This window comes from Rhodosalinus halophilus (assembly GCF_003298775.1).
Taxonomy (GTDB): domain Bacteria; phylum Pseudomonadota; class Alphaproteobacteria; order Rhodobacterales; family Rhodobacteraceae; genus Rhodosalinus; species Rhodosalinus halophilus.
This window is the reverse complement of record NZ_QNTQ01000004.1, coordinates 1-219,802: the sequence shown is the minus strand read 5'-3', so window position 1 is coordinate 219,802 and position 219,802 is coordinate 1. Positions and strand designations below refer to the sequence as shown.

Annotated in this window: 210 protein-coding genes and 1 tRNA gene (1 of these 211 cut by a window edge); 108 read left to right on the top strand and 103 right to left on the bottom strand. The window is 70.0% G+C overall.

Features of this window, described 5'->3' with window-relative positions; translation table 11 throughout:
* Nucleotides 1-968 carry the 3' portion of a threonine aldolase family protein gene (locus DRV85_RS04625; RefSeq protein WP_113288263.1) on the top strand. The gene continues 79 nt to the left of window position 1, outside the view, so only the last 968 of its 1,047 coding nucleotides appear in the window; its start codon lies beyond the left edge, outside the window; the stop codon is at nucleotides 966-968.
* On the opposite strand, the gene DRV85_RS04620 is transcribed toward DRV85_RS04625, so the two are convergent.
* On the bottom strand, nucleotides 965-1,678 hold the full coding sequence (locus tag DRV85_RS04620; RefSeq protein WP_113288262.1) for a VIT1/CCC1 transporter family protein: 714 nt from the start codon (nucleotides 1,676-1,678) through the stop codon (nucleotides 965-967). The genes DRV85_RS04625 and DRV85_RS04620 overlap by 4 nt on opposite strands.
* A gap of 161 nt (nucleotides 1,679-1,839) precedes the next feature.
* Between DRV85_RS04620 and htpX the strand changes: the two genes are divergently transcribed.
* Nucleotides 1,840-2,730: a zinc metalloprotease HtpX gene (htpX, locus tag DRV85_RS04615; RefSeq protein ID WP_199525815.1), complete on the top strand. Its 891-nt coding sequence runs from the start codon at nucleotides 1,840-1,842 to the stop codon at nucleotides 2,728-2,730.
* Between the two features lie 4 nt (nucleotides 2,731-2,734).
* Here htpX and DRV85_RS04610 read toward each other — a convergent pair whose 3' ends face one another.
* On the bottom strand, nucleotides 2,735-3,613 hold the full coding sequence (locus DRV85_RS04610; RefSeq protein WP_113288260.1) for an NAD(P)-dependent oxidoreductase: 879 nt from the start codon (nucleotides 3,611-3,613) through the stop codon (nucleotides 2,735-2,737).
* Nucleotides 3,606-5,339 carry a dihydroxy-acid dehydratase gene (ilvD, locus tag DRV85_RS04605; protein ID WP_113288259.1) on the bottom strand — a complete coding sequence of 578 codons (1,734 nt, stop codon included), beginning with the start codon at nucleotides 5,337-5,339 and terminating at the stop codon, nucleotides 3,606-3,608. The genes DRV85_RS04610 and ilvD overlap by 8 nt, the downstream gene beginning before the upstream one ends.
* Before the next feature lie 91 nt (nucleotides 5,340-5,430).
* Here ilvD and DRV85_RS04600 point away from each other — a divergent pair, with 91 nt between their 5' ends.
* A complete protein-coding gene (locus DRV85_RS04600; protein WP_113288258.1) occupies nucleotides 5,431-6,189 on the top strand; it encodes a 2-keto-4-pentenoate hydratase in 759 nt (252 codons plus the stop codon).
* Nucleotides 6,190-6,213: 24 nt separating this feature from the next.
* Here DRV85_RS04600 and DRV85_RS04595 read toward each other — a convergent pair whose 3' ends face one another.
* From DRV85_RS04595 to DRV85_RS04575, 5 genes are all read right to left on the bottom strand, one after another.
* Nucleotides 6,214-7,506, bottom strand: coding sequence for a TRAP transporter large permease (locus DRV85_RS04595; protein WP_113288257.1), 1,293 nt, complete (start codon nucleotides 7,504-7,506; stop codon nucleotides 6,214-6,216).
* 7 nt (nucleotides 7,507-7,513) lie between these two features.
* Entirely contained in the window at nucleotides 7,514-8,032 is a 519-nt protein-coding gene (locus DRV85_RS04590) for a TRAP transporter small permease (RefSeq protein WP_113288256.1), read from the bottom strand.
* Nucleotides 8,033-8,045: 13 nt separating this feature from the next.
* The gene (locus tag DRV85_RS04585) at nucleotides 8,046-9,080 is read right to left on the bottom strand and encodes a TRAP transporter substrate-binding protein (RefSeq protein ID WP_113288255.1); all 1,035 of its coding nucleotides are present in this window, start codon (nucleotides 9,078-9,080) and stop codon (nucleotides 8,046-8,048) included.
* Between the two features lie 114 nt (nucleotides 9,081-9,194).
* The gene (locus DRV85_RS04580) at nucleotides 9,195-10,154 is read right to left on the bottom strand and encodes a 2-hydroxyacid dehydrogenase (protein WP_113288254.1); all 960 of its coding nucleotides are present in this window, start codon (nucleotides 10,152-10,154) and stop codon (nucleotides 9,195-9,197) included.
* 200 nt (nucleotides 10,155-10,354) lie between these two features.
* A tRNA-Gly gene (locus DRV85_RS04575) sits at nucleotides 10,355-10,429 on the bottom strand.
* A gap of 152 nt (nucleotides 10,430-10,581) precedes the next feature.
* On the opposite strand from DRV85_RS04575, the gene DRV85_RS04570 reads away from it, so the two are divergent.
* On the top strand, nucleotides 10,582-11,574 hold the full coding sequence (locus DRV85_RS04570) for an alpha/beta fold hydrolase (RefSeq protein ID WP_113288253.1): 993 nt from the start codon (nucleotides 10,582-10,584) through the stop codon (nucleotides 11,572-11,574).
* A 2-nt stretch (nucleotides 11,575-11,576) separates the two neighbouring features.
* On the opposite strand, the gene DRV85_RS04565 is transcribed toward DRV85_RS04570, so the two are convergent.
* The 7 genes from DRV85_RS04565 to DRV85_RS04535 form a co-directional block, all read right to left on the bottom strand.
* Nucleotides 11,577-15,020, bottom strand: coding sequence for a pyruvate carboxylase (locus tag DRV85_RS04565; RefSeq protein ID WP_113288252.1), 3,444 nt, complete (start codon nucleotides 15,018-15,020; stop codon nucleotides 11,577-11,579).
* A gap of 76 nt (nucleotides 15,021-15,096) precedes the next feature.
* Nucleotides 15,097-16,230, bottom strand: a complete 1,134-nt coding sequence (locus DRV85_RS04560) for an alpha-hydroxy acid oxidase (protein WP_113288251.1) — start codon at nucleotides 16,228-16,230, stop codon at nucleotides 15,097-15,099.
* A 129-nt stretch (nucleotides 16,231-16,359) separates the two neighbouring features.
* A complete protein-coding gene (locus tag DRV85_RS04555; RefSeq protein ID WP_113288250.1) occupies nucleotides 16,360-17,478 on the bottom strand; it encodes a TauD/TfdA family dioxygenase in 1,119 nt (372 codons plus the stop codon).
* 278 nt (nucleotides 17,479-17,756) lie between these two features.
* A complete protein-coding gene (locus tag DRV85_RS04550; protein ID WP_113288370.1) occupies nucleotides 17,757-19,526 on the bottom strand; it encodes an SLC13 family permease in 1,770 nt (589 codons plus the stop codon).
* Between the two features lie 52 nt (nucleotides 19,527-19,578).
* A complete protein-coding gene (locus DRV85_RS04545; RefSeq protein WP_113288249.1) occupies nucleotides 19,579-21,084 on the bottom strand; it encodes a tripartite tricarboxylate transporter permease in 1,506 nt (501 codons plus the stop codon).
* Nucleotides 21,085-21,096: 12 nt separating this feature from the next.
* Entirely contained in the window at nucleotides 21,097-21,516 is a 420-nt protein-coding gene (locus DRV85_RS04540; RefSeq protein WP_113288248.1) for a tripartite tricarboxylate transporter TctB family protein, read from the bottom strand.
* Nucleotides 21,517-21,525: 9 nt separating this feature from the next.
* A complete protein-coding gene (locus tag DRV85_RS04535; RefSeq protein WP_113288247.1) occupies nucleotides 21,526-22,470 on the bottom strand; it encodes a tripartite tricarboxylate transporter substrate binding protein in 945 nt (314 codons plus the stop codon).
* Between the two features lie 202 nt (nucleotides 22,471-22,672).
* Here DRV85_RS04535 and DRV85_RS04530 point away from each other — a divergent pair, with 202 nt between their 5' ends.
* Nucleotides 22,673-23,419 carry a YebC/PmpR family DNA-binding transcriptional regulator gene (locus tag DRV85_RS04530; protein WP_113288246.1) on the top strand — a complete coding sequence of 249 codons (747 nt, stop codon included), beginning with the start codon at nucleotides 22,673-22,675 and terminating at the stop codon, nucleotides 23,417-23,419.
* 3 nt (nucleotides 23,420-23,422) lie between these two features.
* Here DRV85_RS04530 and DRV85_RS04525 read toward each other — a convergent pair whose 3' ends face one another.
* A complete protein-coding gene (locus tag DRV85_RS04525; RefSeq protein WP_199525813.1) occupies nucleotides 23,423-23,620 on the bottom strand; it encodes a hypothetical protein in 198 nt (65 codons plus the stop codon).
* Nucleotides 23,621-23,733: 113 nt separating this feature from the next.
* On the opposite strand from DRV85_RS04525, the gene DRV85_RS04520 reads away from it, so the two are divergent.
* Together DRV85_RS04520 and DRV85_RS04515 are read left to right on the top strand one after the other, a co-directional pair.
* Complete coding sequence (locus tag DRV85_RS04520) at nucleotides 23,734-24,324, top strand: BglII/BstYI family type II restriction endonuclease (protein WP_113288245.1); 591 nt, start codon at nucleotides 23,734-23,736, stop codon at nucleotides 24,322-24,324.
* Nucleotides 24,321-24,986 (top strand): MT-A70 family methyltransferase, encoded by a 666-nt coding sequence (locus tag DRV85_RS04515; protein ID WP_420820907.1) that lies wholly within the window; start codon nucleotides 24,321-24,323, stop codon nucleotides 24,984-24,986. The genes DRV85_RS04520 and DRV85_RS04515 overlap by 4 nt, the downstream gene beginning before the upstream one ends.
* Before the next feature lie 3 nt (nucleotides 24,987-24,989).
* Here the strand turns inward: DRV85_RS04515 and DRV85_RS04510 are convergent, their stop codons facing one another.
* Nucleotides 24,990-25,163 (bottom strand): class I SAM-dependent methyltransferase, encoded by a 174-nt coding sequence (locus tag DRV85_RS04510; protein ID WP_233495398.1) that lies wholly within the window; start codon nucleotides 25,161-25,163, stop codon nucleotides 24,990-24,992.
* A 155-nt stretch (nucleotides 25,164-25,318) separates the two neighbouring features.
* Between DRV85_RS04510 and DRV85_RS04505 the strand changes: the two genes are divergently transcribed.
* Together DRV85_RS04505 and DRV85_RS04500 are read left to right on the top strand one after the other, a co-directional pair.
* Entirely contained in the window at nucleotides 25,319-26,227 is a 909-nt protein-coding gene (locus DRV85_RS04505) for a DMT family transporter (protein WP_233495397.1), read from the top strand.
* Nucleotides 26,228-26,314: 87 nt separating this feature from the next.
* Nucleotides 26,315-26,551: an HP1242/YdcH family protein gene (locus DRV85_RS04500; protein WP_113288243.1), complete on the top strand. Its 237-nt coding sequence runs from the start codon at nucleotides 26,315-26,317 to the stop codon at nucleotides 26,549-26,551.
* An 87-nt stretch (nucleotides 26,552-26,638) separates the two neighbouring features.
* Here the strand turns inward: DRV85_RS04500 and DRV85_RS04495 are convergent, their stop codons facing one another.
* Entirely contained in the window at nucleotides 26,639-28,027 is a 1,389-nt protein-coding gene (locus tag DRV85_RS04495; protein WP_113288242.1) for a helix-turn-helix domain-containing protein, read from the bottom strand.
* Nucleotides 28,028-28,092: 65 nt separating this feature from the next.
* On the bottom strand, nucleotides 28,093-29,307 hold the full coding sequence (locus DRV85_RS04490; protein ID WP_113288241.1) for a multidrug effflux MFS transporter: 1,215 nt from the start codon (nucleotides 29,305-29,307) through the stop codon (nucleotides 28,093-28,095).
* Nucleotides 29,308-29,486: 179 nt separating this feature from the next.
* Between DRV85_RS04490 and DRV85_RS04485 the strand changes: the two genes are divergently transcribed.
* The 5 genes from DRV85_RS04485 to DRV85_RS04470 all read left to right on the top strand — a co-directional run bounded on the left by DRV85_RS04485 (nucleotide 29,487) and on the right by DRV85_RS04470 (nucleotide 34,660).
* The gene (locus DRV85_RS04485) at nucleotides 29,487-31,019 is read left to right on the top strand and encodes an acyl-CoA carboxylase subunit beta (protein ID WP_113288240.1); all 1,533 of its coding nucleotides are present in this window, start codon (nucleotides 29,487-29,489) and stop codon (nucleotides 31,017-31,019) included.
* Between the two features lie 39 nt (nucleotides 31,020-31,058).
* Entirely contained in the window at nucleotides 31,059-31,454 is a 396-nt protein-coding gene (locus DRV85_RS04480; protein WP_147238809.1) for a DUF6497 family protein, read from the top strand.
* Between the two features lie 214 nt (nucleotides 31,455-31,668).
* The gene (locus tag DRV85_RS19360; RefSeq protein WP_199525811.1) at nucleotides 31,669-31,809 is read left to right on the top strand and encodes a hypothetical protein; all 141 of its coding nucleotides are present in this window, start codon (nucleotides 31,669-31,671) and stop codon (nucleotides 31,807-31,809) included.
* 72 nt (nucleotides 31,810-31,881) lie between these two features.
* Nucleotides 31,882-32,241 (top strand): hypothetical protein, encoded by a 360-nt coding sequence (locus DRV85_RS04475; protein ID WP_113288238.1) that lies wholly within the window; start codon nucleotides 31,882-31,884, stop codon nucleotides 32,239-32,241.
* Between the two features lie 418 nt (nucleotides 32,242-32,659).
* The gene (locus DRV85_RS04470) at nucleotides 32,660-34,660 is read left to right on the top strand and encodes an acetyl-CoA carboxylase biotin carboxylase subunit (RefSeq protein WP_113288237.1); all 2,001 of its coding nucleotides are present in this window, start codon (nucleotides 32,660-32,662) and stop codon (nucleotides 34,658-34,660) included.
* 49 nt (nucleotides 34,661-34,709) lie between these two features.
* Here DRV85_RS04470 and DRV85_RS04465 read toward each other — a convergent pair whose 3' ends face one another.
* Nucleotides 34,710-35,171 (bottom strand): DUF4174 domain-containing protein, encoded by a 462-nt coding sequence (locus tag DRV85_RS04465; RefSeq protein ID WP_113288236.1) that lies wholly within the window; start codon nucleotides 35,169-35,171, stop codon nucleotides 34,710-34,712.
* A 195-nt stretch (nucleotides 35,172-35,366) separates the two neighbouring features.
* Here DRV85_RS04465 and scpA point away from each other — a divergent pair, with 195 nt between their 5' ends.
* The 5 genes from scpA to DRV85_RS04440 all read left to right on the top strand — a co-directional run bounded on the left by scpA (nucleotide 35,367) and on the right by DRV85_RS04440 (nucleotide 39,966).
* Nucleotides 35,367-37,508: a methylmalonyl-CoA mutase gene (scpA, locus tag DRV85_RS04460; RefSeq protein ID WP_113288235.1), complete on the top strand. Its 2,142-nt coding sequence runs from the start codon at nucleotides 35,367-35,369 to the stop codon at nucleotides 37,506-37,508.
* A gap of 197 nt (nucleotides 37,509-37,705) precedes the next feature.
* The gene (locus DRV85_RS04455) at nucleotides 37,706-38,329 is read left to right on the top strand and encodes a VOC family protein (RefSeq protein WP_199525809.1); all 624 of its coding nucleotides are present in this window, start codon (nucleotides 37,706-37,708) and stop codon (nucleotides 38,327-38,329) included.
* A complete protein-coding gene (locus tag DRV85_RS04450; RefSeq protein WP_113288234.1) occupies nucleotides 38,326-38,811 on the top strand; it encodes a GNAT family N-acetyltransferase in 486 nt (161 codons plus the stop codon). The genes DRV85_RS04455 and DRV85_RS04450 overlap by 4 nt, the downstream gene beginning before the upstream one ends.
* A gap of 10 nt (nucleotides 38,812-38,821) precedes the next feature.
* A complete protein-coding gene (locus tag DRV85_RS04445) occupies nucleotides 38,822-39,499 on the top strand; it encodes a molecular chaperone DjiA (protein WP_113288233.1) in 678 nt (225 codons plus the stop codon).
* 86 nt (nucleotides 39,500-39,585) lie between these two features.
* On the top strand, nucleotides 39,586-39,966 hold the full coding sequence (locus DRV85_RS04440; RefSeq protein WP_113288367.1) for a hypothetical protein: 381 nt from the start codon (nucleotides 39,586-39,588) through the stop codon (nucleotides 39,964-39,966).
* 6 nt (nucleotides 39,967-39,972) lie between these two features.
* Here DRV85_RS04440 and DRV85_RS04435 read toward each other — a convergent pair whose 3' ends face one another.
* Nucleotides 39,973-40,401, bottom strand: coding sequence for an Lrp/AsnC family transcriptional regulator (locus DRV85_RS04435; RefSeq protein ID WP_233495396.1), 429 nt, complete (start codon nucleotides 40,399-40,401; stop codon nucleotides 39,973-39,975).
* 131 nt (nucleotides 40,402-40,532) lie between these two features.
* On the opposite strand from DRV85_RS04435, the gene DRV85_RS04430 reads away from it, so the two are divergent.
* Nucleotides 40,533-41,663, top strand: coding sequence for an alanine racemase (locus DRV85_RS04430; protein ID WP_113288231.1), 1,131 nt, complete (start codon nucleotides 40,533-40,535; stop codon nucleotides 41,661-41,663).
* Nucleotides 41,664-41,730: 67 nt separating this feature from the next.
* The gene (locus DRV85_RS04425; RefSeq protein WP_113288230.1) at nucleotides 41,731-44,016 is read left to right on the top strand and encodes a xanthine dehydrogenase family protein molybdopterin-binding subunit; all 2,286 of its coding nucleotides are present in this window, start codon (nucleotides 41,731-41,733) and stop codon (nucleotides 44,014-44,016) included.
* Nucleotides 44,017-44,091: 75 nt separating this feature from the next.
* Here the strand turns inward: DRV85_RS04425 and DRV85_RS04420 are convergent, their stop codons facing one another.
* Nucleotides 44,092-44,577 carry a MarR family winged helix-turn-helix transcriptional regulator gene (locus DRV85_RS04420; RefSeq protein WP_233495395.1) on the bottom strand — a complete coding sequence of 162 codons (486 nt, stop codon included), beginning with the start codon at nucleotides 44,575-44,577 and terminating at the stop codon, nucleotides 44,092-44,094.
* A gap of 256 nt (nucleotides 44,578-44,833) precedes the next feature.
* Here DRV85_RS04420 and ectA point away from each other — a divergent pair, with 256 nt between their 5' ends.
* The 9 genes from ectA to DRV85_RS04375 all read left to right on the top strand — a co-directional run bounded on the left by ectA (nucleotide 44,834) and on the right by DRV85_RS04375 (nucleotide 52,172).
* Complete coding sequence (gene ectA / locus DRV85_RS04415; RefSeq protein WP_233495394.1) at nucleotides 44,834-45,367, top strand: diaminobutyrate acetyltransferase; 534 nt, start codon at nucleotides 44,834-44,836, stop codon at nucleotides 45,365-45,367.
* A gap of 48 nt (nucleotides 45,368-45,415) precedes the next feature.
* A complete protein-coding gene (ectB, locus tag DRV85_RS04410; RefSeq protein ID WP_113288228.1) occupies nucleotides 45,416-46,717 on the top strand; it encodes a diaminobutyrate--2-oxoglutarate transaminase in 1,302 nt (433 codons plus the stop codon).
* A gap of 5 nt (nucleotides 46,718-46,722) precedes the next feature.
* On the top strand, nucleotides 46,723-47,127 hold the full coding sequence (locus DRV85_RS04405) for an ectoine synthase (RefSeq protein ID WP_113288227.1): 405 nt from the start codon (nucleotides 46,723-46,725) through the stop codon (nucleotides 47,125-47,127).
* 76 nt (nucleotides 47,128-47,203) lie between these two features.
* A complete protein-coding gene (locus DRV85_RS04400; protein WP_113288365.1) occupies nucleotides 47,204-48,676 on the top strand; it encodes an aspartate kinase in 1,473 nt (490 codons plus the stop codon).
* Nucleotides 48,677-48,874: 198 nt separating this feature from the next.
* Nucleotides 48,875-49,348 (top strand): CoA-binding protein, encoded by a 474-nt coding sequence (locus DRV85_RS04395; RefSeq protein ID WP_113288226.1) that lies wholly within the window; start codon nucleotides 48,875-48,877, stop codon nucleotides 49,346-49,348.
* 69 nt (nucleotides 49,349-49,417) lie between these two features.
* Nucleotides 49,418-49,903, top strand: a complete 486-nt coding sequence (locus DRV85_RS04390) for a GNAT family N-acetyltransferase (RefSeq protein WP_113288225.1) — start codon at nucleotides 49,418-49,420, stop codon at nucleotides 49,901-49,903.
* A gap of 51 nt (nucleotides 49,904-49,954) precedes the next feature.
* Nucleotides 49,955-50,707 (top strand): EcsC family protein, encoded by a 753-nt coding sequence (locus DRV85_RS04385; RefSeq protein WP_113288224.1) that lies wholly within the window; start codon nucleotides 49,955-49,957, stop codon nucleotides 50,705-50,707.
* Nucleotides 50,700-51,287 carry a uracil-DNA glycosylase family protein gene (locus DRV85_RS04380; RefSeq protein WP_113288223.1) on the top strand — a complete coding sequence of 196 codons (588 nt, stop codon included), beginning with the start codon at nucleotides 50,700-50,702 and terminating at the stop codon, nucleotides 51,285-51,287. The genes DRV85_RS04385 and DRV85_RS04380 overlap by 8 nt, the downstream gene beginning before the upstream one ends.
* Nucleotides 51,288-51,395: 108 nt before the next feature.
* Nucleotides 51,396-52,172, top strand: coding sequence for an SseB family protein (locus DRV85_RS04375; RefSeq protein ID WP_113288222.1), 777 nt, complete (start codon nucleotides 51,396-51,398; stop codon nucleotides 52,170-52,172).
* Here DRV85_RS04375 and DRV85_RS04370 read toward each other — a convergent pair.
* The 3 genes from DRV85_RS04370 to DRV85_RS04360 all read right to left on the bottom strand — a co-directional run bounded on the left by DRV85_RS04370 (nucleotide 52,169) and on the right by DRV85_RS04360 (nucleotide 56,842).
* Nucleotides 52,169-53,458, bottom strand: a complete 1,290-nt coding sequence (locus DRV85_RS04370) for an NAD(P)/FAD-dependent oxidoreductase (RefSeq protein ID WP_113288221.1) — start codon at nucleotides 53,456-53,458, stop codon at nucleotides 52,169-52,171. The two genes, DRV85_RS04375 and DRV85_RS04370, sit on opposite strands and share 4 nt — an antisense overlap.
* Before the next feature lie 4 nt (nucleotides 53,459-53,462).
* On the bottom strand, nucleotides 53,463-55,712 hold the full coding sequence (locus DRV85_RS04365; RefSeq protein ID WP_113288220.1) for a TRAP transporter permease: 2,250 nt from the start codon (nucleotides 55,710-55,712) through the stop codon (nucleotides 53,463-53,465).
* 140 nt (nucleotides 55,713-55,852) lie between these two features.
* Nucleotides 55,853-56,842 carry a TAXI family TRAP transporter solute-binding subunit gene (locus DRV85_RS04360; RefSeq protein WP_113288219.1) on the bottom strand — a complete coding sequence of 330 codons (990 nt, stop codon included), beginning with the start codon at nucleotides 56,840-56,842 and terminating at the stop codon, nucleotides 55,853-55,855.
* A gap of 215 nt (nucleotides 56,843-57,057) precedes the next feature.
* On the opposite strand from DRV85_RS04360, the gene DRV85_RS04355 reads away from it, so the two are divergent.
* The 3 genes from DRV85_RS04355 to DRV85_RS04345 all read left to right on the top strand — a co-directional run bounded on the left by DRV85_RS04355 (nucleotide 57,058) and on the right by DRV85_RS04345 (nucleotide 59,557).
* Entirely contained in the window at nucleotides 57,058-57,501 is a 444-nt protein-coding gene (locus DRV85_RS04355; protein WP_113288218.1) for a DUF411 domain-containing protein, read from the top strand.
* Nucleotides 57,502-57,666: 165 nt separating this feature from the next.
* The gene (locus tag DRV85_RS04350; RefSeq protein ID WP_113288217.1) at nucleotides 57,667-58,104 is read left to right on the top strand and encodes a hypothetical protein; all 438 of its coding nucleotides are present in this window, start codon (nucleotides 57,667-57,669) and stop codon (nucleotides 58,102-58,104) included.
* Entirely contained in the window at nucleotides 58,097-59,557 is a 1,461-nt protein-coding gene (locus DRV85_RS04345) for an MbnB/TglH/ChrH family RiPP precursor modification enzyme (protein ID WP_158540103.1), read from the top strand. Before DRV85_RS04350 ends, DRV85_RS04345 begins: the two co-directional genes overlap by 8 nt.
* Nucleotides 59,558-59,650: 93 nt before the next feature.
* Here DRV85_RS04345 and parE read toward each other — a convergent pair whose 3' ends face one another.
* Nucleotides 59,651-61,609, bottom strand: coding sequence for a DNA topoisomerase IV subunit B (parE, locus tag DRV85_RS04340; RefSeq protein ID WP_113288215.1), 1,959 nt, complete (start codon nucleotides 61,607-61,609; stop codon nucleotides 59,651-59,653).
* A 158-nt stretch (nucleotides 61,610-61,767) separates the two neighbouring features.
* On the opposite strand from parE, the gene ppk2 reads away from it, so the two are divergent.
* From ppk2 to DRV85_RS04320, 4 genes are all read left to right on the top strand, one after another.
* A complete protein-coding gene (gene ppk2 / locus DRV85_RS04335; protein WP_113288214.1) occupies nucleotides 61,768-62,697 on the top strand; it encodes a polyphosphate kinase 2 in 930 nt (309 codons plus the stop codon).
* Nucleotides 62,698-62,768: 71 nt separating this feature from the next.
* Nucleotides 62,769-63,401 (top strand): DUF1007 family protein, encoded by a 633-nt coding sequence (locus DRV85_RS04330; protein WP_113288364.1) that lies wholly within the window; start codon nucleotides 62,769-62,771, stop codon nucleotides 63,399-63,401.
* Nucleotides 63,383-64,282 (top strand): nickel/cobalt transporter, encoded by a 900-nt coding sequence (locus DRV85_RS04325; protein ID WP_113288213.1) that lies wholly within the window; start codon nucleotides 63,383-63,385, stop codon nucleotides 64,280-64,282. The genes DRV85_RS04330 and DRV85_RS04325 overlap by 19 nt, the downstream gene beginning before the upstream one ends.
* Nucleotides 64,283-64,509: 227 nt before the next feature.
* Nucleotides 64,510-65,880 carry an MATE family efflux transporter gene (locus DRV85_RS04320; protein ID WP_113288363.1) on the top strand — a complete coding sequence of 457 codons (1,371 nt, stop codon included), beginning with the start codon at nucleotides 64,510-64,512 and terminating at the stop codon, nucleotides 65,878-65,880.
* Here DRV85_RS04320 and DRV85_RS04315 read toward each other — a convergent pair.
* The gene (locus tag DRV85_RS04315; RefSeq protein ID WP_113288362.1) at nucleotides 65,877-66,281 is read right to left on the bottom strand and encodes a hypothetical protein; all 405 of its coding nucleotides are present in this window, start codon (nucleotides 66,279-66,281) and stop codon (nucleotides 65,877-65,879) included. The genes DRV85_RS04320 and DRV85_RS04315 overlap by 4 nt on opposite strands.
* On the bottom strand, nucleotides 66,278-67,480 hold the full coding sequence (locus DRV85_RS04310; protein WP_113288212.1) for a pyridoxal phosphate-dependent aminotransferase: 1,203 nt from the start codon (nucleotides 67,478-67,480) through the stop codon (nucleotides 66,278-66,280). Before DRV85_RS04310 ends, DRV85_RS04315 begins: the two co-directional genes overlap by 4 nt.
* Nucleotides 67,481-67,574: 94 nt before the next feature.
* On the opposite strand from DRV85_RS04310, the gene DRV85_RS04305 reads away from it, so the two are divergent.
* The 4 genes from DRV85_RS04305 to DRV85_RS04290 all read left to right on the top strand — a co-directional run bounded on the left by DRV85_RS04305 (nucleotide 67,575) and on the right by DRV85_RS04290 (nucleotide 69,883).
* Nucleotides 67,575-67,982, top strand: a complete 408-nt coding sequence (locus tag DRV85_RS04305; RefSeq protein ID WP_113288211.1) for a helix-turn-helix domain-containing protein — start codon at nucleotides 67,575-67,577, stop codon at nucleotides 67,980-67,982.
* Nucleotides 67,982-68,245 (top strand): succinate dehydrogenase assembly factor 2, encoded by a 264-nt coding sequence (locus DRV85_RS04300; protein ID WP_113288210.1) that lies wholly within the window; start codon nucleotides 67,982-67,984, stop codon nucleotides 68,243-68,245. Before DRV85_RS04305 ends, DRV85_RS04300 begins: the two co-directional genes overlap by 1 nt.
* A 97-nt stretch (nucleotides 68,246-68,342) precedes the next feature.
* Entirely contained in the window at nucleotides 68,343-68,834 is a 492-nt protein-coding gene (locus DRV85_RS04295) for a MarR family winged helix-turn-helix transcriptional regulator (RefSeq protein WP_420820906.1), read from the top strand.
* A 281-nt stretch (nucleotides 68,835-69,115) separates the two neighbouring features.
* Nucleotides 69,116-69,883, top strand: coding sequence for an acetoacetate decarboxylase family protein (locus DRV85_RS04290; protein ID WP_158540102.1), 768 nt, complete (start codon nucleotides 69,116-69,118; stop codon nucleotides 69,881-69,883).
* A 31-nt stretch (nucleotides 69,884-69,914) separates the two neighbouring features.
* Here the strand turns inward: DRV85_RS04290 and DRV85_RS04285 are convergent, their stop codons facing one another.
* Entirely contained in the window at nucleotides 69,915-70,655 is a 741-nt protein-coding gene (locus DRV85_RS04285; protein WP_113288207.1) for an SDR family oxidoreductase, read from the bottom strand.
* Between the two features lie 121 nt (nucleotides 70,656-70,776).
* On the opposite strand from DRV85_RS04285, the gene DRV85_RS04280 reads away from it, so the two are divergent.
* The 3 genes from DRV85_RS04280 (at nucleotide 70,777) to DRV85_RS04270 (ending at nucleotide 72,718) form a co-directional block, all read left to right on the top strand.
* Complete coding sequence (locus DRV85_RS04280; protein WP_199525807.1) at nucleotides 70,777-71,268, top strand: DUF3237 domain-containing protein; 492 nt, start codon at nucleotides 70,777-70,779, stop codon at nucleotides 71,266-71,268.
* 63 nt (nucleotides 71,269-71,331) lie between these two features.
* Nucleotides 71,332-72,051, top strand: coding sequence for a GntR family transcriptional regulator (locus DRV85_RS04275; RefSeq protein ID WP_158540101.1), 720 nt, complete (start codon nucleotides 71,332-71,334; stop codon nucleotides 72,049-72,051).
* Entirely contained in the window at nucleotides 72,044-72,718 is a 675-nt protein-coding gene (locus tag DRV85_RS04270) for a GntR family transcriptional regulator (protein ID WP_113288204.1), read from the top strand. The genes DRV85_RS04275 and DRV85_RS04270 overlap by 8 nt, the downstream gene beginning before the upstream one ends.
* Nucleotides 72,719-72,778: 60 nt before the next feature.
* Here DRV85_RS04270 and DRV85_RS04265 read toward each other — a convergent pair whose 3' ends face one another.
* Nucleotides 72,779-74,050 (bottom strand): acyl-CoA dehydrogenase family protein, encoded by a 1,272-nt coding sequence (locus DRV85_RS04265; protein WP_113288203.1) that lies wholly within the window; start codon nucleotides 74,048-74,050, stop codon nucleotides 72,779-72,781.
* A gap of 307 nt (nucleotides 74,051-74,357) precedes the next feature.
* On the opposite strand from DRV85_RS04265, the gene DRV85_RS04260 reads away from it, so the two are divergent.
* Complete coding sequence (locus tag DRV85_RS04260; protein ID WP_113288202.1) at nucleotides 74,358-76,469, top strand: 3-hydroxyacyl-CoA dehydrogenase NAD-binding domain-containing protein; 2,112 nt, start codon at nucleotides 74,358-74,360, stop codon at nucleotides 76,467-76,469.
* Between the two features lie 13 nt (nucleotides 76,470-76,482).
* Complete coding sequence (locus DRV85_RS04255; protein WP_113288201.1) at nucleotides 76,483-77,667, top strand: acetyl-CoA C-acyltransferase; 1,185 nt, start codon at nucleotides 76,483-76,485, stop codon at nucleotides 77,665-77,667.
* Nucleotides 77,668-77,752: 85 nt separating this feature from the next.
* Here DRV85_RS04255 and DRV85_RS04250 read toward each other — a convergent pair whose 3' ends face one another.
* Nucleotides 77,753-78,787, bottom strand: coding sequence for a zinc-binding dehydrogenase (locus DRV85_RS04250; protein ID WP_158540100.1), 1,035 nt, complete (start codon nucleotides 78,785-78,787; stop codon nucleotides 77,753-77,755).
* 119 nt (nucleotides 78,788-78,906) lie between these two features.
* On the opposite strand from DRV85_RS04250, the gene DRV85_RS04245 reads away from it, so the two are divergent.
* Nucleotides 78,907-79,689 carry an SDR family NAD(P)-dependent oxidoreductase gene (locus DRV85_RS04245; RefSeq protein ID WP_113288199.1) on the top strand — a complete coding sequence of 261 codons (783 nt, stop codon included), beginning with the start codon at nucleotides 78,907-78,909 and terminating at the stop codon, nucleotides 79,687-79,689.
* A 127-nt stretch (nucleotides 79,690-79,816) separates the two neighbouring features.
* Here DRV85_RS04245 and DRV85_RS04240 read toward each other — a convergent pair whose 3' ends face one another.
* From DRV85_RS04240 to DRV85_RS04225, 4 genes are all read right to left on the bottom strand, one after another.
* The gene (locus DRV85_RS04240; RefSeq protein WP_113288198.1) at nucleotides 79,817-81,613 is read right to left on the bottom strand and encodes an acyl-CoA dehydrogenase; all 1,797 of its coding nucleotides are present in this window, start codon (nucleotides 81,611-81,613) and stop codon (nucleotides 79,817-79,819) included.
* 23 nt (nucleotides 81,614-81,636) lie between these two features.
* Nucleotides 81,637-82,635: an ABC transporter permease gene (locus DRV85_RS04235; RefSeq protein WP_113288197.1), complete on the bottom strand. Its 999-nt coding sequence runs from the start codon at nucleotides 82,633-82,635 to the stop codon at nucleotides 81,637-81,639.
* The gene (locus DRV85_RS04230) at nucleotides 82,622-84,184 is read right to left on the bottom strand and encodes a sugar ABC transporter ATP-binding protein (protein WP_113288196.1); all 1,563 of its coding nucleotides are present in this window, start codon (nucleotides 84,182-84,184) and stop codon (nucleotides 82,622-82,624) included. Before DRV85_RS04230 ends, DRV85_RS04235 begins: the two co-directional genes overlap by 14 nt.
* A gap of 86 nt (nucleotides 84,185-84,270) precedes the next feature.
* Nucleotides 84,271-85,248, bottom strand: coding sequence for a sugar ABC transporter substrate-binding protein (locus tag DRV85_RS04225; RefSeq protein WP_113288195.1), 978 nt, complete (start codon nucleotides 85,246-85,248; stop codon nucleotides 84,271-84,273).
* Nucleotides 85,249-85,475: 227 nt separating this feature from the next.
* Here DRV85_RS04225 and DRV85_RS04220 point away from each other — a divergent pair, with 227 nt between their 5' ends.
* The gene (locus DRV85_RS04220) at nucleotides 85,476-86,225 is read left to right on the top strand and encodes a tyrosine-protein phosphatase (protein WP_158540099.1); all 750 of its coding nucleotides are present in this window, start codon (nucleotides 85,476-85,478) and stop codon (nucleotides 86,223-86,225) included.
* Here DRV85_RS04220 and surE read toward each other — a convergent pair.
* The gene (gene surE / locus DRV85_RS04215; protein ID WP_113288193.1) at nucleotides 86,222-86,989 is read right to left on the bottom strand and encodes a 5'/3'-nucleotidase SurE; all 768 of its coding nucleotides are present in this window, start codon (nucleotides 86,987-86,989) and stop codon (nucleotides 86,222-86,224) included. The two genes, DRV85_RS04220 and surE, sit on opposite strands and share 4 nt — an antisense overlap.
* A gap of 83 nt (nucleotides 86,990-87,072) precedes the next feature.
* Between surE and DRV85_RS04210 the strand changes: the two genes are divergently transcribed.
* The 12 genes from DRV85_RS04210 (at nucleotide 87,073) to DRV85_RS04155 (ending at nucleotide 101,314) form a co-directional block, all read left to right on the top strand.
* Entirely contained in the window at nucleotides 87,073-88,311 is a 1,239-nt protein-coding gene (locus DRV85_RS04210; RefSeq protein ID WP_113288192.1) for a thiolase family protein, read from the top strand.
* 271 nt (nucleotides 88,312-88,582) lie between these two features.
* Nucleotides 88,583-90,097, top strand: a complete 1,515-nt coding sequence (locus DRV85_RS04205) for an AMP-binding protein (RefSeq protein ID WP_113288191.1) — start codon at nucleotides 88,583-88,585, stop codon at nucleotides 90,095-90,097.
* A gap of 99 nt (nucleotides 90,098-90,196) precedes the next feature.
* The gene (locus DRV85_RS04200; RefSeq protein ID WP_113288190.1) at nucleotides 90,197-90,949 is read left to right on the top strand and encodes a PEP-utilizing enzyme; all 753 of its coding nucleotides are present in this window, start codon (nucleotides 90,197-90,199) and stop codon (nucleotides 90,947-90,949) included.
* Nucleotides 90,950-90,980: 31 nt separating this feature from the next.
* Nucleotides 90,981-92,540, top strand: a complete 1,560-nt coding sequence (locus DRV85_RS04195; protein ID WP_113288189.1) for a hypothetical protein — start codon at nucleotides 90,981-90,983, stop codon at nucleotides 92,538-92,540.
* Nucleotides 92,541-92,616: 76 nt separating this feature from the next.
* On the top strand, nucleotides 92,617-94,092 hold the full coding sequence (locus DRV85_RS04190; RefSeq protein ID WP_113288188.1) for a class I adenylate-forming enzyme family protein: 1,476 nt from the start codon (nucleotides 92,617-92,619) through the stop codon (nucleotides 94,090-94,092).
* Nucleotides 94,089-94,691: a hypothetical protein gene (locus tag DRV85_RS04185; RefSeq protein ID WP_113288187.1), complete on the top strand. Its 603-nt coding sequence runs from the start codon at nucleotides 94,089-94,091 to the stop codon at nucleotides 94,689-94,691. The genes DRV85_RS04190 and DRV85_RS04185 overlap by 4 nt, the downstream gene beginning before the upstream one ends.
* On the top strand, nucleotides 94,691-96,472 hold the full coding sequence (locus tag DRV85_RS04180) for a pyruvate, phosphate dikinase (protein WP_113288186.1): 1,782 nt from the start codon (nucleotides 94,691-94,693) through the stop codon (nucleotides 96,470-96,472). Before DRV85_RS04185 ends, DRV85_RS04180 begins: the two co-directional genes overlap by 1 nt.
* Before the next feature lie 11 nt (nucleotides 96,473-96,483).
* Nucleotides 96,484-96,990 (top strand): acetyl-CoA carboxylase biotin carboxyl carrier protein, encoded by a 507-nt coding sequence (gene accB, locus DRV85_RS04175; protein ID WP_113288185.1) that lies wholly within the window; start codon nucleotides 96,484-96,486, stop codon nucleotides 96,988-96,990.
* A gap of 1 nt (nucleotide 96,991) precedes the next feature.
* Nucleotides 96,992-98,356: an acetyl-CoA carboxylase biotin carboxylase subunit gene (locus DRV85_RS04170; protein WP_113288184.1), complete on the top strand. Its 1,365-nt coding sequence runs from the start codon at nucleotides 96,992-96,994 to the stop codon at nucleotides 98,354-98,356.
* A 5-nt stretch (nucleotides 98,357-98,361) separates the two neighbouring features.
* Nucleotides 98,362-99,825 carry a pyruvate carboxylase gene (locus tag DRV85_RS04165; RefSeq protein ID WP_113288183.1) on the top strand — a complete coding sequence of 488 codons (1,464 nt, stop codon included), beginning with the start codon at nucleotides 98,362-98,364 and terminating at the stop codon, nucleotides 99,823-99,825.
* Nucleotides 99,825-101,000: a thiolase family protein gene (locus DRV85_RS04160; RefSeq protein WP_113288182.1), complete on the top strand. Its 1,176-nt coding sequence runs from the start codon at nucleotides 99,825-99,827 to the stop codon at nucleotides 100,998-101,000. The genes DRV85_RS04165 and DRV85_RS04160 overlap by 1 nt, the downstream gene beginning before the upstream one ends.
* Nucleotides 101,001-101,014: 14 nt before the next feature.
* Nucleotides 101,015-101,314 carry an EthD family reductase gene (locus DRV85_RS04155; protein ID WP_113288181.1) on the top strand — a complete coding sequence of 100 codons (300 nt, stop codon included), beginning with the start codon at nucleotides 101,015-101,017 and terminating at the stop codon, nucleotides 101,312-101,314.
* Between the two features lie 30 nt (nucleotides 101,315-101,344).
* Here DRV85_RS04155 and DRV85_RS04150 read toward each other — a convergent pair whose 3' ends face one another.
* The 5 genes from DRV85_RS04150 to DRV85_RS04130 all read right to left on the bottom strand — a co-directional run bounded on the left by DRV85_RS04150 (nucleotide 101,345) and on the right by DRV85_RS04130 (nucleotide 105,702).
* Nucleotides 101,345-102,043 carry a DUF1194 domain-containing protein gene (locus tag DRV85_RS04150; RefSeq protein WP_113288180.1) on the bottom strand — a complete coding sequence of 233 codons (699 nt, stop codon included), beginning with the start codon at nucleotides 102,041-102,043 and terminating at the stop codon, nucleotides 101,345-101,347.
* Nucleotides 102,040-102,714 carry a DUF1194 domain-containing protein gene (locus DRV85_RS04145; protein WP_420820905.1) on the bottom strand — a complete coding sequence of 225 codons (675 nt, stop codon included), beginning with the start codon at nucleotides 102,712-102,714 and terminating at the stop codon, nucleotides 102,040-102,042. The genes DRV85_RS04150 and DRV85_RS04145 overlap by 4 nt, the downstream gene beginning before the upstream one ends.
* Nucleotides 102,711-103,139: a VOC family protein gene (locus tag DRV85_RS04140; RefSeq protein ID WP_113288179.1), complete on the bottom strand. Its 429-nt coding sequence runs from the start codon at nucleotides 103,137-103,139 to the stop codon at nucleotides 102,711-102,713. Before DRV85_RS04140 ends, DRV85_RS04145 begins: the two co-directional genes overlap by 4 nt.
* 67 nt (nucleotides 103,140-103,206) lie before the next feature.
* A complete protein-coding gene (locus tag DRV85_RS04135) occupies nucleotides 103,207-104,574 on the bottom strand; it encodes a porin family protein (protein ID WP_113288178.1) in 1,368 nt (455 codons plus the stop codon).
* Entirely contained in the window at nucleotides 104,575-105,702 is a 1,128-nt protein-coding gene (locus DRV85_RS04130; RefSeq protein WP_113288177.1) for a hypothetical protein, read from the bottom strand. It lies immediately after the preceding gene.
* Between the two features lie 203 nt (nucleotides 105,703-105,905).
* Between DRV85_RS04130 and thyX the strand changes: the two genes are divergently transcribed.
* The gene (gene thyX / locus DRV85_RS04125) at nucleotides 105,906-106,820 is read left to right on the top strand and encodes an FAD-dependent thymidylate synthase (protein WP_113288176.1); all 915 of its coding nucleotides are present in this window, start codon (nucleotides 105,906-105,908) and stop codon (nucleotides 106,818-106,820) included.
* On the opposite strand, the gene DRV85_RS18965 is transcribed toward thyX, so the two are convergent.
* Genes DRV85_RS18965 through lepA form a run of 3 tightly spaced genes read right to left on the bottom strand, consistent with a single transcriptional unit; the run spans nucleotide 106,817 to nucleotide 110,059 of the window.
* Nucleotides 106,817-107,728, bottom strand: a complete 912-nt coding sequence (locus DRV85_RS18965) for a hypothetical protein (RefSeq protein WP_147238808.1) — start codon at nucleotides 107,726-107,728, stop codon at nucleotides 106,817-106,819. The two genes, thyX and DRV85_RS18965, sit on opposite strands and share 4 nt — an antisense overlap.
* Nucleotides 107,729-107,730: 2 nt before the next feature.
* On the bottom strand, nucleotides 107,731-108,204 hold the full coding sequence (locus tag DRV85_RS19785; protein ID WP_420820904.1) for a DUF6932 family protein: 474 nt from the start codon (nucleotides 108,202-108,204) through the stop codon (nucleotides 107,731-107,733).
* 52 nt (nucleotides 108,205-108,256) lie between these two features.
* Nucleotides 108,257-110,059: a translation elongation factor 4 gene (lepA, locus tag DRV85_RS04120; RefSeq protein WP_113288175.1), complete on the bottom strand. Its 1,803-nt coding sequence runs from the start codon at nucleotides 110,057-110,059 to the stop codon at nucleotides 108,257-108,259.
* Nucleotides 110,060-110,176: 117 nt separating this feature from the next.
* Here lepA and DRV85_RS04115 point away from each other — a divergent pair, with 117 nt between their 5' ends.
* On the top strand, nucleotides 110,177-111,187 hold the full coding sequence (locus DRV85_RS04115; protein WP_113288174.1) for a Hint domain-containing protein: 1,011 nt from the start codon (nucleotides 110,177-110,179) through the stop codon (nucleotides 111,185-111,187).
* 1 nt (nucleotide 111,188) lies between these two features.
* Here the strand turns inward: DRV85_RS04115 and DRV85_RS04110 are convergent, their stop codons facing one another.
* The gene (locus tag DRV85_RS04110) at nucleotides 111,189-111,905 is read right to left on the bottom strand and encodes a DUF1194 domain-containing protein (protein WP_113288173.1); all 717 of its coding nucleotides are present in this window, start codon (nucleotides 111,903-111,905) and stop codon (nucleotides 111,189-111,191) included.
* A 197-nt stretch (nucleotides 111,906-112,102) separates the two neighbouring features.
* Between DRV85_RS04110 and DRV85_RS04105 the strand changes: the two genes are divergently transcribed.
* Both DRV85_RS04105 and DRV85_RS04100 read left to right on the top strand, forming a co-directional pair.
* Nucleotides 112,103-112,417 (top strand): arginine transporter, encoded by a 315-nt coding sequence (locus tag DRV85_RS04105; protein ID WP_113288172.1) that lies wholly within the window; start codon nucleotides 112,103-112,105, stop codon nucleotides 112,415-112,417.
* Nucleotides 112,418-112,497: 80 nt separating this feature from the next.
* Nucleotides 112,498-113,448 carry a LysR family transcriptional regulator gene (locus tag DRV85_RS04100; protein WP_113288171.1) on the top strand — a complete coding sequence of 317 codons (951 nt, stop codon included), beginning with the start codon at nucleotides 112,498-112,500 and terminating at the stop codon, nucleotides 113,446-113,448.
* Between the two features lies 1 nt (nucleotide 113,449).
* Here DRV85_RS04100 and DRV85_RS04095 read toward each other — a convergent pair whose 3' ends face one another.
* On the bottom strand, nucleotides 113,450-114,220 hold the full coding sequence (locus DRV85_RS04095; RefSeq protein ID WP_113288170.1) for an alpha/beta fold hydrolase: 771 nt from the start codon (nucleotides 114,218-114,220) through the stop codon (nucleotides 113,450-113,452).
* Between the two features lie 111 nt (nucleotides 114,221-114,331).
* Nucleotides 114,332-115,627 carry a serine hydroxymethyltransferase gene (gene glyA / locus DRV85_RS04090; protein WP_113288169.1) on the bottom strand — a complete coding sequence of 432 codons (1,296 nt, stop codon included), beginning with the start codon at nucleotides 115,625-115,627 and terminating at the stop codon, nucleotides 114,332-114,334.
* 176 nt (nucleotides 115,628-115,803) lie between these two features.
* Here glyA and DRV85_RS04085 point away from each other — a divergent pair, with 176 nt between their 5' ends.
* A complete protein-coding gene (locus tag DRV85_RS04085; RefSeq protein ID WP_113288168.1) occupies nucleotides 115,804-116,565 on the top strand; it encodes an NAD kinase in 762 nt (253 codons plus the stop codon).
* Nucleotides 116,566-116,604: 39 nt separating this feature from the next.
* Here the strand turns inward: DRV85_RS04085 and DRV85_RS04080 are convergent, their stop codons facing one another.
* The 5 genes from DRV85_RS04080 to DRV85_RS04060 form a co-directional block, all read right to left on the bottom strand.
* Nucleotides 116,605-118,044 carry an amidase gene (locus DRV85_RS04080; RefSeq protein WP_113288167.1) on the bottom strand — a complete coding sequence of 480 codons (1,440 nt, stop codon included), beginning with the start codon at nucleotides 118,042-118,044 and terminating at the stop codon, nucleotides 116,605-116,607.
* 11 nt (nucleotides 118,045-118,055) lie between these two features.
* Nucleotides 118,056-118,478, bottom strand: a complete 423-nt coding sequence (locus DRV85_RS04075; RefSeq protein WP_113288166.1) for a hypothetical protein — start codon at nucleotides 118,476-118,478, stop codon at nucleotides 118,056-118,058.
* A gap of 69 nt (nucleotides 118,479-118,547) precedes the next feature.
* A complete protein-coding gene (locus DRV85_RS04070) occupies nucleotides 118,548-119,084 on the bottom strand; it encodes a CIA30 family protein (RefSeq protein WP_113288165.1) in 537 nt (178 codons plus the stop codon).
* 150 nt (nucleotides 119,085-119,234) lie between these two features.
* Nucleotides 119,235-121,127 carry a propionyl-CoA synthetase gene (locus tag DRV85_RS04065; protein ID WP_113288164.1) on the bottom strand — a complete coding sequence of 631 codons (1,893 nt, stop codon included), beginning with the start codon at nucleotides 121,125-121,127 and terminating at the stop codon, nucleotides 119,235-119,237.
* Between the two features lie 275 nt (nucleotides 121,128-121,402).
* Nucleotides 121,403-122,305 carry a hypothetical protein gene (locus DRV85_RS04060; protein WP_147238807.1) on the bottom strand — a complete coding sequence of 301 codons (903 nt, stop codon included), beginning with the start codon at nucleotides 122,303-122,305 and terminating at the stop codon, nucleotides 121,403-121,405.
* Nucleotides 122,306-122,502: 197 nt separating this feature from the next.
* Between DRV85_RS04060 and DRV85_RS04055 the strand changes: the two genes are divergently transcribed.
* From DRV85_RS04055 to DRV85_RS04005, 11 genes are all read left to right on the top strand, one after another.
* Nucleotides 122,503-122,808: a hypothetical protein gene (locus DRV85_RS04055; protein WP_113288162.1), complete on the top strand. Its 306-nt coding sequence runs from the start codon at nucleotides 122,503-122,505 to the stop codon at nucleotides 122,806-122,808.
* Complete coding sequence (ybgC, locus tag DRV85_RS04050; RefSeq protein ID WP_113288161.1) at nucleotides 122,805-123,191, top strand: tol-pal system-associated acyl-CoA thioesterase; 387 nt, start codon at nucleotides 122,805-122,807, stop codon at nucleotides 123,189-123,191. The genes DRV85_RS04055 and ybgC overlap by 4 nt, the downstream gene beginning before the upstream one ends.
* Before the next feature lie 244 nt (nucleotides 123,192-123,435).
* A complete protein-coding gene (gene tolQ / locus DRV85_RS04045; protein WP_113288160.1) occupies nucleotides 123,436-124,131 on the top strand; it encodes a protein TolQ in 696 nt (231 codons plus the stop codon).
* 4 nt (nucleotides 124,132-124,135) lie between these two features.
* Nucleotides 124,136-124,606 carry a protein TolR gene (gene tolR, locus DRV85_RS04040; protein ID WP_113288159.1) on the top strand — a complete coding sequence of 157 codons (471 nt, stop codon included), beginning with the start codon at nucleotides 124,136-124,138 and terminating at the stop codon, nucleotides 124,604-124,606.
* A gap of 10 nt (nucleotides 124,607-124,616) precedes the next feature.
* On the top strand, nucleotides 124,617-125,768 hold the full coding sequence (locus DRV85_RS04035) for a cell envelope integrity TolA family protein (protein ID WP_113288158.1): 1,152 nt from the start codon (nucleotides 124,617-124,619) through the stop codon (nucleotides 125,766-125,768).
* Between the two features lie 164 nt (nucleotides 125,769-125,932).
* The gene (gene tolB / locus DRV85_RS04030; RefSeq protein ID WP_113288360.1) at nucleotides 125,933-127,264 is read left to right on the top strand and encodes a Tol-Pal system beta propeller repeat protein TolB; all 1,332 of its coding nucleotides are present in this window, start codon (nucleotides 125,933-125,935) and stop codon (nucleotides 127,262-127,264) included.
* A 97-nt stretch (nucleotides 127,265-127,361) separates the two neighbouring features.
* Nucleotides 127,362-127,886: a peptidoglycan-associated lipoprotein Pal gene (gene pal / locus DRV85_RS04025; RefSeq protein WP_113288157.1), complete on the top strand. Its 525-nt coding sequence runs from the start codon at nucleotides 127,362-127,364 to the stop codon at nucleotides 127,884-127,886.
* Nucleotides 127,887-127,902: 16 nt separating this feature from the next.
* Nucleotides 127,903-128,730 carry a tetratricopeptide repeat protein gene (locus DRV85_RS04020; protein WP_113288156.1) on the top strand — a complete coding sequence of 276 codons (828 nt, stop codon included), beginning with the start codon at nucleotides 127,903-127,905 and terminating at the stop codon, nucleotides 128,728-128,730.
* Nucleotides 128,727-129,965, top strand: coding sequence for a tRNA lysidine(34) synthetase TilS (tilS, locus tag DRV85_RS04015; protein ID WP_233495392.1), 1,239 nt, complete (start codon nucleotides 128,727-128,729; stop codon nucleotides 129,963-129,965). Before DRV85_RS04020 ends, tilS begins: the two co-directional genes overlap by 4 nt.
* A gap of 78 nt (nucleotides 129,966-130,043) precedes the next feature.
* On the top strand, nucleotides 130,044-131,966 hold the full coding sequence (gene ftsH, locus DRV85_RS04010; protein WP_113288155.1) for an ATP-dependent zinc metalloprotease FtsH: 1,923 nt from the start codon (nucleotides 130,044-130,046) through the stop codon (nucleotides 131,964-131,966).
* Between the two features lie 128 nt (nucleotides 131,967-132,094).
* Nucleotides 132,095-132,694, top strand: coding sequence for an MOSC domain-containing protein (locus DRV85_RS04005; protein ID WP_113288154.1), 600 nt, complete (start codon nucleotides 132,095-132,097; stop codon nucleotides 132,692-132,694).
* 70 nt (nucleotides 132,695-132,764) lie between these two features.
* Here DRV85_RS04005 and DRV85_RS18960 read toward each other — a convergent pair whose 3' ends face one another.
* The gene (locus tag DRV85_RS18960; RefSeq protein WP_158540098.1) at nucleotides 132,765-133,565 is read right to left on the bottom strand and encodes an EF-hand domain-containing protein; all 801 of its coding nucleotides are present in this window, start codon (nucleotides 133,563-133,565) and stop codon (nucleotides 132,765-132,767) included.
* 229 nt (nucleotides 133,566-133,794) lie between these two features.
* On the opposite strand from DRV85_RS18960, the gene DRV85_RS03990 reads away from it, so the two are divergent.
* Entirely contained in the window at nucleotides 133,795-135,471 is a 1,677-nt protein-coding gene (locus tag DRV85_RS03990) for a formate--tetrahydrofolate ligase (protein WP_113288153.1), read from the top strand.
* Between the two features lie 158 nt (nucleotides 135,472-135,629).
* The gene (gene folD / locus DRV85_RS03985) at nucleotides 135,630-136,526 is read left to right on the top strand and encodes a bifunctional methylenetetrahydrofolate dehydrogenase/methenyltetrahydrofolate cyclohydrolase FolD (RefSeq protein WP_113288152.1); all 897 of its coding nucleotides are present in this window, start codon (nucleotides 135,630-135,632) and stop codon (nucleotides 136,524-136,526) included.
* Between the two features lie 22 nt (nucleotides 136,527-136,548).
* On the opposite strand, the gene DRV85_RS03980 is transcribed toward folD, so the two are convergent.
* The 3 genes from DRV85_RS03980 to DRV85_RS03970 form a co-directional block, all read right to left on the bottom strand.
* A complete protein-coding gene (locus tag DRV85_RS03980) occupies nucleotides 136,549-136,989 on the bottom strand; it encodes a PaaI family thioesterase (protein WP_199525805.1) in 441 nt (146 codons plus the stop codon).
* Nucleotides 136,990-137,051: 62 nt separating this feature from the next.
* Entirely contained in the window at nucleotides 137,052-137,723 is a 672-nt protein-coding gene (gene pdeM, locus DRV85_RS03975; protein WP_113288151.1) for a ligase-associated DNA damage response endonuclease PdeM, read from the bottom strand.
* A gap of 120 nt (nucleotides 137,724-137,843) precedes the next feature.
* Nucleotides 137,844-140,246, bottom strand: a complete 2,403-nt coding sequence (locus DRV85_RS03970) for a ligase-associated DNA damage response DEXH box helicase (RefSeq protein WP_113288150.1) — start codon at nucleotides 140,244-140,246, stop codon at nucleotides 137,844-137,846.
* A 144-nt stretch (nucleotides 140,247-140,390) separates the two neighbouring features.
* Here DRV85_RS03970 and DRV85_RS03965 point away from each other — a divergent pair, with 144 nt between their 5' ends.
* Nucleotides 140,391-141,059, top strand: a complete 669-nt coding sequence (locus DRV85_RS03965) for a DUF4386 domain-containing protein (protein WP_113288149.1) — start codon at nucleotides 140,391-140,393, stop codon at nucleotides 141,057-141,059.
* 30 nt (nucleotides 141,060-141,089) lie between these two features.
* Here DRV85_RS03965 and DRV85_RS03960 read toward each other — a convergent pair whose 3' ends face one another.
* On the bottom strand, nucleotides 141,090-141,689 hold the full coding sequence (locus DRV85_RS03960; protein WP_113288148.1) for a MarR family winged helix-turn-helix transcriptional regulator: 600 nt from the start codon (nucleotides 141,687-141,689) through the stop codon (nucleotides 141,090-141,092).
* Between the two features lie 140 nt (nucleotides 141,690-141,829).
* Between DRV85_RS03960 and DRV85_RS03955 the strand changes: the two genes are divergently transcribed.
* A complete protein-coding gene (locus DRV85_RS03955) occupies nucleotides 141,830-143,347 on the top strand; it encodes an MDR family MFS transporter (RefSeq protein WP_113288147.1) in 1,518 nt (505 codons plus the stop codon).
* 1 nt (nucleotide 143,348) lies between these two features.
* Here the strand turns inward: DRV85_RS03955 and DRV85_RS03950 are convergent, their stop codons facing one another.
* From DRV85_RS03950 to DRV85_RS03890, 13 genes are all read right to left on the bottom strand, one after another.
* Nucleotides 143,349-144,659: a P-loop NTPase family protein gene (locus DRV85_RS03950; RefSeq protein ID WP_113288146.1), complete on the bottom strand. Its 1,311-nt coding sequence runs from the start codon at nucleotides 144,657-144,659 to the stop codon at nucleotides 143,349-143,351.
* A gap of 105 nt (nucleotides 144,660-144,764) precedes the next feature.
* Complete coding sequence (locus DRV85_RS03945) at nucleotides 144,765-145,259, bottom strand: prepilin peptidase (RefSeq protein WP_113288145.1); 495 nt, start codon at nucleotides 145,257-145,259, stop codon at nucleotides 144,765-144,767.
* An 8-nt stretch (nucleotides 145,260-145,267) separates the two neighbouring features.
* On the bottom strand, nucleotides 145,268-146,116 hold the full coding sequence (locus DRV85_RS03940; RefSeq protein WP_113288144.1) for a tetratricopeptide repeat protein: 849 nt from the start codon (nucleotides 146,114-146,116) through the stop codon (nucleotides 145,268-145,270).
* Between the two features lie 29 nt (nucleotides 146,117-146,145).
* Entirely contained in the window at nucleotides 146,146-146,700 is a 555-nt protein-coding gene (locus DRV85_RS03935; protein ID WP_113288143.1) for a tetratricopeptide repeat protein, read from the bottom strand.
* A gap of 38 nt (nucleotides 146,701-146,738) precedes the next feature.
* A complete protein-coding gene (locus DRV85_RS03930) occupies nucleotides 146,739-147,725 on the bottom strand; it encodes a type II secretion system F family protein (RefSeq protein WP_113288142.1) in 987 nt (328 codons plus the stop codon).
* A 12-nt stretch (nucleotides 147,726-147,737) separates the two neighbouring features.
* On the bottom strand, nucleotides 147,738-148,706 hold the full coding sequence (locus tag DRV85_RS03925; RefSeq protein WP_113288141.1) for a type II secretion system F family protein: 969 nt from the start codon (nucleotides 148,704-148,706) through the stop codon (nucleotides 147,738-147,740).
* Nucleotides 148,707-148,710: 4 nt separating this feature from the next.
* The gene (locus DRV85_RS03920) at nucleotides 148,711-150,156 is read right to left on the bottom strand and encodes a TadA family conjugal transfer-associated ATPase (protein ID WP_113288140.1); all 1,446 of its coding nucleotides are present in this window, start codon (nucleotides 150,154-150,156) and stop codon (nucleotides 148,711-148,713) included.
* 11 nt (nucleotides 150,157-150,167) lie between these two features.
* The gene (locus tag DRV85_RS03915; RefSeq protein WP_113288139.1) at nucleotides 150,168-151,406 is read right to left on the bottom strand and encodes a CpaE/TadZ family protein; all 1,239 of its coding nucleotides are present in this window, start codon (nucleotides 151,404-151,406) and stop codon (nucleotides 150,168-150,170) included.
* A 178-nt stretch (nucleotides 151,407-151,584) separates the two neighbouring features.
* The gene (locus DRV85_RS03910; protein ID WP_113288138.1) at nucleotides 151,585-152,253 is read right to left on the bottom strand and encodes an OmpA family protein; all 669 of its coding nucleotides are present in this window, start codon (nucleotides 152,251-152,253) and stop codon (nucleotides 151,585-151,587) included.
* Between the two features lie 17 nt (nucleotides 152,254-152,270).
* A complete protein-coding gene (locus DRV85_RS03905; RefSeq protein WP_113288137.1) occupies nucleotides 152,271-153,695 on the bottom strand; it encodes a type II and III secretion system protein family protein in 1,425 nt (474 codons plus the stop codon).
* 200 nt (nucleotides 153,696-153,895) lie between these two features.
* Entirely contained in the window at nucleotides 153,896-154,738 is an 843-nt protein-coding gene (gene cpaB / locus DRV85_RS03900) for a Flp pilus assembly protein CpaB (protein WP_113288136.1), read from the bottom strand.
* A 280-nt stretch (nucleotides 154,739-155,018) separates the two neighbouring features.
* A complete protein-coding gene (locus DRV85_RS03895; RefSeq protein WP_113288135.1) occupies nucleotides 155,019-155,198 on the bottom strand; it encodes a Flp family type IVb pilin in 180 nt (59 codons plus the stop codon).
* A gap of 127 nt (nucleotides 155,199-155,325) precedes the next feature.
* A complete protein-coding gene (locus DRV85_RS03890; RefSeq protein WP_113288134.1) occupies nucleotides 155,326-155,529 on the bottom strand; it encodes a Flp family type IVb pilin in 204 nt (67 codons plus the stop codon).
* A gap of 314 nt (nucleotides 155,530-155,843) precedes the next feature.
* Between DRV85_RS03890 and DRV85_RS03885 the strand changes: the two genes are divergently transcribed.
* Nucleotides 155,844-156,695: a lytic transglycosylase domain-containing protein gene (locus tag DRV85_RS03885; protein ID WP_113288133.1), complete on the top strand. Its 852-nt coding sequence runs from the start codon at nucleotides 155,844-155,846 to the stop codon at nucleotides 156,693-156,695.
* A 48-nt stretch (nucleotides 156,696-156,743) separates the two neighbouring features.
* On the opposite strand, the gene DRV85_RS03880 is transcribed toward DRV85_RS03885, so the two are convergent.
* The 6 genes from DRV85_RS03880 to tldD all read right to left on the bottom strand — a co-directional run bounded on the left by DRV85_RS03880 (nucleotide 156,744) and on the right by tldD (nucleotide 164,024).
* Nucleotides 156,744-157,370 (bottom strand): 3-oxoacid CoA-transferase subunit B, encoded by a 627-nt coding sequence (locus DRV85_RS03880; protein ID WP_113288132.1) that lies wholly within the window; start codon nucleotides 157,368-157,370, stop codon nucleotides 156,744-156,746.
* Nucleotides 157,370-158,074, bottom strand: coding sequence for a CoA transferase subunit A (locus DRV85_RS03875; RefSeq protein WP_113288131.1), 705 nt, complete (start codon nucleotides 158,072-158,074; stop codon nucleotides 157,370-157,372). Before DRV85_RS03875 ends, DRV85_RS03880 begins: the two co-directional genes overlap by 1 nt.
* Nucleotides 158,075-158,153: 79 nt before the next feature.
* The gene (gene topA / locus DRV85_RS03870) at nucleotides 158,154-160,769 is read right to left on the bottom strand and encodes a type I DNA topoisomerase (RefSeq protein WP_113288130.1); all 2,616 of its coding nucleotides are present in this window, start codon (nucleotides 160,767-160,769) and stop codon (nucleotides 158,154-158,156) included.
* A 294-nt stretch (nucleotides 160,770-161,063) separates the two neighbouring features.
* On the bottom strand, nucleotides 161,064-162,326 hold the full coding sequence (gene dprA, locus DRV85_RS03865; protein WP_113288129.1) for a DNA-processing protein DprA: 1,263 nt from the start codon (nucleotides 162,324-162,326) through the stop codon (nucleotides 161,064-161,066).
* 145 nt (nucleotides 162,327-162,471) lie between these two features.
* Complete coding sequence (locus DRV85_RS19685) at nucleotides 162,472-162,603, bottom strand: hypothetical protein (protein ID WP_275401710.1); 132 nt, start codon at nucleotides 162,601-162,603, stop codon at nucleotides 162,472-162,474.
* Nucleotides 162,600-164,024: a metalloprotease TldD gene (gene tldD, locus DRV85_RS03860; protein ID WP_113288128.1), complete on the bottom strand. Its 1,425-nt coding sequence runs from the start codon at nucleotides 164,022-164,024 to the stop codon at nucleotides 162,600-162,602. Before tldD ends, DRV85_RS19685 begins: the two co-directional genes overlap by 4 nt.
* A 186-nt stretch (nucleotides 164,025-164,210) precedes the next feature.
* Here tldD and coxB point away from each other — a divergent pair, with 186 nt between their 5' ends.
* The 11 genes from coxB to DRV85_RS03810 all read left to right on the top strand — a co-directional run bounded on the left by coxB (nucleotide 164,211) and on the right by DRV85_RS03810 (nucleotide 174,058).
* Nucleotides 164,211-165,065, top strand: coding sequence for a cytochrome c oxidase subunit II (gene coxB / locus DRV85_RS03855; RefSeq protein WP_113288127.1), 855 nt, complete (start codon nucleotides 164,211-164,213; stop codon nucleotides 165,063-165,065).
* Nucleotides 165,066-165,117: 52 nt separating this feature from the next.
* Nucleotides 165,118-166,062, top strand: a complete 945-nt coding sequence (gene cyoE / locus DRV85_RS03850; RefSeq protein WP_113288126.1) for a heme o synthase — start codon at nucleotides 165,118-165,120, stop codon at nucleotides 166,060-166,062.
* Nucleotides 166,062-166,220: a hypothetical protein gene (locus DRV85_RS19355; protein WP_199525803.1), complete on the top strand. Its 159-nt coding sequence runs from the start codon at nucleotides 166,062-166,064 to the stop codon at nucleotides 166,218-166,220. Before cyoE ends, DRV85_RS19355 begins: the two co-directional genes overlap by 1 nt.
* A complete protein-coding gene (locus DRV85_RS03845; protein ID WP_113288125.1) occupies nucleotides 166,217-166,822 on the top strand; it encodes a cytochrome c oxidase assembly protein in 606 nt (201 codons plus the stop codon). Before DRV85_RS19355 ends, DRV85_RS03845 begins: the two co-directional genes overlap by 4 nt.
* 23 nt (nucleotides 166,823-166,845) lie before the next feature.
* Nucleotides 166,846-167,652, top strand: coding sequence for a cytochrome c oxidase subunit 3 (locus DRV85_RS03840; protein WP_113288124.1), 807 nt, complete (start codon nucleotides 166,846-166,848; stop codon nucleotides 167,650-167,652).
* A gap of 70 nt (nucleotides 167,653-167,722) precedes the next feature.
* Entirely contained in the window at nucleotides 167,723-168,397 is a 675-nt protein-coding gene (locus DRV85_RS03835; protein WP_113288123.1) for an SURF1 family protein, read from the top strand.
* Nucleotides 168,397-169,788: a threonine synthase gene (gene thrC / locus DRV85_RS03830; RefSeq protein ID WP_113288122.1), complete on the top strand. Its 1,392-nt coding sequence runs from the start codon at nucleotides 168,397-168,399 to the stop codon at nucleotides 169,786-169,788. The genes DRV85_RS03835 and thrC overlap by 1 nt, the downstream gene beginning before the upstream one ends.
* Nucleotides 169,785-171,050, top strand: coding sequence for a M16 family metallopeptidase (locus tag DRV85_RS03825; RefSeq protein WP_275401709.1), 1,266 nt, complete (start codon nucleotides 169,785-169,787; stop codon nucleotides 171,048-171,050). The genes thrC and DRV85_RS03825 overlap by 4 nt, the downstream gene beginning before the upstream one ends.
* Entirely contained in the window at nucleotides 171,050-171,634 is a 585-nt protein-coding gene (locus tag DRV85_RS03820) for a GNAT family N-acetyltransferase (RefSeq protein ID WP_113288121.1), read from the top strand. The genes DRV85_RS03825 and DRV85_RS03820 overlap by 1 nt, the downstream gene beginning before the upstream one ends.
* Nucleotides 171,635-171,749: 115 nt before the next feature.
* The gene (locus DRV85_RS03815; RefSeq protein WP_113288120.1) at nucleotides 171,750-172,628 is read left to right on the top strand and encodes an MBL fold metallo-hydrolase; all 879 of its coding nucleotides are present in this window, start codon (nucleotides 171,750-171,752) and stop codon (nucleotides 172,626-172,628) included.
* A complete protein-coding gene (locus tag DRV85_RS03810) occupies nucleotides 172,628-174,058 on the top strand; it encodes an FAD-binding oxidoreductase (RefSeq protein WP_113288119.1) in 1,431 nt (476 codons plus the stop codon). The genes DRV85_RS03815 and DRV85_RS03810 overlap by 1 nt, the downstream gene beginning before the upstream one ends.
* A gap of 127 nt (nucleotides 174,059-174,185) precedes the next feature.
* On the opposite strand, the gene DRV85_RS03805 is transcribed toward DRV85_RS03810, so the two are convergent.
* From DRV85_RS03805 to DRV85_RS03795, 3 genes are all read right to left on the bottom strand, one after another.
* Nucleotides 174,186-174,527: a hypothetical protein gene (locus DRV85_RS03805; protein WP_147238805.1), complete on the bottom strand. Its 342-nt coding sequence runs from the start codon at nucleotides 174,525-174,527 to the stop codon at nucleotides 174,186-174,188.
* Nucleotides 174,528-174,718: 191 nt separating this feature from the next.
* The gene (locus DRV85_RS03800) at nucleotides 174,719-175,258 is read right to left on the bottom strand and encodes an adenine phosphoribosyltransferase (RefSeq protein ID WP_113288117.1); all 540 of its coding nucleotides are present in this window, start codon (nucleotides 175,256-175,258) and stop codon (nucleotides 174,719-174,721) included.
* 180 nt (nucleotides 175,259-175,438) lie between these two features.
* Nucleotides 175,439-176,314: an S-methyl-5'-thioadenosine phosphorylase gene (locus tag DRV85_RS03795; protein ID WP_113288116.1), complete on the bottom strand. Its 876-nt coding sequence runs from the start codon at nucleotides 176,312-176,314 to the stop codon at nucleotides 175,439-175,441.
* Between the two features lie 132 nt (nucleotides 176,315-176,446).
* Between DRV85_RS03795 and DRV85_RS03790 the strand changes: the two genes are divergently transcribed.
* Entirely contained in the window at nucleotides 176,447-176,968 is a 522-nt protein-coding gene (locus DRV85_RS03790) for an arsenate reductase ArsC (protein ID WP_113288115.1), read from the top strand.
* Nucleotides 176,958-177,632, top strand: coding sequence for an aquaporin (locus tag DRV85_RS03785; protein WP_113288114.1), 675 nt, complete (start codon nucleotides 176,958-176,960; stop codon nucleotides 177,630-177,632). The genes DRV85_RS03790 and DRV85_RS03785 overlap by 11 nt, the downstream gene beginning before the upstream one ends.
* Here the strand turns inward: DRV85_RS03785 and DRV85_RS03780 are convergent.
* Entirely contained in the window at nucleotides 177,629-178,489 is an 861-nt protein-coding gene (locus DRV85_RS03780; RefSeq protein WP_113288113.1) for a helix-turn-helix domain-containing protein, read from the bottom strand. The two genes, DRV85_RS03785 and DRV85_RS03780, sit on opposite strands and share 4 nt — an antisense overlap.
* Nucleotides 178,490-178,591: 102 nt before the next feature.
* Between DRV85_RS03780 and DRV85_RS03775 the strand changes: the two genes are divergently transcribed.
* Complete coding sequence (locus DRV85_RS03775; RefSeq protein WP_113288112.1) at nucleotides 178,592-179,581, top strand: fatty acid desaturase; 990 nt, start codon at nucleotides 178,592-178,594, stop codon at nucleotides 179,579-179,581.
* Between the two features lie 19 nt (nucleotides 179,582-179,600).
* Nucleotides 179,601-180,503 carry a DMT family transporter gene (locus DRV85_RS03770; RefSeq protein ID WP_113288111.1) on the top strand — a complete coding sequence of 301 codons (903 nt, stop codon included), beginning with the start codon at nucleotides 179,601-179,603 and terminating at the stop codon, nucleotides 180,501-180,503.
* A gap of 13 nt (nucleotides 180,504-180,516) precedes the next feature.
* Here the strand turns inward: DRV85_RS03770 and DRV85_RS03765 are convergent, their stop codons facing one another.
* From DRV85_RS03765 to DRV85_RS03755, 3 genes are all read right to left on the bottom strand, one after another.
* Nucleotides 180,517-181,230, bottom strand: a complete 714-nt coding sequence (locus DRV85_RS03765) for an NUDIX hydrolase (protein WP_113288110.1) — start codon at nucleotides 181,228-181,230, stop codon at nucleotides 180,517-180,519.
* A 24-nt stretch (nucleotides 181,231-181,254) separates the two neighbouring features.
* Nucleotides 181,255-181,644, bottom strand: a complete 390-nt coding sequence (locus DRV85_RS03760) for a DUF983 domain-containing protein (protein ID WP_113288109.1) — start codon at nucleotides 181,642-181,644, stop codon at nucleotides 181,255-181,257.
* 844 nt (nucleotides 181,645-182,488) lie between these two features.
* Entirely contained in the window at nucleotides 182,489-183,886 is a 1,398-nt protein-coding gene (locus DRV85_RS03755) for a diguanylate cyclase (RefSeq protein WP_113288108.1), read from the bottom strand.
* Nucleotides 183,887-183,964: 78 nt separating this feature from the next.
* Here DRV85_RS03755 and DRV85_RS03750 point away from each other — a divergent pair, with 78 nt between their 5' ends.
* The 6 genes from DRV85_RS03750 to DRV85_RS03725 all read left to right on the top strand — a co-directional run bounded on the left by DRV85_RS03750 (nucleotide 183,965) and on the right by DRV85_RS03725 (nucleotide 190,011).
* Nucleotides 183,965-184,249 (top strand): DUF3572 domain-containing protein, encoded by a 285-nt coding sequence (locus DRV85_RS03750; protein WP_113288107.1) that lies wholly within the window; start codon nucleotides 183,965-183,967, stop codon nucleotides 184,247-184,249.
* Nucleotides 184,246-184,947 carry an HAD family hydrolase gene (locus DRV85_RS03745; protein ID WP_113288106.1) on the top strand — a complete coding sequence of 234 codons (702 nt, stop codon included), beginning with the start codon at nucleotides 184,246-184,248 and terminating at the stop codon, nucleotides 184,945-184,947. Before DRV85_RS03750 ends, DRV85_RS03745 begins: the two co-directional genes overlap by 4 nt.
* A gap of 188 nt (nucleotides 184,948-185,135) precedes the next feature.
* Nucleotides 185,136-186,716 (top strand): trimethylamine methyltransferase family protein, encoded by a 1,581-nt coding sequence (locus DRV85_RS03740; RefSeq protein WP_113288105.1) that lies wholly within the window; start codon nucleotides 185,136-185,138, stop codon nucleotides 186,714-186,716.
* Nucleotides 186,717-186,805: 89 nt separating this feature from the next.
* On the top strand, nucleotides 186,806-187,393 hold the full coding sequence (locus DRV85_RS03735; protein WP_113288104.1) for a heme NO-binding domain-containing protein: 588 nt from the start codon (nucleotides 186,806-186,808) through the stop codon (nucleotides 187,391-187,393).
* A 5-nt stretch (nucleotides 187,394-187,398) separates the two neighbouring features.
* On the top strand, nucleotides 187,399-188,370 hold the full coding sequence (locus DRV85_RS03730; protein WP_113288103.1) for a diguanylate cyclase domain-containing protein: 972 nt from the start codon (nucleotides 187,399-187,401) through the stop codon (nucleotides 188,368-188,370).
* Between the two features lie 141 nt (nucleotides 188,371-188,511).
* Nucleotides 188,512-190,011 (top strand): sulfatase-like hydrolase/transferase, encoded by a 1,500-nt coding sequence (locus tag DRV85_RS03725; RefSeq protein WP_113288102.1) that lies wholly within the window; start codon nucleotides 188,512-188,514, stop codon nucleotides 190,009-190,011.
* Nucleotides 190,012-190,068: 57 nt separating this feature from the next.
* Here DRV85_RS03725 and glpK read toward each other — a convergent pair whose 3' ends face one another.
* The 6 genes from glpK to DRV85_RS03695 form a co-directional block, all read right to left on the bottom strand.
* Entirely contained in the window at nucleotides 190,069-191,553 is a 1,485-nt protein-coding gene (gene glpK, locus DRV85_RS03720) for a glycerol kinase GlpK (protein ID WP_113288101.1), read from the bottom strand.
* Between the two features lie 31 nt (nucleotides 191,554-191,584).
* Nucleotides 191,585-193,189, bottom strand: coding sequence for a glycerol-3-phosphate dehydrogenase (gene glpD, locus DRV85_RS03715; RefSeq protein ID WP_113288100.1), 1,605 nt, complete (start codon nucleotides 193,187-193,189; stop codon nucleotides 191,585-191,587).
* 94 nt (nucleotides 193,190-193,283) lie between these two features.
* Entirely contained in the window at nucleotides 193,284-194,999 is a 1,716-nt protein-coding gene (metG, locus tag DRV85_RS03710; protein ID WP_113288099.1) for a methionine--tRNA ligase, read from the bottom strand.
* A 53-nt stretch (nucleotides 195,000-195,052) separates the two neighbouring features.
* Entirely contained in the window at nucleotides 195,053-196,321 is a 1,269-nt protein-coding gene (locus DRV85_RS03705; RefSeq protein ID WP_113288098.1) for an MFS transporter, read from the bottom strand.
* Between the two features lie 81 nt (nucleotides 196,322-196,402).
* Nucleotides 196,403-197,155 (bottom strand): SDR family NAD(P)-dependent oxidoreductase, encoded by a 753-nt coding sequence (locus tag DRV85_RS03700; RefSeq protein WP_113288097.1) that lies wholly within the window; start codon nucleotides 197,153-197,155, stop codon nucleotides 196,403-196,405.
* Nucleotides 197,156-197,227: 72 nt separating this feature from the next.
* The gene (locus DRV85_RS03695; RefSeq protein ID WP_113288096.1) at nucleotides 197,228-197,848 is read right to left on the bottom strand and encodes an ImuA family protein; all 621 of its coding nucleotides are present in this window, start codon (nucleotides 197,846-197,848) and stop codon (nucleotides 197,228-197,230) included.
* A 216-nt stretch (nucleotides 197,849-198,064) separates the two neighbouring features.
* Between DRV85_RS03695 and DRV85_RS03690 the strand changes: the two genes are divergently transcribed.
* Together DRV85_RS03690 and mnmH are read left to right on the top strand one after the other, a co-directional pair.
* Nucleotides 198,065-199,108, top strand: coding sequence for an aldo/keto reductase (locus DRV85_RS03690; RefSeq protein ID WP_113288095.1), 1,044 nt, complete (start codon nucleotides 198,065-198,067; stop codon nucleotides 199,106-199,108).
* 5 nt (nucleotides 199,109-199,113) lie between these two features.
* Nucleotides 199,114-200,163, top strand: coding sequence for a tRNA 2-selenouridine(34) synthase MnmH (gene mnmH, locus DRV85_RS03685; protein WP_113288094.1), 1,050 nt, complete (start codon nucleotides 199,114-199,116; stop codon nucleotides 200,161-200,163).
* A 66-nt stretch (nucleotides 200,164-200,229) separates the two neighbouring features.
* On the opposite strand, the gene selD is transcribed toward mnmH, so the two are convergent.
* The 6 genes from selD to DRV85_RS03655 all read right to left on the bottom strand — a co-directional run bounded on the left by selD (nucleotide 200,230) and on the right by DRV85_RS03655 (nucleotide 205,403).
* A complete protein-coding gene (selD, locus tag DRV85_RS03680) occupies nucleotides 200,230-202,395 on the bottom strand; it encodes a selenide, water dikinase SelD (RefSeq protein WP_420820903.1) in 2,166 nt (721 codons plus the stop codon).
* Nucleotides 202,396-202,466: 71 nt separating this feature from the next.
* Nucleotides 202,467-202,916, bottom strand: coding sequence for a GNAT family N-acetyltransferase (locus DRV85_RS03675; protein ID WP_113288093.1), 450 nt, complete (start codon nucleotides 202,914-202,916; stop codon nucleotides 202,467-202,469).
* 31 nt (nucleotides 202,917-202,947) lie between these two features.
* A complete protein-coding gene (locus tag DRV85_RS03670) occupies nucleotides 202,948-203,769 on the bottom strand; it encodes an arginyltransferase (protein WP_113288092.1) in 822 nt (273 codons plus the stop codon).
* Between the two features lie 79 nt (nucleotides 203,770-203,848).
* On the bottom strand, nucleotides 203,849-204,298 hold the full coding sequence (locus DRV85_RS03665; RefSeq protein WP_113288091.1) for an RDD family protein: 450 nt from the start codon (nucleotides 204,296-204,298) through the stop codon (nucleotides 203,849-203,851).
* Nucleotides 204,299-204,370: 72 nt separating this feature from the next.
* Entirely contained in the window at nucleotides 204,371-204,799 is a 429-nt protein-coding gene (locus tag DRV85_RS03660; RefSeq protein WP_233495390.1) for a DUF2852 domain-containing protein, read from the bottom strand.
* A gap of 136 nt (nucleotides 204,800-204,935) precedes the next feature.
* Nucleotides 204,936-205,403: a YbaK/EbsC family protein gene (locus tag DRV85_RS03655; RefSeq protein WP_113288090.1), complete on the bottom strand. Its 468-nt coding sequence runs from the start codon at nucleotides 205,401-205,403 to the stop codon at nucleotides 204,936-204,938.
* A gap of 103 nt (nucleotides 205,404-205,506) precedes the next feature.
* On the opposite strand from DRV85_RS03655, the gene DRV85_RS03650 reads away from it, so the two are divergent.
* Together DRV85_RS03650 and DRV85_RS03645 are read left to right on the top strand one after the other, a co-directional pair.
* Nucleotides 205,507-208,290, top strand: a complete 2,784-nt coding sequence (locus tag DRV85_RS03650) for a [protein-PII] uridylyltransferase family protein (RefSeq protein ID WP_113288089.1) — start codon at nucleotides 205,507-205,509, stop codon at nucleotides 208,288-208,290.
* Nucleotides 208,287-208,553: a hypothetical protein gene (locus DRV85_RS03645; protein WP_113288088.1), complete on the top strand. Its 267-nt coding sequence runs from the start codon at nucleotides 208,287-208,289 to the stop codon at nucleotides 208,551-208,553. Before DRV85_RS03650 ends, DRV85_RS03645 begins: the two co-directional genes overlap by 4 nt.
* A gap of 47 nt (nucleotides 208,554-208,600) precedes the next feature.
* Here the strand turns inward: DRV85_RS03645 and eda are convergent, their stop codons facing one another.
* Nucleotides 208,601-209,236: a bifunctional 4-hydroxy-2-oxoglutarate aldolase/2-dehydro-3-deoxy-phosphogluconate aldolase gene (gene eda, locus DRV85_RS03640; protein WP_113288087.1), complete on the bottom strand. Its 636-nt coding sequence runs from the start codon at nucleotides 209,234-209,236 to the stop codon at nucleotides 208,601-208,603.
* A 129-nt stretch (nucleotides 209,237-209,365) separates the two neighbouring features.
* Nucleotides 209,366-211,168 carry a phosphogluconate dehydratase gene (edd, locus tag DRV85_RS03635; protein ID WP_113288086.1) on the bottom strand — a complete coding sequence of 601 codons (1,803 nt, stop codon included), beginning with the start codon at nucleotides 211,166-211,168 and terminating at the stop codon, nucleotides 209,366-209,368.
* A 130-nt stretch (nucleotides 211,169-211,298) separates the two neighbouring features.
* On the opposite strand from edd, the gene DRV85_RS03630 reads away from it, so the two are divergent.
* Together DRV85_RS03630 and DRV85_RS03625 are read left to right on the top strand one after the other, a co-directional pair.
* Nucleotides 211,299-212,492 (top strand): RSP_2647 family RNA methyltransferase, encoded by a 1,194-nt coding sequence (locus tag DRV85_RS03630; protein ID WP_113288085.1) that lies wholly within the window; start codon nucleotides 211,299-211,301, stop codon nucleotides 212,490-212,492.
* On the top strand, nucleotides 212,489-213,031 hold the full coding sequence (locus DRV85_RS03625) for an RSP_2648 family PIN domain-containing protein (RefSeq protein ID WP_113288084.1): 543 nt from the start codon (nucleotides 212,489-212,491) through the stop codon (nucleotides 213,029-213,031). Before DRV85_RS03630 ends, DRV85_RS03625 begins: the two co-directional genes overlap by 4 nt.
* 3 nt (nucleotides 213,032-213,034) lie before the next feature.
* Here the strand turns inward: DRV85_RS03625 and DRV85_RS03620 are convergent, their stop codons facing one another.
* From DRV85_RS03620 to DRV85_RS03595, 6 genes are all read right to left on the bottom strand, one after another.
* Nucleotides 213,035-214,426 carry a 3'-5' exonuclease gene (locus DRV85_RS03620; protein WP_113288354.1) on the bottom strand — a complete coding sequence of 464 codons (1,392 nt, stop codon included), beginning with the start codon at nucleotides 214,424-214,426 and terminating at the stop codon, nucleotides 213,035-213,037.
* Entirely contained in the window at nucleotides 214,423-214,929 is a 507-nt protein-coding gene (locus tag DRV85_RS03615) for a hypothetical protein (protein WP_113288083.1), read from the bottom strand. Before DRV85_RS03615 ends, DRV85_RS03620 begins: the two co-directional genes overlap by 4 nt.
* A 114-nt stretch (nucleotides 214,930-215,043) precedes the next feature.
* On the bottom strand, nucleotides 215,044-216,882 hold the full coding sequence (locus DRV85_RS03610) for a DUF294 nucleotidyltransferase-like domain-containing protein (protein WP_113288353.1): 1,839 nt from the start codon (nucleotides 216,880-216,882) through the stop codon (nucleotides 215,044-215,046).
* Nucleotides 216,883-216,953: 71 nt separating this feature from the next.
* Nucleotides 216,954-218,741, bottom strand: a complete 1,788-nt coding sequence (locus tag DRV85_RS03605; protein ID WP_113288082.1) for a sodium:solute symporter family protein — start codon at nucleotides 218,739-218,741, stop codon at nucleotides 216,954-216,956.
* A gap of 6 nt (nucleotides 218,742-218,747) precedes the next feature.
* A complete protein-coding gene (locus DRV85_RS03600) occupies nucleotides 218,748-219,029 on the bottom strand; it encodes a DUF4212 domain-containing protein (protein WP_113288081.1) in 282 nt (93 codons plus the stop codon).
* 42 nt (nucleotides 219,030-219,071) lie between these two features.
* Nucleotides 219,072-219,758 carry an adenylate kinase gene (locus tag DRV85_RS03595; protein WP_113288080.1) on the bottom strand — a complete coding sequence of 229 codons (687 nt, stop codon included), beginning with the start codon at nucleotides 219,756-219,758 and terminating at the stop codon, nucleotides 219,072-219,074.
* Nucleotides 219,759-219,802: the final 44 nt, after the last annotated feature.

The following is a 219,802-nucleotide window of genomic DNA, read 5'->3' as shown; positions in this document are numbered from 1 at the left end:
CAAGCCCCTATGGCGCCGACGAGGTGACGGAGCGCGTCACGGCCCGCCTGCGCGAGATCTTCGAGGCGCCCGAGGCGGCGGTGCACCTCGTCGCGACCGGCACGGCCGCCAATGCGCTGGCGCTCGCGACGCTCGCCGAGCCCTGGCAGGCGATCTTCTGCACGCCGGTCGCGCATATCCACCAGGACGAGTGCAACGCGCCCGAGTTCTATTCGGGCGGCGCCAAGCTCGCGCTGGTGGGCGAGGGCGACCGGATGAACCCCGAGAGCCTGCGCGCCGCCATCGCCGCCGAGGAAAGCCGCGGCGTTCACGGGCCGCAGCGCGGGCCGGTCTCGATCACCCAGGCGACCGAGCGTGGCGGGGTCTACGACGTGGGCGAGATCGCCGCCCTGGGCGAGGTCGCCCACGGCTTCGGCCTCAAGCTGCATCTCGACGGCGCGCGCTTTGCCAACGCACTGGTCGCGCTCAATGCGAGCCCCGCCGAGATGACCTGGAAGGCGGGCGTGGACGCGGTGAGCTTCGGTGCGTCGAAGAACGGCTGCCCCGGCGTCGAGGCCGTGATCCTCTTCGATCCGGAAAAGGCCTGGGAATTCGAGCTGCGGCGCAAGCGCGGCGGGCACCTCTTCTCGAAGCACCGCTACCTCGCCGCGCAGATGGAGGGATACCTCGCGGACGATCTCTGGCTGAAGAGCGCCCGCCAGGCCAACGCCGCCTGCGCGCGGCTGGCCGACGGTCTCCGCAGCCTTGCGGGCGTCGACTTCCTGCAGGAGCCGCGCGCCAACATGCTCTTCGCCCGGATGCCGCGCGCCATGCACCGGCGGCTGCATGAGGCGGGGGCGCGCTACTACCTCTGGGAAGGCACGCTCGAGGGCGACGACCCCGAAGAGCCGCTCACCGCGCGTCTGGTCTGCGACTGGGCCATCGGCGAGGACGAGATCGACCGCTTCGTCGGAATTGCGCGGGGCTAGCCCGCGTTGAAAAGCGAGCCGACGAGATAGGCGATGCCGGCGGCGGTGCCGCCGATCGCCAGCGTTTCGGCCCCCGAGCGCCACCAGGCCGAGAGCGACCAGCGCGACTTGAACGCGCCGATGCCGAAGAAGGTGGCGAGCGTCATCGCCACCGACAGGCGGAAGGCGTCCGCCACCCCCAGCATGAAGGGCAGCAGCGGCACGAGGCCGGCGGCGAGAAAGGCCAGGAAGGTGGCGAGCGCGGCGCGGAACGGCGCGGGATCGGAGGGCGAGACGCCATATTCCCGCTCCATCATCAAGTCGATCCAGGACTCCCGCTTGAGGGCGATCGAATCGGTGGCCTGCTCGAGGATATCGCCCTCCAGCCCCATGTTGGCGAGGATCTGGCGCAGCTCGCGCCGCTCGCCCGCGGGTTCGGAAGCGATGTGGCGCTCTTCCACGCGGCGCAGGCGGCGCGCATTGTCGGCCTCGGCCTTGGTGCCCGAGTAATTGCCTGCGGCCATCGAGAAGCCGTCGGCCAGCACGTTCGCGATCCCCAGCGCGACGATCACGAAGGGCGACAGGCCCGCTCCGGCCACTCCTGCGACGATGGCGAAGGTCGTCACCGACCCGTCGATCGCGCCGTAGACGACATCGCGCAGATAGCCGCGTGACGGCGGCGCCGCGAGGCGCGTCTCGATTTCCTGCTGGCTGTGGCCGTGCTCCCGCATCGCGACCTCCGGCTGGCGTGGCGGCGAGCCTGGCCGCTCGGGGCCGTCCGGTCCTTGCGCTGGATCAACCTCGTGGCGCGGCGGCCCGGGACGTCTGCCCGCTTGCCGCGCCGCGCAGCGCCTCCCATATCGAATCTCGGTTCATGGTTTGGAGTGACGCGATGGTCGGGTATCTGCGCACGGCGGTTCTGATGGCCGTGATGACGGCGCTTTTCATGGGCGTGGGCTATCTGCTCGCCGGCACGACGGGCATCGTCCTGGCGCTCGTCTTCGCCGCGGGGATGAACCTCTTCACCTGGTGGAACTCGGACCGCATGGTCCTTCGGATGCATGGCGCGCGCCTGGCCGAGGGGCCGGGGACCGAGGGGCTGCGCGCGATGGTCGCCGATCTGGCACGTCGGGCGGACATGCCGGTGCCCGCGACCTATGTCATCGACACCGAGCAGCCCAATGCCTTCGCCACGGGCCGCAATCCCGACAATGCCGCGGTCGCGGTGACGACGGGGCTGATGCGCAGCCTGAGCCGCGAGGAAGTGGCGGGCGTGATCGCGCACGAACTGGCCCACATCAAGAACCGCGACACGCTCATCATGACGATCACCGCGACCTTCGCCGGCGCGATCTCGATGCTGGCGAACTTCGCGCTGTTCTTCGGCGGGCGGCGCGACAGCCCGCTGGGCCTTATCGGGACGATCGCCATGATGATCCTCGCACCGCTCGCGGCGGGCCTCGTGCAGATGGCGATCAGCCGCACGCGCGAATACGAGGCCGACCGTATCGGCGCCGAGATCTGCGGCGAACCGCTCTGGCTCGCCTCGGCGCTCCAGCGGATCCAGGGGCTGGCCAGCCGGATCGACAACAACGCGGCCGAGCGCAATCCGGCGACCGCGCATATGTTCATCATCAATCCGCTGCATGCCCATGGCTACGACAACCTTTTCTCGACGCATCCGAAGACCGAGAACCGGGTCGCGGCGCTCGAGGCGATGGCGCGCGGAGGGCATGGCGGCGCCGCGCCGCGGGCGGCCGCGCCTTCCGGCCCCTGGGGCTGAGCGGTCAGGCGCGTTCGGCCAGCGTGAGCGCGATGGTCGAGATGTCCTGATCCGCGCGGCCCTTTTCACAGCTTTCGCGCATGAGGGCGCGGGCGGCGTCGGTCATCGGCAGGGCGGCATGACCCGCGCCGACCTCCGCCACGGTGTCGAGATCCTTGAGCATCATGGCGACCGTGCCCAGCGGGTCGGAGAAGTCCTCCGCCGCCATACGGGGGGCCAGCAGCTGAAAGGGCTTCGAGTCGGCGAAGCCGCCGGCCAGCGCCTCGGTCAGGCGGGTCGCGTCCACGCCGGAGCGTCTGGCGAAGTTCACGGCCTCGGCCACCACCGCCATGGTGCAGCCGGAGATGATCTGGTTGACCAGCTTGGTCATCTGCCCCGCGCCCACCGGCCCCATTTGGGTGACGCGGGCAGCCAGCGGCGCCAGCAGCGGGCGGGCGCGCGCCACGTCCTCGTCGCTGCCGCCCGCCATGATCGTCAGGCTCCCCGCCTTCGCCGCGGGCGTGCCTCCTGAGACGGGTGCATCCACCCAGCCCATGCCGGTGGCCCCGCGCAGCCGTTCGGCCAGCCGCTGCGTCGTCTCCGGGTGCATCGACGAGAGGTCGACGAAGAGCTGTGGGCCTGCGGCCTCGGCCACGCCGCCCGCGCCGAAGAGCACCGCCTCGACGGCGCTGGCGTCCGTCAGGCAGGCCATGACCACGTCAGAGGCGGTGGCCAGCGCCGCGGGCGTTTCCGCCACCAGCGCGCCGGCCTCGACCGCGGGCGCGGCCTTTCCGGCGGTCCGGTTCCAGACGGTGACGCGGTGCCCGGCGGCCAGCAGGTTCAGAACCATCGGCAGACCCATGAGCCCGGTGCCCAGAAAGCCGATGCGCGGGGCCTCAGTCATCGGGCACCTCGTCCATCGGCCACTCCGCGGCACCGGAGTGGGTCACCGCGCCGGCAAAGGCGCTGCCCACCTGGGCTGCGTATTTCTCCAGCACGCCCGCGAGCCTGCGCTCTGGGCGTTCGGCCAGCGCGGCGCGGCGGCGGTCCAGTTCCTCTTCCGGCACCAGAAGATCGATGGCGCGCGCAGCGCCCGTGTCGATCCGCACCGTGTCACCGTCCTCCACCAGCGCGAGCGGCCCGCCTGCCGCGGCCTCGGGCGAGAGATAGCCGATGCACATGCCGCGCGTGGCGCCGGAGAAGCGGCCATCGGTGACCAGCGCCACCTCCTCGCCCATGCCCTGGCCGTAGATCACCGCCGTCGGTCCCAGCATCTCGCGCATGCCGGGGCCGCCCTTCGGCCCCTCGTTGCGGATGATGATGACGTCGCCCGCCGCATAGGCGCGCGCGCGGATCACCGCCATGCACTCTTCCTCGCTGTCGAAGACGCGGGCGGGGCCTTCGTGCACCCGCTTCTTGAGCCCGGCCACCTTGATGAAGGCGCCCTCGGGCGCGAGGTTGCCCTTGAGCACGATGACCCCGCCCGAAGTGTCGATGGCATCTGCGACCGGCCGGATCACCTCTCCGTCGGGGGCGGGCGCCTCGGCCACCGCCTCCTCCAGAGTCGCGCCGGTCAGGGTCAGCGTCCCCCCGTGCATGTGGCCCGAGGCGATCAGCTCCTTCACGATCATCGGAACCCCGCCCTGCCGGTGCACGTCGAGCGCGTAGTAGGCCCCGCCGGGCCGCAGGTTGCCGATCAGCGGCGTGCGCTCGAAGACCGCGCCCACGTCGTCCATGGTGAAGGCGATGCCCGCCTCGTTGGCGATGGCGCAGAGATGCATGCCCGCGTTGGTCGAGCCGCCCGTCGCCGCGACGATGGCGCAGGCGTTCTCGAGGCTTTCGCGCGTGACCAGATCGCGGGGCAGGGGGCCACCCGCCCAGACCACGTCCATCACCATGTGCCCCGCGCGGCGGCCGAGCGCCTGCCGTTCGGAATAGACCGCCGGGATCAGCGCCGAGCCCAGCGGCGCGAGGCCCAGGACCTCGGACACCATGCCCATGGTGTTGGCGGTGAACTGCCCGGGGCAGGAGCCCAGCGTCGGCATCGCCACGCGCTCCAGCGCATCGAGCTCTTCCCGCGTCATCTGCCCGGCCATGACGGCGCCGGCCCCCTCGTAGGTGTCGAGGACCGAGACAGCCCGCCCGCCCATCGTGCCGGGCAGCGTGCTGCCGCCGTAGACGAAGACCGAGGGGCAGTTGAGCCGCACCATCGCCATCAGCATCGCGGGCAGGTTCTTGTCGCAGCCGCCGTAGGCCACCAGCCCGTCATAGGCGTGCCCGCGCATCACCAGCTCCACGCTGTCGGCGATCACCTCGCGGCTCACCAGGCTGCATTTCATGCCCTGATGGTTCATGCTGATTCCGTCGGAGACGGAAATCGTGGTGAACTCCCGCGGGGTGCCGCCCGCCTCTGCCACACCGCGATAGGCATGCCGCGCCTGTTCGCCGAGGTTGCCGTTGCACGGAGAAGTCTCTCCGGCGGTCGAGACCACGCCGATCATCGGGCGCGCCATGTCCTCGTCGTCGAGCCCCTGCGCGCGCATGAAGGTGCGGTGCGGCGCGCGGTCGAGGCCGCGGTGGGTCACGCGCGAGCGGTAGGGCGGCGCGGCGCTGCGGCTGTCTTCGGGCATCGAACGGTCCTCGGGATTGCGGCTGCCTCTGGACGCTAGATTTCGCGGAGTCCTAAAGTCAACCGAACGACGAGCCGGGAGGAGCAGGCGGATGGTCGAGGATATCGCGGAGCGGATCGCGGCGGCGCGCGCCGAGGGACGGGCCTACGACCTGCCCGATACGGAGGATCTGGCTCAGGCCTATGCCGTGCAGGACGCGCTGGCGGCCAAGGTCGGCGAGGCCGCCGGCTGGAAGCTCGCCGTGAACGGCAAGCCGCAGATGCAGTTCTTCGGCGTCTCCGAGCCGGTTGCGGCGCGGGTGTTCCGCGCCGATCTGGCGGAAAGCGGGGCGGCCTTGCCCCGGCGCCGCTTCCACGCGCTGACGATCGAGCCCGAGATCATGGCGGTCATGGGTGAGGGCGCCGGGGCGCTCGGCGCCGAGGCGTCTGCCGGGGAGACCCTCGCGGCGATCGACCGCTTCCTGCCGGCCATCGAGCTCATCGACATGCGCGGGCTTTCCCTGAAGGACGCGACGCTGCCGCAGGCTGTGGCGCTCAACGTCTTCAACGCGGGCGCGGTCACGGGCGGTCCGGGCGTGGCGCCCGATCAGCTCGACCCCGCCACCGTGCGCGTCACGCTCGACATCGACGGGCGCCGCGCGGGCGAGGCGACGGGCAGTGCCCCGCAGCCGCCGGGGGAGGCGGTGCGCTGGCTCGCCGGCCACCTCGCCGCACGCGGCCTCGCGCTGCGCCCTGGCGATGTGGTGCTCTGCGGCACGCTCCTGCCGATGACGCTCCTGCCCGAGACGGCGCGCCGCGTGCGCGTGCGGATGAAATGGCTGGGGGAGGTGGGTTTCAGCCTCGACGGCTGATCCGGCCGCGTCCCCTCCGTCGCCTCACGGCACGGCCCCCGCAATCCAGAGCGACAGGCCCGGCACCAGCAGGATCGCCGCCAGCCGGAAGATGTCCGCGATCCAGAAGGGCGTCACGCCGCGAAAGATCGTGCCGGTGCGAACGTCCGGCAGAACGCCTCGGAGCACGAAGACGTTGAGCCCCACGGGCGGGGTGATCAGGCTGATCTCGGTGACGACCACCACGACGATCCCGAACCAGATCGGATCGTATCCGAGGCTGACCACCAGCGGGAAGAAGATCGGCACGGTGAGCAGGATCATCGAGAGGCTTTCGAAAACCATGCCGAGCACGAGGTAGATCGCGAGGATTGCCAGGATCACCAGCCAGGGGGTCTCCTCGAACCCCTGCGCGAAGGCGAGGAGCGCGGGCGGGAAATCGGTGAAGTTGATGAAATTGGCGAACATCAGCGCGCCGATCAGCACGGTGAAGAGCATCGCTGTGGTCGCCACGCTCTCCAGCAGCACCTCGGCGAGGATGCGCCAGGTGAGCGCGCGGCGCAGCAGCGCGAAGAGAAAGGCGCCCACGGCGCCGATGCCCGCCGCCTCGGTGGGCGAGAAGACGCCGCCGTAGATGCCGCCCATGACCACCGCGAACAGCAGCAGCACGCCCCAGACGTTGCGCAGCGCGCGCAGCCGCGCGGGCCAGTCCTGGCGCGCGCCGGCGGGCCCCATCTCGGGGCGGCGCCAGGTGACGTAGCGCACCGCCGCGAGGTAGAAGAGCACGCCCAGAAGCCCGGGCAGGATGCCGGCGGCGAAGAGCTTGCCGATGCTCTGCTGGGTGAGGATGCCGTAGATGACCAGCAGGACCGAGGGCGGGATCAGGATGCCCAGCGTGCCGCCCGCGGCGATCGAACCCGCCGCCAGCCGGTCATTGTAGCCGTACCGCCGCATCGAGGGCATGGCGACCTTCGACATCGTGGCGGCTGTGGCCAGCGACGACCCGCAGATCGCCGAGAAGCCCCCGCAGGCCACCACCGTCGCCATCGCGAGACCCCCGCGCCGATGCCCGAGAAAGGCGTTCGAGGCGTCGTAGAGTTCCGCCGCGAGCCGGGCGCGTGCGACGAAATTGCCCATCAGAACGAAGAGCGGCACCACGGAAAGCTCGTAGTTGATCGCCGCGTCGAAGCCCGTCTGCCCGAGGTTGTAGAGCGCGGCCACCGGGCTGTTGACCCAGGCCAGCCCGGCGACGCCCACCAGGATCATCACGAAGGCGATCGGCACGCGGAGGAAGGCGAGAACGAGCAGGGCCGCGAAGCCCACGAGCGCTTCGGTCATGAGCGGCTCACCCCCTCGGCAGGCGGCCCGCCGCGGCGCGCCAGACGTTGACGAGACAGGCGAGCGTCGCGAGCGCGCAGAGCGCGGCCATGCCTGCGCTGAAAGGCCAGAGCTCCAGCAGCAGCTCGTCGGTCATCTCGTCGTAGAGATGCTGGTCGCGGCCGCGGATCGCCAGCCGCCAGGCCACCAGCGCCAGCGCAGCGGCCGAGATCAGGTTGACGGCCACCGCCTGCACGCGCGCGACCGGCCGGGGAACGAAGGCGTCGAGCAGATCGACGGTCACATGCCCCTGCCTGAGCACGGTGAGCGGCAGGGCGGTGAAGATCAGCACCGGCATCATCAGCGAGACGATCTCATAGGCCGCAGGCAGGGGGCTGAGGAAGAAGTACCGCCCGATCACATCCGCAAAGACGAGCAGCATCATCGCGAAGAGCACCACGCAGGCGACGCCTGCCAGCGCGATCGCCGCGAGATCGAAGGCGCGGAACCCGTCCGCGCCCTCGACGGTCTTGATCGGATTCGCCATCAGGCCCGCGCCCTCACATCGACGAGAGCTCGTTCATCTGCTGCCGGAAGAACTCCAGCATCGCTTCGCCGTCCACGCCCTCGGCCTCGGCGCCGGCGTAGTATTCCTCGGTGAAGCTCTCGTTGAGGTCCTCGAGCGCGGCGACCAGCTCGGGCGGGGCCTCGTGGATCTGCTTGCCCGCCTCCTGCATCGTCACGAGCCCCGCCTCGTTGAGCCTGTCCCAGCCGGCGCCGGCGAGCCGCGAGAAGGCTTCGCCCGAATACTTGTCGATCACCGCCTTGTCCTCCTCGGACAGCGCGTCGTACTTGCGCTGATTGATGATGAGGAAGTGGCTCGACGAGTACCAGCCGCCCGGCATCGTGGTCGAATGCTCGATCAGCTCGGTGAGGTTGAAGCTGGGGATGCTCTCGAAGGGGAAGAGGATTCCGTCGGCGATCCCGGCCGAAAGGATCTCGTAGCTTTTCGGCGCGGGCTGGCGGATCGACACGCCGCCCCAGCCCTCGACGATGGCCAGAGGGATGGGGCCGCCGGTGCGCATCTTCTGCCCCTCCATGTCGGCCGGGCTCAGGATCGGCGTCGAGGTATGATGCACCACGCCGGGCCCGTGCATGTTCATCCCGACCAGATGCACGCCGGGATAGAGGCTGTCCTCCTTGTCGGCGAGGAATTCCTCGTGCGTGCGCTGCAGCGCGACCGAGGTCAGCTCGGCCGAATCGCCCAGAAAGGGCAGCTCGGCGAAGAGATAGGCGGCGTAACGCGCCCGCTGGTAGCCGTGCACGGTGAAGGCCACGTCGGCCTGGCCCGTGCGGACGGCATCGAGATGCGCGGGCGGCGAGGCCACCGGCTTGGGCAGGCGGCGGAAGGTGATGCGGCCCTCCGACTCCTCCTCGATCGCTTCCATCCAGGGGATGTAGATCTCCTGGTTGACGGGATGCGACCAGGGGATCCACGAGCTGTAGGTGAGCTCGGTCTGTGCCGCCGCGGCGCCGGCGGTGAGGGTGAGCGCCGCGAGCCCGGCCTGCGCCGAGCGGACGAGCGTCCTGAGCATTTTCGATACCTCCCGGTTTTTCCTTGGTTATGGCCGGGAGCATCGGACAGGAGGTTGCGGCGACGCAAGGGCAAACCGCGTTCGGTCACGCCGAGAGAGGGCGCTTGCCTGCGCTCAGACCATGTCGCGGCATTCGGGAACCGGCGTGCGCGCGCGGCCCGTGGCGAAGAAGTCGGCGAGGTTGTCGGCCACGAGGTCGGCCATCGCGGTACGCGTCTCGACCGTGGCGGAGGCCATGTGCGGGCTCAGCACCACGTTGGGCAGGCGGCGCAGCGCCTCCGTCACCTGCGGCTCGGTGGCGAAGACGTCGAGGCCGGCCGCGCCGAGCCTGCCCTCGGCCAGCGCCGCCACGAGCGCGGGTTCGTCCACCACCGAGCCGCGCGCGATGTTGACGAGGATGCCCTCCGGTCCCAGCGCGTCGAGCACCTTCGCCCCGATCAGACCATCGGTACCGGGCCCGCCGGGCAGGCAAAGGATCAGCGCCCGTGCGTCGCGCGCGAGCGCCATCAGATCGGGCTCGAAGGTCCATGGCACATCGGTCTGCGCCCGCCGGCCGTGGTAGCGGATCTCGCATCCGAAGGCCCCCAGCTTCTCGGCCAGCCGCCGCCCGATTCGTCCGAGGCCAACGATGCCCACCGTCGCGCCCTCGATGGTGCGGGTGAGCGGCAGGGGACCGCTCGTCGCCCATTGCCCGCTTCGCACATGCGCGTCCGCGCGGATCAGATCCCGGCTCGCCGCGAGCAGCAGCAGAAGCCCCAGGTTCGCCACGTCCGAGTCGAGCACGCCCGGCGTATGCGTCACGACGATGCCGCGGGCGCGGGCGGCCGCGACGTCGATCATGTCGTAGCCCACGCCGAAGCCCGCGATGATCCGCAGATTGGGCATAAGGTCCATTTCGGGCGCGCCGAGCGGCGCGAAGCTCGCGTTGGCGAGTCCTGTGACGCAGGGTCCCTCGGCCCTGAGCCAGCCCTCGGGGTCGGAGAGCTCCACCCCGAAGGCGGTCTCGAAGTCCGTCTCGAGTCGCGCGCGCAGGCGCGGCGGCATTGCGCCGCGGGCATAGACGATGGGCGGCATGGCCGGTCTCCGCTGCGGTTTCGCGCAGCCTAGCCGCTCGGGTGCGGCCTGCGCCAGCGCCGATCCCGCCCTGGCGGGACGCTGGTTTCAAGGGTCTTCGGACAGCCGCCACGTGGCGCCGTCCACCCCTGCGCGGTTGGACTCAGTGCCGTTATGCGAGGGCGGGGGCCTGTTGCGGCCCCGATGGTCGGGAGATTGATTGGAGCGGGCGATGAGATTCGAACTCACGACCCTTACCTTGGCAAGGTAATGCTCTACCCCTGAGCTACGCCCGCTCTCTGGCGACGCGACCGCTTGGCCGCATCAGGTAGCGCGGAGATATAAAAGCCCGCGGCCGGGTGCAAGAGGGAAATCGCAGCCGAATTGCGGTCGCGCCGGGCGGACGGCCCCTGATGCAGATCATTGCGCATCGCGCGAGAGGCGGAAGATGCTCGCCGTGCATTCGACGGAGGACACCATGCTCACACGGCGGCGGGCGATCCTTGGTCTCGCTGCGGCCGGGCTCGCTGCCGGCGCGGTGGGCACGGGCCTTTCCTTCCGCCGCGACCTGCGCGCGGCGCGGGCGCGGCTCGACGGCATCGGGGCGCAGACCGTCGAGACCGCCGCGGGCCGCGTCGCCGTCGCCACCCGCGGAGACGGGCCGCCGCTTCTGTTCCTGCACGGGTCTGGCGGCGGCTATGATCAGGGGCTGCTCTTCGCCGCGCCGCTCGTCGCGCGCGGCTGGCAGGCGATCGCGCCATCGCGATTCGGTTATCCGGGAACGCCGCTGCCTGCGGACGCCACGCATCGCGCACAGGCGGACGCCCACGCGGCGCTGCTCGACGCGCTGGGCGTCGAGCGTTCCGCCGTGGTCGGCGCCTCGGCCGGGGCGGTCTCTGCCGCCTCTTTCGCGGAGCGGCACCCGGACCGCTGCGCGGCGCTCGTCCTGCTGGTGCCGGCCGCGCCTTTGCCCGGTGCGCCGCCGATGGCCCCCTGGGCGCCGTGGCAGGAGCGGATGGCGACCGCTGCACTGCAGTCGGACTTCCTGTTCTGGACGCTCGTCGCAACCGCGCCCGATTTCCTCACGCGGACGCTGCTGGCGACCGATCCCGCGCTCGTGGACGCCGCGAGCGCGGCCGAGCAGGCGCGCGTGCGCGCGATACTGGAGCACACGCTGCCAATCGCGCCGCGCGCCGAGGGCATCCTGAACGACGGGCGCGAGACGCAATCGCCGGCACCGCCCGATTACGCAGCGATCCGTGTGCCCACGCTCGCGCTGTCCTTCGCGGGCGATCTCTACGAGACCGACCGGATCGCGCGCGCCATCGCCGGGATGACCCCGGGCGCGGAACTGGAGATCTATCCCGCCGGCGGACATGTCGGCGTGGGCTCCTACGATAGCGCGATGGGGCGGGTGGACGGCTTCCTGAGCGCGGCCTGAGCCTATTCGAATTCCACCAGCAGATCCTTGGCGTCGATCTGGCCGCCGGCCTGGACGTGCACGGCCTTCACCGTGCCGTCGCGCTCGGCGTGCAGGCCGGTCTCCATCTTCATCGCCTCGATGGTCAGCAGCAGATCGCCGGCCGCCACCTTCTGTCCGGCGTTCACGCTGACGCTTGCCACCACGCCGGGCATCGGCGCGCCGACATGGGCGGGGTTGCCGGCCTCGGCCTTGGGCCGCACCGCCGCTTCCGCCTTCACCTTGCGGTCGGGCACGCGGACGACGCGGGGCTGGCCATTGAGTTCGAAGAAGACGCGCACGTCGCCCTCCTCGTGCGTCTCGCCCACGGCGACGAGGCGGATTTCCAGCGTCTTGCCGGGGTCGATCTCGGCGGTGATCTCCTGACCCGGCTGCATGCCGTAGAAAAAGGTGTGCGTGGGCAGGGTGCGGACGGGACCGTACATATCGTGCCGGCGGGCGTAGTCGGTGAAGACCTTGGGATACATCAGGTATCCGTTCAGGTCCTCGTCGTCGATCTCGCGGCCGCCCAGCGCCTCGCTGGCCTCGCGGCGCTTCGCCTCCAGATCCTCGGGCGGCAGATGCGCGCCGGGGCGCTCGGTGTTGGGCGCCTCGGTCTTGAGCACGCGCTGCACGATCTTCTCGGGGAAACCGCCCGGCGGCTGGCCCAGGTTGCCGCGCATCATGTCGATCACCGAGTCGGGGAAGCTGACCTCCTTTTCCGGATTCTCGACGTCCTCGCGCGTCAGGTTCTGGCTGACCATCATCAGCGCCATGTCGCCCACCACCTTCGAGGACGGCGTGACCTTCACGATGTCGCCGAACATCTGGTTCACCTCGGCATAGGCATGCGCGACCTCGTGCCAGCGTTCTTCCAGGCCGAGCGAGCGCGCCTGCGCCTTTAGGTTGGTGAACTGCCCGCCCGGCATCTCGTGCAGATAAACCTCGGAGGCCGGCGACTGCAGCCCGCTCTCGAAGGCGGCGTAGTGGTGGCGGACCGCCTCCCAGTAGTTGGAGATCTCGCGCACCGCGTCGATGTCGATGCCGGTATCGCGCTCGGTATGCGCCAGCGCCTCCACGATGGTGCCCAAAGTGGCCTGGCTGGTGTTGCCCGACAGCGCGTCCATCGCGCAGTCCACCGCGTCCACGCCCACCTCGGCGGCGGCGAGGATGGTTCCGCAGGCGATGCCGGCCGTGTCGTGGGTGTGGAAGTGGATGGGCAGCCCCACCTCTTCCCGGAGCGCGGTGAAGAGCGCGCGTGCGGCGGCGGGCTTCAGCAGCCCCGCCATGTCCTTGAGCCCCAGGATGTGCGCGCCCGCGTCGCGCAGGTCCTTGCCCATCCGGACGTAGTACTTCAGGTCGTATTTCGCGCGGTCGGGATCGAGGATGTCGCCCGTGTAGCAGATCGCGCCCTCGCAGACCTTGCCGTTGTCGATCACCGCGTCCATCGCGACGCGCATGTTCTCGACCCAGTTCAGGCTGTCGAAGACGCGGAAGACGTCGATGCCGCTGACGGCGGCCTGGCGGACGAACTCCCGCACCACGTTGTCGGGGTAGTTGGTGTAGCCCACCCCGTTCGCACCGCGCAGCAGCATCTGCGTCATGATGTTGGGCATCCGCGCGCGCAAATCGCGCAGCCGCTGCCACGGGCATTCCTGCAGGAAGCGATAGGCCACGTCGAAGGTCGCGCCGCCCCAGCACTCCACGCTGAAGAGCTGCGGCAGATTGTGAGCATAGGCCGGCGCCACCCGGATCATGTCGAGCGAGCGCATCCGCGTGGCCAGCAGCGACTGGTGCCCGTCACGCATGGTGGTGTCGGTGATCAGGATCTGCGGCTGCTCCGCCAGCCAGTCGGCCACCGCCTGCGGCCCCTTCTCCTCCAGCAGGTTGCGGGTGCCGGGCGCGGGCGTCTCGGCGCGCAGGCGCGGCGGCTTCGGATCCTTGAGATCGGCGCGCGGGCGCGGGCGGTCCTTCGTCTCGGGGTGGCCGTTCACGGTCACGTCCGCGATGTAGGTCAGCACCTTGGTGCCCCGGTCCTTGCGCTCGGGGAAGTCGAAGAGCTCCTGCGTCTCGTCGATGAAGCGGGTGGAATAGTCGTTCGACAGGAACTTGGGGTGCTTGAGCAGGTTCTCGACGAAATCGATGTTGGTGGCCACGCCCCGGATACGGAACTCGCGCAGCGCGCGGTCCATCCGGGCGATGGCCTGTTCCGGCGTGGGCGCCCAGGCCGTCACCTTCACCAGCAGCGAGTCGTAGTAGCGGGTGATGACGCCGCCCGCGTAGGCCGTGCCGCCGTCCAGCCGGATGCCCATGCCGGTCGCCGAGCGGTAGGCGGTGATGCGGCCGTAGTCGGGGATGAAGTTGTTCTGCGGATCCTCGGTGGTGATCCGGGTCTGCAGCGCGTGGCCGTTGAGCGTGATGTCGCCCTGTGACGGCATCCCGGTCGCCTCCGACAGCGTCTTGCCTTCGGTGACGAGGATCTGCGCGCGCACGATGTCGATGCCGGTGACTTCCTCGGTCACGGTATGCTCGACCTGGATGCGCGGATTGACCTCGATGAAGTAGAAGGCGCCCGTCTCCATGTCCATCAGGAACTCGACGGTGCCCGCGCATTCGTAGTTCACATGCGCCGCGATCTTGCGGCCCAGCTCGCACAGCTCGGCGCGCTGTGCGTCGGTCAGGTAGGGGGCGGGCGCGCGCTCCACGACCTTCTGGTTGCGGCGCTGGACCGAGCAGTCGCGCTCGAAGAGGTGATAGATGTTGCCATGCTTGTCGCCCAGCACCTGCACCTCGACGTGCCGGGCGCGGGGGATCATCTTTTCCAGATAGCCTTCGCCGTTGCCGAAGGCCGCCTCTGCCTCGCGCCGGCCCTCCCGCACCTTTTCCTCGAGCTCGTCCTCGGACTGGATCGGGCGCATCCCCCGGCCGCCGCCGCCCCAGCTGGCCTTCAGCATCAGGGGATAGCCGATCCCGGCCGCCTCCTTGCGGATGGCCGCCATGTCCTCGCCCAGCACCTCGGTGGCCGGGATCACCGGCACGCCGGCCTCGATCGCCACGCGCCGGGCGCTGGCCTTGTCGCCCAGCGCGCGCATGGTTTCCGCCCGCGGCCCGATGAAGGCGATGCCCGCGGCGTCGCAGGCCTCCACGAATTCGGGGTTTTCCGACAGCAGTCCGTAGCCCGGATGAATCGCGTCCGCGCCGCTTTCCCTCGCCACGCGAATGATCTCGGGGATCGAGAGATAGGCCTGCACCGGCCCCAGCCCCTCGCCGATGCGATAGGCCTCGTCCGCCTTGAAGCGGTGGAGCGAGAGCTTGTCCTCTTCCGCGAAGACCGCGACCGTGCGCTTTCCCATCTCGTTCGCCGCCCGCATCACGCGAATGGCGATCTCGCCCCGGTTGGCCACAAGGATCTTGCGGAATTCGGTCATCGGCGCTGTCCCTCCGTCGCGTCGCTACAAGGATTAAGCGGTTTCACGCGGGCGGTAAACGTTGCGAAACGACGCCTCAGACGCGCCGCGCGGCCACCTCGGCAAGCTGCGTCGCCCCGAGCTGACCCATGTTGGCGATCAGATCCTTGCGCAGCATGTCGATCAGATGCGGCGGCCCTGCCTCGCCCAGCGCGGCCACCGCGTAATGCCAGGCCCGCCCCAGCATCACGTAGTCCGCCCCCAGCGCGATGGCGCGCAGGATGTCGAGGCCCCCTTCGATTCCGCCGTCGAAAACGAGCGGCAGCCGCACGGCGGCGCGGATCGCGGGCAGCACTTCGGCGGTGGCGGGCGCCGCGTCGAACTGGCGGCCCGCATGGTTCGAGACCCAGACCGCGTCCACCCCTTCGGCCTCGCACAGCGCGGCGTCCTCGGGCCTGAGCACCCCCTTCACCACCAGAGGCCCCTCCCAGTGTGCGCGCAGCCAGCGCAAATAGGCGAGGTCGGGCGAGGTGCGCAGCATGTAGCCGACATGCCCTGTCGAGGGCAGCCCGCGCTGCGGACCTTCGGTGTAGGGATCGAGCGTCCTGAGCCGCGGCAGGCCCGCGCGCAGGGTGGCGAGGCTCCAGCGTGGCCGCACGGCCATCTGCGCCATGAGCCGGGGCGTCAGCTTCGGCGGGATCGTTAGGCCGGAGCGCGTCTGTCTTTCCCGCCGGCTGGGCACGGGCACATCCACCGTCAGCACCAGCACCGAAAAGCCGCTGTCACGCGCGCGCTTGAGCATGTCGGCGCGAATGCCCTCGTCCCGCGGGGGGTAGAGCTGAAACCAACCGTGCGGCGCGGCGAGCGGCCCGATCTCCTCGGGCGGGCGGGTCGCCACCGTGGAAAGCCCGCAAGGCAGCCCTTCTGCGGCGGTGGCCTGCGCGATCAGTCGTTCCGCGCCCGGCCAGATCAGCCCCGACATGCCCAGCGGCGCGGCGCCGAAGGGCAGGGGGTGGCGATGCCCGAAGAGCTCCGCCGAGAGGTCGGGCGTCACCTCGCCGTGCAGCACCGAGGGATAGAAACGCACCGCGTCCAGCGCCCTGCGGTTGCGCCGTGGCACCGACTCGGCGCCCGTGGCGCTGTCGAGATACTCCCAGACGAAGCGCGGCACGCGCGCCCGCGCGCGGGCGCGCAGGTCAGCGATGGCGGGCAAGCGGGCGTCGAGGTCCATGCGCGCCCTCTGCCCCGCCCCGCGCAGCTTGTCCAGCAGCCTTGCAGGAAAGTGGCCCGCGAAGCTTGCTTCGATGGGTCTCGGGCATCCCGCCGCCGGCCGGGGGCGGCGCACGCCCCGGCCGCACGTTCAGTGCCCCGCACGTGCCAGAACCCTCAGCCGGCTGTCGAACTCGGCGCGGTCGACGTAGCAGCCAATCAGGTGCCGCTGCCCGGTCGAGGGGTCGAAGGCGCTGCGCCCGTGCAGGATGCGGCGGTTGTCGAAGACGGCCATCTCGCCCGCTTCGAGCCGAAGGTTCAGCAGGTAGCGCGGCGCGCGCATCAGCGCGGCGAGCGCGCGCCACGCGCGATAGTAGGCCCGGATCGTGTCCGGCGCCATGTCCAGCGGCGCGGCGAGGTGGTTCGACCAGCAGATCTCGGAGAAGCGGCCGTCGGAGTCGAGCGTCAGCACCTTCTGTCTGTGGCGCAGGTCGCAGTCGCGGTCATGGAAGCGGAAGGGCACCGCGACGGTCGAGAGCACCGCGAAGGCGTCCGGGTCCGCCTCGGCGAGATCCTCTGCCAGCGCGAGCCCGTCGGCGAAGACCGAATCGCCGCCCTCGGCGTTATTGGCGAGGCAGTGCAGGAACTGGATGCCCGGCGGGAGCTCCTGGTTCGGCAGATCGCTGTGCAGCGGCAACGCGTCGGCCGTGTAGGCGGAGTTGTTCGGATCGGGCTTCGATATCACCTCGAAGGTCACGCCGAAATTCGTCTCGCGCAGAAAGGAGATGCGGCGCGCGACGTCCTGCCCGGCCTGCGGGTCGTCGGGCAGGCCCTGCACGATCGACAGCCCCGTGGCGCGCGTCGCGCGCATCCAGGCGGCAAGCGCCGCGTCGTCGGTCATCAAGGCTGTCGCGTCGGCGCGGGGCAGGGCCTCGGCCGTAAGATTGCCGCGCCACGCCTCGCGCGGAACGGCGCCCGGATCCTCGGCCCGTTTGCCGGGGCGATTGGCGTGCAGCCAGTCGAGCGCGAAGCGGCTGACCGGGCCTCCGTCGGGCCAGTCCACTCTGAGCGCATCGGCCTCGACCGTGGTGGATACGGGGGCGATGTCCTCGGGCACCGAGAGCAGGTCGAAGATGCGCTCCTCGGTAAAGGGGTGGCGGTTGCTGGCGCAATTGTCGCGCAGCCAGAGGAAGGGAAAGTCGTTCTGGCTGCCGTCAGGCCAGGTCAGGCGCAGGCAGCGCGCCTCGGGCCGAAGCTCGGCGTGGGTCATTGTGGCCTCCGAAGGCTCGATCAGGAGAGAGCGGCCCTTGGCTGCGGGCCGTGACGTGCAGGCAGGGCGCGGCGCATCGAGGGCGCGCCCTTCGGGCTCAGCGCCGCGTGCCGCCCGGCGGCCACCACTGCTCCGCCTGGCCATGAGGGCTGCCGGGCATCCGCCCGATCACCGTGCGCCCCAGAGACCGTCGCATCCCGCGCGTCCTTCTGCCGATGTCGCTTCGCAACGGTAGCGCGGGGCGGGCGCGCGCGCAAAGAATTCCCCGCGCGTCGCTCTCAGATCCAGACCAGCCAGATCACCGGGACGGCGACGGCGACCACGATCGCCTCCAGCGGCAGGCCCATGCGCCAGTAGTCGCCGAAGCGGTAGCCGCCGGGGCCGAGAATCAGGGTGTTGTTCTTGTGCCCGATCGGCGTGAGGAAGGCGCAGGAGGCGCCCACCGCCACCGCCATGAGGAATGCGTCGGGCGAGACCCCGAGGCGCTGACCCATGTCGATCGCCACCGGCGCGGCCACGACGGCCGTGGCCGTGTTGTTGAGGATGTCCGACAGCGTCATCGTGACCACGAGCAGCACCGCCAGCACCGCCCAGACCGGCCAGCCGGTCGTCAATGTCAGCAGGCCGTCGGCGATGAGGGATGTCCCGCCCACGTCCTCGAGCGCCGAGCCCAGCGGGATCAGGCTGCCCAGCAGCACGATCACCGGCCATTCGACCTGTTCGTAGACTTCGCTGAGCGGCAGCACCCCGATCAGCACATAGGCCACCGCGACGATCCCCAGCGCCACGGGCAGGTAGAGCAGCCCGACGCTCGCCGCGATCACCGCCGCGGCGAAGATGCCGATCGCCGTCCATATCTTGGAGTTCTCGGTGACGGTCAGGCCCCGGTCGGCGAGCGGCAAAACGCCCAGCCACTCCACCACCTCGTTCGCGCGCTCCTTGGGCGCGAGCAGAAGCAGGATGTCGCCGGGCCTGAGCTTGGTCTGGCGCATCCGTTCGGTGATCTGCCGCCCCTCCCGCGAGACGCCGAGCAGAAGGGTCTGCTGGCGCCATGACAGGCCCACGGCCTGCACGCTGCGCCCGGCGATGCGCGCGCCCTCGGGAACCACGGCCTCGACCAGCGTCAGGCCCTCGCCCTCGGCCTTGAGCCGCTCCTCGCGCTCCTTGTCGGCGAAGGAGAGCGACAGCGTGGTGCGGAACTCCTCCAGCGCCTCGGGCGTCGCCTCGAGCACCAGCGCGTCGCCGGCCCGGATCTCGGTGTTGGCCGAGGTCCCGTAGCGCCGCTTGCCCTCGCGGATCAGGCCGATGATCGCGACGTCTTCCTCCTCCGCGGCTTCATAGAGATCGCGGACGCGCCGGCCGACGCAGTCGTTGTCCTCGGGCACGGTGAGCTCGGCGAGATAGCGCTTGTATTCGTGCTCGCCCGCGCCCGCGTCCTCGCGCACCGGGATCAGCCGCCAGCCCGCGAGCGCGACGAAGGCCATGCCCGCCACCGCCACGGCGAGGCCCACGGGCGCGAAGTCGAACATCGCGAAGGACGCGCCAAGCTCGTCCTCGCGGATCGTGGCGATGATGATGTTGGGGGGCGTGCCGATCAGCGTGACCATGCCGCCCAGGATCGTCGCGAAAGCCAGCGGCATGAGGGTCACGCCCGCCGCCCGGCCGGCCTTGCGCGCCACGGCGATGTCCACCGGCATGAGCAGGGCGAGCGCGGCCACGTTGTTCATGAAGCCCGACAGCGCCGCGCCCACGCCGCCCATCAGCGCGATATGGGCCTGCGTGCCGCGCGCCTTGTCCATCAGCGTGTGCGTGATGAGATGCACCGCCCCCGACCGCGTCAGACCGCCCGAGACGATCAGCACCAGCGCCACGACCAGCACGGCGGGATGGCCGAAGCCGGAAAAGGCCGCGTCCTGGGGCACGACGCCCAGCACGACGCCGGCCAGCAGCGCAGCGAAGGCGACGAGGTCGTAGCGCCACCGCCCCCAGAGCAGCCCGGCGAAGACCGCGCCGAACAGCGCGAAGAGAATGGCCTGATCCTGAGTCACCGCGCCAGACAACCCCGTGGCGCCGCCGGACGCAAGCGCCCGTGAACAGGGGTCATCGCGTCTCGCTCTCGGTGTCGCGCCGCCGCGCGAGCGCCACCGCCGTCACCCCCGCCAGCCCGAAGAGCGCGAGCGCCACGGGGTAGTTCACAAGCGCCAGCGGGTCGCCGTTCAGCAGCGCCAGCGTCTGCGACAGCGAGATCTCCAGCCGCGGGCCGAGGAAGAAGGCGATGATGAAGACCACGACCGAGAGCCCGAAAGCCGTCATCACATAGGCCAGCGCCGCGAAGGCCAGCATCACCCCCACGCCGAAGAGTCCGCCCGTCGCCAGCGACACGCCCACGAAGCACATCAGAAGCGCGGCGGCGAAGATGAAGCTCTCGGGCGCGGTCACGACGCGGACCCATAGGCGCAGGCCCACCTGGCCGACGAGAAGGTTGAGCAGGTTCGCGATCACCATCGCGCCGAACAGCCCGTAGATCAGCCGTCCCTGCTGCTCGAAGAGGAAGGGGCCGGGCTGCACGCCGTGGATCATGAAGGCGCTGATGATGAGCGCCGCGCTCACGCTGCCCGGGATGCCGAGGGTGAGCAGCGGGATCATGTTGGCCCCCATGACCGAGGAATTGGCCGACTCGGTCGCGGCGATTCCGTGCAGGCTCCCCTTGCCGAATTCCGAGGGCTCCCTGGCCGCCTGCCGGGCCGAGGCGTAGGACATGAAGGCCGCTGCCGTCGAGCCGATGCCGGGCAGCGCGCCAAGGATCGTGCCGATCACCGCCCCCCGCGCGAGGGTGAACCGGCAGGCCCAGTATTCCGCCCAGCTCACGCTGCGGTCGGCGCGCGGCTGGCCCTCCGGCAGCGCCACCGCGGGCCGCACCGCGCCCGTGCTCTCCGACAGCCGCCGCAGAAGCTCGCCGATGGCCAGCATCCCGATCGCGACCGAGGCGAGCGGCAGCCCGTCGTAGACGCGGAACTCGCCGAAGATAAGCCGCGGCGTGCCGTGCTCGGGGTCGGTGCCCACCATCGCCGCGAGCAGCCCCAGCGCAACGGCGATCACGCCCTTGACGAGCGAGCGGCCCATGAGCCCCGCGATCACCGCGAAGGCCAGCAGCATCACGCCCAGCACCTCCACCGGCCCCATCCTGAGCGCCAGCACGGCGAGCGGGGCCGAAACCGTGATCAGGACGATGTCGCTGAAGGTGTCTCCGGTCACGGAGGAGAAGAGCGCCATCTTGGTGGCCTTGAGCGGCTTGCCCTGTTTCGCGAGCGGATAGCCGTCCATCGCGGTCGCCGCGGCGTCCGGCGTGCCCGGCGTATTGAGAAGCACGGCCGGAATCGCGCCGCCGACGAGACCGCCCTTGTTCACGCCGACGAGAAAGCCGATCGCGGCGAGCGGCTCCATGTAGAAGGTGAAGGGAATGGCGATCGCGGTGGCCATGACCGGCCCGATCCCAGGCACCGCTCCGACGAACTGCCCCAGCATCACGCCGAAGAGCACGAAGAGGATCGTGCCGGGCGCGATCGCGTCGCCAAGGCCGGCGAGCACCACGCTCAGCTCAGGCATCGCGGGCTCCGGTCACGGCAGCGGCCGGTCGAGCAGGACCGCCACGGCGAACCAGATCAGCGCCGGCACGCCCGCGGCACCGAGCGCCAGCCAGAGCGGCCGGCGCTCCTGCGCCAGCAGCATGACCGCAAGCGCCAGCGGCGGCGCCACGAGAAGGAACCCCAGGTGGGACATCGCCCAGAGCCCCGCGACGAGCACGCCGGCGAAGACGGCCGCCCGGCCCCAGCGGAAGCGGCCCGGGCGTGCGTCCCCCGGCGGGCGGAAGATCAGGATCAGGCCGCAGAGGCCGATGACGACGGCGGCGATCCGCGGCATCGTGCGCGGACGCAGGAAGCCGTAGCCCACCGCGTCCGCCTGCCATGGCACGATCACCGCATAGAGCAGCACGGCGAAGCCCGCGAAGAACAGCCCGAGCCAGCGATCGGTCGCCATGCGCGGGGATTACTGCGCGAAGAGCTGCGCGACCGTGTCGAGGCCCTGCTTGACCATCTTCTCGGTCTCCTCTGGGCCCGCATTGAAGACCGGCGAGCGCAGGGTGTTCTGGACGAGCTTCTGAACCTCCTCGTCCGAGAGCGCCGCGTCGATCGCCGAGACCAGCGCCTCGCGCGCCTGATCGTCGATGCCGGCCGTCGTCGCGAAGAACCAGAAGGGGTCCACGTAGATGTCGTAGCCCTGCTCCTGCAGCGTCGGCGTGTCCGGCGCGTAGCCGTGCCGCGTGGCGTTGAAGCTCGCCAGCATCTTCAGCTCGCCCGACTCCAGAAAGGGGAACTGCTCGCCGGCGAAGAACCCCGCGGCCGCCTGCCCGCCGAGCACAAGCTGCGTGATCTCGCTTCCGCCCTTGGTGGACAGGAACTGGAACTCCACGCCCTCTTCCTGACGGGCGACGTAGCGCATCGCGAGTTCCTGCGGCTTGGCGTCGAAGGCGATGGCCGCGCCGCCCTCTTGCCGGGCGTGTTCGACCAGCCCCGGCACGTCGTCGTAAGGGGCCTCGGCGCGGGTGAAGAGCCCGAGCTCGGCCTTGGCGGCGGTGCCCAGATAGGTGAAGCTGTCGAGGTCGAAGGGGATCTCGTCGGGCCGGTTCACCAGATTGACGAGGATCGGCATGTTGACGCCCAGGCCGATCACCGAGGCGTCGGCCGGCCGGTTGGCGATGCCGGTGAACATGGCGATGCCGCCGCCGCCGGGGCGGTTCTCGACCACGATGTTCCAGCCGGTCTGCTCCTCCATCTTCTCGGCCACGATGCGGCCGAGCGTGTCGGTCGAGCCGCCGGCGCCGAAGCCGATCTGCAGCGTGAGCGAGCCGCGCGGCTCCCATTCGGCATGGGCCGCGCCTGCGGCGAAAAGGGCTGTCGCGGCGGCGAGCGCCCTCAGGATCCTTCCGGACATCGTCTTCCTCCCTGTCTGCGGTCGTCCGTCTTCGCGGCGTGGGCATTCGGGGCAGGCACGGCGGCCGCCCCGCGGCGGACTAGAACACGATTGCGCCGGTCCGGCAACGCCGAAGGCCGTTCGCCCGTGCCGTCGGGGATTGCACACCCCGCGCCCGCGGCCCTATATCCCTGTCGTCCTCATCCACGGAGCGGAGACGATCATGGCGGGCCATTCCAAATGGGCCAACATCCAGCATCGCAAGGGGCGGCAGGACGCGGCGCGCTCCAAGCTCTTCTCGAAGCTGTCGAAGGAGATCACCGTCGCCGCCAAGATGGGCGATCCCGACCCCGAGAAGAATCCCCGCCTGCGGCTCGCCATCAAGGACGCTAAGTCCAACTCGATGCCCAAGGACAACATCGAGCGCGCGATCAAGAAGGCGACGGGGGGCGAGGGCGAGGCCTACGAGGAAATCCGCTACGAGGGCTACGGGCCGAACGGCGTGGCGGTGATCGTCGAGGCGATGACCGACAACCGCAACCGCACCGCCTCGAACGTGCGGGCGACCTTCGGCAAGCACGGCGGCAACCTGGGCGAGACGGGGTCCGTGGGCTTCATGTTCGAGCGCAAGGGCGAGATCGTCTATCCGGCCTCCGTGGGCGACGCCGAGGCGGTTCTGGAGGCCGCGATCGAGGCGGGCGCCGAGGATGTGGAAAGCTCCGAGGACGGGCACGTGATCTGGTGCGCGGACACCGACCTCAACGACGTCTCCACCGCGCTCGAGGACCAGCTGGGCGAGTCCGAGACCACGCGCCTCGTGTGGAAGCCGCTCAACACCACCGAACTCGACCTCGAGGGGATGCAGAAGCTCATGCGCCTGATCGATGCGCTCGAGGACGACGACGACGTGCAGCGCGTGACCACCAACTTCGAGGCCTCCGACGAGGTGATGGAGAAGCTGGCGAGCTGAGGCTCAGAGGTCCAGCTTGCCCTGCGCGCCCCGGTCCTCCTCGCGGGCGGCGCGCTTGAAGGTGTCGTCGCGCCGGGCGGGCAGGCGCACGGCGCGGTCGCGCAGCTCCAGCGCCTCCTCGATGGTGACGATCTGAATGCGCGGGACGGGCTCGAACCCTTCCATCTCATACTGGCCGGCGGCGGCGGCTTCCGCGATCATCGTCCTTTTCGGCGGCGTGAGGGTGAGGAAGATGCCGATCTCGGCCTTGTGTCCAGACTATATTAGGGGCAGACTGCCTACAGGTTGTAGGAACATTCCAAGAAACCAACGAAATGCTGCGTGACCACCTGCCCCCCTTCGTCGCCGAAAACTACTACTGCGGCGAGTGGAACCACGCCAGCGCGATCATGACCACCGACTTCCCGAACGAGTGGAAAGACCTCATGGACGTCTTGTCAGCCTACAGGTTGAAGAAGTCCTACATAACCAAACCTGGCGGCAACAAGAGCCAGACGGCGAAGTTCATTGACGAGTTTCTTGGAGCCCGCGGCTGGCGTGAGACGCGCTTCGACACGAAGATCGTCGTAGACGAAATCGAGTCGGAGACGCCGACGCACAAGATCGACATGTTCAAGAACGGGGTTGCCATCGAAGTCGAGTGGAACAACAAAGATCCCTTCTTCGACCGAGATCTGAACAACTTCCGACTGCTCTACATGCTCAGGACGGTGAGCGTGGGGGTCATCATTACGCGTTCGGACGAGCTTCAAGAGATCTTTAACAGACTCGACCGAGGTTCTTCCTACGGCAACAACACGACGCATCTTTCGCAACTGATTCCACGCATCGAGGGCGGCGGAGCAGGGGGGTGTCCTGTTCTCACCTTCGGGATCAAAGCGAGCCTTTACCGAGAGGATGAATGATGACGAGCGCGAGCGACGATTTGCTTGAACGTTTTGCGGGCAAAAAGTTCCAGACAATCCTTGCCGATCCGCCGTGGCAGTTCCAGAACCGCACCGGTAAGATGGCCCCTGAGCATCGTCGCCTCTCGCGCTACCCCACTATGACCTTGGATGAGATTTGTGATCTTCCCGTGGAGGCAATATCTGGAGATCCGGCACACCTTTACTTGTGGGTGCCGAACGCACTCCTTCCGGAAGGCTTAAAGGTCATGGATCGTTGGGGGTTCAAGTACAAAGGCAACCTTGTCTGGTACAAGGTTCGAAAGGACGGTGGCCCTGATCGTCGCGGCGTAGGCTTTTATTTCAGGAACGTTACGGAGCTTTTGCTCTTCGGCGTTCGTGGCAAGAATGCTCGGACCTTGCCGCCCGCACGTTCACAAGAGAACATTCTAATCTCGCAGAAGCGGGAACACAGCCGCAAGCCAGACGAGCAATACGATCTCATCGAGCGGTGCAGTTTCGGTGAGCGGCTGGAACTCTTCGCCCGCGGCCCGCGCGAGGGTTGGACGGTCTGGGGCAACCAGTCGGACAACTACGAGCCGACGTGGGCGACTTATCCCAACCACTCTCAGGCGAAAGTCGTACCGCTTGGTCCTCTGCTCCAGCCCAAGAAACGCGCCTGACGATCAGTTGCCTTGCGTGTTCTGTGCCGCGCTCTCGTTGCCCGACGGCCCCTTGAAGAGCACGTTGTAGCTGGCGTTCGAGTTGAACGGCGGGTCGAGATAGATCAGGTCCACGCATTCCGCCTCGAACCCGCGCAGCACGCCGAGGTTGTCGCCGTAATAGAGGTGATTGCCCATCCGCGCCCCTCCGGTCCCGTCTTTCTCGCGGGAACTGGTTACGCCCGAGTTTACGGGCGCGGCCGCGCGAGGCAAGGGCGGGGCAGCGACACGGCCCGCCAGGGCCGCGGAGCGCCCCCTTGCTCTCCCGCCCGCTTTCCTGTCCTGTCGCCGGCATGGCAGAGCCGCGCGCCGATACGCGCCCCGTGGCGGGCGTGCTGTGGATGCTCGTCACCGGGCTCTGCTTCGTCGCCGTCACCGCGCTGGTGAAATACCTGGGCGACCGGGTGCCGGCGCCGCAGTCGGCCTTCCTGCGCTATCTGCTGGGCCTCGTCTTCCTGCTGCCCGTGCTGCGCCCGCTCCTGCGCGCCCGGCCCACGCGGCGGCAGCATCTCTTGTTCGGCGGGCGCGGGCTGCTGCATGCGGTCGGCGTGATGCTCTGGTTCTACGCCATGACGCGCATCCCGCTCGCGGAGGTGACGGCGATGAACTACCTCTCGCCGGTCTATGTCACCGTGGGCGCGGCGCTGTTTCTGGGCGAGCGGCTGGCGATCCGGCGCATCGCGGCGGTGGCCGCGGCGCTCGTCGGCGCGCTGGTGATCCTGCGTCCGGGCTTTCGCGAGCTCGACCCCGGCCACCTGGCGATGCTGGGCACCGCGGCGGTCTTCGGCGGCTCCTACCTTCTGGCGAAGGTGGTCTCGGACGAGACCGACCCGGCGCTCGTCGTCGCCATGCTGTCGGTCTGGGTGACGCTGTGGCTGGTGCCGGCCGCCGCCGCGGTCTGGATCACGCCCACCCCGTGGGAACTCGCCGTGCTGCTGGCCGTGGCCTTCTTCGCCACCGCGGGACACTACACGATGTCGCTCGCCTTCCGCGCCGCGCCGGTGACGGTGACGCAGCCCGTCACCTTCCTGCAGCTCGTCTGGGCCGTGATCCTCGGCGCCGTGGCCTTCGGCGAGGCGGTCGATCCCTTCGTCGTCGCCGGCGGGCTGATCATCATCGCCGCGGTGAGCTTCATCACCTGGCGCGAGGCGGTGCTCAAGCGGCGCAGCATCACGCCGGCGGGGCCGGAAACGAAGGGGTAGGCCGCGCGCCGCGGCGGTTGATCGGGATCAAGGCCGGCCGGCGGGACACGCCCCTAGAGTGAGCGCGACAGGAAAAGGAGACCGCGCATGTCGCACACGCCCCACGAGCTCCACGAGGAATTTCCCGGCCACGCGGCCAGGATCAGCGAGCTCAAGCAGCACGACGCGCATTTCGCAAAGCTCGCCGAGCAGTATCACGAGCTGAACCGGCAGGTGCACACGGCCGAGACCAACGTCGCGCCGGTCGCCGGTCTGACCGAGGTGGAGCTGCGCAAGAAGCGCGCCGCGCTCAAGGACGAGATCGCCGCGTATCTCAGGGACTGAGGCCCGGCGACGGGCGGCGCGACCCGCTCGGTGCGCCCGTGCGGGCGCGTCTCGCGAGAAGGCCCGCGAGGGCCGCCGAGCGCCCGCTCAGGCCACGTCGTAGGGCAGCACGCCCCGTCGGTCGGGGTCGATGCGCAGGTGCCGCTCGAGCGGCGGCACCGAGCGCTGGTGGCAGTCGGCGCGCTCGCAGATCCGGCAGGAAATGCCGATCGGCTCGAAGGCGCGCGCGTTCTCGACGTCGAGATCGTCGGCGTAGACCAGCGCGCCCGCATGCGCGACCTCGCAGCCCAGCGCGATGGCGAAGCGCCGCACCGGCGCGCCGAAGCGCCCGCCGGGCTTCGAGACGTCGCGCGCGAGGCTGATGTAGCGCACGCCGTCCGGGGTCTCTGCCAGTTGCCGCAGGAAGCGGCCCGGCGTCTCGAAGGCGCGGTGCACGTTCCAGAGCGGGCAGGCGCCGCCGAAGCGCGCGAACTGCAGCCGCGTGGCCGAGTGGCGCTTGGTGATCGTGCCCGCCTGATCCACCCGCACGAAGAAGAAGGGCACGCCCTTCGCGCCGGGCCTTTGCAGCGTCGAGAGCCGGTGCGCCACCTGCTCGATCGAGGCGCCGAAGGCGAGTCCCAGCCGCTCGAGATCGTGGCGCGTGCTTTGCGCGGCCTCGAGAAAGGCGCCGTAGGGCATCATCGCCGCGCCGGCGAAATAGTTGGCCAGCCCGATCTTGGCGATGGCGCGTGCCTCCTCCGTCTGGAACCGGGCAAGGTCGAGCGTGGCCTCGAGCAGTCGGTCCTGCGTGAGCAGCGCCAGTTGCAGCAGCATCTGGAAGGTCTGGGTTTCGGCGGCCGTGCGCGCGGAGAGGGTCAGGCGCCCCGCCTGCGGATCGTAGCGGCGCAGCGCCTCGGTATCGGCGAGATCCACCGTCACGCCCGCTGCCTCCAGTCGCTCGGCGGCATGGGCGCGCATGTCCTGCGTCTCGCCCGCGAAGCGTTCGGCCGCGCGGTCCACGGCGTCGATGTAGTTGTCGCAGTAGTGGAAGAAGTCGCGCACCTCCTCCCAGGGCGAGGGGCGGGCGCGGCCTTCGGCGCCGCCCAGCGCCTCGTCGAGCGCGGCGAGGCGTTCGTGCACCTCTCGGTAGGCGCGGTGGAGGTCGAGAAACGCCCGCGCGAGCGCCGGGGCGTTCGACGCCGTCAGCCGCAGGTCCGCCATCGGCGGCGCGTCGGCGAAGACCGGATCGGCCAGCGCCTCGCGCATGTCCGAGACGAGTCGCTCCGCCTCGCCCGAGCCGAGTTCGGTCACGTCGAAGCCGAACTCCTGCGCGAGCGCGAGCAGGACGGTCGTGCTGAGCGGCCGGTTGTTGTTCTCCATCTGGTTGAGATACGGCAGCGACACGCCGAGCTTGGCGGCGAAGGCCTTCTGCGTCAGGCCGAGGCGCTGGCGCAGCTCGCGCAGTTTCGCGCCGGCGAAGAGCTTTCGTGCGGGCATCGGAGTCGCTTTGCGGATTAGCCGGTGGCGAGACTAGCTTTGCAAAGCGTGCCTGCCAAGCGCGTCTAGAGACCCAGCCGACGCTCCCGCCGGATCACCAGCAGCATCGCCACGATGCCGCAGGCCGCCGAGCCCCCCATCAGGCCGATCAGGGGGTAGGGGCCCGTGCCCGGGCCGAGCGACAGCCCGGCCACGGCCGAAAGCGCGGCGCCGCCGCCGATCATCACCGCGCCGCCGAAGCCGCTCGCGGTGCCCGCCAGATGCGGTCTTACCGACAGCAGGCCCGCCGTGGCCGTGGGAATCGCCAGCCCGTTGCCCACCCCGACCAGCGTGATGAGACCGAAGAAGGTTTCGGCCGAGTCGAGACCCGTGAGCGTCAGGGCGAGCGAGGTCGCCATCGCGCCGGTGATCACGATAGTGCCGGTCAGCACGAGCCGGTTGATTCCCACCCGCGTGCTCAGCAGCCCCGACAGGTAGTTGCCAAGCAGATAGCCGATCGCGGGCGCGCCGAAGTAGATTCCCAGGCGCGCGGGCTCGAGCCCGTAGATCTCCGAGCCGACGAAAGGCGCTCCGCCGAGGTAGGAGAAGAACGAGCCGCCCGCGAAGGCGCCCGCCATGCAGTAACCCCAGAAGCGCGGCGAGCGCAGAAGTTCGGGGTATTCGCGGAACTGCTGCATCAAGGTGATGCCGCGGCGCGTGCCGGTCTCGCCCAGATCCGCCCAGGCCAGCGCGAAGAGCGCGACACCGGCGGCGAAAAGCAGCCAGAAGTTGGCCTGCCAGCCGAAGCTCTGATCCAGCAGCCCGCCCAGCGCGGGCGCCACCATCGGGGCCACCGCCATGCCCATCGTGACGTAGGCGATGCGCGAGCCGGCCTCTTCCATCGGGACCATGTCGCGCACCACGGCGCGGCCCATCACCATGCCGACCACGGCGACGGCCTGCACCATCCGGCAGAGCATGAAGATCGTCAGATTGGGTGCGAAGATGCAGCCCAGCGTGCCAAGGCAGAAGACGACGAGCGCCCCGAGGATCACCGGCCGCCGGCCGATGTTGTCGGCGACGGGCCCGATCAGCACCTGGATCACCGCGCTGGTGGCGAGGTAGGCACCGACCGACAGGCCCATGATCGCCGCCGTGGTTCCGAAATGCGCGCCCATAGAGGGCAGGCTCGGCAGGAAGACGTTCATCGCCATCGCCTGAAGTCCCGACAGCAGGATCAGCGTGGCGATATGCGGTGGCGAAGTCTTGTCGAGCAGGCGGACCTGCGGCAGATCGGTCATGGACCGGGCCTAGGCCGATGGTCGCCGCCTGTCCATCGCCTGGACGCACAGACGCTGTGCGGTTTGCGGATTTGCTATATGCTGCCCCGCGCTTTGCTGCTGTTTGCAAATTTGCCGAAATTTTCTTTCGCACCGCCGGTCTCGCCGTTATGGAGACGTGACGCCGGAAAGGGGGGACCATGAAGGACATCCTGCAGGAACTCGAGACCCGCCGCGCCGAGGCCCGCCTCGGCGGCGGTCAGAAGCGGATCGACGGCCAGCACGCAAAAGGCAAGCTTACGGCGCGCGAGCGCATCGAGCTGCTGCTCGACGAGGGCAGTTTCGAAGAGTTCGACATGTTCGTCACGCACCGCTGCACCGATTTCGGCATGGAGGAGTCCAAGCCCTACGGCGACGGCGTGGTGACCGGCTGGGGCACGGTGAACGGCCGGCAGGTCTATGTCTTCGCGCAGGACTTCACGGTGCTCGGCGGCTCGCTCTCGGCCACGCACGCCATGAAGATCGTCAAGATCATGGACATGGCGATGCAGAACGGCGCGCCGGTCATCGGCATCAAGGACTCGGGTGGCGCGCGCATCCAGGAGGGCGTCGACAGCCTTGCAGGCTACGGCGACGTCTTCGACCGCAACATCCAGGCCTCGGGCGTGATCCCGCAGATCAGCGTGATCATGGGCCCCTGCGCGGGCGGCGCGGTCTATTCGCCGGCGATGACGGACTTCATCTTCATGGTGAAGGATTCCTCCTACATGTTCGTCACCGGCCCGGACGTGGTGAAGACGGTGACGAACGAGCAGGTCACCGCAGAGGAGCTAGGCGGGGCCACGACGCACACCCGCAAGTCCTCCGTGGCCGATGCCGCCTTCGAGAACGACGTCGAGGCGCTGGCCGAGATCCGGCGGCTGGTGGATTTCCTGCCGGCGAACAACCGCGAGGGCGTGCCGGTGCGCCCCTTCTTCGACGACCCCAAGCGGGTGGAGCCCAGCCTCGACACGCTGGTGCCGGAAAACCCCAACATGCCCTACGACATGAAGGAGCTGATCCTGAAAGTCGCGGACGAGGGCGACTTCTACGAGATCCAGGAGGATTTCGCGAAGAACATCATCACCGGCTTCATCCGGCTGGAGGGCCGCACCGTGGGTGTCGTGGCGAACCAGCCGATGGTCCTAGCCGGCTGTCTCGACATCGACTCGGCGCGCAAGGCCGCCCGCTTCGTGCGCTTCTGCGACGCCTTCGAGATCCCGCTGCTGACCTTCGTGGACGTGCCGGGCTTCCTGCCCGGGACGAAGCAGGAATACGACGGTATCATCAAGCACGGCGCGAAGCTCCTCTTCGCCTACGGGCAGGCCACCGTGCCGAAAGTCACAGTGATTACCCGCAAGGCCTACGGCGGGGCCTACGTCGTCATGGCCTCTAAGCACCTGCGCGGCGATTTCAACTATGCCTGGCCCACCTCCGAGGTGGCCGTGATGGGTGCCAAGGGCGCGGTGGAGATCCTCTACCGCTCGGAGCTCGACGATCCCGAGAAGATCGAGCGGCGCACCAGGGACTACGAGGACCGCTTCGCCAATCCCTTCGTCGCCGCCGAGCGCGGCTTCATCGACGAGGTGATCCAGCCCCGCTCCACCCGGATGCGCGTTGCGCGCGCCTTCGCGTCCTTGCGCAAGAAGAAGGTGGAGACGCCCTGGAAGAAGCACGACAACATACCGCTCTGACTGCGCACCGTGCCCCTCGTCGTTGCGAATATCCCGGCCTTGCGAGCGCCCGTTCTCCACGCTCTGCGCGGCGCGGCGCTCGGGCTGGTCGCGGGGCTGCCGCTCGGCGCCTCGGAGCCCGCGGCCCCGTCGGGCCAGCCGCTGGAGTTCGTGGAGGTGATCGCCGAGGAGCTGCCCGAGGGGCCGCTCCTGCGTTACCGATACGTCGCGCCGGAGGCCGGCACGCTGACGTTCGAGGCGCGCGAGGCGGACTTCGCGCATCTGTGCCAGGCGCATGCGCTGCCGCATGCGCGGGCGGCCGGACAAGAGCCCGCCCGCATCGTCGTGAGCCTTGCCGAGGCCCCGGTGGCGTTCGCCGTCTACGATCCGGATGTGGCACAGTTTTTCGAAGCCTACCGGATCGAGGACGGCCGCTGTATCTGGGAGCCGTTCTGATGCCCGCACCATATATAGCGGAATTCCGCGCATCGCGCGGCGACGCTGCGACTTTCACGTCACAGAAGGCGGGAGGTCTTTCGCCCTCATGTATTTCCCCCGGCGCATCGCGTAGGGTAGAGACTGGTTGCGTGCAAGTGACCGCACTCTGCGCGGTGCGTCCGGCAGACCGTTTCGGGCTGTCGGCCGTATCTGCCAATGACAGGAGAAGCAGATGTCGAAGAGCATCAAACTGCTTGCCATGCTGGGCTTCGTGGCCGCCGTCGCGGCCTGCGCCCAGCAGGAAGAAGAGTTCGTCGTGGTCGAGCCCGAGCCGATCACGGTCGAGCCCGAGTACACCGGCAAGTACAAGTAAGATCCCTCGGGGGCAGGCGGCGCCTGCCCCCGCCTTCCCCGCGCGCCGCGCCGCCCCGATGCGAGGTGGCGCATGATGAAGCATCGCGGCTTCCCTTCGCGCCTGCCCGGCACGGATTTTCAATTCACGATCCGGCGCGCCAACCCGAAGGGCGCGACGCCGCTCGTCCGTCGCGAGCGCTATGCCGATCGCCGCCCGGCCGACCGGGCGGCCGATGCCGGTTTTCTCGCGGCCCTGGTCGAGCATTTCGGCGATGCGCCTTTCCCGCGCGGCAATCTCGATGCGGGCCGTCTTTCTTGGTTGTTCGGCCGCGAAGTGCTGCCATACGACGACCCTTTCGACCCGGCGGACTATGACGCGCAACTGATCGTCGACCTCGACGCGGCGCGCATGTCCTTTCCCGAGATCTTCGACACGGGGCGGTCGGCATGATTTCGCCGGAGCCTGCAATCTTTGCGCGAACCGGCGCCGATCTGGGGCGCCGCGTCGACTCGCCGTTGTCAATGGGGTCACGTTGGGTGACGATTCAACCTGGGCGGGAAAGCTTCAGCCGCATCGGCGCGAAGTCGACCTGTCTTCACCGTTACCCTTCCCCTTTCGGGCGGTTCGGCCGATCCCCAGGCCGGCCGCCCCTCTTTTCATCGCCGTCGCCTGGCGCCGCAGGCCCGCACGCGGGGCGGCCGCGCGCGCCGTGCGGCACGTCCGGCGCGCCGCCGCGACCCCGCTCTGCCGCAGGGCGGGCCGGGCGGCGCGACGCAAGGTCTTCAGCGGCGTGCACGCGCAGATGCGTCACCGCCGGGTATCGTCTGAATGCGGGCCGATCGCGGCCCGGAACGGGAGAGGGGAGCGGATGTTCAAGAAGATCCTGATCGCCAATCGGGGCGAGATCGCCTGCCGCGTCATCAAGACGGCGCGCAAGATGGGGATCGCCACCGTCGCGGTCTATTCCGACGCCGACAAGAACGCGCTGCACGTCGAGATGGCCGACGAGGCGATTCACATCGGCCCGGCGCCGGCGAACCAGTCCTACATCGTCATCGACAAGATCATGGACGCCATCCGCGAGTCGGGCGCCGAGGCGGTGCATCCTGGCTACGGCTTCCTGTCCGAGAACCCGAAGTTCGCCGAGGCGCTGGAGCAGGCGGGCGTCGCCTTCATCGGCCCGCCCAAGGGCGCGATCGAGGCGATGGGTGACAAGATCACCTCGAAAAAGCTCGCCAAGGAGGCGGGGGTGAACACCGTGCCCGGCGTCATGGGCCTCATCGAGGACGCCGAGGAGGCGGTGAAGATCTCCTCCGAGATCGGCTACCCGGTGATGATCAAGGCCAGCGCCGGCGGCGGCGGCAAGGGGATGCGCATCGCCTGGACCGACGAGGAGGCGCGCGAGGGCTTCCAGTCGTCGAAGAACGAGGCGGCCAGCTCCTTCGGCGACGACCGCATCTTCATCGAGAAATTCGTCACCCAGCCGCGCCACATCGAGATCCAGGTGCTGGCCGACCAGCACGGCAACTGCATCTACCTCGGCGAGCGCGAGTGCTCGATCCAGCGCCGGAACCAGAAGGTGATCGAGGAGGCGCCCTCGCCCTTCCTGGACCCCGAGACGCGCAAGCGCATGGGCGAGCAGGCCGTGGCTCTGGCGCAGGCGGTGGGCTACACCAGCGCCGGCACGGTCGAGTTCATCGTGGACGGCGAGAAGAATTTCTACTTCCTCGAGATGAACACGCGCCTGCAGGTGGAGCATCCCGTCACCGAGCTCATCACCGGCGTCGACCTCGTCGAGCAGATGATCCGCGTGGCCAACGGCGAGCCGCTGGCCCTCGCGCAGGACGACGTGAAGCTGAATGGCTGGGCGATCGAGAGCCGGCTCTACGCCGAGGATCCGTATCGCAAGTTCCTGCCCTCCATCGGGCGGCTCACGCGCTACCGCCCGCCCGCGGAGATCGCCACGCCCGAGCGCGTCGTGCGCAACGACACCGGTGTCTTCGAGGGCGGCGAGATCAGCATGTATTACGATCCGATGATCGCCAAGCTTTGCACCTGGGCGCCCACCCGCGCCGAAGCGATCGAGGGCATGCGCCAGGCGCTCGACGGTTTCGAGGTCGAGGGGATCGGGCACAACCTGCCGTTCCTGTCGGCGGTGATGGAACACCCGAAATTCGTCGCCGGCGAGATGACCACCGCCTTCATCGCCGAAGAATGGCCCGAGGGCTTCGCCGGCGTGGAACTCGCGCCGGATGCGCTGCGCCGCATGGTGGCGGCGGCCGCGGCGATGCACCGGGTGGCCGAGATCCGGCGCACCCGCATCTCGGGGCGCATGGACAACCATGAGCGGAAGGTGGGCAGCGACTGGATCGTGACGGCGCAGGGCGACCGCTTCGAGGTCGCCATTTCCGCCGACCGCGAGGGCGCGACGGTGCGTTTCCAGGACGGCACGGAACACCGCGTCGTGGGCGACTGGACACCCGGGCAGCCGCTCGCGCGGATGACGGTGGACGGCGATCCGCTGACGCTCAAGGTCGGCAAGATCACCGGCGGCTTCCGCGTCCGCACCCGCGGCGCGGATCTGAAGGTGCACATCCGCACGCCGCGTCAGGCCGAGCTCGCCGCGCGGATGCCCGAGAAGGCGCCGCCCGACACCTCCAAGATGCTGCTTTGCCCGATGCCGGGCCTTCTGGTGAAGGTCGAGGTGGAAGAGGGCATGGAGGTGCAGGAGGGGCAGGCGCTCTGCACCGTCGAGGCGATGAAGATGGAGAACATCCTGCGCGCCGAGCGTCAGGCGGTGGTCGGCAAGATCAACGCCGGCCCCGGCGACAGCCTCGCCGTGGACGACGTGATCATGGAATTCGAGTGAAGCCCGATCGCCGCATAGCGCCCAGGGCGCCGGCCGCGGCCGGCGCGCCTCAGCCCGACTGGCTTTCTTCGCGAATCTCCTGCTGGCGGAGCGGCTGCTTGTCGATCGAGCGGGTGATCTCGCGCACGTCCCAGGGCAGGGGCTTGCGGACGATCAGCGTGCCGTCCTTGCCGATGATGGCCAGCATGAAGCCCCGCGGCCGCAACTCGCGGCGCAGTTCCGAGCGCGCCGAGGGATCGGTATCGGTCAGCACCACCACGTCGCGCTCGGCCAGCGCCTCCTGTCGCGCGCGAATCGCCTCCATCTGCTGGACGAAGCGCGGGTCTGCCGGGCTGTCCGCGAAGACGACGACCGGCCGGGCGACCCACAGGAATTCCTCGAGCGTGGCGTCGGTTCCGTCACGGATGATGGATTGCTCCTGCTCGGTCTCCGCCTGGGCCGCCACGGCTTCCTGCGCGGAGACGGGCGCAGCGACGAGGGCTGCAAGAAGAAGCGCTGCGAAGCGGGTCATGGCACCTCCTGACGCCCGAGATATAGGCGGCATGTCCGCAAAAGCGAAGCCACCGCGACGCGCTGCGGCGTCTTTTCCGCGCGGCCCCTCTACCGCATCGCGCGCGAGGAGTCGCGCCCTGACCCCGGGCGCCGCGCCTCGTATCGATCACGACAGGGCGGCCGGCGCCGCCCAGCAGGACGGAAGGACCAAGCCATGACGGCGAAGACGGAGACCTGGCGCAAGCTCGCCGAGAAGGAGCTGAAGGGCCGCGACCCCGCCGAGCTGACCTGGAACACGCTCGAGGGCATCCCGGTCAAGCCGCTCTACACGGAGGAGGATGTCGAAGGGCTCGACCACCTGGGCAGCGTGCCGGGCGAGGCGCCCTTCGTGCGCGGGCCGCGCGCCACGATGTATGCCGGCCGGCCCTGGACCATCCGGCAATACGCGGGATTCTCGACGGCCGAGGAATCGAACGCCTTCTACCGCCGCGCGCTTGCGGCCGGGCAGCAGGGCGTCAGCGTTGCCTTCGACCTCGCCACGCACCGCGGCTACGACAGCGACCACCCCCGCGTGGTGGGCGACGTGGGCAAGGCGGGCGTCGCCATCGATTCGGTCGAGGACATGAAGATCCTCTTCGACGGCATCCCGCTCGATCAGGTGAGCGTGTCGATGACGATGAACGGCGCGGTGATCCCCGTGATGGCGAGCTTCATCGTCGCGGGCGAGGAGCAGGGCGTGGAGCGCGCCAAGCTCTCGGGGACCATCCAGAACGACATCCTCAAGGAGTTCATGGTCCGCAACACCTATGTCTATCCGCCAGAGCCCTCGATGCGGATCGTGGCCGACATCATCGAATACACGATGAACGAGATGCCGCGCTTCAACTCGATCTCGATCTCCGGCTACCACATGCAGGAGGCGGGCGCGAACCTGGTGCAGGAGCTGGCCTTCACGCTCGCCGACGGCAAGGAATACGTGCAGGCCGCCGTGGGTCGCGGCATGGACATCGACCGCTTCGCGCCCAGGCTCTCGTTCTTCTTCGCCATCGGCATGAACTTCTTCATGGAGATCGCGAAGCTGCGCGCCGCGCGGCTGCTCTGGCATCGGATCATGGAGGAACTGGGCGCGCGGGACCCGCGGTCGAAGATGCTGCGCACGCACTGCCAGACGAGCGGCGTGAGCCTGGCAGAGCAGGACCCCTACAACAACGTCGTGCGGACCGCCTACGAGGCCATGAGCGCGGTGCTGGGCGGCACGCAGTCGCTGCACACCAACGCGCTCGACGAGGCGATGGCGCTGCCCTCCGATTTCTCCGCCCGCATCGCGCGCAACACCCAGCTCATCCTGCAGGAAGAGACGGGCGTGACGAACGTCGTCGATCCGCTTGCAGGGTCCTACTACGTCGAGAAGCTCACGAGCGATCTCGCCGAGAAAGCTTGGGAGCTGATCCGCGAGATCGACGATATGGGCGGCATGACCAAGGCCGTGGAGTCGGGCATGCCCAAGCTCCGCATCGAGGAGACGGCGGCGACCCGGCAGGCGATGATCGACCGTGGCGACGAGGTGATCGTCGGCGTCAACAAGTACCGCCTTCCGCAGGAGGAGGAGCTCGACATCCTCTCGATCGACAACGCGAAGGTCCGCGCGAGCCAGATCGCCCGGCTCGAGGAGGTGCGCGCGGCCCGCGACCAGCCGGCCTGCGACGCGGCTCTCGGCGCGCTCGAGCGCGTGGCGCGCGAGGGCGGCAACCTGCTGGACGCGGCGGTGGAGGCGGCGCGGGCGCGCGCCACGGTGGGAGAGATCAGCATGGCTATGGAAAAGGTGTTCGGCCGCCACCGGGCGGAGGTGAAGACGCTGGCCGGCGTCTACGGCAAGGCCTACGAGGGCGACGAGGGCTTCGCGGCGATCCAGAAGGCGGTCGAGAGCTTCGCCGAGGAGGAGGGCCGCCGCCCCCGGATGCTCGTGGTGAAGATGGGGCAGGACGGCCACGACCGCGGCGCCAAGGTGATCGCCACCGCCTTCGCCGACATCGGCTTCGACGTGGACGTGGGCCCGCTCTTCCAGACGCCGGAAGAGGCCGCGCAGGACGCCATCGACAATGACGTGCACGTGGTGGGCATCTCGTCCCAGGCGGCCGGGCACCGCACGCTCGCGCCGCAGCTCGTCGAGGCGCTGCGCGAGAAGGGCGCGGGCGACATCCTGGTGATCTGCGGCGGGGTGATCCCGCAGCAGGATTACGGCTTCCTGAAGGAGGCGGGGGTGAAGGCGATCTTCGGACCCGGCACGAACATCCCGGAGGCGGCGCAGAACATCCTCGAGCTGATCCGCGAGGCGCGGGCGGGCCAGGCCGCCTGAGGGGGCGCTGCCCCCCTGCCTCACCTGCGGCCAGTTCACCCCCGGGGTATTGCCGGCAAGAGGAAGGACCGGGAGGGGCGCTTTCCGGAAAGGGGGCGTCGGGCATGGAGGGCGGCAGGGGGGCTGTCTGCCCCCCTCGGCGGCTTTCGCCGCCTCACCCCCCGAGGATATTTCGCCCAAGAAGAAGGAGCGGGCGCATGGCGGATCTGGGAATGGAGATCGACCACCTCGCCGTGGCGGGGGAGACGCTGGAGGCGGCCTTGGCGCATGTCGAGGCGGCGCTGGGGGTGACGCTGGCCGAGGGCGGGCGGCACGCGCGCTTCGGGACGTGGAACCGGCTGCTGTCGCTGGGGGAGGCGGAATACCTGGAGGCGATCGCGGTGGATCCCGAGGCCGCGCCGCCGGGCGTGCCGCGCTGGTTCGGGCTGGATGCGCTGACCGGCGGGCCGCGGCTGCAGGCCTGGATCGTGCGGGTCGCCGACCTCGATGCGGCCGTCGCCGCGCTGCCCGAGGCGGGGCGCGCGGTGCCGCTGGAGCGGGGCGATCTGCGCTGGCGCATGGCGGTGCCGGAGGCGGGCGCGCTGCCCTGGGACGGCGTCTTCCCGGCTCTGATCGAATGGGAGGGGACGGCCCATCCCGCGCCGCGCCTGCCCGATGCGGCCTGCCGGCTTGAGTCGCTGGAGGTGCGGTACCCGGCGGCGGAGGCGCTGGCCGCGCGGCTCGGGCCGCATCTTTCGGACCCGCGAGTGCGGTTCGTGGCGGGCACGCCGGGGCTTGCGGCGGAGATCGCGACGCCCGCCGGGACGCGGCGGCTGGCATGATCCGGCAGGCCGCAGCGGCGGACGCGGCCGGAATCGCCGCGATCTGGAACCCGGTGATCCGGCAGACGGCGATCACCTTCACCACCGAGGAGAAGACCTGCGCCGGTCTCGAAGCCGACATCGCCGCGCGCGGGCCCCTGTTTCTGGTGGCGGAGGAGGCCGACGCGGTCGCGGGCTTCGCCACGGCGTTCCGGTTCCGCGCCGGGCCGGGCTATGCGCGCACGCTGGAGCATTCGATCCTGCTGGCGCCCGGGGCGCAGGGGCGCGGAATCGGGCGGGCGCTGATGGCCGCGCTGGAGCGGGAGGCAGCGGCGGCCGGCGCGGCGAGTCTCTGGGCAGGCGTCAGTTCGGCCAATCCGGCGGGCGTCGGCTTTCACGCCGCGATCGGTTTCGCCGAGATCGCCGTGCTGCCCGAGGTGGGCTGGAAATTCGGCCGCTGGCACGACCTGATCCTGATGTGCAAGCGGCTCTCTCCGCGCTAGGCTCGGGGCCATGTCGATCTGGCGCCGCATCTCCGACGCGCTCTCGGCGCTCCGGCAGGGCGAGAGCCTCGCCGAGGTCTTCGACCGGCTGCGCGCGCCGCCCGAGCGCACGGTGGCCTTCACCATCGCGGTGATCGCGCTTGGCGCGAAGATGGCCAAGGCCGACGGCCGCGTGACGCGCGACGAGGTGGCGGCCTTCCGCGAGGTCTTCCGCATTCCGCCGGACGAGGAGCGCGCCGCGGCGCGGGTCTTCAACCTCGCGCGGCAGGATGTGGCCGGCTACGAGGAGTATGCGCGCCGGATCCGGTCGATGTTCGGCGACGAGAGCCCGACGCTCTGCGACCTGATGGAGGGGCTGTTCCACATCGCCGTGGCGGACGGCTCCTATCACCCGCGGGAGGACGACTTTCTCGCCCGCGTGGCGCAGATCTTCGGCCTGCCGGAGCGGAATTTCCGCGCGCTCCGCGTGCGGTTCGTGCCCGAGCAGCGCGACCCCTATGCCGTTCTGGGCGTCACGCCGGAGATGGATCTGGAATCGATCCGGCGCGTCTGGCGCCAGCAGGTGCGCGAGACGCATCCCGACGTGATGCTGGCCCGCGGCGTGCCCGAAGAGGCGATCCGCATCGCCGAGCGGCGGATGCAGGATCTCAACCTTGCCTGGGAAGAGATCGCGTCGGAGCGCGGCTGAGGCGCTGCGGGCGCTCTGCCCCGGGGTCCCGGCCTGGAAAGGGGCTTATCAGAGGCCGGGGTGGTGATTATCCTTCGGGCATGTGCATGCGCGCCGCCCTTCTTGCCGTCTGCCTCGCCGCCGCGCCGGCCGCGGCGCAGGAGAGCGCGCCCGAAACATCGGAAGAGGAAGACGGGCTGAGCCTGATGGAGGAGGGTGCGCGGCTGTTCTTCCGCGGCATCATGAGCGAACTGGACCCGGCGCTGCGCGAGCTCGAGGGGCTGACGCGGGAACTCGAGCCTGCTGTGCGTGACTTCGCGCGCGAGATGGGGCCGGCCCTGCGCGATCTTCTGGGGCGTGTCGAGGACTGGAGCGCCTACCACCCGCCGGAGATGCTGCCCAACGGCGACATCATCATGCGGCGCAAGGAGCCGCTGGAGGAGCCGCCGGCCGAGACGGAGGCGCCTTCGGGTCCGGTCGATCTCTGAGCGCGGTCAGCGTCTGCGATCGAGTTTCGTGGAGAGATGGACGAGGCTTTCCGAGCCCCGGACGCCGCGGGTTTCGCCGATGCGGTCGAGCGCGGCGTCGAGCGTCTCGGTGTCGCGCGCGGTGAGCGTTGCGATCAGATCGACCCGGCCGGTCGTGGTGTGGACCGTCTCGACCTCGGGCATGGCCTTGAGCCGGGCGAGCACGCCGGGGCCCGCGCGCGGCTCGATCGAGATCAGCACCGTCGCGCGCAGCGCAGGCGAGAGCGCGGAGCCCGGCCGCAGCGTGTAGCCGGCGATGGCGCCGGACTTCTCCAGCCGCTCGATCCGGGCCTGCACGGTCGATCGCGCGAGGCCGAGCCGCCGCGCGAGCGTCGCCGCCGGCTGGCGCGCGTTTTCGGCCAGCATCGCGATGAGGGCTTCGTCGGTATCGTCCATTCGTCGGCGTTCTGCGTTGATTTGCCGAAGATTAGTGCGGATTCGCCGGATCTGACAACGGAAACCGGCAATCGGAGCCGGCATCCTGTCGCCGAGGCAGATCGAAAAAGGGTCGGAAGCAGGAGAGCCCCATGAGCAGCATGACGCAGATCACCCCCGAAATCGCCGATCTGGTGCGCGGCGCGCCGGAACGACCGCTTCTCATCTTCGATGCCGAGCGGCTGGCCCGCCGTGCGGCGCGCTTTCAGGCCGGATTTCCGGGCCTCGTGACCTATGCGGTCAAGGCCAACCCGCTGCCCGAGGTGCTGCGGACGCTGGCGCGGGCGGGCGTGCGCAGCTTCGACGTGGCCTCGCCGGCCGAGATGGAAGCGGTGCGCGCGGCCGTGCCGGGCGCGGTGCTTCACTATCACAACCCGATCCGCTCGCCCGCGGAGGTGGAGGCCGGCAAGGCGCATGGGGCGGTTTCGTGGTCGGTGGATGACATGGCCGGTCTCGACCGGCTGATGCCAATGGAGCCCGGCACCGAGATCGCCGTGCGGCTGCGACTTCCGGTGAGGGGCGGCGCCTACGACTTCGGCGTGAAGTTCGGCGCCGATCCGGAGGCCGCCGAGGCGCTGCTGCGCGAGGTCGCGGCGCGCGGGCTCACGCCCTCGCTCACCTTCCACCCGGGCACCCAGTGCCGCGACGCCGAGGCCTGGGCGGTCTACATCCACGAGGCCGCGCGGGTGGCGGCCGCGGCGGGCGTGCGGCTGCACCGCGTCAACGTGGGCGGCGGATTTCCCCATTGGGGGAGCGTGGACGAGGCGGAGCTCTCGGCCATCTTCGAGCGCATCGGCACTGCCACGCGGGAGGCCTTCGGCGCCGGGGCGCCCGCGCTCGTCTGCGAGCCGGGGCGGGCGATGGTGGCCGGGGCCTTCGCCGTGCTGGCGCGCGTAAAGGCCCTGCGCGGCGACGGGGCGGCCGTTCTGAACGACGGTATCTATGGTGCGCTGTCCGAATGGCGCGACGTGCCGCGCGCACCCGAGGTTGCCGTTCTCGGCCCGGACGGGGAGGCGCGCGGAGGCGCGCCTTTGGCGCGCGTCGTCTATGGACCCACCTGCGACAGCCTCGATAGGCTGCCGCAACCGCTCGGGCTTCCGTCCGACATGGCGGAGGGCGACGCGATCCTGTTTCCCGGCATGGGGGCCTACTCGGTCGCGCTGGCCACACGGTTCAACGGCTACGGCGATCTTTCCATCGTGCGGGCCCGCACCCTGGCCTAGGGGCTGGACAGCAGCGCGTCCCGGCGTAGGTTGCCTGCGGAACGACAGGGCAAGGGAGCCGCGCGAGATGGAAAAGTTCGGGCGAAGCCAGCCGGTGACGCGCGTCGAGGATCGCCGCTTTCTGACGGGGCACGGCCGCTACGTTGACGACATCGCGCCGGAGGGCGCGCTGCACGCCTTCGTCTTCCGCTCGCCCATGGCGCATGCGCGGATAGCTTCGCTGGGGGTCGAGGACGCGCGGCAGGCCGACGGCGTCGCCGCCGTCCTGACCTGCGCGGATCTCGAGGCCGCGGGCATGAACGTGCTGATGGGCGCGGTGCGGGTGGACAATCGCGACGGCACCAAGGGGGCGAAGACCGAGCGCCCGCTGCTGGCGCGGGACCGCGTGCGATTCGTCGGCGAGCCGGTGGCGCTGGTGGTGGCCGAGACCCGGCAGCAGGCGAAGGACGCGGCCGAACTCATCGAGCTGGATCTGGAAGAACTGCCCGTGAAGCTCGACCTCAGCGCCGGCGGAGAGCCGCTGCACGACAGTGCGCCGGACAATCGTGGCTTCGACTGGGGCCTGGGCGACGAGGCGGCGACCGAGAGGGCCTTCGCCGAGGCGGCACACACCGTGGCGCTGGAGATCTACGACAACCGGGTGATCACCAATTCGCTCGAGCCGCGCGGCTGCTACGCGAAATGGGACGGCGCCCGCCTGCACGTCGCGATTAACGGGCAGGGCGTCTGGGGCCAGAAGGCGGCGCTCGTCAAGGCGCTCGGTCTGCCCGAGGACGCGGTGCATGTCACCAACCCCGACGTGGGCGGCGGCTTCGGCATGAAGGGCGCGCCCTATCCCGAATACGCCGTGGTCGCGCAGGCCGCCCGCGCGCTGGGCCGCCCGGTGCGCTGGATGTCCGAGCGGACCGAGGCGATGCTGTCGGATCACGGGGCGCGCGACCTGACCTCCTACGCCGAACTGGCCTTCGACGAAGATCACCGCATCCTCGCCTACCGCGTGCACAACCGCTCGAACCTCGGGGCCTACAACTCGAACTTCGGGCAGATCATGCAGAGCACGCTGTTTTCCAAGGTATTCACCGGGGTCTACGACATCCCCGTTGCCTGGCTGCGGTCCGAAGGCTTCTACACCAACACGACGCAGGTGGACGCCTACCGCGGCGCCGGCCGGCCCGAGGCGATCTATGTGCTGGAGCGCATGATGGACCGCGCCGCGCGCGAGCTGGGCACCGACCCCTGGGAGCTGCGGCGCAAGAACTTCATCCCGCCGGAGAAATTCCCCTACACCACCGTCGCGGGCGAGACCTATGACGTGGGCGATTTCGGCCGCCTGCTCGCGCGGGTCGAGCGCGAGGCGGACCGCGCGGGCTTCGCCGCGCGGCGCGCGGAAAGCGAGGCGCAGGGCAGGCTGCGCGGCATGGGCCTGTGCTATTACATCGAGAGCATCCTGGGCGACCCGTCCGAAAGCGCGCGGGTCGAGTTCAACGCGGACGGCACCGCCTCGATCTTTGTCGGCACGCAGTCGAACGGGCAGGGGCACGAGACGGTCTATGCGCAGTTCCTGTCCGACCAGACCGGCATCCCGGCCGAGAAGATCCGGGTGGTGCAGGGCGACTCGGACCTCATCAAGACGGGCGGCGGCACCGGCGGCTCGCGCTCGGTGACGGTGCAGAACACCGCGACGCTCGCCACGGTCGAGAAGATGGTGGCGGCCTTCCGGCCTTTCCTCGCGGAGAAGATGGGCGTATCGGAAGAGGAGATCACCTTCGACGACGAGACCTTCCGCGCGCCGGGCTCCAACCTGACTCCCACTTTCCTCGAGGCGGCCGAGATGGCGCGCGCCGACGGGCGCGAGGATCTGCTGAGCCACGAGGCGCGCACGACGCTGCCGGGCCGGTCCTACCCCAACGGCGCGCATGTGGCGGAGGTGGAGGTCGACCCCGATACCGGTGCGGTGCGCGTGCTGCGCTACACGGTGGTCGACGACTTCGGCAATCTCATCAACCCGCTGCTGGCCGAAGGCCAGGTGCACGGCGGCGTGGCCCAGGGGATCGGGCAGGCGCTGATCGAGCACACCGTCTTCGACGAGGACGGGCAGCTCCTGACCGCGACCTTCATGGACTACGCCATGCCGCGGGCGGACCAGTTGCCGATGTATGGTTTCGCCTCCGAGCCGGTGCCCTCCACGGCCAACGTGATGGGCATGAAGGGCTGCGGCGAGGCGGGCACCGTGGGCGCGCTGGCGGCCGTCGCCAATGCCGTTCAGGACGCGATGTGGGAGCGCGGGGTGCGCCAGGCCGACATGCCCTTCACGCCGCACCGCGTCTGGCAGATGCTGCACGCGGCGCAGTAGGGGCGGGCAAGCGCCTTGAAAGGCGCTTGAAGGCCCTTCCAAGGGCCTTCCGCGCGCCCGGACGACCCGCTCGCGTCAGTGCGCCTGCGGTCCGCGCTTGATCTCGCCGTGGTCGAGGACCGGCGCGGCATCCAGGTCGGCGGCGTTGAGCATCGAGGCCACGCGCTCCAGCGCGGCGACGATCATCGCCTGTTCCCAGTCCTCCAGCGACTCGAAGGCGCGGACATACTGCTGCTGCAGCGCGTCCGGCGCGCGGTTGACCGCGTCGTGGCCCGCCTCGGTCAGCACGACGTTGGTCTGCCGGCGGTCGGTCTTCGACCGTTCGCGGCGCAGCATGCCCTTCGACGAGAGGCGATCGAGCAGGGTCGAGATCGTCGCCTGGCTGACCCCCATCTGCGATGAGATCTCCTTGGGCGTCACGCCGTCGCGCATCGCAACGACCTGAAGCACGCGTATCTGGACGGGCGTCAGGCCCGCGGTGCGGGCGAGCTCGCGCCCGTAAAGCTCTGTCGCGCGCAGGATTCGGCGCAGCGCGATGAGGCTCTGGTCGGTCCTGTCCAAGTCTGGCCCCGTGATGGCGTCGAACGTCAGACCCATAGGCACTCTTCCTCGTGTCATGCAAGCGTCAGTTAGTTAGCCTACTTAAGCGAAAAGGCGCAGATTTCCAAGAATTTCCGCGCTATGCTAAGGCAAACTTTGCTCTTAAACACTGTTTATAAAGAAAAAATCTGTCAACGGAACCTTATTTATTTAGCCTAGTTGACCTATGCGACGACGCGCATATATTGCTTAGCGAACAACCGAGGAGAGCAATCCAGTGTCGAATGTTCGCCAGATCGATCCGCAGAAGGGCCGCATCCGGTTCCGCAAGCCCGAGCCGCAGGACGGCGCGGCCGTTTGGGAGCTGATCTCGTCGTGCTCGCCGCTCGACGAGAATTCGATGTACTGCAACCTGATCCAGTGCGACCACTTCCGCGACACCTGCATCGTCGCCGAGCGCGACGGGCAGATCGTCGGCTGGATCTCGGGGTATCGGCTGCCTTACGACACCGAGACGCTCTTCGTGTGGCAGGTCGCGGTCTCCGAGGCCGCACGCGGCGAGGGGCTGGCCAAGCGCATGCTCAAGCAGCTGCTCGCCAGGGATGAATGCGAGGGCGTGAAGCGCCTGCAGACGACCATCACGCGCGACAACGAGGCGAGCTGGGCGCTGTTCAAAAGCTTCGCCCGCGCCCAGGACGCGCAGTTCGACGCGCAGGCGCATTTCACCCGCGACACCCATTTCCGCGGCTATCACGCGACCGAGCACATGGTCACGATCAAGCTGCCGGAAGCCGAGAAGCGCGCCGCCTGACCGCGCGCCTCGCCCGGCGGATTCTTCCAGACAGAAAAGAGACATGTCATGAAAGACACCCAGTTTTCCGACCAGTCGGCCGGCGACACGGCCATTTTCGAACGCCGCGAGTCGGAGGTGCGCAGCTACTGCCGCGGCTTCCCGACCGTCTTCACCCGGGCGCAGGGCTCGACCCTGACCGACTCGGAGGGGCGCGATTACATCGACTTCCTCTCGGGGTGCTCCTCGCTCAACTACGGGCACAACGACCCGGACATGAAGTCGGCGCTGCTCGCCCACATCACCGATGACGGCATCGCGCACGGCCTCGACATGTATTCGACCGAGAAGGCCGCCTTTCTCGAAACCTTCGAGCGGCTGATCCTCAGCCCGCGCGGCTGGGACCACCGGATCATGATGACCGGCCCGACCGGGACGAACGCCGTCGAGGCGGCGATCAAGCTCGCCCGCAAGGTCACCGGTCGCCGCAACGTGGTGGCCTTCACCAACGGCTTTCACGGCATGACGCTGGGCGCGCTGTCGCTCACCGGCAACGCCGGCAAGCGTGCGGGCGCAGGCGTCGACCTCGATCACGTCACCCACATGCCTTACGACGGCGCCTTGGGCGAAGACGTGGACACGCTGAAGATCGTCGAGGCGATGATCGAGAACGGCTCGTCCGGCGTGGACATGCCGGCGGCCTTCGTGGTCGAGCCGGTGCAGGGCGAGGGCGGCCTCAACGCGGCCTCCGAAGCCTGGCTCAAGGGGCTTGCCGATCTCGCGAAGAAGCACGGCATCCTGCTCATCGTCGACGACATCCAGGCGGGCATCGGACGTGCCGGCGGCTTCTTCTCCATCGACGGGATGGGGATCGAACCGGACATGGTCACGATGGCCAAGTCGCTGTCGGGCTTCGGCCTGCCCTTCGCGCTGGTGCTGGTCAAACCCGAGCACGACATCTGGAAGCCGGCCGAGCACAACGGCACCTTCCGGGGCAACACCCATGCCTTCGTCACCGCGCGCGTCGCGCTCGAGAAGTTCTGGTCCGACGACGCCTTCTACGAGCAGGTGCAGCGGAAGGGCGAGCACCTCGAGGCGCGCCTCGACAAGATGCGCCGCCTGATCCCCGGCGCCCGCCTGAAAGGCCGCGGCATGATGCGCGGCATCGACGTGGGTGACGGCGAGCTGGCCGAGGCGATCTGCGCGCGCTGCTTCGAGCAGGGCCTGATCATCGAGACCTCGGGCGCCGAGGACGAGGTGGTGAAGGTGCTTGCGCCGCTCACCACCCCGATGGAACAGTTCGATCGCGGTCTCGACATCCTCGAGTCGGCGATCCGCGAAAAGACGGCCGGCCCGATCGCCGCGGAGTGACAGACATGATCGTGAGGGACTTCGAGCAACTGAAGAACACCGACCGGACGGTGAGCGACGCCAACTGGACGAGCGTGCGCATGCTGCTGGCCGACGACGGGATGGGGTTTTCCTTCCACATCACGTTCCTGGACGCTGGCAGCGAGCACACCTTCCACTACAAGCATCACTTCGAGAGCGTCTATTGCATGTCCGGCACCGGCTCGATCACCGATCTGGCCACCGGCGAGACGCATGAGATCCGGCCGGGGGTGATGTACGCGCTCGACAAGCACGACAAGCACACCGTGCGCGCCGATGCCGGGGCCGATCTGGTGATGGCCTGCGTGTTCAACCCGCCGGTCACGGGCAAGGAGGTCCACCGCGAGGACGGCTCCTATGCCCCGGCGGATGCGGCGGAGAGCGCCTGACATCCGGCGCCCCTACCGAGAAATCAATCAGACCGCGGCGCCCGGTGCGGGCGCGGCGGGGAAAGGCGACAAGCCCATGAGCGACAGTCAGACCACCCATACCGTCGAGAAGATCGGCGGCACCTCCATGAGCCGTTCGAGGGAACTGCTGGACACGCTGTTCCTGAACGGTGGTGACGACCCCTACGGCCGCGTCTTCGTGGTCTCGGCCTATGGCGGGATCACCGACCTGCTGCTGGAGCACAAGAAATCCGGCGAGCCGGGCGTCTATGCGCTCTTCTCCAACGCCGAGAACGATCACGGCTGGTCGGATGCGCTCAACCGCGTGGCAGAGGCCATGAAGGAGGCGCACCGCGAGGTGCTGGAGCACCCGGCCGACATCCAGGAGGCCGACGACTTCGTGCGCGAGCGGATCGAAGGCGCGCGGTCGTGCCTGATCGACCTGCAGCGGCTCTGCTCCTACGGGCATTTCCGCCTGAGCGAGCACATGGGGCTCATCCGCGAGCTTCTCTCGGGGCTGGGCGAGTCGCATTCCGCGCAGGTCACGACGCTGCTTCTGCGCCGCAACGGCGTCGATGCGCGCTGCGTCGATCTTTCCGGCTGGCGCGATGACGCGGAGGTCAGCCTCGACGAACGCATCGACCGCGGCTTCGCGGACATCGACCTGTCCTGCGAGCTTCCGATCGTGACCGGCTACGCGCAATGCGCCGAAGGCCTGATGAACCGCTACGACCGCGGCTATTCCGAGGTGACCTTCGCCAACATCGCGTCGCGCACGGGCGCGGCGGAGGCGATCATCCACAAGGAGTTCCACCTGTCCTCGGCCGACCCGAAGCTGGTGGGCGTGGACAATGTGCGCAAGCTGGGCCGCACCAACTACGACGTGGCCGACCAGCTTTCCAACATGGGGATGGAGGCGATCCACCCCTCCGCGGCCAAGACGCTGCGGCAGGCGGGCATTCCGCTGCGCGTGACCAACGCCTTCGAACCGGAGGATCCCGGCACGCTGATCGACGAATGCCCGGCCGAGACGCCGGCGGTCGAGATCGTGACCGGCCTCGATGTCTTCGCGCTGCAGGTCTACGAGCCCGACATGGTGGGCGTGAAGGGCTACGACGCGACGATTCTCGAGGCGCTGACGCGCCACAAGCTGCGCATCGTCGCCAAGACCTCGAATGCGAACACCATCACGCATTACGTGGACGCCTCGATGAAGTCCGTCCGCCGGGTGGAGCGCGACCTCGCCAAGGCCTATCCGAGCGCCGAGATCACGACGCGCAGCCTGGCGGTCGTCTCGGCCATCGGGCGCGACATCTCGGGTCTGGGCGCGCTCTCGCGCGGACTCGATGCCCTCTCGGCCGAGGGGCTGGAGCCGGTCGCCGTGGCGCAGGGGCCGCGCAACGTGGACATCCAGTTCGTGCTCCCGCGTGACGTGACCGACACGGCGATCCGCCTGCTGCACCGGGCGCTCGTAGAGAAGGACTCGGCGGCCGCCAAGGTGACGCAGGACGCCAAGGCGAAGGCGGCCGCGCCGCAGCTCGCGGCCTGACTGAGCGGGAAGGCGCAATTCACAACCCGGTGACCGCGCCTTAAATGTCGCGAAGCGCGACCTAGATGACACAGTGGGTGGTGGTTCGGAACACCGCTGCCCACTTCACTGTCCCTCGTTCCGACACTGGCGTCCGGGGTCCCCTCGGACGCCTTTTTTCGTGTTCCCGCCCGCGGGCCGGGCTGTTATCCATCATGCATGGCCGAGACCTACAGTGATACCGAGCTTCGCCGGATCCTCGAAGGCACCCGCACGATCGCGATCGTGGGCGTCTCGATGAACCCTGTGCGCCCGAGTTCCTATGTCGCGCGCTATCTCTCGCTCAAGGGCTTCCGCGTGATTCCGGTCAATCCGGGCCACACGGGCAAGATCCTCGGCGGCGAGACCGTCCGTGGCAGCCTTTCGGAAATCGACGAGCCGGTGGACATGGTGGACATCTTCCGCCGGTCAGAGGCGGTGCCGCCCGTCGTGGACGAGGCGCTCGAGGCCTTCCCGGACCTGCAGACCATTTGGATGCAGATCGGCGTCGAGCACGCCGAGGCCGCCGCCAGGGCGCGCGCGCGCGGCGTCACGGTCATCATGAACCGCTGCCCCAAGATCGAGTATCAGCGTCTGTTCGGCGAGTTGCGGATGGGCGGCTTCAACACCGGCGTGATCAGCTCGAAGCTCTGAGGCCGTTTGCCCCCCGCCGGGGGCCGTGCTACGGGCGATGCCGCTTCTGGCAAGGGGTGGGGCGGGCAGTTGGACCGGCTGGCGCGCGAGACGTCCGAGGACTGGTGGGAGGTCGAGGCGCTCTACGATCTCGCCTTCGCGCCGGGGCGCGAGGCGCTCTCCTCCTACCGTCTGCGCGAGGGCGTCGCGCCCGTGCCGGAGCTCTGCCTGGTCGCGCGTGACGCGCAGGGTATCCTCGGCGGTGCGATCCGCTACTGGCCGGTGTGCGTGGGCGGGCGCCGCGCGCTGCTGCTCGGCCCGGTCGCCGTGCACCCCACGCGGCAGGGCGAAGGGGTGGGCGGCGCGCTCATCCGCGAAAGCCTCGCCGAAGCGGCCCGGCTGGGCTGGACCCGCGTGCTGCTGGTGGGCGATGCGCCCTATTACGGGCGCTTCGGCTTCGAGCGGCTCGCGGGCGTCGAGATGCCGCCGCCCACCAACCCCGAGCGCGTGCTGGGGCTGGCGCTGGCGCCCGGTGCGTGGGACGATGTAAAGGGGCTCGTAACGCGCGCGGCTTGAAACCCTGCGCGCCGCGCCCGATGTAAAGCCCGTGAACATCGAGGCACCTGAATGACCGGAACCGAACTCCTGCCTGCGCGGCTGTCGGACGAGCTCGACGTGCTCGCCGCGCGGCTCACCTCGGCCGAGGGCACGGCGATCCGCATGCTCAACTACTTCGGAGGCCGGGCGGAGAACCTGCTGGAGCGGCTGCCCGACTGGGCCAAGGACGAGCTGGAGCGCGGCACGGAGCGGGCACTGGGCTACGCCGTGGAGGCGGCGCAGGTCTCGCGCGGGTCACTGCCGGATCAGCCGGCCTGGGTGAACACGGGCCTGACCACCGTTCTGGGCGCGGCCGGCGGGGCAGGGGGGCTGCCCACGGCGCTGGCCGAACTGCCGGTGACGACCACGGTGCTCTTCCGCGCGATCCTCGGCACCGCCGCGCTGCACGGCTTCGATCCCGCCGAGATGGAGGTGCGGCGCGAGGGGCTCACCGTCTTTTCCGCGGCAGGCCCGCTCGAGCACGACGACGGCGCCAACATGGGCTTTCTCGCCGCGCGGGTGACGCTGACCGGCGCCACCGTGCGCAGCGTGATCGCGCGCGTCGCGCCGCGCCTCTCGGTCGTGCTGGGCCAGAAGCTCGCCGCGCAGACGGTGCCGGTGCTGGGCGCGGCCGCCGGCGCCGCCACGAACTACGCCTATACGCGCTACTACCAGGAAATGGCGCATGTGCATTTCGGCCTCGCCCGCCTCGCCCGCGAGGGCGGGCACGATACCGTCGTTCTGACCGAGGCGCTGCGCGCCCGACTGCCGCGGCGTGACTGAACGGCTCGCGCAGGAGATCCGCGCCTGCCGCCTCTGCGCCGGGCGCTTCGCCGGCACGGCGACGGCGCATGCGCCCAACCCGGTGGTGTGGTTCCGCCCCGGCGCGCCCATCCTGATCGCGAGCCAGGCGCCGGGGATGCGCGTGCACAAGGCCGAAAAGCCCTTCTGGGATCTGTCGGGCCGCCGGCTGCGCGACTGGCTCGGGATGAGCGAAGAGACCTTCTATGACCGCGACCGCGTGGCCGTGCTGCCCACCGCCTTCTGCTTTCCGGGCTATGACGCCAAGGGGGCCGACCTGCCGCCGCCACCCGTCTGCTGGGAGACCTGGCACGCCCGCGCGCTCGAGGCGATCGGGCCGGTGCGCCTGCGCGTGCTGGTGGGCGGCGCGGCGCAGAAGCGGCATCTGGGCGTGCGGACCGGCGTCACCGAGACGGTCAGGAACTGGCGCGCCCATGCGCCGGACACCTTCGTGCTGCCGCATCCCTCCTGGCGCAACAACGCCTGGCTGAAGAAGAACCCCTGGTTCGAGGCGGAATTGCTGCCGGACCTGCGGGCGGCGGTGCAGGCCGCGCTGGCCTGAGCACCGGCTCGGTCGCGCCCTTGCCGGGCGCTCCTCGCCGGAACAGCGCGCCCGCGCCGGACGAGCCGCCCCTTGCCCGCCCGCCGCCGCGCGGCTAGGTGCGCCATCATGGAAACCCCCCTCGACACCGCCCATGCCGCGATGGAGGCTGCGCCCGAGGACGAGGCGCGCCGCCGCGCCTTCTACGACCGCCTCGCGCTCTCGGAACTCCACGTGTTGCTGGCCGAGGAACCCTCGGGCGAGCGGGTGACTCCGCAGGTCTTTCCGCTCGACGAGGGGCCGGTGGTGCTGGCCTTCGACCTGGAGGAGCGGCTCTCCGCCTTCGCCGGCGGGCCTGCGCCCTATGCCGCGCTCTCCGGGCGGGCGCTGGCGAAGATGCTCGCGGCGGAGGGGCTCGGGCTGGGGCTGAACCTCGAGCAGCCCTCGGCGATCCTGCTTCCGCCCGCAGCGATGGACTGGCTCGCGCAGCGCTCGGCCGAGGCGCCGCGCGCGCTCTCCGAGCGGCCCGTTACGCTTCATCCGCCGGGCGATTTGCCGGACGGGCTCCTCGGGGCGCTTGACGCGCGGCTCTCGGCGGCCGGCGGGCGGGCCGAGGCCGCCTGGCTGGCGGAGGCGGAGTATGCCGGCGGCGCGCGTGCCGCCCTGCTCGCCTTCACCGGCACGGCGCCGGGAGCGGAGGGCGCGCTGGCGCAGGCCGCGGGCGAGGCGCTCGCGTTTTCCGGGCTCGAGGCTGGGTGGCTCGACGTGGCCTTCGTGCAGAGCGCCGAGGCGATGGCCGACCGGCTCGCCGCCGTGGCCCTGCGCATCGACCTGCCCGCGTCGCCAGCGCCCGAGGCGCCGGCCGCGCCCGGCAGCGATCCGGACCGCCCGCCGCGCCTGCGCTAGAGCCCCAGCCGGTCGAGCGCGGCGTAGCGCGCGCCTGCCAGCGTCACGCCCAGCTTGTGGAAGCGGTGGAAAGCCACGGGCTGCAGGGGCGTCACGGGCACCACGAGTGCGTCTTCCGGGTCGCCTGCCGCCCATTGCGCAAGCTGCGCGCCCATCGCCGTCGCGAGGGCCACGCCGCGGCCGTTGTAGCCAAGCGCCGCCATCGCGCCCTGATCCAGCCGGTGCAGATGAGGAACGCGGTCCGCTGTCAGCGCCACCTGCCCGCCCCAGGCGAAATCCCAGCGCACCCCGCGCAAAGCAGGGTAGAGCGCGCCGCTCGCGCGCCGGAGCGCCTGCATGGCGCGGCGCAGACCGCGGTCGCTCCATGCCCCGCGGCCGCCCATGACGAAGCGGCCGTCCGGCGTGCGGCGGAAATAGAGCAGCAGCCGCCGCATATCGGAGGGTGAATGCCCCTCGGGCAGGATCGTCTCCGCCACGCCGGGCGGCAAGGGCTCGGTCGCCACCTGCACCGACACCACCGGCACGACGCTCTGTGCCAGCCCGGGCCAAAGCCCGTCGGTATAGCCGTTGGTGCAGAGCAGGACGCGACCCGCACGAAGCGATCCGCGCGCCGTGCGGATGCTGTAGCCGTCGCCGCGGCGCTCGACCGCCAGGGCCCGCGAGTCGCCGTAGAGCCGCGCGCCGGCGGCCTGCGCGGCATGGGCGAGGCCAAGCGCGTAGTCGAGCGGATGCAGGTTGCCGCCCCGCCTGTCCAGAAGCCCGCCGACGTAGGCCTCGGTGCCCAGCAGGCGGGCCGTCCCGGCCGCGTCCAGCATCTCGACCGGCGCGCCGCGGCGGCGCCAGTCGTGGGCCTGCGCCTTCAGGGCGTCCAGGGCGCGGGCGTTCTGAGCCACGCGAAGCGCGCCGGGGCGGTGCGGGGCGCAGTCGATGCCATGCCGCGCGATCAGCCCGAAAACGAGATCGGGGGCGCTGCCGGCGAAACGCACCAGCGCCTGGCCCGATGCGCCCAGCCGCGCCTCGATCTCCGCGGGCGGCTCCTTGAGGCCCGGGTTGACCTGACCGCCGTTGCGGCCCGAGGCCCCCCAGCCGGGGCTTTCCGCCTCGAGCAGCGCGGCCTTTATGCCCCGTTCGGCAAGGTGCAGCGCCGCCGAGAGGCCGGTGTAGCCGCCGCCGATCACCGCGACATCGGCCTGCGCCGTGCCCTCCAAGTCGGGGCAGAGCGGCGAGGCGCCGGCCGTCGCCGTCCAGAGGCTGTCGGCGAGGGCGGCGCGCTCGTTCCCGATCATGAGATCAGTCTGCGCCGCGCACGCGGATCGTCGCCCCTTCCCTGGGCTTGAGCACGCGCTGCACGAAGAGGATCGCCGCGGCCGCCGCCAGCCCGATCACGTCGGTGGCGAGGCTGCCCTCGATCATCATCAGAGCCGTGACGACGAGGGCCGCGCGCAGGAACCAGACCGCCCGGGCCCCGATGAACCAGCCCTGCACGCCGGAGGACAGCAGGAAGACGCCGAAGACCGCCGTGGCACAGGCGCGCGTCACCTCCAGCCAGTCGGCCTGCATGAGGAGCGCGGAATTGTAGAAGAACATGAAGGGCACGATGAAGGCCGCGATGCCTATCTTGAAGGAGGCGACCGAGGTCTCCATGGCGTTCGCGCCCGACACCCCCGCTGCGGCGTAGCTGGCGAGCGCCACGGGCGGCGTGATCGCCGAGACCACGGCGAAGTAGAAGACGAAGAAATGCGCGGTCAGCATCGGGATGCCGAGCTCGACGAGCCCCGGAGCCACCACCGAGGCGGCCACCGCGTAGGCCGCCGTCGTCGGCATCCCCATGCCCAGCAGGATCGCGATCAGCATGGCGAAGACGAGCGCAAGCAGCTGGCTCGCCGCGGCGAGGCCCAGGAGCAGATTGGAAAACCGCGCGCCGACGCCGGTGAGCGAGATGACCCCCACGATGATGCCCGCGCAGGCGCAGACGGCGATGATCTGGATCGACATGATGCCCGCCAGGTGGAAGGCGCGCGAGATCGCGCGCAGCCCCATCCGGTAGGGCGTGAGCCAGCTGACCACCGCCGCGGCTGCCGTGGCGAGCGTGCCGGCGCGGATCACCGAATACCCCTGGAAGAGCGCGTAGATCAGGATGACGATGGGAATGAAGAGGAAGACCTGCTTCGCCATCTGGCTGAACTTCGGCAGCTCGTCCTCGCGCATGCCCCGCATGCCGAGCTTGGCGGCCTCGAAATCCACCATGAAGTAGATCGCGGTGAAGTAGAGCAGCGCGGGGATGATCGCGGCGACGGCGATCTCGGTGTAGGGGATGCCGGTGATCTCGGCCATGATGAAGGCGCCCGCGCCCATGATGGGCGGCAGGATCTGGCCCCCCGTGCTGGCCGCGGCCTCGATCGCGCCGGCGGTCTTCTTGTGATAGCCCACCTTCTTCATCAGCGGGATGGTCAGGCTTCCGGTGGCCACCACGTTGCCCGCCGAGGTGCCGTTGATCATGCCCATCAGGCCGGAGGCGAAGATCGCCACCTTGGCCGGCCCGCCGCGCGCGCGGCCCGCCACGGCGAAGGCGAAGTTGACGAAGTAGTCGCCGACCTTCGACGCCTGCAGGAAGGCCGCGAAGATGATGAAGAGGATGATGTAGGTCGAGCTGACGGCCGTGGTCGGCCCCAGGATGCCCGCATCCGTGTAGACCTGGCTGAAGAACCGCTGCCAACTGATCGCGGGCGAGTTCAGGAAGCCCGGCAGATACTGGCCGGTGAAGACGTAGATCAGGAAGATCACCGAGATGACGACGAGGGCAAGGCCCGCCACCCGCCGCGTGAGCTCCATGATCAACAGCGTGCCGGCCACCGCCGCGATCGAGATGCCGATCGGCGCGAAGGGCGTCCCGGTCGAGTTGCGCATCAGGGTGCCGTAGATCGTCACCAGGTACGCGGCCACGGCCACGCCGCAGAAGGCCAGAACGATATCGGCCGGATTGAGCGCCGCACGCGGGCGGCGGTGCACCCACGACAGCAGGATGCCGCCCACGGTGGCCACCATCAACGGCACGCCGAAGAGCCAGATCTCGTCGAAGCGGATGCCCGCGTCCATGCCGTTCCACATCTTGCCGTTCGCGATCTCGACCGCGAAGCTCAGCGCCGCGCCCAGCGAGAAGAGTGCCGGCAAGAGCAGCAGCCATGCTAGCCAGCCGAGCGCGGGCCGCGCGCGCCCCTCGTCGTCGGTGAACCGCGTCCCGGCGAAAAGCACGAAGCCCAGCGCCAGCGCCCCCGCGATGTGGACGATGCGGAAATTCCACGTCTCCATCGGAAAGCTGGGCAGAAAGGGCAGATCGACCGCGCCGCCGGTCATGGACTCGATGGAAAGGCCGTTGAGCGCCGCCATGTGGAAGGCCGCGTAGAGCGCCGCGGCGAAGGTCACGGCGACATACATCCGGCCTTCGAAGAGGCGGCGATTGCCCTCGATCGGTTCCTCGTCGACACCCTCGACGACAAGCGGGCCGGTGGTTTCGTCCTTGCGGTCTGCGTGGTCGCTCATGTGGTCTCCCCCGCCGGTCGGAACTCTCCTGCCCCGGACCGCGTCGCCCTTGCAAGCCAGGTCGTCGTCGCGCCGGGCGGGCCTGTCTTCCGAGGCGACAGTGGCGGAGCGCGCGTGCGCGCCCCGCCGGGATCAGCGGCTCAGCCGCCGTGCACCATGTCGTCGGGAATGTCGGCGCCAGCGTTCTCGCGGAACCAGCGCGCGGCGCCCGGGTGCCACGGCAGAACCTGGTTCTTGTCCCAGTTCTCCGGCACCGTCGAACGCGCCGCGCGGTGGATGTTCACCATGCGCTCGTTGTCCGACATCACCACGTCCGTCACCGCGTGGACGAAGCTCTCGGGCAGGTCGCAGTTGGCGATGGCGAAGTTCCACATGCTGACCGAACGCGCGGGCTCTTCCAGCGTGGTGTAGGTGTCGGCCGCGATCTCGAACTCGGACACCGGGAAGGCCTCGAGGATGGTCTGCTGCTCCTCCTCGGTGAACTCGACGATGTTGATGTCGGTCTGCACCTCGAGCTGGCTGACCGCAGGCACCGGCACGCCGGCCGCGAAGGCGATCACGTCGAGCAGGCCGTCCTGCAACTGACCGCCCAGGTCGGACCAGCCGCCGTTGCGCCGGTCGAATTCGACGCCCAGCGTCTCCATCATGCGCGGAAAGTAGGTGTCCGAGGTCGAGCCCGCAGGCCCGAAGCCGATGCGCGCGCCGTCGGGGATGTCGGAGATCGACTCGATGCCCGAGTCCGCCAGCGCCGTGATCGAGAAGGGCGTCTGATACATCGGGAACATCGCGCAGGCGTTGGTCATCTCGAGCCCCGGCGCGATCGGATTCGTGCCCTGCAGCGACTCGGCCGCCGGACCCATCGTCGTCATGCCGAAGGCCGCGTCGCCCGTGTGCACCAGCGCCATGTTCTGCATCGGCCCGCCGGTGACTTCGCCGCCCCCCGAAAGGCCCAGTTCCTCGGCCACCAGGTTCGCCCAGCCCGAACCATAGGCGAAATAGGTGCCGCCCTGGCTCGCGGTGCCGACGGTGAAGCTCTCGGGCCAACCTGTGCGGTCGTAGTCCTGTGCCGCGGCCGGCGCTGCGGCGAGCGCCATTGCCGCTAGGGCGCCTGTCATGGTCGCCTTGTTCATGTTGTCCTCCTCTCAGATTGAGGCGCGCCCGGGAGCGCGCGGTTCGCAGAAGGTTGCGCCCCGGCGCGTGAAAGGCAAGCTTTCTGCGCGCCGTGCGACCGCGGCCGTGCGGCCCGCGGCACCTGCCGTGGCGTCGCGGGACGCCGCTCTTGACCTTCCACCCGCTGGAATGCGCAATCAGAAAGGGACGCAGGCAACACCGGGGAACGACGCAGATGACGGGAAGCTTCCGACTGATGTGCGCCGTGGCCGTCGCGGCCGCGCCGGCGCTCGCGGGCGCCACCCAGATCGAGGTGGCCAAGACGAGCGGCTGCGGCTGCTGCGTGGCCTGGATGGAGCATCTGGAAGAGCACGGTTTCGAACCTCGCGGCGAGAACATGTTCGGCGGCGCGCTCGTGCGCCTCAAGATGGACCTCGGGATCCCGCCCGGGATGGTCTCGTGCCACACCGCCCAGGTCGAGGGCTACGTGATCGAGGGGCATGTGCCCGCTGCCGACATCCGGCGCCTTCTGAAGGAGCGGCCCGAGGCGGTGGGGCTCGCGGTGCCGGACATGCCGCTCGGCTCGCCGGGCATGGACTTCGGCCAGAGGAGCGAGCCCTACGAGGTCCACCTCGTCCGCCCCGACGGCAGCACCGAGGTCTTCTCGCGCTACGATTGAGGGCGCGCAGGCCGGTTGAGGTTTGTGCCGAACCCTGCGTCAGGCGGCGCGGCCGCCGCGCGTCGGCTGATTCCCGCTCACCCTTGTCGGGTGCGGCTTTCGTGAATCACAACCTTTGATAGAGTTTCCGCAGGGGCAATTTCCGCCTCTTCGAGGAGACTTGTCATGAAAGATGATTCCGTTGCCGCCAAGGCTGTCCGCGTGTCGCTGCCAGCCTCCGTCGCCGCCGACATCGGCAGCCTCAAGAAGGCCGTGGGCAGCGTGCTCGACCGGCTCGGTTGTCCGGCCTGCTGCTCGGGTCACGACATCCGGTTCGAGCTTCAGCGCCATCTCGTTCTGTCGGAGAAATTCAAGGAGACGGCGCGCCTCGGGCCTGTCGCGCGTCTCGCGGTGGCCGAGCAGGCGCCGCGCGCGGTGCGGGTGGGCGTCAGGCCCGAAGCCGTCGCAGAGATCGAGGCCGTCCATGACCTCATCGACAGGATCGCCGAACTCTCGGGGCATCCGGCCTGCGCGACCGGCTGCGACATGTTCTTCGAGATGGAGCGCATTCTCGTGATGGACGAGCGGCTCGACCTCCGCGAGGAGGTCGCCACCTTTGGCTGACGCCTCGTTCCGCCCGCCCCGTCTTGGGGTGGGCATGGTCTTTGCCCCGGCGCTCCGGCCCTTTCTGGAGCGCCGGCCGGATGCTCTCGACCTTCTCGAGGTCGAGCCGCAGACCCTCTGGATCGCCGACGACCCCTTCGCCGGCCCGTTCTTCGAGTTCACGCCGGGGATCGAGATGATCGCGGCGCTGCCGGGGGCGAAGCTCGTGCACTCGGTGGGGATGCCGCTGGGCGGCACGCGCGCGCCCGAACCGGCGCAGATGCGCCTTATCCGCGCCACGGCCGAGCGGCTCGGCAGTCCCTGGGTCAGCGAACATCTCAGTGTCGCGGGCACCCCGCACCGTGCCGCGGGCTTTCTCCTGCCGCCCGTGCAGACCGAGGCGGGCGTGGCGCAGGCCGCCGCCAACATACGCGCCTTCGCCGAAGGCGTGGGCCGGCCGGTGGCCGTGGAGACCGGCGTGGCGTATCTGCGCCGCAAACCCTTCGAGATGCACGACGGCGACTTTCTCGCGGCGGTGGCGGAGGAGGCAGACTGCGGCCTGCTGCTCGATCTGCACAATCTGTGGTGCAACGAGGTCAACGGTCGCGTGCCGATGGACGAGGTGCTCGCGCGGGTGCCGCTCGATCGGGTCTGGGAAGTGCATCTGGCCGGCGGCGAGGCGCGGGACGGCTTCTGGCTCGATTCGCATTCGGGTCCGATGCCGGCGGCGCTGGCCGACCGCGCGGCCGAAATCCTCGGCAGCCTTCCCGATCTCGGGGCGCTGAACTTCGAGATCTACGACAGCTTTCTGGACGATCTGGCGCCCGGCGAATTCGACCGGATCGTGGACAGCCTGCGCGATCTCTGGGAGGGCGCGGGGCGCGCGCGTTCAGACGCGCCGCCGATATGCTCCGCAGCCCGGCATCCAGAGGTGCCCCCGACCGCCCCCGAGGCATGGGAGGAGGGGCTGACCGACGCGGTCTGGCAGGACCGGCCCGAGCGGCACGGCTGGGCGGAGGACGCCCCGGCGCTTCATCTCTACGCCGCACTCGCGCGGAGCTTCCGCGGCTCGATGCTGGTGCGGACGCTTCCCCGGACCATCCGCTATCTTCTGCTGCGCGACGGCGCCGGGATGACCGCGCGCCTCGAGCGCTTCTTCACCGACCGACCGCCACGGCTCTATGCGCCGCTGGAGGCGGCGTCCTTCGCGGACTGGCTGCGGTCGGAGGGCGAAGACGACGCGCTTGCCTTGGCGCTGCTCGACTATGACAGTGCGTTTCTCGCCATCCTGCGCCACGGAGAGGCGCGGGTCGTGCGCTTTCCGGGCGATCCCGCGCCGGTCTTCGAGGCGCTGGCGGCCAACCGCCTGCCCCGCTGCCCGGACGGCCCGCCGTGGGACATCGAGATCCTGCCCGACGGCTTCACCGTGCAGGACTTCGCGGCGAGCGCCGCGTCTTTCGCGCCGAGGGCGTGATGCTGGGAATCGTGCCGCGCGAAGAGGACGCCGCGGCCGACCTGCGCTTCACGCTGATGTAGGGTGCGTGCTGAGCACGCACCCTACGCGGCATCACACGTCCAGCTCCTCCACGAACCGCGCATTCTCCGAGATGTACTGGAACCGCAGTTCCGGCTTCTTGCCCATCAGCCGCTCGACCAGGTCGCCGGTCTCGCCCGGCTCGTCCTCGTCGATGGTCACGCGGATCAGCCGGCGGGAGGCGGGGTCCATCGTGGTTTCCTTCAGGTCCTTGGCGTCCATCTCGCCCAGGCCCTTGAAGCGGCTGACCTCGATCTTGCCCTTGCCGCCCAGGCCCTTGCGCATCCAGTCCTCGCGCTCGGCCTCGTCCAGCGCATAGACCCGTTTCGCCCCCTGCGTGAGCCGGTAGAGCGGGGGGCAGGCGAGGTAGAGGTGCCCGCCGTCGATCAGCGGCCGCATCTGCGTGAAGAAGAAGGTCATCAGCAGCGCCGCGATATGCGCGCCGTCCACGTCCGCGTCGGTCATGATGATGACCTTCTCGTAGCGCAGGTCGTCGAGGCGGAACTTCGTGCCCAGGCCCACGCCCAGCGCCTGGGAGAGGTCGTTGATCTCGGCGTTCTGGCCCAGCTTGGAGGAGGCCGCGCCGAGCACGTTCAGGATCTTGCCCCGGAGCGGCAGAAGCGCCTGCGTGCGCCGGTCGCGCGCGGCCTTGGCCGAGCCGCCCGCGCTGTCGCCCTCCACGATGAAGATCTCGGTGCCTTCGCGGGCCGCTACGGTGCAGTCCACAAGCTTGCCGGGCAGGCGCAGCTTGCGGGTCGCGGACTTGCGCGCCGTCTCCTTCTCCTGCTTGCGGCGCAGCCGCTCCTCGGCGCGCAGCACGAGGAAGTCGAGGATCGCGCCCGCGCTCTTCGTGTCCGCGGCGAGCCAGTTGTCGAAATGGTCGCGCACCGCGCTTTCGACCAGTTTCGCCGCCTCTGCCGTGGCGAGCCGGTCCTTGGTCTGACCCACGAACTCCGGCTCGCGGATGAAGCAGGAGACCAGCGCGCAGCCCCCGCCCGTCAGATCCTCGCGGGTGATCTGCTGGGCTTTCTTGTTGCCTGCGAGCTCGCCGTAGGCGCGGATGCCCTTCAGGATCGCCGCCCAGAAGCCCTGTTCGTGCGTGCCGCCCTCGGGCGTGGGCACGGTGTTGCAGTAGGACTGGGTGAAGCCGTCCCGGGCGGGCGTCCAGTTGATCGCCCATTCCACCTTGCCCGGCGTGTTGAACCGGCTCTGGAAATCCACCGTGCCGGCGAAGGGACGCTCGGCGTAGGTGGTGGCGCCTCCGAGCCGTTCGGCGAGGTAATCGGCCAGCCCGCCGGGGAAGTGAAAACTGGCCTCGGCCGGGGTCTCGCCGTCGTCCACGGCGGACTTCCAGCGAATCTCGACGCCGGAGAAGAGATAGGCCTTGGACCGCGCGAGCTTGAAGAGCCGCGCGGGCTTGAGCTGCTGGCTGCCGAAGATCTCGGCATCGGGGTGGAAGGTGACGGTGGTGCCGCGCCGGTTGGGGGCGGCGCCCACCTCCTCGACCGGGCCCAGCGGCTTGCCGCGGGCGAAGCGCTGTTCGTAAAGCACCTTGTTGCGCGCCACCTGCACGACCATCGAGTCCGAGAGCGCGTTGACCACCGAGGCGCCCACGCCGTGCAGGCCGCCGCTGGTCTGATAGGCCTTGCCCGAGAACTTGCCGCCCGCGTGCAGGGTGCAGAGGATCACCTCCAGCGCCGATTTCCCGGGGAACTTCGGGTGCCGGTCCACCGGGATGCCGCGCCCGTTGTCGCGGATCGTCGCGGCGCCGTCCGCGTGGAGTTCCAGCTCGATGCGGTTGGCGTGGCCCGCCACCGCCTCGTCCATCGCGTTGTCGAGCACCTCGGCCACCAGATGGTGCAGGGCGCGCTCGTCGGTGCCGCCGATGTACATGCCGGGGCGCTTGCGCACCGGCTCCAGCCCCTCCAGCACCTCGATGGAGGAAGCGTCGTAATCGCCGCCGCCGGCGCCGCTCAGAAGATCGTCGGCCATCGCCTGTCCTGCCCTTGTTGGGTCTGCTCGGATTGCGCCGCAGTATGGCAGAGCGCTCGAACCGGGGAAAGCGGTGCGCGGGCGCTTGACCTGCCTCAAGGCGCCGCTGCGGCAAATGGGTTAAAATGATTGTAATTTGCACCCAGGGAGTTCATCCGATGTCCGACGAGTCGATCGCTCTTTCCGCCCCGCTCGCCGAGGCGCCCGCCACGCCTTCCTCGGCGGCGGTGCCGAAACCCACACCGGACGCGGTGCGCCACGCTTTCGAAACCGGTGAGTACCCTTACGCCGACCGCATGTCGCGGCGCAGCTACGAGCGGCAGAAGGCGAAGCTGCAAGCCGAGCTTCTGAAAGTCCAGCTCTGGGCGCAGGAGACGGAGCAGAAGTTCGTGCTGCTCTTCGAGGGGCGCGATGCGGCCGGCAAGGGCGGGACGATCAAGCGCTTCACCGAGCATCTCAATCCGCGGCAGGCGCGGGTCGTCGCGCTGAACAAGCCCACCTGGGAAGAGAAGGGCCAGTGGTATTTCCAGCGCTACGTGCAGGAGCTGCCGACCGTGGGCGAAATGGTGTTCTACGATCGCTCCTGGTACAACCGCGCGGGCGTCGAGCGCGTCATGGGCTTCTGCGAGCCGCACGATTATCTCGAGTTCATGCGCCAGACGCCCGAGCTCGAGCGGATGCTCGTGCGCTCCGGCATCCGGCTCTACAAATACTGGTTCTCCGTCACGCGCGAGGAGCAGCGCCGCCGCTTCGAGGCGCGCGCGACCGATCCGCTCAAGCGGTGGAAGCTCTCGCCGATCGACAAGGCGAGCCTCGACAAGTGGGACGATTACACCGAGGCGAAGGAGGCGATGTTCTTCTACACCGACACCGCCGACGCGCCCTGGACGGTGGTGAAGTCCGACGACAAGAAGCGCGCGCGGCTCAACGCGATGCGTCATTTCCTCGCCTCGCTCGACTATCCGGGAAAGGATGCGCGCATCGTGCGCGCGCCCGATCCGCTGATCGTCGGCCGCGCGGATCAGGTCATCCACCGCGCCGAGCACATCCTCGGCCGGGCGCTCCATCCCGAGGCGCGGCGCGCGTGACGGCGGGAGCCCGCCGACGGCGGGCAGGCCACGGCTTGTCGCGGCGCCGCGCCGCGAATACCTTCCCGCGCATGTTCCGTCGTGCCCTGACCGTGGTCGCCCTGACGCTCGCGCCTCTGGCGGGCGCGACCCATCCGCACATGTTCGTCGATACCGACCTGCGTCTCGAGATCGACGGCGAGGGGCGGATCACGGCGATCGAGGTCACCTGGACCTATGACGACTTCTCGACGCTTCTGATCCTCGAGGATCGGGGCCTCGACCCCGATGGGGACGCTAAGCTGACCGAAGCCGAACTCGCCGAACTGCGCGGCTTCGACCTCGAGATCTGGCCGGAGGATTTCGAGGGCGACGTCTATCTGAAGAACGGCGGGCGCACGGCCGAGATCGGCCTTCCCGAGGCCACCGGCATCGCGGTGAAGAACGCGAGGATCGTGGCGAGCCACAGGCGCGAGGTCGCGCCCTTTCCGGCCGAGGGCACGGTGATCGAAACCTACGATCCCACCTTCTTCGTCGCCTACACGCTCAAGGACGTTCAGTTGCCCGACCGGTGCCGCGCGCCGATCGAGCCGGCCGATGTCGAGGCCGCCGGGCGCAAGGTTCAGGAAATGGTGGGCGAAGTGGACGAGATGACCTTCGAGGTGATGGAGGTGGGACACCTCTACGCCGACAAGGCGCGGATCGCATGCGGACCCTCCTCCTGATCGGTCTCGCCGTGGTCGCGGCGCTCGCGGCCTGGCTCTGGCTTCTGGGCGGCGCCGAGGACGTGGCGCGCCGCGCGGCCGAGGGCCAGCAGGCCGCGCAACAGGCGATGGCGGGGGCGCTGCGCAGCCTGCGCGCGGGCGAGCCCGGTGCGCTGGCTGCGCTCTGGGGGGTCTGCTTCGCCTATGGCTTTTTCCACGCGGCAGGGCCCGGGCACGGGAAACTGCTCATCGGGGGATACGGCGCGGGCACGCGGGTGCCCGCGCTGCGGCTGTCGGGGCTGGCGGTGGCCTCGAGCCTCGCGCAGGGGGCGAGTGCGGTGGCGCTGGTCTACGGCGGCGTCTGGGCCTTCGGGCTGACGCGCGTGCAGCTGACGGACGCGGCCGAGGCCTGGCTCGCGCCGCTCTCCTATGCCGCGGTGGGGGCGATCGGCGCCTGGCTCGTGCTGCGGGGCGCGCGGAAACTCTGGCGGAGGCGGCCCGCCCCGGCTCTGGCTTCCGGCCACACGCACGACCATGACGCCTGCTGCGGGCACAGTCACGGCCCGACGCCGGAGGAGGCCGCCCGCGTGACGGGCTGGCGCGACGCCGCCGCGCTGATCGGCGCCGTCGCGCTGCGGCCCTGCACGGGCGCGCTGTTCCTTTTGGTGCTCACCTGGCGGATGGATCTCGTCTGGCAGGGGATTGCCGGCGTCGCCGCGATGGCGCTGGGCACGGCGAGCGTGACCGTGGCCGTCGCGCTCGTCTCGGTCACCGCGCGCGAGGGGGCGCTCGCGCAGCTCTCGGAAAGCCGCACGCTGGCGCGCGCGCTGCCGCTGCTGGAAGTGAGCGCAGGGGCCCTGATCGCGGCGCTGTCCTGGCAGATGGCGCTGCGATTGATCTGAACGCAACCGCCCCGGCGTCTGCGCGGCCTGGTATGTCGGGGCAATGGGTATTTGGGGACCATTGAAAGCATGCGCCGCCCCGGCGCCGACGGTCCGACGACCTGCCGCGACGGCGGTCGGCGCCGGGGGCAGCAGGGGCCTGCAGTCCTGGCGGGCCTCGTCACGCAGGGCCGGGCCTTGCGGGGCCGCAGGGGCGGGCGTAGAGCGCGGGCATGGTCGCCCCCCGCATGACATATCCCGCACACATCCGCGCCGTGCTTGTGCTGGGGCTGCCGCTGGTCGGCGGGCATCTGGCGCAGTTCGCCATCCATCTCACCGACACGGTGATGATGGGCTGGCACTCGGTGGCCGGGCTGGCGGCGCTGACGCTGGCCACGGCGATCTGGTTCACGCTGTGGATCATGGGCGCGGGCATCGCCTGGGCGGTCATGCCGCTGGTGGCCTCGGCCGACGCCGAGGCGGACGAGACGGCGGTCCGGCGGGTCACGCGCATGGGGCTGTGGCTGTCGGTGCTCTTCGCGCTGGCCTCGCTGCCGCTCTTCTGGTTCTCGGCGCCGCTCCTGCGCCTCATGGGCCAGGCGCCGGAGCTCTCGGCCGAGGCGCAGGACTATCTGCGCATCGCGGGGCCGGGGATCCTGCCCGCACTGCTCGTGATGGTGCTCAAGTCCTATCTCGCGGCGCTCGGGCGCACGCAGGTCGTGCTGTGGATCACCGTGGCCGCGGCGGTGGCGAACGCGGCCTTCAACTACGCGCTGATCTTCGGCAACTGGGGGGCGCCTGAACTGGGGCTCAGGGGCGCGGCCGTCGCCTCGGTCTCGACCAATGCGCTCTCGCTCGTCTTCTCGGCGGCCTACGCGGTCGCCGTGCTGCCCGAGCACCGGCTCTTCGCCCGGCTCTGGCGGCCCGACTGGGAGGTGTTCCGGCAGGTCGCCCGCATGGGGGCCGCCATCGGGATCACCAATCTGGCCGAGGTGGCGCTCTTCTCCTTTTCCTCGGTGATGATGGGCTGGCTGGGGACGATCCCGCTCGCCGCGCATGGCATCGCGCTGCAGATCTCCTCGGCGACCTTCATGGTGCACGTGGGCCTGTCGAACGCGGCGACCATCCGCGCCGGCAACGCCTACGGCTTGCGCGACGCCGAGCATCTGGCACGCGGCGCGCGCGCCGCGCTCGCGCTGAGCGGGATTGCCGTTGCGCTCACGGTCGTGCTCTTCCTGACCGCGCCGGGGCCGCTCTATGCGCTCTTCCTCGACCCGGCCGAGCCGGCGCGGGCGGAGATCATGGCGCTGGGCGCGCTGCTGCTGGCGATCGCGGCGCTCTTTCAACTCGTGGACGCGGCGCAGGTCATGGCGCTGGGCCTGTTGCGCGGTGTGCGCGATACCACCGTGCCGATGATCATGGCCGCGGTCAGCTACTGGGGCGTGGGCATTCCCGCCGCGCTGGTGCTGGGCTTCGTGCTGGACTGGGGCGGCGCCGGCGTCTGGCTCGGGCTAACGCTCGGGCTGGCCTGCGCGGGCGTCCTGATGACCGCGCGCTTCTGGGGCCGGTCGGTGCCGCGGCTGCGCGCCGGCGAGGCGCCGGCCGCGCCGCAGACCTAGTCCTTCTCCGCGAGCCGCTCGGACTTCTTGCGGACGAGGACCGTGCGCAGATCGTGCATCGCCAGCAGCAGGGCGTCGGTGACCTCTTCGAGCTGCGCGTCGGTGGCGCGGCTCTGCGCCCATTGGGCGGTGAGGTTCAGGTGGTCTATGGCGCGGAAGATGTCGTCGATGTCGCGCGCCGCCAGCACGGCCTTGCGCTCGGCCATCCAGTCGCGGATCGCCTGCATGTCCGCCTCGTCCAGCGTGCGGCCGCCCTGCGGCTTGATCTCGCCGTTGCGGATGTTGACCACCGCGATGGGCTCCATCTCGATCCGGCGGTGGCGGTTGCCGGTATCCACCCGGAACACCTGCGCCCCGTTCTCGCGGACGCGAAAGTAGTGCTCGGGCAGCTCCGCCATCAGCGCAGCCCCTCCACGAAGGCCGCGATCCGCGCGCAGGCCTCTTCCAGCTCGGCGTCCGAGGTGGCGAAGCTCACCCGGAAATGCGGCGACAGGCCGAAGGCGGCACCGAAGACGGCGGCGACGCCCTGTTCCTCGAGCAGCGCGTCGGTGAAGTCCTCGTCGCACGCGATCCGCCGCCCGCCCGCGGTGGTGCGGCCGATCAGCGCGGCGATCGAGGGATAGACGTAGAACGCGCCCTCGGGCACGGGGCAGTCGATCCCGGCGATGGCGTCGAGCCGTTCCACCACCAGGTCGCGCCGCCGGCGGAAGGCCGCGCCCGCCTCGTCGATGAAATCCTGCGGCCCCTCGAGCGCAGCCACGGCGGCCCATTGCGACAGCGAGCAGGGGCAGGTGGTGCTTTGCGACTGGATTTTCCGCATCGCCGCGATGAGCTCCTCCGGGCCGCCCGCGTAGCCGATCCGCCAGCCGGTCATCGCATAGGCCTTGGAGACGCCGTTCATCGTGAGCGTGCGGTCGCGCAGGCCGGGCTCGACCTGCGCCGGCGTGACGAACTGGAATCCGTCGTAGGCGATATGCTCGTAGATGTCGTCCGACAGCACCAGCACCTGCGGGTGGCGCATCAGGACGTCCGTCAGCGCCGCGAGCTCCGCGCGGGAATACCCCGCGCCGGAAGGGTTTGAGGGCGAGTTGAACAGGAACCAGCGGGTGCGCGGCGTGATCGCGCGCTCCAGCGCCGCGGGCGTCAGCTTGAACCCCGCCTCCAGCGAGGTCTCGACGATGACCGGCTCGGCGCCGGCCAGCCGCACGATGTCGGGGTAGCTGACCCAGTAGGGCGCGGGGATCACCACCTCGTCGCCGGGGTTCAGCGTCGCCATCAGCGCGTTGTAGAGCACCTGCTTGCCCCCGGTGCCCACGGTGATCTCGGAAGGCGCGTAGTCGAGCCCGTTCTCGCGGCGGAACTTCGCTGCGACGGCGGCCTTCAGCTCGGGGATGCCGTCGGGCGCGGTGTATTTCGTTTTTCCGGCTTCGAGTGCCGCAATCGCCGCGTCCTTGACGTGCCGCGGCGTGTCAAAGTCCGGCTCGCCGGCGCTCAGCGAGATCACGTCGCGCCCCTCCACCGCGAGCTCCCGCGCGCGCTGCGTCGCCGCGACGGTGGGTGAGGGCCGGACGCGGGCGAGGGTCTCGGAGAGCGGGATCATGGGCGCACCGATTTGAAGCCGGGTGGCCCATGTCTTAGGCTGGCGTGCGAGCGATGATCAAGCGGCTTGGGCCGCGGAAGGGAGAGACAGACCGATGACCGAGGATACGCAGGGCCCCGTGGACTGGTACGGCCCCGACGCGGCCACCTTCGGCGACCGTGTCGCCGCCGCGCGCGAGCGCGCCGGGATGACGCAGGCGCAACTCGCCCGGCGGCTCGGCGTCAAGCTCTCGACCCTGCGGGGCTGGGAAGACGACTTGAGCGAGCCGCGTGCCAACAAGCTGTCGATGATGGCCGGCATCCTCAACGTGTCGATCATGTGGTTGCTCACCGGCGAGGGCGACGGGCTCGAAGGGCCTGACGACGTCTCCGAGGTGCCGCCGGAAATGGGCCGGCTCCTCGCCTCGATGCGCGAGCTGCGCGGCGATCTCAAGGCGGCGTCCGACCGCCTCGCCCGGCTGGAAAAGCAGCTGCGTCTCCAGCTCAGGGAAGGCGGCCAGTGATGGCGGAGGATCGCGAGACCCGGCTCAGGCGGCTGAAGATCCGTTCGATGCGCCGCGGGACCAAGGAGATGGACATCATCCTGATGCGCTATTTCGGCGCGCGCCACGAGGCGATGGAGGAGGCCGCGCTCGACCGCTACGAGGCGCTTCTGGAAGAAAGCGATCAGGATCTCTACGCCTGGGTTTCGGGACAGGCGGCGCCGCCGTCCCGTCACGAGGCCATGGTCGCGGATATCCGCGCCGTTCTGCCGGCCGCGGAATAGGCGGCATTTTAGCCGTTATGGGCGGGATTTAACGGCTTCTTCGGCATTTCTCGTCACCGTCTTCGCGTCACCGAGGCGGAGAGCGACGAAGATGAACATGACCACGCCCCTCCCGGCGGAACCCGACCGCGCCTTCATGGCGGGCTATCTGGACACGCTGGCGCTGGTCGAGCGGCTGCACCGTCTGCTGCTCGACCTGATCAAGGACGAGTTCGAGCGCCTCGGCGTGCTGGAGGTGAACGCGGTGCAGGCGCTGCTGCTGTTCAACATCGGCGACAACGAGGTGACGGCCGGCGAGCTGAAGAGCCGCGGCTACTACCAGGGCTCGAACGTCAGCTACAATCTCAAGAAGCTCGTCGAGGCCGGCTACATGCACCATCAGCGCTGCCAGATCGACCGCCGCTCGGTCCGCGTGCGCCTCACGCCCAAGGGGCAGGAGATCCGGCGGACGGTGGCCGCGCTCTTCGCCAGGCACGCGGACGGGTTGCGCGCCAAGGGCGTGCTAGAGGCCGCTGCGCTGGACGACATCACGACCGCCCTGCGGCGGATGGAGCGTTTCTGGAGCGATCAGATCAGATACATTTACTAGCGCCCCCGCGCCGCCGGGGTCCGGCGAGGTGGCGACAGTCCGCGCTCGCGTCGCGCAGCGCCTTGGCGCATGGCTGGCGGCGGGGCTCGGGCAGGCTGTCCCGCAGGGAGCGGGAACTCGGCTGATGCGTCATCTGCGCTGCCCGCTCCCGCGCGCGCATGCTTGGGATTGACGGCGGACGCGCCGATGGTGCGAAACTGCGCCGCAGAGCGGCTACCCCGTGCGTGCGGGCCGCGCGAGGCATTCTTGCGCGGAAGCCGGTGAGGAGCGGGAGGAGCGGCGTGACCTTCGGATTCGATCAGGCCGGACTGCCCTGGACCGAGGGCCGCCTCTATCCGCCGTTCCCGCATGTCTACCGCGAGGTCGAGGACATGGTCGTGGGCTTCGAGGCCCGGGCGGAGCGTGTGGCGCCCTTCCTGCCCGAGGGGGTCGTCCCCTCCGGCGACCCCGTGGCGTGTCAGGCCAAGTTCCGCTGGACGCCGTTCTCGGTCCACGGACCCTACCACGAGGCCTATGTCACCGCCACGGTGCGCCATGCAGGCGAGGACTATCGCTTCCTTCTCATGGCCTATGTGGACAACGACAGTGCCTTCGCGGCCGGGCGCGAACTCTGGGGCGCGCCGAAGAAGATGGCGCGCATGACGCGCAGCTGGGGCGAGACGGGCGGCTTTCATACAGAGGGCATGCGCGCCACTGTCGAGCGGCCCGCGCAGCAGACGCTCATGCAGCTCGGGATGACCATCGACGCGCCGCTCCCCGAGCCCGAGGCGCCGGGCCTGCCCACGCTGCTGCTCAAGCTCGTGCCGGATGCCGACGGCGCGACGCCGGTGCTGGCGCAACTCGTCCGTATCGACGGGCACGCCCGCATCTGCCGCGGGGCCGACGGGACGCCGATGCTCTTCACGGGCCGCCCCTCGCTGAGCTTTCCGGCGATGAGCGCGTCCGATCCGCTCTACCTGCTGAGGCCCGAGCGGCTCACCGGGGCGAGCTTCGCGCGCGTGGATTTCGAGCACGGGCCAGGCCGCGTGGTGCACGATTACCTCGCCTGAGCCTTGCGCCGCCGGTCGAGCGCAGCCACGGTCAGGCGCTCAGATTGGCGCCGCCGTTGACGAAGACGATCTGCCCGGTGACGTATTCCGCCTCGGGCGAGGCGAGAAAGCGCATGAGCGCGGTGTAGTCCCGGGGCTGGACGGCACGGCCGGACGGGTTGGCCTCCGCCGAATGCTGCATGAGCGCGGGCACCTTCTCGCCGAAGAGCGCGCGCACCGCATCCGTCTCGACGATCGAGGGCGCGATGCAGTTGATGCGGATACCCCGCGGCGCGAGTTCGGTGGCCAGATAGCGCACGAGACATTCGGCCATCGCCTTGCCCGCGCCGATGGCGGCGTAGTTCTCGACCACGATGCGCCCGCCGCGGCTGGTGAGGAAGAAGACCGTGCTGCCCCGATCCATCAGATCGAGCACCGCCTGCACGAGAAACAGGATCGACGCGCCGTTGGTGAGCGCCGCGCGCGCGAAGCGGTGCGGCTCGGCCTCCAGCGCGGGCGTCGCATAGGCATCGACCGCACAATGCACGACCTGCTCCAGCCTGTCCGTGCGCGCGCGCACCGCCTGCGCGATCTCGGCGCAACCGTCCGGCGTGCCGGCGTCGGCCTTGATCAGCGTTACCTCGGCGCCCGTTCCCGCGAGTTCGTCGCGCGCCGCCTCGGCCGCCGCATCGTCGCCGTGATAGTTGAGGAAGACCGGCTTGCCCGGTGTCGCGAAGCCGCGCGCGACCTCCAGCCCGATCCCCTTGGTTCCGCCGGTGATGAGGATGGACATGCCGCGCCCTCCCTTGCTCTGCTCCCGTTCGGACCGTGATGACTGCAATATTGTCTGTCAATATTGTCATTCATTTTGGCAGGAGTGTTTGCTATTCTCGAAGCCATGGGAGGTTAGGCGAATGCAGGAGGGTGCGATCGCAGCCCCGCCGGGAATGCTGCCACTGCGGGTGCGGCCGCTGGCCGTTCTCACGGCATGGCTCGACCCGCCGCAACGCCTCGGTCACACCCCCGAAGGCGACCGCAAGATCGTGCCCGTGGCCGGCGGATCCGTCTCGGGCGAGCGCCTGTCCGGCGAAATCCTGCCCTTCGGCGGCGACTGGGCGGTGACGCGCGCCGACGGTGTGCTGCTGCTTGACGTCCGGCTGACCCTGCGCCTCGACGGCGGCGCGCTGGTGAATGTCGCCTACACGGGCATGCGGCACGGCCCCGACGCGGTCATGGCGCGGCTCGCAGCGGGTGACGCCGTCGATCCGTCCGACTATTATTTCCGCATCCAACCGCGTTTCGAGACCGCGCATCCGGACTACCTGTGGCTCAACCGGCTGCTCGCGATCGGCGTGGGGGAACGTCTGGCCGAGGGGCCGCGCTATCATGTCTACGAGGTGTTGTAACCGCACCGCGGCTGCGTCAGAGCGGGTCGATCGCGCAGGACGGTGCACAGGAACGGAAGCCAGGTGACGGAGAACCGCAGTATCGAAGACGCCGGCGATCGGCGGCGCGCCAAGAGCTCGCCCGATGTGGTGGTGGACGCCATCCTGTCCGGCATCCGGTCGGGATGGCTGGTGCCCGGTCAGAGGCTCGTCGAGGCCGATCTGACCCACTCGCTCAATGTCAGCCGCGGCCCCGTGCGCGAGGCGCTCAAGCGGCTCGCCGCCGAGGGCGTGATCACGCTGAACCAGAACCGGGGCGCCTATGTGCGTGCGCTGACCCGCAAGGAGGTCATCGACATGCTCACGGTGCTCGAGGTCATCACCGGGCTCACCGCGAAGCTCGCCACCTACGCGATCCGGCACGGCACCTGCCGCGAGGAGTTCGAGCGCGCGCACGAGGCGCTGATGGCCTTCCGCGACCAGGGCGACAGCGTGGACTTCATGGAGGCGCGGCGGCGCTACTACGACGTACTGCTGCGCGCCGGCGGCAACGAAGAGCTCAAGCGCGCGATGCCGCTCATGCAGATCCACCTGCTGCGCCTGCAGTTCCAGCAGCGCGTCTCGTCCGAGGATCGCGCCCGCCAGTTCCGCGAATACGAGCGTATCACCGCGGCGATCCTGTCGGGCGACGCCACGCGGGCCGAGCGCATGACCAAGCTGCACATCCGGCGGACCCGGATGACCCTGTCGCGCCTGCCGGAGACGGCCTTCCTGCGCGGCGACCGGGAGCGCAGCGTTGCCTGAGACCAGCGCGCGCCCGTCCTCCGGCAGCTCGTCGGAAGCGATCGTGCGCGACATCGTCCGCGGTCTCTACGAGGGCCGCTACGTCGCCGGACAGCGGCTGGTGGAGCCGAACCTCGCGGAACACTACGGCGTGAGCCGCGGCACGGTGCGCGAGGCGGTCAACCGGCTCGCGGCGCAGGGAATCGTCGAGGCCCAGCATCAGCGCGGCGCGCGGATCAAGCAGCCCTCCCGGCAGGAGGCGCTGAACATGCTCCTGATCACCGAGGTCATCGTCGGGCTGGCGGCCCGGCAGGCCGCGGCGAAGATCGACTCGCCGGGCGCCCGCGACAGCTTCGAGGCGGCGCTGGCCCCGCTGACCACGCCGCAGCACGCGCCCGCACCGCTGGAATTCGCCCGGCTGCGCAGCCGCTTCTACCGCGCGATGACGCGGATCGCCGAGAACGCAGAGCTCGAGCGTATCCTGTCGAACCTGCAGGTCCATCTCGTGCGCAACCGGCTCGTGATCGACCCCGAGCGCCGGGCCGAAGCCTATCGCCGGATCGGCGCGGCGGTGCTCGCGGGCGACGAGGAGGGCGCCGAGCGCGCCGCGCGCGCCCATGTCCGCAGCCTGATCGAGCGGCTCGACGAGGTCTTCGTCACGCCCTTCCCCTTCGCGCGGGACGGGTGATCGCGCGACCGGGGCGCAACGGACAAGACGCTCCTCGGCCCTGACGGGCCTCCTCGCAGGTCACTCCGGCCCCAGCGCCCGCGCCGACGTCGCAGCGCCCCAGTTGCGCACCCCGCCCGCGTCGTTGGCGGCACGCTGGCGCTTCATCTCCATCCGCGCGAGCTGGTCGCGGTGCACCTCGTCCGGCCCGTCCGCGAGACGCAGCAGCCGCGCGGTGGCGTAGGCCGAGGCGAGGCCGAAATCGTTCGAGGTGCCGCCGCCGCCGAAGGCCTGGATCGCCCAGTCGGTGACCTGACAGGCCATGTTCGGCACGGCGATCTTGATCATGGCGATCTCGGCGCGGGCTTCCTTGTTGCCGACGGTATCCATCTTGTGCGCCGTGCGCAGGGTCAGCAGGCGGGCCTGCTCGATCATGATGCGCGCCTCGGCCACGCGCTCGCGCGTCACGCTGCGTTCCGAGACCGGCTTGCCGAAGGTCTCGCGCTCCGACGTTCGCAGACACATCTTCGCGAGCGTCCGTTCGGCGAGCCCGATGAGCCGCATACAATGGTGGATGCGCCCCGGCCCGAGCCGCCCCTGCGCGATCTCGAAGCCGCGTCCCTCGCCAAGCAGCATGTTGGACGCCGGCACGCGCACGTTTTCGAAATGCACCTCGGCCGAGCGGTCGGGCACCCCGTAGAAGCCGAAGACCGGGAGCGCCCGTATTACCTTCACCCCTGGCGTGTCCTTGGGGACCAGGATCATCGACTGCTGCCTGTAGGGTTCGGCGTCCGGGTCGGTCTTGCCCATGAAGATCAGGATCTTGCAGCGCGGATCGGTCGCGCCGGTCGTGTACCACTTCCTGCCGTTGATCACGTAGTCGTCGCCGTCGCGCACGATCGAGCTCGAGATGTTCTTCGCGTCGGAGGACGCCACGTCCGGCTCCGTCATCGCGAAGGACGAGCGGATCTCGCCTGCGAGCAGAGGCTCGAGCCAAGCCTTCTTCTGCGCCTCGGTGCCGTAGCGGACGAGCACCTCCATGTTGCCGGTATCCGGCGCGGAACAGTTGAAGACCTCGGGCGCGAGATGCGACCGCCCCATGATCTCGCAGAGCGGGGCGTATTCGAGGTTCGTGAGACCGGCGCCCAGATCCGACTCCGGCAGAAACAGATTCCACAGCCCCGCCTTCTTCGCCAGCGGCTTGAGTTCCTCGACCACGGGCTGGACGCCCCAGGGGCCGATCTCCTCTGACTCGCGGTAGAAGCGGGCCTCGTTGGGATAGATGTGCTCTTCCATGAAGGCCTCGAGGCGGGCTTCCAGCTCCTCGACGCGGGGGGACTTCTCTGGGATCATCGAGGCCTCCTTGTTACCGGGGCGCATATCGCCAACCTCTGCCGGATGCTAGGGGGCGGCCCCGTGCTTGGCAAGAATGTAGGACGATTTCGATTGACTGTCCGGGGCCCGCGGTGCAGGTCGGACAGAACGCGAAAGAGGATCCCGTGACGTCAGGACAGTGTCCAGCCGACACAGCCCCGCTGCGCGCCCGTCTGGTCCGGGGCGGCCTGAGCAGGGGCGACGCTCGACGGGCGCGATCCGACAAGGGCGGGTCGCATCCCTTCCGCGTTCTCCATGCATCGCGCGACGACGACAGGAGGCTTGCATGACGAAGGCCACATTGATCCGCGAGGGCACGCTCGGCGTGCTCCGCATCGACAATCCGCCGGTCAACGCGATCTCGCCCGAGGTGACGCGGGATCTCGACGCCGCGCTCGACGTCTTCGAGGCGGCCGGTGATCTCGAGGCGCTGGTGATCGAATGCGCAGGCCGGACCTTCGTCGCCGGTGGCGACATCGCCAGCTTCTCGCAGCCCGGCTTTTCCGCCGCGCCCTTCAACGCGGTGCTGCGGCGGATCGAGGATCAGGACCGGCCCGTCGCCGCCGCGCTCTTCGGCACGGTGCTGGGCGCGGGGCTGGAGCTGGCGATGGCCGCGCATATCCGGGTCGCCCATCCCGCGACGCGGCTGGGGCTGCCCGAGATCACGCTGGGCCTGATCCCCGGCTCGCTTGGCACCCAGCGGCTGCCGCGGCTGGCCGGGCTCGCCACGGCCTGGCGGATGATCTCGACGGGCAAGCCCGTGGACGCGCAGGCCGCGCTCGACGCCGGCATCGTCGACACGCTCGACGACGATCCCGCCGGCGCGGCGCGCGCGGCCGCCCGTGCCGGGGCCAGCCGCCCGGTGCGGCGCACGCGGGATCTGACGGTGCCGGCGGGCGAGGACGACACCGCGGTGCTCGCCGCGGCCCGCGAAGAGGCCGCCGCCAAGCCGCATCTGCCCGCCCTGACCGCCGCGGCGGACTGCCTCGCCGCGGCTGCGGAAAAGCCCTTCGACGCCGGAGAGCGGGTCGAGGCGGATCATTTCGCGCGCCTGCTGCACACGCCGGCCTCGCGCGCGCTGCGCCACATCTTCTTCGCCGAGCGCGCGGCGGCGAAGATCCCCGGGCTGCCTCCGGATCTTGAGCGCCGCGAGGTGCGCAGCCTGGGCATCGTCGGGGTCGGCACGATGGGGGCGGGCATCGCGCTCACCTTCGCGCGGGCCGGCTTCCCGGTGACGCTGATCGAGTCGGACACCGAGGCGCTCGAGCGCGGGCGCGGCCACATCCGCCGCACGCTGGAGACCAGCGTGCAGCGCGGCCGGATGACCGAGGACGAGGCCGAGGCGCAGCTCGCGCGGATGTCGGGCGCCACCGACATGGGCGCGCTCTCGGAAGCCGACATGGTGATCGAGGCGGTTTTCGAGGACATGAGCCTGAAGCTCGACGTGGCTGCGAAACTGGGCGAGGCGATGAAGCCCGGTGCGATCATCGCGACCAACACCTCCACGCTCGACGTGGACCGCATCGCCGAGGCGACGGGCCGGCCGGGCGACGTTCTGGGCACCCATTTCTTCAGCCCCGCGCACATCATGAAGCTTCTGGAGGTGGTGCGTGGCCGGCTGACCGAGCCCGAGGTGCTGGCGACCGTCATGAGCCTCGCCAGGCGGATCGGAAAGGTGCCGGTCGTGAGCGGCGTCTGCTACGGCTTCATCGGCAACCGCATGGCTGAGGTCTACATGCGCGAGTCCGAGGCGATGCAGCTCGAGGGCGCGACGCCGGCGCAGATCGACGGCGTGGCGGAAGATCCGGCCTGGATCGGCATGGCGATGGGGCCGTCGCGGATGCTCGACATGGCGGGCGTGGACGTCGGCGCGCGGACCGTGATCGAATGGGTCGAAAGCGGCGAGGGGCCGCAGGACCCGGCCTATCGCGCGCTCTGCCGCGCGCTGTTCGAGGCGGGCCGCCACGGGCAGAAGACGGGCGCGGGCTACTACGCCTACGAAGGGCGCAGGCCCGTCCCGTCCGAGGAGACCGCGGGGCTGGCGGCGGAGCTTGCCGAGAAGCACGGCGTCGCCCGGCGCGAGGCGATCCCCGGGCAGGAGGTCTTCGAGCGGCTGCTCTACCCTATGGTAAACGAGGCGGCGCGCATTCTCGAGGAGGGCATCGCCTACCGCCCCGGCGACATCGACGTGGTCTGGACGCAAGGCTACGGTTTCCCGGCGTGGCGGGGCGGCCCGGTCTTCATGGCCGACGAAATCGGGCTGCCCGAGATCGTCGCGCGGCTCGACCACTATGCCGCCACGCTCGGCAACGACCGGGGCTATTGGGATGTGGCGCCGCTTCTGCGCGAGCTCGCGCGCCGCGACGCGCGGCTGTCGGACTGGCGCCCGCAGGACTGAAAGGGAGAACACCATGAGAGAGGCCGTCATCGTCAGCACCGCCCGCACAGGCATCGGCCGGGCCTATCGCGGCAGCCTGAATGCCACGAAGTCGCCCACGCTCGCCGGCCACGTCCTGCGCCACGCCGTCGCGCGGGCGGGCGTCGACCCGGCCGAGGTCGAGGACGTGGTGATGGGCACGGTGCTCGCCGCGGGCACCGCCGGCATGAACATCGCGCGCAACGCGGGTTTCGCCGCCGGGCTGCCCGCCGGCGTCGCCGCGCAGACCATGGACCGGCAGTGCGCCTCCGGCCTCATGGCCATCGCCACGGCGGCCAAGCAGATCATGGTGGACGGGCAGACCGTGAACGCCGCGGGCGGGCAGGAGAACATCTCTGCCGTGCAGGACAGGTATTTCGCCTGGGCCGCGGAAGAGGCCGATCCCAACGTGATCGCGCAAGCCAAACACGCCTACATGCCTATGCTCAAGACCGCCGAGGTGGTGGCCGAGCGCTACGGCGTGAGCCGCGAGGCGCAGGATGAATATGCGCTCTCTTCGCAGCAGCGTACGGCGGCTGCGCAGGAGGCCGGGCTCTTCGACGCCGAGATCGTGCCCTTCGAGACCACCATGCTGGTCAAGGACCGCGAGACCGGCGAAGTGCACGAGCGGCAGGTGACGCTTGCCCGCGACGAGGGCAACCGCCCCGAGACCACGCTCGAGACGCTGGGCGGGCTGAAGCCCGTGCTGGAGGGGGGCACCGTGACCGCGGGCAACGCCAGCCAGCTCTCCGACGGCGCCTCGGCCTGCGTGCTGATGGAGCGGCGCGAGGCAGAGCGGCGCGGGCTGGAGCCGCTGGGCGTCTATCGCGGCATGGCGGTCGCGGGCCTCGCGCCCGAGGAAATGGGGATCGGACCCGTCTATGCCGTGCCCCGTCTTCTGGAGCGGCACGGGCTCAAGGTCTCCGACATCGACCTCTGGGAACTCAACGAGGCCTTCGCGGTGCAGGCGCTCTACTGCCGCGACAAGCTGGGCATCGACCCCGCGATCTACAACGTGAACGGCGGCGGCATCTCGATCGGGCACCCCTATGGCATGACCGGATCGCGCCTTGTGGGCCACGCGCTGATCGAGGGCAGGCGCCGCGGCGCGCGCCACGTCGTGGTGACCATGTGCGTGGGCGGCGGCATGGGCGCGGCAGGTCTCTTCGAGGTCTGCTAGGCGCGGGCGATCCGGCGCGCGTCACGCCATGGCGCGAAAGGGGAGCGGATCCAGCCCCTTTCGCCCCGGATCCCGCAGCAAGGCGCTATCCGCCCGGCCGGATCATCACCTTGATCTGGCGGTCGGGACGCCGCAGCGCCTCGAAGGCTTCCGGCAACTCGGACAGCGACACCCGGTCGGTCACCATCCCGTCGGCCTTGATCCGCCCCTGCCCGAGATAGTCGAGCACGCGGGCGAAGTCGCTTTCCACGTAGCCCAGGACGAACTGCAGCTTCAGCTCCTTCAGGATCGCGGCGATCGGGATCACCTCGTCCGGCTTCATGCAGACTCCGACCACGACGATGGTCCCTTTCGGGCGCGACAGGTCGATGCAGCTCTGGATCATGCCCGGGACGCCCACGCAGTCGAAGATCACGTCGGGCGGCCCGCCCGTGGCCGCGGAGAAGGCGGCGCCCACATCCTCGACCGCGCCGGGGTCGAGCACATCCGTCGCGCCAAAATCCGACGCCGCGGCCCGGCGCGCCTCTGCGCGTTCGGAGACCACGATGCGCCCCGCGCCCGCGAGCCGCGCGAAGGCGGCGACCGACAGGCCGATCGGCCCCGCGCCGATCACCAGCACCCGGCCGCCCATCGGGATCTGCGCCTTTTCGACCGCATGCAGGCCGACGGCGAGCGGCTCGACCATCGCGCCCTGTTCGAAGCTCACGCCGTCGGGCAGCGGCACCACCTGCTTCGCGCCGACCTTGACGTACTCGGCGTAGGCGCCGGGCACGTCGAGGGCGAGGCCGGTGATCCGGTTGCTGGGGCAGAGGATGCCGAGCCCGTCCCTGCAGGTGCCGAGGTCGCGGCAAGCCTCGCAGGCGTTCACCGGCACCGCCGTCGCGCGCAGCCCCTCGGGCACCGCCGGGTCGGCCGACGCCGCGACGATGCCGGCGAACTCGTGTCCCAGCACCGTGCCTTCGGCCTGTAGAAAGACACCGTCCTCCGTTGCGTGCAGGTCGGAGCCGCAGATGCCGCAGTTCTCAACCTTCAGCAAAACCTCGCCGGGCGCGAGTTCGGGCTCGGCCACCTCCCTGATCGCGAGGGGCTTGCCCAGCCCCTCGAATACCGCCGCCTTCATCGCCATCTCCTCCCAGACAAAATCGCGCAAATATTTTGTATGACAAAAATGCACGACTCGGCAATGATGTTGCCGACCGCCTGGGGAGAGGCGGCCCGAAAGACCAGAGGGAGGAGACGATGGGACGGCTTCAGGACAAGGTGGCGCTGATCACCGGCGCAGGCACCGGCGTGGGCCGCGCCTGCATGGAGATCTTCGCGAAGGAAGGCGCGAAGGTCGTCGGCGTGTCGCGCACGCAGGCCAATCTCGACGAGGCGCTGAAGGCGGTGACCGACGCGGGCGGCGAGGGGGCTGTGGTGGCTGCGGACCTTTCGACGCCGGAGGGGGCGCAGAAGGCCTTCGACGGCGCGATGCAGGCCTTCGGCCGGGTTGACGTGCTCGTGAACTCGGCCGGCGTGGGCTACAACCACGTCGCCGAGAGCGAGGGCAGCATGGCCGACACCGCGAACACCACGCCCGAGAAATGGCGCGAGGTGCTGGCGATCAACCTCGACAGCGGCTTCTACATGTGCCGCCTGGCCATCCCGCACATGCAGGAGAAGGGCGGCGGCGCGATCGTCAACGTGACCTCGATCTCGGGCTATCAGGGTCTGCCGGCGGCGCATACCTACACCGCGGCGAAGGGGGGGATGATCAATCTGACCCGGTCGCTCTGCGTCGCCTACGCCAAGGACAACATACGCGCCAACGCCATCGCGCCGGGGTTCATCGCCACGCGCATGGTGGCCGATTTCCTGCCCCTCTTCGACGACGAGGCGGTGGCCGAGAGCATCACGCCGATGAAGCGGCCCGGCACGCCGGAAGAGATGGCCTACGGCTGCCTCTACCTCGCCTCCGACGAGGCCAGCTACTGCAACGGCACGATCCTGACGATCGACGGCGGCACGACGGCGCGCCAGTAGGCGCGCCCATTCGCTGCCGCGCCCCGTCGAAGCGGCGGGGCGCCCGGTACCGGCCCTGTGCAAGGAGTGGCGAGACGGCCGGGTCAGGGGCGCCCTGGGCGTCCCCGTGCCCGAAAGGCTGAGGGGCTCAGAGCGCGCCATCCGGCGCGTCGAGCGCGGCGCGGCTGCCGGCCCCGAGCGGCGCGAGCCAGGCCGCGACGCGCGGCAGTTCGGTGTCGTGGAAATGGCGCGCGGCCCAGAGGCGACCCTCCGGCGCGCCGGCGACCAGCGCCATGTCGGTGAGCAGCCAGGCCACGACGACATGGCCCGCGGCGTGCAGGAAGGCCGTGGCATGGGCCAGCGGCATGACCGGATCGGCGGCGCCCGTCGCGCTCCGCGCCGCCTGTTCCAGCGCCCCGGCCGCATCGCGCAGGCCCGGCGCGAGCGCCGCGCCCGGCCCGGCCGCCGCGCGGTCGGCGGTGGCGCGGACCTCCTCGAGCAGCGCGGCGAGCGCCGCGCCACCGTCGCCCATGATCTTGCGCCGCAGCAGATCCAGGCCCTGAATGCCGGTGGTGCCTTCGTGGATGGGGTTCAGCCGGTTGTCGCGGTAAAGCTGCTCGACATCGAAATCGCGGGTGTAGCCGTAGCCGCCGTGCACCTGGATCGCCATGTGATTGGCCTCGAGTCCGAATTCGGAGGGCCAGCTCTTGGTCACGGGCGTCAGCAGGTCGAGCCGGGCATGGGCGCGGGAACGCTCTTCTTCGGTCCCGGCGGTCGCCGCCAGATCCGCCAGCCGCGCCGTGTAGAGGCAGAGTGCCAACGCCCCCTCGGCGATGGCCTTCTGCGCCAGAAGCATCCGCCGCACGTCCGGGTGGCGCACCAGCGGCACGGGCGCGGGCGCGCGGCGGTCCTCGAGCGGCCGGCCCTGCCGCCGCTCGAAGGCGTAGTCGCGCGACAGCAGGTAACCGCGCCAGGCCAGTGCCGCAGCGCCGAGTCCGACGTTGATCCGCGCCTCGTTCATCATCTGGAACATGATGGCGAGGCCCTGTCCGGGTTCGCCCACGAGCCAGCCCAAGGCCCCGGCTTCTCCGCCCGGCCGATGGCGCGTGCCTTCGCCGAGATTGAGCAGGCAGTTCGAGATTCCGCGATAGCCCATCTTGTGATTGAGCCCCGCGATGGCGAGGTCGTTGGGTCCCGACCCGCCGGGCGCGATCTCCGGCAGCAGCCTGGGCACGAGGAAGAGCGATATGCCCTTCGTCCCCGCCGGCAACGTCCCGTCGTCGTTCTCGATCTTCGCGAGCACGAGGTGGATCGTGTCGGGCGTGATGTCCTGCCCCGCGCCCGAGATCCACATCTTGCGCCCTGTCAGGCGAAAGCGGCGGCCGGCCTCGTCCGCGCCGGCAGGCCGCGCGCGCGTCGTGATGTCGCCCAGCGAGCTGCCCGCCTCGGGCTCCGACAGGCACATGGTCCCCAGCGCCGCGCCCTCGTGTTGCGGCCGAGCGAAGAGCTCGATCTGACGGGGTGTGCCGTAGGCGGCGATCACCCGCGCGTTGGCCTGGCTGAGCATCGGGAAGCCGCTGGCGGCGATGTTGGCCGCCATGATGCAGGCCATCGCTGCCGTGCCCACCGTGATCGGCAGCTGCATGCCGCCATGCGCCTCGTCCACCGTGGCCAGTTGCAGGCCCGCGTCGAGATAGGCGCGCACGGCGTCGCGCACGCCCGGATGCAGCCGCACCTCGCCGTCGGCGCCAAGCGCCGGCTCGGCGCTGTCCGAGGGCTTCCAGGTGGGCAGGAACTCGTTCTCGGCCAGCCGCTCGGCGAGGTCGAGAAAGGCGCGGTAGTCCTCGGCGCTCTGACCGGCGAAGCGGGGCAGGGCGGTCAGCCGCTCCGCCCCCAGCCAGTCGAAGAGCATGAAGTCGAGATCCGCGCGGTTCACGGCGGGCATCGGGCTGGGCCTCCGGGGTGATGTCAGGCGCGGCGCACGCTGTTCATGCTGGCGCTGATGAGCGCGAGGATCAGGATAAGCCCCTGAACGATATACTGCCAGTAAGTGGCGACGCCCATCACGGAAAGACCGTTGTTGATCACCCCGATCAGCAGCACGCCCACGGCCGTGCCGAAGACGTGGAACTTGCCCGGCCGGAGCGTCGAGGCGCCGATGAAGACCGCCACGAAGGCGTTGAGCAGATAGGTCTCGCCCACGCCCTGCGGCCGGCCCGAGGCGAGGTTGGCGGCGGCCACGAGCCCGCCGAGCGCCGCGCAGGCCGCCGAGATCGCCATGGCGATCAGCGCGAACTTCTGGAAGTTGATGCCCGACAGGCGCGCGGCCTCGCGGTTGCCGCCGATGGCGTACATGTTCCGCCCCGGCTGCGTATGCTCGAGAAATACCCAAAGCACGAGCGCGGTGGCGATCATGATGAGGATCGGGTTGGGGATGCCGAGGATCGCGCCCTGACCGATGATCTGGAAGCTTTCGGGAATGTCCGAGGAATAGACCGTCCGCGCGCCCGAGACGCCGAGGATCACGCCGGTGACGACGAAGCTCATCGCGAGCGTCTCGACGATGGCGGAGATGCCGAGGTAGCTCACCAGGGCGCCGTTTATCATGCCGATCAGCATGGCGAGGATCAGCACGGCCAGCACCGCGCCCAGCACCACCCAGGCCGAGTCCATCCCCAGCTCGGCCAGGAAGCGCGCCGCGAAATAGCCGCCGAAGGTGGCCATCGCGCCGATCGAGAGGTCGAAGAGCCCGACCACGAGGCAGACCGTGAGCCCCAGCGCGATGATACCCAGGATCGAGACCTGGTTGAGGATGTTGAGCGTGTTGCGCAGCGTGGGAAAGACTTCGGGCCGCGCGAGGCTGAAGAAGGCGATCAGCAGCACCAGCGAAATCAGCGTGCCCCATCTCGCCAGAAACCCGAACCAGTCGAAGGCGGTCTCGGCCCCGCCCGTCTCAGTCGTCGCCATGCGCGAGCTCCCCTCCTGCCGCGAGCGTCATGATGTTCTGCTCCGTCACCGCGTCGCCCTTCAGCTCGCCGGCCACGCGGCCACGGAAGAAGACGAGCACGCGGTCGCAGATCAGCGGATACTCCTCGAGTTCGGTCGAGGCGAAAAGGATGCCGGCCCCTTCGCCCGCCAGCTCCTCGATCAGTTCATAGATCTCGGCCTTGGCGCCCACGTCCACCGCCGCGGTGGGCGCGTTGAGCAGGAAGACCTCCGCCCCGGTCGAGAGCCAGCGGCCCAGAACCACCTTCTGCTGGTTGCCGCCGGAAAGATCGTCGATCGCCGCCTCGATGCCGGGCATGCGCACGCGCATCCGCTGGGCGACCTGCCTGCTTTCCCGCGATTCCGCGCCGCGGTTGACCAGCCGCAGGATCGGGTCGCGCAGGTAGCGCGCGAGCGACGGCATGGTGATGTTCGAGCGGATGGACTCGGCATGGAATACGGCCTCCGCCAGCCGGTCGGCGGGAACATAGGCGATGCCCGCCGCGATCGCCTCGGATGGCTCGCGCAGGCGCAGCTCCAGCTCGCCCTTGCGCACGGTTCCGGCGCGGCGACGGATGCGCCCGAAGAGCAGCGACAGCACATCCTCCGCGCCGCTGCCGGGCAGGCCCGCGACGCCCAGGATCTCGCCATGGCGCAGCGTCAGCGAGACATCCTCTGCCCCGCCCCCTGACAGCCCCGCGGTCTCGATGACCACGCTCTCGCGCATGTGGCTGCCCGACTTGCGGCCCGACAGCTCGCCGCGGCGGCCGACGATGGCCTCGATCACGCTGGCGCGGTCCATCGTTTCACGCTCGAAGGTGCCGGCGTTGCGGCCGTCGCGCAGGACCGTGGCGCGGTCCGCGATCTCGAAGACCTCGGCCAGCCGGTGGCTGACATAGAGGAACGAGTGCCCCTCCTGCGCTAGGCGCCGCATCTGGGCGAAGAGCGTCTCGACCTCGTGCGGCAAAAGCGCGGTGGTGGGCTCGTCGAGGATGATGATCTTGGCGTCGCTGGCCACCGCCTTGGCGATGGAGATCATGGCGAGATGATCCGCCCGCAGCGCCGTGACATCCGCGTCGGTCGGCACGTCGAGGCCCACGTAGTCGAGGATCTCGCGTGCGCGGGCATGGGCGCGCGGCCAGTCCACCAGCCCCATGCGGCGCGGCAGCGCCTCGCCGAGCCACAAGTTTTCGGCCACGTTCAGCGTCGGCACGAGGTTGAAGTGCTGATGCACCACGGCGATGCCGGCATCGACCGCCTCGCGCGGGGTGGAGAAGCTGACGGGCCGCCCCTCGATCCGCACCTCGCCGGAGGTCGCGGCATAGGCGCCGCAGACGCATTTTATGAGCGTGGACTTGCCGGCGCCGTTCTCGCCCAGCAGCGCATGGATCTCCCCCTTGCGCACCTCGAGACCCACGTCGTCGAGCGCGAGCGTGCCGGGGAACTCCTTGCGCAGGCCGCGCACTTCGAGCACGGGGGTGGCGTTCGCTGCCGGCTCCGGGCGGGTCAGCTCGGTTGTCTCGGCTGTCATCGTCCTGCCTCGCGGAAGTCGGGGCGCCGGCGGCTCCGCACGCCCGCAATGGGCGCGCGGAGTGTCTGTCGTTCCGACGAAGGCGCTTACTGGGCGACAGCTTCGCCTGAGAAGAGCATGCAGTTGGCGAAATCCACATCCTCGCCCTTGGCAGGCGCGGTGTCCTGCGTGATGAGGCAGGGCTTGAGCGTCAGCAGGCGCGAGGACGGCGGGTTGCCGGCGAGCGCCGCCTCGACCACGTCGACGGCCACCTCGCCCATGCGGTCCACGTCGTAGGCGACGGTGAGCTCGGCCGCGGTGCCCTGACGGATCAGGTCGATGGCCTCTTCGTTGCCGTCCATCGAGACGACGAAGATCTCGTCCTCGAGCCCGGCCTGCTCGATCGCACGCACGACCGGCGCCACGAGTTCGTCCCAGCCGGTCCAGACCGCATCGACGTCCGGGTTGGACAGAAGGATGTTGGTCATCTGGTTGTAGGCGTCGTCCACCTGCCCGGGCACCTTCACCTCGATCTCGATCACCTCGACGTCCGGGTAGTCCTCGAGCGTGGCGTGGAAGCCGTGGTCGCGCTCGCGCAGCGCCGGCAGCACGTTCCAGTTCAGCTTGACGACCTTGCCCTGGCCCTCCAGCCGGCCGACCATCTCGGTCGTGGCGATCACGCCGTCGGCGGTGTTGTTCGAGCCGATGTCCGCGGTGATCCCCGCCGCGAGCCCCGAGAAGGTCGAGACGAAGGGGATGCCCGCCTCGTTCGCGCGCTCGATGACGCCGGTCATCTGGGGGTTGGGCGAGGCTATGTTGATGATCGCGTCGAAGCCCCGGTCGATGTAATTGTTGGCGGCGTTGTTGGTCGCCACCTGGTCGCCCTGACCGTCGAAGACCTCGACCTGCCAGCCGCGCTCCTTCGCGGTGGCCTCGGCGACGGTCGCCATCGTGTTGATCGTTGGCGAGTTGTAGTTCACGGCGACGATGCCGACCTGAACCTCGTCCTGGGCGAGCGCCGCTGTCGCGCCCGCCCCGAGCGCCGCGCCGGCCGCGGCCCCCAGCAGGTAACGTCCGATTGCCATCTTGTCTTCCTCCCTTGGGACGTGGCGCCGCGCGCGGCGGCGTCTTCTGTCTGTGTCCGCGACGCATGCCGGGCCGTCCCGGTCGCTCCCCGTCTCCTCCCGCGGATGCGCCGAGTTCGACGTTACGCAGCGTCCGGGCTTCGGTCAACATCTTTGCAGCACAAGATTGTCAAACAAAATGGCGGGGCATATGCTGCAGGCTGTGCGATCCCGGAGAGGCCAGCAGGATGACCGTAAGGCGGCTGCCGTTCGATGGCGCGGTGAACCTCCGCGATCTGGGCGGGTATCCGCTGCCGAGCGGCGGCGAGACCGCGTGGCGCCGGGTCTATCGCGCCGATTCGCTGGCCGAGCTCACCGATGCGGATCTCGGCAGGCTCGAGGCGCTCGGCCTGTTCGGACTTGTCGATTTCCGCCTGCCCGAGGAGCGGGCGAAGAAGCCCGACCGCCTGCCGGAGGCGCACGGGCTGAAGCTCGTGCTTGCGGGATTCCTGCCGCGCGGCACGCAGGACATGCTGCGCGCGGTGGCCGAAGGGCGCCTCCCGCCCGAGGAGATCCGCGCCGAGGTGCTGCGCCACTACCGGCTGTTTCCGCAGGAGCATCTGCCGGACTATGCCGCGATGTTCCGCCTGCTGATCGAGGCGGATGGCCGTCCGGCCCTGATCCACTGCACGAGCGGCAAGGACCGCACCGGCTTCGGCGCGGCGCTGCTGCTGCGCGCAGCCGGGGTGAGCGAGGATGCGATCGCCGAGGATTATGCGCTCACCAACACCTATCGCCGGGACATTCGCTTCATGTTCGGCCCGGATGTCTCGCCCGAGGCACTGGACATGCTGACCTCTGCCCATCCCGAATACATCCGCACCGCGCTCGAGGAGCTCGAGCGGCAGCATCCCGAGCCCGACAGCTGGCTCGAGGCGATGGGCCTCGACGCGGCCGAGCGGCGCGCGGCGCGCCGTCTGCTGTCCCCGGAGCCCTAGCGGAAATGCCGCCGCAGCCGGTCCTTGAGCGCCATCGCGGTCATGTTGAGCTGCACCGGGCAGATCGAGACCGCGTTCTCCGCCATCGCCCAGAGATCGGTGCCCTCGTCCGCCTGGCCGCGCGTGTAGCGCAGCTTGATCCAGTAATAGGGCACCCCGCGCCCGTCGGTGCGGCCCTCGGGCTGAAACGAGCCGGGCGGGCGCTGACCCTGATCGACGACGTGAAGGCCGGTCACGGCGTCCGGTCCGACGGGCGGGAAGTTCACGTTGACGAAGGTGCCGGGCGCCATGTCTGCGGCCAGGATGCCCTCGATCACCTGCGGCAGGAAGCGCTCCGCCGTCTGCCAGGGTACGTCCTCGCCCGGCGTGAACACCTGGCTGAGCGCGATCGACGGCACGCCCAGGAGCGCGCCCTCCATCGCCGCGGCCGCGGTGCCCGAATAGGTCAGATCCTCGGCGAGGTTCGCGCCCCGGTTGATGCCCGACAGCAGCAGGGTGGGCGGGCCGTCCATCAGCTCGTGAATCGCCATGATCGCGCAGTCGGTGGGTGTGCCCTTCAGCGCGAAGTGCCGCTCGTCCACTTTCCGCACACGGACGGGCGTGTGCATCGAGACCGAGTGCGAGGCGCCCGAGCGTTCCTCGTCCGGCGCGATCACCCAGACGTCGTCGCAATGCTGCCGCACGATGCGCTCCAGAAGCTGGATGCCCTCCGCGTGGATGCCGTCGTCATTGGTGATGAGGATCTTCTGGTTCGACAGGTCCATGGCTCGCCTCCCCCGTGCCGGCCCGAAATCGCCGCTAGACTTTCATACGTTATTGTAGGACACAAGCGCCAAGGGAGGAGCGCATGACAGACGCCGTGATTCAGGGCGTGGGCATGACGCCGTTCGGCCGGCACCCGGACCGTTCCGTGCGGTCGCTGGCCGAAGAGGCAGTGCGCGCCGCGCTGGCCGACGCCGGGCTTCAGGCGCGCGACGTGGGCGCGGTGATCTTCGGCAACGCGGTCCAGGGCGCGATGGAGGGTCAGTTCGGCATCCGCGGCCAGATCGCCCTGCGCGACATGGATTTCGACGCGGTGCCCATGATCAACGTCGAGAACGCCTGCGCCAGCGCCTCGACGGCGCTGAACCTCGCCGTGATGCATGTGACCTCGGGCGCCTGTGACGTGGCGCTCGCCGTGGGCGCGGAAAAGATGGTGCACCCGGACACCGCCCGCTCGATGGAGGCCTTCGAAGGCAGCTGGGAGCGCGCGGACCGCGAGGACGCCATCGCCCGGCTGACCGACCTGGGCAAGGGGATGCCGGTGGCCGAGGAGATGCGCGCGAAAGAGACGCCGCACACCGTCTTCATGGACGTCTATTCCTCCTTCGCGCGCTTCCACATGGCCCGCTTCGGCACGACCGAACGGCAGATGGCCGCGGTGGCATCCAAGAACCATGCCCATTCGGTCGAGAACCCGCTCTCGCAATATCGCAAGCCCTTCACCGTGGACGAGGTGCTGGCCGCCCGGCTGATCGCCTGGCCGCTGACGCTGCCGATGTGCTCGCCGATCAGCGACGGCGCGGCGGCGGCCGTGGTGGTGAGCGCGCGCAAGGCGCGGGAGCTGGGGCTGGGCCGCGCCGTGAAGGTTCGGGCGATCCGGCTGGGCAACGGCGGGCGCCGCGCGCCCGACGATCTGGAGCGGCACATCTCGCGCCGCACGGCGCGCGCGGCCTACGAGGCCGCGGGGCTGGGCCCCGAGGACGTGGACGTGGCCGAATGCCACGACGCCACGGCCTTCGGCGAAATCCAGCAGACCGAGCTTCTGGGCTTCTGCGCGATCGGCGACGGCGGGCCGCTGGCCGAGAGCGGGGCGACGTGGCTTGGCGGGCGCATCCCCTTCAACCCCTCGGGCGGGCTCGAATCGCGCGGCCATCCCATCGGGGCCACGGGCCTTGCCCAGATCCACGAACTGGTCGCGCAGCTGCGCGGCGAGGCCGGGCCACGGCAGGTCGAGGGCGCGCGGATCGCGCTGGCCGAGAACGGCGGCGGGTTGATGGGGGTGGAGGAGGCCGCGGTCTCCATCGCGCTGCTGGAAAAGGCATGAGGGCGGGCCGGGTCTTGGCGTCCGAGCAGGTGGCCGCGACCACCCCGACGCCACCGCCCTGCAGGCTGTCGTCGGTTCTTCACGCCCTGCTGCCGGGAGGCCGGCCCGCGCCGCTGCGCGGGGCGCGCGCGGCCTCTGCCGGCGTCGCGCGGGACGCCTCGCGGCCGCTCCTCGGGCCTTCCGGCCCTCCTCGCGAGGACGCCCGCGAGGGCGGACGAGCGGCCCGCGCGGCGCGGGGCGTAGGCAGGGGCGATGCCGCCCGGAGCCTGGCATGACCCTCGCCCTCCTGCTAAGCAATGCGGCAAGACGCTGGGGCGACCGCCCGGCGGTTTCGGCGGGAGCCTCGGTTCTGCTGGACTATGCCGGCTTCGCCGAGCGGGCGGCGCGGCTGGCGGGCGGCATGGCGGCGACGGGCCTCCGGCCCGGCGACCGCGTGCTGCTGGCGATGCACAACAATCCCGACTACCTGCCGCTGCTGTTCGCCTGCTGGTGGGGCGGCTTCGCGGCGGTGCCGGCGAACGCCCGGCTGCATCCGGCCGAGACAGGTTTCATCGGGCAGGACGCGGGCGCGGCGCTGGCCTTCGTCTCGGAGGATCTGGCCGAGGGGGTCGCGGCGGAGCTCCCCTGCCCGGTTCTGGTGCAGGGCGGTGCAGAGGCCGCGCGGCTGGCGCAGGCCGATCCCCTGCCGCGGCACGCCGCCGGGCCGGACGACCTCGCCTGGATCTTCTACACCTCCGGGACCACCGGCAAACCCAAGGGCGCGATGCTCAGCCACCGCAACCTGACCGCGATGGCGATCGCCTACCTCGCGGACGTGGATGCGCTCACCCCGCGCGACGCGCTGCTGCATCTGGCGGCGACGTCCCACGCCTCGGGCCTCTTCGCGCTCTCCTTCGTCGCCAAGGGGGCCAACAACATCCTGCCCGAGGCGGGCGGCTACGACGCCGAGGAGATGGCAGACCTCCTTCGGCGGGAGCGAAGCCTGACCTTCTTCGCGCCCTCGGTGTTGCTGCGCCGCATGGCGGCGGACGGTGCCGTGCGGGAGGCGCCGCTCGATGGGCTGCGCACGATCCTCACGGGCGCGGGGCCGATCTATGCCGAGGACATCCGCCTCTTCCTCGACGCCTTCGGGCCGCGGCTCTGGAACGGCTACGGGCAGGGGGAAAGCCCCTGCACCATCACGGCGATCGACAAGGAAACGCTCTGGGACGTGCACAGGAGCGGCCCGGCGGAGCGGCTGACCAGCGTCGGATGGGCGCGCACGGGGATCGAGGTGCGCGTGGCGGACGCCGAGGGTCGCGCCGTCGCCCCGGGCGAAAGCGGCGAGGTGCTGGTGCGCGGCGACACGGTGATGGCGGGGTATCTCAACCGGCCCGAAGCGACGGCGGAGGCGCTGCGCCACGGCTGGCTGCACACTGGCGACATGGGGCGGATGGATGCGCAGGGCTTCCTGCATCTGCTCGACCGCAAGAAGGACATGATCGTCTCGGGGGGCATGAACGTCTATGCCCGCGAGGTGGAAGAGGTGCTGCTCGGCCACCCGCAGGTGGCCGAGGCGGCGGTGATCGGCCTGCCCGACGCGGAGTGGGGCGAGACGGTCTGCGCGGTCGTCGTGCCTGAAGGCCCGGCGCCGTCGGCGGCCGATCTCGACGCGCTCTGCCTTTCGCGTCTTGCACGGTTCAAGCGGCCGAAGCGTTACGAGGTCGTGCAAGACCTGCCGAAGAACAGCGCCGGCAAGGTGCTCAAGACCGACCTGCGTGCGCAGTTCACACAAGGCGTTCGGTAGAATTGTTCTACAACTTTGTAGATCAAGATTGACAGAGCGCAGGCGAGTCATCAATCTGGCCGCAGATCGGCTGGGGAGAGCCGGCAGAGGGAGGAGAACATGGCCAAGCTCTACGTGGATTCCGACAAGTTCGGGTCCAACTCGGCATCGCCCACGGTCGATGCCTTCCACAGCGCCATCAAGGACATCGTGCGCCGCAAGCTCGACGAGTCCGGGCACCCCTGGGAGAAGTTCGTCTTCGACACGTCCTACGACCTGATCACCGCAGAGGACATGGCGCAGGTCGAGAAGCTGCTGCTGGACGCGGGCCACAAGTTCGACTGGTCCGCGGCGATCTCGCCCAAGGAGCGGCCCGAGATCTACAAGCCCGCCGAGGGCGTGAGCGAAGAGGACATCGCCAATTTCTCCTTCGAGCACGAGGAGGCGGTCGTGGCCGAGGCGGACGGCGAGGGTCGCGAGCAGCGCGGGCAGGGCGACAACGTGGCCCGCTATCCCGAAAACTGCCAGGGTACGGCGCGCTACATCCGCTCGCCCGCGCTGGTGCTGAAGTATCTCGAAGAGGGCGTTCCGCCCGACACCATCGCGGTCATCGACGACTCGGGCGGCACGCTGACCGCGCCGATCCTCGAGCAGTTCAAGGGCGTGATCTGCGCCGGCGGCTCCACGCGCTCGCACCTCGGGATCCTCACCCGCGAATACGGCGTGCCCTGCGTGATGAACGCCAAGATCAGCGGCATCAGGCAGGGGGACACGGTGATGATCGAATGCACCGCCGACCCCAAGACCGCCGCGGACTACCAGAAGAACGTCGAGCGCACGGCCAAGGTCTGGCGCCTGAAGAAGGCGGACTGAACCGCACGCCCGTCCGGCCAGGGAGGAGACCATGCCGAACACCACGATCAACTACGCCCAGCTGCTCGAGACCAACAATCTCATGCAGATCACGACGGACGAGACCTACTGGCTCTGCGTCACCCGCACGGTGCAGGAGTCGAAGCTCTTTCCGGTGCCGTCCTACATGATGCTCAGCTACCTGATGGCCTATTACCGCTACCCTTCGCTTCTGCGGAAGATCGAGGGGCGGATGTCGGCCGAAGAGATCGGCGACCGCGCCCGCAACATGGGGATGAAGATCCAGAACCCGGCGATGGGCTGGGCGCTGCCGGGCTTCTACCTGCTGGGCCGCGAGTGGCTGATCAACATGGGGCTGCTGCGCCCCACCGACGCGATCGAGGACCTGATCTACGTGATGGATTTCTGGAAGCGCTTCCAGCTCTCCTATCACCGCAACGACGGCCACCGGACCAACAAGGAGTTCGGCCACCGCAACCAGGCGATGCCCGAGCGGCGGCTTCAGGTGTTTCACGCCGACATGTACGACTGCGAACAGGGCGACGAGCTGCACGAGGCGGCGCAGTCCTTCATGGCCACGGTCTCGCAGTACGGCTTCCTGGTGTCCTGCGAGAGCCGCATCTCGCTGCACAACCATGGCCCCTACAAGATCGGCGAGGACCGCGAGATGATCGTCCGCGACTTCATGGACCTCGGCGAGTGCGACTGGCCGTGGCTCGACGATGTGGCCGAGGGGGTGGAATACAACAACCTGACCCTCACGATGGCGGTCAAGGACGCGCATTTCTACCTCGTGGACGACTGGGGCAGCTTCGAGGCCGAGCCCGAGTTCACCGCCGACAAGCTGGTGGGCGTGGGTCTCTACACCTCCGACAACATCTCCGAGGGGCATATCCCGGTCGGGATGGGCTCGCGCGAGGAGCTCATCGAGACGCTCAAGAAGCTCGACGGACAGATCCGCGAGGCCACAGAGAAGCTGTGGCGCCGGATCGCGGGCTGGTCGCGCGACCAGATGATCGACGCGGGCGCGATCACCTATTTCGCGATCTGCAAGGATCTCGCCCATGTCGCCGGGGTCTACGACCCCGAGGACTGGGTGATGGTCGATGAGCGCGCCGAGCGTTTCCGCCCGCTTCTGAACGACGAGTTCGCGCGCGACGCACTGGGCGAGCTGGTGGGCCTCGTCAGCCACCCGAGCCAGCAGGTCATGGACTACACCATGGCCATGCACTCCAACAATCCGACGCGGATGTATTCGAACATCCCCTATTCGGTACTCTCGGGCGAGCCGTTCACGGCGTCCTCGGGGCCGGTCTATCCCGGCGCGAGCCACCTCAACCCGAAGAAGGACGTCTATACGACGACGCGGGGCAAGCTCTCGCTCGAGGAATACAACCGGATCAGCCGGGAGTTCGTGCCGGAACTCTGCCAGCCGAAGTTCCAGCATCTCTGCGACACCTGGGTGAAATACCACGCGGACACGGACCTCGCGCGCGAGCTCTACGAGACCGAGCAGAAAAACTCGCGCGTGCTCAAGGGCAAGGGCGCCGGCCTGCGCCGCGACGACGTGGAAGCGCTGCGCAAGGGCTGAACGCCCTTCGGCGGGCGGCTTTCGGGGATGGCCGCCCGCCCCTGACATCGCGACGCCAGAATCGGGACCGGAGACCATGCAGATCGGCGCCCTCGTCCGACGTGCGGCCCTGCACTTCAAGGACGCCCCCTGCCTCACGCAGGAGGGCCGCACGCTCAGCTACGCCGACTTCGACGCGGCGACCGACCGGCTGGGCAACGCGCTGCTGGCCAAGGGCCTGCAACCCGGCGACCGGGTCGGCGTGCTCCTGCCCAACTCGATCGAGTGCATCGTGGCGTACTATGCGCTGGCCAAGGCGGGGCTGGTCCGCGTCGGCATGAACACGCGCGAGACGCTGGCCGATCACAACTACAAGCTGGGCGACAGCGGCTCGGTCTGCGTGCTGCACGCAGGGCTCGAGGGGCTGGCGCCCGAGATGCAGATCGGCTGGGACGAGCTTTGCGGGATGATCGAGGGCGGCGACCCCACGCCGTGCAGGGTGGATCGGCCGCTCGATGCGCCCCTGCGGTTGGGCTACACCGGCGGCACCACCGGCCAGCCCAAGGCGGTCACGCTGACCACGCGGGGGGAGCTGGCGGAGCTCTCGGCCTTCCTCACCGACCTGATGCCCGACATCCGCGAAGGCGACACCTTCCTGCACGCCGCACCCATCGCGCATGCCTCGGGCGCCTTCTTCCTGCCCAGCCTCGTGCGCGGCGCGCGCTCGCTGGTGATGACGAAGTTCGACGCCGAGGAGTTCATCGCGCTGGCCGAGGCCGAGGGCGCCTCGCTCACCTTCCTGGTGCCCACCATGCTGGCGATGCTGATGGAGGCGCCGGGCGTCGATACGGCCGAGCTGAAGTTCCGCCGCATCGCCTATGGCGCCTCGCCCATTTCCCCCCGCCTCTACGAACGGGCCGAGGCGCGCTTCGGTCGCGTCTTCGCCCAGACCTACGGGCAGGCGGAAAGCCCGATGGTCATCACCTGCCTCAAGCCCGAGGATCACGACCGGGTGGGCAGCTGCGGCCGCCCCTTCACCATCGCCGAAGTCGCCGTGATGGACGACGACGACCGAGAACTGCCGCCTGGCGAGACGGGCGAGATCTGCGTGCGCGGTCCCATGACCATGGCGCGCTACTGGAACCGGCCCGAAGCGACGGAAAAGGCGTTCCGGGGCGGCTGGCTGCACACCGGCGACGTGGGCCGAATGGACGAGGACGGCTTCTTCTACATCCTCGACCGCAAGAACGACATGCTGATCTCGGGCGGCTACAACGTCTACCCGCGCGAGGTGGAGGACGCGGTGCTCGCCTGCGAGGGGGTGGTCGAGGCGGCCGTAGTCGGCATCCCCGACGAGACCTGGGGTGACCGGGTGCACGCGGTGGTCGCCGGGCGCGCGGATCTCGACCCGGAACGCATCCGCGAGGAGGTGCGCGGCCGCATCGCCGGCCACAAGGCGCCCAAGTCCGTCGAGGTCTGGCCCGAACTGCCCAAGAGCGCCGCGGGCAAGATCCTGCGCCGCGAGGTGCGCGACCGGGTGCGCGCCGCCCAAGAGAAGGAGAGCAGCACATGAACGAGCAGACCCTCGCCCTGCATGGCCTGGCCATCAAGAAGCACGGCGACGCGGCCGGCATCGCGCAGATCACCGGCCTGCCGGAAGAGACTGTCACGAAGCACCTCGAGGCCGCAGCCCAGGCCGGCCGTGTGAACAAGGCGGGCGAGAAATACATGCTCGCGCCGACCGCCGCGATCTCGCTCCAGTCGGGCTATTCCCGCGACTTCGCCGAGCAGCGCGCCAATGCCGAGATGAACGCGGCCTACGACGATTTCGAGACGGTCAACGATCAGGTCAAGCAGCTCATCACCGACTGGCAGACGATGGAGGTGGGGGGCGAGCGCCTGCCCAACGACCATTCGGACAAGGAGTACGACGCCGCGATCATCGACAGGCTCGGCGACCTTCACGAGAAGGCAGAGCCGGTGCTTGACCGGCTGACCGCGCATGTGCCGCGCCTGAAGGTCTACAAGGACATGCTGCTCGAGGCGCTGGAGCGGGCCGAGGACGGCGCGATCGAATGGGTCAGCGACGCCAGGATCATGAGCTATCACACCGTCTGGTTCGAGCTGCACGAGGATCTCCTGCGGATCCTCGGGCGGGAACGGGTGGAGTGATGCCCGACCTCCGCTGGACCCTGCGGCTCGACGGCAGCGCTCTGCCGGACAAGTCGCTGATCGGCGGCAAGGCCTGGTCCATCGCGCGAATGCGGGCGCTGGGCCTGCCGGTGCCGCCGGCCTTCGTGGTCACGACCCGCGCCTGTGTAGAGTTCCTGGCGAAAGGCGACTGGCCCGACGGGCTGGCCGAAGAGATCGATGCCGGCATGGCCTGGCTGGAGGAGGCGACGGGCCGCCGTTTCGGACATGGCCCCCAGCCGCTGCTTGTCTCGGTGCGCTCGGGCGCGCCGATCTCGATGCCCGGCATGATGGACACGATCCTCAACATGGGCATCTGCGCCGAGACCGAAGAGGCGCTGGCCGAGGAGATGGGCGATGCCGGTTTCGCCCACGACGTGCACCGCCGCTTCTACGACCTTTACGCCGACATCGTGCTGAAATGCGTGGGCGCCGAGTTTCCGCCCGAGGGTGACGCCGAAAGCTGGGCCGCGACGCTGAAGGAAAAGTCCGGGCAGGCGATCCCCGAAACGCCGCGCGACCGGCTCTTCGCCTCGATCGACGCGGTGTTCAACTCGTGGAACGGTCGGCGCGCCAAGCGTTACCGCAAGCATCACGGCATCCCCGACGACCTCGGCACCGCCGTCGCCGTGCAGGCCATGGTCTTCGGCAACATGGACGCGCAGAGCGGCACGGGCGTGCTCTTCTCCCGCAACCCGATCACGGGCGCGCGGAAACCCTACGGCGAATACCTCGCCTGCGCGCAGGGCGAGGACGTGGTCTCCGGCAAGTTCACGCCGCAGCCGGTCGAGACCATGCGCGAGACGGTGCCCGCCGCCTTCGACGCGCTGATGGCGGCCTCCGAGACGCTGGAAGAGGCCAACGGCGACGTGCAGGACATCGAGTTCACCGTGCAGAAGGGCGCGCTTTTCCTGCTGCAGAGCCGGGCGGCCAAGCGCGCGCCGGCCGCCGCCGTGCGGATCGCGACCGAGATGGTGCGCGAAGGGGTCATCACCCCGCAGGTCGCGCTCACGCGCGTGACGCCCGATCAGGTGCGCCTGCTGCTCGCCCCGCGCCTGAAGCCGGGAGAGGCCGAGGCGGCAGACGAGTTGTGCAGGGGCGAAGCCGCCTCGCCGGGCATCGGTATCGGGACGGTGGTCACCGACAGCGACGAGGCCGAACGCCGCGCGGCGGCGGGCGAGAACGTGATCCTGGCCCGCGTCACCACCAGCCCCGAGGATCTGCACGGGATGCTCGCGGCCAAGGCGGTCATCACCGAAAAGGGCGGCTCGACCAGCCATGCCGCCGTGGTCAGCCGCGCGCTCGGCGTGGCCTGCGTGGTGGGCTGCGGCGTGGGGTCGGTCACGGCGCACGCCGGGCAGACGGTCACGGTGGACGGCTCCACGGGACGGATCTACGCCGGCGCGCTCGCCGCCGAGGCGCCGGACGAGGACGCAGAGGCTGACCTCGCGCAGCTCAAGGACTGGGCGCAGGCGGCCTGCCCGATCCCGGTGCACACGCCGGAGGCGGCGCCGCAGGCGCAGGTTCTGGACCTGAACGCAATCGAGGGCGGCGAGGATGCGGCCAACCTGCCCCGGCTGCTCGAGGGCGCGGAGGCGGCGACCGGCGGCGCGCTGGCGACGGAAGAGGGCATGGCGGCGGCCATCGCGGCCGGGCTGAAGTTCGTGGTCGGAAAGCCCGCGCTGCCGCTGCTTCTGGCGGGCGCGCGGGCGGGCACGGCGCATGAAGACCGCGAGACCGTCGCCGTCTCGGCGCAAGGGTGAGAGGGACAGGGATGGGCCTGAAGACGAGCGACATAGAGGCGCTGATCCGCATCTTCGACGAGTCGGACTGGGAGGAGATGCACCTGGAGATCGGGGGCGAGGAGGTCTTCCTGTCGAAGGATCCCGCGGCCCGTGGTCCGGCAGCGGTTGCGACGGCCGCTTCGCCGCAGGCGGCGGCCATGCCGGCCGCACCGGCAGCTGCAGGGCACGCGCCGGCTCCGCCGGCGCACGAAGAGGGAGGGGCGCCCGCGCACGCGGGCGCATCCGCGCACGAGGGATGGGTCGCGGTGACGGCTACCAATCTCGGCACCTTCTACAAGGCGCCGGAGCCGGGCGCGCCGCCTTACGTCTCTGTCGGCGACAGGGTCGCGCCCGAGACCGAGGTCTGCCTGATCGAGGTGATGAAGCTCTTCACCACGATCCGCGCGGGCGTTGCGGGCACCGTGCGCGAGGTCTGCGTCGAGGACGCGCAGATGGTCGAATACGGCCAGACGCTGATGTGGATCGAGCCGGACTGAGATGACGATCGACCGCCTCTTCGTGGCCAACCGCGGCGAGATCGCGGTCCGCATCCTGCGCACGGCGAAGGCGCTGGGGCTCGAAACGGTGCTGGGCGTGTCGGAGGCCGACAAGGGCGGCCTGGGCGCCGAGCTGGCGGACCGCGCCGTGGTGCTGGGGCCCGCGCAGGCGGCGCGGAGCTACCTGAACGTCGATCTGATCCTGCACGCGGCCAAGGCCACGGGCTGCGACGCGCTGCACCCGGGCTACGGCTTCCTGTCGGAAAAGCCGGAACTCGCGCGGCGCTGCGCGGAGGAGGGCATCGCCTTCGTCGGTCCCCGCCCCGAGACCATCGAGGCGCTGGGCGACAAGCTGTCGGCGCGCCGTCTGGCCGAGGCGGCCGAGGTGCCGACGGTGCCCGGCACCGACCACATCGGCGAAGTCGCGCGCGCCCGGGAGGCGGCGGAAGAGATCGGCTATCCGGTGGTGATGAAGGCGAGCGCGGGCGGCGGCGGAAAGGGCATGTTCCTTGCCCGCACGCCCGAGGAGCTCACCGCCAGCTTCACCCGCGCCAGCCGCGAGGCGGAAGCCGCCTTCGGCGACGGGCGGCTCTACATGGAGCGCTTCGTCGAGCGCGCGCGGCATGTCGAGGTGCAGGTGGTGGGCGACGGCGAGGGGAAGGTCGTGCATTTCGGTGACCGCGACTGTTCCGTGCAGCGCCGCTACCAGAAGCTGATCGAGGAGGCGCAGGTCACGGCGATGCCCGCGCCCGTGCAGCAGCGGATGCGCGAGGCCGCGGTGCGCCTCTGCGCTCACGCGCACTACCGCAACGCGGGCACCGTCGAGTTCCTCTACGACATGGACCGCGAGGATTTCTACTTCATCGAGGTCAACTCGCGGATTCAGGTGGAGCATCCCGTCTCCGAAGAGATCACCGGACAGGACCTGATCGCGCGGCAGCTTTCGGTCGCGGCCGGGAAGGGGATCGGCATCGCTCAGGACGAGGTGGCCTTCGACGGCCACGCGCTGGAGGTGCGGATCAACGCCGAGGACCCGCGCAACGACTTCCTGCCCGCACCCGGCCGCGTCACCGACTGGCACCCGCCCGAGGGCGAGGGCATCCGCCTCGACAGCCACATGCGGGCAGGCGACATGATCCCGCCCTTCTACGACAGCATGGTGGGCAAGCTGATCGTCCGTGGCCGCGACCGCGAGGCCGCGATCGAGGGTATGCTCGGCGCCATCCGCGACTTCCGGCTGGAGGGCGTGGCGACGACCCTGCGGCTGGCCGCCTACATCATCGGGCACCCCGACTTCCGCTCCGGCGCCTTCTCGACGCGCTGGCTGGAGGATCGCGCCTTGCCCGCCTTTCTGAACGAGGAGTGAGCCCGATGGCCCATATTGAATTTCTCGACGAGACCATGCGCGACGGCCAGCAGAGCCTCTGGGGGATGCGCATGCAGGCCGGCATGGCGCTGCCGGTGGCGCCGTTGATCGACAAGACGGGCTTTCGCGTCATCGACCTTGCCGGGTCGTCGCTGATGGAGGTGATGATCAAGCACGCGCGGGAAAACCCGTGGGAGGGGCTGGACCTGCTGGTGGACGCGATGCCGCGCACGCGGATCCGGGGCGGGATGCGGTCGAACGCCAGCGTGACCTTCGGCGTGACACCAGACGCGCTGATGGACTGCTGGATGCGGCAGCTCAACGAACACGGCGTGCGATCCTTCTGGATCTACGACGTGCTCTTCAACATCGACAAGATGCACCGGCTGGCCAAGGTCGCGAAGGAATACGGCTCCGAGGTCGCGGGCGCGGTGATGTTCGCGCTCTCGCCCGTGCACACCGACGAGTTCTTCGCCGAGAAGGCAGGACAGCTCGCCGCCTCGCCGGACGTGGACACCATCCTGCTCTACGACACCGCCGGTGTGCTGGAGAAGGAGCGGCTCAAGACCCTGGTGCCCGCGATCAAGGCCCGGATCGGGGACAAGCCGCTGGAATTCCACGCCAACAACATCCTCGGCCTGTCCGGAAAAGCCTATGTCGACATCATCGACCTGGGCGTGACGATCCTGCATACTGCATCGCGGCCGATGGCGAACGGCCCCTCGGTGCCCTCGACCGAAAGCGTCGTCCGCAACATCGAGCTTCTGGGGCACACACACGACCTGGATACTTCGCTGTTCCAGCCGGTGGCGGATCACTTCCGCGCGGTGGGCAAGGCGGCGGGCTTTCTCGTCGACCAGTTCAACGAATATGACGTGCTCTCGACAGAGCACCAGATCCCCGGCGGCATGACCGGCACGCTCAAGGCGCAGCTCGCGCAATACAACATGACCGACCGGCTGGGTGACGTGCTGGAGGAAACCGCGGTGGTCCGGCGCGAGCTGGGCTACCCTGGCATGGCAACGCCGTTCTCGCAGCTCGTCGGCACGCTCGCGGTGCTGAACGTGGTGACGGGCAAGCGCTATTCGGTCATCCCGGACGAGGTGATACAATATGCGGCGGGCTTCTACGGGCAGACCGTGGCGCCCATCAAGCCGAACGTCCTGGACAAGATCATGTCGTCCTCGCGCGCGAAGGAAGTGCTGGCCAACCCGCCCGAGCAGCCCACCATCGAGGAGCTGCGCAAGCGGTATGGCACTAGGAACGACGACGAGCTGATCCTGCGCGCGCTGGTGCCCGAGCACGACCTCAAGGCGATGTGGGCCGCGGGGCCGGTGAAGCGCGACTATCCGCTGCTGTCCTCGCCGGAACTTGACGAGGCGCGCCGGCTGATGAAGGTGGCCAACAGCCCCGTTGTGCAGATCCGCAGCGAGGCGATGAACCTGACGCTGAGACGAAAGGGGGCCTGATGGCCCGCCGCGCCGTCATCGTGGACGTGGTCCGCTCGCCCTTCGGGCGGGGGCGGGCCTCTGGCGCGCTGGCGGCGCTGCATCCTGTGGATCTCTACGCACGCGTGCTTCAGGCCCTGGTCGCGCGGACGGGCGTCGACCCCGCGCTGGTCGAGGACGTGATCACCGGCTGCGTCATCCAGGTGGGCGAGCAGGCGGCCAACATCGGTCGCCAGGCGGTGCTGGCGGCGGGCTTCCCCGAGACGGTGCCGGCGGTGACGCTGGACCGCAAGTGCGGCTCGGCGCAGCAGGCGATGGACTTCGCCGCGCAGGGGGTGATCGCGGGGGCCTACGACCTGGTGATCGCGGGCGGCGTCGAGATGATGAGCCGGGTCGAGATGAAGTCGAACCGGATGGGGCGCGACAATCTCGGCCCGATGTTGCACGCGCGCTACCCAGAGGGGCTGGTGCATCAGGGGATCTCGGCCGAGCTGATCGCGGCGAAGTGGGATCTCTCGCGCGAGGAACTCGACGAATACGCCTTCCGCTCGCACCAGCACGCGGTTTCCGCGCGCGGGATCGTGGCCCCCGACATCGTGGCCCTGGAGGTGGACGGGCGCACCGTGGACATGGACGAAGGCCCGCGCCCAGACACCAGCCCGGAGAGGCTGGCTGACCTGAGCCCGGCTTTCCACTCCGACGCGATGGCGGCGCGCTTCCCCGAGATCGGCTGGCGCGTGACGGCCGGTAATGCGAGCCAGGTGACCGACGGGGCGGGCGCCATGCTGATCGCCGAGGAATCGGTGGCCGCGCGGCTGGGCCTGACGCCCCGTGCGGCCGTTTCGGGCTTCGCCGTCACCGGCGACGACCCGGTGATGATGCTGACCGGCGTGATCCCGGCGACCCGCAAGCTCAGCGCGCGGTGCGGGCACCCGGTGGAAGAGATCGACGTCTTCGAGGTGAACGAGGCCTTCGCCAGCGTCGTTCTGGCCTGGCAGCGCGAGCTGCGCGTGCCGCTGGAGCGCGTGAACATCTTCGGTGGTGCCATCGCGCTGGGCCATCCGGTCGGCGCCTCGGGCATCCGGCTGACCGGCAACCTCCTGCGCGCGCTCGAGGAGACCGATGGGCGCTTCGGCCTGCAGACAATGTGCGAAAGCGGCGGCATGGCCAACGCCACGCTGATCGAAAGGCTTTAGAGGGAGGAAGGCTCATGTTCGTCGTGTCGGTGCTCTACCCGCCGGGCGAGTTCGATCTCGGCTACTATCGGGACACCCATCTGCCCATGGTGCGGCGCCTGCTTGAACCCGCCGGCATGAGCGAGATGGGATACTGGCGCCCGTCCGAGATGGACCCTGCGTCGCCCTATCAGCTGATCGCCGAGCTGCGCTTCCCAGATCGGGCAACGGGCCTCGCCGCGCTCGACGCGCACGGGGCGGAAACGCAGGCGGACATTCCGAATTTCACGCCGGTCACGCCGGTGATCGTCATGGGCGAGATGGCGGCCGACTGACCGGGGGGCGAGAGGCAGGTCCGGGGCCGGTCACTGCCGTGCGACGGTGCGCGTCTCGAGTTCGCGCAGCAGCTTGCGCGTCATGGCGCGGCGGAAGTCCTCGTAACCCAGCGCCGTCTCGACGAAGGCCTCCGGGCCGCGGATGACCTCAACACGGAAGTAGCTCGATAGCTCGCCGATCTGCATCTGTCGCCGGTCCACCCAGTCGCCGCCGTCCGAGCCGACGACGAGCGCGTTGACCGTGATGCGGCCGAGGGCCCGGCGAATCATGCCGGGCGCAGGGCCCGTGTTCGACTTGCCGTCGCCGGAGATGTCGATCACCTGCCGCCAGCAGACCGGACCCTCCGCCATGAGCCTCGCGCCATGGGCAAGCGCGGCGCCGATCGCCGTGGGACCGGGCGCCAGGGCCCGTTCGGTCGCGCGAAGCCGTGCGGCGACCGCGGCAAGGGCCGCGGCATCGGTGATCCGGGTCCAGGGCAGCAGGCCGCGCTGCGCCTCGGGGCCGCTCCATTCGTAGGCGGCCAGCGCCACGGGACTCTCTGGCCGGGCGAGCAGCGCCTCCGACACCGCCTCGTCCTCGAGCGCGGCGGCCAGCCCGTCGAGCTGGAGCCGGTATTCGCGGGCGTCCACCGACTCTGAGACATCCAGCGCGAACGCGAGGGCGAGCCGGCAGGCGGCCTCCGCCGGGGCGGCGAGCAGCGCCAGACCCGCGGCGAGCGCTGCCTTCATTCCCCGGCCCGGCCGACGACGATCCCGCCGATCTCGCGGAAGAGCTTGCGCTCCATCGCACGCCGAAAGTCGCCGTAGCCCTCGGCGTATTCGACGAAGGCGTCTGGGCCGTGGCGCAGATCGAAGAGGTAGTAGTCGAGCACCTGCGGATCGTGACCGCCCACCGCGAGCCCGTTGACCGTGATGCCGGCGAAGGGGAAGTGCCGGTAGGCGTGCACGGGCTCGAAACCGTCGTTGCCGATCCCATCGCCGGAGACGTCGAGGACGCGACGCGCGCAGTCGGGCCCCCGCCGGAACATCGTCGTGCCGAATCCCAGCGCATAACCGATCGCCGTCGGAAAGCGCGAGAAGCTGCGCGGCGCCGCACGGATCTTGGCGGCCGCGGCGTCGATCGCCCCATTGGTGTCGAGCGCGGTCCAGGGCACCAGCACCTGTTGCTGATTGCGGCCCGACCACTCGTAGACGGCGAGCGCGACATGGCCCGGTGCGCCCGACAGGATCGCGGCACGGATGTCGGGCGCGGCCAGCGCCCCCGCGAGGCCCTCGCGCTGCAGCCTGTGCTCCGCGGCGTCCACCGAGCTCGAGACGTCGAGCGCGAGGAGCAGCGCGAGCCGGCAATCCGCCGCTGCGCTCCCGCCCCACAGAGCGAGCAGGAGGGCGAGCGCCCTCACCAATGCCCGGTGTTCTCCATGCTGGCCCAGGGTTCGGCCGGCGCCTTGGGCTCGCCCTTCTGCAACAGCTCGATCGAGATGTTGTCGGGCGAGCGGACGAAGGCCATCCGCCCGTCGCGCGGCGGACGGTTGATCGTCACGCCGTGGTCCTGCAGGTGCCGGCACATCTCATAGATGTCGTCGACCTCGTAGGCGAGATGGCCGAAGTGCCGGCTGTCAGACGGAAGGCCCTCGTCGCCGTCCCAGTTGTAGGTCAGCTCGATCGGCGTCTCCTCCTGTCCGGGCGGCGCCATGAAGACCAGCGTGAAGCGCCCCTGCTCGTTGTCCCAGCGCCGGGTCTCCCTCAAGCCCAGGAGTTCGTAGAACGCCTTGGATTCGTCGAGATCCTTCACCCGGACCATGGTGTGCAGGTAGCGGATCGTCATGCAGACCCTCCTTGATACATCAGGAACCCGTGTGGGCAGTCTAGGGCAGGGGGCCGGCTTGTCGAGATCAGAACGCCGAGCGCCAGCCAAGCTGCAATCCGACTTCCTCGGTATCGTGCAGTCCGAGATTCGAGTCGGTACGCGCCGCCCGTAGCGTGAGCGAGGGGATGAATCCGTGATACTCGATCGCGGGCAGGTCGGCGGTGATCTCGAGTGCGATCTCGGAGTCCGTCCTGCTGCCGGTGCCGAAGACCGCCTGCGGGAAGTGATCCTCCGCGATTGTGAAGCCCATGTTCAGATCCATGCTCAGCACAGGCCGTGCGAGCGAGAGCCGCGCGCTGGCCTCGATCCGATCGAACTCGCGCGAGGCCGCGTCAGAGCGGCTTGCGGTCGCGGCGAGACCCAGGCGCAGCCGGCTGCCTCCGTCGAGCACCCGCGTCACGCCGGCACCGACGCGCAGACTGCGGCTGTCCGGCGTGCCGCCGAGGCCTTGCTGGCCCTCTGCGGTGACCGACAGGTTCGCGCCCGTCCGCGAGCCGAGCGTCCAATTCTGCGTGCCGGAGAGCTGTAAAAAGCGGGTGTAGGGATCGCCGCCATACCAGGTCTGGCCCGCGCTCGCCGCGACCCACCACGGCGGGCTTTCGGCGTCGCGCCGCGCCTCGTGCGCGAAGCTGGCCGCGAGCGAGCCAAAGGCGAAATCGCTGCCCTTCGCATTCGGAGCCTTGGACCGCGCTTCGCTGCTCAGGCGATAGGTGCGGTAATGCGCGCGCAGCAGAAGGTCGGTGCGGTGCAGCCGGCTTTCGCTCAGACGGTAACGGGTGTTCGCGCCACCGGCGACCTCGGTGCCGGAGAGGGCCTGCGCGCTGCCGTCGAGACGGAAATCCAACGGTAGATCGTAGAGCCGTGTCGCCGAGCGCGCGCTGCCGTTGTTCACATTCGAGCGGGGCGCGATCGAGAAGCTGAACTCTGTGGACCAAGGGTTGCGTGCCTGGACGTAGCGGAAGTCCTCGATCGCGCGGCGCCGCATCTCGGGCGTGGGTGCGTGATGCACGGCACGCCGGAGCCACCATTGCGCGCGTGTCCGCCGCTGCGAAGACGCGAGCGCCTGCGCCATGGCGAGTGCCGAGAGATGCCTTGTCGCGCCGGTTTCGGAAAGCCCCCATGCGGCCCGCGCCGCATCGGCGGCCTCGTCGTATCGGCCGCTGTCGCGGAGGGCGCGCGCCCGAAGCAGCAGCGCAGCGCCATCCTCGGCATCGCGGTCAAGCAGCGCCGCCGTGATCGGCAGCGCGAGCTCCGGCTGACCCGCCTCGATCGCCTCGGCGGCCAGCTGCCGCATCGCCTCGGGGCCAAGCGCCACGGGCTCTGCGGCTACCTGGCCGCCTGCCAGCGCCAGAAGCAGCGCCGCCCGTTCGAGAAGGCGCCGCAGACCCACCATCTAGCGGGTTGCGATGAAGCCGCCGGTTTCGCGGAAGGTTACGTTTTCGTTGCGCGGGTCCTCGCCTTCGACCACAACGATGCCGACCACCTCCTCGGCATTGTCGCCGGAGAGGATCGCGTAATAGTTCCCCGCCTCGTATTCCTCGATCGTGGCGTTGCCCGACCCGTCGACCGAGACGTAGGTGCTGAAGGCCTCGCCCGTGATCTCGCCGTTCTCGTCGAGAACGCCGGAGCCCACCTTGAAACTCAGGATCGGGAGGGCGGAGCCCCCGGTGCCCAGCGCATCGACGATGGTCTGCGTAATGTCGGTGCCGTCCATTGCGTAGACCCGGCGATTCACGATCTCGCCCTGCACTGCCGTCGGATCGTTGAAGTCCTCGAAGTCGATCGCCATGTTCACGTCACCGGAGACATATTCCAACCCGCCGCGGTTCTGGAAGTCGCGCAGGCCGGCGTATTCTCCCTGATAGTTCGCCTGCCCGCTGGTGGGCAGGGTCACCGAGACCGGATTGCCGGCCGCGTCGGTGTCGTTGCGCTGATAGATATAGCCGCCGAAGCCGTAGCCCTGGTAGGCGCCGGTGCGCACGATCGCGAACTCGGTGGAGCCGGACATGCTGACCGCGTAGATGCCCTTGTGAGCGAACTGGTTGATCGGCTCGGAATTAAGCGGGTCGGTGACAGTGCCGGTGTTCTCGTAAACGGCAAAGCGCCCGGTATCGCGGCGGCTGCCCGGCGTGGCGGTGTCAAGGCTCGGAACCTGATCGTCGCGCGCGTAGAAGTTGTCGCCGTCGAAGCCGAGGTTGTCCACATAGAAGAGATCGTTCTGCTCGTCATAGCTGACGGACTCGGCGAAGCCGTTGCCGAGTTCCTCGTCGCGGGCCTCGCGACGGAAGATGCCGGCATCGGGCGTGGGCGAGGCGGTGCCGGGCGGCAGGACTCTGTCGCTCTCGATCGGCTCGCCGTCGTCTCCGGGCGGCGTGTCGCCGTCCGCGTCGCCGTCCGCGTCGCCGTCGGTTCCGTCGCCCCCGGCGTCTTCCGCGGCGCGGTTGAAGGGATTCGTCTCGTCCCCGGTCGTGCAGGCCGCCACGAGGCCGAGCGCCAGAAGCAGCGTCAGAATCCGTGTCATCGTCGTGTCCCGCCTCAGTGGATAAGCGTGTTTTCCGGCCAAAATCCGTAGCTTCCGCAGAAAAGTCAATGTGAGCTCCCGGAGGTGTGGGAATTTTCCGGTGGACTGAGGCGGATTTGCCGCCACCCGATCTGGTGGTTGGCGTGACCCTCTCCGCAAGATATGGTGGCGGCGGGACTCATCTGGTGGTGGAGGATTCGCCCATGCCGCTCACGCCCGAGCAGGAAGAAGAGATCAAGGCGCAGCGCGCAACCCCGCGGCAGACGCTGCGCGCCGTGTCCGAGGGGATGGAGGCGCATCTCTACACCGCCTACCCGGTGCTCGACCACGGCTTCGTCCGGGTGATCGACTACATGGGCGACGACGCGGCGATCGTGCAGGCGGCGCGGGTGAGCTACGGGGCCGGCACGCGGCATGTCTCGAACGACGAGGGGCTGATCCGCTACCTGATGCGGCACTGGCACTCGACCCCCTTCGAGATGTGCGAGGTCAAGCTGCACGTGAAGCTGCCCGTGTTCGTGGCGCGGCAGTGGATCCGCCACCGCACGGCCAACGTGAACGAATACTCGGCGCGCTACTCGATCCTCGACCGGGAGTTCTACATCCCGGAGCCTTCGGCGCTCGCCGCGCAGTCCACGGTCAACAACCAGGGCCGGGGCGAGGTGCTGGGCCCGGAGGAGGCCGCGCGGGTGCTGGAGATCCTCAAGGGCGACGCGGCGCGGTGCTACGATCACTACGAGGCGATGATCTCGGACGAGGGGCAGCAGGGCCTTGCGCGGGAGCTGGCGCGGATGAACCTGCCGGCCAACGTCTACACGCAGTGGTACTGGAAGACGGACCTGCACAACCTCTTCCACTTCCTGAGGCTCAGGGCCGACGCCCACGCGCAATACGAGATCCGCGTCTACGCCGAAGAGATCGGGCGGCTGGTGGCCGACTGGGTGCCGCTCGCCTGGCAGGCCTTCCTCGACTACCGGGTGGGGGGTGCGACGCTGTCGGCCAAGGCGCTCGACTGCCTGCGCCGGATGCTGGCCGGCGAGGAGGTGACGCAGGAGACGAGCGGGCTGTCGAAGCGGGAGTGGCGAGAGTTCAGGGAAGTGTTGGGGAATGAACGCTAAGTCAATGCCAATAGAGTATACTGTTCTTTTCGCTCACCAGTTGCCGGGATTAAAGTGGCTTCCGAAAGAATGTGAGCCACATATCTCCTAGGAACGAGGTGCGGGTCCGTAGAGATCTCGGGCGAGATTTGGCCAAAGTAGTTTGAGCCGTCATCTAGCACAAAATGAAAAGTCTCGCGCGCAGTATCAAGCCCAACAAGTGTCCCTTCCAGTTGTAGTTGCTCCCGTTCAAGATCTACAGCAGATTCGAAAATGTCTTTCAGTTTGTGGAACCTCTCGACCGGGACCAGTTGGCCCTTGAAGGTCCCCGTTGACTGGCGCCACTGGTAGTCAACAGAGTTACCACTTCGGAAATTGGCGGCGACCCACCTATACAGCCTCGAAGTGGCGGCGAGACCAAGTTGTCGGGTGCAATCTATCGCTTCATTGGCGCTCTCTATTTCGAGAAAATCTCCTATAGCTTCAACCGTTTCATCAAACTCGCCGGCAAACAGGCTGCGCTCGTCCGTGATGTACAGCACGAAGCCAAAAGAGCCCTGGTAAGTGCTTTCAATAGAAAGCTCGGTCCGCGACAGAGTTTCTTCCGAATACCGGGCGCGTTCCTTGGCACCATGCTTCTTGGCGTCGTAGGCGGCCGTGAACCCTTGCTGGAAGCCTATCAGGCTCTCAGCGATTGTGTTTATTGAATACCGGGCATTAGTATTTATTATTCTATAGTTCACAAAGTCAATAAAGTTCGCTTTGGCAAACTCTGCCACTTCCCGCTCAAATTGGCCAAGCCTCTTTCTTAAGGAAAGCAGGCTGCTCTTTGCGGCGCGATCATCCGGATTCTCAAAGATGTATTCTTCGAGTCTGGAAACCCGCTCCCTGTCCTTGCGCACCTTTTCTAGAAGTTCGTCTGGTATCATCGTTAAGGCTCAACGTAGACTACTGCAAATCCCTTGAGCCATTGGCCACTGTGCTCAATGCCAAAAAGATCGGCCCATTGATCTGGGTTGTCTTCCTCGTAGAGCTCGTGGCCCCTCGGGTATTCAATACACACAAATGCATCGACGCCAGGCAGTGCATGAAAGTGCGGCTGCATTATCTCATCTAGGAAATCGAGTGCTGCTTCCGATAGCGCGTTGTATGTTTCATGCCAAACGATTATCACGACGTCGACATCATTAGGGTCAGGCTTATTGCAGAGGTAGCTTCCATTTATCCAAACCTGGCAAGCGACTCCGAGTTCCTCTAGTGCGTCGAGTAGTTCGTGTAGCCGAAAGTTTAATTCTATTCGACTAGTTCCAAAGCCGCGAGCAAATCGCGAACTCAACTCGGAGCGATCAAACTCATGGCGCCCCGGTCCTAGCAAAGGCTCGTAATCGAACTTCGTCGTTGTCAAGGTCGGTGACGCATGCTTCCGAGCAAGATATTACCGAAAAACGTTAAAGAAGTCACCCATCCATCTTCAACGCCGAGATGAACGCCTCCTGCGGGATCTCGACCCGGCCGAACTGGCGCATCTTCTTCTTGCCGGCCTTCTGCTTCTCCAGAAGCTTCTTCTTGCGCGTGACGTCGCCGCCGTAGCACTTGGCGGTCACGTCCTTGCGCAGCGCCGAGAGCGTCTCGCGCGCGATGACCTTGCCGCCGATCGCCGCCTGGATCGGGATCTTGAACATGTGGCGCGGGATCAGCTCCTTGAGCTTCTCGCACATCGCGCGGCCGCGCTGTTCGGCCCGGTCGCGGTGCACCATGACGGACAGCGCATCGACCGGCTCGTCGTTCACCAGGATGGACATCTTGACCAGCCGGTCCTCGCGGTAGCCGGTGATCTCGTAATCGAAGCTGGCGTAGCCCTTGGTGACCGATTTCAGCCGGTCGTAGAAGTCGAAGACCACCTCGTTCAGCGGCAGGTCGTAGACCACCATCGCACGGCTTCCTGCATAGGTCAGGTCCTGCTGGATGCCGCGGCGGTCCTGGCAGAGCTTGAGCACCTCGCCCAGGTAGTCGTCGGGCACGAGGATGGTGGCCTTGATCCGCGGCTCCTCGATCCGGTCGACGTGGGAGGGGTCGGGCATGTCGGCGGGATTGCTGAGCTCGCGCATCTCGCCGTCCTTCATGTAGAGGTGATAGACGACCGAGGGCGCGGTGGTGATGAGCTCGATGTCGTACTCGCGCTCGATCCGGTCGCGGATCACCTCGAGGTGCAGGAGCCCCAGGAAGCCGCAGCGCAGGCCGAAGCCGAGTGCGGCGGAGCTTTCGACCTCGTAGGTGAAGGAGGCGTCGTTGAGCGCGAGCTTCTCGATCGCGTCGCGCAGGTCGTCGAACTGCGCGCTGTCGACGGGGAAGAGGCCGCAGAAGACCACCGGGACCGAGGGCTTGAAGCCGGGCAGGGGCGTCTCGCACCCCTTCTTCTCGGTGGTGATGGTGTCGCCCACGCGGGTGTCGCGCACCTGCTTGATCGAGGCGGTGATGTAGCCGATCTCGCCGGGGCCGAGTTCGTCCACATCCTTCATCGCGGGGCGGTAGACGCCGACGCGGTCGATGTCGTAGGTGCCGCCCGTCTTCATCATGCGGATGCGCTGGCCCTTCTTCAGCACGCCGTCGATGACGCGCACGATGACCACGACGCCGAGGTAGGGGTCGTATTTCGAATCGACCAGCATCGCCTTCAGGGGCTTTTCCGCGTCGCCCTCGGGCGGGGGCGGCAGGCGTTGCACGATGGCCTCGAGCACGTCGGGGATGCCGACGCCGGTCTTGGCGCTGATCTGGATGGCGTCGGTGGCGTCGATACCGATCACGTCCTCGATCTGTTCGGCCACGCGGTCGATGTCGGCGGCGGGCAGGTCGATCTTGTTGAGCACCGGCACGATCTCGTGGTCGGCGTCGATCGCCTGATAGACGTTGGCGAGCGTCTGCGCCTCGACGCCTTGCGTCGCGTCCACCACCAGCAGCGAGCCCTCCACCGCCTGCATGGAGCGGCTGACCTCGTAGGAGAAGTCCACGTGCCCGGGCGTGTCGATCAGGTTGAGGATGTAGGTGTGGCCGTCCTGCGCGGGATAGTCGATGCGCACGGTGTTGGCCTTGATGGTGATGCCGCGCTCGCGCTCGATGTCCATGGCGTCGAGCAGCTGCTCCTTCATGTCGCGTTCGGCCACGGTGCCGGTGAGCTGGATCAGCCGGTCGGCCAGGGTGGACTTCCCGTGGTCGATGTGGGCGACGATGGAGAAGTTGCGGATATAGCGGCGATCGATCATGAGGCGGGATATGCGGCGGTTTCGGGGGGCGGTCAATGGGCCGTCTTGCCGCCGCCGATGCTTCATTCTTTGAACACGAATGGGGGATAGACCGCTGTCGCGCAAACGGGGGCAGCGGTGCCGGACTACACGATCTACGTGCTTGAAGAGGGCAACCTGTCGATCTCCGGCGGCGGGCAGCTCGACGGGGTGACGCAGGGCGACGGCTCGCACCTTGTGGGGCGGACCATCACGCTGGATGCGCCGGACTGGCTGGCGGTCGCCCTGCGGGACGACGACGGCAGCTTTGCCGACAACGACGGCAGCCAGCGGCTGGACGGAGATCAGACGCTCAACGGCACGACCTACGGGGACGGCACACGGGTCGAGGCCGAATACGGCCTGACGCTCAGCGACGGGACCAACACCTGGGACGTCGTGGGTTTCAACGTGAACGACAGCGACCCGGCCTACGCGACGGTTGAGGGGCTGGCCTTCATCGGTGGGCCGGGAGGCTTTCCGCCGCTGGGCGTGCCGCTGACGGTGGTTTCGGCGCAGGAGGGGCCGGATTTCCTGGCAGAGGATTACGCGACGCCGATCTGCTATGACGCCGGAACCCTGATCGCCACGCCGGACGGGCCGCGGCGGGCCGCGGCGATCCGCGCGGGTGATGCGGTGCTGACGGCTGACGGAGGGGTGCGCCCCGTGCTCTGGGCCGGGGCGACCGAGATGCCGGCCGGCGGCGCATGGGCCCCGGTCGAGATCGCCGCGGGGCGGCTGGGCAATGCGCGGGCGCTGCGCGTTTCACCGCAGCATCGGCTGCTGATCCGCAGCTGGCGGGCAGAGCTGATGCTCGGGGCGGACGAGGTGCTGGTCGCGGCAGCCCATCTGGTGGACGGGCGAGGTATCCGGCGCGTGCCGGGCGGCACGGTGCGATACGTCCACCTGTTGCTGCCCCGGCATGATCTGCTGCTGGCCGAGGGACTCGTGGCGGAGAGCTTCTATCCCGGCCCCGAGGCGCTCGCGGCGCTGGCACCGGCGGACCGCGCGGCGGTCCTGGCCGCCTTGCCGGACGGCCCCGCAGCCTACGGCGCGCCGGCCCGCCCTTTTCTCCGGCGTCACGAGGCGGCGCTGCTGCGGGCGGGCTAGCTCAGCGCGCCGCGACCGTGGGGGCGCCGGGAACGGTGCCCGAGATCTCCAGGATGAGCTTGCGGCGCACGGCGTCCGCGAAGCTCTCCATGTCGTCGGCGGTGACGACGAAGGCGCCGGGGCCGCCGATGATGCGCTCCTCGTAGATCGCCTCGAGATTGGCGCCGCCGCCCGCGCGGCCCGAGCAGAAGCGGCACAGGATGGCCAGCGCGTTGATCGTGATGCCGGACGCCAGCACCTCGGCGCGGGCGGCCTCGATCGGGGGGCCGGAGTAGTTGTTGGCGGAATCGCCCGAGAAGTCGATGACCTTGCGCCAGCCGTCGATCTCGTTCTCCTCGATCAGTCGCTTGCCGGCCAGCAGCGCCGAGCCGATGGCGTTGCGACCGTAGGCCATGCGCGGCGGACCCATCAGGGCGTCGGCGAAGCCCTGCGCGCTGTCTGCGTCCGCGACCACCGTCCAGGGCACCACGACTCCCTGGCTGTCGGCGGCGGCCCATTCGACGTAGGTGACGGCGATGCTGCCGTAGGCGGTGTCGGCGATTGCCTGGAGCACCGAGGGGTCGGTGATGGCCTCGGCGTAACCCTGCCGCTGGAAGCGTATTTCGTCGGTGTCGATGGACCCCGAGGCATCGGCGAGCAAGACGAGCTCGAGGTCCACCTCCTGCGCGGCAGCCGGGGCGGCGAGAGCCAGGGCGAAGGCGACTGTGACGAGGCGCATCGGGCGGTCTCCGCGTTTCTCCTCATGAATGGTGAGGCCGGGCGTGCCCCGGTCAAGGGCAGGCGCGCGGCCCGGCGCCGCAGCGCCTGTCCGGAGTTGAAAATTCGCGCGGTCGCAGGCATCCTGACCTGAACGACGAGCCCGAAGGGGCCGCACAGAGGCGCTTGAAGATCGAGCGGAGCCCGGAGCGACATGGCATGACGGGAGCAGGGCGCGCGGTCCTGGCCGCGGGACTGATGCTGACGCTGGCCGCGTGCGGCGGCGGCAGGCTGGAGAGCAGCTGCCTCGCGTCGGGTCGTGCGGCGGCGAACCCGGCCGTCTGCGGATGCATTCAGGCCGTGGCCGACCGTGAACTGAGCCGCGCCGATCAGCGGCTGGCCGCGAGCTTCTACGCCAACCCCCAGCGCGCGCAGGACATCCGGCAATCCGACAACCCCTCGCGTGAGGCGTTCTGGAGCCGCTACCGGGCCTTCGGCGAGGCGGTCGAGCGCAGCTGCGGGCGCTATCGCTGACCCCGCGAGGACTTGACCGCGCGGCGGACGTTCCGCAGAAGCACGAGGCGCGCCGCACCGGCGCAGGCCGGGAGGAGGCGATGGGGCTCAAGGGCGTGACCCTCAGGGGGCTCGAAGTGTTCGAGGCGCTCGCGGCCACCGGCTCGGTCGCCGAGGCGGCTGCTAGAACGGGACTCTCGGCACCGGCCGTCTCGCAGCAGATGCGCAACCTAGAGGCGGCCCTGGGCACCGCGCTGGTCGATCATGCGCGACGGCCGATGCAGCTCACGCCTGCCGGACGACATTTCCTGACCCGGGCGCGCGACGTGCTCGCGCAACTGCGCCTCGCGCAATCGGAAATCTCGATGATGGATTTGTCGGGCCTGTCGACCCTGGCGCTCGGCCTGATCGACGATTTCGACAACGACCTGACGCCGCGGCTGGCCACGATCCTTGCGGAAAGCATGACACGCTGCCGCTTGCGGCTGATCACGGCACCCAGCCACGAGATCACGGCGGCCCTGGCCGAGCGGCGCCTCGATCTCGGCATCGCGGCGAGCCCGGGCGCGCCGCCCGACGGCCTCGTCGAGCATCCGGTCGTGCGCGACCCCTTCATCCTGGTCACGCCGCGCGGGCCGTCCGAGGGCGAAGCGGCGCTCGAGCAGCTCCCCTTCCTGCGCTACGACCGCGCGCAGCTCATCGGGCGCACCATCGAGGCGCATCTGCGCAGTGAGGGCGTCAGCTTTCCCGAGCGCTTCGAGATCGGCGCGCATCAGGCGCTGATGGTGCTGGTGGCGCGCGGCGCGGGCTGGGCGGTGACGACGCCCTTGGGCTACATGCGCGCGGCGCGGCTGCACGACCGGATCGCGGCGCATCCGCTGCCCTTCGCGCCCTTCGCGCGCAAGATCTCGCTCTTCGCCGGGGCCGACTGGGCAAGCCCGGTGCCGCAGGACGTCGTCCGCACCGTCCGCGAACTTGTGCAGAGTCAGATTGTGAGCCCCGCGCTGGCCCAGCTGCCCTGGCTCGAGGGGCAGTTGCGAACGCTCGCGTGACTCAGGCGTCGAGGAAGGCGCGGACGGCGGCCTCGAACTCCCGCGGCTTGTCGGCGTGCAGCCAATGGCCCGCACCGGGGATCTTCGCGAAGCGTGCGGCGGGAAAGAGCGCCTTGATCGTCGCGCGGTGCTCGGGGCGGACGTAGTCGCTCTCTGCGCCCGCCAGAAAGAGGGTGGGCCCTTCGAAGCGGCCCTCGATGTCGGGGAACCCGAGAATCGCCGCCATGTCCCGCGCCAGCGCGTCCAGGTTCAGCCGCCAGTGCCCGGCCTTCACGTCCAGCGACTGTGCGAGGAAGGCGGCGAGGCCGCGCGCCTCCGCTCCGCCGCCCAGCCGCTCGGCGAGCGCGGCCGTCGCCTCCGCCCGGCTGCCGAGGGCGCCGGGATCGAGGCTCCGCATGGCGTCGAGCGCGGGCTGTTGCGAATGCTCGTAGGCGACCGGCGCGATGTCTGCGACGATCAGGCGCCGCAGGCCCGCCGGCGCGGTGAGCGCCAGCACCATGGCCGCCTTGCCGCCCATCGAGTGGCCCAGGAGGTCGCAGTCCCTCCCCTCCGCCGCGATCACCTCGGCCAGATCACGGGCCATGCCGGGGTAGTCGTGCCGGTCGGTCCGGGGGCTGTCGCCGTGGTTGCGCATGTCCACGGCGATGACCTCGCGCGTGTCGGAGAGCCGCTTCGCGATCACGCCCCAGTTGCGGCCCGAGCCGAAAAGGCCGTGCGCGATGACGAGTGGCGGGCGGTCGGAGGGATTTCCGTGGCGGGTGAGGGCAAGCATAGCGCGTGCCTAGCGCGCCATGCTCCGGTTTGCCAGCCTCGCGGGGGCTCCTCCCTCCCGTCCGGTCGGTCGTCGCGAGAAGCGCCCGAATGGGCGCGCCGAGCGCCGCGCTCAGAGTTGCGGATAGAGCGGGAAACGCCCGCAAAGCTCCGCGACCTCGCCCTTCACCTTGCGCTCGACCTCGCCGTTGCCTTCCTCGCCGTTCGCGGCAAGGCCGTCCACCACCTCGGTGATCCAGCGGCCGATCTGGCGGAACTCGGGCTCGCCGAAGCCCCGCGTCGTGCCGGCGGGCGAGCCCAGCCGCACGCCGGAGGTCACCGTGGGCTTTTCCGGGTCGAAGGGCACGCCGTTCTTGTTGCAGGTGATATGCGCGCGGCCCAGCGCCTTTTCGGTGGCGTTGCCCTTCACGGCCTTGGGCCGCAGGTCCACCAGCAGGACATGCGTGTCGGTGCCGCCGGTGACGATGTCGAGGCCACCCTGCATCAACTCGTCCGCCAGCGCCTGCGCGTTGGAGACCACCTGTTTCGCGTAGGCCTTGAACTCGGGGCGCAGCGCCTCGCCGAAGGCCACGGCCTTGGCCGCGATCACATGCATCAGCGGCCCGCCCTGCAGGCCGGGGAAGATCGCGGAGTTGAACTTCTTCGCCAGCGCCTCGTCGTCGGTCAGGATCATGCCGCCGCGGGGGCCGCGCAGGGTCTTGTGCGTGGTGGTGGTGACCACATGCGCGTGCGGGAAGGGCGAGGGATGCGCGCCGCCCGCGACCAGCCCCGCGAAATGCGCCATGTCCACGTGCAGCCAGGCGCCCACTTCGTCGGCGATGGCGCGGAAGCGGGCGAAGTCGATCTGCCGCGGCACGGCCGAGCCGCCGGCGATGATGATCTTCGGCTTGTGCTCGCGCGCCAGCGCCTCGACCTGGTCGTAGTCGATCAGGCTGTCCTCGCGCCGGACGCCGTAATGCACCGCGTTGAACCACTTGCCCGACAGGTTCGGCGGTGCGCCGTGCGTCAGATGCCCGCCCGCGTCGAGGCTCATCCCGAGGATCGTGTCGCCCGGCTTGAGCAGGGCGAGCGCCACCGCCTGGTTCGCCTGGCTGCCAGAGTTGGGCTGCACATTGGCGAAGCCGCAGCCGAAGAGTTGCTTCGCGCGCTCGATGGCAAGCTCTTCGGCCACGTCCACCCACTGGCAGCCGCCGTAATAGCGCCGGCCGGGATAGCCCTCGGCGTACTTGTTGGTCAGCACGGAGCCCTGCGCCTCGAGCACGGCGGCGGAGACGATGTTCTCGGAGGCGATCAGCTCGATCTCGTCGCGCTGGCGGCCGAGCTCGCCGCGGATCGCGGCGAAGAGCTCTGCGTCGCGGCTCTCGAGCGTTTCGGTGAAGAAGCCGTCGTCGCGGTGCGGGGCGTTCATGAGCGCATCCTCCTTTCGCGGGATGCGCCCGGTCCTACCCGAAACGGAGGCGCCGGGGAAGGTCGGAATGCGGCATCGCGACAGCGGGACGCGGCGCAGGGGCGCGCGGGCTGGCGCTCGCGGGCGATCCGTGCTTGGGTCGCGCGGAACCAAGGGGCCGCGCCAGGTAACCGATCATGACGCTCCGGATCGCCTTCACCGCCTCGGACTGGGACGTGGCGCAGGAGGCCCGCGCACGGCTCGTCGAGCTCTATGGAGACGTCCCCGAGGAGGAGGCCGACGTCATCGTGGCGCTCGGCGGCGACGGGTTCATGCTCGGCACCCTGCACCGCACCGCCCGGCTGCCGGCGCCGGTCTACGGCATGAACCGCGGAACGGTCGGCTTCCTGATGAACGAGTATTCCGAGGACGACCTGATCGAGCGAATCGAGGCCGCGGAGGAAACGGTCATCAACCCGCTCGCCATGCGCGCCGAGGGCGCCGACGGACGCCTCTACGAGGCGCTGGCGATCAACGAGGTCTCGCTCCTGCGTGCCGGCCCCCAGGCGGCGAAGCTGCGCATCACCGTGGACGGCAAGCTGCGGATGGAGGAACTTGTCTGCGACGGCGCGCTGGTGGCGACCCCTGCGGGCTCGACGGCCTACAACTACTCCGCCCACGGCCCGATCCTGCCCATCGGCTGCGACGTGCTGGCGCTGACCGCCATCGCGCCCTTCCGCCCGCGCCGCTGGCGCGGCGCGCTGCTGCCCAAGATGGCGCGGGTGCGGTTCGACGTGCTCGAACACGAAAAGCGCCCGGTGATGGCGGATGCCGACAGCCGCGCAGCGCATGATGTCGTCCGGGTCGAGGTGTGCTCGGAGCCGTCGATCGAGCACCGGCTGCTCTTCGATCCGGGCCACGGACTCGAGGAGCGGCTGATCCAGGAGCAGTTCGTCTGATCGCAGGAAGGTTTTTCGTATGAAGAATCGCGCGGCTTCTTAGTCCATCCGCGCCCAGAGATGCGGTGCCATCGGGCCGATCTGCGCCTCGATCGCCGTCATCGCCTCGACGACGAGATCCTCGCGCCACCGCCGCCCGACGATCTGAACGCCGATGGGCTGCGGGCCCTGCGGCAGATCCGCGAGGCGCGCCGGGACGTTCCCCGCCGGCAGCCCCATGAAGTTCATCGCGAAGGACCACAGGGCAGATCCGAGCGCCTCGATCATGCCCTCCTCGCCCTCGAGGTCGCGGTCGGGCGCGAAGAAGGGCCGGGACAGGAACGGCGTGAGCGCGAGCGGATAGCGGTCCTGGAACCGGGACCATTCGCGGGCGAAGGCGCTGCGGCGCGCCATCGCGTCGAGCAGCTCGGCGCCCTCGTATGGGGGATACTGGCGGAAGTATTCCTCGAAAAGCGCCTGGAAGGCGGGCGAGCCGTGCCTGGCGAATTCCTCACCGAGCAAGGCCTTCGTCTCTCCCATGAGCGCGCGATACCCGACCCGCGCAGCCTCGGGCATCGCGGGCGGCGCTACCTCCTCGACCTCGTAGCCCGCGGCCGAGAGCGCATGGGCGGCGGCGTCCAGCGCGGCGGAGACCTCCGGGTGTAGCGGAAAGCCGAAGCAGTCCTTGGTGAAGGCGACGCGCAGCGGCGGCTCGAGCCGGTCGCCGGCATAGGGGAGCGGTACGTGGAACGGGTCGCGCGGATCGGCGGCGATCAGGGCAGGCATGGCGAGCGCGAGGTCGGTCGCGGTGCGTGCGAGCAGACCCTGCACCGACATCGCCTGCGCCAGCATCCCGCGCTCGGCCTTCTGCGAGGGGTTGAAGGCGGGCACGCGGCCCAGGCCGGGCTTGACCGTCACCGCGCCATTCGCCGCCGCGGGAAACCGCAGGCTGCCGCCGATGTCGTTGCCATGCGCGAGCGCGCCGATCCCCGCCATGACCGCAGCACCTGCGCCGCCCGAGGAGCCGCCCGGCGAGATATGCGCGCCCCAGGGGTTCTGCGTGCGTCCGTAGAGGGGATTGTCGGTGTCGGCGCGAAAGGAGAACTCGGGCGTGTTGGTGCGTCCGATCGGCACCGCACCGGCCCTGAGCAGGTTCGTCACCACCGGCGCGTCGTCGGGCGCGATCACGTCCCTGTAGGCGGCGACGCCGTTCGTGGTCGCATGGCCGGTCTGATCCACGTTCACCTTGATCGTGACCGGCACGCCGTGCAGCGGCCCCGTCGGCGCGCCCTCTGCCTGCGCCGCGTCCAGCGCGCGGGCCCGCGCGCGCGCCTCCTCCGCGAGGCTTTCGACGACGGCGTTGAGGCCGGGGTTCACCGCCTCCATCCGCGCAAGGGCGGCGTCGGTCGCCTCCGCGCAGCTCAGCCGGCCGGCGCGGATTTCGGCGGCGGTCTCGGCCGCCGTCAGGCGCCAGACCTCGGGTGCTGTCGTCTGCGGCATGGGGCGTCCTTTCAGCCGGTGAAGGCGATGGCGGCGAAGATGACGGCGAGCACGGCGAAAAAGGTGGCCAGCATGCCGAGCCATTTCTGCGATGGGGGCGGCGGCGTGCCCGCCTGTCCCGCGGCGAGCGCGTTCAGTTGCAGCTTGGCGGCCGTGGCCGTCAGCGCGACCACCGCGGCCATCTTGAGCCAGAAGGAGAGCGGCAGCGCTCCAATCTGCGGATAGCGCGCGACGATCAGCCAGACGCCGGTTATCCAGAGCACCACCAGCGCAAGCGCCGAGGCCAGGCCGATCCGTGCCTGCAGCTTTCCGAGCTCAGGCTTTGCCGCGGCGTCGGACCGTTTCCCGATCATGCCCGCCAGCATGTTGGCGAGTCCGCCCCCGATCCCGATGGAAAAGGCCAGGAAATGCAGGATCTTGAGCGTTGCGATCACGACGGCCCCCTCGCCTCGGCTGTGCGCGTCACGCTAGCCGCGCGGCGCCTGGCCTGCAAGGGAGAGCCCTCAGTCCGCGGCGATCCGGGCAAGCTCGACCCGGGCCTCGTGATCGCGGCCGTAGGCCACCAGCGCGACGGAGCGCACCGCTTCGGGTCGGAGCTCGCGTCGCAGCAGCCGACCCGAGGGTGCGAAGGCCGACAGCGGCACGCGCAGCTCGGTCCAGTCCTGCGGGGCCTCGAATCCCGCCTGATAATACTGCCAGGGCAGCAAGGTTCCGGTCGTGCGCAGATGCAGGAAATAGCGCTGGCCGTCGCCGCGGACCGTGATGCGCAGCGCCTGCGCGTCGTCCGGCAACCCCTCGGGCAACTCTTTCCGCGCCTGGATGAAACCGCCGCGGTTTTCGGTGCTGACCTGTCCCGTCAGCCGCAGAGCGGGCCGGCCGTCCTGCACGATCGTCGCCTCGCCCGTCGAAACGCCGCCCATCACTTGATCGGTGAAGAAGCGCCACTCCGCCCCCGAGGGCTGCGCGAAATCCTCGATCAGCGTGTCCGGCATGGCCGGAGCCGCCAGCAGCGAGAGACAGAGGGCGAGGACGTGGCGCATGGTGGGCTCCTTCCGGTCATGCCGGGCAGGTAGGGGCGCACGCCGCGCGCGCCAAGGGCCTTGCAAGGCCCTTGCGCCCGCCGCGGCGGGCGACGCGATCCGTTCGGATCGCGTGAAGGCGCTTCCCAAGCGCCTTTCCCGCCAGAGGTGTCAGGCCGCGGCGTAGCCCAGGCTCCGGCAGGCTGCGCGGATCTCGTCGAGGATCGCGGGATCGTCGATGGTCGCGGGCACCTTCACCTCCTCGCCGTTTGCGATCTTCACCATCGTCGCGCGCAGGATCTTGCCGGAGCGGGTCTTGGGCAGCCGGTCCACGACGACGGCGTGCCTGAAGGCCGCCACCGGCCCGATGCGCTCGCGTACCAGCGCCACGCATTCGCGCACGATCTCGTCGTGGCCGCGGTTCACGCCCTTGGTCAGGCACAGGAAGCCCATCGGCAGCTGGCCCTTGAGCTCGTCGGCCACACCGATCACCGCGCATTCGGCGACGTCGGGATGTTCGGCCAGCACCTCCTCCATGCCCCCGGTGGAGAGCCTGTGTCCCGCCACGTTGATGACGTCGTCGGTGCGCGCCATGATGTAGAGGTAGCCGTCCTCGTCGATCATCCCGGCATCGCCGGTTTCGTAGTAGCCGGGGAAGTGCTCGAGGTAGCTCTTGCGAAAGCGCGCCTCGGCGTTCCAGAGCGTGGGCAGCGTGCCCGGCGGCAGCGGCAGCTTCACCGCCACGGCGCCCAGCGTGTCCGCGCCCACCGGATCCCCGGTCTCGTCGAGGATCTGCACGTCGTAGCCCGGCATCGGCACCCCCGAGGAGCCCATGCGCGGCTCCACCCCGCCCAGGCCCACGGGCACGCCCGTGATCGTCCAGCCGGTCTCGGTCTGCCACCAGTGGTCGATCACCGGCACGCCGAGCTGCGCCTTCGCCCATTCGATGGTGTCAGGGTCCGCCCGTTCGCCGGCGAGGAAGAGCGTGCGCAGGCTGGAGAGATCGTATTTGCCCACGTAATCGCCCTTGGGATCCTCGCGCTTGATCGCGCGGAAGGCCGTGGGCGCGGTGAAGAAGGCGGCGACCCTGTGCTCCGAGATCACGCGCCAGAAGGTGCCGGCGTCCGGCGTGCCCACGGGCTTGCCCTCGAAGACCACCGTCGTGTTGCCGTGGATGAGCGGCGCATAGGCGATGTAGGAGTGCCCCACGACCCAGCCCACGTCCGAGGCCGCCCAGAACACCTCGCCCGGCTCCACGCCGTAGATGTTCTTCATCGTCCAGTTCAGCGCCACGAGGTGCCCGCCGGTGGGCCGCACCACGCCCTTGGGCTGGCCGGTGGTGCCGGAGGTGTAGAGGATGTAGGCCGGGTGCGTGCCCTCCACGGGCACGCAGTCCGCGGGCTCCGCGCCGTACTGGAAGGCGTGCCAGTCGAGGTCGCGGCCGGGCTCCAGCCGCGCCACCTCCTGCTCGCGCTGGAAGATGACGCAGAAGTCGGGCTTGTGCGCGGCCTCCTCCAGCGCGCCGTCGAGAAGCGGCTTGTAGTGCACCACGCGCCCCGGCTCGATGCCGCAGGAGGCCGCGATGATGCACTTGGGCTTGGCATCGTCGATCCGCACGGCCAGTTCGTGGCTCGCGAAGCCGCCGAAGACCACCGAATGGATCGCGCCCAGCCGCGCGCAGGCCAGCATCGCCTCCAGCGCCTCGGGCACCATCGGCATGTAGATCACCACGCGGTCGCCCTTCTCCACGCCCTGCGCCCGGAGCGCGCCGGCAAGGCGCGCGACGCGGTTGCGCAGCTCCGCATAGGTGATCTTGTGCACGGTGCCGGTCACCGGGCTGTCGTGGATGATCGCCACCTGCCCGCCGCGCCCGGCCTCGACGTGGCGGTCCACCGCGTTCCAGCAGGTGTTCACCATCCCGTCGGGAAACCACTCGTAGAGCGGCGCCTTCGAAGCGTCGAGCGCGGTCTCGGGGAAGCGGTCCCAGTCGATGCCCCGCGCGGCCTCCAGCCACCAGCCCTCGGGGTCCGCCTGCCACCGCGCGTAGTCCTCGGCATAGCCCATCGTCGTCCTCCTCCCGGGTCTGTCTCGCGCGCTGCGCGCCGGTTTACGCCCCGTCGCGGGCGGCGTCCAGCGCCGAGACTTGAGCGGCGCGCGCAGGCGGTGTTGAGTGGCGGGCAGGAGGGACCGTGACGCGGATGAAGACGGCCGACTTCCCCGATCTGACGCCAGCAGAGGAACAACTCTGCGCCGGGGTGGACACGGGCGAGATCGTAAAGATCGGCGACGGCACCCGGCCGGGGCCGGAGGCGGGGGCGGCGCGACAGATCCGCGCGGAGCTACTGCGCGCGCTGATCCTGAACCGGGTGGAGGACTGCCCGGTGCACGACAAGGGCGTGCAGGTTATCGGCGCCCTGATCACCGGGACGCTCGACCTCGAAGGCTGCCGGATCGGGCGCGACGTCTATCTCGCCGATTGCCGCTTCGACGAAGCGCCCGTCCTGCGCTCTGCCCGGCTCGACAGCCTGGTCCTGAACCGCTCGGCCCTGCCGGGGCTGCGGGCGGACCGCCTGCGGGCCGAAGGCACCGTCTTCCTGCGCGGCGTGGAGACGGCGGGCGAGGTGCGACTGGCGGGCGCGCGGCTGGGCATGGACCTCGACTGCGAGGGCGCGCAGCTTCGGGCGGGGGAGAACGGCCGGGCGCTCGCGGCCGACCGGCTCGCTGGCGATGGCACCATCTTCCTGCGCGGCGCGGAAACGGCGGGCGAGGTGCGGCTGTCGGGCGCGCGGCTGGGCGGGAACCTCGACTGCGAGGGCGCGCAGCTTCGGGCGGGGGAGAACGGCCGGGCGCTCGCGGCCAGCGGGCTCTCCGCCAAGGGCGCGATGTTCTGGCGTGATCTTGAAGGGATCGACGGCGTGCTCGACCTGACCGATGCTGAGGTCGGCGACCTGTGCGACGACCGCGCCAGTTGGCCCGCTCGAGGCGACCTGATCCTCGACCGCTTTCGATACGGCGCTTTCACGGGCACCGGCGCTCCACTCGACGCCGCGGCACGGATCGACTGGCTCGACCGGCAGGACCCGGCGCGCTTCGGACAGGACTTCTGGCCGCAGCCCTGGGAGCAGTGCGCGAAGGTGCTGCGCGAGATGGGGCATCGGGAAGATGCGCGGCGCATCCTGATCGCCAAGGAAGAGTGCCAGCGGGCGGCGCGGCGGGCACGGGCGGGCGGCTGGGCGCGCCATGCGCTGTTGCTTTGGGACACCGTGCTGGTGCAGGTCACCGGCTACGGCTACCGACCCTTCCGCGCTCTCTATTTCCTCGCAGTCCTATGGCTCTACGGCGCCTTCGTTTTCTGGGACGCCGCGCGCGTGGACAGCATCAAGCCCAACGCCCCTTCGTCCTGCGCAGCGCCGAGTGGGCCTATTGCGCGCCGGACTACGTGCAGGAGATCGCGGCGCCGCGATACGCGCCCCGCAACGGCGACGGGCGATCGCAACTCGCCTGCTTCCGCGCGCAGCCCGAGGCGCAGGGCTATCCGGCCTTCAACGCGCTCGTCTATTCCGCCGACACGCTGCTGCCCATCGTCGAGATGGAGATGCAGGACTTCTGGCTGCCGGACGACAGCCACCCCTACGGCGCCGTCGCGCGCGTCTATCTCTGGGTGCACATCGCGCTGGGCTGGGCCTTCTCGATCCTCGCGGTGGCGGGCTTCACCGGGCTGATCCGCACGGAGGACACGACGTGACCCACCGCTTCCAGGTCCGCGTCTACTACGAGGACACCGACATGGGCGGGATCGTCTACCACGCCAACTACCTGAAGTTCATCGAGCGGGCGCGCAGCGACTGGGTGCGCGCGCTGGGCCTCGACCAGCGGGCGATGCGGGAGGCGGGCACCGTCTTTGCCGTGCGGCGGCTCGTGGCGGACTACCTGAGCCCCGCGCATTTCGACGATCTGCTGGACGTGGAGACCGATGTGCTCTCGGCCCGCCCTGCGCGGATGACCCTGCGCCAGCGCGTGCTGCGGGCGGGGGAGGCGCTCTTCGAGGCAGAGGTCGAACTGGTCACGATCGGCCCCGCGGGCCGGCCCGTGCGCCTGCCGTCGGTCCTGCGCGCGCTCGGGGGCTAGCCGTCCGGCACCGGCCTGTCGCCGCGACGCGCGCCCGGCAGGGCGCAAGGAGCACGCCGGATGCCGGCGACAAATCGCGGACACAGGGGCCGTTCATGCGCGGTTGTGTTGGCCTTGGCGCTTCAAATCCGCTAAAAGCGGGGCAACGAGGTCGCGCCGCACGCGCCGGGGGTGCGTGGCGGGACGGCGGCCCGAGGCAGGACGGGGCGGGAACGGCCGCGCCGGGAAAAGACGAGCAGGCGGAATGGAAACGGAAACCCTCGCGCTCGCGCAGGAGATGGACTTCTCCATGTGGGGGCTCTTCATGCGCTCCACCCTCACGGTGAAGCTCGTGATGATCATTCTCGTGCTGGCCTCCTTCTGGGCCTGGGCGATCATCATCCAGAAGCTCATCGCCTATCGCGCCGCCCGCGCCGAAGCGCGCGGTTTCGACGAACGGTTCTGGTCCGGCCGGCCGCTCGACGAGCTCTACGAGGAACTGGGGCCGGATCCTTCGGGGCGGGCGGAGCGCGTCTTCGCCGCCGGCATGGCCGAATGGCAGCGCAGCCACACCGGCGACGGCGGTCTGATCGCGGGCGTGCAGGCGCGCATCGAGCGCAGCATGGACGTGGCGATCGCGCGCGAGAACGAGGACCTGCAGAAGGGGCTCACGGTGCTGGCGACGGTTGGCTCGACCTCTCCCTTCATCGGGCTTTTCGGGACCGTCTGGGGGATCATGCACAGCTTCATCCAGATCGCCGAGGCGGGCAACACCAACCTCGCCGTGGTCGCCCCCGGCATCGCCGAGGCGCTGCTGGCCACGGGCCTTGGCCTTCTGGCGGCGATTCCGGCGGTGATCTTCTACAACAAGCTCTCGGCCGACGCCGACCGCATCACCGCGAGCTACGAGGCCTTCACCGACGAGTTCGCCACCATCCTCAGCCGCCAGCTGGACGGGTGAGGCGATGGGCGCAGGCGTCACCCAGAAGGCCGAGATGCCACGCCGCGGGCGGGGTCGCCGCCGCCGCGCGGTGCCGATGGCCGAGATCAACGTCACGCCCTTCGTGGACGTGATGCTTGTGCTGCTCATCATCTTCATGGTGGCCGCGCCGCTGATGACCGTGGGCGTGCCCGTGGACCTGCCGGAGACGGCCGCGCGCTCGCTGCCCACGCCGGAGGAGGAGCCGCTGACCATCACGGTCACCGGCGAGGGCACCGTCGCGATCCAGACCACCGAGGTGCCGACCGAGGAACTGATCCCGCGCCTGCGCGCCATTGCGGAAGAGCGCGAGAGCCCGCAGATCTACCTGCGCGCGGACGGCGGCGTGCCCTACGCCCGCGTGATGGAGGTGATGGGCGCGCTCAACGCGGGCGGGTTCAACCGGATCGGCCTCGTGACGGAGAGCGGCGGGCCGCGCTTCGGCGCGGAGGAATGAGGGACCGCGCGTGCATGTCGGGCATTACATCTCGGGCGCGGGGCATCTGCTCTTGCTCGGCTGGGCCTTTCTCGGAGGGGCTTTCGAGTCCGAGCCGCTGCCGATGGAGGTGGCGGAGGTGACCCTGGTCAGCGGCGAGGACTACGCGGCGCTTGTCGCGCCCGAGACCACACCCGAGGTTTCGCCCGGCGTGACCGAACTGGAGACGCCGTCGCCTGCGCCTGACGCGCCCGCGCCCGAGACGCCCGAAGCCGAAGCGCCGCCGCCGCGCCCCGCGCCCCCCGAGACCGCGGCGGAGCCGTCACCGGACGAAACACCGGCGCCGCCCGAACCGCTCACGCCTGCCCCCGAGGTCGCGACTCCGGACGCCGCGCCGGAATTGGCCCCGCCTGCCGACAGCGCCGTGCTGCTGCCCGAGGACAGCCCGCGGCCGCAGCCGCGCCCGGCCGACCGCGTGGCGCCGACGCCGGCGCCCCCGCCGCCGCCCGAGGCCGAGACGGCGCCCGATCCGGTGCCTTCGGCCGAGCCCTCTCCCGAGGCGGCGCCGGAGCCCGAGCCCACGCCCGAAGCCGCCGCGCCGGAAGAGGCCGCGCCCGAAATCGTCACCGAGGCCGAGGACTCGCCCGGTGGCGCGCCGCTCGCGTCGCTGCGGCCGCAGACCCGCCCGGCCCGTCCAGCACCCGCCGCACAACCCGCCACGCCGGAGACGGCGGAAGCGGACGAGGCGCCGGAGCCGGAGCGCCCGCTGACCGAGGCCGACCGGGAGGCCACGCAGGAGGCGGTGGATCAGCTTCTGTCCGAGGCGCTGGGCGGCGGCGAGAGCGCGCCATCTGCCGGCGCGCCGCCGCTCAGCCTGGGCGAACGCGACGCCCTGCGCGTGGCGGTGCAGAATTGCTGGGTCGTGGACGTGGGCAGCCAGGCGGCCAACGTCACCGTCGTCCTGGGCATGGAGATGAACCCGGACGGGACCGTCGTGGACGGCAGCTTGAACCTGATCTCGGCCGAAGGCGGCAGCGGGCGCGCGGTCGAGACCGCCTTTCAGGCCGCGCGCCGGGCCGTGCTGCGCTGCGAGCAGGGGGGCTACGATCTGCCCGAGGAGAAATACGAGCACTGGCAGCGGATCGAGATGGTCTTCGACCCCTCGGAGATGCGGCTGCGATGACCGATATGCGCCGTGCATGTCCTTCGGGCGCGGCCAGCCGCAGGCGGGGGGCCGGAACCGGAGCCAGGGGACGCGGGCTTGATACCGGCGGGCCGAAGGTTTTGACTGCCACCCGCAGCGGTGAACCCGGCGCCGGTGGCGGCGCGCAGAGGGAGAGAGCGATGATGCACCGGCGCTTCCTGCTCGGCGGTCTGGCGGCCCTGCCGGCTCTGGCTGTGGCGCGGCCGCTGGCCGCGCAGGACCAGGGTCCGCTCAGGATCGAGATCACCGAGGGCGTGGTCGAACCCATGCCCTTCGCGGTGCCCGACTTCGTGGCCGAGACACCGGGCGCGGGGGACTGGGGCGCGCAGATCGCCCGCGTCGTGGCGGCCGACCTGACCGGCACCGGGCTTTTCCGGGAAATCCCGCGCGAGGCGCATATCTCCACCGTCACCAGCTTCGCCTCTCCGGTGGCCTTCGCCGACTGGAAGGCGGTGAACGCGCAGGCGCTGATCACCGGCGCGGTCTCGGTGCAGGGCGACCGGATCGCGGTGAAGTTCCGCGTCTGGGATGTCTTCGCCGGCACCGAGCTGGGCCAGGGGCTCCAGTTCCAGGGCACGACGCAGGGCTGGCGGCGCATGGCGCACAAGGTCGCCGACGCCGTCTATTCCCGCATCACGGGCGAGGGCGGCTATTTCGACAGCCGCGTCGTCTTCGTCTCCGAAACGGGGCCCAAGGGCGACCGGCAGAAGCGGCTCGCCATCATGGATTACGACGGCGCGAACGTGCAGTATCTGACCGACAGTTCCGCAATCGTGCTCGCGCCGCGCTTCTCGCCCACCGGCGACCGGGTACTCTATACCAGCTACGCGACCGGGCAGCCCCGCATCTACCTGCTCGACGTGGGATCGGTCACGCGGCGCGAACTGCCCACGCCGCAGGGCGCCACGACCTTCTCGCCGCGGTTCAGCCCCGACGGCCGGCAAGTGCTCTATTCGCAGGCGGGCGGCGGCAACACGGATCTTTGGCGCATGGACATCGCGACGGGGCGCTCGGCGCGCCTGACCTCCGCGCCCTCGATCGAGACCGCGCCCAGCTATGCGCCCGACGGCTCGCGCATCGTCTTCGAAAGCGACCGCTCGGGCAGCCAGCAGCTCTACGTGATGGAAGCCGGCGGCGGCACGCCGCGCCGGATCAGCTTCGGGCAGGGGCGCTACGGCACGCCGGTCTGGTCGCCGCGCGGCGATCTCATCGCCTTCACCAAGCAGGCGAGCGGGCGGTTCCACATCGGGGTGATGCGCACCGACGGCTCGGAGGAGCGGCTGCTGACGGCGAGCTTCCTCGACGAGAGCCCGACCTGGGCGCCGAACGGTCGCGTCATCATGTTCAGCCGCGAGACGCAGGGCGAACAGGGCGCCTCGGCGCTCTATTCCGTTGACGTCTCCGGGCGCAACCTCCGGCGCGTGCCGACTCCGGAGGGGGCCTCGGACCCCTCCTGGGGGCCGCTGCAGGACTGAGGCGGCTTTCGCGGGAATGCCGCGCTGTGGTATTGAGAACGAAACACGGGATCATCCCGGGCATCGAGGCTGGCGAGCGGGTCAAGAGAGGGCAGGCATGAGACATCTGGGCAAGGTTGCGCTGATCGCGGGGGCGCTCGCGCTCGCCGGGTGCGGCGCGAACGACCGCTTCCGCGACGGCGGGGCGGCGGGCGGAATGGGTGCAGGGGCCGGCGCGGGCGCGGGGGTTGCACCCGGCAGCGCCTCGGACCCGACGAGCCCCGCGTATTTCCAGGAGGCGGTCGGCGACCGCGTCTTCTTCGCGGTGGATCAGTCCACGCTCTCGGCCGAAGCGCAGGCCGTGCTCGACGCGCAGGCCGAGTGGCTGATGAACAACTCGGATTTCGCCGCCACGATCGAAGGCCACGCGGACGAACAGGGCACGCGCGAATACAACATCGCCCTGGGCGACCGGCGTGCCAACGCCGTGCGCGACTATCTCGTCAGCCGCGGTGTCGCTGCAAGCCGCCTGCAGACCGTGAGCTACGGCAAGGAACGGCCCGTCGCGCTCTGCTCCGACGAGAGCTGCTATTCGCAGAATCGCCGGGCCGTGACCGTCCTGGCGCTGGGCGCGGGGGTCTGAGGCCTTGCCTCGCGCCGTGCGGTTCCTCGCGGCTCTCCTCGCGCTCGGGTTCGCGCTGGCCGCCCCCGCGGCGGCGCAGGACGATCGCGCGCGGACGCTGGCGGACGTGCGCCAGGATCTGAACGTGCTCTACGTCGAGATTCAGCGCCTCCGCCGCGAGCTCGCGACCACGGGCGGTCCCTCGGTGCAGACCGGGGGCGGCACGCTTCTCGAGCGGGTCGACGCCATCGAGAGCGCGCTTCAGCGCCTGACCGCCCGGACGGAGGAGCTGGAATACCGCATCGAGCGCATCGTCGAGGACGGCACGCAGCGGATCGGCGATCTGGAGTTCCGCCTCGTCGAACTCGAAGGCGGCGACGTGAGCCAGCTCGACGAGACCACGACGCTGGGCGGCGAGGTCGAGGACTCGGCCCCGGCGCCCGCGCCGGACCCGACGCCGGCGCCCGACGGGCCGCAACTCGCCGTGGGCGAGCAGGCCGATTTCGAGGCGGCGCAATCCGCGCTCGACGCGGGCGAGGGCGCGCGCGCCGCCGAGCTGTTCCGCGCCTTCCGCGAGAATTATCCCGGCAGCCCGCTGGAGCCGCGCGCGATGCTGGGTCTCGGCCGCGCGCTGGAGGCGGCCGGCGACACGCGCGAGGCTGCGCGCGCCTATCTCGACGGGTTCTCGGCCCATCCCGAGGCCGATGTCGCCGACGAGACGCTCTATCGCCTGGGCCTCGCCCTCGCCGCGCTCGACCGGCCGGATGCAGCCTGCCCGATTCTCGCCGATGTCGAGCTGCGCTTCCCGGCCTCGCCCTATGTGTCCGAGGCGCAGGCGAAGATGGGCGAACTCTCCTGCCCGTGACGCTCGACCGGCGGGTTTCCGCCGAGCTGGACCGGCTGCTGCCGGCGCCGCCCGCGGCGCTCGGGCTTGCCGTGTCGGGCGGCGGGGACAGCATGGCGCTGCTGCATCTTGCGCGAGACTGGGCAGCAGAGCGCGGGGTGACGCTCCATGCCGTGACGGTGGATCACGGGCTGCGCCCCGAGGCGGCGCAGGAGGCCGCGCTCGCGGCCGCGGCGGCGAATGCGCTCGGGGTCTCGCACGACGCCTTGCGCTGGCAGGGGTGGGACGGCCGCGGCAACCTGCAGGACGCCGCGCGCCGCGCGCGGCGCCGGCTGATCGCGGAGTGGGCTGCCGAAAGGGGCCTCGGCGCGGTCGCGCTCGGCCATACCCTCGACGATCAGGCCGAGACGGTGCTGCTGCGCCTCGCCCGCGGCTCGGGGGTGGACGGGCTCTCCGGCATGGCGGCTGTCGCGCCGGGCGAGGGCCTCCTCTGGCTGCGCCCGCTGCTGGCCGAGCGCCGGGAGGCGCTGCGCGCGTGGCTCTCCGCGCGCGGCATCGCCTGGGCAGAGGATCCCTCGAACGAGGACGCGCGCTTCGCCCGCGTCCGGGCGCGCAGGCTGCTCGACGCGCTCGCGCCCCTGGGTCTCGAGGCGCCACGGCTCGCACGCTCCGCGCAGGCGATGCGCCGGGCGCGCGAGGTGCTCGCCGCGGCGGCGGTCGATCTCGCGGCGCGGGCGGCCAGCGTGACCGCCGGGGCCGTGGCGCTGGACCGGACCGCGCTGGAGGCGACGCAGGACGAGACGCGCCTGCGCCTTCTGGCGGGCGCGCTGTCGCTGATCGGCGGCGCGGACTACCGGCCGCGGCTCGATGCGCTCGAGGCCCTGGCCGCACGCGGCGAGGGAACTCTCGCCGGTTGCCGACTGGTGACGATCGACGGCTGTCTCTGGATCGCGCGCGAGGCCGCGGCGACCTCGGGCGCGGCGGTGCGGCCGGGCGAGGTCTGGGACCGTCGCTGGCGCGTCACGGGGCCGCGGGGGCGCACCGACGCCCGCATCGCCGCGCTCGGTGCTGAGGGGCTCGCGCAATGCCCCGGCTGGCGCGCGGCGGGCCTGCCGCAGGCCGTCCTCGAGGCGAGTCCCGCGGTCTGGCAGGGCGAGGACCTCGTCGCCGCTCCGCTCGCCGGTCGTGCCTCCGGCTGGCATGCCGAGCCCGTGATCTCGGACCGCGACCTCGCGGCGCGGCTCGCGGCACATTGAACCCATCGGGGGGTTCTCTATGTTAACGTGAAAGCGGTCGTGCTAGGCATGGCCGGACACACTACGGGAGTGCTTCCTTTGGGCAATGCACGAAATATCGCCTTCTGGGTGGTTCTGTTTCTCCTGATTCTCGCGCTGTTCAACCTGTTCTCGGGCGGCGGTTCGACGCTGCAGAGCCGCGAGATCAGCTATTCCGACTTCGTCGAGTCGGTCGAGAACAACGAGGTGAACGCCGTCACGCTCGACGGAGAGCGGATCCGCTACCGCGGTCAGGACGGCAGCGACTACGTCACCGTCAAGCCGGAGGACGCGCAGGTCACCGAGTTGCTGCTCGACAACGACGTGCAGGTGCGCGCCGAGGTGCAGGAACAGTCGGGCTTCCAGACCTTCATCCTGTCGCTCCTTCCCTTCCTGCTGCTGATCGGCGTCTGGATCTACTTCATGAACCGGATGCAGGGCGGCGGTCGCGGCGGTGCCATGGGTTTCGGCAAGTCGAAGGCGAAGATGCTGACCGAGAAGCACGGCCGCGTCACCTTCGACGACGTGGCCGGCATCGACGAGGCCAAGGAAGAACTCGAAGAGATCGTCGAATTCCTGCGCAACCCGCAGAAGTTTTCCCGCCTCGGCGGCAAGATCCCGAAGGGTGCGCTGCTTGTGGGCCCCCCGGGCACCGGCAAGACGCTGCTGGCGCGCGCCATCGCGGGCGAGGCCGGCGTGCCCTTCTTCACCATCTCGGGCTCCGACTTCGTCGAGATGTTCGTGGGCGTGGGCGCGAGCCGCGTGCGCGACATGTTCGAGCAGGCCAAGAAGAACGCGCCCTGCATCGTCTTCATCGACGAGATCGACGCGGTGGGCCGCCATCGCGGCGCGGGCTACGGCGGAGGCAACGACGAGCGCGAGCAGACGCTGAACCAGCTTCTGGTCGAGATGGACGGCTTCGAGGCAAACGAGGGCGTCATCATCGTCGCGGCCACGAACCGCAAGGACGTGCTGGACCCCGCGCTGCTGCGTCCCGGCCGCTTCGACCGCGAGGTCACGGTGCCCAACCCCGACATCAAGGGCCGCGAGAAGATCCTGGGCGTTCATGCCCGCAAGACCCCGCTTGGTCCCGACGTGGACCTGCGCATCATCGCGCGCGGCACGCCCGGCTTCTCGGGGGCCGATCTCGCCAACCTCGTGAACGAGGCGGCGCTGATGGCGGCGCGCGTGGGGCGGCGTTTCGTCACCATGGAGGACTTCGAGAACGCGAAGGACAAGGTGATGATGGGCGCCGAGCGGCGCTCGATGGTGCTCACGCCAGACCAGAAGGAAAAGACCGCCTACCACGAGGCCGGCCATGCGATCGTCGGGCTGACGCTGCCGCAGTGCGACCCTGTCTACAAGGCCACGATCATCCCGCGCGGCGGCGCGCTGGGCATGGTGGTCAGCCTCCCCGAGATCGACCGTCTGAACTGGCACAAGTCGGAATGCGAGGAAAAACTCGCCATGACGATGGCCGGCAAGGCCGCCGAGATCATTCACTACGGCGAAGAGATGGTCTCCAACGGGCCGGCGGGCGACATTCAGCAAGCCTCGGCGCTCGCGCGCGCGATGGTGCTGCGCTGGGGCATGTCCGACAAGGTCGGCAACATCGACTACGCCGAGGCGCACGAGGGCTATTCCGGCCAGACCGCGGGCCTTTCGGTCTCCGCGCATACGAAGGAGCTGATCGAAGAAGAGGTAAAGCGCATCGTCTCCGAGGCCTACGACCGCGCCTATGCGATCCTGATGGAGCGCCGGGAGGAGTGGGAGCGCCTCGCGCAGGGGCTTCTGGAATACGAGACGCTCACCGGCGAGGAGATCAAGCGCGTGATTCGCGGCGAGCCGCCGCACCTGGGCGAGGACGAGGACGACAAGCCGTCGTCGGGCAGCGCGCCCTCGGTCACCGCGATCCCGAAGACGCGGCCGAAGCGCAAGCCGCCCGCGGAGCCCGGCCCGGACATGGAGCCCGAGCCGACCTGATCCGCGCCACAGTCCGAGAACGCCCCCGCAGCCCAGGCTTCGGGGGCGTTTTCTCTTGGGCGGCGACGGGATTGTCAGCTGAGGCCGGCCGTTGCACTGTCATGCCGGACTGCCGCCGGAGCCGCCTCATGCCCGCACTCAAGCCCACCGCCTTCGCCGGCACCATCCGCTGGATCGGCCGCGTCGCGGATCGCGACTCCAGCCTGCGCGCCGCGCCGCTCGACGAGGCGGAGCTCACCTTCGCCGGGATCGCGGGCGAGGCGCATGGCGGCGTGACGCGCCCCTCGTGTTCGCGGGTTACGGCGCAGCACCCCAAAGGTACCGAGATCCGCAACGTGCGTCAGCTCTCGATCCTGTCGGCGGAGGATCTGGCCGAGATCGCCGCGGCGATGGAGGCCGAGCGGATCGACCCGGCCTGGGTCGGGGCCTCGCTGGTGATCGAGGGCATCCCGGACTTCACGCATGTCCCGCCGTCTTCGCGGCTTCAGGGACCCGACGGCGCGACGCTGGTCGTGGACATGGAGAACCGGCCCTGTCATCTCCCCGCCGCGGTGATCGACGAGGACGCGCCCGGGATGGGGCGTCGCTTTCGCGCGGCGGCGGCGGGACGGCGCGGCGTCACCGCCTGGGTCGAGCGCGAGGGAACGATCCGCCTGGGCGACAGCCTGCGGCTTCACATTCCCGATCAGCCCGTCTGGGGCCACCTCGCGGCCGCGCGCCGGGGCTGACGGACGAGAAAGCCCCGCGCCGGGGGTCCGCGACGCGGGGCCGTTTTCGCCTGCGAGGGCCGCGACGGCCTCACATCACGTTCTCGTAGCGATAGTAGACGACCGGCACGTCGGCTTCGGCCTCCGCCTCGTCCGCTTCGGCGGTCTCGTCCCCGGCGGCGTCGCCGTCAGCTTCCGCGGCGTCTTCCTTGGCGGCCTCGTATTCCTCCATCCGCGCCTCGGAATACTCCTCTTCGCTGAGCTCGCCCGATGCGTCGGTGTCGGCCTGCTCGAAGCGTTCGATCAGCCGCTCGCGCACGCTGCGCCGGACGACCGGACTTTGCGCCCATTCGTCCTCGGTCACGGTGCCGCTCTGGTCGGCGTCGAGCGCGACGAACAGCACCCGGTTGCGCATGGCATACATGTCGGGGCCGATCTGCACGGGCTCCTGCGCGATCGCGAGGGGCGCGAAGATCATGCGCGCGGCGGCGTCGCTGGCCGCTTCGTCGCCTTCCATGGCGCGGTCGTAGGCGTCCATGCCCGCCTGCATGAACTCCTGCTGCGTCACCTCGCCGTCGGCGTCGAGATCGACGGCGGCGAGATCGGCTGCGGTGCGCTCCGTCTCGTCCATCGTCTCGCCCGCGCCGGCGGTCTTGCAGTCCATGAACTCGGCCTGCGTGACGGCGCCGTTGTCGTCGGTGTCCATCGCGGCGAAATCGTCGGCCGCCGCCTGGCTCACCTCGCGCGGCTGGATGGCGCCGTCGCCGTTGGCATCCACCTTCGCGAAGCCCACGTCGCAAAGCTCCTGCGGCTGGGCGTTCTGCGCGACGGCCATCGCCGGAATTGCGGCGGCGAGCGCCGTGACGGCGGTCGTGTGGATCAGTCGTTTCATCGCTCGGCTCCTCCTCTGGGGTCGGTGCTGCGGCGGGCCGGAGCGCCCGCCGGCGTCGCACGTCAAACGGGAATGACGGCGCGGTTGTTCCAGCCGAGCCACGGCGCACCGCGGCACACCGACGCAACAGCGGCGGGAAATGTCGGAAACACGCGTTGGCGCGCTCGCGGCGCGCGGTATAGGCGGGGCGAAACGGCCCCGGAATCGCCGCACATCACAAGGGACGGACATGAGCCACAAATCCGACATCGAGATCGCCCGCGAGGCCGCCAAGCGCCCCATTCAGGAGATCGGCGCGAAGCTTGGGATCGGGGCCGAGGATCTTCTGCCCTACGGCCACGACAAGGCCAAGGTGAGCCAGCCCTTCATCGACAGCCTCGCCGGTCGTCCCGACGGCAAGCTGATCCTCGTCACCGCGATCAACCCGACGCCCGCGGGCGAGGGCAAGACGACGACGACGGTGGGCCTGGGCGACGGGCTGAACCGGATCGGAAAGAAGGCCGCGATCTGCATCCGCGAGGCGAGCCTCGGCCCCTGCTTCGGCATGAAGGGCGGGGCGGCCGGCGGCGGCTACGCGCAGGTGGTCCCGATGGAGGAGATGAACCTCCACTTCACCGGCGATTTCCACGCGATCACCAGCGCGCACAACCTGCTCGCGGCGATGATCGACAACCACATCTACTGGGGCAACGCGCTCGGCATCGACCAGCGCCGGGTGGTCTGGCGCCGGGTGATGGACATGAACGACCGGGCGTTGCGCGACATCGTCACCTCGCTCGGCGGGGTGCCCAACGGCTTCCCGCGCCAGACGGGTTTCGACATCACGGTGGCGTCCGAGGTCATGGCGATCCTCTGCCTCGCCTCCGATCTCGCCGACCTCGAGCGGCGGCTGGGCGACATCATCGTCGCCTACACCCGCGACAAGGCGCCGATCACCTGCCGCGACATCGGTGCGGACGGGGCGATGGCGGTGCTCCTGAAGGACGCGATCCAGCCCAACCTCGTGCAGACGCTGGAAAACAACCCCGCCTTCGTCCACGGCGGCCCCTTCGCCAACATCGCGCACGGCTGCAACTCAGTGATGGCGACGAAGACGGCGCTGAAGCTCGCCGACTACGTGGTGACGGAAGCCGGCTTCGGCGCGGACCTCGGCGCCGAGAAGTTCATGAACATCAAGTGCCGCAAGGCCGGCATCGCGCCCTCGGCCGTGGTCGTGGTGGCCACCGTGCGCGCGATGAAGATGAACGGCGGGGTCGCCAAGGCCGACCTCGGCGCCGAGAACGTCGAGGCGGTCAAGGCGGGATGCCCCAACCTCGGGCGGCACATCGAGAACGTGAAGAGCTTCGGCGTCCCGGTGGTGGTGGCGATCAACCATTTCTCCGGCGACACCGAGGCGGAAATCGCGGCGGTCGAGGAATATGTCGCGGGTCTCGGCTCGGAGGCGGTGCTCTGCAAGCACTGGGCGCTGGGCTCGGAAGGCACCGAGGAGCTCGCCCGCCGCGTCGTCGCGCTGGCCGAGAGCGGGCAGGCGGAGTTCGAGCCGCTTTACCCGGACGACATGGGGCTCTTCGAGAAGATCGAAACCATCGCCAAGCGCATCTACCGCGCCGACTCGGTCGTCGCCGACGCCAAGGTATTGAGCCAGCTCAGGGAGTGGGAGGCCGCAGGCTTCGGCAGCCTGCCGGTGTGCATGGCCAAGACGCAATACAGCTTTACCACGGATCCCACCGTCCGAGGCGCGCCCGAGGGCTTCCCCATCCCCATCCGCGAGGTGCGCCTCTCGGCGGGCGCAGGCTTCGTCGTGGCGATCTGCGGCGAGATCATGACCATGCCGGGTCTGCCCTCGGCGCCGGCGGCGGAGTCGATCCGGCTGAATGCGGACGGTTTCGTGGAGGGGCTCTTCTGAGAGGAGCCGCCCGGCCGGGGCATCGAGCCCCGACCGGGCGGGCCTCCGGCGGGGGTATTTCCGGCAAGAGGAAGACCTGGCCAAAGGCGGCATGTAGGGTGCGTGCTTGCACGCACCATCGACGGATGGGCAGGCACGAGGGCGAGATGAGGGGCGACATGACGGCGGAGATCATCGATGGCAAGGCCTTCGCGGCACGAATACGGGGCGAAGTGGCCGGGCAGGTCGCGGCGCTCAGGCGCGACCACGGGATCGTGCCCGGGTTGGCGGTGGTGCTCGTGGGCGAGGATCCGGCGAGCCAGGTCTACGTGCGCAACAAGCACAAGCAGACGGTCGAGGCCGGCATGGAGAGCTTCGAGCACCGGTTGCCTGTCGAGACCTCAGAGGAAGAGCTTCTTGCGCTGGTTGCGCGTCTGAATGCCGACCCGGCGGTGCACGGCATCCTGGTGCAGCTTCCGCTGCCCGCGCAGATCGACGCGGACAAGGTGATCGCGGCGATCGACCCGGCCAAGGACGTCGACGGCTTCCATATCTCCAACGTCGGGTTGCTCGCCACCGGGCAGAAGGCGCTGGTGCCCTGCACACCGCTTGGTTGCCTGATGATGCTGCGTGACCGGTTGGGGAGCCTCTCGGGGCGCGAGGCGGTGGTGATCGGCCGGTCGAACATCGTGGGCAAGCCGATGGCGCAGCTTCTGCTGCGCGACAGCTGCACCGTGACGGTGGCGCATTCGCGCACCCGCGACCTGGCGGAGGTGGTGCGCCGGGCCGAGATCGTGGTCGCCGCCGTGGGGCGGCCGGGCATGGTCACGGGCGACTGGATTCGTCCCGGCGCCACGGTGATCGACGTGGGCATCAACCGGATCGAGGACGCAGAGACAGGCAAGACCCGTCTGGTGGGCGACTGCGATTTCGAAAGCTGCGCCGCGGTGGCGGGTGCGATCACCCCGGTGCCGGGCGGCGTGGGGCCGATGACCATCGCCTGCCTGCTGGCCAACACGCTGACCGCGACCTGTCGCGCCGCCGGGCTGCCGGAACCGGAGGAGCTGACCGCCTGAGCGGCGTGGCGGTCGCTTCTCTTCAGTCAGGGGCTATGGGCACCATCGTCCCTTGCAGCACGGCGATCAGGCGCCGCGCGCCGGCACGTTCCGCCTCGACCTCGGCTGTGACGACCACGAGCCGGCGACCGGGCTTCACCACGCGGCCGGTCGCGATCAGCCGGTCGCCCGCCCCGGGCGCGAGCAGGTTGATCTTGATCTCGGCGGTGAGCACTTCGCTTCCCGCCGGCATGGTGGTCAGCGCAGCGTAGCCCGCTGCACTGTCGCCAAGGGCGAAGGTGAGTCCGGCGTGCGCGTAGCCGTGCTGTTGCAGCGCGCCTGGCAGGATCGGTGCCTCGATCACCGCCCGGCCCGGGGAGAGCGCGGTCATCGAGGCGCCCAGCGTCGCCATCAGGCTCTGGGCGGCGAAGCTGTCGCGCACGGCGCGGGCGCGGTCGGGGTCCAGAGCGGCATCGTCGGGCATGGCTTGTCTCGCGCTTGTCGGGTGTGACAGTGCCCGCCCCGGACGGTGCCCGCAACATGCCTTCAGGCTGCGCGCCGCGGCATGGGCACGGGCAGCGGGCGTGGCCCGGTGAGCACGGCCAGCGCGTCCGGGCGCATCAGATCGGCCAGCGCGCGGTCGTGGCAGTCGAGCCCGCCGGTATAGGTGCCATAGGCCGGCAGCACGACGCGGTCGCGGTCGATCAGGAAGGCGCGGCGCGCCAGCGTGCCCGCCCGGGTGCGGATCCGGGCCTTGGGGTGGTAGTGGCCGGAAATCTCGCCTGCCGCGCCGGGGATCGCGATGTGGCGGAAGACGAGCGGCGGTGCAGGCAGCTCGGCCAGATGCGTCCCGCCCAGGTCGACCGGGCCGGGATCGTGATTGCCCGCGATCCAGATCCAGCTGCGGCCGGCCTGCAGGCGGGCGATCCAGAGCCGCGCGGCCTCGGGCAGGGCCTGCGCCGCCGCGTCGTCGTCGAAGCTGTCGCCGAGGCAGAGCACGCAACCCGCGCCGGTGGCGGCGATGTCGGCGTCGAGGCGTTCAAGGGTGTCCGCCGTCTCATAGGGCGGAAGCGCCGCGCCGCCGCGCCGCGCGTGGCGCTCGGCCTTGCCGAGGTGCAGGTCCGCCACGCAGAGCATCCGCCGCTCCGGCCACCAGAGCGCCCCGCTGCCCAGCGCGCAGAGCTGCTGTCCGGCCAGGGTGAAGTCGTAGCCGTTCATGCAATGTTCTGTGCCCCGATGCTTCGGGTTTGGCAAGAGCCCCCGAAAAATCTTCGTACGAAGATCTTTCCGTCCGGTGCGCAGGCGCAGGCGATCTTTCGTACGAAAAATCGCGGCGCGTCAGGCGTCGAGGCCGGCTTCAGCCATCAGCGCCGCCGCGGCCTCTTCCGCAAGCCGCTCGCGGCCCGCGCCCTCCACCGGGACGCGCCCGGGTTCGAGAAAGAGCGGCGCGGCGAGCGGCGTGATGCGCTCCAGCGCCGCGTGGTCGATGCGGCCCGCCACCCGCGCGCACATCTCGCGGACGCGGTCGAAATCGACGAGCCCGCGCATCGCCTCGGTCCGCGTGATCCGCAGCATCAGGTGGTCGGGGTCGTATTTGCGCAGCGTGTCGTAGAGGATATCCGAAGAAAAGGTCGCTTGCTTGCCGGACTTACGCGCGGCCGGCGTATTGCGTTCGATCAGGCCGGCGATAGTCGCCGAAGCGCGGAAGGTCCGCTTCATCACCGCGTTGGAGGCGAGCCAGCGCTCGAGCCCCGCCTCGAGCGCCGCGATGTCGAAGAGCGGCGCGGGGTCGGGCACCGCCTCCAGCCCCCAGATCAGCGTCGCGTAGTCGGTCGAGACGAAGCCCAGAGGATCGAGCCCCATCTCCTCCATCCGTTTGGTGAGCAGGAGCCCCAGTGTCTGCTGTCCGTTGCGGCCCGCGAAGCCGTAGGCGACGAGGTGCTGGCGGCCCTCGTGCGGGAAGGTCTCGATCAGCAGCCGGTCGGGCGCGGGCAGGCGGGAGATGCGGCGCTGCAGAGCCAGCCACTCGGCCGTGTGCGCTGGCAGCTCGGGCCAGGCGTCCTGCCCGAAGAGGCGCAGGATGCGCGCGGAGAGCTGGGTGGAGGTGGCGAATTTCGTGCCGTTGAAAACTGCGATCTTTGGTGTCCTGCGCGGTGAGGGCGAGACCTCGACCGTCAGTTCGCGCAACCCGTCGTAGCGCACGATACGGCCGCCGATCAGGAAGGTGTCGCCGGGACTGAGGGAGGCGGCGAAGCCTTCCTCCACTTCGCCCAGCATCGGCCCGCGGCCGCGCATCCGCACCTTGAGCGTGTCTGTGTCCTGGATCGTGCCGATGTTCATGCGGATGCGCTGCGCCGCGCGCGGGTCGCGCAGGTGCCAGCGCCCTTGCGCATCCTGTTTCAGCCGCTGCCAGCGGTCGTAGGCCCTGAGCGCGTAGCCCCCCGTCGCCGCGAAGTCGAGGCAGGCGTCGAAATCGGCGCGGGTGAGGCCGGCGTAGGGGTCGGCGCGGCGCACCTCGGCGAAAAGATCGTCAGCATGGAAGGGTCCAGCGCAGGCCGCGATCAGGATGTGCTGGCAGAGCACGTCGAGCGGGCCGGGCCCCCGCGGCGCGCCGTCCAGATCGCGTTCGCGCACCGCCTGCAGCGCGGCCTCGCATTCGACCACCTCGAAGCGGTTCGCGGGCACCAGCAGCGCCTTCGACGGCGCGTTGTAGCGGTGGTTCGCGCGCCCGATCCGCTGCACCAGCCGCTTGACGTTCTTGGGCGCGCCAACCTGGATCACCAGGTCCACGTCGCCCCAGTCGATGCCGAGGTCGAGCGAGCCGGTGCAGACCACCGCGCGCAGCGCGCCCGCGGTCATCGCCGCCTCGACGCGTTCACGCTGGCCGCGGTCGAGGCTGCCGTGGTGGATGCCGATGGGCAGCCCATCGTCGTTGGCGAGCCAGAGATTGTGAAAGAAGATCTCGGCCTGCGCGCGCGTGTTGTGGAAGATCAGGGTCGTGCGGTGGGCGCGCACGGCGTCCAGCACCTTCGGAATCGCGTAGGCGCCCCCGCCCCCGGCCCAGGGGGGGGCTGCGCGCGTGCGCATCATGCGGATGTCCGGGTCGGGGCCCGGGTCGGCGGTCAGCACCTCGGCGGGCGCCTCGGCGCGGGCGAGGAAACGGGCGAGCGCCGGGGGATCCTCGACCGTGGCCGACAGCCCCACGCGCCGCAGGCCCGGCGCGAGGCTCTCCAGCCGCGCGAGCGCCAGCATCAGCTGATCGCCGCGCTTCGATTCCGCCAGCGCGTGGATCTCGTCCACGATCACGCGGCGGAGCCCGGCGAAGATGCGCGGCGCGTCCTCGTAGGAGGTCAACAGCGCGAGGCTTTCGGGCGTCGTCAGCAGGATGTGCGGCGGGTCGGCGCGCTGCCGGCGCTTTTTCGTGTAGGAGGTGTCGCCGGTGCGGTCCTCGACGCGGACGGGCAGGCCCATCTCCTCGATGGGCCGGGTGAGGTTGCGCCGGATGTCGGCGGCCAGCGCCTTGAGCGGCGAGACGTAGAGGGTGTGCAGACCCTCATGCGCGCCGTCGGCGAGTTCAGCCAGCGTCGGCAGGAACCCGGCGAGCGTCTTGCCGCCCCCGGTGGGCGCCACGAGCAGAAGCGCGGGCGCGTCTGCGCGCGCGAGCATCTCGGCCTGATGCGGGTGGATCTCCCAGCCGCGGGCGGCGAACCAGTCTGAAAAGCGCGGCGGCAGGGCGGTCATGCGCCTGATGTAGCAGAGGCGCGACCAGAGGGGAGGGGCCCGCGAGCCTCGACAGACGCGAAAGGCGCGCGCAAACTCCCCGTGACACAGCCGGGAGCGGCCGGCCCGATCGCCCGCCCGCTCCATCCAGCAGGGACAGATCGCATGACAGCTTCGCAAGACGCCGCCGCGGGCGCGCAGGCCCGCCTGGCCGGCGTGCTCTATCTGATCATCATCGCCGCGGGGATCTGGAGCGAGGTGGCGGTGCGCGCGGCGCTCATGGTGCCTGGCGATGCCACCGCCACGGGGGCCAACATTCTCGCGGCAGAGGGCGCGGTGCGCCTCAGCCTTGCTGCGGACACGGTCATGGGGCTCGCGGACGCGGGGCTCGCCGTTCTGCTTTTCCTGTTGCTGCGGCCGGTCAGCCTTCCGCTCGCGCTCGCGGCGATGGTCTTCCGGCTGATCCAGAACGCTCTGATCGGGGCCAACCTGCTCAACCAGCAGGCTGCCCTGACGGCCGCCGCCAGCGATCCCGCCCGCGCGGCCGAGGCGCTGGCCCTGCACGCCTTCGGCTACGACCTTGCGCTGATCTTCTTCGGGGTCAGCTGCCTGATGATGGCGGCGCTGATCCTGCGGTCGGGCTGGATACCGCGGCTGATCGGCTACGGCATCGGGGCGGCGGGGCTCGTCTATCTGACCGGCAGCTATTTGCGCATTCTCGCGCCCGGACTTTCGGACAGCTTCGCGCCGGCCTACGCCATCTGCCTGCTGGCCGAGCTGTCCTTCGCGCTCTGGCTGCTCCTTCTCGCGCCTCGGGCGCTACGGCGCCCGTGATCGGCAGCATCGCCGGGCCGTGGTCAGCGATCAGTCGGCCGGTGTGTGCAAGCCGCGGCGCAGCGCCTCGATCTCGGCGGCGAGCCGGGAGGAGGGGGTCGCGCCGGCATCCTCCACCCAGGTCGAGAAACGGGCGAGCAGCGGCAGGAAGGCCGCGATCTCGTCCCGGCTCCAGCCGGACAGGAACTCGCCCAGAAGAAGGAACTTGTAGCTGCGCACGGCGCGGATGAGCTCGAGTCCGCTGTCGGTGAGCTCGACCAGCGTGCGCCGCGCGTCCTGCTGGCTGACCGCGCGGCGCAGAAGCCCCTTGCCGATCAGCGTGCCGACAAGTCGGCTGGCGCGCGACGGATCGATGCCGAGGCGCTGGGCGATGGTCGAGACCATGGTTTCCTGCCCGGGGTCCGCGCCGAACTCCTTCACCGGCGCCCAGACGGCCACCAGAACGTCGAGCTCGGCCTGATCGAGGTCCAGATCGAGAGCACGGATCGCCTGCTGGCCCAGCTCGCGCGTGCGCATCCGCCGCCGCAGCCCCTGAAGGATGGCGTCGATTTCCAGCGCGGCCTCGGTCACTTCGGGGGCGACCCCGGCTTCGGCGAGCTTGCGTTCTATCTCCGTGTCGCGTCCGGCCATGGCGCCTCCGATCACGAATGCATGACGTTGACATGTATTTGCCTGCCGCACATATATGCAGGCGACATGCACCGCTGCCAAGCCCCCGTGTCGCGCGGACGGGTCCGACCAGCGGACGAGACGACGCAGCGAGGACGGGAATGGCGGGGGCCGAGGACGAGCGGGATACGAGCGGTACGGCCGACCGGCCGGTGCGCGTGATCCTCGCCGCGGTGGCCAGTGTCATCTTCCTCGCCTCTCTCGGGCAGACCAGCGTCTCCACGGCGATGCCGGTGATCGCCGCCGATCTCGACGGCGTCGAGCACGTCACATGGCTCATCACTGCCTATCTCATGGCCTCGACGGTGGCCGCGCCGATCGCCGGCAAGCTTGGCGATCTCTATGGCCGCAAGCGGATTCTCGAGGCGGGAATCCTGCTGTTCCTGACTGGCTCCGTGATCGGCGGGCTGGCGCAGGGCATGACGGCGGTGGCAGCCGCCCGCGCGGTGCAGGGGCTGGGCGCGGGCGCGCTGATCGTGGTCTCGATGGCGGTCGTGGGCGATGTCCTGCCCGCCCGCGATCGGGGAAAGGCGCAGGGCCTCGTCGCCGGGATCTTCGGCATCTCGACGGTGATCGGGCCGCTGATCGGCGGCTTTCTGGTGGACAAGCTGAACTGGCACTGGATCTTCTTCGCCAATCTTCCGGTGGGAATCGCGGCCTTCGCCGTGCTCACGGTTGCCCTGCCGCGATCCGCGCCCGGCGCGCGCAAGGTGGTGGATTACGCCGGCGCGGCGGCCCTCGCCACGATGCTCGCGGCGGTGGTGCTGATCGTGAACCTCGGCGGGGTCACGCTGCCCTGGCGGTCGGGCGGGATGGCGGCGCTCGTGGCGCTGGCCGCCCTTGGCGTCGTGGCCTTCGTGCGCGCCGAACGCCGCGCGCGGGATCCGGTGCTCCCGCTCAGCCTTTTCGGCAACCGCAACTTCGTGGTGGTGAATGGTGCGGGCCTCCTCGTGGGCATCGCCATGTTCGGCACGATCACCTTCACGCCGATCTACCTTCAGGTCGTCCAGGGCGTGAGCCCGACCGGCTCGGGCCTGTTCCTGGTGGCGATGATGGCGGGACTGATCTCCGCCTCGCTGGGCTCGGGGCAGGTGATGAGCCGGACGGGCCGCTACAGGCTGTTGCCGATCCTCTCCACCCTGGCCCTGACTGGCGGCATGCTGCTGCTCTCGACACTCTCGGCGGATACGCCGCTCTGGCGTGTCGCGGTCTATCTGCTCGTGGTCGGCCTGGGAATCGGGCCGGTGCTCAGCATCGGGATCGCCGCGGTGCAGAACTCGATCCCCGTGTCGCTGCTCGGCGTCGGCACCGCCTCGGTCAACATGTTCCGCATGATCGGCGGCGCAGTCGGCACGGCGGGGCTCGGCGCGCTCTTCGCCGCGGGGCTCGTCGCCGCGCTGGGGCCCGAGGCGGGCAGGCTGTCACTTGGCGCGGGCGCGGTGGCGGAGATGGCGCCGGCGGCGCGGGACGCGCTCGCCGACGGTTATGCGCAGGCGATCGCCCCGGTCTATGCCGCCGGCGCCGTGACGGCCTTTGCCGCCTTTCTCGTCTTCACGCAGATGCGCGAGGTGCCGCTCGGGGCGCGCCCCGAGGCGCCCGCCCCCGCTCCGGCGGAATAGGTCACTTCACGATCGCCTCGTCTCGGACGAACATGTTGGCCCAGGCACGGTCGATGAGATCGGGGCGCATCTGATAGGGGATGCCCTCGAAGTTGCAGATCGAGATGATCTGGTCGATCAGGAACACCGGCTGGTAGTTCGCATAGACGTTGTCGATCGTCGGATACTTTTCCTGCAACAGATAGATGAGCGAGTCCTCGTCCAGCGGCAGCTTCTTCTTGCGCGCCACGAGCGCGAAGATCTTGAGGAAGTTCTCCTGATCCGGGCCGTCCACCTTGATTTTGAAGAAGATTCGGCGCAGCGCCGCCTGGTCGAAGATCTCGTTGGGGTGGAAGTTGGTCGAGAAGATCACGAGCGTGTCGAAGGGCACCTCGAATTTCTCGCCGGACTGCAGCGCGAGGATGTCCTTGGATTCCTCCAGCGGCACGATCCAGCGGTTGATAAGCGCCTGCGGCGGCTCCTTCTGGCGGCCGAGGTCGTCCACGATGAAGATGCCGCCCGTCGCCTTGAGCTGAAGCGGTGCCTGATAGGTGCGCGCGGTCGGGTTGTAGACGAGATCGAGCATCGAGAGCGTCAGTTCGCCGCCCGTGATGACGGTGGGGCGCTCGCAGCGGACATAGCGGGTGTCGAAGGTGCGCCGGCGCCGCAGCGAGTGGGGGTCGTCCACCTCTTCCTCTGCCTTGGAATGCACGATCGGGTCGTAGACCGTGATGACCTGCCCCGAGTACTCGATGGCGCGGGGGACGTAGATCTTGTCGCCGAGCGCATCGCGGATCCCGTTCGAGATCGAGCTCTTGCCGTTGCCCGGGGGGCCATACATGAGGATCGACCGGCCCGAGCTCACCGCCGGGCCGAGGTGATCGAGCAGATCTTCGGGCAGAACCAGATGACCCATCGCGTTGACGAGCTGCGCGCGGGTGATCTGGATATTGCGGATCGACTGACGCTCGACCTGTTCGCGGTAAACCTGCAGCGGCACGGGCATTGCGCCGAAATACTCGGATTGCGCAAGGGCATCGAGCGCGCGCGCCTTGCCCGCGTCGGTCAGCTGGTAGCCCATTTCGTTCGCGGCATTGGCGCTGAGCGTCCCGGTCGCCTCGAGAAACTTCTGGCTGCGCGCGATGTCGACGAGTTCCTGCGTGACGTTGATCGGCAGGCAGACGGCGCGCGCGATGTCGCTCACGAGATCGAGGTTCTTGCGGAACATCGTCTTGAGCAGGATGTCCCGCATCATCACGATCGGCAGCTGCATCTCCTCGAGGCCCTTGGGGGGCGGCGGGGCCGTGACGGTGGGGGGCGCTTCCATGTTCATTTCGGGTCTCCCTCGGTGCCGACGCGCACGCGCGCAGTCTGCCGCGCGCGCCGTACCTTCGGCGGGGCGGGAGTGTGGCGATTTCGCGGCATTTCGGCCCCGCGATCAGGCCCCGTGCAGCGCGCCGAGCGCGAGGTAGGCGATCAGCGTCGGGCCGAGGGCCAGGCCCATGGGAAAATCGCGCTCGCGTTCCCAGCTCGCCCAGTCGGGGGCGAGGCCGCGCAGCGGCGTCGCGCGCGCGAGGCGGTGCGCGGCGAAGGCCGCCAGCAACACGGCGGCGAACAGCGCCATGAGCGTCACCACGTCCCCCGGCGCGACGAAGGGCGCGGCGGCAGCGAGGAACTTCGCATCGCCCGCGCCGAGCGCGCCGGCCGCATTCAGCACGATGCCGGCGACAAGCACGCCGGCGAGCTGCGCCAGCCGCCAGGGGTATTCCGACAGCGGAAGCGCCCAGAGACCGACCACCACGAAGATCGCGGCCAGCGCCAGATTCGCGGTGTTGGGGATCTTCATGGTGGTGAGATCGGCCCAGGCCACATAGAGGCACACCGGCGCCGCGAACGGCAGGAACCAGAGCGCCGCGTTCGCCGCGATCTCCATTCCGGCTGTCAGCTCTCTAGCGCGGCGAGGCTGCGCGCCGCGGGTTCGAAGTGCTGCGGATGCGTCTCGAGCGCGTCGCGGAAAAGGCCCTTGCCCGTCTCCACGTCGCCGCGCTTGATCGCGGCGAGCCCGAGCGTGTGCAGCAGCTGCGCACGCTCGACCTGCGAAAGCGGGATCACCGGCAGGCTGTAGTTGCCCTGCGCGCCGCGCGCCATGACCAGGTTGTTCTTTGCGGTGAAGAGGTCGGGATCCTGCTGGATCGCCTGGCCGAAGAGCCGCTCTGCCTCGCTGTAGTCGCCCCGGGTGAGCTTGGAGAAGCCCCAGTTGTTGAGCACGCCCGCGGGCTGCGTGGTCAGCCCGAGCGCGGTTTCGTAGAAGCTGTCGGCGCGCTCCCATTCCTCGTTGGCGTCGGCGACCATCGCCTCGAGCCTGTAACGGCGGAAGGTCTCGTGCGTGGGCGGGATCGCGTCGAGCGTGGCTTCGGCACGCTCCCAGTCGCCCGTGCGGATCAGCGCGTCGGCCAGCGCGACCCGGTCGGCGTCCGTCGCTTCTTCGTGGCTGGTGACCTGCGTCCAGGCGGGCACGGCTTCTGTCGTGCGGCCCGCGCGAACCAGCGAGGTCGCCAGCCCGCGCATCAGGTCGATACGGTCAGGCTGCTGGCCGCTCGCGCGCTTGAAGTAATTCACCGCCTCGTTGGGGTCCGCGGAGGTCAGCATCACCTCGTTGAGATTGGTTTCGTCCACGACGTTGATGCCCGCGAGCGCGCGATCGACCTCGTTGCCGCCGCGGATCGCGTTGCAGCCCGAAAGCGCGACGGCGCCGGCCGCGCAGAGGGCCACGAATACAGGATGGCGCATGTGCCTGCGTCCCTTGCTGCTCTTGCCTCTCACGGCACGCGGCGGATCAGGTATTCGGACGACCCGCGGCGCACCAGCTTGTAATCTTGTTCTGATCGCCGATCATACGCGGTTTTTTCCATTTTATCGAGAGCAAGGCGAAGATTGTCTCGAATTGCGTCGCTTTGGCCATTGTCGAGCGCATAGGCCTTGCGGAAGATCTGCGCCGCCTCGGCCGTCTTGCCGCGTTCCATCAGCACCACGCCGAGATTGTTCCAGACCTCGGGCCAGGCCTCGCCGGTGTCCGTGGCGCGGCGCAGCAGGTCTTCTGCCTGGTTGAGCCGCCCGAGGCCGATGTTGGCCGTGCCCAGAGCGCTCAGGGTCTCTGCGGTCAGGCCCTCTTGGGCGGCCGCGCGCTGAAACGCCTCGAGCGCGAGTTCGTATTCGCCGGCCTCCATCAGGCGATGGCCGACGACGAGACCGTCCACCGCCTCGCCCGCCGGGTCGATCGGCGGAGCGTAGGGACCCTCCGGTCGGGGCTCCCCGGCACATCCTGCGAGCGCGAGCAGGCTCGCAGCGACGATCGCCAGGCGCGCGCGTGACATCCGCGCTCGTCCCTCCCTCCGGTGTCCTAAGACAGGCCTCAGTTGCCGGCCAATTCACCGAGCTTGCCGATGCTCACGGCCGACGGTCCGACGAGGATGATCAGCAAGGGCGGCACCGTCAACATCATCGTGGTCAGCGTCATCTTGGTGGGCAGCTTGTTGGCGGCCTCCTCGGCACGCATGACACGCTTGTCGCGCATCTCTCCTGCGTAGACCCGGAGCGCGTCGGAGATCGAGGTGCCGAAGGTCTGGCTCTGGATCAGGACGGTGACGAAGCTCGACACGTCCTGCACGCCGCAGCGCTCGCCCATGTCGTCGAGCACGGCGGCCTTGTCCTTGCCGGCCTTCATCTCGTGGCTCACGATCTCGAACTCGTCGGCGAGCGAGGGAGCAGAGGCGCGCAACTCCTTGGCGACGCGCATGATCGCCTGGTTCAGCGACTGGCCGGCCTCGACGCAGACAAGAAGCATGTCGAGCGCATCCGGGAAGCTGAGCGTGATCTCTTCCTTCCGGGTCTCGACGCGGCGGGTGATCCAGTACTTGGGAAGGAAATAGCCCGCGGCGCCGGGGCCGAGAATGAAGCCCACCTGCTGCTGGGCCGAAAGCGAGTCCGGCCCGGCGATCAGAAAGACGTAGGTCAGGCCGATGGCGAGCCCCAAAAGGCCCAGCGCCATCTGCGCGAAGTGAAAGATGCGCACCGCCTCGCGCGAACGATAGCCCGCCTGAAGCATCTTCAGCCGCATCTCGGACATTTCCTTGGCGTCCTGCGGCTCGAGGAAGTTGGCGTATTTCTTCAGCCGCTCGGAGCGCTCGCGCTGGCGCAGGGCGGCCTGGCCGTCCGCGCGGCGGGGCCGGCCGCCGGCGGTCTCCTCCTTGAGCTTTTCCAGCGGATCCTTCTGCGCCTTGAGCAGGAAGGGCAGGGTGAGAAGCACGAAGAACAGGCCCACGACACCGAGGGCGATGGCCGGCCCCATCGGCCCCAGCATGTCCGTCAGCATCATGTCGAGAATGGCGAGCATCTCCATCGGCGGGACTCCTCAGACCTTGATGTTCACGAGCGCCCGCATCACGATGAGGTTCGCGATGAGGAACAGGCCGACGACGAAACAGGCGGGGACGAACCAGGGGTGGTCCATCACCTCGTCGTAGTAGTTCGGATCGAGGATGTTGATCCCGATGAGCGCCACGATCGGAAATCCGGACAGGAATTTCCCCGACCACTGAGCCTCGGCGGTGATCGCCTTGACCCTGCGGAACAGACGGAAGCGGGCCCTGATGACCCGGGCGAGACCGGCGAGGATCTCGGCCAGGTTGCCGCCCGACTGCTGCTGGATGGTCACGGCCACGGCCAGGAAGCGCAGATCCTGCATGTCGAGCCGGTCGGCCATGTGCTTGAGCGCCTCGCCCACGTCGCGGCCATAGGTCGCCTCGTCCGCGATGACGCCGAACTCGGTCGCGAGCGGATCCTTGATCTCCTTCGACACGATCGACAGGGCCGACGAGAAGGGGTGCCCGACGCGGAGCGACCGCACCATCAGCTCCACCGCGTCGGGGAGCTGCTCCTCGATCATCGCGAGGCGCTTCTTGGCCTTGCCGTTCACCCAGAAATAGACGCCGCCCACGCCCATCGTGACCGAGGTCACGATGCGGACGGCGAACCCGGTCTCGGTGGCGACCGACAGGCCGAAGAAGGCCATCGTCGATAGCGCCACCATGACCATGATGAGTTGGTTGGGCGTGAAGGCGATGGCGGCTTTCTGCGCCTTGTCCGCGAGGATCGAATAGAGCGGGATGGACCGCGAGCGCATGTGCTGGTCCATCTCCTTGCGGAGCGTGGCGAGGACCTCCTCGCGGCGACTGCCGCCCTGGAGCATTTCCAGCCGACGGTTCACGCGATTGTTCAGGCTGATCGACTTGCCGAAGATCGTGAGGTAGATGCCTTCCACAAGCACGAGGACGGCGACGAAGATGGCGCCGTAGATCAGCGGTTCTGCCGAGATTTCCATGCGATCACTCCGCTGCGACGGGGTCGAAGATGGTGGGCGGAAGATCGTAGCCCCACTGGCGGAAGCGCTCGGCGTAGTGGCTGCGCACGCCGGTCGCCGTGAAGTGGCCGATGATCTTGCCTTCGGGCGTCAGGCCCACCCGCTGATAGCGGAACACCTCCTGCATCGAGATCACCTCGCCCTCCATGCCGGTGACCTCGGTGATCGAGACCATGCGGCGCGAGCCGTCCTGCAGGCGGCTGGCCTGCACGATCAGGTTCACGGCGCTCGCGATCTGGCTGCGCACCGCCTTGAGCGGCATCTCGATGCCGGCCATGGCGATCATGTTCTCGAGGCGCGAGACCGCGTCACGCGCGTTGTTGGCGTGGATCGTGGTCATCGAGCCGTCGTGGCCGGTGTTCATGGCCTGCAGCATGTCGATGACCTCTTCGCCGCGGGTCTCGCCGACGATGATGCGGTCGGGCCGCATCCGGAGCGCGTTCTTGAGACAGTCGCGCTGCGTCACCGCGCCCTTGCCTTCCACGTTCGGCGGGCGGCTCTCCATCCGGCCCACGTGGGTCTGCTGAAGCTGAAGCTCCGCCGTGTCTTCGATGGTGAGGATGCGCTCGTCGTCGGCGATGAACGAGGAGAGGGCGTTGAGCGTGGTCGTCTTGCCCGAGCCCGTGCCGCCGGAGACGATCACGTTCAGCCGGCAGGCCACGGCGGCCTGCAGATAGGCCGCCATCTCTTCGGTGAAGGCGCCGAACCTGACCAGGTCGTCGATTCCGAGCTTTTCCTTCTTGAACTTCCGGATCGAGACGAGGCTGCCGTCCACCGCGATGGGCGGTACCATCGCGTTGAAGCGCGACCCGTCGGCGAGGCGCGCGTCCACGTAGGGGTTCGACTCGTCCACGCGCCGGCCCACCGCACTCACGATCTTGTCGATGATGCGCAGAAGGTGGCGCTCGTCCTTGAAGGTGACGTCCGAAAGCTCGAGGCGGCCGTTGCGTTCCACGAAGATCTGCTGCGGGCCGTTGACCAGGATGTCGTTGACGCTGTCGTCCTGGAGGAGCGTCTCGAGCGGGCCGAGGCCGCGGACCTCGTCATAGAGCTCCTGGTTGAGGGTCGTGCGGTCCTCGCGGTTGAGGACGATGCCCTTCTCCTGCAGCACCTCCGAGGCGATGTCGTTGATTTCGGCGCGCAGATCCGCCTCGGTCGCGTGTTCAAGCGCGGCGAGGTTGAGGTTTTCGAGGAGCGCGCGGTGCAGGTCCAGCTTGATCTCGGCAAGCCGCTCCTTGCGCTTCTTCTCCTTGTCGGCGGGCGCGGCCTGCGCGCTCCGCTTGGGCATCGGCTTGCGCATCACGGCCGGCTGCTCGAGCGGCCGGACGTTCGACTCCTGCGCGTCCGGCGCGGTCGTCTCGCGGGGCCGGGCCGGTTCGTTGGCGACTGATTTCTTGTAGCGCGAGAACATCGGCCTCCTCCTCAGGCTGCCTCGGCCGTGTTGCGGCCTAGGTCGTAGAGGGATTGTGCGAGTTTGGCGATGTCGCGCCGCAGGCCGTTCTTGGATGCCGAGACGGCCAGCGGCGTGCCATGATCGCAGGACTGGGTGACCTGCCTGCCACCGTCGGAGAGCTGGAGCTCGATCGAGATGCCGAGCGACTCGGCCATGCGCTTGATCCGCGCCTTGCCGTTCAGGTCGGTGAAGCGCGGCGCGCGGTTGAGTGCGAAGCGCAGCTTCTCGAAGGGCAGTTCTTCGGCCTGAAGTGCCCGCTTGAGGCGCAGGGTGTTCTGAGCCGAGCGCATCTCGAGTTCGATGAGCGAGAAATAGACATGCGCGGCGGTGAGCACCGTCTCGGTCCACTGGACGACCGTGCCGGGCATGTCCACGATGACGAAATCGAAATGCCGGGCCGCCATGTCCAGCAGCCGCTCGACGTCCTGCGGCCCGATCAGATCGAGCGGCACGAGATCGGCGGGAGAGGTCAGCACCTGCAGCTTGTCCTCGTAGGACATCAGCGCCTGGCCGAAGACCTCGTCGTCCATGGCTTCCGTGTCCGTCAGCATCTCGAGCACCGCCTCGCGGCGGGGCAGGTCGAGATAGGTGGCGACGGAGCCGTACTGGAGGTCCAGATCCAGCACGCAGACGCGCGGCGAGTCCTCCTTAACCACCGTTGCAAGCTCCCAGGCGAGATTGACCGCGAAGGTCGTCGCGCCGACGCCGCCGGCAAGGCCCTGCACGGCGAGGATCACGCCGTCGCCGTCACCCTTTCGGGACAGCTTGCCGCCCGCGCCTTCGCTCTTCGGCGCCGCGGGGGGCTGGCGCAGCCGCTTGATCGCGGCGGAAAGCTCACCTTCGGGGAGAGGGTAGGGCACGAATTCGTCCGCACCCTGGCGCAGCAGCTGATGCAGCGCGGCCGGCGTGACGTCCTCGGCGATCAGGATCACCTTGATGCCTCGGGCGGAGGCTGCGGCGATAACCTCGCCCAGCAGCGGCAGCGTCTCCTCGTCCTCGCCGTCGATCGCCATCGCCACGAACTCGAGCGCGCCGGCCTCCGGCTGGTTGAAGAAGGTCAATGCCTCGGAGAACCCGAGATCCCCCCAGCTTTCGCCGAGAGTCGCTTCCATGTCCTCGATAAGCAGATCGAACTCCTGCACGTCGCGGCTGATGGTGCAGGCCACGATGGGTGCGGATTCGGTTTGCAGACTCGCCGTACTCGTCATCGCCTCACGTCCTGTGCCATTGGGCTGCCGCAGCGCGGCAACCGGTCCGGCGGCGAGGCCGGCGACTCAAGTCGCCGCCTCGGTGCCACTAGGCGAAGGTCGTTGAAAACTTGGGCGAGATTAGGGCCGAAAGATCGTATTTATGCGGTCTGCGTTGACGATCCCGGGCACGCGCCGCTCACTGTTCCGTGGCGAAGTCGCTGCCCTGGATGCCCGAGAGCGTGCTGGCCGGCACGGCGCTCGCGACGTATTCGCGGTAGATCACTTCGGCATAGCGTCCGTCGAGCACCGTGGGATGACGCTCGTAGAACCCCGAGACCTCCGTCACGGTCCGGCGGTTGCGGCGTTCGCGTCCCTCGGTGACGATCAGCGGCTGGGTCTCGCCGTAGGAAACCACGGCCTCGAGCCGGTCGCGGCTGATGCCCTGGCGCGCGAAGTAGTCCACCACCGCATGGGCCCGGCGCAGGCCGAGACGGTAGTTGTAGCTGTCCGATCCCACGAGATCGGTATGCCCGTAGACGCGGAACCGCAGCTCGGGGAACTGCCGGATGAAATCCGCCTGCCGCGCCAGCGTGGCGCGCGCCTCGGGCCCGAGTTGGGCGCTGTCGAATGCGAAATTCACCGTCGTCTCGACGGAAGCCGCGAACTTTCGGGCCAGGCCGTTGATGCACTGTTTCTCGCCCGTCATGCACTGCGTGTTGTGCATGGTGGCATTGCCGAAATCCCCATCCGCGTCGACCGCGGAGCCGGCCTCGCCGTAGAAGGGGGAGTGTTGGCTGGGCGCGCAGGCGGCAAGCAGGCCGGCGGCGAGCCCGAGACAGGCGAGCGGGGCGAACGGTTTCGGCATCACGTCTCTCCTGTCCTTCAGTCCATCACGTAGCCATAGGAGCCCGAGAAATCCTGCCGTGCCACTTCGCCGGCGGCGCCTTGCGACGGGCGATCGCTGCTCGAGACCCTGCCGTTGAGGAAGAGATCCCGTTCGGAGGGCGGGCGGACACGGTCGGTCGGCAGGGCCAGCGCCTCGCCGCGCGTCGGCGTCACGAGGTGCGGCGTCACGATGATGACGAGTTCCGATTGCGAGCGCTGATATTCCGCGCTCCGGAACAGCGCGCCCAGCACCGGGATGTCGCCCAGCCACGGAACCTGCCCGGACAGGTCGCGGAAGTCGTCCTGCAGCAGCCCCGCGATCGCGAAGCTCTCGCCGTCGCGCATCTCGACCGTGGTCGAGGTCTCGCGCCGGCTGAAGGCGTCGATGCGGAAGGCGTCGAGCTGGAAGCCGTTGGAGGGGTCGATGGAGGACACCGCCGCTTCCAGTTCGAGATTGATCAGGTCGTCGTCCACGACCCTCGGCACGAAATTCAGCTCTACGCCGAAGGGCTTGAACTCGACCGTGACGGTGCCGCCCTCCTGAGAGACGGGAACCGGATACTCGCCACCGGCGAGAAAGCGCGCCTCCTGGCCCGACAGGGCGGTCAGGTTCGGCTCGGCCAGCGTGCGCACCATCCCCTTGGATTCCAGCGCCTCGAGCAGCACGCCCACCTCGACCGCGCCGACGTCGAAGCCCAGAAGCAGCGCGCCGTTGTTTTCCGTCGTGGCGGGAAGGTTCCCGTTGAGCAGCGACTGCTGCGCGCCACCGGGGGCGCCGGCGTTGGTCCCCGACTGCACGCCCAGGTCGCCGCCAAGCGCAGAGCCCCCGAGCGCGAGCGAGGTGCCCAGCGACTTGGAGACCGAACGCTGCATCTCGGCGAAACGCACCTTGAGCATCACCTGCTGCACGCCTGCGACGCTCATCAGGTTCGAGACGCGCTCGGGCGCGTAGCGCTCAGCAAGGTCGAGCGCGCGTTGCATCTTCTGCGTCGAGGACACCGTGCCGGAGAGCACGATGCCGTCGTTGGCGGTGCGCACCTCGATGTTTTCGCCGGGCAGGATCTGGCGCAGCCGCTCCTTGAACTCGGTGACATCGGCGGCGACGCGGACCTCGACGTTCGTGATGAGCTGACCGGTCGCGTCGAGCAGGGTCAGCGTGGTGATGCCCGGCGCCCGGCCCAGCACGTAGATCGTGCGATCCGAAAGCGACGAGATGTCCGCGATCTGCGGATTGGCGATGGAGAGCTCCGCGAAGGGTTCCTCGCTTTCGACCACGACGGCGCGGTTCATCGGCACGTTCAGGGTCGCCGAGGTCCCGGAGGTCACGACGCGTACATCGTTGGCGGCGGCCATGTGTGGCGGCTGCGCCACCACGGCGGCCAGCCCCAGCAGGGCGGCACGGAGGGTTCGCTCGATTGTCATGTGACCTGCCTCTCGATCACGGGATAGGGCGGATCTGAAGCCCGCTTTCGCCCCAAGGTGGAACAGTTGATGATTTATTGCAAGAATCAATGCCTTTCGCGCGGCGATTGATGTGGACAAAGCGCAACATGCCAGGTCGCGCATGCCGGCGCCGTCCGGGCGATCTGGTCTCCCGGACGGCGCCAACGTTTTGAAGCCGTTCAGTTTGTGCAGGGAATCTCGATCGTCACCACCTCGCTGCCGCGGCGCGTGCGGATGGTGCACTCCTCTTCCTCGGGCGCGGCCTTGGGCGCTTCGGGCTCGGGAGAAATGCCCAGCAGGCGCATCTGATCGACCTGTACCGCCTCGGCGACCGTATCGTCGTTCGCGCCCACGAGCGAGAGCGACAGCCGGCCGGTGGACTGCGCCTGTGCGAGCGCGGCGACCTGCTGCGGGCTTGCGGCCACGGTGACAGTTCGCGCGATGGTGGTGCCGGCAAGGTCGCTGCCGTCGGCCTTCTGATCCACCGCGACAAGTTCCACGCCGCTCTCGATCAGCTTGGTGACCTCGCCGCGGTCCACGCGGCCGGTCCAGTAGACGTCGACCCGGTCACCGGGCCGCAGGAAGCCCGACACGCCGGAGGCGACATCGACCTTGATCGCGAAGGCGCGCATTCCCGGCGCAAGCCGCGTCGTGAGCCCGGCCGGCTCGCCCGGTTCGGTGACCTTCACGGCGAGGATCGGTTCGTGCTTTTCCATGGTGCGCAGCACCACGCGCGGGCCGTCATCGGCAAACAGCGCGGCCTCTTCGGCGAGGAAGGCACCCTCGGGCACCGCTTCCTTCGGCCATTTCACCGCGCGGACATCCGCCTCGGCGAGGCGCTCGCCATACTTGAGCTGCCGCGTGGCGACGAACAGCTCGGTCAGTGGCACAGCCGGGGGGCGCTCGGCCTGTTCGGCGGCGAGCGCGGCCTGATAGCCGTCGATGTAGTTCTTGACCATGTAGACCGCCCCGCCCGCGAGCGCGAGGCCGATCATCAGGACCAGGCCGAATACGATACGCATGTCGCCATCCTCGTTTTCTCTGCCGTCAGAAGCGCGATGCGCCTCATCGTGCTGCGTCTTCGATCAATTGCTAACCGTAATGGCGGATTGTGTCGTTTTCGGGGAAATCCGGCGGCATTCAGGATCGAGTGCGGCGAACGGGACTGGCCGCGTCCGGATGCCGTGCGGGAAGCCCCGATGAAAGGGCAGCAGTGATTTTGCCGGGGAATCCGCCCTGAGCCGTGGGCGCGTGACATGGCCGTTCGTTGGCGTCCACGCGAGCGGAGCGGTGGGCGTCGCGTCAGGAGTCGCCCTGCGCCTCTATGGTAGCCGCAGTGTCGTTGAAGACGGTTTCGGCTTCAGGCGCGAGCGCGGCGAAACCGGCGACGGCGATCGCGACAACCGCGCCTGTCAGGATGACCCAGTCGATCGTCACGGCGCCGTCGTCCCGGCGAAGGAATTTCCTGAAGATCCTGTGCATTGGTGACATCTCCGGGGGCAGCGCGGGTCTGGCTCGACGGGCCAGACCGCAGGCGGGCCGGAGCCGAAGCTCCGGCCCGTTTTGGTCCCGGCGGCGCCGGGACGTGGCCCGATGGGGCCGGCCTGGCTTACGGCGTCGAGCCGCCGCTGGTCGCGGCGTCGCCTGCGCCGGTGATCTCGGTACCCACTGCGGTGGTGAGCGTATCCGTGGAGGTGCCGATGGCGCTCATCGCGGCGATGGCCAGGCCCACGACGGCCGCGGTCAGCACGACCCAGTCCACCGTGACGGCGCCGTCTTCGTCCTTGCGGAAGTTCTTGATGAAGTTGATCATGGTTCTGTCTCCGTAACTCAGTTGCTCAGCTCAACCGCTCCGGTGCGTCGCTTTCCGGCCTCTCTCTCCGGCACGTCCCGTCTCGGTATGGGCAGATATAGCCAGCGGAATGGGGCACAATTTTGGCGCGAATGGTTCGATTTCAGCTTGCGTTAAGTTTTTCGCCGGGAAGTCGCCAAAATATTGAAAACGTGGTATAAAAAATTCATTTCGCCAGTTTTGGGTCGCTCCTGCGTAGACAGCTGCTGCCAGCGTGCGGCGACTGTGCTAGGGTCCGCGACAAAAAGGTCTGAGGCAGAGCAGGAGATACCCGAATGCAAAGAGAGATCGTCGCTCTCGCGGCGATGGTCGCCCTGTTCGCCGCGCCCGGCGTGCAGGCGGAGCCGTCGGCGACGGACGGCGCGTTCACGGCCAAGCGGGTCAAGCCGCCCGCGGGGGGCGGCCCGCGCATCACGGTGCAGATCACGCCCGAGGATATTGCCCGGCAACGCGGCGGGGCCGGCGCGCGGGGCGACTTGGACGGGGACGACCCGGGCGGCGATGCGGCTGCCCCGGCAGTCGCCCGCGACGCGCCGGGCCGCTACGGGTGGTTCTGGAACGCGGTCTCGCCCGCGCGCGAGGCGGCGGCGGGGCCGGCCCGCGTCGAGCCCGCGCTGCTGTCGCTGTCGCAGGGGCCCGCGGAGGTCGCCGCGCCGCGCCTGCAACTGCTGCAGGACATCGCCCGCACGCGCGGCCCCGAGATCCTGCGCGCCACCGTCGGCACGCAGGTCTCGCCTGCGCTGGTGCTCGCGGTGATCGCCGTCGAGTCGGGCGGTCGCGCCGAGGCCGTCAGCCGCGCCGGCGCCGAGGGCCTGATGCAGCTCATGCCCGACACCGCCGCGCGCTTCGGCGTCTCGGACAGCCTCGACGCCGCCCAGAACATCCGCGGGGGCGTGGCCTACCTGGATTGGCTGATGGCGCACTTCGGCGGCGACCCGATCCTCGTGCTCGCCGGCTACAACGCTGGCGAGGGCGCGGTGCGCGACCACGCCGGCGTGCCGCCCTTCGCCGAGACGCGGGATTACGTGCCCAAGGTGCTGGCCGCCTACAGCGTCGCGCGCGGGCTCTGCCGCACGCCGCCGCTCTTCATCACCGACGGTTGCGTCTTCGTCACCGGCGGCGTTTGACGCGCCCGCCCCCGCGCAAGGCCAGGAGCGGGCGCCGCCACAGCCGCCTCAGACGATCGCGGCTTCGGTCTTGGCGACGATTTCGTCGCGGGTGACGCCGGGCGCGGTCTCGACGATATGGAGCCCCTTGTGCGCCACGTCGAGCACGCCGAGGTTGGTGATGATCCGGTCCACCACCCCCTTGCCCGTGAGCGGCAGGGTGCAGTGCTTCAGGAGCTTGGGCTCGCCCGCCTTGTTGGTGTGGTCCATCACCACGACGACGCGCTTGACGCCGGCGACGAGGTCCATCGCGCCGCCCATGCCCTTCACCAGCTTGCCGGGGATCATCCAGTTGGCGAGGTCGCCCTCTTCGCTCACTTCCATCGCACCCAGGATCGCCATGGCGATCTTGCCGCCCCGGATCATGCCGAAGCTGGTGGCGCTGTCGAAATAGGCGGTGTGCGGCAGCTCGGTGATCGTCTGCTTGCCGGCGTTGATGAGGTCCGGATCCTCCTCGCCCTCGAAGGGGAAGGGCCCCATGCCGAGCATCCCGTTCTCGGACTGGAGCGTGACCTCCACGCCTTCGGGGATGTAGTTCGCCACCAGCGTCGGGATGCCGATGCCGAGGTTGACGTACATCCCGTCCTCGAGTTCCTGCGCGGCGCGCTCGGCCATCTGATCGCGGTCCCAGGGCATCACGCGCTCTCCTTCTGCCGGTTGGTGATCTTCTCGATCCGCTTCTCGTGCTCGCCCTGGATCAGGCGGTGCACGTAGATGCCGGGCAGGTGGATGCAGTCGGGGTCGAGCTCGCCCGGCTCGACGATCTTTTCCACCTCCATCACGCAGGTCTTGCCGCACATGGCTGCCGGCGGATTGAAGTTGCGGGCGGTCTTGCGGAAGATCGCGTTGCCGGTGGTGTCGGCCTTCCACGCCTTGACGATCGACAGGTCCGCCACGATCCCGCGCTCGAGGATGTAGTGCTCGCCGTCGAAGACCTTGACCTCCTTGCCCTCGCCGATCTGCGTGCCGTAGCCGGTCTTGGTGTAGAAGCCCGCGATGCCCGCACCGCCCGCGCGCATCCGCTCGGCCAGCGTGCCCTGCGGGTTGAATTCCAGCTCCAGTTCCTCGGAGAGATACTGCCGCATGAATTCAGCGTTCTCGCCCACGTAGGACGAGAGCATCTTCTTCACCTGCTTGTTCTCCAGCAGGATCCCGAGGCCGAAGCCGTCCACGCCCGCGTTGTTCGACGCGATGGTCAGATCTCTGGTGCCTGCGTCGCGGAGCGCCTGAATCAGCAGCTCCGGGATCCCGCAGAGGCCGAAGCCGCCGGCCGCGATGAACATGCCGTCGAAGAGCAGGCCGTCGAGCGCCTCTGCGGCGCTGCCGTAGACCTTTTTCATCCCACACTCCCTTCGTGCCCGTGTGTCGGCGCGAGTTGTGGCCGCGCGGGGGCGGGAAGTCAACGCGGGGCGGCGGCGCTCACTTGCCGGCGCCGGCCTTGCTCTTCGAGGTGCCGGATTTCGTCGCGGTCTTCTTCGCCGAGGTGTTCTTGGACGTCGTCTTCTTGGTGGGACTCTTCTTCGTGGCCGAGGCCTTCTTCCTGCCGCCGCCCTTCTTGGCCGCCTTCTCGTCCACCAGCTGCACGGCGGTCTCGAGCGTCACGTCCTCTGGCTCGGTGCCCTTGGGGAGCGTGGCGTTCACCTTCTCCCATTTGACGTAAGGTCCGTAGCGGCCGTTCATCACCGCGATCGCGCCGCCCTTTTCCGGGTGCTCGCCCAGTTCCTTCAGCGGCTTGGCGGCCGCCCCCCGGCCGCCGCGCGCGGCCTTCTGCGCGAGGAGCTCGACCGCGCGATTCTGTCCGACCTCGAAGACCTCGTCCACGCTTTCAAGGTTGGCGTAGGTGCGCCCGTGGCGGACATAGGGGCCGTAGCGGCCGATCCCCGCCTCGATCATCTCGCCGTCCTCGGGGTGGGGCCCGACCTCGCGCGGCAGCGAAAGAAGCATGAGCGCCTTTTCGAGGGTGACCTCGGAGGGCTCCCATCCCTTGGGCAGCGAGGCCCGGGGCGGCTTGGGCTCTTCTTCCGTCGCCTCGCGCCGTTGCACATAGGGGCCGAAGCGCCCCTTGCGCAGGGTGATCGGATCCTCGCCGTCGTAGCCCAGAAGCTTGCCGTCGGGGCCGATCTCGTCGCCGTCCTCCATCCCCGGCGGGCCGAAGGGGCGGGTGAAGCGGCATTCGGGGTAGTTCGAGCAGCCGATGAAGGCGCCGCCGGCGCGCGAGGTGCGCATCGACAGCCGCCCGTCGCCGCAGGCGGGGCAGGCGCGCGGGTCGCCGCCGTCCTCGCGCGGCGGGTAGAGATGCGGCGCCAGCACCTCGTCGATCTTGTCCAGCACCTCCGAGATGCGCAGATCGGCCGTCTCTGCCAGATGGGCCGAGAAGTCGCGCCAGAAGCGGTCCAGCACGTCCTTCCAGTCGCGCTCGCCCGCGCTCACGTCGTCAAGCTCGTCCTCGAGCTTGGCGGTGAAATCGTAGCCCACGTACTTGCGGAAGTAGTTGGCCAGGAAGGCCGTCACCAGCCGCCCCTTGTCCTCAGGAATCAGGCGGTTCTTGTCCTTGCGGACGTAGCCGCGGTCCTGGATCGTGGTCACGATCGAGGCGTAGGTGGAGGGGCGGCCGATGCCCAGCTCCTCCATCTTCTTGACCAGCGTCGCCTCGGTGTAGCGCGGCGGGGGCTGGGTGAAATGCTGCTCGGGCGTGACGGCGCGCTTTTCGGCGGCCTCGCCTTCCGTGATCTGCGGCAAGCGCTTGTCGTCGTCCTCGGCCGGCTCGTCGCGGCCTTCCTCGTAGACCCGCATGAACCCGTCGAAGAGCACCACCTGCCCGGTGGCGCGCAGGCCCACCTGGCCGTCCGCGCTTCCCACCTCGACGGTGGTGCGCTCGAGCCGCGCCGCCTCCATCTGGCAGGCGAGGGTCCGTTTCCAGATCAGGTCGTAGAGCTTCTTCTGGTCCGGGTCGGAGAGCCGCAGCGCGCCCGCGTCCTTCGTCATGTCCGTGGGGCGGATGCACTCGTGCGCTTCCTGCGCGTTCTTCGCCTTGTTCTTGTACATCCGCGGAGAGCCGGGCACGTACTCCTTGCCGAAGCGGTCGCGGATCGCGTCGCGCGCGGCGTGAACCGCCTCGGGCGCCATGTCGATCCCGTCGGTCCGCATGTAGGTGATGTGCCCGGCCTCGTAGAGGCGTTGCGCCGCGCTCATCGTCTGGCGCGCCCCCATGCCGAACTTGCGGCTGGCCTCCTGCTGCAACGTCGAGGTCATGAAGGGCGGCGCGGGATTGCGGCTGGCCGGCTTCGCCTCGACCGAGGTGACGGTGAGATCGCGCGAGGTGACGGCCTGAACGGCGAGCTTCGCCGCCTCCTCGCCGTCGATGTCGAACTTGTCGAGCTTGCGGCCGCCCAGCACTGTAAGCCGCGCCTCGTAGGTCTGTCCGCGCGGCGTGGCGAGCTCGGCCTTGACCGTCCAGTATTCCTGCGGCCGGAAGGCCTCGATCTCCATCTCGCGCTCGACGATCAGCCGCAGGCAGACCGACTGCACGCGCCCGGCCGATTTTGCGCCGGGCAGCTTGCGCCAGAGCACCGGAGACAGGTTGAAGCCCACGAGGTAGTCGAGCGCGCGGCGGGCGAGGTAGGCTTCGACCAGCGCGTCGTCGATTCCGCGGGGGTTCTCCATCGCCTCGGTCACCGCCGACTTTGTGATCGCGTTGAACACGACCCGGCGGACCGGAGTGTCCTTCTTGAGCGCGCGGCGCTTCCTGAGCGCCTCCTCGAGGTGCCACGAGATCGCCTCGCCCTCGCGGTCGGGGTCGGTGGCGAGGATGAGTTCGGGGTCGTCCTTGAGCGCCTCGGCGATGGCGCGGATATGCTTCTGGCTGTCGCTCGCGACCTCCCATTTCATCTCGAACCCGTGCTCGGGATCGACCGACCCGTCCTTGGGCGGCAGGTCGCGGACATGCCCGTAAGAGGCCAGCACCGTGTAGTCGGAGCCCAGATACTTGTTGATTGTCTTGGCCTTGGCCGGGGACTCGACGACGACGACGGGCATGGGGAAGGGCGCTCTCCTTCGGGGCGGACCGGGCGGGATATGGCCTCGGGCAAGCTGGCACGCAAGGTCGGAATGTCAATCGGCCCGGCCTGCGGCAGGGGGCGGCCGCGGCGGAGAAGGGGCCGGGTGGCCTGTCGGAGGAGCACGCAAAGGGGGCGATCGCCCTGCGGCGCGGGTTACCAGGCCCGGCGACGGGCCCTGCGCGTGGAGGAGTGAGCCGACCGGGCATGACGGGCGGATGCGGGTCGTGCGCCGACTGCTTCAGGGAGCCGAACGGCCTGCGGGATGCCGTTCTCAGGCCAGCGACAGCAACCCGCCGGCCTGGCGGCGGATCCGGCCGTCGAGCTCCAGATCTAGCAAGGCGGGCGCCACGGTCTCCGCGTTCGTCCCCAGATCGCGGATCAGCTGGTCCTCGGCGAGCGGCGACGGGCCGAGGCGCGCCAGTATCTCGCCGTGCAGGGCCGCCGTCTCGCGCAGGCTGCGCCGGCGCGGGCCGCCCGATCGGCTCTCGGGCGGCGTGTCTGCGTCCTTCCGGGGCGCGGTCGCATCCCCCTGCGCTCCGGCCTGGCGCGCGTCGAGGCGGGGCGCGTCCGGTCCGGCCGCGCTGTCGGGCGGCGGACCGGCAGCCGGTGCATCGCGCGCGGGTGCCGCTGCCTCGCGCCGTACGGCGCCGAGGGCCTCGATCACGTCCTCGGCGTTGCGCACGAGGCGCGCTCCGTCGCGGATCAGCGCGTTGCACCCCGCGGCGCGCGCGTCGAAGGGGTGGCCCGGCACGGCGAGCACCTCGCGCCCCTGATCGAGCGCCGTGCGCGCCGTGATGAGGCTTCCCGAGCGGGCGGCCGCCTCGACCACCACGACTGCGCCCGCCAGGCCGGAGATGATCCTGTTGCGCGCCGGGAAGTGGCGTGCCTGCGGCGCCATGCCCATCGGCTGTTCGGACAGAAGGAGGCCGGCCGCCTCGATCCGGCGGGCGAGTTCGGCGTTCTCGGTGGGGTAGATCACGTCGCAGCCGCCCGCCATCACCGCGATCGTGCCATGTGCCAGCGCGGCGTCGTGCGCGGCGGCGTCCACCCCGCGCGCGAGGCCCGAGACAACGGCGAAACCGGCCTCCCCAAGCCCGCGCGCCAGCGCCTTCGCCATGCGGGCGCCGAGCGAGGAGGCGTTGCGCGCGCCCACGAGTGCGACCATCGGGCGTGCGAGCAGCGCCGCATCGCCCAGCGCCCAGAGCGCGGGCGGCGCATCCGGCATGTGCATCAGGGCGGCGGGGTAATCTGGATGTCCGTGCAGAAGAAGCCGCGCGCCGGCCCGGCGGCCCGCCGCGAGCTCGGCGAGCGCAACACCCTCGGGACAGGCGGTATAGTCGTCCACCCCGGCGGCGCGGGCGACCTCTGGCAGCGCCTCGAGCGCCGCGGCGGCCGAGCCGTGTTCGCCCATCAGGCGATGAAAGGTGGCCGGCCCCACTCGGCGGGAACGCAAGAGGCGGAGCCACGCGACCGAATCGTCTTCCGTGGTGGGTGGGAGTATGGGGTGAGTGGAAGTGTCTGCCGTTCCGGTCATCGCGACCCCGCCGCCTTGCAGAATCGCTTGTAGGCCCGCGAGGGTTAATGGCGCGTAAACCCAGTCCCCGCGCGTCAGAGATCCTCGGGACACAGCCGGTCCGGACCCACCGTCCCGCGCAGCACCAGCCAGGAGACGCCGGCGATCAGCAGCGCACCGGCAGCACGATGTCGGGCTCGAGGCCGGTGAAGAGGCTGACCGCCCCGGCCAGCGCCGCGCCCGTGCCGAGCGCCACTGCCCGGCCGGCAAAGCCCGAGCGAAGCGCGGGCCAGCTCACGCCGCCTGCGCGCCGCCCACCGTCAGCCCGCCGATCAGCACGGTGGGCTGGCCCACGCCCACGGGCACCCATTGGCCGTCCTTGCCGCAAGTGCCCATGCCGGGATCGAGCGCCATGTCGCGGCCAAGCCCGCGGATGTTCCTGAGCGCCGTGGCCCCGTCTCCGATCAGCGTGGCGCCCTTCACCGGCGCGCCCACCTTGCCGTCCTTCACCCGGTAGGCCTCGGTGCAGGAAAAGACGAACTTGCCGTTGGTGATGTCCACCTGCCCGCCGCCGAAGCCCACGGCGTAGATGCCGTCCTTCAGCTCGGCGACCAGATCCTGCGGATCGGCGTCGCCGCCCTCCATGATCGTGTTGGTCATCCGCGGCATGGGCGCGTGGGCGAAGCTCTGCCGCCGGCCGTTGCCGGTGGGCGCGACGTCCATCAGCCGCGCGTTCTGCCGGTCCTGAAGGTAGCCCACGAGGATGCCGTCCTCGATCAGCACGTTGCGCGCGCTGGGCGTGCCCTCGTCGTCCACGGTGATCGAGCCGCGCCGGTCCGGCAGGGTGCCGTCGTCCACCACCGTCACGCCCCTGGCCGCCACCTGCTGGCCCATGAGCCCGGCGAAGGCGGAACTGCCCTTGCGGTTGAAGTCGCCCTCCAGCCCGTGGCCCACCGCCTCGTGCAGGAGGATGCCGGGCCAGCCGGGGCCGAGCACGATGTCCATCACGCCCGCCGGCGCGGGTTCGGCGCGCAGGTTGACGCGGGCGATGCGGATCGCCTCGTCGGTCTTGGCGCGCCAATCGTCCTCGGCCAGCAGCCCGTCCAGTCCGACGCGCCCGCCGCCGCCCGCGGTGCCCGCTTCGCGGCGGCCGTCCTGTTCCAGGATGACCGAGACGTTGAGTCGCACCATGGGCTGCGTGTCGCGCACATGCGTGCCGTCCGGGCGCAGGATCTCGATCTCGCGCGCGCCGGCGGCGAGGCTCGCGGTCACCTGCACCACGCGGGGATCGGCCGAGCGTGCGTAGGCGTCGATCGCGCGCAGGGTTTCCACCTTCACCGGGAACTCCGCGCCGGCGATGGGGTCGAGGTCGGCGTAGAGCCTGCGGTTGGTCGGCGCGGGCGGCTCGGCGAGGGCGCCGCCTCCCTCGGCCACGGCGAGGCGGGTCGTCTCTGCCGCGCGCCGCAGCGCCGCCTCGCTCAGCTCGGTGGAGTGGGCAAAGCCCGTCACCTCTCCGGAGACGGCGCGCAGCCCGAAACCCTCGGAAGCGTCGTAGGCGGCGTTCCTGAGACGTCCGTCGTCGAAGGTCAGGCTCTCGGAGCGGCTGCGCTCGAGGAACAGTTCGCCGTCGTCCGCGCCCGCCGTGGCATCGCGCAGGATCCGCAGCGCGCTCTCCTTGTCCAGTCGGGTCTCGAAGGGGCGAAAGAGGGCGTCGGACATGGATGTACTCCGGAGAAGCGGGGCTGGATGGGAAAAGCGGCCGTTTGCCGCAACAGAGATGCTTTCCTCGCGCTGAAGAATATGGTTACAAGCGCTCAGAAGACAACGGGGAGGTGTCGCGCATCCCATTGTATACGGTGGTGTGCGTGCGCCGAATCAAACCCCCGTAAGCCAACCGGGTGATGCATGACCGCGAAGACTTTTCTTGCCGGCCTCGGGGCCAGTCTGTCCGCAACCGCCGCTTCGGCGCAGTCCGCCCCCGGCGAGGGGCTCGAGATCATCGGTGCGCCCGTGGATGGCGCCATGGGGTTCCAGCCCGCCGCGACGGAGCTCGCCCGCGATCTCCAGTGGCTCGATGGCATGCTTCTGGTGATCATCACGGCGATCACGGTGTTCGTGCTGGGCCTGCTGTTCTACGTGATCGTCCGCTACAACCGTCGCACCAACGCCAACCCGGCGCGGTTCACTCACAACACGCCCATCGAGGTCGCCTGGACGGTCGTGCCGATCGTCATCCTGGTGTTCATCGGCGCCTTCTCGCTGCCCGTGCTCTTCAAGCAGCAGGTGATTCCCGAGGGCGACATCACCATCAAGGTGACCGGCTACCAGTGGTTCTGGGGCTATGAATACGTGGACGAAGGTTTCTCCTTCGACAGCTTCATGCTGGCCCGCGACGAGCTCGAGGAATACGGCTACAGTCAGGACGAATACCTGCTGGCGACCGATACGGCCGTCGTCGTGCCCGTGGGCAAGACCGTCGTGATGCAGGTCACCGCCGCCGACGTGATCCATTCCTGGACCATCCCGGCCTTCGGCGTGAAGCAGGACGCGGTGCCGGGGCGGCTGGCCGAGCTGCACTTCACTCCGGAGCGCGAAGGCGTCTATTTCGGCCAGTGCTCCGAGCTCTGCGGCAAGGACCACGCCTACATGCCGATCACCGTCAAGGTGGTCAGCGAGGAGGCCTACGAGACGTGGCTCGAGAATGCGCGGGCCGAGTATGCGGGCACGCTCGCCGCCGTGCAGGTGGCGTCGGCCGAATGATGCGCGCCGCCGCGCCTGATGGCGCGGCCGGCCCGTTCCGAACGGGATCCGAATGACCGACACGAGTCTTCAACCCGACCGTTCCGCCGCCGAGGCGCAGTTCGGCGATTACGTCGCGCTGCTCAAGCCGCGGGTCATGTCGCTGGTGGTCTTCACCGCGCTGGTGGGGCTGCTGGCCGCGCCGGTCGGCGTGCACCCCATGGTGGGCTTCGCGGCGATCCTCTTCATCGCCGTGGGCGGCGGCGCGTCGGGCGCGCTGAACATGTGGTGGGACGCGGACATCGACGCGCGGATGCGGCGCACGCGTCGCCGGCCGGTGCCCGCGGGCCGCGTTGCGCCGGAAGAGGCGCTGGCGCTGGGACTCGCGCTCTCCGGCTTCTCGGTGGTGATGCTGGGGCTCGCGACCAACTGGCTGGCGGCGGCCTGGCTCGCCTTCACCATCTTCTTCTACGTCGTGATCTACACCATGTGGCTCAAGCGGACGACGCCGCAGAACATCGTGATCGGCGGTCTGGCCGGGGCGTTTCCGCCGCTGATCGGCTGGGCCGCGGCCACGGGCTCGCTCGCGCTCGAGCCCTGGCTGATGGTGGCGCTGATCTTCATGTGGACGCCGCCGCATTTCTGGGCGCTGGCGCTCTTCATGCGGTCGGACTACGACGATGCCGGCGTGCCGATGCTGACCGTCACGCACGGCCGGCCCGCCACGCGCGCACAGATCCTCGTCTACACGGTCCTTCTGGCGGTGTTGGCGGTCGGCACCGGTTTCACCACGGTCGGCGGGCCTGTCTATCTGGCCGTGGCGGTGGTGCTGAACGCGATGTTCCTCAAGGGCGCCTGGGCGATCTGGCGCCGCGACGAGGCGCGCGCAGAGGCGGACGACTACCGTGTCGAGAAACGCTTCTTCCGCCTGTCGCTGATCTATCTCTTCGCCCATTTCGGGGCGATCCTGGCAGAGGCCGGGATCGACCGGATGGGGCTATCCGTCGGAGGCTTGTAATGCCGATCGCCAAGACGCACGAGATGCACCGCCGCCGGCTCGGCCGCAACCTCGGTGTCGCGCTGCTTCTGGCGGCCTTCATCGCGGTGATCTTCGGTCTTACGGTGGTCAAGATCTCCGAGGGCACCTTCACGCCACCGCATCAGGAGGGAACATGAGGCTTTCCGCTTTCTTCCGGGCGGGCAAGGCGCGTACGGTCGCGCAGACCCTCGGCGTCGTGCTCTTCATGGGCGGCATGGCCTGGGCCTCGGTGCCGCTCTACGACTGGTTCTGCCGGGTCACGGGCTATGGCGGCGCGACGAACACCGCGGCGGCCGCCTCGGACGAGATTCTCGACCGCACCATCAAGGTGCGTTTCGACGCCTCGCTGGAGCGTGACATGCCCTGGGAGTTCACGCCGGTCGAGCGCGAGATGGAAGTGCGCATCGGCGAGACGGGGCTCGCCTTCTACGAGGCTTACAATCCGACCGACCGTCCCGTCGCCGGGACGGCGAGCTACAACGTGGCGCCCTTCGATGCCGGCGGGTTCTTCACCAAGATCGACTGCTTCTGCTTCGAGCAGCAGGTGTTGCAGCCGGGACAGCGGGTGCAGATGCCCGTCACGTTCTACGTCGATCCCGAGATCGTCGAGGACCGCGACGCGAAGTACATCCACACGATCACGCTGAGCTACACCTTCTACGAGACGGATCTGCCCCAGGAGCAGGCAGGGCAGGCCGCGCTCGACACCGGCGCGCGCGCCGCAACAAGTCTGAACTGACGCCAAAGGTCCAGGGGAACGAGATGGCACACGCCAAGAACCACGATTATCACATTCTGAACCCGTCGATCTGGCCGCTGATCGGAGCGGTTTCGGTCTTCGTGATGCTCTTCGGCTCGGTGCTCTGGATGCACGGCAGCGGGCCCTGGGTCTTCCTGATCGGCTTCGTCGGCGTGGCCTACACGATGTTCGGCTGGTGGGCCGACGTGGTGGCCGAGAGCCGGGCGGGCGATCACACGCCGGTCGTGCGGATCGGCCTGCGCTATGGCTTCATCCTGTTCATCATGTCCGAGGTGATGTTCTTCGCGGCATGGTTTTGGAGCTTCTTCAAGCACGCGCTCTACCCGATGGACCCCACGGGCCTCAGCCCGGCGGTGGACGGGCAGTGGCCGCCCGCGGGGATCGAGACCTTCGATCCCTGGCACCTGCCGCTGATCAACACGCTGATCCTGCTCTGCTCGGGCGCCGCGGCCACCTGGGCGCACCACGCTCTGGTTCACGAGAACAACCGCGAAGACGTGAAGTGGGGCCTGATCATCGCGATCGCGCTCGGCGTGATCTTCACCGGCCTTCAGGTCTATGAATACACCCACGCCGCCTTCGGGTTCGCCGGGAACATCTATGGCGCAAACTTTTTCATGGCCACGGGCTTCCACGGCGCGCATGTCATCATCGGCACGATCTTCCTCTTCGTCTGCCTGATCCGGCTGTTGCGCGGGCATTTCACGCCCGAAAAGCACGTCGGCTTCGAAGCGGCGGTCTGGTACTGGCACTTCGTGGACGTGGTCTGGCTTTTCCTCTTCGCGGTGATTTACGTCTGGGGCAGCTGAGTCCCGCCCACCACGAACCAGTGCGGGGCGCGCGGCCGGGCCGCGCGCCTTTCGCGTCGGAGGATCCTGCATGCGACGCCTCATCGGGCCGCTTCTGATCGGCATCGCCGGCGCCGCCGTTCTGATCGCGCTCGGCGTCTGGCAGGTGCAGCGCCTCGCCTGGAAGGAGGCGCTGCTTGCCGATATCGAGGCGCGGATCGCGGCGGCGCCGGTGGCGCTGCCCGCCGATCCTGACCCCGAAGCCGACCGCTACCTGCCGGTGCGGGCCGAGGGCACGATCGGCGACGAGGAACTGCACGTCCTCGTCTCGACCAAGGCGCAGGGGGCGGGCTTCCGCATCGTGGCGCCCTTCGAGACCGGGGGCGGCCGCCGCCTGCTGCTCGACCGCGGCTTCGTGCCCGACGAGGCGAAGGAGGACGCGCGGCGCACAGGCCCGGCCGCGGTGGTGGGCAACCTGCACTGGCCGGATGACCGCAACCCCTCGACGCCCGAGAACGACCCGGCGGAGAACTACTGGTTCGCCCGCGACCTGGACCAGATGGCCGAGGCGCTGGAGACCGAGCCGCTCCTGCTGGTGGTGCGGGCCGAAGAGCCGCCTGCGCCGGGGATCGCGCCCTTGCCGGTGGACACCAGCGGGATTCCGAACGATCACCTCGAATATGCCGTCACGTGGTTCGGCCTCGCCGCCGTCTGGGTGGCGATGTCTGGGTATTTCCTGTGGCGCACCGCGCGAAGGACCGCCTGATGCAATACGTCTCTACCCGCGGGCAGGCGCCCGCGCTCGGTTTCGAGGAAACCATGCTCACGGGGCTCGCCCGCGACGGCGGGCTCTACGTGCCCGACACTCTGCCGCAGATGGGCGCGGATGAGATCGCGGCGCTGGCGGGCGTGCCTTACGAAGATGCGGCCCATCGCGTGATCCGGCCCTTTGTGGGCGGCGCCTTTTCCGACGACGCGCTCGCCGCGATGATCGCGCGCGCCTACGCGGGTTTCGGCCACGCCGCGCGCGCGCCGCTCAAGCAGCTCGCGCCCAACCACTTTCTTCTCGAGCTGTTTCATGGCCCGACGCTCGCCTTCAAGGACTTCGCGATGCAGCTCATCGGGCAGTTCTTCGAGGCGGCGCTGGAACGGCGCGGCCAGCGCATCTGCATCGTGGGGGCGACCAGCGGCGACACCGGCTCCGCCGCGATCGAGGCGTTCCGCGGGCTCGACAACGTCGATGTCTTCATCCTCTACCCGCACGGCCGCGTCTCGGAGGTGCAGCGCCGGCAGATGACCACGCCGGAGGAAGCCAACGTTCACGCGCTGGCCATCGAGGGGCATTTCGACGACGCGCAGGCCCGCGTGAAGGACATGTTCAACGACCACGCCTTCCGCGACGAGGTGGGGCTGGCGGCGGTCAATTCGATCAACTGGGCGCGGGTGCTGGCGCAGGTGGTCTACTATTTCACAGCCGCGTCGAGCCTCGGGGCGCCGCACCGCGCCCTCAGCTTCACGGTGCCCACGGGCAACTTCGGCGACGTCTTCGCGGGCTACGTGGCCAAGCGCATGGGGCTGCCGATCGACCGGCTCGTCGTCGCCACCAACCAGAACGACATCCTGCACCGCTGCCTGACCACCGGGCGTTACGAGGTTGCCGGCGTGGTCCCCTCGATCAGTCCGTCGATGGACATTCAGGTCTCGTCCAACTTCGAGCGGGCGCTCTTCGACGTCTACGACCGCGACGGCGCGGCGGTCGCGCAGCTGATGGACGAGCTGAAGGCGCAGGGCGGCTTCGCGCTGTCCCAAGGCGCGCTCGACCGCCTGCGCGAGAGCTTTGCGTCCGGCAGCGCCTCGGAAGAGGAGACGCGCGCCGCCATCGCCCGGACGCGGGAGGCGACCGGAGAGCTTTTGTGCCCGCATACCGCGGTCGGCGTGCATGTGGCGGAAGCGGCGCGCGATCCCCATATCCCGATGGTCACGCTGGCGACGGCGCATCCCGCGAAGTTCCCCGACGCGGTGGAGGAGGCCACCGGCATCCGCCCGGGGCTTCCCCCCCGCATGGCGAACCTTTATGAGCGGCCTGAGCGCGTGACCCGCGTGCCGAACGACCTCGCCGCCATCGAAGATCTCATCAGGGAGCGCCTGCGCCGTTGACCACCACCCGTCTCGACACCCTGCCCAACGGCCTGCGGGTCGTTTCCGAGCACATGCCCGGCCTCGCTTCGGCCGCCATCGGCGTCTGGGTCTGCGCGGGCGGGCGCGACGAGCGGGAAGAGGAGAACGGCGTCGCCCATTTCCTCGAGCACATGGCCTTCAAGGGCACCGAGCGGCGCTCGGCGCTCCAGATCGCCGAGGCGATCGAGGACGTGGGCGGCTACATGAACGCCTACACCTCGCGCGACGCCACCGCCTACTACGCCCGCGTGCTGGAAGAGGACGTGCCGCTCGCGGTGGACGTGATCGCGGACATCCTGCTGGCGCCGGCCTTCGCCCCGGACGAGATCGAGGTGGAGCGCGGCGTGATCCTGCAGGAGATCGGGCAGGCGCTGGACACCCCCGACGACATCGTTTTCGACTGGCTGCAGGAGGCGGCCTATCCGGGTCAGCCCTTCGGCCGCCCGATCCTCGGCCCGGCCGAGCGCGTCGCAGGCTTCGGGCGCGATGATCTCGCCCGCTTCGTGTCCGAGCACTACGCGCCCGGGCACATGATCCTCGCGGCGGCGGGCGCGGTGGATCACGACCACCTCATGCGGCTCGCGGAGCGGCATTTCGGCCATCTCGCGCCGCGCGCGGCGCCCGCGCCGCCGCAGGCCGTCTTCCGGGGCGGGGAGGTCCGCCGCGACAAGCCGCTCGAGCAGGCGCACATGGCCCTGGCCTTCGAGGCGCCGAGTCAGAACGACCCGCTGCTCTACGCCGGGCAGGTCTGGTCCGTCGCGCTGGGCGGCGGCATGTCGAGCCGGCTGTTCCAGGAGATCCGCGAGAAGCGGGGCCTCTGCTACACGATTTTCGCCCAGGCCGGCGCGCACGCCGACACCGGCTGTCTGACGATCTACGCCGGAACCGGGGCGGAGGCCTTGGGTGATCTCGCGACGCTGACCTTCGACGAACTCGGGCGCGCGGCGGCCGACATGTCGGAGGAAGAGGTGGCCCGCGCGCGGGCGCAGATGAAGGCGGGGCTTCTGATGGGGCTCGAAAGCCCCTCGAACCGTGCCGAGCGGCTGGCGCGCATGGTGCAGCTCTGGGGGCATGTGCCGACGGTGGAGGAGACCGCGGCGCGCATCGACGCGGTCACGCGGGCCGACCTGCGGGTCGTGGGCGAGCGCATCGCCGGGCAGGCGCCGATGGCGCTCGCGTTCTATGGCCCGCTCGGCCGCGCGCCGAGTTTCGAGGCTTTGCAGGCGCGACGGGCCGCCTGATGCTCACGGTCCGGCGGAAGGTCCGGCTCGAGACCGAGCGCATGACTCTGCGGCCGCCGACCCACGCCGATTTCCGCGACTGGACCTCGCTGCGGCGCATGTCGGAGGCGTTCCTCGTGCCGTGGGAGCCGGCCTGGGCCGAGGATCACCTGACGCGCAAGGCCTTCACGAACCGCGTCTACTGGGCCAACCGCTCGATCGCGCAGGGCACCGCGCTGCCGCTGTTCCTCATACGGCGCGAGGACCAGCGGCTTCTCGGCGCGATCACGCTCGACAACATCCGGCGCGGCCCGGCGCAGTCGGGCACGCTGGGCTACTGGATCGGCGAGCCGCATGCGCGGCAGGGCTACATGCGCGAGGCGATCGAGGCTGTCGTGCACCATGCCTGGACGAGGCTCGACCTCTCGCGGCTCGAGGCGGCCTGCCTGCCAGAGAACACCGCCTCGCGGGGGCTGCTGGAGAAGGCCGGCTTCAAATACGAGGGCGTCGCGCAGAGCTACCTGCAGATCGCCGGACGCTGGCGGACGCATGTGCTCTACGCCGCGCTGCGCGCCGATCGCCGGGGCAAGACGGACGCGGGCTGAGGCGACGCAGGTCGCGGCGCGCGCGAAGAGGCCCCGCAAGGGGCCGATGAGCGCTCCCGAAAGGGCTGACGCGGCGTCGGGACGTCCTATCTCCCTCGTCAGGAGGTGCCCGAAGATGATCCGACTGTTCGTTGCCGCGCTCGTCGCGCTCACCCCTCTCGCCGCGCTCGCCCAGAGCGGGACGCAGGAGCGGCGCCCCAGCCATTGCGTCGCCATCGCGGATGCAGCACCCGGCCTCGATTTCGTCCGCACCGCCGCGGCCGGGCCCGAGCGGCTCTGGCGGGCCTCGGCGGAGCCGAGCCACCGCGAACCGCTGCCCGACTATACGGTGCGGTTGCATTTCATCGCGCATGCCTCCTTCCTCATCCGCACGCCGGGCGGGCTGACGGCGGTGACCGACTACACCGGCTTCATCGGCAACACCGAGCTGATCCCCGACGTGGTCACGATGAACCACGCGCACGAGACGCACTGGACGCCGAACCCGGACCCGGCGATCCCGCATGTGCTGCGCGGCTGGGGAGAAGAGTTCGGCGAGGGTGTCGAGCATCACCTCGATCTCGGCGAGATGCTTGTGCGCAACGTTTCCACCGACATCCGGCGGGGCTTCAACGGAATGGACGAGCCCCGCGGCAACTCGATCTTTGTCTTCGAGGTGGCGGGGCTCTGCATCGGGCATCTGGGGCATCTTCACCATGTCCCGACGGACGAGCAGTTCGCCGCGCTGGGGCGGCTCGACGTCGTCATGGCGCCGGTGGACGGCGGCTACACCATGGCGCTGGACGACATGATCGCCACCCTCAAGCGCCTGCGCTCGTCCGTCGTTCTGCCGATGCACTGGTTCTCGGGCTATTCGCTCGGCCGCTTCCGCGAAGGCATGGCCGACCAGTTCGACATTGTCGATGCCGGCCGGGCCTACTACGACGTGAGCCTGCGCACGCTGCCGGATCGGCCGACGGTCGTGTTTCTGGAGCCCACCTGGCTGAGGGATTGATGGACGGAGCCCGCCCGCTTTCGGACGCAGACGATGCCTTCGCCGCCGCGCTCGCCGCGCGGCTGCCCGACGGGCGCGTGAGCAGGCCCGAACCCGGACACCTGGAGGAGCCGCGCGGGCGCTGGCAGGGGCGGGGGGGCGTGCTGGTCCGGCCCGCGACCGCCGAGGAAGTGGCCGAGGTCGTGCGCGCCTGCGGCGAGGCGCGGGTGCCGGTTGTCCCCTATGGCGGCGGCACCGGCCTCGTGGGCGGCCAGATCGCGGGCGAAGGCGCGCTGCCTGTCATCCTCTCGCTCGACCGGATGCGGGCCATCCGCGAGGTGGACCCGCGCGAGAACGTCCTGATCGCCGAGGCCGGCGCGATCCTGGCCGACATACAGACCGCCGCGCGGGAGGCGAACCGCCTCTTCCCCCTGTCCCTGGCCTCCGAAGGCACGGCGCGCATCGGCGGGCTGCTCGCCACCAACGCGGGCGGGATCAACACGCTGCGTTACGGGAATGCCCGCGCGCTCTGCCTCGGGCTCGAGGCAGTGATGCCGGACGGCCGGATCTGGCACGGGCTCACAAGGCTGAGGAAGGACAACACCGGCTACGACCTGCGCGACCTGCTGATCGGTGCGGAGGGGACGCTGGGGGTGATTACCGCCGCGGCGCTCACGCTGCATCCCCGCCCGGCGGGGGAGGGCACGGCGCTTCTCGCCGTGCGCGACCCGGAGGCGGCCCTCGACCTGCTGGCCATGGCGCGCGACCGGATGGCCGAGGGCATCTCAGCCTTCGAGCTGATGCACCGGCAGGGCTTCGGCTTTCTCTCGGAAAAGCTGCCCGAGACGCGGCAGCCCTGGCCCGATCCGCCCGAGTGGTCGGTGCTGATCGAGGTTGGCCTCGCCCGGGGCCTCGATCCCGCGCAAGCGCTCGAGGGGCTCTTCGCCGAAGCGCATGAGGCCGGACTCGTCACCGACGGCATCGTCGCGCAGTCCGAGGCGCAGCGCGCCGAATTCTGGGCGGTGCGCGAGCGCATTCCCGAGGCGAACCGCCTGATCGGCGCCGTGTCGAGCCACGACATCTCCGTGCCGCTCTCGGCGATCCCGGAGTTCGTCCGGCGCGCCGGGCCTGCGCTCGCCGGGATCGGCGACTTCCGGGTCAACTGTTTCGGGCATCTGGGCGACGGCAACCTGCATTACAACGTATTCCCCGCCCCCGGCAGAAGCCGCGCTGACCATGAGCATCAGCGCGACGCGATCAAGGGCTGCGTGCATGATCTGGTGCATGCGCTGGGCGGCTCCGTCGCGGCGGAGCACGGAGTCGGCCGGCTCAAGGTGCCCGATCTGGAGCGCTACGGCGATCCCGCAAAGCTCGCCGCCATGCGTGCGATCAAGGCCGCGCTCGACCCAATGGGCATCATGAACCCGGGCGCGGTGCTGCGCGCCGACTGACGCCGTCTCGGCGCTTCCGCTCAACACCAGCCGGGACCATCGGCAGCTCGGGGGCCATAAGCTCAGCGCGGCGCAGGTGGACAGGAAATGCCATGCGCGCGCCGACATTGGGGGCGGGAGACGCAGCCTACCGCGTGCCCCTCTCGGTCTCTGTCTGCCCGGCCTCCGTGTCGGAGACGTCGCAGCCCGCACGCCTCGATCGCTGACGGCGGACCGGGACAAGTCTGCCCAGGGCGATCACACCGGCGACCAGGATGACCTGAGCGATGAAGGCGATGCCCAGCGCCGCGAGCGGGCCCTTGCCCAGGAGCAGCGCCGCGACGAAGCCGATCAGCGCGACCGGCCCGGAGACGAGCACGGCGACGATCGCCAGCCCGGCGGGCGCGGTGTGCCCGGCGGCATCTCCCCCGCGCGCGCGAGGGACATCTTGCGGCGCCTCGCGCACCTTTCGCCATCCGGCTCGTCGCATGATCGTGGACAGTTCCCCATTCCGCGCGGACAGTGCCCCTCGTCCGCCGCGCAGTCCCCGAGAGCCTCTCTAAAGGCGATCTCTTCGGCAAAACAGCGGATTTGGGGAGACGGCCGGATTCGGAGGAATCTTGCCGAAGGCGCGCGGGGCCCCGAGGGCTTCCCGCCTAGTGGCGCAAGGGTGCCGACGGGTCAGAGGCCCTCGAAGGCGCAGAGCGCGTGCACGTCCATGCCCATCGCCTCCAGCCGCTTGCGTCCGCCGAGATCGGGCAGGTCGATGATGAAGGCGCATCCCAGGATCTCGCCGCCCAGGCGTTCGACGAGCTTGATCCCGGCCTCTGCCGTGCCGCCTGTGGCGAGCAGGTCATCGACGATCAGCACGGTCTCGCCGGCCTGGATGGCGTCGTCGTGCACCTCAATCACAGCTTCGCCGTATTCGAGGGTATAGGACTCGCTGATCGTCGCCGCCGGAAGCTTGCCCTTCTTGCGCACCGGCACGAAGCCACAGCCGAGCTGATGCGCGACCGCCCCGCCCAGGATGAAGCCGCGCGCCTCCAGGCCCGCGACCTTGTCGATCCGCTGCCCCGCATAGGGGTGAAGCATCCGGTCGACCGCCATGCGGAAGCCGCGCGGGTCGGCGAAAAGCGTCGTCACGTCGCGGAACAGGATCCCCTCGTGCGGGAAGTCCACGATCGTGCGGATGTAGTCCTTGACGTCCTTGTCGGTCTTCATCGGATGGTCCTCACGTCTTGGGGCGGCGGAGCAGGTCAAAGGCGAGGCGCATAGCGAGCGCCGCCGGTGTGCGACCGGCCCGCGGCTGTCACGTGCAGCGCGCTCGGCCGGGCAAGCGCGAGACGTGCGGTGCAAGCCGCGAAGAGTCCTGGCCAAAGCTCGAACGTCATGGCCGCGCCCTCAGTCCAGCACCCGTCCCGCGACCGTCCTCAGCCGCTCGACAGCCTGCGCGTCGCGTGCCGAGGGGACGGTCAGGATCGCGTGCTCGAGCGCATGGTCGCAGCCGTGGGGGCAGGCCGCACGCTGCGCCCCCAGCAGCTCGGGCAGGGCGCGGACCATCGCGCGGGCCTTGTCGGCATTGGCCGCGGCGGTGGCGAGGATCTCGGTCACCTCGACCTCGCCGGGGTCGGGATGCCAGCTGTCGTAGTCCGTGACCATGGCGACCGAGGCATAGCAAAGCTCCGCCTCCCGCGCGAGCCGCGCCTCCGGCATGTTGGTCATGCCGATCACGTCCGCCCCCCAGCTTTCGCGATACATCCGGCTTTCGGCCAGCGTCGAGAACTGCGGCCCCTCCATCGCCAGATAGGTGCCGCCGCGGTGGACGGTTGCGCCGGCGGCCGAGGCGCCGGCCTCGGCGGCGTCCGACAGGCGCGGACAGGTGGGATGCGCGAGGCTGACATGCGCCACGCAGCCGGGCCCGAAGAAGCTGGGCGCGCGGCCCTTCGTGCGGTCGATGAACTGATCCACCACGACGAAATCGCCCGGCGCCATCGCCTCGCGGAAGGAGCCCACGGCCGAGACGGAAAAGACATCCGTGACACCCAGCATCTTCAGAGCCGCGATGTTGGCGCGGTAGGGCACCGAGCCGGGGTCGAGCGGATGGCCCCGGCCGTGACGCGGCAGAAAGGCTATCGGCACGCCGTCCAGCTGGCCGGTCAGGATCTCGTCGGAGGGCGCGCCCCAGGGCGTCTCGACATGCGTCCAGGCCGCATTCTCCAGCCCCTCGACCTCGTAGAGCCCCGAGCCGCCGATCACCCCGATCATTCGCGCCGACATTGTCTGTCCCCTTCGCTGGCCACGTGCCGAGCGTTAACCGCACCGGCGATGCTTGGCAAACCTGCGGCGTCGACGCTCGGCGAGCCGCCGGCTACCCAGACAACGGTCCACCGCTATGCAGGAACCCGGGTCATGGTGCGCCCGCTCGACGTGCTGTTCCTTTGCAACGGCAATTCGGCCCGGTCCATCCTGGCCGAGGCGCTGCTGGCGGAACTGGGTGGCAGCGATCTGCGCGGCTTCTCGGCCGGCGCAGCCCCGGCCGGCGAGGTGCACCCAATGGCTCTCGAGGTGCTGGCGGCCGAGGGCCTGCCCGTTGCGGGCCTGCGCTCGAAGAGCTGGGACGAGTTCGCGGCTCCCGGGGCTCCCGAGGTGGATGTCGTCGTCACGCTCTGCGATCAGGCCGCCGCCGAGACCTGCCCGCTCTGGCCGGGCGCGCCGCTCCGGGCGCATTGGAGCCTGCCGGATCCGGCGAAAGTCGAGGGAGATCAAGCCGCGCGTCGGCAGGCCTTCCGCGACTCCTACGAAACGCTGCACCGGCTGATCGGTCGGTTGACGCAGACGGCCCGGACGGCCCGCGACCGCGAGACGCTCGCGGCAGGACTCGCGGCGATCGGGCCCGAGGCGGATCGCGCAGGCGCGGCGCATGGTGGCTGATTTGCCGCGCCGGCTGGCCGCGGAGGCGCTGGGCACGGCGTTTCTCGTATGCACGGTCGTGGGCTCCGGCATCATGGCCGAAACCCTCACTGCGGACACCGCGCTCGCGCTGCTGGCCAACACGATTCCGACAGGGGCGATCCTCGTCGTGATCATCACCGTTTTCGGCCCGATCTCCGGGGCCCATTTCAATCCCGCGGTCAGCCTCGCCTTCGCTTTGCGCGGGGATCTCGCCGCGGGGGAGGCCCCGGCCTACATGGCGGCGCAGATCGCGGGCGGTCTGTTCGGGGCGCTGCTGGCGCATGCGATGTTCGAGCTTCCGCTCCTGCAAGCATCGCAGACCGCGCGAACGGGGATCTCGCAATGGCTGGCCGAGGTCGTTGCGACCTTCGGCCTCGTCGCGGTGATCCTCGGAGGATTGCGCGCGCAGAGGGCGGCCGTGCCCTGGCTGGTGGGGCTCTACATCACCGCAGCCTACTGGTTCACGGCCTCGACGAGTTTCGCCAACCCGGCGGTCGCGGTCGCGCGCGGGTTCACCGACACCTTCTCCGGCATCCGGCCGATGGACGTGCCCGGCTTCGTTCTGGCGCAGTGCGTGGGTGCGGTCCTCGCGCTGGCGGCGATCCGTTGGCTGTTCGCGGCGCTCCCGGCGCCGCGCGGCTAGCTCAATCCGGTGCGCAGCGCGCGCAGGTAGTCGGGGAACGCCCGGTCCGAGACCGCGGCCTCGCGCACCAGCCAGTCGAAATGCTGGATGAAGGCCTGCACGCGCGCGCTGTCGCGGAAGGCGAGGTAGTTGCGCCCCACGTAGAGCACCGCGAGCAGCGGCCCGAAGACCGTGATCGGCGCCGAATAGACCCGGCGCGCGTCGAACAGGAAGATCCGCAGCCGCGGAAAGAGCTGCTCGTGCAGCTCGAGAAACCTGTCGATCTGCGCGCGCCGCAGCTCCGCCGGCAGGCCGGTGTAATAGCCGGTCGCGCCGGCGAAGCTGTCGATCTCGAAAAGCGGCATGGCGATCTCGTAGTCGGACTGTGCGCCGCGCATCCAGGCGAGCCGGTCCTGGGCCGCGCCGATCGCCTGCGCGGCGGTGCGGCCCAGATGCGGCGCGTATTCCCACTCCAGCATCGCCTGGGTCTTCATCATGTCAGGCAGTCCTGCCGGGACATGGCGGATCTTGTAGCCCTGCGCCTCGCGGTGCCAGGCGAAGATCTGCTCGTCCACCAGCGCGCGCGGCGCTTCGGTCAGCGTCATCGAATGGGCGAGCACCTCCGCCGCACTCTCCGGCCGGTCCGAGAGCGACAGCAGCCAGTCGGCCGAGACCCGCAGCGCGGCGGCACAGGCGCCGACGACCTGGGCGTTGGGCAGCCTCGCCCCCTTGTCCGAGAGAAGCTGCGAGACGGTCGACCGATCCACGCCGATGGCGCGAGCCAGCGCGCTCTGACTGAGGCCCGCGGTCTCCATTCCCTGCCGAAGACGGTCGCGGAACTGTTCCGCACGCACCCGTTTGTCTATCGTTTCGGTCATATGGTGACAAATATCACCATTTGCGCCCTTTGTTAACCATTCGCGGTCTCCCGGTGCAGGTCGGGGCGGCCTATGGTCGCGCAACCATTGCGAGGGGAGAGAATGACGGCAACCACGGGTGCGCCCGGCGGGCGAGACGGCGATTGTCACGTCACTGCGACGGAGGCTCGGCCGCAGGGCGGAACTGCGGCGCTGCGGCGCCCGGCGCGTGGCGTCGAATGGCCCACTCTGGGCATCGCGGTGCTGGCCTACGGGCTCTGGGCGCTCGGCACGACATGGGCCGCGGCGCTCTGGCTGCCGCTCGGCATCGCGCTCACGGCGGCCGGCGCGGCGCTGCATGCCTCGCTCAGCCACGAGGCGCTGCACGGGCACCCGTTCCGAAGCCCGATGGCCAACGCCGCGTTGGTGTTTCCGGTGCTCTCGCTCGCCGTGCCCTACCTGCGTTTCCGCGACACGCATCTCGCGCACCACAACGACGCGGTGTTGACCGACCCCTACGACGACCCCGAGAGCAACTACCGCGATCCGGAGGTCTGGGCGCGGCTTTCCGGCTGGCAGCGCCGCGTGCTCGAGGCGAACAACACCCTTCTGGGCCGGCTCGTCCTGGGGCCGGTGATCGGCCAGCACGCCTTCATGCTCTCCGACTGGCAGGCGATCCGCAGGGGCGACCGGCGCGTGCTGGCCGGCTGGCTGTTGCACGTGCCGGCGGCCGCGCTGGTGCTTTGGTGGGTTGCCGCGATCGGGCAGATGCCGTGGTGGGCCTTCGCGCTCGCGACCTATCTCTCGCTTTCGCTGCTCAAGATCCGCACCTTTCTGGAGCATCAGGCGCACGAGAAGGCGCGCGCCCGCACCGTCATCATCGAGGATCGCGGGCCGCTCGCGCTGCTGTTTCTCAACAACAACCTGCATGTGGTGCACCACATGCACCCCAGGGTGCCCTGGTATCGGCTGCCCGCCCTCTACCGCGCCAACCGGGCCCGTTATCTGGCGCGGAACGAGGGTTATGCCTATCCCAGTTACGCGTCCGTCTTCGCGCGCTATCTGACACGCGCGAAGGATCCCGTGCCGCACCCCCTCTGGCCAAGGGGCTGACCCTGCGCCAGAAGGGCGCATGGAGCTCTGGATCTGGATCACTCTGGCGGCGGCGGCGTTCCAGACGCTGCGCTTCACGCTGCAGAAGGTGCTGCGCGCCGGCACGCTGTCGACCTTCGGGGCGACCTTCGCCCGCTTCGCCTATTCCGCGCCGCTGATCGCGGCCGGGCTGGCCGGCTATCTCTGGGCGGGCGCCCAGGCGCTGCCGCCGCTCGGGGCGGCCTTCTGGGCCTATGCGCTCGCCGGCGGTGCGGCGCAGGTTCTGGCGACGGCCTGCGTGGTCGCGCTCTTCGGCGCGCGCAACTTCGCCGTGGGCATTACCTTCAAGAAGACCGAGGTGGTGCAGACCGCGCTGATGGGCTTCGTGCTGCTGGGCGAGGCGGTCTCGGCCCCCGCGCTGGGCGCCATTGCACTGGGGCTCGTCGGGGTCTGGCTGCTCGGCGCGGCGCCGGGAGAGGCGCTGCGCGGGCTGGCGCGGGTGACGAACCGGGCGGCGGGGCTCGGCCTTGGCGCGGGGTTTCTCTTCGCGATTTCGGCGGTGTGCTACCGCGGCGCCTCGCTCGAGGTGGCGAGCGAGGATCCGCTCTTGCGCGCGGGCGTGACCCTCGCCGCTGTCACGGCGGCCCAGATGGCGGGGCTCGCGCTTTGGCTCTGGCTGCGCGAACCCGGCGAGATCGCCCGCGTCTGGGCCGCGCGCCGGGTGGCGCTCTGGGTGGGGCTGGCGAGCATGGGCGGCAGCTTCTGCTGGTTCCTGGCCTTCACGCTGCAGACCGCGGCGCTCGTGAAGGCCGTGGGGCAGATCGAACTGCTGATGTCGCTCGCGGTGACCGTGCTGGTGTTCCGCGAGCCGGTGAGCCGCGCCGAACTCGCCGGGATCGCGTTGCTCTCCGCCTCGGTCGTGGCGCTCGTCCTCGTGACCTGAGGGAGCGTGCCGCCTATTCCGGCATGGGCCGGCCGTAGAGCCGCAGAAAGAGGCTTTCCTCGTCGGTGTTGCGGAAGAAGGGGACCGAGGCGGGCGGGCCCGGGTCAGCGATACGCGCGGCGACCTCGGCCAGCACCACCTCGGTGATGAAGGGAAGATCCGCCTCCCGCACGCGCTCGAGCGGGATCCAGCGCAGGTGGCTGAGTTCCTCCTCGGCGCCGCTGAAGTCGTCGGGGTCGTTCGCGATCCGGTCGGCGTCGACGAGGAAGAAGCGCGCGTCGAAGCGCCGCGGCCGGCCCGGCGGCGTGATGGCGCGAAACACGAAGGTGAGCCCTTCTGCGCTCGGCAGATGCCCCGTCTGCGCGAAATGCGCCCAATCGGGCGGCGGCGTGCCGGGCCAGGCGCCCGGTCGGCCGAGGATCAGACCCGTCTCCTCCCACAACTCGCGCACGGCCGCCGCGGCGAGCGCATCGACGAGCCGCGGCGAGGCGCCCTCCTCCAGCCGGGCGCGGCACACGGGGCCGAGCGGCGCAGCCAGCGGCACTTCGGCGTCGAGCGGATCGACCGCGCCTCCGGGAAAGACCACCTTGTTGGGCATGAAGGCCGCGGCCGATCCGCGCTGTCCCATCAGGATCCGGGGCGCGGTATCCCGGTCACGCAGGACGATGACCGTCGCGGCGTCGCGCACGCGCGCCTTGTTCTCGCTCTCGCGGTCCGTCGTCTGCATCGCTCCTCCGGCACGGGAGGGCCGTCAGGCGGTGTCGCCGAACCCGTGCATGAAGCGCGACCACTGAAACGCCACGATCGCGCCCTTCAACCGAGGCAACAGATACAGCGAGAGCGCGACGCAGCCAACCGAGAAGATCGAGAAGAGCACCAGCGGCTCGGGCTGCCATGTGGTGAACACGATCAGGAGCAGCGGCGCCATGAGGTGCCCGACGATCAGCATCGTGAGGTAGGCCGGGCCGTCGTCGGCCCGGTGATGGTGCAGCTCCTCGCGGCAGACGGCACAGGCAGGCCGCACGGTCAGGTAGCCGGACAGAAGCGGTCCCTGGCCGCAACTCGGGCAGCGCCGCCGCCAGCCGCGGCGCAGGGCCTGCCACAACGGCCGCTCCGGCGACCCGGTCGTCTCTTCGATCATCGACCACCCCTCTCTCAGGTATAACCAGTCTGTCGCGTTCACTGCGATTGAAAAGGCGACAGCCTGTCCTTGCGGCGCGATGTCGCAAACGCCTTTGCCCCCTCCGCCGCGATCGCGCAACGGGAATGGATGGTCCGGACGTAACAGCATTGGACCGGGACGCCAACGGGCGGGTCGGTTGAAGCAAGCAAGCGCGGAGCGGTCCCAGCGATGCAGTCTGACGATCGGCCGCACTGCGGCAGGCCTCGAGGCCGCAAGGCGGTGTCGTCTCGGCGCCGGGAGTCTTTCGAAGATGGCAGCTTCGATGCGCTGCTCTCGCGAAAGGTCAGGCGGGCGGCCCGGGGGCAGTCAGTCGCCTGCACGGTCCCGCTGGAGCGGGCCTTCCGCGCGAGGCCGGGGCACCGCGCCCGCCTTGGCCGCGCGTCTCGGCACTGCCTTCAGGGTTCGGCGCGACCCCGCACCGACCGGGTTGAGCCGATGCCTGGGAGGCGCAGGACGGACCGCCTTGGCGGCGCTGTTGCACGGGCCTGCCTTGCGCGGTCGCCGGGCGCGGCTGCGATCCGTCGCGTGCCGAGTGGCCTGCGCGCCGGCGCCCTGTCAGAGCGGCGCGGCGCTGACGGTTGACAGGATCGTTGGGCGTGGGCGCTGCTGCGGCGCCTGCGATAGGTCGGCCCGGTTCCTCGCATGGGCGCGCCGGATGCCACCGACACGGCGGGCCTCTGCAAGTGGGAAAAGGCCGCTGGAGACGCGCCTTGCGGTCGGGGCGCGTTCGACGGGCCGGACAGGGCGCACGGGACCGGGATGCGGATCCAGCCCGCGCCCCGAGCGGTCGCGCGCGGCGGGGTCAGGCGGCGGAGCGATGGGCGCGCACGCGGTTGCGGCCATGCGACTTGGCACCGTAAAGGGCCCGGTCGGCGCGCTGCAGGAGGCTGTCTGCGAGCGAGGCGCCGGCATCCTGGCCCCGGGCGTCCCCCTCGAGCGTGGCGAGACCGATCGAGACGGTCACCCGGACCTCATCCCCTCTGCCGGGCAGCGCGACTGGTGTGTGCGCGATACGCCCGCACAGTCGCCGCGCCACAGCGTTCGCGAGCTCGGCGTCCGTGGCGGGCAGCACCACGAGGAACTCTTCACCGCCGATCCGCGCCGCGATGTCGCCTTCGCGCAAGGCGCCGCGCAGCCGCGTTGCGGTCTCGGCCAGTACGGTGTCGCCCGCGGCATGACCGTAGGCGTCGTTGACCGCCTTGAAGTGGTCGAGATCGGCGACCATGACGGTGAGCGGCTCGCCGGCGGAGGCCGCCCGTGCGGCCAGCCGCGCAAGTTGCGGCAGCGCGTAACGGCGGTTGTAGAGGCCGGTGAGCGGATCCGTCACCGCGGCGGCAAGGCCCTCGCGCAGATCGTCGCGCAACCGGTCCGCGCGCCGCTTCGCCGCGAGCCGCGCCTGAAGCCGCAGCGCGAGCTCGCCCGCGTCGAAGGGGCCGGCGAGGGCATCCTGCGCCCCCAGATCCAGCGCCTGCGCCGCCTCGCGTTCCGCCTCAGCGCCGGCGGCATGGACGAGAAGCGCGGCGGTGCGCGTCGCCCCCTGGGCGCGGAGCGCGGGCACCAGGCCAGCGACGCTCGCACATCCGCTGGCGTCGGTCAGCACCAGGGCGTCGAGACTGTCCTCGGGGCCCAGTGCGAGAGCGCCCCGGCGGTCGAGCGGCTCGACATGGATGCCCAGCGAGGCGGCGAGCGTGTCGGCGAGCCGCGTCGCCGTGACTCGGTCGCTCGCCAGAAGCCCCGCACGCGCGGGACGCTCGAAGGCCGCGGGCGGTTCGGCGAAGCCGAGCGCGCGGCGCGTCGCCTCGCGCAGGCGAAGCTCTGCCGTATCTTCGCGGTCGCGCAACAGGCGGCGCAGGCGCGCCAGGAGCAGCGCGCCCTGCGTGCCGCATGCGATCGCGTCGTCCGCCCCCGCCTCCAGCGCGTCGATCCGGGCGGCACGGTCGCCGGGCGGCGTGAGCACCGCGAGCGCGGGCGGCGGTGTCCCGGGCGCCTGCGCGGTGAGTCGCAGGCGCAGCGCGGAGGCTGCCGTGTCCGGCAGATCCGACGCCGCAAGCAGGATCTCGGGCGGCTCGGCGCGGGCGGCGGCAAGCGCCTCCGCTGCGTCGGAGGCGACGAGAACACGTCGAAAGGCTGCCCCGAGGGTCGCGCGAAGCGCGATCCGACGGGTCGCTGCCGTCTCCACGATCAGGATCGTGCCCGTCATGCCCGTTCCGCCGCTTGCAAACTCACGCCCGCAGTCTTTACTCAACTGGTTAAGAAACCCTTTCGGAGGATTGGCGGGATGGCGCTTGGGAGGGATCGGGCCGAGGCGGTGGCTGCCGAGGCGCTGGGCTGGATCGCCGGGGACGGCGCGCTTCTCGACGTGTTCATGGGCAGCACCGGCATCGGCGCGGCGGATCTGCGCAGCGGGGCGGGAGAGCCCGAACTACTGGCGGCGGTGCTCGATTTCCTGATGCAAGACGACGCCTGGGTCACCGGCTTCTGCGACGCCACCGGCCACGACTACGGCACGCCCGCGGCCGCGCGCGCCGCGCTGCCCGGCGGCGTGCAGACCCACTGGACATGAGCGCGCGTCGCGCCGGCGCAGTGCTCTTCGACAAGGACGGCACGCTCTTCGGATTTCACGCCACCTGGTCGGCCTTCGCCGCGGAGGTTATCGAGGAACTCGCCGCAGGTGATGCCGCCCTTGCGCAGTCGGTCGCACGGGCGCTCGGCTTCGATCTCGCCGAGCGCCGGTTCCACCGTGACAGCCCCGTGATCGCCGGCACCAACCGCGAGGTCGCGGAGCTCGTCGCCACCGTGCTGCCCGGCGCCGAGGCCGTCGCGCTCGAGCCCTGGCTCGCAGCCCGGGCCGCCGAGGCGCCGCTCGCCCCCGCGGTGCCGCTTGCGCCGCTGATGGAGCGGCTGCGCGAGATGGGGCTGCGCCTCGGCGTCATGACCAACGACAGCGAGCTCGCCGCCCGCGCCCATCTGCTGGCGGCGGAGATCGAGGCGGCCTTCGACTGGATGGCGGGGGCGGACAGCGGCCACGGCGCAAAGCCCGATCCCGCGCCGCTTCTGGCCTTCGCGCGGGCAGTCGCGCTCGAGCCCGCGCAGGTGGTCATGGTCGGCGACAGCCTGCACGACCTGCACGCCGGTCGCGCGGCGGGAATGCAGGTGGTCGGTGTCCTGACCGGCCCGGCCGAGGCGAATGACCTCGCGCCCCATGCCGATGCCGTGCTGCCCGACATCGGGCATCTGCCGGCGTGGCTGACGCGCGGCTGAGCCGACCGAACAGGCGCACGCGAGTCAGGGCCGCTCCTCCGCTCATGCGGTCCGTGCCTGGGCGCGCGCCGCGCGCTGCCGCGCAGGCGACCGTCATCCGCCCGTTTCCGACGTCGGCCGTCGCATCCAGACACGCGATCCGGCCGCGCGAGTGCGTTCAATGCCCGCAAACGCGACAGGAGCCAGCCATGCAACGCGATGCCCAGAGCGCCCAGGATCCCGCGCCGCGCCGCCGACGTGGCGGCGGCCGCGCCGGCAACGCCGCCCGGCGCGGCTCGGCGGTGATCGATCAGCCGCCCTGGCGCCTGCCCGTCAACCCCGACCGGCCGGTCGAGCCGCTCGACGCCGACGGCGTGCAGGCGATCCACGACGGGGCGATGCGCATCCTCGAAGAGATCGGCATCGCCTTTCTCCACCCCGAGGCGGTGGATATCCTGCGCGCTGCGGGCTGCGAGGTCGATGGCGATGTGGTCCGCATGGACCGCGCGCTCGTGATGGAGATGGTGGCGAAATGCCCCGCGCAGTGGGACATCACGCCGCGCAACCCTGACCGCCGGATCACGATGGGCGGCCGCTACATTCTCTTCGGCAACGTCTCGTCGCCGCCGAACTACTGGGATCTGGACCTCGGCCGGAAGATGCCGGGCACTCGCGAACAGTGCCGCACGCTGCTCAAGCTCACCCAGTATTTCGACTGCATCCACTTCGCCGGCGGCTACCCGGTCGAGCCGGTGGACCTGCACCCCTCGGTGCGGCACCTCGACGTGCTCTACGACAAGCTCACGCTCACCGACAAGGCGATGCACGCCTATTCGCTGGGCGCCGAGCGGGTGGACGACGTGATGGAGATGGTGCGCATCGCCGGCCAATACTCGGACGAGGAGTTCGAGTCCGGCCCGAAGATGTACACCAACATCAATTCCACCTCGCCGCTCAAGCATGATTTCCCGATGCTCGACGGCTGGATGCGGCTGGCGCGCCGCAACCAGGGGCTGGTGGTCACACCCTTCACGCTGGCCGGCGCGATGGCGCCCGTGACGATGGCCGGCGCCGTCGCGCAAAGCCTGGCCGAGGCGCTCTCGGCCGTGGTGCTGGCGCAGGCGATCCGCCCGGGGGCCTGCACCGCCATCGGCACCTTCACCTCGAACGTGGACATGAAATCGGGCGCGCCCGCCTTCGGCACGCCGGAATACATGCGGGCGACGCAGATGACCGGCCAGCTCGCCCGCTTCTACGGGCTGCCGATGCGCGCCTCCGGCGTCTGTGCGGCCAACGTGCCCGACGGGCAGGCGATGTGGGAGACCTCCAACAGCCTCTGGTCGGCCGTTCAGGCCGGCGCGAACATGGTCTATCACGCCGCCGGCTGGCTCGAGGGCGGGCTGATCGCCAGCCCCGAGAAGTTCGTCATGGACTGCGAGATCGTCCAGCAGATCCAGCGCTACATGGAGCCGGCGCTGTGCGACACGACACCCGACGCCATCGCCCTCGACGCGATCCGCGAGGTCGGCCATCAGGGCCACTTCTTCGGCACGCAGCACACGCAGGAGCGCTACGCCAGCGCCTTCTACCAGCCGTTCCTGAGCGACTGGAAGAACTACGAGGCCTGGGAGGCGGCGGGCGCCGTCTGGACCGTCGAGCGCGCGCACCGCGTCTGGAAGGAGATCGTGGCGAGCTTCGAGCCGCCTGCGATGGACGTGGCGGTGCGCGAGGAGCTGGAGGCCTTCGTGAGCCGTCGCAAGGCCGAGGGCGGTGCCCCGACCGACTTCTGAGCGCTCGGCGATGTGTCGCCAATTGAGGATATTGAGCGCTTCTTAACGCCCGTTGGCCAGACTGCCCGCCCAGAGTGGGAGACGCAGGGATGCACGGGCTGATCAACAGGGCGATCCAGTGTTTCGTGGCCGACACCTACGGGCGCGATGCCTGGATCGCGGTCACGCATCGTGCCGATCTCGGCTTTTCCGAGTTCGAGGCGATGATGACCTACCCCGAGGAGCTGACGCCGCGGGTGCTCGACGCCGCCTGCCGCGAGCTCGCCAAGGCGCGCGACGAGCTGCTCGAGGACATCGGAACCTATCTCGTCTCGCATCCGCAGGCGGAGGCCGTGCGGCGGCTCCTGCGCTTCGGGGGCGTCACCTTCCTCGATTTCCTGCACTCGCTCGACGATCTGCCCGAACGCGCGCGACTCGCCGTCTCGGACCTCGTCCTACCGGCGCTCGATCTGGTCGAGCACCGGCCGGGTCACTACACCCTTCACGTCCATGCGCAGCAAGAGGGGTTCGGCCCGGTGCTGCTCGGCGTGCTGCGGGCGATGGCCGACGACTACGGCGCGCTCGTCTTCACCGAACTGCGGCCCGCCGGACCCGGTCGCGACGCGATAGAGATCACCCTCTATGCGACAGCCTATGCCGAGGGCCGGCGCTTCGAGCTGGGCGGCGGCGCCGGCTGAGCGCGATGGAGGCCTGCCCGGACGTCCTCGATGCGCTCTGCCCGCTGCACGCGATCCTCGACAGGCGGGGCTGCATCGCCCATGCCGGTCCCACGCTGGTCAAGCTTCGGCCCGAGGATACGCTGCCTGGCCGTGACGCCTTCGAGGTCTTCGAGGTCACGCGCCCGCGCGCCCTCGCGGGTATCGACGATCTGTTCGCCCACGCGCGGATGCGCCTGCATCTGCGGCTGCGCGCCGCGCCGCGCACCAAGCTCAAGGGCGTGCTCGTGCCGCTGCCGGGCGAGCGGGGCGCGATTCTTAATCTCTCCTTCGGCATCTCGATCCTCGACGCGGTGCGCGACTATGCCCTGACCAACACGGATTTCGCAGCGACCGACCTCGCCATGGAAATGCTCTATCTGGTCGAGGCGAAATCCGCCGCGATGGAGGCGTCGCGCAAGCTGAACCTGCGCCTGCAGGGCGCGATGATCGCGGCCGAGGAGCAGGCCTTCACCGACACGCTCACGGGGCTCAAGAACCGTCGCGCGCTCGATCACGTTCTCGCCCGCCTCGTCGAGCGCGGGGCGCGGTTCGCGGTGATGCAACTGGATCTCGATTACTTCAAGGCGGTCAACGACAGCATGGGGCACGCCGCGGGCGACCACGTGCTGCAGCAGGTGGCCCGCCTGCTCGTCGAGGAAACGCGCGCGGCCGATACGGTGGCCCGCGTCGGCGGCGACGAATTCGTCATCGTCCTGGGCGAGCCAGGCGAGCGGGATCAGGTCGCGCATGTCGCGGAGCGCCTGATCCGCCGCATCGAAGAGCCGGTGTTCTTCGACGGACGGCAGGCGCGCATCTCGGCCAGCGCGGGCAGCGCGCTGTCCTGGGACTACGCCCGCCCCGACCCCGCGCGCATGCTCGCCGACGCCGATCGCGGGCTTTACGCCTCCAAGGCCGCCGGGCGCGCGCGGCACAGCTTCGCTGCGCCCGACGGCTGACGCAGGGCCCCCGAGGCGCGCCTGATCCGCCCGCGTCTGTCATGCGCATGCCACAGCCCGAGCGTATCGCGCCTCGCGCCGGGTGGCGCTGCCCCGTCGCCTGCGCACAGACTGCCCACGGGAAACAGAGGGAAACGGACAATGCGGCCCAATATCCTGCTCATCACGGCGGACCAGTGGCGCGGCGACTGGCTGGGCGCTCTTGGCTTTCCCGTGCGCACCCCGGCGCTCGATGCGCTGGCCGCCGAGGGCACGCTCTTCGCCCGCCACCATGCGCCCTGCGCGCCCTGCTCGCCGGCGCGCGCCTCCCTGCACACGGGCCTTTATCAGATGAACCACCGGGTCGTGTGGAACGGTGCGGGCCTCGACGCGCGCTTCGACAATCTCGCGCTCGCGGCCCGGCGCGCGGGCTATCTGCCCACGCTCTTCGGCTACACCGACACCGCGCCCGATCCGCGGCACCTCGCCCCGGCCGATCCCGCGCGCGCCACCTTCGAGGGCGTTCTGCCGGGCTTCCACCTGCGGCAGGGCCTCGACGAGGCGGAGTGGCCCTGGATCACCTGGTTGCGCGGCCGCGGGCACCCGGTGGCGGATCCGGCCGCGCGGCACGCGAGCCCGGGCGAGCCGGGCGAGACGATCTCGCGCCGCCCGCCGTCCTACGGCGCCGACGAGACCCAGACCGCCTTTCTGACGGAGGCATTCCTCGCCTGGCTGAACGAGCAGGAGGACGGCCGCCCCTGGTTCGCGCATCTGAGTTTCCTGCGCCCGCATCCGCCCTTTGTCGTGCCGGAGCCTTACGCCTCGATGTATGCCGAGGACGCCTTGCCGCCTCCGGTGCGCGCGGACAGCCCCGCGGACGAGGCCGCGCAGCACCCCTTCGTCGCCGCGATCCAAGGCTTCCAGGAACTGTCGGATTTCGTCGTGGGCGGACGCGGGCTCGCCCGCGATCTGACCGCGCGCGACTTCGCCCGGCTGCGCGCGATCTATGCCGGGATGATCTCGGAGGTGGACGCGCAGATCGGGCGCCTCGTCGATGCGCTGCGCGCGGCCGGCCAATGGGACGAAACGGTGGTGGTCTTCACCTCGGACCACGGCGAGATGCTGGGCGATCACTGGATGCTCGGCAAGGGCGGCTTCTTCGAGGAGAGTTACCGGATACCGTTGATCCTGCGGCTGCCGGGGCAGGCCGGCGGCGGGTACGTCGAGGCCTTCACCTCGGCGGTGGACATCTTCCCGACACTGGCCGAGCTCATGGGCGTGGCGCCGGGGCAGGCGGTGGACGGCGCCTCGCTCCTGCCCTTCGTTCGGGGGGAGCGGCCGGCGGACTGGCGCGACGCTGCACTCTGGGAGTTCGACTTCCGTCTTCTGCTCGGGCCGCGCGCGGCGGACTATGGCCTGGCGCCTGAGGACTGCGTGCTGCAATGCCGGCGCGACGACCGGCACCTCTATGTGGCCAGCCCCGGGCTGCCGCCCGCGCTCTACGACCTTTCGGAGGATCCGGGCTGCCTGCGCAACCGCGCCGACGATCCCGCCATGGCGGGCGCGCGGCTCGCTGCCGCCGAGGCGCTCATCGCAGACCGCGCGCGGCTGATGGACCGGACGCTCGCCAACCGTGCGGTCTGGGACTGGCCGGCCGGCTAAGGCGCTCGTCCTTCCCTGCGGTCAGTCCTCGCGAGGCCGCGCGTCGAGCGCCGCGTCTCAGACCGAGAGCACCGCTTCGACGGCGCGGCGCCAGCGGGCGTGCCGCCGCGCGCGCTCCTCCTCTGCCATTGCGGGGAGGAAGCGTCGCTCGGCATGCCAGCGGGCGGCCATCTCGGCCTCCGGCGGATAGAGCCCCGCCCGCCGCCCGGCGAGCCAGGCGGCGCCCAGCGCAGTGGTCTCCAGCACCTCGGGCCGCTCCACCGGCGCGCCCAGGATGTCTGCGAGGAACTGCATAGCGTGCTGGCTCGCGCTCATGCCGCCGTCCACCCGCAGCACCGCCTCCGGTGCGTCAGGCCAGTCGGCGCGCATCGCGTCGAGCAGGTCGCGCGTCTGGTAGCCCGCGCTCTCCAGCGCCGCGCGGGCGAGTTCGGCCGGGCCGGCGTTGCGCGTCAGCCCGAAAAGCGCGCCGCGGGCCTCGGGCGCCCACCACGGCGCGCCGAGTCCGGTGAAGGCAGGCACGAGCATCACCTCCTGCGCGGGATCGGCGCGCGCGGCCAGCGTGTCGGCTTCCGAAGCGCGGCCCAGCACACCCAGCCCGTCGCGCAGCCACTGCACCGCCGCGCCGGCCACGAAGATTGCGCCCTCGAGCGCATAGGTCGTCCGCCCGTCGAGCCGCGCGGCGACCGTGGTGAGCAGCCGGTTGGACGAGGGCACCGCGGCTTCGCCGGTGTTGAGCAGGGCGAAGCAGCCGGTGCCGTAGGTGGCCTTCAGCATCCCCGGCCGGAAACAGGCCTGCCCCATCGCGGCGGCCTGCTGGTCGCCCGCGACGCCGAGGATCGGGACGGCGGCGCCAAGAACGCGCGCGTCCGTCGTGCCGAAATCCGCGGCGCAGTCGCGCACCTCCGGCAGCACCGCCTCGGGGATGCGGAAGAGCGCGCACAGCTCTGGCGACCAGCGGTTTTCACGGATATCCCACAGCATCGTTCGGGACGCGTTGGTGGCGTCGGTGGCGTGCACGCGCCCGTCCGTGAGCCGCCAGATCAGCCAACTGTCCACGGTGCCGAAGGCGAGCCGCCCCGCCTCGGCCACCGCACGCATATTCGAGTCGCGGTCGAGCAGCCATGCGAGCTTCGTCGCGCTGAAATAGGGGTCGAGGACGAGGCCGCTTTTCTCAGTTACCATCGGTTCGTGCCCGGCCGTGGTCAGCGCATGGCAGCTCTCGGCCGTCCGCCTGTCCTGCCAGACGATGGCGCGATGCACCGGCCGGCCATTCTCACGGTCCCACAAGAGTGTGGTCTCGCGCTGGTTCGTGATCCCGATGCCTGCGAGGTCGCCCGCCGCGAGCCCTGCGCGGGCGAGCGCCGCCTGCGCGCTTTCGAGGCAGGTGTCGAAGAGCTCGTCGGGGTCGTGCTCGACCCATCCGGGCGCCGGGTAGTGTTGCGCGAACTCGCGGCCGGCCTGCGCCACGGGCCGCAACGCAGCGTCGAAGACGATCGCGCGGCTCGACGTGGTGCCCTGGTCGATGGCGAGAATGTGCCCCATGCCTGCCCTCCCTCGGCCTGCGCGAAGGGCGCTACTCCGCCGCCGCCCGGACCCGTCGCGCGGACTCGATCCAGTCAGCGACCGCCGCCTGCGCGTCCGCTTCCAGCCGGAGGCCCAGCTTGCTGCGGCGCCAGAGCGCGTCCTCCGCCGTCCGGGCATATTCCCGACGCAGCATCCAGTCCAGTTCCGCCTCGGTCAGCGTCGCGCCGAAGTCGCGGCCGAGATCGGCCGCCTCCGTCGCATCGCCCAGCAGCTCTCGTGCTTCGCGACCGTAGGCGCGAAACAGGCGCAGGGCCCAGTCCTGCGACAGGAAGGGATAGTCGCCGCGCAGCGCCGCGATCTCCGCGCCCACCGCCTCGGGCGCGAAGCCCGCCCCTGGCAGGGGGACGCCCGCGGTCCAGGCGGGGCCGAGTCCCGCGAGATCGGGGGCGAGCGCGGCCAGCGCGTCTTCGGCAAGGCGCCGGTAGGTCGTGATCTTGCCGCCGAAGACCGAAAGCAGCGGCGCGCCGGCGGCGGTGTCGCGCTCGAGCACGTAGTCGCGCGTGGCCGCGGTATCGGAGGCCGCCCCGTCGTCATAGAGCGGCCGGACGCCCGCAAAGCTCCAGACCACGTCGTCGCGGTCCAGCGGCCGCCGCAGCCAGCGGTTCGCGAAATCCAGCAGATACGCCGTTTCGGCTTCCGTGCAGAGAGGCGCGGTGTCCGGATCGGGATGCGGGGCGTCGGTCGTGCCGATCAGCGTGAAGTCGCGCTCATAGGGGATGACGAAAACCACGCGGCCGTCCGGACCTTGCAGGATGTAGGCGCTGTCGTGGGCGTAGAGTCGCCGCGTCACCAGGTGGCTGCCGCGCACCAGCCGGACTCGCGCGCGGGTCTCGCGCCCGATTGCGCTGCGCAGAACCTCGCCTGCCCAGGGCCCGGCGGCGTTGACGAGCGCGCGTGCGGTGCGCGTGCGCTCTGCCCCCGTCTCCATGTCGCGCAACCTGACATGCCAGAGGCCGTCCTCGGCTTGGGCCCATAGGACTCGGGTGCGCGGCAGAATCGTGGCGCCCAGGGCCGCTGCGTCCCTCGCGTTCGCGATGACGAGGCGCGCATCGTCCACCCAGACGTCGGAATAGGCGAAAGCGCGCCGCAGCCCCTCGCGCAGCGGCGCGCCCTCGGGCGCGCGGCCGAGGTCAAGCGCGCTCGTGCCGGGCAGCAGCCGTCGACGGCTCATGTGATCGTAGAGGAAGAGACCGGCGCGGATCATCCATGCCGGGCGCCGGCCGCGGGTCCAGGGCATCGCCCGGGCGACGAGACGGGAGGCGGGCGTCTCCGCATCGAAGCGCATATCCGGCGCGAGCGGCAGGACGAAGCGCAGTGGCCAGGCGATTTGCGGCATCGCTGCGCGCAGCACCTCGCGTTCGCGCAGCGCGGCGCGCACCAGGCGGAACTCGAAATACTCCAGATAGCGCAACCCGCCGTGAAAGAGCTTGGTCGAAGCCGAGGAGGTCGCGCCACCCAGGTCGCCCGTCTCGGCCAGTGTCACGGAAAGCCCGCGCCCGGCGGCGTCGCGGGCGATCCCGCAGCCGTTGATCCCGCCGCCGATCACGAAGAGATCGTCGGTGGCTTCGCCGGTGAAGGTCTCTGGCGCGGGCATGGGGCCTCCTGCGCGTTTCAGTGCGCAGAAAGCCTCATGCGAAAACGAACGTCAAGACGAGCTTTCGTTTTCTTTCGTTTCGCCTCCTGACCGCTCAGCCCCGTCCGCCGGCGAAGCGGGCCTGCCATGCGTCGCGTTCCTCGTCCGTGATCTTGCGGAACAGCATCTCCGGCACGGTGAAGGCGTGGCCGGGGGGCAGGGCGCGAAGTGCGGCGTGCATGTCCGCCGGCCAGCCCGTCTTGCTCTTCATCGCGGCGCGCAGCGTGTCGGCGGCGTCGGGGATGAAGGGCGCGGAAAGCTCCGCGTAGACCGCGATCAGGTTCAGCGCGAGGCGGATGATCGCCGCGGCGCGGTCGGGATCCTCCTTGTAGGCGGCCCAGGGCGCGGCCTCCTGCAGGTATTCGTTGCCCAGCACCCAGAGCGCGCGCAGCTCCTGCGCAGCCCGGCGGATGGCGATGGACTCCATCGCCGCCTCGTAGCGCGCCAGCCCCGCGGAGAGGTCGGCGATCAGCTGCCGCTCGCGGTCGCCCCACGCGCCGCCCTCCGGCACCGCCTCGCCGAAGCGTGAGCGGCAGAACTTCGTCACGCGGCTGACGAAGTTGCCGAGCACGTCGGCGAGATCCTTGTTCACGCCGCCCTGGAAACTCTCCCAGGTGAACTCGGAATCCTGGTTCTCCGGCGCGCGGGACAGCAGCCACCAGCGCCAGTAATCCGCCGGCAGCAGCTCCAGCGCATCGTCCATGAAGACGCCGCGCCCCTGGCTGGTGGAGAACTGCCCGCCGTCGTAATTCAGGTAGTTGAAGGACTTGATGTAATCGACGAGCTTCCAGTCCTCGCCCGAGCCGATCAGCGTGGCGGGGAAACTGAGCGTGTGGAAGGGCACGTTGTCCTTGCCCATGAACTGGGTGTAGCGCACGTCCGCCGCGCCGCGCCCGGTGCGCCACCAGCGTTCCCAGTCGGCATCCGGCTTGCCCTGCGCCGCGGCCCATTCGGCGGCGCAGGCGATGTATTCGATCGGCGCGTCGAACCAGACGTAGAAGACCTTGCCCTCCATGCCGGACCACGGCGCGCCCTCGAACTGCACCGGGATGCCCCAGTCCAGGTCGCGCGTGATGCCGCGGTCCTGCAGCCCGTCGCCGTCGAAGAGCCATTTCTTTGCGATCGAGGTGGTCAGCACGGGCCAGTCCGCCTGTTCGTCGATCCAGGCGGCCAGCCGGTCGCGCAGCGTCGACTGCAGCAGGTAGAGATGCTTGGTCTCGCGCACCTCCAGCTCGGTGGAGCCCGAGATCGCGCTGCGCGGGTTTATCAGGTCCGTGGGGTCGAGCTGCTTGGTGCAGTTCTCGCACTGGTCGCCGCGGGCCTTCTCGTAGCCGCAGTTGGGGCAGGTGCCCTCGATGTAGCGGTCGGGCAGGAAACGGCCGTCTGCCACGGAATAGACCTGCCGCTCGGTGCGCTCCTCGATCAGCCCGGCCTCGTGCAGCTTCACGGCAAGATGCTGGGTCAGGTGCCGGTTCTGATCGGACGACGAGCGCCCGAAATGGTCGAAGGACAGGCGGAACCCCTGCGCCAGATCCGCCTGCACCCCGTGCATCCGCGCGCAGTAGTCGGCCACCGGCTCGCCGGCCTTGGCGGCGGCGAGTTCGGCGGGCGTGCCGTGCTCGTCGGTGGCGCAGAGGAAGAGCACCTCGTGGCCCCGCCCGCGCAGGTAGCGCGCGTAGAGATCGGCGGGCAGCTGCGAGCCCACCAGGTTTCCCAGATGCTTGACCCCGTTGATGTAGGGGATCGCCGAGGTGATCAGATGCCGTGCCATGCGTGCCTCGCTGCCCAGTCGCCCGCGTCTCTAGCGCATGCGGGAACAGGGTTCTAGCGGCCCCCGTCGCGGTCGGCGTCCGTGCCCCGGCGCAACCCGTTCGCGCCCTCGCGCACCGCGGCCATCAGCCGGCCGACGACAAAGGAGGTGCGCGGTGTCCAGACGTAGGGCGTGCGCTGCTCCGAGACCGGGCGCGCGCGCATCCGGAAGAGGCCGAAGGCGACCAGCAGCGCATGCGCGACCGCGACCATGACGAAGAGCGCGGGCGGCCCGAAGCCGTCAATCAGCGCCGAGGAGAGCCAGGGCGCGAAGATCGCGCCCACGGCGAACCAGAACATGTGCGCCGCCGAAAGCTCCACCCGCTGGTCGGAGGCGGCGAAGTCGTGCGCGTGGGCCGCCGAGATCGAGTAGATGGGAAAGGTCGTGAGCCCGAAAAGCCCCGCGATCAGCAGGATGCCCGCAGTGCCCGCGCCCTGTGCGGCGACGGTGATGGCGCAACTCACGATGGCGGCCACGGAAAAGCCGATCAGCACCCAGCGCCGGTCGAGCTTGTCCGCCAGCCAGCCCGCCGGGTATTGCGCCAGCGCGCCGCCGGCCACGAAGGCCGCGAGGAAGAAGGCGATCTGATCCGCCTCGAGTCCGACCTGCCGGCCATAGACCGGCCCCACCATGCGGAAGGCCGCGCTCGAGACCGCGGCCACCAGCACGCCGGCCACCGCGAGCGGCGAGATCGCGAGCGCGAGGCCGGGCCTGAGCCGAGGCGCCGAGGGCGTCTCGGGCGGGCGCACGGTGGTCAGCGTCAGGGGCAGCAGCGCGGCGCAGCAGAACAGCGCGAGGATGTTGTAGGAAACGTAGGAGGCGGGCTCCAGAATCCCGATCATCAGCTGCGCCATGAGCGAGGCGCCCATGTCGGCCACGCGATAGGTGCCCATCGTCCGGCCCCGGGTTGCGTTCGTCACCTTCGCCTGAAGCCAGGCCTCGATCACGGTGAAGCAGCCGGCGATGCACAGCCCCTGCGCCACCCGCATCGCGGCCCAGGCATAAGGATCGACGATCAGCATGTGCATCAGGATGCCGACCGCCCCCATCGCGGTGAAGGCCGCGAAGGCGCGCGAATGGCCCACGCTTCCCATCAGCCGCGGGGCCCACCAGCAGCCGAGGAAGAAGCCCACGAAATGCGCCGAACCCAGAAGGCCGATCTGCTGCGTGGTGAAGCCCAGCCGCAGCCCCGACAGCGCATCGAGCGGCGCCACGGCGCCCGACGAGAGCTGCAGCAGGACGACCGAGAGGAAGAGAGCGGCGAAGGAGAGCAGCGTGCGCATGACGCGCCCGAGGATCGCAGCCCCCGCGCCGGGCGCAAGCCGGTTCCCGACGCGGGGCGGTCGGCTTTCGCCGCAGGCGCGCTACTGCGCGGTGTAGCCGCCGTCGATCAGGTGATAGCTGCCATTGACGAAGGCCGCGCGCTCCGACAGGAGGAAAGCGGTGAGCGCGGCCACCTCGGCGGCCTGTCCCAGCCGGCCCACGGGATGCAGCGAGACCAGTCCCTGGCGCATCTCGTCGTCGAGATTCTGCAGCAGCGGCGTGTCGATGAAGGCCGGCCCCACCGCGTTCACGCGCACGCCCTGTGCGGCATATTCCAGCGCCGCATTGCGGGTCAGGCCCACGAGCGCGTGCTTGGCGGCGACATAGGCCGGTGACTGCGCGAAGCCCACCGATCCGAGAATCGACGACATGTTGACGATCGCGCCGCCGCCGGCCTCGAGGATCTTCGGCAGGCCGTATTTCATGCCGTAGAACACGCCGTGCAGGTTCACGCCGATCACCTGATGCCAGTCGTCGAGCGGGTAGTCGGCGATGGTCGCGCGCGGCCCGCCGATGCCGGCGTTGTTGACCATCAGGTGCAGCGCGCCGGTTTTGTCGACGGCGAAGTTCACCATGGCCTCGACCTGCGCGGCGTCGCTGGTGTCCACCTTCGTCGCATGCGCCGCGCCGCCCAGGGCGCCGATCTCGGCGGCCACGGCGTTCGCGCTGTCCTCGTCCAGATCGGCGACGACGACGGTCGCGCCGCCGGCCGCGAGTTCCTGTGCGATGGCCGCGCCGATGCCTTGTCCCGCGCCGGTCACCAGCGCGGTCTTTCCGTCGAATCGGATGTCCATGGTCCTCTCCGGTTTTTCCCTTGTGTCCCCTGCCGTTCTTGCAGGCCGGATGTGTCGGCGCCTTGACAGAGGTCAGTCCGCGAACGGCATGGGGTCCGTCCGAAGGCCGCCCTGCGCCCAGGCCAGATGCCAGCGCGCGGGCGGCGCGCGCCGGGCGCGCCGCCGCTCCAGCGTCCAGCCTTCCGTGCCGGGCGCATGCGCCGGCGCCATGCGCCAGCGCGTCTCGGCCCCCCGCGCGCCGCCCGCTCCCGGCGTGAGCAGCAGGCCCAGCGGCGCCGGACCCTCCGTGCCGAGGCCGGCCTCGGCAGCCAACTGGAGCCGCCGCACGGGCGTGAGCGCGGGCAGGGCGACGCATTCGGCCACCACCAGCGCGAGACAGCCCGCGCGCAGCGCCTCTTCGGCGCACCACAGGATGTCCTCCTCCCGCCGCGGCGTGGCGAAGAGCACCCGCCCCGGATCGGCGAAGCGGCACAGCCCCTCGGGGTTGAGGCGATCGCCCGCCCAGTCCGGCGCGATCCACAGCACCTCGCCGCCCGTGGCCTCCTGCGCCGCGCCCGCCGCGAGGGCGGCGAAGACGTGCCGCGCCGGCCCGCAGGCCTCGTGCACCCGCCCCTGATCCAGACGGGCGCCGCCAGGCAGCGTGAGGGCGGGGCGGGGCCGCTCCGGCGCGCGGGAGAGAAGAGCCTGCGTCATGCGGGGCAGGCTAGGATGTTCGCGTAATGTTCTCAAGTCCGCGCATGTCGTCAAGCCATGCAGGGGGCGCTGCCCCCTCTTGGCCTGCGGCCAATTCACCCCCGGGGTATTTTCGGCAAGAGGAAGGACCGGAACCGGCGGCCGAAGGCGCGGCGGATGCCTTGCGTCTGCCGCCGGCGTGGCTAGGGTGCGCCGCATTCCGCACGGAGGACTCCCATGCGCCGCAACCCGTTGGGCCGCACCGGCATCGAGGTGAGCGAGCTCTGCCTCGGCACGATGACCTTCGGCACCCAGACGCCGGAGGCCGAGGCCCATGCGCAGATGGACCGGGCGCTCGAGGCGGGCATCGACTTTCTCGATACCGCCGAGATGTATCCGGTCAATCCGGTGCGCGCCGAGACCATCGGGTTGAGCGAGGAGATCGTGGGCAACTGGTTCGCGACGCGCGGGCGGCGCGACGCCTGGGTGGTGGCGACCAAGCATTCCGGCGAGGGGATGAGCCACGTTCGGGACGGAGCGCCGATCACCTCGGCGACGATTCCCGGCGCGATCGAGGACTCGCTGCGGCGGCTGAAGATCGACTGCATCGACCTCTACCAGTTCCACTGGCCCAATCGCGGCTCCTATCATTTCCGAAAGAACTGGCGCTACGACCCCTCCGGACAGGACCGGGCGGCGACGCGCGCGCATATGGAGGACGCGCTCGACGCACTTCAGCGGCAGGTCGACAAGGGCAACATCCGCGCCTTCGGCCTGTCCAATGAAAGCGCCTGGGGCACGGCGGAATGGCTGCGCCTCGCCGATGCCGCGGGCGGGCCGCGCGTGGCGTCGATCCAGAACGAGTATTCGCTGCTCTGCCGCATGGCCGACACCGATCTTGCGGAGCTCTGCGTGAACGAGGACGTGGGCCTGCTGCCCTTCTCGCCGCTCGCGGCGGGGCTTGTGACGGGCAAGTATCAGGGCGGCGCCGTGCCCGAAGGCTCGCGGCGCAGCCACGTCGACTCTCTCGGCGGGCGGATCACGCCGCGCGCCTTCGAGGCCGTCGCGGCCTATCACGCACTCGCCGGCCGGTTCGGGCTCGACCCGGTGCACATGGCGCTGGCCTGGGCGGCGCGCCGGCCCTTCGTCGCCTCGGCCATCTTCGGCGCGACGCGGCTCGAACAGCTCGAGCACGCGCTGGGCGCGGTCGAGGTGGTGCTTTCGGAGGAGCTGCTCGAGGCCATCGACGCGGTTCACCGCGACCATCCGATGCCCTATTGAGGCGCATGGCCGTCGAACTCGCCTCCCTCGCTGATCTGGACCGGCTCGGCATCGACGAGATCATCGACGTCCGCTCGCCCTCGGAGTATGCCGAGGATCATCTGCCCGGTGCGGTCAACCTGCCCGTGCTTTCCGACGCGGAGCGCGCGCGCGTCGGCACCGTCTACGTGCAGCAGGACCGGTTTCTCGCGCGCAAGCTCGGCGCGGCGCTCGTCGCGCGCAATGCCGCGGCGCATCTCGAAGGGCCGCTCGCCGACCGTGACGGCGGGTGGCGGCCGCTGGTCTATTGCTGGCGCGGCGGGCAGCGGTCGGGCAGCTTCGCCTCGATCCTTTCGCAGATCGGCTGGCGGGTGGAGCTGCTGAGGGGCGGCTACCGCAGCTTTCGCCGGCTGGTGGTGCGGGCGCTTTACGATGATCCGCTGCCGTTCCGCGTGGTGCTGGTGGACGGGATGACGGGGACGGGCAAGACCGAGATGCTGGCGCATCTCGCCGCGGCGGGCGCGCAGGTGGTCGATCTCGAGGGGCTGGCGGCGCATCGCGGCTCGCTCTTCGGCGCCGTGGCCGGCGGCCAGCCGCCGCAGAAGCTGTTCGAATCACGGCTGGCGATGCAGCTCTTCCGGCTCGATCCGGCGCGGCCGGTTTTCGTGGAGGCGGAAAGCGCCAAGGTGGGTGAGCGCATCCTGCCGCCCGCGCTCTGGGCGGCGATGAAGCGCGCAGATCACGTCCGGCTGGAGGCGCCTCGCCCGGTGCGGGCGGCGTATCTGGCGCGGGCCTATGCCGATCTGACGGCCGATCGCGCGGCGCTTCTGGCGGTGCTGGAGAAGCTGGCGCCCTACCACGGCCATGCGCAGGTCGAGGCCTGGCAGGCGCTGGCGCGCGCGGGCGCCTTCGCGGCGCTCGCCGAAGAGCTGATCGCGGCGCATTACGATCCGCGCTACGCGAAATCGGCCCGGCGTCGCGCGCCGCCGCGCGCGGTGGCGCGGCTGGAGCAGCTGGAACCCGAAGAGTTCGCGCAGGCGGCGCGACGGATTCGCGGCGCGGTCGAGGGCGACTGAGCCGCCGGGTGCGCGGGCGGCGGGATGCTCGCATCGCGGGGCGCCGGCAGGAGGACAGGCCGGGTGTCAGCCCGCTGAGCCGGGCACGCAGGCGACGGCGGGCGGAGCCGCCACGATCCGGCCGATTCGGTGCGCCGGCGCGCCGGCCGCGGCGAGGCGCGGCAACAGGTGCGCCGCCTCCGGCTCCGGCAGGGCGGCGAGGAAGCCGCCGCTGGTCTGCGGATCGTGCAACAGCGCCCCGCGGGCGCCCGTGGCCCCCGTGACCGGGGCGTGGGCGCGGTTCTGCTCCCAGATGGTGGAGCGGATGCCCTGATCGGCCAGCGTCTCGGCGCCCGGGTAGAGCGGGATCGCCTCGGGGTCGATCTCGGCGCCGACGCCGGAAGCGGTGCAGATCGCCATCAGATGGCCGGCGAGGCCGAAGCCGGTGACGTCGGTCATCGCATGCGCGTCGCGCAAGAGCGCCGCGGCCTCCGCCTGCGGTGTGGCCATCGCCTGCCAGAGCGCCTCCATGTCGCTGCCGCGTGCGCGCAGGCGCATCTCGGCGGCGAGCAGCGTGCCGCTGCCGATCGGGCGGGTGAGGATCAGCGCGTCGCCCGGCCGGGCGCCGGCGAGCGTGACCGGGTCGCCCTCGGTCAGCCCGGTGACGGTGAAGCCGAGCGTCATCTCGGCGCCCATGGTCGAGTGCCCGCCGGCGAGCTCTGCCCCGGCCTCGCGGAAGGCCGTCGAGGCCGCCTCGAGGATCTCGTCGAGGGTGCGCGCCTGCAGCCTTTCGGACATGCGGGGCAGGATCACCGTGGCGAGCGCGGCCTGCGGCCGCGCGCCCATCGCCCAGATGTCGCCCATCGCGTGGATCGCCGCGATGCGGGCGAGCAGCGCCGGATCCTCTGTGAAGGCGCGCAGGTGGTCGGTGGTGATGACCTGCCGCGCGCCGCCGACGCGCAGCACCGCGGCATCGTCGCCGGGCGTGCTGAGGACGTCGTCGCGGAGCGGCGCGGGCAGCGCCGACGTCGCACGGGCGAGCGCGCCGGGCGCGAGCTTGGAGCCGCAGCCCGCGCAGAGCGGCTCGGCCGGCTCCGCGGCCTCCGCCGCCGGCTCTGCGGTCATCTCCGGCAGGTCGCGCAGCTTCTGCATGAACTTCCGGTCGATCCGGTCCTTGAGCCGCCACAGTAGCCGGCCCTCGACGGCGACGCCGGCCTTCTCGGCCAGCGCGGCCTTCTCGCCCAGCGAGATCAGCTTCAGGTAGTCGCGCTGCGGCCGGTAGGCGCGGCGCGCGCGCCCCGTGGCCGCCGCGCGCAGATTGTCGTGCAGCACCGGCGCGGCGCGCACGGCGTAGACGCCGGCCTTCGGGCGCGGCGCGTGCACGAGATGCGCGCAATCGCCGGCGGCGAAGATATCGTCGCGGCCCTCGACGCGCAGATCGGGGCCCACGCGGAGATACCCATCTTCGGTCGGCAGGCCCGTCCGGGCGAGCCAGCCCTGCGGGCGCGCGCCCGCCGCGCCGGCGACGAAGCAGGCGGGCACCGTCTCGCCCGTCTGCAAGACCACGCCCTGCGCGGTGACTTCCGACGCCGGCGCGCCGAGGCGCAGCGTCACCCCCTGCCGGTCGAGCGCGGCGCGCAGCCGCGGGCCGGCGCGGCCCGGTGACGGCAGCTCGGCGGCCGCCTCGATCACCGTGACCTGCGGCGTGCAGCCGCGCGCGCGCAGCGCATGCGCCATCGCCATCGACAGTTCGAGGCCGGCGACGCCGCCGCCGATCACGGCGGCCTGCGGCGCGCTGTGTCCGGCCTCCGCTGCATCGAGAAAGGCCTGCCAGCGGCGCGCGAGACCCTCGAGCGGCTTGGCCGGCACGGCGTGTTCCGCGAAACCGGGCAGATCCGGCATCTGCGAGGTCACGCCGATGTCGATCGAGGCGATGTCGTAACCGATCCGGCGCGCGCCGACGACGATCTCGCGCCGGTCAGGGTCGAGCGCCTCTGCCGCCCCGAGGATCAGGCGGGCGCCGGCGAAGCGCGCGAGCCGCACCAGGTCGATCTCGAGCGCATCGCGCGGGTAATGCCCTGCGATGTGGCCGGGCAGCATGCCCGAGTAGGGCGCCGTGGGGCCCGGATTGATCAGCGTGAGACGGGCGGAGGGCAGGGGCCGCATGCCCCACTTCCGCAGCACCAGCGCATGGGTATGGCCGCCACCCACGAGCACGATGTCGCGGGTCAGAAGCGGGGAAGGGCGCATCATGTCTGCCACCAGGTCGTCACGCGCTGCGCTCTAGCCGGAAACGGCGGCCGGGGGAAGCGGGCGGCCCCGGATCAGAGCGGGCGGTTGTAGCGGATGAAGGGGGTCAGCACGCCGATCCGGTCGTAGAGGCGTCGGGCGGTCGTGTTGAACTCCTGCGTGAGCCACCAGACGGCCGGCGCGCCGGCGGCGTCGGCCTCGGCATAGACCGTCTCGATCAGCGCACGGCCGAGCCCGGCGCCACGCGCCTCGGGCGCGACGTAGAGATCCTGTAGATAGCAGACATCCTCGAGCTTCCACATGTGCCGGTGAAAGAGGAAATGCACCAGCCCGCGCGGCACGCCCTCGACCGTGGCGATCCTGCCCCGGAGTTCTCCCGGCGCGTCCGACAGGAGGCGGGCGAAGGCGGTCGCGTAGACCTCTTCCGCAACCTCCGTTCCGTAGAAGTGGAGATAGGCGCGCCACAGCCGGCGCCAGTCCGCCTCGTCCTCGGCGCGCAGCGGGCGTATCTCTGTCGCGGGCATGCGGTCCTTTCCGCCTCGGGGCGCGCCGGACTCAGCCCTTGGCGGGGCGTGACCCGGGAAGGGCGATGTTGGCGACCTGTTCGGCGATGGGATCGGTCGAAAGCGGGTGCAGCTCGGTGTCGTAGTCGCGCGGGTCGCGCATGCGCTGCCACTCTCCCTGCGCATAGACCTCGAGCCCCGAGAACTTGGCCTTGTAGCCCATCTTCGGGCTGCCGGGCACCCAGTAGCCCAGATAGACGTAGGGCAGCCCTGCCTCGCGGGCGATCTGCACATGGTCGAGGATCACGTAGGTGCCGAGGCTGTCCTTCGGCCGGTCCGGCGCGTAGAAGGAATAGACCATGCTCACGCCGTCCTCGAGCATGTCGCTCAGACAGACCGCGACGAGCTCGCCGGTCTCGCGCTGCGAATATTCGATCACGCGCGAGCGCACCGGGGTCTCCTCGATCATGGCGGCGAACTCGAAGACATCCATGTCGGCCATGCCGCCGTCCGAGTGCCGGCTGTCGAGATAACGGCGGAAGAGCGCGTATTGCTCTTCGGTGGCCCAGGGCGAGGTCACCCGCCGCACCAGCCCCTCGTTGCGCTTGAGCGTGCGCCGCTGGCTCTTGGAGGGGCGGAAGGCCGAGACGTCGATCCGCGCCGAGAGGCAGGCCGAACAGTCAGAACAGGACGGACGGTAGAGCACGTTCTGCGAGCGCCGGAAGCCCTGCCGCGAGAGCGTGTCGTTCAGCGCCTCCGCGCCTTCGCCCTGCAGAGCAGTGAACAGCTTCCGCTCCATCCGCCCCTCGAGATAGGGGCAGGGCTGCGGAGCCGTCACATAGAATTGCGGCGCGATCGCAAGGGTGTGTCGCATTCCCGTCCCAGCTATTGCTGGGCAGGACGATAGCAAGCCCGTCCGGAGCGGCCAAGAGGCTCGCGCGCGGCGCCTCGCGTCATGCGCGGCGGTTGAGCATCACCGTGCCGAGCACGAGATCGGTCAGCCCCTGCCGCCGCTCCCCGGTCAGCATCAGCACGACCGAGATCGCCTGCAGGAGCGGGAAGGCGATGGAGACGCTGTAGCCGATCGTGTGCAGCAGCGCCTGTCCGGAATCGAGCCGCTCGCCGCGGCGGTCGCGCAGCTCGATCGACATCAGCCGCATCCCCCAGGTGGCGGAGCCGCCCGCGATGGTGAGCGTCCTGTAGATCAGGCCGACGACCAGCATCAGGAAGGGAAAGAAGAAGATGCCGGTGAAGGCGGTGAAGGGCAGCGCGAGCAGGCACAGGACGGCCACCAGGAGGATGTCGAAAACCCATGCCAGGAGCCGCTTGACCGGCACGTCGGCGTAGAACTCGGGCTGGCGCGCGGGATCGGGCAGAAGCGCGTGGTCATCGTGGCTGTGCATCTTCGGGCGCTCCGGTGAGAGGGGGGAAGGGCGCCGCCCGGACTTGGCCGGGCGGCGCGCGGCGTCGTTCCGTCAGCCCGCGTCGGGCCGGGTTTCCGCGGCCTTGCGCGCGCGTTCTTCCATGAACTGGTCGAACTCGGCCTTGTCCTTGGCGGCGCGCAGACGCTCGAGGAAGGATTCGAAGGCCTCCTGCTCGTCCTCGAGCCGCTTCAGCGTCTCGGCCTTGTAGGCGTCGAAGGCGCTGTTGCCCGAACTCTTCATCGCGGCCATGCCATGGCGGGCGGTGCGGGTGCGGCAGGATTTCGAGAACATGCGCTTGCTCCAGATCATGTAGGCCAGAAGGGCGAGGCCCAGGGGCCAGAAGAGGATGAAGCCGAGAACCATCGCGGCGATCCAGGCGCCCTTGCCCTTGTCGTCGAGCCAGGCCTCGGCGCGGGCGAACCATCCCATCGGGGACGGGCGGTCGTAGCGGTCCATCGTGTCGGTTGCGGCGGGTGTCATGCGTCTCTCCACTGTTCGATGTGAATGCCTTTCACATCCCTCAGATCGGAAGCCCGGGGCCCGGCTGCAAGGGTCGATGTGAAGGATTTTTACATTTTTGGAGCAAGGCCCTGAAGTCGCAAGATTAAATCTTTGCTCATTCGACGAAGTCGGCGCTCTGCGCGCCGGTGAGCTCGCGCAGCTTGCCGGGCGCGATGGGGAAGACGTGCCGCGGCGTGCCCGCCGCCGCCCAGACCAGATCGAAGTCGAGCAGACGGGGGTCGAGCCAGCTCGGCACCGCCGTGACGAGGCCCAGGGGCGCGACTCCGCCGATGGCGAAGCCGGTCTCGGCCCGGACCAGCGCCGCGTCGGCCTTGCCCAGCGGCTCGCCGGCCAGCGCGGCGGCCTTCGTCGCGTCCACGCGATTGCCGCCCGCGGTGAGAAACAGCTGCGCATGGCCGCTCCGCTCGCCACGGAAGATGATCGACTTGACGATCTGGTCGAGCGTGCAGCCCACCGCCGCGGCGGCCTGCTCGGCGGTCCGCGTCTCGCCCAGCTCGCGGATGTCGGGGGTGATGCCGGCCGCCTCCAGCGCGGCCCGCACTCGTCTGACGCTCTTGCTCATCGGTCTCTCCGCTGCGCTCGCGGCGCAGCCAAGAGGCTTTCGCCGCGATTGGCAACCCCGCCCCGATTGACCGCGGGCCGCGCGCGTGCGCATCTCTCGCCACATGGAGCTCGCGTCGCGCATCACCCGCCTTCCGCACCCCTTCGAGCCCGACCGCGGCGCCGAGGCGCGCGCCGCCTGTCCCGAGGCCGAGGGCTACCTCGCCCGGCTGATCGAGGGGGCGGCGGGCTGCAGCCCGCATTTGCTCGCCCTGATCCACAAGGAAGGGGACTGGCTGCCCGCCGCCTTCGCCGATCCGGAGGGCGCGGTCGCGGCCGAGACGGCGCGGCTCGACACGCTCGCCCCCGATGCGCTGGGCGCCGAGCTGCGGCGCGCGAAGCGCCGGGTCGCGCTGACGATCGCGCTGGCCGATCTGGCCGGCGCCTGGTCGCTCGAGGAGGTGACCGGCACGCTCACGCGCTTCGCGGATCACGCCGTCGGTCTCGGGCTGCGCGCCGGGCTCGCCGCGGAACTCAGGCGCGGCCGGCTGCCGGGGCAGGACGAGGCCGCTCTCGCCGAGGGCTGCGGCGCCTTCGCGCTCGCGATGGGCAAGATGGGCGCGCATGAGCTCAACTATTCCTCGGACATCGACCTGATCTGCCTCTTCGACGAAGGGCGCTACGAGAACGGCGAGGTGCAGGAGGCGCGCGCGGGCCTCGTGCGCGCCGTGCGCCGGATGACGGCGCTGCTCGCCGAGCAGACGGAGGAGGGCTACGTCTTCCGCACCGATCTGCGGCTGCGCCCGGATCCGTCGGTCACGCCGGTCATTCTCGGCATGAACGTGGCCGAAAGCTATTACGAGAGCCTCGGCCGTACCTGGGAGCGCGCCGCCTACGTCAAGGCGCGACCGTGTGCCGGCGACACGGCGGCGGGCGGCCGGTTCCTCGAGGCGCTCCGGCCCTTCGTCTGGCGCAAGCATCTCGACTTCGCCGCGATCGAGGACGCGCACGCGATGCGCCTGGCCATCCGCGAGCACAAGGGGCTCTTCGGGCCGATCACGCTGCCGGGCCACGACATGAAGCTGGGCCGCGGCGGCATCCGCGAGATCGAGTTCTTCACCCAGACCCGCCAGATCATCGCCGGGGGCCGCGACCCCGACCTGCGCGTGCGCGGCACCGTCGAGGGGCTGCGCGTGCTGGCGCGCAAGGGCTGGGTGCCGGAGGAGACGGCGGAAAAGCTCGTCGCCCATTACCGTGCGCACCGCGAGGTCGAGCACCGGGTGCAGATGCTGCGCGACCAGCAGACGCACGATCTGCCGCGCTCCGACGAGGGGTTCGCGCGGCTCGCCGCCTTCATGGGCGTTGAGGAAGAGGCGTTGCGCCGCGATCTCTTCGACCGGCTCACCGAGGTTCACGCGCTGACGGAGGATTTCTTCGCCCCCGACGCCGCGCGGCCCGCGCCGGAGATCCCCGAGATAGACACATCGATCACCCAGCGCTGGCCGACCTATCCGGCGCTTCGCTCGAGCCGTGCGGTTGCGATCTTCGAACGGCTGAAGCCTGACATTCTGGCGCGGCTCTCGCGCACCGCCCGGCCCGAGGAGGCACTGGCGGCCTTCGACGGGTTCCTCGCGGGCCTGCCTGCGGGCGTCCAGCTCTTCGCGCTTTTCGAGGCCAATCCGCATCTCATCGACCTCGTCGTGGACATCGCCGGAACCGCGCCGGCGCTCGCGCGCTATCTCTCGCGCCATGCCGGGGTTTTCGACGCCGTGATCGCCGGGGATTTCTTCGAGCCGCTGCCCGACGCGGAGGAGCTGACGCAGACGCTGGCGGCACAGCTTGCCGAGGCCGAGGACTACGAGCGCCAGCTCGACACGGCCCGCCGCTGGGCCAAGGAGGTGCATTTCCGCATCGGCGTGCATCTCCTGCGCGGGCAGATCGGCTGCGCCGAGGCCGGCGGCCACTACGCCGATCTCGCCGAGGCCTGCCTGCGCGCGCTCTGGCCCGCCGTGGTCGTCGAGTTCGCGCGCAAGCACGGGGATCCGCCGGGGCGCGGCGCGGTGGTGCTGGGCATGGGCTCGCTCGGCGCGCGGCGGATGACCTCGGTCTCGGACCTCGATCTCATCGTGATCTACGAGGCGGAGGGGGTCGAGCAGTCCGACGGGCGCCGGCCGCTCTCGGCGCGCGCCTATTACGCGCGTCTGACACAGGCGCTGGTGACCGCGATGAGCGCGCAGACCGCCGAGGGCAGGCTCTACGACGTGGACATGCGCCTGCGCCCTTCCGGGCGGCAGGGTCCGGTGGCGACCTCGCGCGCGAGCTTCGAGGCGTATCAGCGCCGCGAGGCCTGGGTCTGGGAGCATCTCGCGCTGACGCGGGCGCGTCCCGTCGCGGGCGGGGCCGACCTCGCCCAAGAGGTCGAGGCCTTCCGGCGCACGGTGCTGGGCCGCAAGGACCGCGACACCGTCCTGCGCGAGGCCGCCGCGATGCGCGCGCGGGTGCGCGCGGCGAAGACCCCGGAAGGCCCCTGGGACGCCAAGCTCGGCCCCGGCCGTCTGCAGGACGTGGATCTCGTGGCGCAGACCGGCGCGCTGCTTGCCGCAGAACCGTCACGGAATGCCGCGGACGGGCTCGCGGCGGCCGAACGGGCAGGGCTTGTGGATGCCGAGGGCTACGCGGCGCTGGCCGAGGCGGAACGCCTGCTCTGGCAGGTGCAGCTCGCCTCGAAACTGCTCAGCGAGGGCCCGCTCGACGCGGACCGGATCGGCGAGGGAGGCGCGGCCTTTCTCGCCCGGCTGACCGGGATCGAGGGGCTGGACGCGCTGCAGGCGCGTCTGGACGAGGTGACGGCGCGCGCCGCGGCGGTGATCGACGCGGCCCTGCCCGAGGCGGAAGGGGCGGAGAAATGATCGGGGAGCCGGATCGCAAGGGCCTCGTCCGCGAGGCCTACCGCATCGAGGGGATCACGGAGGCCGAGTGCCGGTCGATCTTCCTCGACTGGGCGCTCTCGCTGCCACCGGAGGCGGATGCGCGTGCCGCGATCGAGGCGCTGCTCGCGCGCCACGCGCGCGCGGCGGAGGACCACCCGATGACGCGGGTTCTTCGGGAAGGACTTGCCGAGGGCGCGAGGCCGCGGCGCCGCGGCGGGGCACGGAGCCGGGCGCGCGGCTGAGGCGGGCGCCGCGGGTCCGCGTCTGCGTGCGCCGGTCTGCCCGCGGCTCACAGCGCGGCGGCTGCCCGCGCGCGCTCTTCGATCCCCGCCCAGTCGCGCGCCTCGAGCATCGCCCTCGGCGCGACCCAGCTGCCGCCGACGCAGAGCACGTTGGGCAGGGCGAGAAAATCCGGCGCCGTGGCGGGACTGATTCCCCCGGTCGGGCACCAGGCCACCTGCGGCAGCGGGCCGCCCAGCGCAGCGAGCGCGGCCGCGCCGCCCATCGCCGCCGCGGGGAAAAACTTCGCCACGTCGTGGCCGCGCGCGAGCAGGGCCATCGCCTCCGAGGCGGTCGCAGCCCCCGGCAGCAGCGGCAGGCCCTCGGCTTCGGCCGCGTCGAGCAGCGCGGGCGTCGCGCCGGGAGAAACGGCGAAGCCTGCGCCCGTCTGTCTGGCGGCCGCGAGATCGCCTGCCGTCAGCACCGTGCCCGCGCCCACCTCGGCGCCCGGCACCTCCGCCATGGCGCGGATCGCCTCGAGCGCGATGGGCGTGCGCAGGGTGACCTCCAGCACCGGCAGCCCGCCGGCGACGAGCGCTTCGGCCAGTGGGCGGGCAAGGCCTGCGTCCTCGATCACCAGCACCGGTATCACCGGCGCGCGGGCGCAGAGGGCGCGCATCCGGGCGCTGGAGTCGGCGGGCGTCATGGGCCGGCCCCATGCGCAGGGATCGGGCCGCGCGCGGCCCGCCGGGGGCGCTGCCCCCGGACCCCCGGGGTATTTCCGGACCATTGAAAGGCGCACGCCCCGTGGCGCGCCCGGCCCCTGCGGCAGACGTCAGACAAGGCTGGCCGCGCCGTACCGCGCCTCGCCCACCCGGTCGCGGAAGAGTTGGAACAGCTCGCGTCCCGTGCCATGGCGGTTGGCCGAGAGGTCCGGCGTGGCGGGGCTGCGGGCACCGAGGTCGGCCTCTGTCTCGAGCGTGCCGGCGCGTGCGTCGAGGCGGATCAGGTCGCCGTCCTGGAGCATCGCGAGCGCGCCGCCCATCGCGGCCTCGGGGCTCAAGTGAAGCGCCGCCGGCACCTTTCCGCTCGCGCCGGACATGCGCCCGTCGGTGACGAGCGCCACCTTCAGCCCGCGGTCGAGCAGCACGGAGAGCGCCGGGGTCAGCCCGTGCAGTTCGGGCATGCCGTTCGCCCGCGGCCCCTGGAACCGCAGGACGATCACGCAGTCTTCCGTGAATTGACCTGCCTTGAAGGCGGCCAGAACCGCCGCCGGGTCGTCGAAGACCCGTGCGGGCGCCTCGATCGCCTGATGCTCGGGCCGGACGGCCGAGATCTTGATGACCCCTTCGCCGAGATTGCCCGTGAGCTGCGCGAGCCCCCCGGTCGGCTGGAAGGGGTCGTCGTGGGGCCGCAGGATGCGGTCGTTGAGGCTCTCGCGCGGGCCGGCCTGCCAGGACAGCGCGCCGTCCTGCAGCTTCGGCTCCTCCGTGTAGCGGGACAGGCCGGGCCCGGCGACGGTCGTCACGTCGGCGTGCAGCAGACCCGCCTCCAGCAGTTCGCCGATCAGATAGGCCATCCCGCCCGCGGCGTGGAAGTGGTTCACGTCGGCGAGGCCATTGGGATAGATCCGCGCCATCAGCGGCGTGACGGAGGAGACCGCGTCGAAATCCTCGGGCTCCAGCAGGATGCCCGCCGCGCGCGCCATGGCAGGCAGATGGATCACCAGGTTCGTCGAGCCGCCCGTCGCCATCAGCCCGACCATTCCGTTGACGAAGGCGCGTTCGTCCAGAATGTCGCAGGCCGGCGTGTAGGCGTTGCCGAGCCGGGTCAGGCCCAGCACCCGCTCCACCGCCGCCGCCGTCAGCGCGTCACGCAGCGGCGTGCCGGGGTTGACGAAGCTCGCCCCCGGCAGGTGCAGGCCCATGATCTCCATCAGCATCTGGTTGGAGTTCGCGGTGCCGTAGAAGGTGCAGGTGCCCGGCCCGTGGTAGGCCGCCATCTCGGCGCGCATCAGCGCCTCGCGGTCCACCTCGCCGGCGGCGAATTGCTGGCGCACCTTCGCCTTCTCGTCGTTGGGCAGGCCGCTGGTCATCGGGCCGGCGGGGATGAAGACCGTGGGCAGGTGTCCGAAGGTCGCCGCCGCGATCACCAGCCCCGGCACGATCTTGTCGCAGACGCCGAGGTAGGCGGCGGCGTCGAAGGTGTTGTGGCTGAGCGCCACGCCCGCGGCCAGCGCGATCACGTCGCGGGAGAAAAGCGACAGCTCCATCCCTGCCTGCCCCTGCGTGACGCCGTCGCACATCGCCGGCACGCCCCCCGCGACCTGTGCCGTGCCGCCCGCGGCGCGCGCCGCGGCGCGGATCAGGTCGGGAAACCGCTCGAAGGGCTGATGCGCCGAGAGCATGTCGTTGTAGGCGGTCACGATCCCGAGGTTGGGCGCGCGGTGGCCTGCCAGCGTCTCCTTGTCGGGGCCGGAGGCGGCGTAGGCATGCGCCTGGTTCGAGCACGACAGATGCGCGCGGCGCGGGCCCTCGTCTGCCGCGCGGCGCATCCGGTCGAGGTAGTCGCGGCGCGTGTCGGCCGAGCGGGCCATGATGGTGTCCGTGACGCGGGCGATGGTGGCGTCGAGGGGCATGGGCATCCTCCTGGCATCAGAGATAGCATCCGGTGTCAGCGCTAACAACCGAGCGCCCGCCGCATCGGCCGGTGCCGGGCGCGCGTCTTCGAGGCTTTCGCCCGACTCCGCGCGGGGCTATGGGGCCATCATGGAGACCGACCGCCCCACCATCCGCCTCAAGCCCCGCGTCGACGCGCGCGCCATCCGTCACGGTGCGCCCTGGGTCTATGCCGACGATCTCGTTCTCGACCGGCGGACGAAGGCGCTCGCCCCCGGCACGTTGGCCAGGCTGGAGGATGCCGGGCGCAACGAACTGGCGACGGTCGCGGTCAACCCGGCCTCGAAGATCGCGGTGCGCGTGCTGGACAGCGACCCGGCGGCGCGGATCGACGCGGACTGGCTGCGTGCGCGGCTCGCGCGCGCGCTGGACCTGCGCGCGCTGCTCCACGACGCGCCCTTCTACCGTCTGGTCCACGCCGAGGGCGACGGGCTGCCCGGCGTGGTCATCGACCGCTTCGGCGATACCGCCGTGATCCAGCCCAACGCGGCCTGGGCCGAGCGCCTGCTGGAGCCACTGGCAGAGGCTTTGGCGGAGGTCACGGGCGTCGCACATGTGCTCAAGAACGCAGCCGGCCGCGCCCGCGCGCTCGAGGGGTTGGACGATGCAAGCGGCGTGCTGATCGGGCAGCCGCCGGAGGCCCCCGTGCCGGTACCGATGAACGGTGCCACCTACCTGGCCGATCTTACGGCTGGGCAGAAGACCGGCCTCTACTTCGACCAGCGGCCCAACCATGCCTTCGCGGCGCGGCTCGCGCGCGGCGGCCGCGTGCTCGACGTCTTCGCGCATGTCGGCGGGTTCTCGCTCGCCGCGCTCGCGGGCGGCGCGGCGCGCGCGCTGGCGGTGGACGGCTCGGCGCCCGCGCTGGGGCTGGCCGAGGAGGGCGCGGCCCTGTCCGGTGTCGCCGACCGCTTCGCCACCCGCCGCGCAGACGCCTTCCAGGCGATGGAGGCGCTGGCGGCCGAGGGCGCGCGCTTCGATCTGGTGGTCTGCGACCCTCCCGCCTTCGCGCCGTCGAAACCCGCGCTGGAAAAGGGCCTGCGCGCCTATGAGCGGGTCGCGCGCCTCGCCGCCCCGCTGGTGGCGGAGGGCGGCTTCCTGATGCTCTGCTCCTGCTCGCATGCCGCAGACCTTTCGAAGTTCCGGCAGGCCAGCATCCGGGGTATCGGCCGGGCGGGGCGCGCGGGCGCGCTCATCCGCACCGGCGGCGCGGGGCCGGATCACCCGCAGCACCCGATGCTCGCCGAGACCGGCTATCTCAAGACGCTGGCGTTCCGGCTGTGAAGGCGCTGCTTGACGCCTGCGTGCTCTACCCCACGGTGATGCGCGAGATGCTGCTCGAGGTGGCCGCGCGCGGCGGGTTCCAGCCGCTCTGGACCGCCCGGCTTCTCCGCGAGTGGGAACGTGCCGCGGCGCGGCGGGGCGAGGCGGAGCGGGCCGTCGCGCAAGGAGAGATCGCGCTCGTCGCCACCCAGTGGCCGCAGGCGATGCTGCCGCCGCCGCCGGAGTCGCTCGCGCGCCGGCTGTGGCTGCCGGACCCTTCGGACGTCCATGTGCTGGCCGCCGCCATCGCGGGGTCGGCGGACGTGATCGTCACCGTCAACGCTCAGGATTTCCCGCGCGGCGTTCTGGCCGAAGAGGGCCTCTCCCGCGCCGACCCGGACGCCTTCCTGCTCGGGCTCTGGAAGGGCTCGCCGGAGATCGTCGAAGACGCCGCAGAAGCCGTCCGGGCGAAGGCCCAGGCGCTGGCCGGAGAGCCGAAGGAGATGCGCCGGCTGCTCAGGAAGGCGCGTCTGCCGAGACTCGGCAAGGCGCTCGGCTGACGCTCAGGCGGGCGCCGCGTTCAGATCGGCGAGGAGACGGCCGTGTCGGCGCGTCTCGGCCACCACCTCGCCGAAGGTCGCGAGCCCCTTGGCCTCGAGCATCGGCAGCATCCGGCAGAAGGCCTCCGCCGTCGCCTCCGCATCGCCCATGGCGGTGTGGCGCCGCGCCTCCGGGATCTCCACGCCGAGCCGCGCGCAGAGCGCATCGAGCGAATGCGCCTCGCCCGTGCCGAAGAGCACCGCAGAGAGCAGCACGGTATCGAGGACCGGATGACGCCAGTCGCCGCCCGCGCGGGTCAGAAACCGCAGGTCGAAGGGGGCGTTATGCGCCACGATCACCGCGTCGCGCGCGAAATCGCCGAGCCGCGCGACCGCCTCCGCCGCCGTGGGGGCGTCGCGCACGTCCGCGTCGGCGATCCCATGCACCCGCGTCGCCACGGGCGGAATCCGGCGGCCGGGGTTCACCAGCGTCTCGAAGCGCTCGCCCGGCACAGGCCTGGCGCCCAGCACGCGCACCGCGGCGATCTGCACGAGCGCGTCGCGCTGTGGATCGAGCCCCGTCGTCTCGGTGTCGAGCACCACGCAGACCAGATCGCGCAGCGCCCGGCGCTCCAGCACCGGCTCGGGCGCCCGCTCGAGCAGCGAGAAGTCGTAGACGAGCGGCCGCGCGTCCTCGGGCGCGAGGGTGGCCGTTTCGTCGAGGATCAGCAGCGCGCTGCCGTCCCCGTCGAGCCGGCGCAGCCGCGCGGGCGCGCGTGCCCCGCTGCCCGCGAGCACCGCCTCGAAGCGCGCCTCGCCCGCCGCGGCGGCGGCATAGGCGGCCTCGAGCGGCGCGGTCTCCAAATAGTCCGTGACCGGTGCGCCCAGGCGCGGCGCCCCGGCCCGCGCGAGCAGCGCCGCCGCCTGGCCGTCGTAGAGCGCGATGCGCCGGTCCGGACCAATGAGCACCGTGGCCACCGGCAATTCCGAGAGGAGTGCGGTCAGGCGTTCCCGTTCGGCCGAGAGCGTGGCGGTCGTCTCGGCCACGCGCTTCGCCGCAGCCATCTCGGCTGCCCCGAGCCGGTCCGCCGCCTCCGCCGCCGCCGCGCCCAGATCGCCCAGGTACTTCGCCGCCGCCGCGTCCGGCGCGGCGCCACCGTGCGCGCCGGCGCGCAGCCCGGCGGCCAGCCGCTCGACCGGCACGGCCACATGCGCGTCGAAGAGCCGCCAGACCGCCGCCGAGAGCGCCATCAGCGCGAAGGCGGAGGCGACGCCGGCGAGCAAGAAGCCCCCCGCGCCGCCGCCCCGCGCCAAGCCGAGCCAGAGCGCGCCGGCCACCGCCAGGCTCGCCGCCGCCCAGAGCGCGACGAAGAAGAGCAGGATGCGCAGCCGCAGGCTCCAGCGCAACGGGCTCACGCCGCCGCCTCCCCGCAAACGGCGGCGACGATCGCGTCGTCGGCGCCGACCTCCTGCCAGACGACCTCGCCGCCCGTCCCGTCGCCCGGCAGCGCCCGCGCGCCGCGCGCGCAGTCCACCCGGATCTCGAGCTGGCGCACCGGCGCCCAGCGGCCGAAGAAGTAGAGATCGGCGAGCCGCTCCTCGGGGCGCACCGCGTTCTGCCGCACCGAAGACCCGTCGAGCGCCACGAAACGCTCGGTGAAGGGGGCGAGATAGGTCCAGGGCCGCCAGATCGCGCTGCTCTCCACCGTCTCGATCACCGCGAACGCCTCCGGAAGCGCGCCGGCGGTGCGCCCGAACCAGCTGTATTCGCTGGAGATGGTGGCGGCGAGCATCGCCGCGCCCGCGGTCACCGGCGCGAGCCAGCGCGGCAGCCGCCCGCCCAGCCCGCGGTTCACCAGCAGCACGACGCCGGCCGCCGCGAGCCCCGCGAAGACGGTCGCGATCAGTTCAAGAAACATCCGCCTCCTCCCCGGTGCACCGAGCCTGCGCGCACCGCTTTCAATGGTCCCCAAATACCCCCGCCGGAGGCATCCGGACAGAGCCGCGCGCGATGCGGCCGCCGCGGGGCGCCGTCATGCCAGCGCGCCCTTGCCGTGGCCGAGCGCCGATTGCATCGTGCGGACCACGACGAAGGCCTCGCGCAGGTGGCTGCGCTCGAACTCCGACAGCTCCGAGGGCGCCATGAAGTTGTCGGGCGCCGCGCCGCGGGCGATCCGGCGGGCCTGATGCGCGAGCCGGGTGCCCGCGATCAGATCCCAGGCGTCGATCAGGTCGCGCCCGCCAGAGCCCGAGATGACGCCCGCCGCCTGCGCGGCCTCGAGCCGGGCGCGCGTGCCGACCGGCTCGATGCGGCCCGTGAGCGCATAGACGCGGGCGAGGTCCACCACCGGCACCACCCCGTTGAGTTTCAGGTCGATCTGGTGGCGGTGCTCGCCGGACCGGATCGTGGCGAAGCCGCGCAGCAGGCCGAGGGGCGGCGCGTGCTTGAGCGCGTTGGAGATCATGTGCGCGGTGAAGATCGAGTTGCGCGACGCCTGCGCCAGCGTCTCCCGGTGCAGCCCCTCGAAGAGGCCGACGTCCCCGCCGATCGGGCGCAGGTCGAACATGACCGAAGCCAGCATCTGCGCCTCGGGCGAAGGGCGGGCGATCCAGCCCGCGAAATAGTCCCGCCACACGCGCACCGGCTGCCGCCAGCGCGGGTTGGTGGCCATCATGTCGCCCGGGCAGTAGGCGTAGCCGCAGGTGGCGAGCCCGTCCGAGACGCGGCGCGCGAGCTTGTCGAAATAGGGCAAGTCGGCCTCGGTCACCTTGTCGCTCAGCATCAGGCAATTGTCCTGATCCGAGACGCCCGTCTGCTCCTGCCGGCCCTGGCTGCCGCAGGCGAGCCAGAGATAAGGCACGGGCGGCGGGCCGAGTTCGGCCTCGGCCAGCGCCAGCAGCCTCCGGGTGGCGGCATCGGCCACATCGGTGATCTGCCGCGTCACCGCCTCGGGCCGGGCACCGCGCGCGACAAGTTGCGCCAGAAGCTCCGGCAGCCGGGCGGTGACCCGCGCCATCGCCGCCGCGTCAGGCGCCTCTGCCACGCCGCGCACCAGCTCGCCCGCGCCCAGCGCCTGCGCGCGCGTGAGGTCGGTCTGCGTGACGATCCCGGCGAGGCGCGCGCCCTCGACGATCGGGACGTGCCCGATGCCGCGTTCCATCATCAGCGCGAGCACGTCGGACCCCAGCGCCGAAGGCGGCAGGGTGAGGGGGGCGGCCGTCATGACCTCGCCCACCGGTGTATCGGGAGAGCGCCCTTCGGCCAGCAGCCGGCCGGTCAGGTCGCGCAGGGTGAGAATCCCCAGAAGCTGGCCGTCGCGCGTCACGCAGAGCGACGAGATGCGCCGCCCATGCATCTGCGCCGCGGCGTCGCCCGCGGCCGTCTCGGGCGGGCAGGTCGCGGGATTGCGCGTCATCAGCGCGGCGACGGGGAGGCTGGCGAGATCGGGGCGCGCGGGCCGCGCCGGCGCAGCGGCGAAGAAGCGCCCGAACTCCGGCACCTCGCGGCAGAGCGCACGGAAGGCGTCATCGTCGAGCGTTAGGATCGTGGCCGGCTCGGTCGCGCGGACCGTGTTTCGGGCCGTCTCGCGCCGAAGAATCGTGCGTCCCGAAAGCGTCGCACCCGGTGCGAGCTCGGCCACCGTCTCGCCGCGCGCGTCGCGCCGCACCAATGCGCCGCTTGCGAGAACTGCGACGAAGGCAAGCGCCTCGCCGGCCTCGTGCAGCACCTCGCCCGCGGCGAGCCGGCGCCGCCCCATCTGCGCCACGAGCGCCGCCAGCCGTTCGCGCGGCAGCATGTCCCAGGGATGTGCGGTGGCGAGAAAGGCGATTTCCGCCTCCGGATCGGGGGCGGGCGACGGGGGGATCGGCATGGGCTCGCGCATTGGCGTCGGCCTTTCCAGGCAAGGGGAGGGGCGGGCCCGAAGGCCCGCGCCCGAAGGCGTCAGTGATCCTGCGCCGCCGCTGCGCCGCGCGGGATGCGGACGCTTTCGACCAGCTCCTTGATCTCCTTCGGCGTGTCCGCCGTCATGTAGGAGACCGCGTAGGCCACCGCGAAGTTCAGCCCCGCGCCCACCGCGCCGATCGCCGTGGACTGGATGCCCAGCAGCGAGCCGTCCACCGTGTCGGGGAAGCTGTTGGTGCCGGGGACGAAGAACCAGCCCTTGTGCAGGAAGATGTAGACCAGCGTGAAGACGAGGCCCGTCAGCATCCCGGCCACCGCGCCGCGATTGTTGATGCGCGTCGAAAAGATGCCCATCATCAGCGCCGGGAAGATCGAGGCCGCCGCGAGCCCGAAGGCCAGTGCCACGGTCTGCGCCGCGAAGCCGGGCGGGTTGAGGCCCAGGTAGGTCGCCACCACGATCGAGGCCGCCATCGCCAGCCGCGCGGTCAGAAGCTCGCCCTTCTCCGAGATGTTCGGCGTGAGCTGCCCCTTGAAGAGGTCGTGCGCCACCGAACTGGAGATCGCCAGCAGGAGCCCCGCCGCCGTCGACAGCGCCGCGGCCAGACCGCCCGCCGCCACCAGGCCGATCACCCAACCCGGCAGGTTGGCGATCTCGGGATTGGCCAGCACCAGGATGTCGCGGTTGAAGTTGGTGAGCTCGTTGCCCTCCCAGCCTTCCTCGGCCGCGCGTTCCTGCATCTCGGGGTCGGCGTCGTTGTAGTACTGGATGCGGCCGTCGCCGTTCTTGTCCTCGAAGCCCAGAAGGCCCGTCTTCTGCCAGGTCGCCATCCAGTCGTAGGCGGGATCCGTCTCGATCTCCTCGACGCTGACGGCCTGACCGTCGGTGCCCTGGGGCCACATAAGGTCGGTGATGTTGAGCCGCGCCATCGCGCCCACGGCCGGCGCCGTGAGATAGAGCAGCGCGATGAAGACGAGCGCCCAGCCCGCCGACCACCGCGCGTCCGAGACCTTCGGCACGGTGAAGAAGCGGATGATGACATGCGGCAGGCCCGCGGTGCCGATCATCAGCGACAGCGTGAAGAGCACCATATTGATGGTCGAGCCGTGATGCTCGGTGTAGCTCTTGAAGCCGAGGTCGGTCACGATCTGATCGAGCTTCACCAGGAGCGGCTCGCCGCTGGCCTGATGCTCGCCGAAGAGGCCGAGCGCCGGGATCGGGTTGCCGGTCAGCTGCAGCGAGATGAAGATCGCCGGGATCGTGTAGGCGGTGATCAGCACGCAGTACTGCGCCACCTGCGTGTAGGTCACGCCCTTCATGCCGCCGAAGACGGCATAGGCGAAGACGACGCAGGCCCCGATCAAGAGCCCCGCGGTGTTCGAGATCTCGAGGAACCGGCCGAAGGCCACGCCCACGCCGGTCATCTGCCCGATCACATAGGTGACCGAGGCCACGATCAGACAGATCACCGCGACGAGCCGTGCGGTCTTGGAATAAAAGCGGTCGCCGATGAACTCGGGCACCGTGAACTTGCCGAACTTGCGCAGGTAGGGCGCAAGCAGGAGCGCGAGCAGCACGTAGCCGCCGGTCCATCCCATAAGGTAGGTGGAGTTGTCGTAGCCCACGAAGGCGATCAGGCCGGCCATCGAGATGAAGCTCGCCGCCGACATCCAGTCGGCCGCCGTGGCCATGCCGTTGGTGACGGGATGCACGCCGCGCCCGGCCGCGTAGAACTCGGAGGTCGAACCCGCCCGCGCCCAGATCGCGATCCCGATGTAGAGCGCAAAGGACGCGCCCACGAACAGAAGGTTTAGGGTGAACTGATCCATCGCGCCTTACTCCTCGTCCACGCCGTGTTCACGGTCGAGCTTGTTCATCCGCCAGGCGTAGAAAAAGATCAGCGCCATGAAGACGAGGATCGAGCCCTGTTGCGCGAACCAGAATCCGAGGTCCACGCCACCGACCCTGATGCCCTCGAGCAGGGGCCGCAGCAGGATGCCGAAGCCGAAGCTTACCAGCGCCCAGATGGCGAGGCTCCACTTGATGATTCTCAGGTTCGCGGCCCAGTAGCTCTTTCCGGCTTCCGCGGCCTGCGCGTTCGTCACTTGCTCCGCCATCGGCGGCTCCTCCTCTCGGTCTGCGCGCTCGGGCGCCTTGGGTCAGGCCGTGGCCCGGGTGACGACCGCGGCGAGCTCCGCCGCGACCGTGTCGATGGAATTCATGGCGTCGACGCGCCGCAGCGCGCCCTGCGCCGCGTAATACGCCGCGAGCGGCGCGGTCTCGCGGCGATAGGCGGCGAGCCTGGCCGAGACCGTCTCGGCCCGGTCGTCGGCGCGGCGGGTGAACTCTGTGCCCTCGCAGCGGTCGCAGAGCCCCTCGCGCCGCGGCCGCTTCGCCGTGTCGTGATAGCCCTCGCCGCAGGCCGCGCAGGCGAAGCGCCCGGCGATGCGGTCCACCATGGCCGCGTCGTCGACCTCCAGGCTCAGCGCCGCCGTCAGGCGCTGTTCCCGCGCTGCGAGCAGCGCGTCCAGCGCCTCGGCCTGGGCGCGCGTGCGCGGGAAGCCATCGAGGATCACGCCCTGCGCGCAGTCGGGCGCGTCCAGACGCTCGGCCAGGATCGCGGTCACGATCCCGTCGGAGACGAGTCCGCCCGCCGCCATGACGGCGGCCGCCTCGCGCCCGGCCTCGGTGCCCTCGGCGACCGCCGCGCGCAGCATGTCCCCTGTCGAAAGCTGGACGAGCCCGAAGGCCTGTTCCAGCTTCCGCGCCTGCGTGCCCTTGCCCGCGCCCGGCGGACCCAGGAGGATCAGCACCGGGGCGGTCGCGGGTGTCTTGCTGCCGTCCATCGCCATCACCCCCTGTTCATCCTGTTTTCGACGAGGTCGTCGAC

What these genes read in the sequence shown, in the direction of transcription:
- DRV85_RS04620 (WP_113288262.1), bottom strand. Translation starts at nt 1,678, where the DNA reads ATGCGGGAGCACGGCCACAGCCAGCAGGAAATCGAGACGCGCCTCGCG.
- htpX (WP_199525815.1), top strand. Translation starts at nt 1,840, where the DNA reads ATGGTCGGGTATCTGCGCACGGCGGTTCTGATGGCCGTGATGACGGCG.
- DRV85_RS04610 (WP_113288260.1), bottom strand. Translation starts at nt 3,613, where the DNA reads ATGACTGAGGCCCCGCGCATCGGCTTTCTGGGCACCGGGCTCATGGGT.
- ilvD (WP_113288259.1), bottom strand. Translation starts at nt 5,339, where the DNA reads ATGCCCGAAGACAGCCGCAGCGCCGCGCCGCCCTACCGCTCGCGCGTG.
- DRV85_RS04600 (WP_113288258.1), top strand. Translation starts at nt 5,431, where the DNA reads ATGGTCGAGGATATCGCGGAGCGGATCGCGGCGGCGCGCGCCGAGGGA.
- DRV85_RS04595 (WP_113288257.1), bottom strand. Translation starts at nt 7,506, where the DNA reads ATGACCGAAGCGCTCGTGGGCTTCGCGGCCCTGCTCGTTCTCGCCTTC.
- DRV85_RS04590 (WP_113288256.1), bottom strand. Translation starts at nt 8,032, where the DNA reads ATGGCGAATCCGATCAAGACCGTCGAGGGCGCGGACGGGTTCCGCGCC.
- DRV85_RS04585 (WP_113288255.1), bottom strand. Translation starts at nt 9,080, where the DNA reads ATGCTCAGGACGCTCGTCCGCTCGGCGCAGGCCGGGCTCGCGGCGCTC.
- DRV85_RS04580 (WP_113288254.1), bottom strand. Translation starts at nt 10,154, where the DNA reads ATGCCGCCCATCGTCTATGCCCGCGGCGCAATGCCGCCGCGCCTGCGC.
- DRV85_RS04570 (WP_113288253.1), top strand. Translation starts at nt 10,582, where the DNA reads ATGCTCGCCGTGCATTCGACGGAGGACACCATGCTCACACGGCGGCGG.
- DRV85_RS04565 (WP_113288252.1), bottom strand. Translation starts at nt 15,020, where the DNA reads ATGACCGAATTCCGCAAGATCCTTGTGGCCAACCGGGGCGAGATCGCC.
- DRV85_RS04560 (WP_113288251.1), bottom strand. Translation starts at nt 16,230, where the DNA reads ATGGACCTCGACGCCCGCTTGCCCGCCATCGCTGACCTGCGCGCCCGC.
- DRV85_RS04555 (WP_113288250.1), bottom strand. Translation starts at nt 17,478, where the DNA reads ATGACCCACGCCGAGCTTCGGCCCGAGGCGCGCTGCCTGCGCCTGACC.
- DRV85_RS04545 (WP_113288249.1), bottom strand. Translation starts at nt 21,084, where the DNA reads ATGCCTGAGCTGAGCGTGGTGCTCGCCGGCCTTGGCGACGCGATCGCG.
- DRV85_RS04540 (WP_113288248.1), bottom strand. Translation starts at nt 21,516, where the DNA reads ATGGCGACCGATCGCTGGCTCGGGCTGTTCTTCGCGGGCTTCGCCGTG.
- DRV85_RS04535 (WP_113288247.1), bottom strand. Translation starts at nt 22,470, where the DNA reads ATGTCCGGAAGGATCCTGAGGGCGCTCGCCGCCGCGACAGCCCTTTTC.
- DRV85_RS04530 (WP_113288246.1), top strand. Translation starts at nt 22,673, where the DNA reads ATGGCGGGCCATTCCAAATGGGCCAACATCCAGCATCGCAAGGGGCGG.
- DRV85_RS04525 (WP_199525813.1), bottom strand. Translation starts at nt 23,620, where the DNA reads ATGATCGCGGAAGCCGCCGCCGCCGGCCAGTATGAGATGGAAGGGTTC.
- DRV85_RS04520 (WP_113288245.1), top strand. Translation starts at nt 23,734, where the DNA reads ATGCTGCGTGACCACCTGCCCCCCTTCGTCGCCGAAAACTACTACTGC.
- DRV85_RS04515 (WP_420820907.1), top strand. Translation starts at nt 24,321, where the DNA reads ATGATGACGAGCGCGAGCGACGATTTGCTTGAACGTTTTGCGGGCAAA.
- DRV85_RS04510 (WP_233495398.1), bottom strand. Translation starts at nt 25,163, where the DNA reads ATGGGCAATCACCTCTATTACGGCGACAACCTCGGCGTGCTGCGCGGG.
- DRV85_RS04505 (WP_233495397.1), top strand. Translation starts at nt 25,319, where the DNA reads ATGGCAGAGCCGCGCGCCGATACGCGCCCCGTGGCGGGCGTGCTGTGG.
- DRV85_RS04500 (WP_113288243.1), top strand. Translation starts at nt 26,315, where the DNA reads ATGTCGCACACGCCCCACGAGCTCCACGAGGAATTTCCCGGCCACGCG.
- DRV85_RS04495 (WP_113288242.1), bottom strand. Translation starts at nt 28,027, where the DNA reads ATGCCCGCACGAAAGCTCTTCGCCGGCGCGAAACTGCGCGAGCTGCGC.
- DRV85_RS04490 (WP_113288241.1), bottom strand. Translation starts at nt 29,307, where the DNA reads ATGACCGATCTGCCGCAGGTCCGCCTGCTCGACAAGACTTCGCCACCG.
- DRV85_RS04485 (WP_113288240.1), top strand. Translation starts at nt 29,487, where the DNA reads ATGAAGGACATCCTGCAGGAACTCGAGACCCGCCGCGCCGAGGCCCGC.
- DRV85_RS19360 (WP_199525811.1), top strand. Translation starts at nt 31,669, where the DNA reads ATGTCGAAGAGCATCAAACTGCTTGCCATGCTGGGCTTCGTGGCCGCC.
- DRV85_RS04475 (WP_113288238.1), top strand. Translation starts at nt 31,882, where the DNA reads ATGATGAAGCATCGCGGCTTCCCTTCGCGCCTGCCCGGCACGGATTTT.
- DRV85_RS04470 (WP_113288237.1), top strand. Translation starts at nt 32,660, where the DNA reads ATGTTCAAGAAGATCCTGATCGCCAATCGGGGCGAGATCGCCTGCCGC.
- DRV85_RS04465 (WP_113288236.1), bottom strand. Translation starts at nt 35,171, where the DNA reads ATGACCCGCTTCGCAGCGCTTCTTCTTGCAGCCCTCGTCGCTGCGCCC.
- scpA (WP_113288235.1), top strand. Translation starts at nt 35,367, where the DNA reads ATGACGGCGAAGACGGAGACCTGGCGCAAGCTCGCCGAGAAGGAGCTG.
- DRV85_RS04455 (WP_199525809.1), top strand. Translation starts at nt 37,706, where the DNA reads ATGGCGGATCTGGGAATGGAGATCGACCACCTCGCCGTGGCGGGGGAG.
- DRV85_RS04450 (WP_113288234.1), top strand. Translation starts at nt 38,326, where the DNA reads ATGATCCGGCAGGCCGCAGCGGCGGACGCGGCCGGAATCGCCGCGATC.
- DRV85_RS04445 (WP_113288233.1), top strand. Translation starts at nt 38,822, where the DNA reads ATGTCGATCTGGCGCCGCATCTCCGACGCGCTCTCGGCGCTCCGGCAG.
- DRV85_RS04440 (WP_113288367.1), top strand. Translation starts at nt 39,586, where the DNA reads ATGCGCGCCGCCCTTCTTGCCGTCTGCCTCGCCGCCGCGCCGGCCGCG.
- DRV85_RS04435 (WP_233495396.1), bottom strand. Translation starts at nt 40,401, where the DNA reads ATGGACGATACCGACGAAGCCCTCATCGCGATGCTGGCCGAAAACGCG.
- DRV85_RS04430 (WP_113288231.1), top strand. Translation starts at nt 40,533, where the DNA reads ATGAGCAGCATGACGCAGATCACCCCCGAAATCGCCGATCTGGTGCGC.
- DRV85_RS04425 (WP_113288230.1), top strand. Translation starts at nt 41,731, where the DNA reads ATGGAAAAGTTCGGGCGAAGCCAGCCGGTGACGCGCGTCGAGGATCGC.
- ectB (WP_113288228.1), top strand. Translation starts at nt 45,416, where the DNA reads ATGAAAGACACCCAGTTTTCCGACCAGTCGGCCGGCGACACGGCCATT.
- DRV85_RS04405 (WP_113288227.1), top strand. Translation starts at nt 46,723, where the DNA reads ATGATCGTGAGGGACTTCGAGCAACTGAAGAACACCGACCGGACGGTG.
- DRV85_RS04400 (WP_113288365.1), top strand. Translation starts at nt 47,204, where the DNA reads ATGAGCGACAGTCAGACCACCCATACCGTCGAGAAGATCGGCGGCACC.
- DRV85_RS04395 (WP_113288226.1), top strand. Translation starts at nt 48,875, where the DNA reads ATGGCCGAGACCTACAGTGATACCGAGCTTCGCCGGATCCTCGAAGGC.
- DRV85_RS04385 (WP_113288224.1), top strand. Translation starts at nt 49,955, where the DNA reads ATGACCGGAACCGAACTCCTGCCTGCGCGGCTGTCGGACGAGCTCGAC.
- DRV85_RS04375 (WP_113288222.1), top strand. Translation starts at nt 51,396, where the DNA reads ATGGAAACCCCCCTCGACACCGCCCATGCCGCGATGGAGGCTGCGCCC.
- DRV85_RS04370 (WP_113288221.1), bottom strand. Translation starts at nt 53,458, where the DNA reads ATGATCGGGAACGAGCGCGCCGCCCTCGCCGACAGCCTCTGGACGGCG.
- DRV85_RS04365 (WP_113288220.1), bottom strand. Translation starts at nt 55,712, where the DNA reads ATGAGCGACCACGCAGACCGCAAGGACGAAACCACCGGCCCGCTTGTC.
- DRV85_RS04360 (WP_113288219.1), bottom strand. Translation starts at nt 56,842, where the DNA reads ATGAACAAGGCGACCATGACAGGCGCCCTAGCGGCAATGGCGCTCGCC.
- DRV85_RS04355 (WP_113288218.1), top strand. Translation starts at nt 57,058, where the DNA reads ATGACGGGAAGCTTCCGACTGATGTGCGCCGTGGCCGTCGCGGCCGCG.
- DRV85_RS04350 (WP_113288217.1), top strand. Translation starts at nt 57,667, where the DNA reads ATGAAAGATGATTCCGTTGCCGCCAAGGCTGTCCGCGTGTCGCTGCCA.
- parE (WP_113288215.1), bottom strand. Translation starts at nt 61,609, where the DNA reads ATGGCCGACGATCTTCTGAGCGGCGCCGGCGGCGGCGATTACGACGCT.
- ppk2 (WP_113288214.1), top strand. Translation starts at nt 61,768, where the DNA reads ATGTCCGACGAGTCGATCGCTCTTTCCGCCCCGCTCGCCGAGGCGCCC.
- DRV85_RS04330 (WP_113288364.1), top strand. Translation starts at nt 62,769, where the DNA reads ATGTTCCGTCGTGCCCTGACCGTGGTCGCCCTGACGCTCGCGCCTCTG.
- DRV85_RS04325 (WP_113288213.1), top strand. Translation starts at nt 63,383, where the DNA reads ATGCGGACCCTCCTCCTGATCGGTCTCGCCGTGGTCGCGGCGCTCGCG.
- DRV85_RS04320 (WP_113288363.1), top strand. Translation starts at nt 64,510, where the DNA reads ATGACATATCCCGCACACATCCGCGCCGTGCTTGTGCTGGGGCTGCCG.
- DRV85_RS04310 (WP_113288212.1), bottom strand. Translation starts at nt 67,480, where the DNA reads ATGATCCCGCTCTCCGAGACCCTCGCCCGCGTCCGGCCCTCACCCACC.
- DRV85_RS04305 (WP_113288211.1), top strand. Translation starts at nt 67,575, where the DNA reads ATGACCGAGGATACGCAGGGCCCCGTGGACTGGTACGGCCCCGACGCG.
- DRV85_RS04300 (WP_113288210.1), top strand. Translation starts at nt 67,982, where the DNA reads ATGGCGGAGGATCGCGAGACCCGGCTCAGGCGGCTGAAGATCCGTTCG.
- DRV85_RS04295 (WP_420820906.1), top strand. Translation starts at nt 68,343, where the DNA reads ATGACCACGCCCCTCCCGGCGGAACCCGACCGCGCCTTCATGGCGGGC.
- DRV85_RS04285 (WP_113288207.1), bottom strand. Translation starts at nt 70,655, where the DNA reads ATGTCCATCCTCATCACCGGCGGAACCAAGGGGATCGGGCTGGAGGTC.
- DRV85_RS04280 (WP_199525807.1), top strand. Translation starts at nt 70,777, where the DNA reads ATGCAGGAGGGTGCGATCGCAGCCCCGCCGGGAATGCTGCCACTGCGG.
- DRV85_RS04265 (WP_113288203.1), bottom strand. Translation starts at nt 74,050, where the DNA reads ATGATCCCAGAGAAGTCCCCCCGCGTCGAGGAGCTGGAAGCCCGCCTC.
- DRV85_RS04260 (WP_113288202.1), top strand. Translation starts at nt 74,358, where the DNA reads ATGACGAAGGCCACATTGATCCGCGAGGGCACGCTCGGCGTGCTCCGC.
- DRV85_RS04255 (WP_113288201.1), top strand. Translation starts at nt 76,483, where the DNA reads ATGAGAGAGGCCGTCATCGTCAGCACCGCCCGCACAGGCATCGGCCGG.
- DRV85_RS04250 (WP_158540100.1), bottom strand. Translation starts at nt 78,787, where the DNA reads ATGAAGGCGGCGGTATTCGAGGGGCTGGGCAAGCCCCTCGCGATCAGG.
- DRV85_RS04245 (WP_113288199.1), top strand. Translation starts at nt 78,907, where the DNA reads ATGGGACGGCTTCAGGACAAGGTGGCGCTGATCACCGGCGCAGGCACC.
- DRV85_RS04240 (WP_113288198.1), bottom strand. Translation starts at nt 81,613, where the DNA reads ATGCCCGCCGTGAACCGCGCGGATCTCGACTTCATGCTCTTCGACTGG.
- DRV85_RS04235 (WP_113288197.1), bottom strand. Translation starts at nt 82,635, where the DNA reads ATGGCGACGACTGAGACGGGCGGGGCCGAGACCGCCTTCGACTGGTTC.
- DRV85_RS04230 (WP_113288196.1), bottom strand. Translation starts at nt 84,184, where the DNA reads ATGACAGCCGAGACAACCGAGCTGACCCGCCCGGAGCCGGCAGCGAAC.
- DRV85_RS04225 (WP_113288195.1), bottom strand. Translation starts at nt 85,248, where the DNA reads ATGGCAATCGGACGTTACCTGCTGGGGGCCGCGGCCGGCGCGGCGCTC.
- DRV85_RS04220 (WP_158540099.1), top strand. Translation starts at nt 85,476, where the DNA reads ATGACCGTAAGGCGGCTGCCGTTCGATGGCGCGGTGAACCTCCGCGAT.
- surE (WP_113288193.1), bottom strand. Translation starts at nt 86,989, where the DNA reads ATGGACCTGTCGAACCAGAAGATCCTCATCACCAATGACGACGGCATC.
- DRV85_RS04210 (WP_113288192.1), top strand. Translation starts at nt 87,073, where the DNA reads ATGACAGACGCCGTGATTCAGGGCGTGGGCATGACGCCGTTCGGCCGG.
- DRV85_RS04205 (WP_113288191.1), top strand. Translation starts at nt 88,583, where the DNA reads ATGACCCTCGCCCTCCTGCTAAGCAATGCGGCAAGACGCTGGGGCGAC.
- DRV85_RS04200 (WP_113288190.1), top strand. Translation starts at nt 90,197, where the DNA reads ATGGCCAAGCTCTACGTGGATTCCGACAAGTTCGGGTCCAACTCGGCA.
- DRV85_RS04195 (WP_113288189.1), top strand. Translation starts at nt 90,981, where the DNA reads ATGCCGAACACCACGATCAACTACGCCCAGCTGCTCGAGACCAACAAT.
- DRV85_RS04190 (WP_113288188.1), top strand. Translation starts at nt 92,617, where the DNA reads ATGCAGATCGGCGCCCTCGTCCGACGTGCGGCCCTGCACTTCAAGGAC.
- DRV85_RS04185 (WP_113288187.1), top strand. Translation starts at nt 94,089, where the DNA reads ATGAACGAGCAGACCCTCGCCCTGCATGGCCTGGCCATCAAGAAGCAC.
- DRV85_RS04180 (WP_113288186.1), top strand. Translation starts at nt 94,691, where the DNA reads ATGCCCGACCTCCGCTGGACCCTGCGGCTCGACGGCAGCGCTCTGCCG.
- accB (WP_113288185.1), top strand. Translation starts at nt 96,484, where the DNA reads ATGGGCCTGAAGACGAGCGACATAGAGGCGCTGATCCGCATCTTCGAC.
- DRV85_RS04170 (WP_113288184.1), top strand. Translation starts at nt 96,992, where the DNA reads ATGACGATCGACCGCCTCTTCGTGGCCAACCGCGGCGAGATCGCGGTC.
- DRV85_RS04165 (WP_113288183.1), top strand. Translation starts at nt 98,362, where the DNA reads ATGGCCCATATTGAATTTCTCGACGAGACCATGCGCGACGGCCAGCAG.
- DRV85_RS04160 (WP_113288182.1), top strand. Translation starts at nt 99,825, where the DNA reads ATGGCCCGCCGCGCCGTCATCGTGGACGTGGTCCGCTCGCCCTTCGGG.
- DRV85_RS04155 (WP_113288181.1), top strand. Translation starts at nt 101,015, where the DNA reads ATGTTCGTCGTGTCGGTGCTCTACCCGCCGGGCGAGTTCGATCTCGGC.
- DRV85_RS04150 (WP_113288180.1), bottom strand. Translation starts at nt 102,043, where the DNA reads ATGAAGGCAGCGCTCGCCGCGGGTCTGGCGCTGCTCGCCGCCCCGGCG.
- DRV85_RS04140 (WP_113288179.1), bottom strand. Translation starts at nt 103,139, where the DNA reads ATGACGATCCGCTACCTGCACACCATGGTCCGGGTGAAGGATCTCGAC.
- DRV85_RS04135 (WP_113288178.1), bottom strand. Translation starts at nt 104,574, where the DNA reads ATGGTGGGTCTGCGGCGCCTTCTCGAACGGGCGGCGCTGCTTCTGGCG.
- DRV85_RS04130 (WP_113288177.1), bottom strand. Translation starts at nt 105,702, where the DNA reads ATGACACGGATTCTGACGCTGCTTCTGGCGCTCGGCCTCGTGGCGGCC.
- thyX (WP_113288176.1), top strand. Translation starts at nt 105,906, where the DNA reads ATGCCGCTCACGCCCGAGCAGGAAGAAGAGATCAAGGCGCAGCGCGCA.
- DRV85_RS18965 (WP_147238808.1), bottom strand. Translation starts at nt 107,728, where the DNA reads ATGATACCAGACGAACTTCTAGAAAAGGTGCGCAAGGACAGGGAGCGG.
- lepA (WP_113288175.1), bottom strand. Translation starts at nt 110,059, where the DNA reads ATGATCGATCGCCGCTATATCCGCAACTTCTCCATCGTCGCCCACATC.
- DRV85_RS04110 (WP_113288173.1), bottom strand. Translation starts at nt 111,905, where the DNA reads ATGCGCCTCGTCACAGTCGCCTTCGCCCTGGCTCTCGCCGCCCCGGCT.
- DRV85_RS04105 (WP_113288172.1), top strand. Translation starts at nt 112,103, where the DNA reads ATGACGGGAGCAGGGCGCGCGGTCCTGGCCGCGGGACTGATGCTGACG.
- DRV85_RS04100 (WP_113288171.1), top strand. Translation starts at nt 112,498, where the DNA reads ATGGGGCTCAAGGGCGTGACCCTCAGGGGGCTCGAAGTGTTCGAGGCG.
- DRV85_RS04095 (WP_113288170.1), bottom strand. Translation starts at nt 114,220, where the DNA reads ATGCTTGCCCTCACCCGCCACGGAAATCCCTCCGACCGCCCGCCACTC.
- glyA (WP_113288169.1), bottom strand. Translation starts at nt 115,627, where the DNA reads ATGAACGCCCCGCACCGCGACGACGGCTTCTTCACCGAAACGCTCGAG.
- DRV85_RS04085 (WP_113288168.1), top strand. Translation starts at nt 115,804, where the DNA reads ATGACGCTCCGGATCGCCTTCACCGCCTCGGACTGGGACGTGGCGCAG.
- DRV85_RS04080 (WP_113288167.1), bottom strand. Translation starts at nt 118,044, where the DNA reads ATGCCGCAGACGACAGCACCCGAGGTCTGGCGCCTGACGGCGGCCGAG.
- DRV85_RS04070 (WP_113288165.1), bottom strand. Translation starts at nt 119,084, where the DNA reads ATGCGCCACGTCCTCGCCCTCTGTCTCTCGCTGCTGGCGGCTCCGGCC.
- DRV85_RS04065 (WP_113288164.1), bottom strand. Translation starts at nt 121,127, where the DNA reads ATGGGCTATGCCGAGGACTACGCGCGGTGGCAGGCGGACCCCGAGGGC.
- DRV85_RS04060 (WP_147238807.1), bottom strand. Translation starts at nt 122,305, where the DNA reads ATGGCGCGCCCAGCCGCCCGCCCGTGCCCGCCGCGCCGCCCGCTGGCA.
- tolQ (WP_113288160.1), top strand. Translation starts at nt 123,436, where the DNA reads ATGGAAACGGAAACCCTCGCGCTCGCGCAGGAGATGGACTTCTCCATG.
- tolR (WP_113288159.1), top strand. Translation starts at nt 124,136, where the DNA reads ATGGGCGCAGGCGTCACCCAGAAGGCCGAGATGCCACGCCGCGGGCGG.
- tolB (WP_113288360.1), top strand. Translation starts at nt 125,933, where the DNA reads ATGCACCGGCGCTTCCTGCTCGGCGGTCTGGCGGCCCTGCCGGCTCTG.
- pal (WP_113288157.1), top strand. Translation starts at nt 127,362, where the DNA reads ATGAGACATCTGGGCAAGGTTGCGCTGATCGCGGGGGCGCTCGCGCTC.
- DRV85_RS04005 (WP_113288154.1), top strand. Translation starts at nt 132,095, where the DNA reads ATGCCCGCACTCAAGCCCACCGCCTTCGCCGGCACCATCCGCTGGATC.
- DRV85_RS18960 (WP_158540098.1), bottom strand. Translation starts at nt 133,565, where the DNA reads ATGAAACGACTGATCCACACGACCGCCGTCACGGCGCTCGCCGCCGCA.
- DRV85_RS03990 (WP_113288153.1), top strand. Translation starts at nt 133,795, where the DNA reads ATGAGCCACAAATCCGACATCGAGATCGCCCGCGAGGCCGCCAAGCGC.
- folD (WP_113288152.1), top strand. Translation starts at nt 135,630, where the DNA reads ATGACGGCGGAGATCATCGATGGCAAGGCCTTCGCGGCACGAATACGG.
- DRV85_RS03980 (WP_199525805.1), bottom strand. Translation starts at nt 136,989, where the DNA reads ATGCCCGACGATGCCGCTCTGGACCCCGACCGCGCCCGCGCCGTGCGC.
- pdeM (WP_113288151.1), bottom strand. Translation starts at nt 137,723, where the DNA reads ATGAACGGCTACGACTTCACCCTGGCCGGACAGCAGCTCTGCGCGCTG.
- DRV85_RS03970 (WP_113288150.1), bottom strand. Translation starts at nt 140,246, where the DNA reads ATGACCGCCCTGCCGCCGCGCTTTTCAGACTGGTTCGCCGCCCGCGGC.
- DRV85_RS03965 (WP_113288149.1), top strand. Translation starts at nt 140,391, where the DNA reads ATGACAGCTTCGCAAGACGCCGCCGCGGGCGCGCAGGCCCGCCTGGCC.
- DRV85_RS03960 (WP_113288148.1), bottom strand. Translation starts at nt 141,689, where the DNA reads ATGGCCGGACGCGACACGGAGATAGAACGCAAGCTCGCCGAAGCCGGG.
- DRV85_RS03955 (WP_113288147.1), top strand. Translation starts at nt 141,830, where the DNA reads ATGGCGGGGGCCGAGGACGAGCGGGATACGAGCGGTACGGCCGACCGG.
- DRV85_RS03950 (WP_113288146.1), bottom strand. Translation starts at nt 144,659, where the DNA reads ATGAACATGGAAGCGCCCCCCACCGTCACGGCCCCGCCGCCCCCCAAG.
- DRV85_RS03945 (WP_113288145.1), bottom strand. Translation starts at nt 145,259, where the DNA reads ATGGAGATCGCGGCGAACGCGGCGCTCTGGTTCCTGCCGTTCGCGGCG.
- DRV85_RS03940 (WP_113288144.1), bottom strand. Translation starts at nt 146,116, where the DNA reads ATGCGCCATCCTGTATTCGTGGCCCTCTGCGCGGCCGGCGCCGTCGCG.
- DRV85_RS03935 (WP_113288143.1), bottom strand. Translation starts at nt 146,700, where the DNA reads ATGTCACGCGCGCGCCTGGCGATCGTCGCTGCGAGCCTGCTCGCGCTC.
- DRV85_RS03930 (WP_113288142.1), bottom strand. Translation starts at nt 147,725, where the DNA reads ATGGAGATGCTCGCCATTCTCGACATGATGCTGACGGACATGCTGGGG.
- DRV85_RS03925 (WP_113288141.1), bottom strand. Translation starts at nt 148,706, where the DNA reads ATGGAAATCTCGGCAGAACCGCTGATCTACGGCGCCATCTTCGTCGCC.
- DRV85_RS03920 (WP_113288140.1), bottom strand. Translation starts at nt 150,156, where the DNA reads ATGTTCTCGCGCTACAAGAAATCAGTCGCCAACGAACCGGCCCGGCCC.
- DRV85_RS03915 (WP_113288139.1), bottom strand. Translation starts at nt 151,406, where the DNA reads ATGACGAGTACGGCGAGTCTGCAAACCGAATCCGCACCCATCGTGGCC.
- DRV85_RS03910 (WP_113288138.1), bottom strand. Translation starts at nt 152,253, where the DNA reads ATGCCGAAACCGTTCGCCCCGCTCGCCTGTCTCGGGCTCGCCGCCGGC.
- DRV85_RS03905 (WP_113288137.1), bottom strand. Translation starts at nt 153,695, where the DNA reads ATGACAATCGAGCGAACCCTCCGTGCCGCCCTGCTGGGGCTGGCCGCC.
- cpaB (WP_113288136.1), bottom strand. Translation starts at nt 154,738, where the DNA reads ATGCGTATCGTATTCGGCCTGGTCCTGATGATCGGCCTCGCGCTCGCG.
- DRV85_RS03895 (WP_113288135.1), bottom strand. Translation starts at nt 155,198, where the DNA reads ATGCACAGGATCTTCAGGAAATTCCTTCGCCGGGACGACGGCGCCGTG.
- DRV85_RS03890 (WP_113288134.1), bottom strand. Translation starts at nt 155,529, where the DNA reads ATGATCAACTTCATCAAGAACTTCCGCAAGGACGAAGACGGCGCCGTC.
- DRV85_RS03885 (WP_113288133.1), top strand. Translation starts at nt 155,844, where the DNA reads ATGCAAAGAGAGATCGTCGCTCTCGCGGCGATGGTCGCCCTGTTCGCC.
- DRV85_RS03880 (WP_113288132.1), bottom strand. Translation starts at nt 157,370, where the DNA reads ATGCCCTGGGACCGCGATCAGATGGCCGAGCGCGCCGCGCAGGAACTC.
- DRV85_RS03875 (WP_113288131.1), bottom strand. Translation starts at nt 158,074, where the DNA reads ATGAAAAAGGTCTACGGCAGCGCCGCAGAGGCGCTCGACGGCCTGCTC.
- topA (WP_113288130.1), bottom strand. Translation starts at nt 160,769, where the DNA reads ATGCCCGTCGTCGTCGTCGAGTCCCCGGCCAAGGCCAAGACAATCAAC.
- dprA (WP_113288129.1), bottom strand. Translation starts at nt 162,326, where the DNA reads ATGACCGGAACGGCAGACACTTCCACTCACCCCATACTCCCACCCACC.
- tldD (WP_113288128.1), bottom strand. Translation starts at nt 164,024, where the DNA reads ATGTCCGACGCCCTCTTTCGCCCCTTCGAGACCCGACTGGACAAGGAG.
- coxB (WP_113288127.1), top strand. Translation starts at nt 164,211, where the DNA reads ATGACCGCGAAGACTTTTCTTGCCGGCCTCGGGGCCAGTCTGTCCGCA.
- cyoE (WP_113288126.1), top strand. Translation starts at nt 165,118, where the DNA reads ATGACCGACACGAGTCTTCAACCCGACCGTTCCGCCGCCGAGGCGCAG.
- DRV85_RS19355 (WP_199525803.1), top strand. Translation starts at nt 166,062, where the DNA reads ATGCCGATCGCCAAGACGCACGAGATGCACCGCCGCCGGCTCGGCCGC.
- DRV85_RS03845 (WP_113288125.1), top strand. Translation starts at nt 166,217, where the DNA reads ATGAGGCTTTCCGCTTTCTTCCGGGCGGGCAAGGCGCGTACGGTCGCG.
- DRV85_RS03840 (WP_113288124.1), top strand. Translation starts at nt 166,846, where the DNA reads ATGGCACACGCCAAGAACCACGATTATCACATTCTGAACCCGTCGATC.
- DRV85_RS03835 (WP_113288123.1), top strand. Translation starts at nt 167,723, where the DNA reads ATGCGACGCCTCATCGGGCCGCTTCTGATCGGCATCGCCGGCGCCGCC.
- thrC (WP_113288122.1), top strand. Translation starts at nt 168,397, where the DNA reads ATGCAATACGTCTCTACCCGCGGGCAGGCGCCCGCGCTCGGTTTCGAG.
- DRV85_RS03820 (WP_113288121.1), top strand. Translation starts at nt 171,050, where the DNA reads ATGCTCACGGTCCGGCGGAAGGTCCGGCTCGAGACCGAGCGCATGACT.
- DRV85_RS03815 (WP_113288120.1), top strand. Translation starts at nt 171,750, where the DNA reads ATGATCCGACTGTTCGTTGCCGCGCTCGTCGCGCTCACCCCTCTCGCC.
- DRV85_RS03810 (WP_113288119.1), top strand. Translation starts at nt 172,628, where the DNA reads ATGGACGGAGCCCGCCCGCTTTCGGACGCAGACGATGCCTTCGCCGCC.
- DRV85_RS03805 (WP_147238805.1), bottom strand. Translation starts at nt 174,527, where the DNA reads ATGCGACGAGCCGGATGGCGAAAGGTGCGCGAGGCGCCGCAAGATGTC.
- DRV85_RS03800 (WP_113288117.1), bottom strand. Translation starts at nt 175,258, where the DNA reads ATGAAGACCGACAAGGACGTCAAGGACTACATCCGCACGATCGTGGAC.
- DRV85_RS03795 (WP_113288116.1), bottom strand. Translation starts at nt 176,314, where the DNA reads ATGTCGGCGCGAATGATCGGGGTGATCGGCGGCTCGGGGCTCTACGAG.
- DRV85_RS03790 (WP_113288115.1), top strand. Translation starts at nt 176,447, where the DNA reads ATGGTGCGCCCGCTCGACGTGCTGTTCCTTTGCAACGGCAATTCGGCC.
- DRV85_RS03785 (WP_113288114.1), top strand. Translation starts at nt 176,958, where the DNA reads ATGGTGGCTGATTTGCCGCGCCGGCTGGCCGCGGAGGCGCTGGGCACG.
- DRV85_RS03780 (WP_113288113.1), bottom strand. Translation starts at nt 178,489, where the DNA reads ATGACCGAAACGATAGACAAACGGGTGCGTGCGGAACAGTTCCGCGAC.
- DRV85_RS03775 (WP_113288112.1), top strand. Translation starts at nt 178,592, where the DNA reads ATGACGGCAACCACGGGTGCGCCCGGCGGGCGAGACGGCGATTGTCAC.
- DRV85_RS03770 (WP_113288111.1), top strand. Translation starts at nt 179,601, where the DNA reads ATGGAGCTCTGGATCTGGATCACTCTGGCGGCGGCGGCGTTCCAGACG.
- DRV85_RS03765 (WP_113288110.1), bottom strand. Translation starts at nt 181,230, where the DNA reads ATGCAGACGACGGACCGCGAGAGCGAGAACAAGGCGCGCGTGCGCGAC.
- DRV85_RS03760 (WP_113288109.1), bottom strand. Translation starts at nt 181,644, where the DNA reads ATGATCGAAGAGACGACCGGGTCGCCGGAGCGGCCGTTGTGGCAGGCC.
- DRV85_RS03755 (WP_113288108.1), bottom strand. Translation starts at nt 183,886, where the DNA reads ATGACGGGCACGATCCTGATCGTGGAGACGGCAGCGACCCGTCGGATC.
- DRV85_RS03750 (WP_113288107.1), top strand. Translation starts at nt 183,965, where the DNA reads ATGGCGCTTGGGAGGGATCGGGCCGAGGCGGTGGCTGCCGAGGCGCTG.
- DRV85_RS03745 (WP_113288106.1), top strand. Translation starts at nt 184,246, where the DNA reads ATGAGCGCGCGTCGCGCCGGCGCAGTGCTCTTCGACAAGGACGGCACG.
- DRV85_RS03740 (WP_113288105.1), top strand. Translation starts at nt 185,136, where the DNA reads ATGCAACGCGATGCCCAGAGCGCCCAGGATCCCGCGCCGCGCCGCCGA.
- DRV85_RS03735 (WP_113288104.1), top strand. Translation starts at nt 186,806, where the DNA reads ATGCACGGGCTGATCAACAGGGCGATCCAGTGTTTCGTGGCCGACACC.
- DRV85_RS03730 (WP_113288103.1), top strand. Translation starts at nt 187,399, where the DNA reads ATGGAGGCCTGCCCGGACGTCCTCGATGCGCTCTGCCCGCTGCACGCG.
- DRV85_RS03725 (WP_113288102.1), top strand. Translation starts at nt 188,512, where the DNA reads ATGCGGCCCAATATCCTGCTCATCACGGCGGACCAGTGGCGCGGCGAC.
- glpK (WP_113288101.1), bottom strand. Translation starts at nt 191,553, where the DNA reads ATGGGGCACATTCTCGCCATCGACCAGGGCACCACGTCGAGCCGCGCG.
- glpD (WP_113288100.1), bottom strand. Translation starts at nt 193,189, where the DNA reads ATGCCCGCGCCAGAGACCTTCACCGGCGAAGCCACCGACGATCTCTTC.
- metG (WP_113288099.1), bottom strand. Translation starts at nt 194,999, where the DNA reads ATGGCACGGCATCTGATCACCTCGGCGATCCCCTACATCAACGGGGTC.
- DRV85_RS03705 (WP_113288098.1), bottom strand. Translation starts at nt 196,321, where the DNA reads ATGCGCACGCTGCTCTCCTTCGCCGCTCTCTTCCTCTCGGTCGTCCTG.
- DRV85_RS03700 (WP_113288097.1), bottom strand. Translation starts at nt 197,155, where the DNA reads ATGGACATCCGATTCGACGGAAAGACCGCGCTGGTGACCGGCGCGGGA.
- DRV85_RS03695 (WP_113288096.1), bottom strand. Translation starts at nt 197,848, where the DNA reads ATGACGCAGGCTCTTCTCTCCCGCGCGCCGGAGCGGCCCCGCCCCGCC.
- DRV85_RS03690 (WP_113288095.1), top strand. Translation starts at nt 198,065, where the DNA reads ATGCGCCGCAACCCGTTGGGCCGCACCGGCATCGAGGTGAGCGAGCTC.
- mnmH (WP_113288094.1), top strand. Translation starts at nt 199,114, where the DNA reads ATGGCCGTCGAACTCGCCTCCCTCGCTGATCTGGACCGGCTCGGCATC.
- selD (WP_420820903.1), bottom strand. Translation starts at nt 202,395, where the DNA reads ATGATGCGCCCTTCCCCGCTTCTGACCCGCGACATCGTGCTCGTGGGT.
- DRV85_RS03675 (WP_113288093.1), bottom strand. Translation starts at nt 202,916, where the DNA reads ATGCCCGCGACAGAGATACGCCCGCTGCGCGCCGAGGACGAGGCGGAC.
- DRV85_RS03670 (WP_113288092.1), bottom strand. Translation starts at nt 203,769, where the DNA reads ATGCGACACACCCTTGCGATCGCGCCGCAATTCTATGTGACGGCTCCG.
- DRV85_RS03665 (WP_113288091.1), bottom strand. Translation starts at nt 204,298, where the DNA reads ATGCACAGCCACGATGACCACGCGCTTCTGCCCGATCCCGCGCGCCAG.
- DRV85_RS03660 (WP_233495390.1), bottom strand. Translation starts at nt 204,799, where the DNA reads ATGACACCCGCCGCAACCGACACGATGGACCGCTACGACCGCCCGTCC.
- DRV85_RS03655 (WP_113288090.1), bottom strand. Translation starts at nt 205,403, where the DNA reads ATGAGCAAGAGCGTCAGACGAGTGCGGGCCGCGCTGGAGGCGGCCGGC.
- DRV85_RS03650 (WP_113288089.1), top strand. Translation starts at nt 205,507, where the DNA reads ATGGAGCTCGCGTCGCGCATCACCCGCCTTCCGCACCCCTTCGAGCCC.
- DRV85_RS03645 (WP_113288088.1), top strand. Translation starts at nt 208,287, where the DNA reads ATGATCGGGGAGCCGGATCGCAAGGGCCTCGTCCGCGAGGCCTACCGC.
- eda (WP_113288087.1), bottom strand. Translation starts at nt 209,236, where the DNA reads ATGACGCCCGCCGACTCCAGCGCCCGGATGCGCGCCCTCTGCGCCCGC.
- edd (WP_113288086.1), bottom strand. Translation starts at nt 211,168, where the DNA reads ATGCCCCTCGACGCCACCATCGCCCGCGTCACGGACACCATCATGGCC.
- DRV85_RS03630 (WP_113288085.1), top strand. Translation starts at nt 211,299, where the DNA reads ATGGAGACCGACCGCCCCACCATCCGCCTCAAGCCCCGCGTCGACGCG.
- DRV85_RS03615 (WP_113288083.1), bottom strand. Translation starts at nt 214,929, where the DNA reads ATGTTTCTTGAACTGATCGCGACCGTCTTCGCGGGGCTCGCGGCGGCC.
- DRV85_RS03610 (WP_113288353.1), bottom strand. Translation starts at nt 216,882, where the DNA reads ATGCCGATCCCCCCGTCGCCCGCCCCCGATCCGGAGGCGGAAATCGCC.
- DRV85_RS03605 (WP_113288082.1), bottom strand. Translation starts at nt 218,741, where the DNA reads ATGGATCAGTTCACCCTAAACCTTCTGTTCGTGGGCGCGTCCTTTGCG.
- DRV85_RS03600 (WP_113288081.1), bottom strand. Translation starts at nt 219,029, where the DNA reads ATGGCGGAGCAAGTGACGAACGCGCAGGCCGCGGAAGCCGGAAAGAGC.
- DRV85_RS03595 (WP_113288080.1), bottom strand. Translation starts at nt 219,758, where the DNA reads ATGGACGGCAGCAAGACACCCGCGACCGCCCCGGTGCTGATCCTCCTG.